Genomic DNA, 214569 nt, shown 5'->3' on the forward strand with positions numbered 1-214569 from the left:
AGGAACTATCGGGCGGCATGAAGCGGCGGGTGCTCATCGCCAAGGCGCTGGCGCACGAGCCGCGAGTGTTGTTTCTGGATGAACCCACTGCCGGCGTGGATGTCGAGCTGCGCAAGGACATGTGGGCCATCGTCGACGAGCTGAAGGCCGCCGGCGTCACCATCATCCTGACCACGCACTACATCGAAGAGGCGGAGGCCATCGCCGACCGCGTGGGCGTGATCGACAAGGGTGAGCTGCTGCTGGTTCAGGACAAGAAGACGTTGATGGCGCAGATGGGCAAGAAGCAGATCGAGGTCATGCTGACCTGCACGATCCCGTCCATTCCCGACAGATTGGCCCATCACAACCTGGTGCTGAACGGGCAGGGGGATGCGCTGATCTATACCTATGACACCAATGCCGAACGGACCGGCATCACCACCCTGTTGAACGACGTGGCCGAGGCCGGGCTGATACTTCGCGACGTGCAGACCCGGCAATCGAGCCTCGAGGAGATATTCGTCACGCTCGTGTCCGGAGACGTCGCATGAACTGGACTGCCATCGCCGCCATCTACCGGTTCGAAATGGCCCGGTTCTTCCGCACCCTCGCGCAGAGCTTTCTGTCGCCGGTCCTGTCCACCTCGCTCTATTTCGTGGTGTTCGGAACCGCCATCGGCAGCCGGATCCAGGAGATCGAGGGCGTATCCTACGGCGCCTTCATCGTGCCGGGGCTGATCATGCTGTCGGTGGTGATGCTGTCGATCTCGAACGCGTCCTTCGGCATCTATTTTCCCAAGTTCCTGGGCACGATCTATGAATTGCTTTCGGCCCCTGTGAATTTCATCGAGATCGTGATCGGCTATGTCGGCGCGGCGGCCACCAAGGCGCTGTTCGTGGGGTTGGTGATCCTGGTCACGGCGACCTTCTTCGTGGATATCCGCATTGAACACCCCTTTGCCATGGCCGCTTTCCTGATCCTGTCCTGCCTCAGCTTTTCGCTGCTGGGTTTCATCGTGGGTATCTGGGCCAGCAATTTCGAACAGATGTCGCTGGTGCCGCAGCTGGTGGTGACGCCGCTGATCTTTCTGGGCGGCACGTTCTACTCGATCTCGATGCTGCCGCCGGTGTGGCAGACGATCTCGCTGTTCAATCCGGTGGTCTATTTGATTTCGGGTTTTCGCTGGTCGTTCTACGGGCTGTCTGACGTGCCCATCCTGCTTAGCCTGCTGGCGATCCTTGCCTTTACCGGCATCTGCCTTGCGGTGATCGGCTGGATCTTCAAAACCGGATGGCGCATCCGCAGCTAGGGCGTTGCATTTTTGCCGATCACGGCCGCGAATTTCAGTCACGTCGCGTTTCCGCCGGTTCCGGTCCCTTGTTTACGGGTTGGGCGCACTCTACATCGGCACCCATGAAACTCAGCCTGCCGTTTCTGAAAAAGCACCCCGTCGTTGCCGTGGTCCGTCTGTCGGGCGCCATCGGCATGGCCGGTCGTGCCTCGATGAGCGATACCGTGCTGGCGCCGGTTCTTGAAAAGGCATTCCGCAAGGGCAAGCCTGCCGCCGTCGCGCTCGAGATCAACTCGCCCGGCGGATCTCCGGTGCAAAGTTCTCTGATCGGCGCGCGAATCCGTCGGCTCGCCGACGAGCTGAACGTGCCCGTGCATGCCTTCGTCGAGGACGTGGCGGCCTCGGGCGGCTATTGGCTGGCGGCCTCGGCCGACCGGATCTGGGCCGACGACAGCTCGGTTCTGGGGTCGATCGGGGTGATTTCCTCGGGGTTCGGTGCGCATGTCTTCATCGCGCGTCAGGGCATCGAGCGGCGCGTACATACGGCGGGTCAGTCGAAATCCATGCTGGACCCTTTCGCCCCGGAAAAGCCCGAGGATGTCGCGCGGCTGAAGCGGCTGCTCGAGGATATTCATCACAACTTCATCGCGCATGTCAAAGCCCGCCGGGGCGATCGGTTGGATGAAACGGCCGATCTGTTCACCGGCGAGGTCTGGCTGGCGCGGCGCGCGCAGGATCTGGGCCTGATCGACGGCATCGCGCATCTGAAACCCAAGATGCAGGAGCTGTTCGGCGACAAGGTCCGGTTCCGCCGCTATGGCCTGCGCAGGCCGATCTGGTCGCGTTTCGGGGCGGAAATGGCCCAAGACGCGCTGGCTATGCTCGAGGAGCGCGCGGCCTTCGCGCGTTTCGGCATGTGACATGATCATCAAGGCCGTCACTCTTTTCCTGATCGCGATGGGCGTGCTGGCGATGTTCGGCAAGCTGCGCTTTCCCGGTCAGAGACGTCTGAGCTCGGCCAAATGCCCGCGGTGCGGGCGGTTCCGCATTGGTAAAGGCCCCTGTGCATGTGAAAAAGGAGGCCGTGGATGACGGCGTGGCTGCTTTCCGGCCTTGGTCTGTTGATCCTTTTGCTGGCGGGCGACGCGCTGGTGCGTGGCGCGGTGAACCTCAGCCTGCGGCTGGGCGTGCCGGCATTGATCGTCAGCCTGACGATCGTGGCCTTCGGTACCTCGGCGCCCGAATTGCTGATCGCGATCAAGGCGGTTCAGGAACATGCGCCCGGTATCGCGCTGGGCAATGTGGTGGGGTCGAACACGGCCAACATCCTGCTGGTCCTGGGCATTCCGGCGCTGTTGGCAACCATCCACAGCAGCGAATGCGACACCCGCAGGAACTTCATCTACATGATCCTGGCCTCGGTTCTTTTCATCGGGCTTGCTTTCTGCGGCGTGTTCACCCTGTTCAGCGGCGCGATTCTGCTGGCGGGGCTGGCCCTGATACTGCTGAACGCCTTCCGCGAGGCGCGGGCTCATCGAAACGCCTGCACCGCGCAGGAAGAGATTGAGCTTCTGGAAGAGGCCGACCCGGACATGCCCTATTGGAAGGTCGCGATGTTCCTGATCCTGGGGCTGGTCGGCCTGCCGATGGGGGCGCATCTGCTGGTGGACAACGCCACGATCATTGCCCGCACCTATGGTATCAGCGAAACCGTGATCGGTCTGACATTGGTGGCCGTCGGCACCTCGTTGCCGGAACTCGCGACGACGGTGATGGCGGCGTTGCGTCGGCAGGCGGATGTTGCGCTGGGCAACGTGATTGGGTCGAACATGTTCAACCTGCTGGCCATCGTCGGCATCGCTACGCTGTTCGGGCGCATCCCGGTCGATCCCGAATTTCTGCGATTCGACTTGTGGGTCATGCTGGCTGCGTCGCTTCTGCTGGTTCCCTTCGTGTTTTTCAAACGCGACATTACCCGCACCTGGGGCTTTGTCTTGACGTTTCTTTATGCGGCCTATCTCGTGGCGCTGCTGGCGTGATCTGACCTGGGGAGGCTGCGTATGACCCGAGCATTGGTGACCGGTGCGGGTGCCCGCCTGGGGCGGGCGATGGCGCTTTATCTTGCGCAACGTGGCATAGATGTGGCCGTACATTACGCGACCTCGCAAGGGGCGGCGTCCGAGGTCGTGTCCCAGATCGAATCCCAGGGCCGCAAGTCGACTGCTTTGCAGGCCGATCTGCTGGAGGAGTCCCAGGTCGAGGCCCTGTTGCCGCGCGCGGCCGAGGCGCTGGGCGGGCCGATCACCTGCCTGGTCAACAACGCCTCGATTTTTGAATACGACAACATCCATACCGCAACGCGCCAAAGTTGGGACCGGCACATGGAGAGCAACCTGCGGGCCCCCTTCGTGCTGACACAGGCCATGGCGCGGCAGGGTCTCAAGCCCGCAATCGACGACAGTGGCGAGCCGGTGGCGACTGGTCTGGTCGTCAACATGATCGACATGCGGGTGCGCAAGCTGACGCCCGAATTCATGTCATACACCATTGCCAAGATGGGGTTGTGGGCCCTGACCCGCACCGCGGCGCAGGCGCTGACCCCGACGATCCGCGTCAATGCGATCGGGCCGGGTCCGACCTTGCAGGGCCACCGACAAAGCCCCGAACATTTTCAGGCGCAGCGCAGGAACACCATTCTGGAACGGGGGGCAAACCCGTCGGACATCACTGCCGCGCTCGGCTATTTCCTCGATGCGCATGCGGTCACGGGGCAGTTATTGTGCGTCGACGGCGGGCAGCATCTGGGCTGGCGGACGCCGGACGTTCTGGGCGTAGAATAGGTGAATCCGGTGCAAGTTTTGCACCGCTCGCGATCGTGTTACATGTCCGTTACAAAAAGACCTTTTTTTTCATGCACTTGTACGCCGGTCAAAAAAATTTCATGCAAAAACAATAGCTTGATATTCCGCCTATTTTTTGTGCAAGGCGGAGAAAACGCAAGGATTCAAGGAAGAATTCCAGTTCAGGGAAACTTGTCCGCACAGTTATCCACAGGAATCGTGGATTTGTTTTCTCTTGATCTGGGGCGCGCAAGATTGCAGCCACGGGCAGAGAATCGTATCTGATGAGCATGACCGCGGACAACAGATCTCAAGCTGATCCTGAAATCACGGGTTACGCCTGCATCCAGCGCTATGTGAAGACGTTGGACAGTTCGCCGGGTGTCTATCGGATGCTGGATGCGGACAGCCGGGTTCTGTATGTCGGCAAGGCGCGCAACCTGCGAGCGCGGGTGTCGAACTACACCCGACCGGGACATTCGCCCCGGATCGAGCGGATGATCGCCTCGACCGCGTCGATGATGTTCCTGACCACCCGGACCGAGACCGAGGCGCTGCTGCTGGAGCAGAACCTGATCAAGCAGCTCAAGCCCAAATACAACGTGCTGCTGCGCGACGACAAAAGCTTTCCCAACATACTCGTCGCCAAGGACCACCCGTTTCCCCAGATCAAGAAACATCGCGGGGCCAAGAAGGAAAAGGGCGCCTATTTCGGCCCCTTCGCCAGCGCGGGCGCGGTGAACCGCACGCTGAACCAGCTGCAGAAGGCGTTTCTGCTGCGCAACTGTTCGGATTCGATGTTCGACAGTCGCACCCGGCCCTGCCTGCTCTATCAGATCAAGCGCTGTTCGGGGCCGTGCGTGGGCATGATTTCGCAGGCCGACTATGCCGAAAGCGTGCGCGACGCCGAGCGGTTCCTGTCCGGACGCTCGACCCGTATCCAAGAGGAACTAGCCGCGCAGATGCAGGAGGCCTCGGACGCGATGGAGTTCGAGCGTGCCGCCGCCCTGCGCGACCGGATCCGCGCGCTGACGCAGGTACAGACGGCGCAGGGCATCAACCCACGCGGTGTGGCCGAGGCGGATGTGATCGGCCTCTACATGGACAGCGGTCAGGCCTGCGTTCAGGTGTTCTTCATCCGTGCCAACCAGAACTGGGGCAACCGCGATTTCTATCCAAGGGTCGGGCCCGACGTCTCCTCGGCCGAGGTGATGGAGGCCTTTCTGGGTCAGTTCTACGACAACAAGGAACCGCCGCGCCAACTGATCCTGTCGGACGGGATCGAAAACGCGGACCTGATGCAGCAGGCCCTGTCCGAAAAGGCCGGCCGCAAGGTCGAGATATTGGTGCCGCAGCGGGGCGAAAAGCTCGAGCTGGTCTCTGGCGCGCTGCGCAACGCGCGCGAGGCGCTGGCCCGCCGCATGTCGGAAAGCGCGACGCAGGCCAAGCTCCTGCGCGGTCTGGCCGAGGCCTTTGATCTGGACGCGCCGCCGAACCGGATCGAGGTCTATGACAACTCGCATATCCAAGGCACCAACGCGGTGGGTGCGATGATCGTGGCCGGTCCCGATGGGTTCATCAAGAATGCCTATCGCAAGTTCAACATTCGCGGCGACGACCTGACGCCGGGCGACGATTTCGGCATGATGAAAGAGGTGCTGACCCGCCGCTTCACCCGCCTGCTGAAAGAGGACCCCGACCGCGACAAGGGCATGTGGCCCGATCTGTTGCTGATCGATGGGGGTGCGGGGCAGGTGAGCGCCGTGCACGAGATCATGCAGGCGCATGGGGTCGAGGACATCCCAATGGTCGGTGTCGCCAAAGGCGTCGATCGCGACCACGGCAAGGAAGAGTTCCACCGCATCGGCCAGCGCCCCTTTGCCCTGAAGCGCAACGACCCGGTTCTGTATTTCATTCAGCGGCTACGGGACGAGGCGCACCGCTTTGCCATCGGCACCCATCGCGCCAAACGCGCCAAGGCGATGGGAGCGACGCCGCTCGATGAAATCCCGGGCGTGGGCGCGGCCCGTAAACGCGCACTGCTGGCGCATTTCGGCAGCGCCAAGGCGGTCAGCCGCGCCAATCTGGCGGATCTGAAGGCGGTGGACGGGATCTCGGCCGGTCTGGCGCAGAAGGTCTATGATTTCTTTCACGAAAAAGGCTGATTCCGCTGGCGCCCGCGCCACAGAATGTACAGCCCCGAGGCCACGATCAGCGCGCTGCCCAGCCACATGGCCTGGTCCAGACGTTCGTCAAAGATCAGCACGCCCAGCCCGATCCCGAAAAGAAGGCGGGTATAGCGAAACGGGGTCACGGCCGACACTTCACCCGTCCGCATGGCCAGCATTAGCGAAGCATAGGCCACCGCCCCCATCACCACGGCTCCGGTCAGATGCAGGGCGGTTTGGGCGTCCACCGGCACCGCGGCGGCGCCCTCGAAAACCAGGTACAGACCACCGGCAACGACAATTGACAGAAAGCCGTAAAACCCAAGAACGGTGGTCCCCAGCGTGGCAGGGGCGGCGCGGCTGGCCAGATCGCGGCCGGCAAAGCCCAGCATTCCCAGCACCGCAAGAATGGACAGGGCCGAGAAACTGTCTCCGGTTGGCTGGATGATGATCACCACTCCGATCAGTCCGACCATGATGGCGCTCCAGCGTCGCCAGCCGACGGTTTCCCCGAAGAACAACGCGGCACCCGCCACCACGACCAGCGGCGTGGCCTGCAGGATCACCGTGGCCGAGGACAGCGGCGTCAGGGCGATGGCCAACACATAGAACAGGCGACCGAAGACTTCGAACAGCACTCGGATCTTCATCGGCTTGGACAGGACATCGGGGTGCAGCAACCGCCGCCCCTGTAGCAACGCGAACCCGGCGAAAATCAGCGCCCCGCCCAGCCCGAACAGCACCAGAACCTGCCAGATGGGCAGCACTTTGGCTGTACTTTTCAACAGCGCGTCCTCCAGGGCGAACCCAGCCATGGCCGCGATCATCCAGGCGCTGCCGGTCAGGTTGGCGCGCGCATCGGTTCTGATATGTGAGGTCACGGGGCGGATCTTTCCTGGCTGCCGATACCCGCGCAACCTGACCCGTTCTTCGCGCCGCGCCAAGGGGGAAACGGTCATCGATCGGCGGCCTGCGACGGAATGATCTGCCGTGACCCAAACACCTGCGTACTTGGCAGTTTTTTGTCATGCCGTCTTTTCTGTTCCCGGCCATGGTTGTAGGGTCCGGCGCATGAAGTGGAACCTGCCGAATATTCTGACTTTGCTGCGCCTTCTGGCCGCGCCCGGCCTGGCGGTGATGTTTCTGTATTTCACGCGGCCCTATGCCGATTGGTTCGCACTGATCCTGTTCCTGTCGGCGGCCATAACCGATTGGTTCGACGGCTATCTGGCGCGCGCGTGGAAGCAGGAAACCAAGATGGGCGCGATGCTGGACCCGATCGCCGACAAGGCGATGGTGGTGATCGCGCTAATGATCCTGGTGGGCTATTCGACCGAGCACTGGACGCCCTGGCTGGTGCTGCCCGCCACCGTGATCCTGTTCCGCGAGGTCTTCGTCTCGGGCCTGCGTGAGTATTTGGGCGACGTGGCCGGAACTCTCAAGGTCACCAAGCTGGCCAAATGGAAGACGACCGCGCAGATGGTGGCGATCGCCGTGCTGTTTTCGCAAGGCATTTTCGAGCACTATTTCGTCATGTCTACCTATGGCATGGATACCGACCTGATCGACCAGATCCTGTCGGGCCAGGTCGAGGACATCTCGGGTCTGCAATGGAAGCTGGATGGCATGTTCTGGTCGGGCCGCATCGGGTTGTGGCTGTTGTGGGTCGCGGCGACGCTGACATTGATCACCGGCTACGACTACCTACGTAAAGCCATGCCCCATTTGAAGGAGGGCTGACGCATGGATGTCTTGTATTTCGCTTGGGTCCGCGAGCGGATCGGCGTGCCGAAGGAAAAGGTCGAAACCAGCGCCGCCACGGTGTCCGATCTGGTGGCGGAACTCAGCGCCCGCGAAGACCGCTATGCGGCGGCGTTTGCCGACCTGTCGGCCCTGAGGGTTGCGCTGGATCAGGAATTGTCGGATTTCGACGCGCCCCTGGCCGGTGTCCGCGAAGTGGCCTTTTTCCCACCCATGACCGGCGGGTAGGGCGATGCGGATTTCCGTCCAGCAAGAGCCTTTCGATCTGGGGGCCGAGGCCAATGCCTTTGCCGCGGGTGACACGGCGAATGGCGCCATCGTCACCTTTACCGGCGTCGTGCGTGATCTGGCGCAGACCGATCTGGCCTGCATGGAGATCGAGCACTATCCCGGGATGACCGAACGCGCCATCGCCAAGATCGCCGAGGAAGCCAAAAACCGGTGGTCGCTGGGTGATGTGCTGGTGATCCATCGCCATGGGCGGCTGGCTCCGGGCGACCGGATCATGATGGTCGCAACGGCAGCCCCGCACCGCAAGGATGCGTTCGAGGCCGCTGAATACCTGATGGATTACCTGAAATCCCGCGCCCCGTTCTGGAAGAAGGAAATCACTGCATCCGGGGCCGATTGGGTTGCCGCCAAGGACGAGGACGAGGACGCTCTGTCGCGCTGGTAGGCGCTCAGTCGGCGTTGTTGATCCGGCCGCGCAATTCCTCGGCTTCCTCACGTGCGGCGCGCAGCCCGTCCATGGCCGCGGCCAGCTCGGCCTCGGTCTGGGTCAGTTGGTTGGTCAGTTCCGCCTCGCGCTGCTGCAGATAGGTGATGGCCTGATCGCGCGCTTCTTCGGCCTCGTGCAACTCCTGGCTCATGCGGTCCAGATCAGCCACGTCGCTCTGCCGGACCCGGGTCAGACGATGCACCAGCCAGTTCGCGAACCAGCCCATGCAGAAGGCTGCGAACAGGATCAGGGCGGTGGCGATGATGAATTCGGTTCTGTTCAAGTCACTGGTCCTCCGCATCCGTGTCGGACACGTTTTCTTGTGCGTTGTCTTGCGCTTGCTCGGTTGCTTCCGCCCCGGCCGGAGTTTCCAGCGCCTCGAGCCCGGTTTCCTCGGGGGCGACCGGTTCGGGCCTGATCAGGAGAAACTCGATCCGGCGGTTCTCTTCGCGGCCTTCTTCGGTTCCGTTGTCTGCGATCGGCTGGGCTTCACCGTACCCCACGGCCGAAAAGCTTGAGGTCGGCACCCGCCGGGCGCGCAATTCGTTCAGAATGGACTGTGCGCGTGACTGGCTGAGAGTCTGGTTCATTTCCTCGCGGCCCTGACTGTCGGTGTGGCCTTGGATTTCCATTCTGATCGGTCCGCATTCGCGCAGGATGTCGGCGATCCTGTTCAAACTGTCGCGTGAGTCGGCAGAGACCGTGGCCGAGCCCGGCTCGAATGTGATCTTTCGCTCGGACTGGACCTGGGCGATGCGGGCGATGCAGTCCTCGGGGTCGGGCAGGGCGTCTTCGGGCTCGGGGGCAGGTTCATAAGTGATCGACAGGTCGAAATCCTGCCCTTCGCCCAGTTTCTCGGACAGCAGGCCGGCGATCTGGGCCCGTGTAGTCTCATCATGGCTCATACCGGAAATCGCCACCGTGTCTGGCGTTACTGTAAGAACGCCATTGTTCAGCCAGGACAGGGCTTCAAGCCCGGCCAGGACCCGTACGGGCCAGGATTGGGGCAGGCCGTCGACAACGCGGGCGGCGGCATGAACCACGTCGGATCCGAACGCAGCGCGGGCATAGCTGTCGATCATCTCGCGTTGCAGTTCGTCACCAAGGCGCCCGCGCAGCTGCACCAAGCCTTCCGGGCTGCGCGTCGCGGTGAATTCGACCGGGCCGTCCTGCTTGTCGGTTTCGGGTTTCTGCAGCACTGCATGCAGGGCGAAAACCTCGGGCAGGGCGTTTTCCAATTCGCCCACGACCCTCTCGAACAAGGCCGGATCGGTGCTGGGTTCGGCGATCAACGAGATGTCGGCATCCGACAGCGTCACCGAGCCGCGCCCGATTTCGGCCAGCGCCTTGATGCTCAGCGCGGCGGCGGTGGCCCAACGGGGTGAAGGCACGCCCAGCCCGATCGTACAGGAATAGGGCCCGGTCAGCCCGGCCTGTTGCGCGGCGGCGATGATGGCATCGCGGGCCTGTTCATCCTGCGCCGAACAGGCATCGAACCGCCCGCCCTCGTCCGTGACCAGATAGCGCAGGGTAAACGGCGTGATTACCGGACGCGGCGCCGAGATCGCCAGCCCGATGCGCAGGCCGGGCGGCGCGGCGCGGGTCAGTTCCTGTTCCAGCGTTTCCTTTTCTTTCCGGCTGTTGGCAATGGCCGTGATCTTGACCAGTTCGGGGCTGGCCGAGATCTTGGCCCGCGGGAGCCTCGACAGGGCTAGCACGGCATAGTCGATGGCGGCATCCCAGCCTTTGGGTTTGGGGTAGTCGGCGGTTTCCATCAGGTCCGATACCGAAACGCTTGTGTCCAGCCTTTGCAGCCGCTGCACCAATGCGTTTCGGTCCACGCTGGCCGGGATCAGGCCGATCACCGAAATGCCGCTGTCATTGCGCAGGATTTCGGCCGAGAAGCGCGGCGGCGCGAGGTCGGCGGTGGGCGCCACGTCCATCTCGTCGATGACGCGCGAAGTATCCACCTCGGACCCTGCGGCGGTCAGTGCGGCAAAGCGGGTGGCCTCGTCGGGCGCCGTGCCGGTCAGAACGACGCGCAGCCCGTCGGCCTCGACCTCAGCCCATTCGTGACCTTGCAGGCTCAGCGCCCTGCGTACGGCTAATTCCGAGTCTTCCTCGACCCGGGTCACGGCGAAACTGGCGGCCAGCAGGCAGAGGGCGGCCGACAGGGCAAAGACCACGGCTGATGTCAGGAAGTAGGGCAGGCGCATGGACGGGCTTCGATCTTCTCGGGCGATTGAGGTCGGGTTTTACAGGCTGCGGTACAGCGGTGCAATCACAGCAGCAATGCGACGCAAAGGAAGATGAGCGGAATCAGGCCGGTATCCCGGTTGGCGCGAAACAGTTGCAACAGTTTCGCGTTGTCTTCGATGTCCAGCCCGCGCAGTTGCCACGCCATGTGCCACCCCATCGCCCACGGCCCGCCGATGGCCACGACCAGTGCCAGGAAACTGGCATCGGGCAGGGCGGCCTCGACGATGGCCAGCCCCATCAGCGCCACGGTCGCCACAAGGAAATACTTCAGCCATTTCGCGGTGTCGGTCCCGAACAGGCGCGCGGTGGACTTGATGCCGATCAGCTCGTCATCCTCGGCGTCCTGGTGGGCATAGATCGTGTCGTAGAACAGCGTCCAGGCGATGCCGGACAGGTACAGCAGGATCGCGGGCCATTCGACCGTACCGCGATGCGCCGCCCAGGCCAGCAGGGCGCCCCAGTTGAAGGCCAGCCCCAGAAATACCTGCGGCCACCACGTGAAGCGCTTGGCATAAGGATAGATCGTCACCGGCAGCAGCGACAGGACGCCCATCGCGATGGCCGCCTGGTTGAAGGTCAGCAGGATCGCGAGCGCCAGAAGGCACTGGATGCCCATCCAGATCACGGCCTGCCGCACGCTGACCTGACCCGAGGGGATGGGCCGCGAGCGCGTGCGGGCGACCTGTGCGTCGAACTTGCGGTCGGTGATGTCGTTCCAGGTGCAACCCGCGCCACGCATCAGAAAGGCCCCGGCCGCGCACCCCGCGGCAATCCACAGGTCGCCCCACCGCGGCTGACCGTCATGCAGGATCGCCAGCGCCAGGCCCCACCAGCACGGTATCAGCAGCAGCCACGTCCCGATCGGCCGGTCCGCGCGCGACAGCCGCAGATAGGGGCGGGCAAAGGCCGGGGCGCGGGTATCGACCCAGTTGCCGGTAACGGCGTCGGCGACCTGACCGTCTGGTGTTGGGGCATTGCCTTGCATATGTAGGGTCTCATGAGTGCGAAGATCAGGCTGTATGTAGATCACCCTTTGGGTGCGGGGCAATCGGTTCCTTTGACGCGCGAGCAGGCCCATTACCTGTTTGGCGTGATGCGTCTGGCCGTGGGCGGGCAGGTGGCCCTGTTCAACGGCCGCGATGGCGAGTGGCTGGCGCAGGTGGCCGAGGCGGGCAAACGCGGCGGCGTTCTGAGCAGTCTTGAACAGACCCGACCACTGCAACTGCCGCCGGACCTGTGGCTGCTGTTTGCTCCGATCAAGAAGGCGCGCACCGATTTCATCGTCGAAAAGGCGGCCGAGATGGGGGCCGCGAAGATCATGCCGGTCCAGACCGCCTTCACCAATTCCGAACGCATCCGCCAGGACCGTCTGCAGGCCCACGCGGTCGAGGCGGCCGAGCAATGCGGCGGCACCTTCGTGCCCGAGGTCTGCGACCTGCAGCGGCTGGACAAGCTGTTGGACAACTGGCCCGACGGCCGCCAGCTGATGTTCTGCGACGAGGCCGAGGCCGGGTCGGCCCTGCGCCTGGCCGCGCAGGACAAGGGTCGGCCCTGGGCCATCCTGATCGGCCCCGAGGGCGGGTTCTCCGATGCCGAGCGCCAGCGGCTGAAGGATCTGCCGTTCACGCATGTGGTCAGCCTGGGGCCGCGAATCCTGCGGGCCGATACGGCGGCGGTGGCCGCGATGACCCTTTGGCAGCAGTCGCTGGGGGATTGGTCCTGATGCGGCGCCCGGCGCGGCTACGCGAACCCGCTGACGTCCGAAGGGCCGTGTTGTTTTTGGCTTCAAAAGCCGCCGCGCGTGCTTATGTTGCGATTGGGTTTGCCCCTGCCGGGACCTTTTCACTGGTCCTGTTCAGCGATCAGATGGAGGCCGCGTCATGAGTTTTATCCGACCCGAAGCCAAACTGGCCCTGTGGCGCTGGCGCGAGGTGCTGGCCGCCGGGTTCGTTCTGATCCTTGGCCTCAGCTGGATCGGCGGTCCGGGCGGGTTGCTGGGCTGGTTGGGCTGGGTGCTTGTGGTGGTCTCGGTCGCGCTGGCCGTGATCGGCATACAGCGCGCGCGGTTCCGGCTGGGCGCGGGGGGGCCGGGCCTGGTGTCTGTGGATGAAGGGCAGATTGCCTATCTGGGGCCGTTGGACGGCGGCATCGTCGCCACCCGCGAAATCGAGAGCCTGACGCTGGACCCCACCGCCAGCCCCGCGCATTGGGTGCTGCAGCAGCCCGGCCAGCCGCCGCTTCACATTCCCGTGAATGCCGAGGGGGCCGAGGCGCTGTTCGACGTGTTCTCGGCCCTGCCGGGGCTGCGGACCGAGCGGATGCTGTCGGAACTGAGGGCCGGGGCGTCGCATCCGGTGGTGATCTGGGAACGCCACCCCTCGCGTCCGGCACACATCCGATTGAACTGAGGATGCATTGACACCGGGGGAGATTGCGACCACCACTGACCCCCACGACTCGACACATCAGGATCGGAGCACGGTTCATGTCCATCCCTCAGTCCGGCGGCGGGCCGATCGAACGCCACGAACAACTGGCCGAATACCTGGCCGATGGCTGCAAACCCAAAAGCGAATGGCGCATCGGGACCGAGCACGAGAAATTCGGCTATTGCAAGGACACGCTGAAGCCGCTGCCCTATGAAGGCGAACGCTCGATCCTGGCGGTGCTGGAGGGGCTGCGCGATGGGCATGGCTGGACCCCGGTGGAAGAGGCGGGCAAGCTGATCGGGCTGGAAAAGGACGGGGCCAATGTCTCGCTGGAACCGGGCGGGCAGCTGGAACTGTCGGGCGCGCCACTTGAGACCATCCACGAGACCTGCGACGAGGTGAACGCGCATCTGCGTGACGTGAAGGACATCGCCGACAAGATCGGCGTGGGCTTCATCGGGCTGGGCGCCGCACCGATCTGGAAGCACGAGGACATGCCGCTGATGCCCAAGGGCCGGTATGTCCTGATGAACGACTACATGGAAAAGGTCGGCGACATGGGCCGCGCCATGATGCGCCGGACCTGCACGGTTCAGGTCAACATCGATTTCGGCTCCGAGGCGGACATGGTGCAGAAGCTGCGCGTGGCGCTGGCCCTGCAGCCGGTGGCGACCGCGCTGTTTGCCAACTCGCCCTTCTTCGAGGGCAAGCCCAATGGCCACAAAAGCTGGCGCAGTTACATCTGGCGGCATTTGGATGACGCGCGCACCGGCATGTTGCCTTTCGTGTTCGAGGACGGCTTCGGGTTCGAGCGCTACGTAGAATATGCCTTGGATGTGCCGATGTATTTCGTCTATCGCGACGGCAAGTATATCGACGCGCTGGGCCTGTCGTTCCGCGATTTCCTGCAGGGCAAGCTGCCCGCGCTGCCGGGCGAGACGCCGACGCTATCGGATTGGGCCGACCACCTGACCACCGCCTTCCCCGAGGCGCGGATCAAGAAATTCATGGAAATGCGCGGGGCTGACGGCGGCCCGTGGCGCCGCCTGTGCGCGCTGCCCGCCTTCTGGGTGGGGCTGACCTATGACCAGTCCGCGCTGGATGCCGCATGGGATCTGGTCAAGGGCTGGGACGCCGAAACCCGCGAGGGGCTGCGCGTGGCCGCGGCCCGGGACGGGCTGCAGGCGCAGGTCGGCGGCATCGACATGCACGATCTGGCGCGCGAGATGTTGGCCATTGCCGAGTCCGGCCTGAAGGCGCGGGCGCGGCCGGGTGCGGGTGGGCTTGTCCCGGACGAGACGCATTTCCTGAACGCGCTGAAGGAAAGCATCCAGTCCGGCAAAGTACCGGCCGACGAACTGCTCGAGCATTACCACGGCGACTGGCAGGGCGATCTGACGCGGATCTACCCCGAATACAGCTACTGACCGCGACCTGTTGCAATTAGGGGCCTGTTAGCCACTTTCCCGCATCGCGCCTTGTTCGGCGGCGGCGTTTGCGCGATATATTCGGGTCAGGTTTTCCGAGCGTGGTACTGACATGGCGCGTATCAGTGAGCTGCACTATTCCAATGCCTATGCCGCGAGTTCGGGCGTGTCCGAGTTCCTGGAGGTGTCACTTCGCCCGGACGAAGACCCGGCGGATTTCACCGTGTCCTTCTATCAGGCCAACGGGCAGGTCGGGATCGAAATTCCGCTGGACGATCCGGCCATTCAAGTCACCGTGGACCCGGACAACAACGAGATCGTCTATGTCATCTCGGCCGATGATTTCCCGATCCTCTTGACCGACCCGAATGGCGGCGGCCCCAACAATTACGAAGCCTATGCGCTGACCAACACCGCCACGGGTGAGGTGATCGATTTCTACGACATCGGTGGCGGCACGCAGAACATCGTCGCGGTCGATGGGCTGGCGGCCGGGGAAACCTCGGTCAACCTGCTGGTGCTGGTCGGGCCGAACCAGACCACGACGACCCTGCAGTTCAACCAGCCCGATCCTGACACGCTGACATATGGCCCCTTATCGCCCGGGGATACCGGGGCCGCCTGTTTCACGGCAGGAACCTTGGTGGATACCCCCGAGCGGCCCCGCCGGATCGAGACGCTGCAGCCCGGCGACACGGTCCTGACCGTCGATGACGGCCCCTGCCGGGTGCGTTGGATCGGTGGCCGCACGGTGCGCGGTGTCGGCCGGTTCGCGCCGGTGCGCATCCGCGCGGGTGTTCTGGGCGCCACGACAGACATTCTGGTCTCGCCCCAGCACCGCATTCTTTTCGGCGGCTGGCAAGCCCAGCTTCTGTTCGGCGAGGATGAGGTTCTGGTTCCGGCCAAGTCGCTGGTCAACGGCGATACAGTCACCGTGCAGCCCTGCGACATCGTCCGCTATGTCCACCTGTTCTTCGACCGGCACCAGCTGGTCACCACTTCGGGTCTTGTGTCCGAGAGCTTCTTTCCGGGGCAGGAGGCGCTCTTGGGGCTGGAACAGGAGGCCGCACGCGAACTGTTTGCGCTGTTCCCCGAACTTCGGACCCATCCGCAGGGCTATGGCCCCACGATCCGCCCGGTCCGGTGTGATCGACAGGCAGCGGTTCTGCGCGCGACCTGATCGCGCGGCCCGGCCCTCTTGCTTTCGCGCGCTGCTGTGATAGCAGGACAGCAACAGAATTCAGGGGACCGTCATGGACGATCTTAAGGCAAAATACCTGGGTCAGATCGCTGACGCAGGCGACGAAAGCACGCTGGAAGCGATCCGCGTGGCCGCGGTGGGCAAAAAGGGCGAAGTGGCGCTGAAGATGCGCGAACTGGGCAAGATGACGCCCGAGGAACGCCAGGTCGCCGGCCCCGCGCTGAACGCGCTGAAGGACGAGATCAACGCGGCGCTGGCCGCCAAGAAGGCCGCATTGGCCGATGCCGCGCTGGATGAACGTCTGCGGACCGAGTGGCTGGACGTGACGTTGCCCGCGCGCCCGCGCCGCCAGGGCTCGATCCACCCGGTCAGCCAGGCCACCGAGGAACTGACCGCGATCTTTGCCGAGCTTGGCTTTTCCGTCGCCGAAGGCCCCCGGATCGAGACAGACTGGCACAATTTCGACGCCCTGAACATCCCTGGCCACCACCCGGCGCGGGCCGAGATGGACACGTTCTACATGCACCGCGCGCCGGGCGACAATCGCCCGCCGCATGTGCTGCGCACCCATACCTCGCCGGTGCAGATCCGCTCGATGGAGAAGCAGGGCGCTCCGATCCGCGTCATCTGTCCGGGCGGCGTGTACCGCGCCGACTATGACCAGACCCACACGCCGATGTTCCATCAGGTCGAAGGTCTGGCCATCGACAAGGACATCTCGATGGCGAACCTGAAATGGGTTCTGGAGGAATTCGTCAAGGCGTTCTTCGAGGTTGACGACGTCGAACTGCGCTTCCGCGCCTCGCATTTCCCGTTCACAGAACCCTCGGCCGAGGTCGATATCCGCTGTTCCTGGGAAGGCGGCCAACTGAAGATCGGCGAGGGCGACGACTGGATGGAGATTCTGGGCTCGGGCATGGTCCACCCCAAGGTGATCGCCGCAGGCGGGATCGACCCCGAGGTCTATCAGGGCTTTGCCTTCGGCATCGGCATCGACCGTCTGGCGATGCTGAAATACGGCATCCCGGATCTGCGGGCGTTCTTTGACAGCGATCTGCGCTGGCTGCGGCATTATGGGTTTGCGGCGCTGGATATGCCGAACCTGCATGGTGGTTTGAGTAGGTGAGTGGTTCGATCGAACTACAACTTCTCGAATTCATTGACGAATGGAACTCGTCACCCGATAGCCCGCCGGGAGGCGCTTGCATTTTGGTGCCGGACATCCTCTCAGAATTGCAGTGGCCGGACGAATTTGATCGCTCAGACCCAGCACGTTTTGGGCGAAAGGTTCAGATTGAAATGCAGGCTTTGAAAGAAAAGGGATATATCACCTCTGAGCTTCTGTTGAGTGGAGCTTGGACGAGCGTTCGATTGACCAGCGCAGGACACAAATACCTTCAAAGCCTTCGCTCTACGTTGGAGGTCAACCAGAAACCACAGAAAAATGAGAGTTTTTCCTTTCTGGGGATCTTGGGGGCTTTTTGTAGTAAGTATCTCCTCCTGGTCGCCGTGGGGGTCACTATAGCTTTGGTGTTGTTTAGTCTGGGGATTGGCAAGTGACACGCGAGTTGAATACGGCGCGGAGCAAAGGCCGATAGGCCGCCGCGCCATCGCCAGACCGCCCGCACGGGCTGGCGATTTTTCTCCGCCAGCACACCGTTTGAACGTCACATGGACCTGGCCGGCATGAACTGCCCACCACAGCCCGAGGATCGCCACCCTGCGGTCTGGCGATGGCGCGGCTTGGCGCAAAGCGCACAGGTTGGCCCATCCACCCCGCCCAAGGCTTGCACCTTGGCCCATTCTTTGCCATTGCCTGTGCCGACTGGATGTTTGCCAAAAAAGGCCGCGTGCAATGAAATTCACCCTCTCCTGGCTGAAAGACCACCTGGACACCGACGCCTCGGTTGACGAAATCGCCGAGGCGCTGACCGATCTCGGGCTCGAGGTCGAAGAGGTCATCAACCCGGCCGACAAGCTCAAGGATTTTACCCTGGGCTATGTGAAACATGCCGAGAAACACCCCGATGCCGACAAGCTGCGCGTCTGCAAGGTGGACACCGACGAGGGCGAGTTGCAGATCATCTGCGGTGCGCCCAACGCGCGCGAGGGCATTACCGTCGTGGTCTGCAAGCCGGGCACCTACATCCCCGGCCTCGACACCACCATCAGCGTCGGCAAGATCCGCGGCGTCGAAAGCTTTGGCATGATGGCGTCCGAGCGCGAGCTGGAACTGTCGGACGAGCACGACGGCATCATCGAGCTGCCCTCGGGCGAGGTAGGCCAGCGGTTCGTCGACTGGCTGGCCGAGAACGACCCCGCCAAGATCGACCCGGTGATCGAGATCGCCATCACCCCCAACCGCCCCGATGCGCTGGGCGTTGCGGGCATCGCGCGCGATCTGGCGGCGCGGGGTCTGGGCAAGTTGAAGCAGCGCGACTATGCCCCGGTGCCGGGGGATTTCGAAAGCCCGATCAAGGTGACGATCGAAGACGACACGCTGGATGGCTGCCCGCATTTCACCGGCCGCCTGATCCGCGGCGTCAAGAACGGCCCCAGCCCGCAATGGCTGCAGGATCAGCTGAAGGCGATCGGCCTGCGTCCGATCTCGGCCTTGGTGGACATCACCAACTACATGACCTTCGACAGCAACCGCCCGCTGCACGTCTTTGACGCCGACAAGGTCAAGGGCAACCTGCGGGTGCACCGGGCCAAGGGCGGTGAGAAACTGGTGGCGCTGGACGAAAAGGAATACACGCTGCAGCCCGGCATGATGGTGATTTCCGACGACAACGGCCCGGAATCCATCGCCGGCATCATGGGCGGGCAAGAGACCGGCTGTACCGAAGACACGGTGAACGTGTTCCTGGAAAGCGCCTTCTGGGATCATGTCCAGATCGCGCTGGCGGGGCGCGCGCTCAAGATCAACTCGGACGCGCGGTACCGGTTCGAACGCGGGGTCGATCCGGCATACACGCTGGAAGGGTTGGAGCACGCGACCCAGATGATCCTGGATATCTGCGGCGGCGAGGTTTCGAAGGTGGTCGAGGCCGGCAAGGCGCCGGACCATTCGCGCGCCTATCGGCTGGATGCGGCGCGGGTGCAGTCGCTGGTGGGCATGGACATCCCCGAAAGCGAGCAGCGCCAGACCCTGACGCGGCTGGGCTTCCGGCTGGAAGGCGATATGGCCCATGTGCCCAGTTGGCGCCCCGACATCCAAGGCGAGGCCGATCTGGTCGAGGAGGTTGCCCGCATCGCTTCGCTGACCAAGCTGCAGTGCAAGCCGCTGCTGCGCGTCACGGACGGTATTCCCAAGCCGGTGATGACTCCGGCCCAGCGGCGTCAGTCGATGGCGCGGCGCACTTGCGCGGCGCTGGGGTACAATGAATGCGTCAGCTATACCTTCATCGATAGGGCCTCGGCCGCGCTGTTCGGCGGCGGCGATGACGCGACAATGCTGGAAAACCCGATCTCGTCCGAAATGAGCCACATGCGCCCGGACCTGCTGCCCGGCCTGCTGCAGGCCGCGGCCCGCAACCAGGCGCGTGGCTTTGCCGATTTGGCCTTGTTCGAGGTCGGCCCCGTCTTTTTCGGCGGTGAACCCGGCGAGGAACGCACCCAGATCGCGGGCCTTCTGGTCGGACGGACCGGACCCAAGGATGTGCATGGCACCACCCGCGCGGTCGATGTTTTCGATGCCAAGGCCGATGCCGAGGCTGTGCTGGCCGCCATCGGTGCCCCGGCCAAGGTGCAGATCCTGCGTGATGGCGACGCCTGGTGGCATCCGGGCCGCCACGGCAAGATCTGCCTGGGCCCCAAAAAGGCGCTGGGCGTGTTCGGCGAACTTCATCCGCGCGTGCTGCAGCAGCTGGACATCAAGGGTCCGGCCGTGGCCTTCACCATCTGGCCGGACGAGGTGCCGCTGCCGCGCAAATCCGGCACCACCCGCTCGGCGCTGGAACTGCGCGACCTGCAGGCGGTCGAGCGTGACTTTGCCTTTGTCGTCGATGCCGATGTCGAGGCGCTGACGCTTGTGAATGCCGCTGCCGGAGCCGACAAGGCGCTGATCGAAGAGGTGCGCGTGTTCGATGAGTTCATCGGCGGCAGCTTGGGTGAGGGCAAGAAATCTCTGGCCATCACCGTGCGTCTGCAGCCGACGGAAAAGACTCTGAAGGAAAAAGACATCGAGACGGTGGCGGAAAAGATCATCGCCAAGGTCACCAAGGCCACCGGCGGCGTTCTGCGCGGCTGAGGTGGCGTGAACCCGAAGTGACACGCGCGCCTGCGGCGCGCGTGTTTCATTTTGCGAAGAACTCCGCCAGCAGGTCAAAGACCAGCCGGATGCGGCGGCTGGTATGCAGTTCGCGATGGGTGGTCAGCCAGATCGGGAACCGCAGCGGCTCCATGTCGGGAAGCACACGCTCCATACCCGGCGTGGCATTGCCCACCGGCTCGGACATGGGCGCGATGCCAAAGCCCTGCCGGGCAAACTCCCACGCGACGATGCCGTTCTGCGACCCCAGCCGGAAGTTTTCTTCCGTGAGGTGCAGGCCGATCGGTTCGAAATAGGCGATCATCTGGGCTGTGTCGCCGAAACTGATGAACTCGTGCCGGGACAAGTCTGACAGTGATTTGGGACGTCCAGCGCGGTTCAGGTAGGCGGAGGCGGCATAGAAATGCCCGTCAGCCTCTTGCACCAGTTTTGCGATCAGGTCTGGCTGGTCGGGGCGGACATGGCGGATGGCGATATCCGCCTCGCGCCGCATCAGATCGCGGATGTCGTTCGCGGCGATCACGTCGATCCGCAGTTTCGGAGCCTGCGCGCGGATCTTGCGCAGCAGATCCGGCAAGATATAGGCCGACATCACGTCGCTTGCGGTGATCCGCACCTGCCCCTCGATCGACTGCGCCTGACCGGACGCCGCCAGCGCAATGCGATCTGCAGCTGCGCCCATGGTCCGTGTGTGCTCCAACAGCTCGATCCCGGCGGTGGTGATCTGAAGTGACCGGCCGACCCGTTCGAACAGCATCACGCCCAGGTCGGATTCAAGCGCGGCGATCTGGCGGCTGAGGGTCGGTTGTGTCTGGTCCAATCGTCGTGCCGCCGCCGAAAGCGAGCCGGTCTCGGCCGTGGCCAGAAAGGCGCGGATATGGTTCCAGTCGAATTTGCGCGGATCATCCATGCATGAATGTATAAAGATTCTGCGAATTTCGGCAATTCACCTTTGAAACGCGTATCACTACCTTGCGCTCAAAGGAGAGCCGACATGACCGCCACAACCAAATTCTGGGATGGTATCGCCGAGAAATACGCGAAATCCCCGATCCGGGACATGGAGTCCTACGAGCACACGTTGCAACGCACGGTGTCCTATTTGAAGCCGACCGATCAGGTGCTGGAACTGGGCTGCGGAACGGGGCGCACCGCGCTTCGGCTGTCCCGCCATGCGGCTACGATCACGGCGAGCGATGTCTCTCCAGGCATGTTGGCCGTGGGGCAGAGGCTGGCCCAAGAGGAGCAGATCGAAAACGTCGTCTTTGTCGAGGCAGACGCGAACCGCCCCCCGAATGGGACCTTTGATGTGGTAATGGCGTTCAATCTGCTACACCTGATCCGGGATCTCGACGCGACGCTGGCCGGGGTTCATGAGGTGTTGAAACCCGGCGGCCTGTTCATTTCAAAAACGCCGTGTCTTGCCCAAGGTGGTTTGGGGTTCAAGTTCGGCTTGCTGAAGCTGCTGCTGCCGGTCATGCAGCTTTTGGGCAAGGCGCCATTCGTCAGCCAGTTCGACATCAAGACGCTGGAAACGACCATTGAAAGGGCCGGGTTCGAGATCATCGAAAGCGGGAATTTCCCGGCGAAACCGCCCTCGCGCTATCTGGTGGCCCGCAAGCTGTGAAGCCAGCGCCGCATCGGCAGGCAACTTCCGCGTTGGGCTTTGCGGGATTGGGCAGTAAACAGGGCCAGAAGCAAAATGAGGAGGCTGCAATGGGATTGAATGTCTACCTGTCGGGCGAGATCCACACGGATTGGCGCGAACAGATCATCGAAGGCGCGCAAGGGTTGGACGTCACGTTCAACAGCCCAGTGACCGATCATGCGGCCAGCGACGATTGCGGAGTCGCCATTCTGGGGGCCGAGCCGAACAAGTACTGGCACGACCACAAAGGCGCGATGGTCAACGCGATCCGAACCCGCAAGGGGATCGCCGATGCCGATGTCGTCGTGGTGCGGTTCGGGGACAAGTACAAACAGTGGAACGCGGCTTTTGATGCGGGCTATGCTGCCGCCTTGGGCAAGTCGATCATCGTGCTGCACGGCCCCGAACATCAACATGCGCTGAAAGAGGTCGATGCTGCCGCGTTAGCGGTGGCCGAAGAGCCGCGCCAGGTGGTCGAGATCCTGCGATATGTTCTGACCGGGAAGCTGCCCGGTTGACCGGAACAGAGGCTGCAGCCCGACACGTGTTCGGTATATTTACAGGCTGGCCGCGGCGACAGTCGGCAGCCCGGGCTGCATCTCGGTCCGGAGGATTTTTTGGTTCTGCAATTCGGCCGTGCGCCCCAAGCATGAACGATGCCCAAAAGATGCATTTTGGGGAAAAGTTTGTGCTGTTTCCCATGAAATACTGCACAAGGTTCGTGGAAAAGAGATATCGAATGATGCGTATATGCGCGAATTGAAACGCACGGGGACGAAATGCTCGAGGAATTCAAATCATTTGTTGCCAAGGGCAATGTCATGGATATGGCTGTCGGTATCATCATCGGGGCAGCTTTTACCGCAATCGTCACTTCGCTGGTCGGCGATCTGATCAACCCGCTCATCGGGCTGTTCACGGGTGGCGTCGACTTTACCAACAACTATGCCGTTCTGGCCGGCGATGTTCCGGAAGGTGCCAGCCTCGAGGCTGCGAGGGAAACCGGCGCTTCGATTTTTGCCTATGGGGCGTTCATCATGGCGGTCATCAACTTTTTGATCATCGCCTGGGTGGTCTTCCTTCTGGTCAAGATGGTGAACCGGGTGAAGGATGCCGCTGCGAAACAAGAAGAGTCAGCCGAAGAGGCGCCGGCAGGACCCAGCGAGTTGGATATTCTCATGGAGATCCGCGACGCTTTGAAAACATAAGTGCGCTTTCGGCAACCCGTTCGGGGTTGCCGTTCCGAAACAGACGGGAGGGGACAGATGGATCAAGCAATGGATATGGCGGGCCAGGCGTGGCCGTTGGTGATCAGCGCGGGCAAGGCGCTGATCGTTCTTGTTTTAGGGTGGATCGCTGCGGGGTCGATTTCGGGCGTTGTCCGAAATCGTATCAACCGGACCCCGCAGATAGACCCGACCCTTGGGAATTTCGCCGCCAGTACGGTCAAATGGGTGATCTTGGCCATTGTCCTGGTCGCCGTACTTGGCATCTTCGGCATTCAGGCAACCAGCATCGTGGCCATTCTGGGCGCCGCCTCGCTGGCGATCGGTCTTGCGCTGCAAGGTACGCTCAGCGATCTTGCCGCCGGTGTGATGCTGGTCGTGTTCCGGCCTTACAAGCTGGGTCAGTTTGTCGATATCGGCGGGACGGCGGGAACGGTGAAAGACCTGAATCTGTTCACCACCGAACTGGTGACGCCGGACAACGTGCAGATCATCGTACCGAACGGTCAGGCCTGGGGGTCGATCATCACCAACTACTCGGCCCATGATACGCGGCGCGTCGACCTGGTGTTCGGGATCGACTATGGCGACAGCGCCGACGAGGCGATGAAGATCATTCTGGATGTCGCAAAGGCGGATGGCCGCGTTCATGCCGACCCCGAGCCCTGGGTGCGGGTGACCAATCTGGGCGACAGCTCGGTCGATCTGACCGCGCGCCTTTGGTGTGCCGCCGCCGACTATTGGGACGTCAAGTTCGATCTGACCAAGGCGGTGAAAGAGGCGTTCGATGCCAAGGGCATCTCGATCCCCTATCCGCATTCGGTGGAGATCCACAAAGAGGGCTGAGCGCTCCCGCCCGTCAGTCGGGCATTGGAAATGCCCTGTTTCGGTTGGGCGTGGCGCCGCGCGTTTCGCGCGGCGCCGTTGTTTCTGGCCGAGGCGGGATCAGCCCTTGATTACAACCGACGGGGAAACCACGTCGATCCCCAGCGCCTTGCCGACGGCGTAGTAGGTCAACTGCCCGGCATGGACGTTCAGCCCGGCCAGCAGGTGCGGGTCGTCCTGGCAGGCCTGCCGCCAGCCTTTGTCGGCCAGAGCCAGCATGAAGGGCATGGTTGCGTTGCCCAGGGCGATGGTCGAGGTGCGGGCGACCGCGCCCGGCATGTTGGCCACGCAGTAGTGCATGATGCCGTCGACCTCGTAAATCGGGTCGGCATGGGTGGTGGGTTTCGATGTTTCGAAACACCCGCCCTGGTCGATGGCCACGTCCACTAGAACCGCGCCGGGCTTCATGGTCGACAGCTGAGCGCGGCTGATCAGTTTCGGCGCGGCCGCGCCCGGAATCAGAACCGCGCCGATCACCATGTCGGCATCGCGGATCAGCTCGGCCGTGGCGCCGGCGGTCGAGTACTGGTTCTTGAACTGGCCGCGGAACACATCGTCCAGATACCGCAGCCGCGGCAGCGAGCGGTCCAGAACCGTGACATCCGCGCCCATCCCGGCAGCGATGCGGGCCGCGTGGGTGCCGACCACCCCGCCGCCGATCACCACGACCTTGGCCGGCCCCACGCCGGGCACGCCGCCCATCAACACGCCGCGCCCGCCATTAGCCTTTTGCAGCGTCCACGCGCCGACCTGCGGGGCCAGGCGTCCGGCGACTTCGGACATCGGCGCCAGGAGAGGCAGCCCGCCATTGGCATCGGTCACGGTTTCATAGGCGATCGCGGTGCAGCCCGACGCCAACAGATCCTTGGTCTGTTCGGGGTCGGGGGCGAGGTGCAGATAGGTGAACAGCACCTGGCCTTCGCGCAGCATCTTGCGTTCGACCGCCTGGGGTTCCTTGACCTTGACGATCATCTCGGCGGTGGCGAAGACCTCGGCGGCAGTGTCCACGATGCGGGCACCGGCGGCGACATAGGCATCGTCGTCAAACCCCGACCCCAGGCCGGCGCCGCGTTCGATGATGACCTCATGCCCGCGCGCGACGGCCTCCTGCGCGGCGTTCGGGGTCATGCCGACGCGGAACTCCTGCGGTTTGATTTCTTTTGGGCAACCGATTTTCATTGGGCTCTCCGTTCACAAACTGCACAAATTATGTGCAGTTTGTGGCGCAATTTTTGTGAAACTCGATGCGCATTCGAACTAAAATGCGGGACAATATTCGATAGACTTAGACAAACTTGCAAAGAAAGTGCGCCAATGAGCCTGGATGCGACCGACCGAAAGATTCTGGCTGCTCTGCAGCGCAAGGGGCGGATGTCGAATGCGGAACTGTCCGAACAGGTCAACCTGTCGCCCTCGGCCTGTCACCGTCGGGTGCAGCGGCTGGAGGCCGACGGCTATATCCGCGACTATGTCGCCCTGCTGGACGCGCGCAAGCTGGGCGTTCCGACGACCGTGTTCGTCGAAATCACCCTGCAGGGTCAGGCGGAAGAGGTTCTGGAGGCTTTCGAGAAGGCGGTGCGGCGCATCCCCGACGTGCTGGAGTGCCACCTGATGGCAGGAACCGCCGACTATGTGCTGAAGGTCGTGGCCGAAAACACCGAGGATTTCGCGCGCATCCACCGCCAGTATCTGTCTCGGTTGCCGGGCGTGGCGCAGATGCAAAGTTCGTTCGCGTTGCGGACGGTGTTCAAGACCACGGCTTTGCCGGTCTGAGCGCGGCCGGCGGCGGTTGTATCCGCCGGGCGGTCGGGCCAAGATCGGGGTCCGGCGGTAGCGGTCGCCGCGTCATGTCCCGGTTACATGGGATGGCTAAGACCCGCAGCCACGAAAGACAAGGAGCAGCCCAATGGCCGAAGAAGAACAACAAACCCCGTTGGCCGACCAGAATGAAAACGGCCGCGACGCCGACGACGACACCCCCGACTGGCTGGAGGCCGAGCTTCAGGACACGCTGGACGAGGATATCGAGATCGAGTTCAGCGAGCCGATGCTGTCGATGGAGGTGCGCAAGATCTACCGCGAGCAGCACCCCGACATGCTGGATCGCCGGGTCTATTTCCGCAACCTGCTGCGCCTTCAGGCCGAATTGATCAAGGTACAGGACTGGGTTCAGCATACCGGCGCCAAAGTCTGCATTCTGTTCGAAGGCCGCGATGCGGCGGGCAAGGGGGGTGTGATCAAGCGAATCACCCAGCGCCTGAACCCCCGCGTCGCACGGGTCGTCGCGCTGCCGGCCCCCAGCCGGCGCGAACAGAGCCAGTGGTATTTCCAGCGCTATGTGCCGCACCTGCCGGCCGCGGGCGAGATCGTGCTGTTCGACCGGTCCTGGTACAACCGCGCCGGGGTCGAGCGGGTGATGGGCTTTGCCACCGAAGACCAGGTGGAACAGTTCTTTCAGGACGTTCCCGAATTCGAGCGGATGCTGGTCCGGTCCGGCATCATCTTGCTGAAATATTGGTTCTCGATCACCGACGAGGAACAGCAGCTGCGGTTCCTGATGCGGATCCACGACCCGATGAAGCAATGGAAACTGTCGCCGATGGACCTTGAATCGCGCATCCGCTGGGAGGACTACACCAAGGCCAAGGAGGACATGCTGTTCCGTACCAACATCCCCGAGGCGCCTTGGTACATCGTCGAAGGCAACGACAAGAAGCGCGAGCGCCTGAACTGCATGGAGCACATTCTGACCAAGATCCCGTATGAGGACGTCCCGCACGAAAAGGTCACGCTGCCCGACCGCAAATACAACCCCGAATACGAGCGCCGTGTGCTGCCCGACGAGTTGTACGTGCCCAAAATCTATTGATGGACCGCCCCGATCCGGGGCGCGCCTCTCACGGGATCAAAACAGGAAATCGCCGCGTCCGAGGTCTGCCAGAAGGATGTCTTCCAATATCATCTGGTGGCCCAGACCATCGTCGATCATCATGTCGTTGCCTGACTGAACGGCGTGGTTGTTCATCAGATCGGCATAGTTGGCGATTGCGTCGCTGCCGCGCAGATCGACAAAATCGCCGGCGCCAAAATCGATGACCCGGTCGATGCCGCTGGAAAAGACGAACTGATCCGATCCGCCACCGCCGACCAGGGTGTTAGCCCCTCCGCCGCCGACCAGCCTGTCATTGCCACTGCTTCCGACCAACCGGTCGTCTCCTGTCGCGCCGAGCAGCAGATCATTGCCCGCGCCGCCATGCAGAAGGTCATTTCCGCCGCCACCCAGCAGGCGATCGGTGCCGGCCGCGCCGACCAGCCGGTCGTTGTCGCCGTGTCCTTTGAGCACGTCATTGCCGTCGCCGCCGTTGATCCGGTCGTCGCCGAATCCGCCCGCGATCAGGTCGTTGCCGCCACGCCCGTTCAGCGTGTCCGCCCCGTTGCGCCCAATCAGGACATCGCGCCCGGATTGCCCGATCACTATGTCGTCGCCGGCACCGCCATCGATGCGTCCGGAATCTCCGGCTTGCAGAACCAGCCAGTCGTCGCCGTCGCTGCCCACCGTCCCCGCGGCGACGATCTGACGCTGTGGGTCCGTCGGGGCGGGCGGTGTTGGGGCGGTACCGGTATCCAGTTGGACAGGCGCCGCAGTGCGCGCAAAATTTTGCGTCACCATGACCGCGTCATAGTTGACGCCATTGTGCAGGTACTTGCCCAGTTCGATGCCGATTCCGACAACCGTGACATTGGGGTCCAGAATATTCGCCCTATGTCCGGGGCTGTTCATCAAGGCGGTATGCAGGTCCTGCACGTCGTCGCTCAGCCCGGGGGCTCCGCGCACGCTTTGCCATGCAATATTTTCGGTCGCGCGCCAACTGCCCGAAAACGAAAACCCGGCGCTGGCCATCCTGTCCCACGGGTCCGACCCGCCGGCGCCGGTGTGGCTGAACTGGTCCACATGCAGCATCCAGCGGCTGTGGTCTTCGGCCGCGTCATTCAGGCGCAGCTCGAGTTGGACAGGAGCAAGACCTCGACTGCTGCGTTCGGCATTGATGAGGTCCAGCATCTGCCGTTCAAGGTTGCTCGCGACTGACAAAGTTCCGTCTCCAGTGACTCGGGCCTATTCTGGCCGGACCATAGTGGCGACAATTTGACGATGGAACGCAGAAAGCCTGCTGAAATCGCCGCTGGGCAGATCACCACTCAGACATGCGCGGCAATGTGCGGCAATCTGCCTATGCGCGTTGCCCCGCTGTTGCACCGGGCATGACAAGGAATGCGGTCAGATTCGGCAATCGCAAACGACAAACCCCCGGGCAAGGCCTCGGGGGTCGTCAATAGTGTCATCCAAAGCTGGAGGAGGTTTGCTCAGAGCAGACCTTCGCGCTGGGCTTTCTTGCGTGCCAGTTTGCGGGCACGGCGGATCGCTTCAGCTTTCTCGCGCGCTTTTTTCTCGGACGGTTTCTCGAAATGCTGCCTCAGCTTCATTTCACGGAACACGCCTTCGCGCTGCAGCTTTTTCTTCAGGGCACGGAGCGCCTGATCGACATTGTTGTCGCGAACACTAACCTGCATGTGGTTGTCACCACCTTTCTAAGTTCGAGTTGCAAGGAAATTGCAGGAATTGGCCGTATAGCAAAGCGGACCTAACTTGTCTAGTACTATGCCAGACAGTTGGAGAGCCGCCATGACCGTGATCTATGAGGACGCCAAGCAGCAGTTGCTGGACGCCATCCTGACCCATGTGCCCTTTGACGGATGGTCGGACACCAGTTTTCGCGCGGCGATTGCCGACTGTGGCCTGGACGAGGGGCTGGCGCGCGCGATCTGTCCGCGCGGTGCGGTTGATCTGGCCTTGGCCTTTCACGACCGGGGCGATGCGGCGATGCTGGAACGGCTGAAATCCGAGGATCTGAGCGATCTGAAGTTTCGCGACCGGATCGCGGCGGCGGTTCGGTTCCGCCTGCAGGCGGTTCCCGACAAAGAGGCCGTGCGCCGGGGCGTGGCCCTGTTTTCCCTGCCCATGTATGCCGGTGACGGCGCCAAGGCGGTCTGGGGCACCTGTGACCTGATCTGGGATGCGCTGGGCGACACGTCCGAAGACGTGAACTGGTACACTAAACGCGCGACGCTTTCGGGGGTATATTCCTCGACCGTGCTGTTCTGGCTGGGCGATGACAGCCCCGACCATCAGCGCACATGGGAATTTCTGGACCGTCGCATCGAAAACGTGATGCAGTTCGAAAAGCTCAAGGCGCAGGTGAACAAGAACCCGCTTCTCAAGCCGTTTCTGGCCGTTCCCAACTGGCTGGCGGGCCAGGTGCGGGCTCCGATCCGGATGCGCGCCGACCTGCCGGGCATGCTGCACCCGCGCAAGTAAGCGGCTGTTCCCGCTGGGCCTTTGCCGATTTGACTGATACCAGTTGCGCAAAGGAGATTTGCCGATGACCAAGTTGATGCGCGCTGTCGAGATCACCTCGCCGGGCGGCCCGGATGTTCTGCAACTGACCGAACGCCCCATACCCGACCCCGGCCATGGTCAGGTGGTTCTGAAAGTGGCCTATGCCGGCGTCAACCGCCCTGATGCGTTGCAGCGGGCCGGGGCCTACGATCCGCCGCCGGGGGCCAGCGATCTTCCGGGGCTCGAGGCGTCGGGCGAGGTGGTCGCCATCGGCGCGGGGGTCTCGGGTCTGGCCCTGGGTGACAAGGTCTGCGCGCTGCTGCCCGGTGGCGGCTATGCCGAATATGTCGCCACGCCCGCTGCGCATTGTCTGCCGGTGCCCACCGGCATGGGCTTGAAAGAGGCCGCCTGCTTGCCCGAAACCTTCTTTACCGTTTGGTCCAACGTCTTCACCCGCGGCGGGCTCAGGGCGGGCGAGCGGTTCCTGGTGCATGGCGGCTCCAGCGGTATCGGCACCACCGCGATCCAGTTGGCCAACGCGTTCTGCGCCCGGGTCTTTGCCACCGCCGGGTCTGACGAGAAATGCGCGGCCTGCGTGGCGCTGGGAGCGGAAAAAGCGATCAACTACAAGACCGAGGATTTCGTGGCCGTCCTGCGGGCCGAGGGCGGGGCCGACCTGATCCTCGACATGGTGGGCGGCGACTATATCCCCCGCAACGTCAAGGCGCTGGCCGAGGATGGGCGGCTGGTCCAGATCGCTTTTCTGCAGGGGCCGGTGGCCGAATTGAACTTTGCCCTGATGATGGTCAAGCGTCTGACCCTGACCGGCAGCACCCTGCGCCCGCAAAGCGACCTGGCCAAGGCCCGGATCGCGCAGGACCTGCGCGAGGCGGTCTGGCCGCTGCTGGCGGCGGGCAAGGTTGCGCCGGTCATGGACAGCGAGTTCGATTTGGCCGAAGCGGCGGCTGCGCATGCGCGGATGGAAAGCTCGGGCCATATCGGCAAAATCGTTTTGAAGGTTTCGGGCTGAGGGCGGCAGCCCCGCGTGCTTCAGGCGACGGCCCGGCGGTACAGGTGCCAGGTGGCGTGACCCAGAACCGGGATCACCACGATCAGCCCCAGCATCAGCGGAAGCGCACCAAGCACCAGAAATGCGGCCACGATGCATCCCCAGGTCAAAATGACCCTGGGGTTGCGCCGCAGTACCCGGACCGAGGTGACGACGGCCACCGGCAGGCCGACCTTTCTGTCCAGAAGCAGGGGAAAGCTGACCACGCTGATGGCCAGCGCAACCAGCGCAAAGCCAAAGCCCACCAGGGTACCGGCCAGGATCATGGTCCAGCCCGCGCTTGTGGTGACGGCCTGCGTCAGGAACGGGCCCAGCGCCGTTGGCGCTTGTGGCCCCATCGTGTGCAAGAAGATCGCATGCGCCGCCGCCAGCCACACCAGCAGCAACATCACCAGGTAGAAGCCCAGCGCCAGGATCGCGCCCAGTGACGGCGAGCGGAACACGCCGAACGCGTCCAGCCAATGCACCTCGTACCCCTGTTCGCGTCGGCGGCTGATTTCGTACAGGCCAAGGGCCGCCACCGGTCCGATCAGGGCAAAGCCCGCGATCAGCGGGGCCAGCAGCGGTACCATGTCGGCCTGCATGCCAAGCCCGAACATCACCAGCCCGGCGATCGGATAGATCAGGACGATGAAGATCGCGTCGGCGCGGCCCGCCTTGAAATCCTCGTACCCGGCCTTCAGGCAGGCCCGCAGGTCCTGCAGGGTCAGCCTGCGCACCTGCGGCAGGTGCCGTGTGTCCGCGCTGCCGATGCCTGTGACGTTTTCCGCGATATGCTCGGTGGTCGCACCCAGATTGCGGGCGGCCCAACTGACTGGATTGCCGATCGTTTTTGCCATCTTGATCCCTTTCCTTGGCCCATTCGCGCCGCGGAATGCATCCGGCATCGGATTGCCCGTGGCCGGATGACCCGGCAACGCCCTATTTCAATTTACCACATTCCGGCAGTCATGCACTTCACTGTTCCGAGATCGGGTGATTGCCCTGTGGCGCAGGCATGTTAGCTTGGCAGCAGTTTTCAGGAGGTGAGCATGCAGCAATCGGCGCGTAACGTAGTCATCCATGAAACCGGCGGCCCCGAGGTTCTGAAGATCGAGGACAGGCCTCTGCGCGATCCCGGGCCGGGGGAGGTTCTGATCCGGCACCATGCCTGCGGGTTGAATTTCATCGATGTCTACCAACGTTCGGGCCTGTATCCGCTAGACCTGCCGCATGCGCTGGGCATGGAGGGCGCCGGTGTCATCGAGGCCGTGGGCGAGGGGGTAACCCATTTGCAACCCGGCCAGCGCGCGGCCTATGCCGCCATGCCGCCGGGCGCCTATTGCGAGGCGCGGGTGATGCCGGCGGCCCAAGTCTGCCCGCTGCCGGGCGGGATTTCATTCGAGACGGCGGCGGCAATGATGCTCAAGGGGTTGACGGTCGAATATCTGTTCCACCGCACCACGCCGCTCAAGCGGGGCGACACGGTCCTGTTCCACGCCGCTGCCGGGGGCGTGGGCCTGATCGCCTGTCAGTGGGCCAAGTCCGAAGGCATCAAGCTGATCGGGACCGCGGGCACCGACGACAAGTGTCGGTTGGCGATGTTCAACGGTGCGACCCATTGCATCAACTATCGCACCGAAGATTTCGAATCCCGCGTGGCCGAAATCACCGGCGGCAAAGGTGTCGATGTGGTGATGGATTCGATCGGGGCCGACACGTTCAACGGGTCGCTGAACTGCCTCAAGCCGCTGGGTATGATGATCTCGTTCGGGAATGCCTCCGGCCCGGTGCCGCTATTCGACATCGGGATTCTGGCGAAGAAAGGATCTCTGAAGATCACCCGCCCAACGCTGTTCACCCACATCGCCGACCACGCGGTTTGTCAGGCAATGGCCCGCCGGTTGTTCAACAAGGTCACCGGCGCCGAGGTCAAGATCCACATCGACCAGCGGTTTGCGCTGGATGAAGTGGCCGAGGCGCATCGCGCGCTCGAGGCGCGCAAGACCACCGGCAGCACGATCCTGCTGCCATGAAAAAGGCCCGGCGCATCTGGCCGGGCCTTTCGATTTCGGGGGAGGGGTCAGAACCGGTAGGCCGCGCGGATCTGGAACGTCGTGGCGTCCACGTCCACGCCGGTCGAATTGAAATTGTCGAATTCGTGGTACAGAATTTCGCCCGCGATCGAGACGTTCGGAACGATGATCTGTTCATAGCCTGCGCCGATGAACCAGCCGTCGTCGCTGCCCAGTGTGTCGGTACCGGCCTCGGCGTACCCGGCCACGCCGTACAGCAGGCCCTGCGGGTTAACCTTGTAGCCGGCACGGGCTTTCAGTCGCCAGACATCCTCGACCGTCGCGGCCCCCGACAGATCCACATCCGACCAGTCATAGTCGAATCCGCCGCCGACGACCCAATCGCCCAGATCATAGTCGTAGCCCAGGATGATACCGCCGATCACGCCGTCGCCATCGACCCCGGACAGGCTGGTGCCAATATCGGCATAGCCGATCTGCGCGCCGCCGTAGAAACCGGTCCAATCGCCCGAGGATTGCGCCATCGCGGTGCTGGCAGCCAAGGTCGCAACCGTAGAAAGAAGTGCCAATTTTCCCGTCATCTTCGTTCCTTTCAGTCAAATGATGTGCCGCGGCCACAGGTCGCCGGCGGTCCGTGAAATCGTATACGGCCGGTCGCCGGCCGTGGATCAATCTGGTCTGACGCTCGGGCCATATGACGCGCCCTTTTGGGCAAGAAATGTGCTGGCTTCATTGAAAATAAAAGGACCTGCGCACACGGCTTTCAAGCAACGCCCGGCGGCAGTGGCGAACTGCCGCCGGGGTGTCAGCGGATTATTGCTGCAGTTCGGCCGGATCCTTGTCGGCGATGGTGTCCCAGTTTGCGCTGGCTTTTTCGACAAAGCCGGGAATGTCGCCTTCCCAGCGTTGCTGGATGTCTTCCGACAGGTTCAGGTACAGCTTGTTGTCGACGATCTTCCAATAGGTGGGATCCCCGTCGAACTTGAAGCCCATCGCGGCCCCGAATGCGCAATAGCCGCCATAGGCCGGCAGATATGCCTCGGGGTTGGCCTCGAAGGCTGCCTTGTGTTCCTCGGTCGCGAAGCGGTACAGCGCGTCGTTGTGCAGGGCCGTGATCTTGTAGCTGCCCTTGGTCGCCTCGCCTTCGGTGAAATAGGCCACCGGGTCATAGCCCTGCATGGCCAGACCGGTCGACGAGGCGTTGATTTCGACCCCGGCCGCCAGGGCCGAGCTTGCTATTGCGACCGACAGCGCCACGCCGCCCAACAGGGATTTGATCTTGTTCATGGTTCCACCTTTCCTGATCGGGCCAGCCCGGCATGTCCACGCGCGGGTGTTCCGGCTCCGAAATTGCGTATCGTGCGCCCGGTGATCGGGTGTCACGACACCTCAGGTGGGAAAGGCGCCGATCACGTTCAAAGCAATCAAACGTGATTGGGCCGTGGACGGGCAGACGGCGCTAGGATTTGCCGATCTTGGGTTCGGTTCCGGCCTTGATGCGGGCCAGGTTTTCACGGTGCCGCCAGTAGACTAACAGCGTCAGCACCGCGCCAAGGGCAAAGGTGGCGCCGTTGGTCAGCAGGGTGATCCAGATGGTCGACAGCGCCGCCGCCGCAAGGGCACCGATGGATGAAATCCGCCAGATCATCGCCGCCACCAGCCAGGTCAGGCAGCAAGCAACGCCGACCCGCCAGTCCAGCGCCAACCAAAGACCCAGAAAGGTGGCCACACCCTTGCCGCCCTTGAAGCCGAGCCAGACCGGGTAGCAATGGCCGACAAAAGCCGACAGCGCCGCGATCTGCGCTGCGTCCTCGCCAGCCAGCGCCCGAGCCAGAAGAACCGCCAGCGCGCCCTTGCCCGCATCGAACAGCAGGGTCAGCGCGGCCGCCGCTTTGTTCCCGGTGCGCAGAACATTCGTGGCGCCGATATTGCCCGATCCGATCTTGCGCAGGTTGCCCAACCCCATCAGGCGCGCGACAAGCATACCGAAGGGGATGGACCCCATCAGGTATCCGATCGCGGCCCAGATGATCAGTTGGGTCGTCGTGCTGTCGAGAGGGGGCATCAGGGTCTCCGGTAGATTTCTTTGCCTGCAACGTAGGTTGCGGTGACCTTACCCTGCATCCGCTGCCCGTCAAACGGCGTGTTCTGCGATTTCGATTTCAGCGTGAACCGGTCCAGCACGAAGGGCACATCCGGGTTAAACAGCACCAGATCGGCCGGGGCGCCCGCGCTCAGGCGGCCGCAGTCCAGCCCCAGTCGTTTCGCCGGGTTCAGCGCCATGGCCCGGAACAGGGTCGGAAGGTCCAGTTGATCGGCATGATACAGGCGCAGCGCAGCCGGCAGCAGGGTTTCCAACGCCACCGCGCCCGAGGCCGCCTCTTCGAACGGCAACCGTTTGCTTTCTTCGTCCTGCGGCGTGTGCATCGAACTGATCGTGTCGATCAGGCCGGAGCGCACGGCCTCGATCACCGCCTGCCGGTCATCCTCGGAGCGCAGCGGCGGCTTGACCTTGAAGAAGGTGCGATAGTCCGCCACGTCCAGTTCGTTCAGTGTCAGGTGATGGATCGAGGTGCCGGCGGTGATGTCCAGCCCGTTGCGCTTGGCCCGCTCCAGCGCGGGCAGGGCGCGGGCCGTGGTGATCTGATCGGCGTGATAGGCGGCGCCGGTCATTTCCAGCAAGGCGATGTCGCGGTCCAGCCCCATGCGTTCGGCCATAGGCGAAACGGCTGGCAGACCGCGCAAGGCGGCGAACTTGCCGCTGGTGGCGGCGGCCCCGTGGCTCAGGCCAGGGTCCTGCGGGTGGGCGATGACCAGCGCGCCGCAGGCCCGGGCATAGGTCAGCGCGCGGGAAAACACCTTGGTATCGGCCACCACATGGTCGCAGTCGGTAAAGGCCACCGCACCCGCATCCATCAGAAACCCGATCTCGGTCATTTCGCGCCCGTCGCGGCCCTTGGTCAGGGCGGCCATGGGCAGCACGTTCACGGGCGTGTCAGCCTGGGCGCGGCGGGTGACGAATTCGAGCGTTTCCGGCGTGTCGATCGCAGGCAGGGTGTCGGGTCGGGTGACCATTGTGGTCACGCCACCGGCCGCGGCGGCAAGGCCCGCGGATTTGTAGCTTTCCTTGTGTCGCTCGCCCGGCTCGCAGACCTTGACGCCGATATCGACGATTCCGGGGGCCAGACACTGGCCGCCGCAATCGATCATCTGCGCGTCCGCTGCGGGCGCCGAACCGCCCCCGCTGACCACGATCCGTCCATCGGCCACGTGCAGCCAGCCCAGCGCGTCGGTTCCGGCTTCGGGGTCGATAAGGCGGGCGTTGGTGAAGATCAGGTTGGTCATGCCATTGCCCTTTCAATCGCGGCTTTGGTGGCGGCCGGGTCGGTCTGGTACTTGATCAGGTGCTTGTCGCCGCCCTTGGTGACGATCTGCACGAAGCTGCCCATGATATTCACGGCCGCGATCTGCTTCAGCGGCACGCTGCGTCCGCCGGGGCCGGTCAGGGTGGTGTTGGTCATCTGCCAGTTGGTCGCCAGTTCCTCCGACGCCAGGTACCACGCCCGGACGCCCACCGCCGCCAGACCGGCCGGGGCGCCGGTCCAGACATAGGGATTGCCGATCAGCCACAGCACGAACATCGCGCCCGCCATCGCGCCCGCGGCCAGCCAGGCGTTGGTGCGGACATAGGCGCCCTTGTCCGGCGCAAAGATCACAGGATCAGCCACAGAGCACCTCCGATGACCAGCAGTATGATCAGGGCAAGTATGGCCGATCCCGTCCGGCGGGGTTGCTCGCTCGAAACCGGGTCCGGCGCGGCCGAGTACGGTCTCGCGCTTTCGGTCGCGATAGTGCCGCCGGTCCAGTTCGTGGCCTCTTCGGTGTAAAGGCCGATCAGGCGCAGGCGCGGGTCGGGGTCCAATGTGGCCGCGCGCCCACCCAGAGCGGCGCTGCGCAGCACCAGAACCCAGCCGTCGACCGGCTCCAGCTTGGCCCGGTCCAGCTGGTCCTCGGAGACGCCGCAGCCCTCGCTGAGATAGCCGTAGAGGCCCAGATCCTCGAGGTCGGACACCGGAAAGACGTCGATCTGCTCGGGGTCCAGCCCCGAGACCCCAAGGACCTGATCCGCCGCGCCGGGTTCGCGCAGGAACTTCGCCTCTTCGGGGCGCATGTCCAGCGCGAACAGGCGGATCACGCCGCGCTCGCCAGCGGATAGGGTCAGATCTCTCATGCCGCCTCCTTTAAGTTGCGGGCCAGCAGTTCCATCGCGGCCATGCGCACGGCGACGCCCATCTCGACCTGTTCCTGGATGACCGAGCGGTTGATGTCATCGGCCAGCGTCCCGTCGATCTCGACGCCGCGGTTCATCGGGCCGGGATGCATCACGATGGCGTCCGGCTTGGCCAGCGCCAGCTTGGCGGCGTCCAGGCCATAGCGGTGATAGTATTCCCGTTCCGACGGGATGAACCCACCATCCATCCGCTCTTTCTGAAGGCGCAGCATCATCACAACGTCCACGTCGCGCAGGCCTTCAGTCATGTCGTCATAGATCTCGGCCCCGAATTCGGCGAATTGCGCGGGCACCAGCGTCGGTGGGCCGATCAGGCGGATGCGGTTTTCCATCTTGCCCAGCAGGATCAGGTTTGACCGCGCCACGCGGGAATGGGCGACATCCCCACAGATCGCCACGTTCAACCGGTGCAGCCGCCCCTTGGCCCGGCGGATGGTCAGCGCATCCAGCAGCGCCTGCGTTGGGTGTTCGTGCCGCCCGTCACCGGCGTTCAGCACCGCGCAGTTGACCTTCTGGGCCAGCAGATCCACCGCGCCCGAATGCGGATGCCGCACCACCAGCAGGTCGGGATGCATCGCGTTCAGCGTCATCGCCGTGTCGATCAGGGTCTCGCCCTTTTTGATCGAGCTGGCCTGCATCGCCATGTTCATCACATCCGCGCCCAGACGCTTGCCCGCAAGTTCGAAACTGGCCTGCGTGCGGGTTGAGTTTTCGAAGAACATGTTGATCTGGGTCAGCCCCGCCAGAACGTCCGAGTGCTTGGCCGATTGCCGGTTTAGATCGACGTATTTTTCGGCCAGGTCCAGAATGGCGGTGATGTCGGATTGGGACAGATGCTCGATGCCAAGTAGGTGACGATGGGCGAAACGCATGGGCCGGGCTCCTGTCTGACAGTCGCGCCGCTTATAGAAAGCACAGCGCGTCGGGGCAACTGGACTCAGTCCCCATCTGGCAGTTTCTCGCATCCGCCTTCGGGCAGGCACCGCTCGCCGGGTTTGCACCACTTGCCGTATCCGCAATCGACGGCCTTTCTGGGCACGCAGCCTTGATTGGCCGAGCATTTGAACCCGGTGCGGCATTGCGATCCGGTCTCTTCGCACAGGTACCAGCCCGGGCGCGTGCAACCTCCGCCGGGCAGGCAGGTCGAGCCGGGTGCGCAGGTCCGCCCGTCGTCGCAGGGCGTTGCCGGTTTCGGTGAGGGGTCGAAGTCTGGCGAACTGCGCTCGCATTCGCGGCGCCCGTTGCAGAAGGACCCGCTGGGGCAATCCAGCCGCGAGGCGCATTTGTTCGCCCCTGCCGGTGCACATCGGGTGCCCCCGGCCACGCATTTCTCGAACGGTCCGCAGGACCGCCCGCCGCCGCAATAGGTGCCCCCGGCCTGAATGCAGAACCCGTCAAAGCTGCAGCGTTGGCCGACCGAGCAGCATTTCAGACCGCACGGGAACTGGCCCGCGCGGCATTGTCCGCGATCATCGAGAAACGACTGGGCCAAGGCCGTGCCTGTCGGCAGGACGAACAGGGCAATCAACAGGAGTTTCAGCATTCGGACCATGACAGGGCCATGGTCGGTCGGGCAACGGGTCAAGGCAAGGCCAATTCGCTTTCCCTTCTCGCAAAGCTGGTTAGATTGATGAGCATGGAATCGGCCCTTGATCCTTTTACCGCGCGCGCCCTGCTGGAATGGCAGGTCGAACTGGGTGTGACCGACGCGATCGTCGACACCCCGATCGATCGCTATGCCCTGCCGGACACGACGCCCAAGGCGCGGAAACCTGCTACGCCTCAGGCCGCGCCGCAGAAGCCGGTTGCGCTGGACCCGGTGGCCGAGGCGAAAAAGTCGGCTGCGGCCGCATCGTCTCTGGATCAACTGCGCGCGGCGATGGAGGCGTTCGCTCATTGCGACCTGAAGCGCGGCGCGCGGCACCTGGTCTTTGCCGACGGCACCGCCGGTGCGCCTGTCATGATCGTCGGCGAGGCTCCGGGCCGTGATGAGGACCGCGTGGGCAAGCCATTCGTCGGCCGCGCCGGGCAGTTGCTGGATCGGATGCTGGCCGCGATCGATATGGACCGCGCCCAAAACGTCTACATCACCAATGTCCTGCCCTGGCGCCCGCCGCAAAACAGGGACCCTCGGCCGGACGAGATTGCCATGATGCAGCCGTTTCTGGAGCGGCACGTAGCCCTGGCCAAGCCGAAGGTTCTGGTGGTGATGGGCAACATCAGCTGTCAGGCAGTACTGGGCAAACGCGGCATCACGCGGCTGCGCGGTCAGTGGGATCAGGCGCTGAACCTGCCGGTCCTGCCGATGCTGCACCCGGCCTATCTGTTGCGCCAACCCCATGCCAAGCGTCAGGCCTGGGCCGATCTGTTGGAACTGCGCGCGTTTCTGGAGGGCAATAGATGAAGATACTGGCCTTTTCCGACCTGCACTTGGCCCGCAACAGGGCGGCCGAACTGGTAGCGGCCAGCGCGGACACGGATCTGGTGATCGGGGCCGGAGATTACTGCAACGGGCGGCAAGGGCTGGATCAGGCGATGGAGATGCTGTCGGGCATCTCGGCGCCAATGGTTCTGGTGCCCGGCAATGCCGAAAGCGCCGAGGAACTGGCCCGGGCCGCGCCGGACGGCGTGCATGTGCTGCACGGGTCGGGCATGACGTTGGACGGCGTTGAACTGTTCGGGCTGGGCTACGGCGTGCCGGTCACGCCCTTCGGAGACTGGTCCTGCGATCTGACCGAGGCCGAGGCCGAAGAACTGCTGAACCGCTGCGACGGGGCCGATATCCTGATCACCCATTCGCCGCCTAAATCCTGCGGGGATGTCACATCGCAGGGACTGTCCGTCGGCTCGGTCGCGGTGCGCGATGCAATCGAACGGATTCAGCCCGAATTCAACTTTTGCGGGCATATCCACGACAGCTGGGGCGCACGCGGCAGGATCGGCCGCACGCAGGTGGCCAACCTGGGCCCCAAGGTCAACTGGTTCGAGGTCGAGACATGATTGAAGCCACCACGCTGCTGGCATTCGTTCCGGCGGCCCTGGCGCTGAACCTCACGCCCGGGGCCGACATGATGTTTTGTTTTGGGCAGGGCCTGCGTTCGGGCGCGCGCCCGGCGGTCGTGGCCAGCGCCGGGGTGTCGGCGGGTCTGATGGTGCATGTTCTGCTGGCCGGGCTGGGCCTGGGCGCAGCAGTTGCGGCGCTGCCATGGTTGTTCGACGTGATCCGCTGGATGGGCGTCGGGTATCTGCTGTATCTGGCCTGGGGCGCGATCCGCAACGGGGCGATCTTGGCCGAGACACCGGCCCGGCCCACGCGTTTCGCCTTTCGCGACGGGATGCTGGTGAACCTGACCAACCCCAAGGTGATCCTGTTCGTGCTGGCCTTCATCCCGCAATTTGTCTCGCCCGACAGCGGGTCGGTCCTGCTGCAGTTCCTGACGTTGGGCGCGATCATCGCCGTCGGCGGGCTGGTGGTAAACGGCTTGGTTGGGGCCTTTGCCGGCGGAGCCGGGCGGGTGCTGGTCTCCAGCCCGCGCGCCTCGCGCATTCTGGGCTGGGTCAGCGGCGGCGTTTTCGCGGCGCTCGCGGTGCGGCTGGCCGTCATGGAAAGGACCTGAACCCATGTCCCGCATCGACGAAACGATCGAGTTCATCCCTGTCCGCATCGCCGTTCTGACCGTGTCGGACACCCGGTCCATGGCCGAGGACCGGTCGGGCCAGACGCTGGTCGACCGGATCGAACGCGCCGGTCACATCCTGGCCGACCGCAAGATCATCCGGGACGAACGCGACCAGATCGCCGACCAGCTGCGCGCCTGGGTCGCCGACCCCCGGATCGACGTGGTCATCTCGACCGGCGGAACGGGGCTGACCGGGCGCGACGTCACGGTCGAGGCGCACCGCGATGTCTACGAAAAGGAAATCGAGGCCTTCGGAACCGTTTTCACCCTGATCTCGATGGAAAAGATCGGCACCTCGGCGGTGCAGTCGCGGGCCACGGGCGGCGTGGCGGGCGGGACCTATCTGTTCGCCTTGCCGGGCAGCCCCGGTGCCTGCAAGGATGCGTGGGACGGGATCCTCGAAAAACAGCTGGATTACCGCCACCGCCCCTGCAATTTCGTGGAAATCATGCCCAGATTGGACGAACATCTGCGACGGAAGTAGACTGGTCGTGCGTTTCAGGTAGGTTAACTGCCTTGTGGCTTGGCATTTTTTGCTGTCAGGCTACGTTCGTGTGCATGGCAGCCTGCTGCGACCGGAGTGAATGATCGATGCGATTTCTGCGGCAAAGCCTTGTCGGTATCTTTCTGGCGTCGCTGATGTTGGCGTTGCTGCTGGTGGCCGCGCAACTGATCACCGGTGCCGTGCAAGAGGTGATGACCCGCGATTCCACCCCGCCGCCCCCGCGCGAACGGGTATTCGCCGTCACCGTGCAAAAGGCCGAGGTGACGACGGCCACCCCGTATCTCGAGGCTTTCGGACAGGTCCAGAGCCGCCGCCGGCTGGAGTTGCGGGCTGCGCTTGGCGGGCGCGTGATCAGCCTGGCGGAGAATTTCGAAGAGGGCGGCGAAGTCCGCGCCGGCGAGGTTCTGGTGCAACTGGACCCCGCCGATGCCTTGGCCGCGCTGGAACGGGCGCGCTCGGATCTGCTGGATGCGCAGTTCGAACAGCGCGACGCGGAACGCGCGCTGCTTTTGGCGCAGGACGAACTGCGCGCCGCGCAGGCGCAATCCGACCTGCGCGAACGGGCCTTGCAGCGCCAGAAGGATCTGCTGGAGCGCGGGGTCGGGGCAACGGCCAGCGTCGAAGAGGCGGAACTGGCCGCCGCCTCGGCCCGCCAGACGGTTCTGTCGCGCCGGATCGCGCTGGCCCAGGCCGAGTCGCGGGTCGATCAGGCGACCACGCTGCTGGCGCGCGCCCAGATCGCCTTGGACGCGGCCGAACGCGATGTCGATGACATGACGATCCGGGCCGGGTTCGACGGCACGCTTTCGGGTGTGTCGCTGGTCGAGGGCGGGCTGGTGACCGCGAACGAAAAGCTGGCCGAACTGGTGGATCCGCAGGCGCTCGAGGTCGCGTTCCGGGTGTCCACCGCGCAATATGTGCGCCTGCTGGACGAGCGGGGCGCGCTGATCACGGCGCCGGTCACGGTCTCGCTCGAGGTGACGGGGACCGATCTGGTCGCCACCGGACGCATCAGCCGTGACAGCGGCTCGGCTGGCGAAGGCCAGACCGGGCGTTTGATCTTTGCGCGGCTGGATCAGACGACGGGGTTCAAGCCGGGCGATTTCGTCACCGTCTCGGTGCAGGAACAGCCGTTGGAAAACGTGGTGCGCCTGCCGGCCTCGGCGCTGGATGCGCAGGGCACGGTGCTTGTGCTCGAGGGCGAGGACCGCCTTGCGGTTCTACCCGTCGAGCTGGTGCGCCGACAGGGTGACGCGGTTCTGTTGCGCGGGGCGGGCCTTGCCGGGCGCGAAGTGGTGGTGGCGCGCACGCCGCTGCTAGGCGCCGGTGTCCGGGTGCGCCCCGTCCGCATCGAGGACAGCGCGGCCGCCGACCCCGACATGGTCGAGCTGAGCGATGAACAGCGCGCGCGGCTGGTGGCCCAAGTCGAGGCCAGTGAGCGTATGCCGCAAGAGGTCAAGACCCGGGTGCTGAACCAGTTGGCCGCCTCGAAGGTGCCTGCGTCACTGGTGCAGCGCCTGGAAACCCGGACGGGGGGCTAGCGCGATGATGCGCGGGATCCCGGATGCGGCCGGCGGCCTGCTGAGCTATTTCACCCGGCACCGGACCGTGGCCAACCTTTTGCTGGTGGTGATGCTGGTCCTGGGGGCGGCCGCGGCCCCGAACATGCGGGCGCAGTTCTTTCCCGATGTCGTGATGCAATGGGTGGAAATCGACGTCGAATGGGACGGCGCCGGTCCCGAGGACATGGACAGTGGCATCGTCCAGATCCTCGAACCCGCGCTGAAGGGGATCGATGGCGTCGCCACCACCGAAGCGACTTCGCGCGAGGGAACCGCGAACATCGCCCTGGAATTCGAACCGAACTGGGACATGGCCCGCGCGATCGAAGACGTGCGCACCGCCATCGACAGCGTCACCAACCTGCCCGAGGACGCCGAAGAGCCCTCGATCCGGCGGTCAGCGTGGAGCGATCGGGTGACGGATGTGGTCATCACCGGCCCCGTTGAGGCCGAGCAGCTGGCCCGGCTGACGGACGAGTTGATCAACCGTCTGTTCGCGGCCGGCGTGACCCGTACCACGATCCGGGGGCTGGCCGCACCCCGCATCGTGGTCGAGGTTCCCACCGCGCAGTTGATCGCCCGCGACATCACGATGTCCGAGATCGCCGCCGCCATTGCCGCCGAAGTCACCGTCAACCCCGCGGGCGATGTGTCTGGGGCCAATGCCCGGATCCGCACCGGGATCGAAAAGCGCAGCCCCGAACAGATCGAGGGCATCGTGCTGCGCAACTATCCCGATGGGTCCAAGCTGGTGGTGCGCGACGTGGCGCGAATCCGGCTCGAGGGGGTGACCCGTAACCGCAGCTATTTCGTGGGCGAGAACCCGGCCATGTCGATCCGCGTGGACCGGTCGAACCTGGGCGACGCGATCGGCATTCAGCACACGGTCGAAGACGTGGTGGCCGAGATGCAGGCCACCCTGCCCGAAGGCATCACGATCGACCTGATCCGTACCCGCGCGCAGGCCATCACCGACCGGCTGGACATCCTGATCGACAACGGCCTGATGGGGCTGGGCCTGGTGGTGGGCCTGCTGTTTCTGTTCCTGAACGCCCGCATTGCCTTCTGGGTGGCCGCAGGCATTCCGGTGGCCATGTCGGCTGCCATCGCCTTGATGTATATCGGCGGGCTGTCGATCAACATGGTCTCGTTGTTCGGGTTGATCATCACGCTGGGCATCGTGGTCGATGACGCGATCGTCGTGGGCGAACATGCCGATTTCCGCGCCCGCCGCCTGGGCGAGCCACCGGTGGTTGCCGCTGAACGCGCGGCCCGGCACATGGCGATGCCAGTCCTTGCCGCCACCGTCACGACGGTGATCGCCTTTTTCGGCCTGACCGTCATCGGCGGCCGGTTCGGCGAGCTGATCCGCGACATTCCCTTTACCGTGATCGCGGTGCTGGCCGCCTCGCTGGTCGAATGCTTTCTGATCCTGCCCAACCACATGTCCCACGCCATTGCGCATTCAGCGAAGGAACACTGGTACGACTGGCCCAACCGGGTGGTGAACCGGGGCTTTCGCTGGGTGCGCGACCATCTGTTCCGCCCGCTGGTCGCCTGGGCCATCTGGGCGCGTTATGTGGTGGTGGCGCTGATGGTCGCCATCTTGGCCAGCCAGATCGCGCTGTTCATCCGGGGCGACGTGACCTGGCGGTTCTTCAACGCCCCCGAGCGCGGCTCGGTCACCGGCAATTTCATCATGGCCGAGGGCGCCACCCGCGCGGATACCTTGGAAATGATGCACATGCTGCAGCGCGCGACCGAGGAACTGGGCCGGATCTACGAAGAACGCCATGGCCGCAACCCCATCGACTATGTCCTGGCCGAGGTCGGCGGCAGCGCCGGCTATGGCCTGTCGGCCGCGCAGGGCAAGGACAGCGATCTACTGGGTGGCATCTCGATCGAATTGATCGACGCCGACCTGCGCCCCTATTCCAGTTTCGAATTCGTGGGCGAGCTGCAGGAATTCGCGCCGCGCCACCCAAAGGTCGAGTTGCTCAGCTTCCGGGGCTGGCGTTCGGGTCCAGGGGGCGATGCGATCGACGTACAGTTCTATGGCGCCGACGTGAGCACGTTGAAGGCTGCGTCCGAGGCGCTGCAAGCCGAGCTGTCGAAATACCCCGAGGTTTCGGCGCTTGAAGACAACCTGGCCTATGACAAGGAAGAGTTCGTTCTGGACCTGACGGCCCAGGGCGAGGCGCTGGGCTTTCGCATCGAGACACTGGGCCGGGTGCTGCGCAACCGCCTGAACGGGATCGAGGCCGCGACCTTCCCTGACGGACCCCGCAGTGCCGAGATCCGGGTCGAGCTGCCAGAAGGCGAACTGACGGCCGATTTTCTGGAACGCACCCTGATGCGTTCGCCCGAGGGTGTCTATGTGCCGTTGGCCGACATCGTTTCGGTTCAGCGCAAGTCGGGGTTCTCGACGGTACGCCGGGAGAACGGGCTGCGGGTCGTGACGGTCAAGGGCGACATCTCCGAGGATGACCCGGCCCGCGCTGCGGAAATCGCCCGCGCCATGCACGACGAGATTCTACCGAAGATCGCCGCCGACAAACAGGTCGACTGGCGCATGGCCGGCCTGAGCGAACAGGAAAACGAATTCCTGGCCGAGGCCCGAACCGGGCTGATCCTGTGCCTGACCGGGATCTACCTTGTGCTAGCCTGGGTCTTCGCCAGCTGGACCCGACCGCTGGTGGTGATGTCGATCATCCCCTTCGGCCTGGTGGGCACGATCTGGGGTCACTACATCTGGGATGTTCCGCTCAGCATGTTCACTGTGGTGGGGTTGCTGGGCATGACCGGGATCATCATCAACGACTCGATCGTGCTGGTCACGACCATCGACCAGTACCGGCAGGAGCGCGGGCTGGTGCCGTCGATCATCGAAGGCACGGCCGACCGTCTGCGGCCCGTGATGCTGACCACGCTGACTACGGTTCTGGGGCTGACCCCACTTCTGTACGAAGGGTCGCAACAGGCTCAGTTCCTCAAGCCGACGGTGATCACGCTGGTCTATGGGCTGGCGTTCGGCATGGTTCTGGTTCTGTTGCTGGTGCCGGCGCTGCTGGCCATACTGAATGACGTTGCCCGCCCCATGACCGCGATGCGCAGGGCGCTGCGCGCGCCGGACCGGGTGGTGCGCGCCTCGGCCATGGGTACCGGTGCCGCGATGCTGATGTGGATGATGGTCACGATGGTCTGGCCGTTGGTTGCGGGCGCCCCGGCCGGGGTTGTCGCGGGCTTTTACGGCGGGCCTGACGGGCCTGCGATCCTGCGCATGGGGCTGGGTGCCTTTGCGGCAGGAGCCGTGGTCATTCTGGTCGTCGGGATGCTGGTGTCGAGCCTGCTCTATGCGCGGTTCTCGGCCCGGGCTAGGGCCTGAATAAGCAGCTCCGGCACGCGCGCGCTCATCGGCAGGGCGCCGCTCAGGATACGTTCGGTGGGAAACCAGGCCGCGTCGAGCGCGTCGTCGCCGGCCTTGGGCGTGCCCGACTCGAACCGGCAGGCCACCCCCACCAGCAGGTAGTGCGCGCGGACTTGCCCGGTCTCATCTCGGTGCAACAGGTCCAGGTTGCCCAGATAGTGCTGCGGGCTGGCGGTCACGCCGGTTTCCTCTAGCAACTCGCGGGCTGCGGCCTGCAGGACGGTCTCGCCCCACTCCACATGCCCACCGGGAAATCCCCAAAGCCCCGCATCTGGGGTCTTGCTGCGCTGTACCAGCAGCACCTGCCCGTCCTGCACCACCACGGCCAGGGCGCCGATTCGGGGGAACCGGCTCATAGGGTCAACCGGCGCTGCAGCCGCGGATGTCGACTGCGTGGCGCGCGCCCAGAACCGTGATCCGCAGGTTGGACCGGTCCAGAGCAAAGGGCCCGCCGTCGGCGCTGACCACTTCGGCCGAGGCAATCAGGGTGCCGCCCTGCCGGATGGTTTCGGCCGGTGATACCCACAGCGCGGGGTTGCCCGGTTCGATCACCGCCACTTCGGCACCGCCGGCCGGCGGCATCGAGATCCTGACCTGCACCGACAGGCCATCCGCCGTGGGTTTCAGGTGGCAGGTGGCGGACGATACGCCGGCTTCGCGCGCGGAATAGGGCCTCTGCGCCAATGCCGCTGCAATGGCGGGATTGCGAGGCGCGCCCGCGTCCAGCGCGTGGTCAAAGCCCAGCGTGGCCGGAATGCACACGTCCTTGCAGACGCCCAGATCGACCTCGCCCCTCAGCCGAACCGGCTGGCCAGCGGTCTTGGGCGTGATCTTGATCGGCAGCACGACCTGCCTGGCGTAGCCGATCGATTTCAGGCCGTTCTGGTCGAATACCTCGGGTGCGGGCCAGATGACGGACACCGCGCCGACATTGTCGGACCGGCCCCAGTCGAACTGAGGGGGAATGCCGGAATCGCCGGGCGCGCGCCAATAGGTCTTCCAGCCATCCTCGAGCCGCAGGCGCAGAGCGCCCAGATAGGTGCCGTCCTGCGACAGCCCTCCATCCAGGATGTCGAGTTGCACGATGTCGTCCACGCCCTGCGCCCGGACCGGCGCGGCCAGAAAAAGGCAGGTCGACAGGATCGTGGCAAGGGATTTGAACATGCTGGTCATGGTTCATACATGCGTGTTGTGGCCCGGTTTGCCAAGTCACGTTCCGGTCACCTGCGGCAAAGCTGCGAAATCTGGCGTGATCCCTTGCCAATCCGGGGCACGCGGGGCCATTGTGGGGGAATACGAAGAAAGAGTCTTCAACCGATGGATCTGACCGGAAAACTGTTGATCGCGATGCCCGGAATGGGCGATCCCCGCTTTGACCACTCGGTGGTCTACATCTGCAGCCATGGCGAGGATGGCGCGATGGGTCTGATCGTGAACAAGCCGTCGGACCTGCGGGTCAAGACGTTGCTGGGCCAGTTGAACATCCCCTGTCAGATCCCGATCGTGGGCGAGCGCCTCGTGCATTTCGGCGGCCCGGTCGAGCTGTCGCGCGGGTTCGTTCTGCACAGTTCCGACTATGACGCGAACCTGCATTCGCTGCATGTGGCCGGCGATTTCAGCATGACCGCCACGCTGGACGTGCTCGAGGATATCGCCGCGGGCAAGGGGCCGCTGAACGCGATGCTGATGTTGGGCTATTCCGGCTGGGGGCCGGGGCAGCTGGAAGAAGAGATCGGCCTGAATGGCTGGCTGACCGCCGAGGCGACCTCGAAACTGGTCTTTGATCTGCCCGACGATGACAAGTGGGAGGCCGCACTGGCTACGCTGGGGGTCGATCCGCTGACTCTGTCGGCCAGCGCCGGGCGGGCCTGATCAGGAATTGCGCGGGGCGGCGGCGCGGCGCAGGCGGTCGTTGATTGCGGCGCCCAAGCCGTGGCCGGGGATCGGGCTGACCGCGATCGGACGCCCGGATTTGTCCAGTTTGTGCAGATAGGCGAACAGGTTCGCGGCAGCCTCGAGCAGGTCGCCCCGTTCCGACAGGTTCAGATCGCAGGCCACCGGCCCGAAGCCCAGCAGCACCTCGTCCCCTCGGCGCTGTTCGGCGTTCAGTCGAACAGCGGCGTCCGGGGCGTAGTGCGACTGCAACTGGCCCGGTGCGGTCAGCAGGTCACCGGGCTTGTGATGGCTCAGCTTCGTGCCCAGAACGGCTTCGATCTGCTCGGCGGCGACACCGCCCGGGCGCAGCAGGGCCGGTGCGCCAGCCAGCCCGACGATGGTCGATTCCAGGCCTACGGCACAGGGGCCATCATCCAGGATCGCGGCAATGCGCCCGTCCAGACCTTCGCGTACATGGGCCGCGGTGGTTGGGCTGATCCGCCCCGATGGGTTGGCCGACGGCGCGGCCACGGGTCCGTCGACCGCGCGCAGCAGCGCCTGTGCGGTGGGGTGGGCCGGCACCCGAACGGCCAGCGTGTCCAGCCCCGCCGTCACCAGCGACGACACCCCGTGCCCCGCCCGCAGCGGCAGCACCAGCGTCAGTGGGCCGGGCCAGAAGGCATCCGCAAGCTGCTGGGCCTGATCCGACCACTCCACGTGGCGCTGCGCCGCCTCGACTGAGGCGACATGGGCGATCAGCGGGTTGAAGCTGGGCCGGCCCTTGGCGGCATAGATCGCCGCGACCGCGTTGCCGTTGCGGGCATCGGCGCCCAGCCCATAGACCGTCTCGGTCGGAAAGGCGACCAGCCGGCCCTGGCGCAGCAACTCGGCAGCGTCGGCGATTCCGGCGGCATCGGCGGTCAGACTCTGCGTGTTCTGGAAGCTCATGGCTGGTGACGCGGCGTTTTGGTTGCTTGCAACAGGCGGACGGATAGGTAATCGAACAAGCTTGGATGAATACCGACGCGGGCCGTGGAAGCCAAGCCCGACAATGCGACCAACACAGGATTTCCGGGGGAAACCATGCCATATCGCGCGCCTATTTCCGATTACGAGTTTCTTTTGGGCCACGTCGTGGGCTTCAAGGACGTCGCCGCGACCGAGAAATTCGCCGAGGCCACCCCGGACGTGGTCAGCGCCATCCTGACCGAGGCCGGCAAGATGTGCGAAGAGGTGATGGCCCCGCTGCAGCGCCCCGGCGATCTGCACCCCGCGCGGCTGGAAAACGGGGTTCTGCGGACCTCGCCGGGCTATGCCGATGGCTGGAAAGCCATCGCCGAGGGTGGTTGGATCGGCATGAGCGGTGATCCGGAATACGGCGGCATGGGCCTGCCCATGACCGTGACCACCGCGGTGAACGAGATGATGAGCGCCGCCTGCCTGTCGCTGCAACTGGCCCCGCTGATGAGTCAGGGTCAGATCGAGGCGCTGGAACACCACGCCAGCGAGGAACTCAAGGCGCTGTACCTGCCCAAGCTGATGTCGGGCGAATGGTCGGGTACGATGAACCTGACCGAACCGCAGGCCGGGTCGGATGTGGGCGCGCTGACCTCCAGGGCCGAACCCAACGGCGATGGCACCTATTCGGTGACCGGGCAGAAGATCTACATCTCGTGGGGCGACAATGACTTCTGCGAGAATGTCTGCCACTTGGTTCTGGCCCGTCTGCCCGATGGCGCGCCGGGGACCAAGGGGATTTCCCTGTTCCTGGTGCCCAAGTACATCCCCGATGAAAACGGCAATCCGGGCGTGGCCAATGACCTGAAGGTGGTGTCGCTGGAACACAAGATGGGCCTGCATGGCTCGCCCACCTGCGTGATGCAGTATGACGGCGCCAAGGGCTGGCTGGTGGGCCAGGAACACAAGGGCATGGCCGCCATGTTCACGATGATGAACAACGCGCGCCTCGGCGTCGGCGGTCAGGGCGTGGGCGCGGCCGAGGGCGCCTATCAGCACGCGCTGGCCTATGCTCTGGAACGCAAGCAGGGCAAGACGCCTTCGGGCACGATCATCGATCATGCCGATGTGCGCCGGATGCTGATGGACATGCGGGCCGACCTGTTCGCCGCCCGTGCGATCATGCTGGCCAATGCCGCGGCCATCGACATGGCCAAGGCCACCGGCAACGCCGACTGGGCCGCGCGGGCGGCCCTGCTGACCCCGATCTGCAAGGCGTTCGGCACCCAGACCGGCATGCGCGTGGCAGAAACCGGCGTTCAGGTGCATGGCGGCATGGGATATATCGAGGAAACCGGCGCCGCGCAGTACTACCGCGATGTCCGCGTGACCGCGATCTACGAGGGTACCAACGGCATTCAGGCCATGGACCTTGTTGGCCGCAAGATGATGGACGGGGGCGAAGCCGCCGCCCGCCTGTTGGACGAGATCGAAGATCACGCCGAGCGCGCCCGCGCCACCGTGCCCGAGCTGGCCGGCCCGGTATGGGAGGCGACCGAATCCCTACGCGAGGCGACCGAGTGGCTGGTGGCGCAAGAGGACATGAACAACCGCTTTGCCGGGGCCGTGGCCTATCTGAACGCCTTTGCTCGCGTGCTGGGCGCGCATTTCCACCTGATCGCCGCTTTGGCCGATCCGGATGGTCCGCGCGCCAAGCTGGCGCGGTACTACATCACCGCGCGCCTGCCGGAATACGCTGGCCTGCTGGATCAGGTGCAGATCGGAGCCAATGACCTGTTCGCGCTCAGCTCTGACGAACTGGCCGCGTGATGGACGGCGCGCGGCCTCCGGCGTTTCGCCATCCCTGGCCCGAGCCGCCCGCGCCCGGACAGGCCACCGAAATCGCCGAGGGCGTGCTGTGGATGCGCCTGCCGCTGCCGATGGCGCTGGACCACGTTAACGTCTACGCTCTGGATGACGGCGATGGCTGGACGGTGATCGACACCGGGATTTCATCGAAAAAGACGCGCGGCCTGTGGTCCGACCTTATGGCCGGGCCGCTTGCGGGCAAGCCGGTGATCCGGGTGGTGGTTACGCATCACCACCCTGACCACGTCGGAAATGCCGGATGGTTCCAGTCGGAGCATGGCGCCGATCTGGTTTCGAGCCGTACCGCATGGCTGTTCGCGCGAATGCTGACGCTGGACGTGCAGGAGAACTGGCCGGAAGAGACGCTGGAGTTCTACCGCAGCGCCGGCATGGCCCCCGAGATCCTGGCCAAGCGCATGTCCGAGCGGCCTTTCAATTTTGCCGACACGGTTTATCCGATGCCTCTGGGCTTTCTCCGCATCAAGCAGGGCGACGTGATCCGCATGGGCGGGCGTGATTGGGACGTGCATATGGGCAATGGCCATGCCCCCGAACACGCCACGTTCTGGAGCCGCGACGACAATCTGGTGATCTCGGGCGACCAGATCCTCAGCTCGATTAGCCCGAACCTGGGCGTCTATGCCACCGAACCGATGGCCGACCCGGTGGCTGACTGGCTGGAAGCCTGCGAGCGCCTGCAACAGTTGGCGCGGCCCGATCAGTTGGTGTTGCCGGGGCACAAGCTGCCCTTTGTCGGCCTGCCGATCCGCATGAAACAACTAATCGAGAACCATCACAGCGCTCTTGCACGCCTGCTGGACGATCTGAACGCGCCCAAGGCGGCGTCGGACTGTTTTGTGCCCCTGTTCAAACGTTCCATCCGTGAAGGTGAATACGGTCTTGCTCTGGTCGAGGCGGTTGCGCATCTGAACCATCTTTATCACACTGGAGCCGTGACCCGGGCGCGCCGTGAGGACGGCGCATGGGTGTATCAGCGCAAAGGTTGAGACGATGCAGGACAAGATCGAAACCTCGGCCGAGGCCGCCGAAGCGGCGGCTCTGCCCCGGTTTTATGAGGTGCATGCCGACCCGGACAGCACGTCGGGCACCAAGGATCTGCCCGAACCCCTGCGCCAGCCGGTCAACAGCAAAAGCCCCGCCCAATGGGCGTATGAGCGGCTGATCCTGTACATCCAGAATTTCGAAGAAACGCTGGATGCCGATCACGAGGTCGCCATGGGCTTTACCGGCGGTGACGCCGGCGTGATGCGGATCGAGGGGATGGGATATTTCGACCCCGACGTGATCACTTTCTACGGCTCGGACGGTTCGGGCGCACGCACCCAGCTGGTGCAGCATGTCAGCCAGCTGAACGTCATGCTGCGCGCCCTGCCCAAAACGGTCGAGGACAAGCCCGCCACCCGCATCGGCTTCCGCCTGGCGGCCAAGCTCGAGGAAGGCTGAGCGTCACGCTTGCAATTCGCATCTGCGCGGCCTTGAATGAATTCAGCATTCGAAGGGGGCCGGCGTGTCACATTTCTCAACCGTAACAGAAGCCTATCGCGGGGCGTGGGCCCGGCGCCGGACCTTTGTCCCCATCTATCTGGCGGTGCGGCTGCTGCTGATCGCGCTGATCGCACCCGGTGTCGCTTTCACCGTGAACCTGGCGGTGATGATGTCCGATCAAACAGCGCTGACCGATCAGGACATCGCGATGTTCATCCTGTCGCCGGTTGGTTTCGTGGCGGCGGTGGTCATTCTGGGCCTGTTCCTGCTGGCCGAGGTGTTCGTCTTTTCGGTCATGGCCGGATCGCTCAGGATCGGCGACAGTGACCCATGGCGGGCGGGCGGGTCGGCCTTGCGGTTGATCCTGTCGCGCCTGCCGTCGCTGTTTTCCTTCGCGGTGCGCTTCATTCTGCGCGTTCTTGTCCTGGCGGTGCCCTTCGTGGCGGTCGCGGGCCTGATCGCGTGGTGGACGCTGACCGAATACGACATCAACTATTACTTGACCTTCCACCCGCCCGCTTTCCGGGTAGCCGTCGCGCTGATCGGACTCGTGGTGCTGGCGTTGGCTTGGGTGCTGATCCGCCGCCTGTCGGCGTGGGCGCTGGCCCTGCATCTGGTGCTGTTCGAGGGCGTTGCCCCTTCAGGGGCCTTTGCCGAAAGCGCCCGGCGAATGGAGGGCAAGCGCGGCCGGTTGAAGATCGACCTGGCGCTGTGGCTGGTCGTACGTTTGGCGATCGCCGCGCTGATTGCCGCCGTGGCCAGCCTGTTGTTCCACCTTGTACCTCTCGAACAGGGCACGAACCTGCGGTTTGCCCTGACGCTCAGCCTGCTGGTGGCCGGGCTGTGGTCTCTTGGCGGGTTGGTGCTGGCGGCGGTGGCGCTGGGCGCGCTGGCGGTTCTGCTGGATGCGTTTTTTGAACCGCGGGCGGCAGAGCTTCCTCATTCCGAAGCCGGAAACCTGCGTGCCCCGGTTTTGGTGACCGTCACCGCCGCCGTCGCCGCCCTGCTGGCCGGTATCTGGTTCAGCCAGGACGTGCTGGACCGGGTATCGGCGCCCGATCATGCCGACGTGATCGGCCACCGGGGCGCGGCGGCGCTGCGGCCGGAAAACACGATGGCCTCGGTCCTGAAGGCTATCGAAGACGGGGCCGACTGGGTCGAGATCGACGTACAGGAAAGCGCCGACGGCGAGGTGATCGTGGCCCATGACAGCGACTTCATGAAGCTGGGCGGGGTCAATCTGAAGGTCTGGGATGCCACGATAGAGGATGTGGCGCAGATCGACATCGGCAGTTGGTTCGGGCCTGAATATGCCGATCAGCGCACTCCGACCCTGCGCGAGGTTCTTCAAGCTGCGAATGGTAAATCCAAGGTCATCATCGAACTGAAATACTATGGCCATGACGTGGACTTGGAAAACCGCGTGGCCGCCATCGTCGAAGAATTTGGGATGGAGCAGGACATCGCCACCATGTCGCTCAAATACCCGGCGGTGCAGAAGATGAAGGCGTTGCGCCCGGACTGGCGCGCCGGCGTTCTGGCCGCCACGGCGGTGGGCGATCTGACCGGGCTGGAGGGCGATTTCGTCGCGGTGAATGCCGGGATGGTCACGCCCGGGCTGATCCGCTCGGTCCATGATGCAGGCAAGGATATCTATGTCTGGACTGTGAATGACCCGCTGCAGATGTCGTCGATGGCCTCGATGGGAGTCGATGGTCTGATCACCGACCGCCCTGCCATGGCGCGTGAGGTGCTGCGTGTCCGCGCCGAAATGGAACCTGGCGAGCGGCTGCTGCTGTGGTTGGCCACGACCTTTGGCCTGTCGGTCGATACCGAGGCGATGCGCGATGAAAGCCCGTAAGCTGTGGCCGCTTCTGGCCTGCCTGGCCCTGCCCGTTGCCGCGCAAGACGTGATGCGCGGTGTGGAACTGCCGGCGCACCGGGCCTTGATCTCTCAATCGGTGGGTCATTCGCTGACGCCGTTCGAAAGCGACGGCTGTTCGGGCGGTATGTCGGCCAGCTGGCGATTGGTCGCGGACACTTTTCCCAGCTTCGCCGCGGTCTACGAGGCACACCCGCCGTGGGAATCCTGCTGCGTGACACATGACCGTGCCTATCACGATGCGGGCGGGGCGGTGACGCCCGAGGCCAGCTATGACGCGCGCCTCGCCGCCGACCGGGCGTTGCGCCAATGCGTCAAGGATTTCGGGGCCGCTCAGGCCCAGGACTATGCCGCCCGCTATGACATGACGCCCCAACAGGTGATTTCGGCCATGTCGATCACGGCCGAGGCGATGTATATGGCGGTGCGTTTCGGCGGCGGGCCCTGCACCGGACTGCCGTGGCGCTGGGGGTTTGGCTACCCGGACTGTTCGATATTTGCCGGAGAACCGTCGGGGCAGGATCAAGATGGTCTAACTGCGCGCGATTGACGTCGTGACACGGCCGAAAATATCATTTATCCAAACGGGCAAACACGCGAATTGGGATTCTTGGACACATGGCTGACTACAAGCACGGCGAGATGGACATCACCGAACAGAGCAAAACTTTCAACGGTTTCGTCAAGTTCACCACCTGGTCGGTGGCGGTGATCTTCTTCGTTCTTCTGTTCCTCGCGATCTTCGCGGCCTGATCCAGAAAAGATCGGCATGTTGCGAATTCTAATCGCCTCCCTGCTGGCGGTTGCGGTGGCGGGCTGTACTGGCTCGCAACGCCCTCAGGCCGATCCGGCCGAGATAGTGGCGCGGTCGTACCGCGATTCGGGTCCGCCGACCTTGACCCTCTACACGATGATCAACACGCGCACGGGGGCCGGAGCGCACACGTCGCTGATGATCAGCGCCAGCGAGCGGGTGATCTTCGACCCGGCCGGGTCATTCCGTGCCGATGTGGTGCCGATCAAGGATGACGTTCTTTATGGCATCACCCCCGCGGTCGAGCGCGCCTATCGCAGTTCGCACGCGCGTGAGACGCATTATGCGCGCATCCAGACCATCCAGGTGACGCCCCAGCAGGCCGAGATCGCCTATCAAGTGGCCAAACAGTTGGGTCCGGTTCCGGGGGCCTACTGCGCCCACTCGGCCGCGCGGCTGCTGCAGCAGGTGCCGGGGTTCGAACAGATCAAGACCACTTTCTATCCGGTCAAGCTGTCCGATCAGTTCGGACAGATTCCAGGGGTCGTCACGACGGAATACCGGGAAAATGACAGCGCCGATCTGCAGGCCGGGTTGGCCGCGAACAATGCGCTGCTCAACCAGCTTGAGACGGCCTCAGCCCAGTAGGTAGAGCATCCCGTACAGCGTGCCGGCCCCGGCAAAGATCGCGGCCAACACGTTTCGGGTGATCAGGCCCACGCTCAGCGCGACCACCGCGGCCGACATTCGGGGCAGGTCGGGCTGGCCACCCGTTGCGGTCGGCCAGACCACCAGCGGCGCAATCAGCGCCGGCAGAATTGCCGCCGCGGTATAGCGCAGATGCCGCAGCAGCCAAGGCGGCATCGGCCGGTCTCCGATCAGGCCGATGAAGACGAAACGCAAGCCGTAGCTGCCGATCGCCAGCCCGAGGATGATGGTCCAGATGGTGATCGGATCGGGCGCGCTCATGGCAGGGCCTTTCTACGTTCCAGCATCACCTCGGCCTGCGCCCCGGCCACCATGCCCGCGCAGCCTGCGATCAGCAGGCCCAGATTGTACGGCACCCCTGCGCACAGTAGCGACACGATGATGGCCACCAGCGCGGCGATCACATGAGCCGGGGTGCGCATCATCGGGCCGATCATCGCCAGAAAGGTGATCGGCAGAGCGAAATCCAGCGCCCAGCTTTCGGGAATTCGCGTGCCCAGAACCGCGCCCAGATAGGTGGCCAGTATCCAAAGCGGCGTGATCGGCGTGACCGAGCCGACGAAATACGCTACGCGCTGGGCGACGGTCATGCCGGGTTCCTTCTCGAACTGCACGATCGAGCAGGCATAGGACTGGTCCACCGTCAGATAGGCGGCGAAGGCGCGTTGCCACAGCGGCGCCGCACCCAGATAGGGCGTCAGCGAGGCCGAGTACATCGCCATCCGCAGGTTCACCGCCAGGGCCGAGATCAGGATGATCGCGGTGGGTGTTCCGTCCTGCAGCAGTTGCAGGGCGGCGAATTGCGCGGCGCCGGCGAACACGGTCGAGGTAAAGGCCATGGTCTGCACGATGTTCAGCCCGGCCTCGGTCGCGAAGACGCCGAACAGAGTGCCGAAGGGCACCGCCACGAAGACGAACGGGGTCCCGTCGCGAAAACCCTGCCAATAGTATGACTTGGATGTGGAGGTTGCCATGGCTAGATCCTATGGTGGTCTGCGCAGCAGTAGCGGGTCAGAGAGAGGGTTGCAATTGGCCACTGAAGTCGATCTGTCGGAATACATCATCGCCCCCGATCCGGGCGCGGCGCGGTTGACCCGCGCGGTCGAGGGGGTGGACCAGAATGGCGAGGTCAGCCGCATCTCGGTTGTCGAAGAGCGCCCGCTGACGATCTTCCTCAATTCGCAAGAGATCGTGACCGCAATGACCATCGGCGATTACCCCGAATATCTGGCTCTTGGATTTTTGCGCAACCAGGGCATGTTGCGCCCCGATGACGAGATCACGCGCGTCGATTACGATGACGATCTGGAAACCGTGGTGGTGCGCACCGCCCGCGAAACCTCGTACGAGGACAAGCTGAAGAAAAAGACCCGCACCAGCGGCTGCGCGGTGGGCACGGTGTTCGGCGACATGATGGAGGGGCTGGAAGGCGTGCGCCTGCCGCAGGTTCAGGTGCGCACCTCGTGGCTGTATGATCTGGCGGCCAAGATCAACCGCACGCCATCGCTGTACCTGCAGGCCGGGGCGATCCACGGCACGGTTCTGTGTCGCGAGAGTCGCCCGCTGGTCTATATGGAGGACGTGGGCCGCCACAACGCGGTGGACAAGATCGCCGGCTGGATGCTGTCCGAAGGCGAGGCGGCCGGCGACAAGATCCTGTACACCACCGGGCGGCTGACCTCGGAGATGGTGATCAAGACGGCGATGATGGGCATCCCGGTTCTGGCCTCGCGATCGGGCTTTACGGCCTGGGGCGTCGAAATCGCGCGCGAGGTCGGCCTGACCCTGATCGGCCGGATGCGCGGCCAGCGCTTTGTGTGCCTGTCGGGCGAGGACCGGCTGCTGCGCGACGCGGACCCGGCCAGCGTGCCGGTCGAGGATCGGAAACACCGAAGGAAAAGTGCCGATGGGAGTTGAAACATCACGCCCCCTCGGCATCATACTGGCCGGAGGTCTGGCCACGCGGATGGGCGGCGGCGACAAGGGGTTGCTGCAACTGGGCGGGCAAAGCTTGTTGGCGCATGTGATCGACCGGCTGGTGCCGCAGGTGGCCGGGCTGGCGCTGAACGCCAATGGCGATCCGGCACGCTTTGCCGACCTTGGCCTGCCGGTCCTGCCGGACAGCATCGCGGGTTACGCTGGTCCCTTGGCGGGTGTGCTGGTCGGGTTGGATTGGGCGGCGGGGCAGGGCGCTGATTGTATCGTCACCGCTGCCGCCGACACGCCGTTCTTCCCGCGCGATCTGGTCGACCGGCTAGTGCTGGCGGCGCAGGGGCAGGCTCATCCGCTGGTTCTGGCCACCACGCCGCGCACCGGTGACGAGGCGCTGAAATCCGGCGGTGGCCGCCGGGTCAACCGGCACCCGACCTTTGGCCTGTGGCCTGTGGCTCTGCGCGACGACCTGCGCGCGGCCCTGACGGACGGGTTGCGCAAGGTGGTTCTGTGGACCGACCGCCATGACGGGCGCGAGGCGCTGTTTCCGGCCGATCCTTTCGATCCGTTCTTCAACGTCAACACGCCACAAGATCTGATCCGGGCGCAGCAACTGTTGGAGCGGGCATGAAGGTCTATGGCGTTACCGGCTGGAAGAATGCGGGCAAGACCGGATTGATGGAGCGGCTAGTGGCTGAGATCACCGGACGCGGGTTCAGTGTCTCGACCGTCAAACACGCTCACCACGCGGTTGACGTGGACCAGCCGGGCACCGACAGCCACCGTCACCGAACCGCCGGGGCGTCCGAGGTCCTGCTGGCATCCAGCCGCCGCCTCGCCTTGATGCAAGAGCTGCGCGGCGCGCCCGAGCCGCCGTTGGACGACCTTCTGGCGCGTCTGTCCCCGGTCGATCTGGTGTTGGTCGAGGGTTACAAGCGCGCGCGCCACCCCAAGGTCGAGGCCTTTCGCGCCCAGCCCAGAAACCCGCTGATCGCCGCCGACGATCCGACGATCCGCGCGGTGGCCAGCGACACGCCGCTGGATCTGGACCGTCCGGTCTTCGATCTGAACGACACGCCGGCCATTGCCGATTTCATCCTGACCGAGGTCGGCTTGGGGCCGCGGCCCAGCCCCTGACCATGCCCGAGGACCGGATCATGCCGAAGATTGCGCCTCCACCGCTGAAAAACGACTGTTTCGCCCTGCCGCCGGGGGTCGAATGGACCCCGGTCGATGACGCGCTGGCTCTGTTGCGCGACCGGTTGCACCCGGTGGCCAGTGTCGAGACCCTGCCCGTTGGTCAAGCCTGCGGGCGCGTTCTAGCGCAGGACGTGATCGCACAACGGTCGAATCCGCCGCTGCCCAACACGGCGGTGGACGGGTACGGCTTTGCCGGTGGTCGGCCCGAGGGCCCGAATGTCTTGCTGCTGACCGAGGGGCGCGCGGCGGCGGGTGTGCCTTTCGCGGGGATTGTGCCGGCGGGTCAGGCGCTGCGCGTTCTGACCGGCGCACCGCTGCCCGAGGGGGTGGACACCGTCATTCTCGAAGAAGATGTGGCCGTGCAGGACGGCCACATCGCCTTCAATGGGCCTTTGAAGGCCGGTGCCAACACGCGCAAGGCGGGCGAAGACGTGCAGGCCGGCGCCTTGGCTCTGCCGGCCGGGCGGCGCCTGACGCCTGCCGATCTGGCGCTGCTGTCCGCGGTGGGCGTGGCCGAGGTCCCGGTCCGCACCCCCTTGCGCGTGGGGGTTATGTCCACCGGCGATGAATTGCGTGATCCGGGCCAGGCCGCGGGGCCGGGTCAGATCTATGATGCGAACCGCCCGATGCTGTTGGCGATGCTGCAACGGATGGGCTTTGTGCCGGTCGATCTGGGCCGCGTGGGTGACGACCGGACCGTGCTGCGAGACCGGCTGGACCAGGCCGCGCAACAGACTGACGCGATCCTGACCAGCGGCGGCGCTTCGGCGGGGGACGAGGATCATGTCTCGGCCCTGTTGCGGGCGACGGGAGCCTTGCAGGAATGGCGCATCGCGCTGAAGCCGGGCCGCCCGCTGGCGTTGGGCCTGTGGCAGGGCACGCCGGTGTTCGGCCTGCCGGGCAATCCGGTGGCGGCGATGATCTGCACTTTGATCTTTGCCCGGCCCGCGCTGGGCCTGATGGCGGGCGAGGGTTGGCAGCAGCCGCAGGGCTTTGACTTGCCCGCCGCGTTCGCCAAGCGCAAGAAACCGGGCCGCCGTGAGTACCTGCGCGCCCGGGTCCGCGACGGTCGGGTCGAGGTGTTCCACTCGGAAGGGTCGGGTCGCATCAGCGGGCTCAGCTGGGCCGAAGGGCTGGTCGAACTGCCGGACGGCCCGCTGGACATCCAGCCCGGAGACCCGGTTCGCTTCATACCCTATGGCAGTTTCGGCCTGTGACGGTTTCGGTCTCTCGCGGGTTTTCCCCCGATGCGCCCGCGCGGGCGGCTGAGCGGTTCTGGCAGGCGTTTTCGGGCAAACTGTCGCGCGTCATGAGGCCGGACGCGCGCGGCATGGCCTTTTTTCGAACGGGCGCTGAACCCCGATTTCGCTCTGGTGGCGCGGGATGCGAATGGTCGGATGCCGGGGTTGGCGGGGTAAAAGACCCGCGACGGCGGGCTGACGCAGGGCGGGCTGGGGGCGGGCCGGCGGATCTGGCCCGGGTCTATGGCTGGTTCGGCGCCCTATGGCGCGGCCTGATCCTGAGCGTTCTGGAGCGCGACCTGAAGCCGGGCGTGTTCCAGTTGGATGGCATATGCGTAGCGACCGAGGCGCGCGGGCAGGGTGTCGGGACCCTATTACTGCGGGCGATCAAGGACGAGGCACAGGGGCTGGGCATGCACGAGGTGCAACTGGACGTGATCGACACCAACCCGCGCGAGCGTATCCTGTACGAGCGCGAAGGGCTTCAGGCGATCGGGCAGGACCGTACCGGCCCGTTCAAACACTTGTTCGGCTTCAGTTCGGCCACGAAAATGCGGTGGGTGGTGCCGGACGGTGGCTAGTCGAAGGTTCCGGCCACCCGGCCCAGCAGCATGAAGGCGCGCGCCGTGCGCGTGTCGCCCAAAGCGGTCAGGTCGGCGTCGCTGGCCTGAGGTTCGAACTCGACGATCATGGTGTCGAAGCGGCGCAGGAAGTGATGCACCGCATCGCGAAAGATCGGGTCCTGCTTCATCCGCGCCGAGGTCAGCGCCAGGCACGACCGGTCGCGGATACCGCCCAACGCGGCGACCGCACGTCCCCGTTCGCCCTTGGCGAACTGCCGCCAGACCTCGGGGCGGGCCATGTCGGGGTGCAGGTCGTCCATGTAGATGCCTTCCTGGCTGAGCAGGGTCAGCACGTCCTCGGCGGCCTGCACCAGTTGCGCGGTCTTGCGGTCTTTCATGGCGCGGCGCAGGGCGTTGAAGCCTTCGGTGTCCTCGGCGGTTTCGGGAAAGTTCAGCGCGCGGATGAAAATGTCGGTGGGCAGAGGAGTCGCTAACTCTTCGACCGGGGTGCCCAGTTCCAACGAGGTCTGGCCCGAGGGCGCAGCAGGTCTTGCCTGCGGCGCAAGATCCCGCCGCTTGCTGGAGAACGTGGCCAGCGTGCTTTGGGTGTGCCGGGCAGCCGCAGCGATTTCATCCAGTTTCCGGGCCACCGCGGGTTCGTAGGTGCTGGCCGACCGCTGTTGCTGCGATACATAAGCTTGGCGGATCGCGTCGATCGCGGTCTGCAGCCGGGCGCTTTCTTCGCGCATGATGCGGCTGGCGCGCATGGCCAGCGCCCCGACCCAGATCATCGCCACCGGCATGAACACCGCCAGCAGCATCACGATGAAACTGCCGGCCTGCGTCTGCTCGGGCAGCACCAGAAAGACCACGGCCACCACCAGCCAGATCAGGCTGAGGGCCGCGGCCGCAATCTCGATCCCGGTGACGCTGGGGCGGCCCGGACGGTCATAGATGCCCAGCCAGGTGGGCCGTTTGCTGTCCGGATCAGGGTCTTGGCCCGACATGGCGCGCTCCGATCAGGCGTAGTGGATGCTCAGCACTTCGTACGAGCGCACGCCGCCGGGGGTGCGCACTTCGACGCTGTCGCCTTCTTCCTTGCCGATCAGGGCACGGGCGATGGGCGATTTGATGTTCAGCAGGCCCTTTTCGATATTGGCCTCATGCTCTCCCACGATCTGCCAGGTCTTTTCCTCGTCGGTGTCCTCGTCCACCAGCGTGACCTTGGCGCCGAACTTGATCGCGCCCGACAGTTTGGTCGGATCGATCACGTCCGCCAGCGACAGAACGCCTTCCAGTTCCTTGATGCGGCCTTCGATGAAGCCCTGTTTTTCGCGGGCCGAGTGGTATTCTGCGTTTTCCTTCAGGTCGCCCAGTTCGCGCGCCGAGGCGATGGCCTCGATGATCGCGGGGCGTTCAACGGACTTGAGTTGCTTGAGCTCTGCCTCGAGCGCGGCAAAGCCCGCGGGCGTCATGGGGATCTTTTCCATATCTTCTTTTTTCCACGCACAAATTGAGTCGCCCCGCCGCATGAGACCAGCGTCGGGGCGAAAGATGGGTTGGCAATTACCTGACCCAAATATGGCGTGAAATGCAAGAGGCCAAGGGGTTTGGCCCCTGCAATCCGCAACTTAACGCCGTCGGGGTGGTGGGGGTTTCCGATTGTGCCGATGCCCCAGCAGATCACCGCGTTTCCAACGATGCGCCTCGGCGCCGAACCAGAGCATCTCAATCATATTGAACGACCTCGAATTCAATGCCGTTGTCGTCGTCGAAATAGAACCGGCGACCGGGTTCATAGTCGGCGTGGTTGTGCGGCTCGAAGCCCGCGGCGCGGACCTTGGCTTCGGTTGCGTCGATGTCCTCGACCAGCACGCCCACATGGTTCAGCCCGCCGATGGTGTCATAGCTGCTTTCGCCCGACGGTTTCGGGTCGGCCGGGGCGTAAAGCGCCAGATAGGTATGCGCGCTGCCCACATGCACGGTATAGCCGCCCGCGATCGCCGGGCCCTCCCAGCGGGTCTTCCATCCGAATACGTCCTGCATCCAGGCGGCGGTCGCCTGCGGGTTGCGGACGGTGAAGTTCGTGTGTTCCAGCGTCGCCATCATGGGGTCTCCTTTTCATGTTCAGGCTTGTTTCGACTCACCGTAATTCCTAAACCTAACTTGAGCTCAAGAGATTTTTTCGGGAGGAGATCATGCCCGCATCCGAGGGCCTTTCCATCGGCGCGCTGGCGCGCCGCACGGGGTTGGCGGTATCCGCCATCCGCTATTACGAGGCGCAGGGGCTGATTTCCCCCTGGCGCAATCCGGGCGGTCAGCGGCGGTACCAGCGCGCCGACATCCGTCGGCTGAGTTTCGTTATGATCGCCCAGCAGTTCGGCCTGACCCTGCCTGAAATCCGCGAGGTTCTGGCCGGGCTGCCCGACAACCGCACGCCCACACCGGCGGATTGGAAAAAGATCAGCCTTGGCCTGCGCGCGCATCTGGATCAGCGAATCGACACTCTGCTGCGTCTGCGTGACAATCTGGACGGCTGCATCGGCTGCGGCTGCCTGAGCCTGCCGAAATGCGCGCTCTACAACCCCGACGACCGGGCAAAAACCTATGGTAGCGGTCCCAGGTACCTGATGGGTGACGCGCCCGAGGGCTGATCTGCCGCATTGCAGCAATGTTACGCCGTGTTTTGATTGACCAAGGTCTTTTCCAGCAGGTAATCAGCCGGGAAACAAAATTTCGCCGAGCCCGCGCCCCAGGCGCCAATTCGGATAGTTAGCGGAGGAGCCCACGATGGCCGAAATTGAACGCGAAGCGATGGAATACGACGTGGTGATCGTGGGCGCAGGCCCCGCGGGCCTGTCTGCGGCCATCCGTCTGAAACAGCTCGACGCAGATCTGAACGTCGTGGTGCTCGAAAAGGGGTCCGAGGTTGGCGCGCATATCCTGTCGGGCGCGGTGCTGGACCCGTGCGGCCTGGATGCGCTGATCCCCGACTGGAAGGAAAAGGGTGCGCCGCTGAACGTGCCTGTGCGCGAAGACAATTTCTATATGTTGGGCGAGGCCGGCCAGCTGCGCATCCCGAACTGGCCGATGCCGCCGCTGATGAACAATCACGGCAACTACATCGTCTCGATGGGCAATGTCTGCCGCTGGATGGCCGAACAGGCCGAGGCGCTGGGCGTCGAGATCTTCCCCGGCATGGCCTGTTCAGAACTGGTCTATGGCGACAATGGCGAGGTCAAGGGTGTCGTGGCCGGCGTGTTCGGGCTGGAGCCTGACGGATCATATGGCCCCAACACCGAACCGGGGATGGAACTGAACGGCAAATACGTCTTCCTCTCGGAAGGGGTGCGTGGGTCGCTGTCCAAGGAAGTGATCGCCAAATATGACCTGCAGGCCGGGAAAGAGCCGCAGAAATACGGCATCGGCATGAAAGAGATCTGGGAAATCGACCCCGCCAAGCACAAGGAAGGCAGCGTCACCCACACGATGGGCTGGCCGCTGGGCGGCAATGCCGGGGGCGGGTCGTTCATCTATCACCTGGAAAACAACCAGGTCTATGTGGGCTTCGTGGTGCACCTGAACTACAAGAACCCGCACCTGTTTCCCTACATGGAATTCCAGCGGTTCAAGCATCACCCGATGGTGGCCGACCTGCTGAAAGGCGGCAAGCGCGTGGCTTATGGCGCCCGCGCGATCACCGAGGGCGGGTACCAGTCGATGCCGAAGCTGGTGGCGCCGGGCGTGGCTCTGCTGGGCTGTTCGGCGGGCATGGTCAACGTGCCGCGGATCAAGGGCAACCACAACGCGATGCTGTCGGGCAAGGCAGCCGCCGAGGCCGCGTTCGAGGCCATCAAGGCCGGCCGCGGCGGCGACGAGTTGACCGATTACGAGACCGAAGTGCGCAACGGTGCCATCGGCGCCGATCTGAAAAAGGTCCGCAACGTCAAGCCGATGTGGTCAAAATGGGGCCTGACCGCCTCGCTGGCTCTGGGTGGTCTGGACATGTGGACCAACACACTGGGCTTTTCGCTGTTCGGCACGCTAGGTCACGGCAAGACCGATGCCGAAGCCACCGAAGAAGCCAGCAAGCATCAGCCCATCGACTATCCGAAACCCGACGGCACCCTGTCCTTCGACCGGCTGACCAATGTGGCGTTTTCCTTCACCAACCACGAGGAAAGCCAGCCCTGCCACCTCAAGCTGGCCGACCCCGAGATCCCGGTGAAAGTGAACCTGCCGAAATATGACGAACCCGCTCAGCGGTACTGCCCGGCGGGCGTCTACGAGATCGTGCGCGACGAGGATCAGCCGCGTTTCGTGATCAACTTCCAGAACTGCGTGCACTGCAAGACCTGCGACATCAAGGATCCCAGCCAGAACATCAACTGGACCACGCCGCAGGGTGGGGACGGTCCGAACTATCCCAACATGTAGGCAGGAAACGGGGCAATGGCACAGCCGTGACCGCTGGGCCATTGCCTCTGGTCGGCCAAGGCCCTAGCTTGTGCTGCAGGTACAGGCAGACAAGGCAGGTTCTTGGTGGTTTCTCTGGTGCATCGTGCGGCATGGGCCGCGGTTCTCGGAATGTCTCTGAGTGTTTCGGCGGTGGCGGACACCGGTGCAGGGGCTTATCTGGCCGGCCGGCAGGCGATTTATGAAAGCGATTATGCCGCCGCCGAAAGATACTACACCAGGGCGCTGGCATTCGATCCCCAGAATCAGCGGTTGATGGAAAGCGTCCTGTTGGCCCGCGTGGCCTTGGGCGAAATCGAACGGGCCCTGCCCCTGGCGCAAGAGATGGAGGCCGACGGTTTCGTCAATCAGGCTGCGCGCATGGTCATCGCCGCCGATCTGGTGCAACGCGGGCAATTCGCCGAACTTATGGCCCGCGACCCCGATAGCCAAGGCGTGGGCCCGCTGGTTGACGGGCTGATGCTGGCCTGGGCGCATATCGGCCAGGGCGAGATGACCAAGGCCATGGAGCAGTTCGATACCGTCGCCGCGCAGGACGGGCTGCGAGAATTTGCGTTGTATCACAAGGCGCTGGCGCTTGCCTCGGTGGGTGATTTCGAAGGCGCCGAAGCGATTTTCGGCGCCGATGAGGGGCGCGTCGCGCGGTTCTCGCGCCGGGCGGCACTGGCGCGAGTCGAGATTCTGTCGCAACTGGACCGCAACGCCGACGCGCTGCAATTCCTTGAAACGGTCTTTGCTTCGGGCAGCGATCCGACCATCGAGGCCTATACAGCCCGGTTGCAGGCCGAGGAAACCCTGCCTTTCACGCATGTCCGGTCGGCGCAGGACGGCGTGGCCGAGGTCTTTTTTACCGTCGGCGCGGCGCTGAACACCGAGGCGGCGCATGATTATGTCCTTTTGTATTCCCGCGTGGCGACCTATCTGCGGCCCGATCACATCGACGCCATTCTCCTCAGCGCCGAGTTGCTGGAGGAGTTGGAGCAGCATGATCTGGCGGTTGCCGCCTATCGGATGGTGCCGCCATCCAGCAGTGATTTCCATGTTGCCGAACTGGGCCGGGCGGATGTCCTTGCCCGGATGGGCAAGACCGACGCCGCCGCCGAAGTGCTGGAAAACCTGGCCTCGCGGCAGCCCGACCTGCCCGGTGTTCACGTCGCGCTGGCCGACCTTCAGCGGCGGCAGGAGAACTATGCCGCGGCCGTCACCGCCTATGATCGCGCAATCGAGCTGACCGAGGCGAACTCCGACGGCAACTGGTTTCTGTACTATGCGCGCGGCATCAGCCACGAGCGACTGAAGAACTGGGACAAGGCCGAGGCCGATTTCCGCAAGGCGCTTGAACTGAACCCGGATCAGCCGCAGGTTCTGAACTACCTCGGCTATTCGCTGGTCGAGCGGCGGGAAAAGCTGGACGAGGCGCTTGAGATGATCCAACGCGCCGTGGCGGCCCAACCCGACAGCGGTTATATCGTCGACAGTCTGGGCTGGGTGCTGTTCCGGCTGGGCCGCTATGACGAGGCGGTCGGACACATGGAACGCGCGGTCGAGCTGATGCCGGTGGATCCGGTAGTGAACGACCATCTGGGCGATGTCTACTGGGCCGTCGGACGCCTGCGTGAGGCCGAGACCCAATGGAAGCGCGCCCTGTCCTTCATCGACCCCGAAGACACCGATGGCGAGGCGGACCCGGACCGCATCCGCCGCAAGCTCGAGATCGGCCTCGACGCTGTGCTGGCCGAAGAGGGGGCCGAACCGCTGAAGGTCGCCAATGGCAATTGAGGGTTTCGCACCCGCCAAGATCAACCTGACCCTGCATGTGACCGGCCGACGCGCCGATGGCTATCACCTGCTGGATTCGCTGGTGGCTTTCGCCGATCTGGGCGACAGGCTGACCCTGGAGCCAGGCCCTGATCTTTCAATCTCGGTGTCTGGCGAACATGCCGAAGGCGTGCCGACCGACGCGCGAAACCTGGTCTGGAAGGCGGCGCAGGCGATGGGCTGGCGGGGGCGGGTTCATCTGGACAAGGTGCTGCCGCACGGGGGCGGAATTGGCGGCGGGTCGTCGGATGCGGCGGCCACCTTGCGGGTTCTGTCACCCGAAGGCGCCGAGATCCCGCTGGACATTGCGCTGGCCCTGGGCGCCGATGTTCCGGTCTGCACCTTGGGCCGCGCGGCGCGGATGCAGGGAATCGGGGACCGGATCAGCCCGGTCGCTTTGCCGCCGCTTCCCGCCTTGTTGGTCAATCCCGGTGTGCCGGTGCCCACTGGGCCGGTGTTCAAGGCCTTGGCCGCGCACGACAATCCTGCAATGCCGGCCGACCTGCCGGCGTTTGACGGGCCGGAACACTGCGCCGACTGGCTGCGCGGGCAGCGCAACGACCTGCAGCCCGCAGCGATTGGTCTTGCTCCGGAAATCGCGGATGTTCTGGATGCGTTGTCAGGTACGCGGGATGCGCTGCTAGCGCGGATGTCCGGGTCGGGGTCGACCTGTTTCGCGCTGTACCCAACGATGAAGGCCGCGCATTTCGCAGCTTACGAGATCGGCGTTGCGCAGGCGGATTGGTGGTGCCGGGCGGTGACGCTCAGTTGAGGCGCGCTACGACATAGTCGGCCATATCCCGCAACAGGTCGCGGATTTCATGGTCGGGCAGAACCGCCAGCGCCGCCTTGGCCTTGGCGGCCCAGCCCAGCGCATCGGCGCGGGTGGCGTCCAGCGTGCGGTATTTGCGCATCAGGCCCAGCGCGTGTTGCAGGTCGCCATCCTGCTGGCGGCCTTTTTCGATGGTGCGCTCCCAAAAGGCGCGTTCCTCGGGGGTGGCCTGCGCAACCGCCTTGATGACGGGCAGGGTCAGTTTGCGCTCGCGGAAATCGTCGCCCACGTTCTTGCCGGTGGCCTCGCTGTCGCCCTGATAGTCCAGCAGGTCGTCGGCGATCTGGAAGGCGATGCCCAGCGCGTCGCCATAGGCGAACAGCGCCCGGACCTGCTCCTCGGAGGCGCCGGCGATCACGCCGCCCACCTCGGTCGCCGCGGAAAACAGCGCCGCGGTCTTGCCGCGCACGACCTGCAGATACACGCTCTCGTCGGTGCGCAGGTCGGTGGCAGCGGTCATCTGCAGCACCTCGCCTTCGGCAATCGTGGCCGAGGCATTGGCCAGAATGTCCAGAACCCGCAAAGACCCGGTTTCCACCATCAACTGGAAGCTGCGCGAAAACAGGTAGTCGCCGACCAGCACGCTGGACTTGTTGTCCCACAGCAGGTTGGCGGTGGGCCGGCCGCGCCGCTGGGCGCTCTCGTCCACGACGTCGTCATGCAAAAGCGTGGCGGTGTGGATGAATTCGACCGTGGCGGCCAGGCGGATGTGATGATCGCCGTCATAGCCGAACAGCCGCGCGGCAGCCAGGGTCAGCATCGGGCGCAGGCGCTTGCCGCCCGCTTCAACCAGATGCGCGGTCACCTCGGGGATGCGGGGCGCGTGCTCCGAGGCCATGCGGGTGCGGATCAACGTGTTCACCGCGTCCATTTCGCCGGCCAGCAGCTCGGCCAGTCGCTCATGCGGTTTCGAGATCGTGCCGATGTCCATCACACTCCTGTCACAAGGCTCGACTTTCGCCCCGCCTTGCCCTTACATCCATCCCCATGAAAGAACTTCTGCGCAGCACCGATCCGACCGTCATGGCCTTTGCGTCCGCTCTCCTTGAGGGCGAGGATATAGACTGCTTTGAGATGGACGTAAATATGAGCGTGCTCGAAGGCGGCATCGGCATCTTCCCCCGCAGGCTGATGGTCCGGACCGAAGATCTCTCGCGCGCGAAGCGCGTAATGCGCGACAACGACATTCCCTTGGGGCGATGACCGCGTTTGCCGATACCGATCTGACCTGCAACGATTTTCTGGGCGGGCGCCTGCGCCTGTGGCAGCCGCGCGACGGATATCGGGCCGGGGTCGATCCGGTTCTGCTTGCCGCGGCGGTTCCGGCCAGCCCCGGCCAGTCCGTGCTGGAACTGGGGTGCGGGGCCGGAGCTGCGGTTCTTTGCCTCGGTGCCCGGGTTCCTGATCTACGCCTGAATGGTGTGGAATTGCAGCCGGCCTATGCGGATCTGGCCCGGCGGAACGCACGCGAAAACGGCATTGCCCTGTCGGCCTACGCCGCTGATCTGGCCCAGTTGCCGTCCGAGCTGCGCCAGCTTCAGTTCGATCACATCATCGCGAACCCGCCCTATTACCGTGCCGGTGCGCACAGCGCCGCTGCGGATGCCGGTCGGCGCATCGCGCTGGGTGAACAAACCCCGCTGGTCGCATGGGTCGAGGCCGCGGCCCGTCGTCTGGCGCCGCGCGGCTATCTGCACATGATACAACGCGCCGACCGCCTGCCGGACCTTATGGCCGCCTGCACGGATCGGCTGGGGTCGCTCGAAATCCTACCCCTGGCGCCGCGCCCAGGACGGGCCGCCGAATTGGTGATCTTGCGCGCGCGCAAAGGCGGGCGGGCTGCGTTTCGCCTGCATGCGCCGCTGATTCTGCATCAAGGCGACCGCCATGAGCGCGACGAGGACAGCTATGCGCCCGCGGTGTCCGATGTCCTGCGACACGGGCGGCCGCTGCGCTGGCCCGGGCAGCTTTAGGCAAAGACCAGCCGAAATTGTCGGATTTGTGACAGATTCTGTGCGTCTGCAGCGTGACAGGGTGGAAATGATGTGGTCAACTTCCCATGTCAGATAGATCAACAGAGAAGGAGGATCGCCATGAGCGTTAGCGCACATCTGAGTGAACTGAAGAAGAAGCACGCAAGCCTCAGTCTCCAGGTCGAAGAAGCCCAGCGCGCGCCCGGGATTGACGATCTCCACATTGCCCAACTGAAGAAACAGAAGCTGAAGCTGAAGGAAGAGATCGAGCGTCTCTCCGTCAGCGCCTGAGGCTGGCCCGCGCCGCAATCGCGGCGCCGCCGGTTATCAAAACGGCCGCGATCGCCAGCGTCCACGAGGGCGCGGCGATCCCGGCCACAACCAGCACTAGGGTCGACAGCAGTGGCGCCGCGTAAGAACTGGTGCCAAGCATTTGGATGTCTCCCTGCTTGACTCCGATATCCCAGACATAGAAGGCCAGCCCCACCGGCCCCAGCCCCAGCGCGACGGTCGAGGCCCAGCCCAACGTGCCTTGCGGCCAAACTGTGTGCTCGAGGCCGAAATGCAGCGCCCACGAGGCAAGCGCGGTCAACACGCAGAATACCGCAACCGAGCTGGTGGGTGTTTGGCCCAACCGCCGCGAGAGCACGGAATACCCCGACCATGTCAGCGCGCACAGCAGCGCCAGAGCATAGCCGGGCAGGTATTCCGCCCGAAATCCGGTGCTGCCGCCGCCGGTGATGATGAGCGCGGCGCCGGAAAAGCCTAGGCAGGCCCCCAGCAGATGCCCCACGCGCAGGGTTTCTCCGGGCAGCAGTCCCGAAAACAGCACAATCAGCAGCGGCCAGAGATAGGCGATCAAACCTGCCTCAGCTGCAGGCGCCATGCGCAGGGCCGAGAAATACAGCGCGTGATACCCGAACAACCCCAAGGTGCCGAAGGTGAACACCTTCCAGCTGATCTGACGCAACTGGGTCAACCCGCCGCTGCGCCATGCCCAGATCAGCCCCAGCGTGCCGCCGATGCTGAAACAGATCGCGTTCAGCAACAGCGGCGGAGTTGGGGCCGAGCCAACGGTGAACAGGGCCAGCAAGGCCCACAACAATACGGCGACAAAACCGACGGCGGTGGCACGGGTCTTGGTCATGCGGGGGAAATGTCCTCGACCGGGATGATTGTGAAACCGTCGGATATGTGCGCAGTTTTTTCGATTTCCGCAAGGAACCAATCGCGAAAGGCTGCGATCTGAGGACGGGTCTCTTCGCCCTTGCGGCACAGGAACCGGAACCGGGCCTTGGTTTCGATAGCGATCCTGAACGGGGTGACCAGTCGGCCCTCGATCACGTCCTTGATGATCATGGGCCGCCGCCCAAGCGCAACGCCCATCCCCGCCACCGCCGCGTCGATGGCATGGTCGGCGTTTGAAAAATGCGTGCCATGGGTCGGCGTGAAGTCCACCCCGACCGCACGGAACCACGCGGGCCAGTCACAGGGCGGGTTCAGGAAACCGATCGAGTCGTCATGGATCAGGGGCGCCTCGGTCAAGCTTTGCGGCGTCGGATACCGCTCGGCCAGTTCGGGTGTCATGACCGGGGTCAACCACTCGGGCCGCACCGGAACCGAATACAGTCCGTCATCCTGCCCATAGCCGAACCGGATCGCCACATCCACGTCGTCGCGGTCGAAATCCAGGTTGCGCAAGGTGGCCGAGAACCGCAGGTCGATCTCGGGATGTGCACGGGCGAATTCATAAAGGCGCGGCGCCAGCCACTTGGCCGTCAGGGCCGGACCCGCAGTGATCGTCAGTGACGTGTTGTCCTGCAACCGGCGCGTCGCGGCCCAGGCGGCTTGCAGCCGGGCAAAGCCCTCGGCCGCGCCGGGGGCGAGAGTGCGCCCGGCCTCGGTCAGTTCGACCGCGCGGTTCAGGCGGCGGAACAGCGGCTGGCCCAGGTGTTCCTCCAGCGACTTGATCTGAAACGACAAGGCTGCCGGCGTGACGTTCAACTCGTCCGCGGCCTTGGCAAAGGACATGTGTCGGGTGGCGGCGTCAAAGGCGCGCAGGGCGGTCAGCGGGGGAAGGCGATCACTCATTTCGGTTCAGAAATTCTTATGCGACATGGGAAAAACTCTCGTTTGCGCCCTTTAAGAGCAAAAGTCATATTTAGTGCAAGTCAAGTTCAATTTAATCAGAAAGGGACCGCCATGATCGAGATGACGACAAACCCCGCCGCGCAAAAGGCGATTCTACGCGCTCATCAAGAGCGTGGCGCGCTGGTCCGGAGTTTCTGGAAATGGGTCACTGGTTCCCGCTGAGCGCAGCGCGCGCGTTCTTACGGGATATAAGAAGGGCCGGCCCAAGGGGTCGGCCCGATTTCGTTTTTCAAGCGCGATCAGACGAAGAACTGCGCCCCGTTGGCCGAAATGGTCGAACCGTTGATGAATTGCGAATCGTCGGAAGCAAGGAACACCACGCAGCGGGCGATTTCTTCCGGTTCGCCCAGGCGACCGGCCGGGATCTGGCCGATGATGGCCTCACGTACCTTTTCCGGAACGGCCATGACCATCTCGGTCGCGATGTAGCCGGGGCAGATCGCGTTGGCCGTGATGCCCGCCCGAGCGCCCTCTTGGGCCAGCGATTTGACGATGCCCAGATCCCCGGCCTTGGTGGCGGCATAATTTACTTGCGCGAACTGGCCCTTCTGTCCGTTGATCGAACTGATTACGATCACCCGGCCGAACTTGCGCTCACGCATTCCTGGCCAGACGGGGTGGACGGTGTTGAACACGCCCGTCAGGTTGGTGTCGATCACCTGGTGCCACTGTTCGGGGGTCATCTTGTGGAACGGCGCGTCGCGGGTGATGCCAGCATTGGCGACCACGATGTCGATCGGCCCCAGATCCGCTTCGACCTTTGCGATCCCGGCCTTGGACTCGTCATAGTCCGCGACGTTCCATTTGTAGGTGGGGATGCCGGTTTCTTCGGTGAACTTGGCCGCGGCCTCGTCATTCCCCGCATACGAGGCGGCGACATTGTATCCTTCGGCCTTCAGCGCCTTGGAAATCGCCGCGCCGATGCCGCGGGTGCCGCCGGTTACGAGAGCTGTTCGTGCCATTTAGGACTCCTCCATTGAAAATATGGCTTGATAATGTTGCTACAAAAACCGCTACAGCTACGCAATAATCTTTCTTCGGAAAATTGCCGCGCCGCAGAAGAGTTGCCGGGTTGCGTCATCCTTGTGGCCCTTGCGATCCATCGCGCAAGGGCCACCCCAAAGGCGGTACGGCGGGGCCGGCTACCCGGCTTCGGCCTCAGAGACGCTCCACGCACATGGCAACGCCCATGCCGCCGCCGATGCACAAGGTTGCCAGGCCCTTTTTGGCGTTCCGGCGCTTCATTTCGAACAGCAGGGTGTTCAGAACCCGGCAGCCCGACGCACCGATCGGGTGGCCGATTGCGATGGCGCCGCCGTTGACGTTTACGATCGAGGGATCCCAGCCCATGTCCTTGTTCACGGCGCAGGCCTGTGCGGCAAAGGCCTCGTTGGCCTCGACCAGATCCAAGTCGTCAACCGACCAGCCGGCCTTTTCCAGCGCTTTGCGCGAGGCATAGATCGGCCCGACGCCCATGATCGACGGGTCCAGCCCGGCGGTTGCGTAGGACGCGATGCGGGCCAGCGGCTCGATCCCGCGCTTTTCCGCGTTGTCGGCGGACATCAGCAGGGTCGCCGCCGCGCCATCATTGAGGCCGGACGCGTTTGCCGCCGTCACGGTTCCGTCCTTGGTGAAGGCCGGGCGCAGCTTCTGCATGGCTTCGATGGTGGCACCGTGGCGGATGTATTCGTCGCTGTCCATCACGATGTCGCCCTTGCGCGTCTTGATGGTGAAGGGCACGATCTCGTCCTTGAACTTGCCGGCCTTCTGCGCGGCCTCGGCCTTGTTCTGGCTGGCCACGGCGAATTCGTCCTGCATGTCGCGACTGATCTGCCACTTCTCGGCCACGTTCTCGGCGGTCTGGCCCATGTGGTAGCCGTTGAACGCATCCCACAGACCGTCGCGGATCATTGTGTCGATATAGGTCATGTCGCCCATCTTGTGGCCTGCGCGCAGCGATGCCGCATGGGGCGACAGGGTCATGTTTTCCTGGCCGCCGGCGCAGACGATCTCGGCATCGCCCAGCTGGATGTGCTGAGCGCCCAGTGCGACGGCGCGCAGCCCCGAGCCGCAGACCTGGTTGATGCCCCAAGCCGCGCTTTCCGTGGGCAAGCCGGCGTTGATGTGGGCCTGACGGGCGGGGTTCTGGCCCTGTGCCGCGGTCAGGACCTGGCCCATGATGGTCTCGCTCACCTCAGCCTTATCGATCCCGGCGCGTTCGACGACGGCTTCCAGAACGGCCGCGCCCAGATCATGTGCGGGGGTGTTCGCGAACGAACCGCCAAAACTGCCGACGCCCGTACGCGCGGCGGATGCGATTACAACGTTTGTCATTGAGTCATTCCTTTACCGTCATGGTCCTAATGGGAAATCTGACGGCGCAGGTCGCAGAGAGCCTCTCTGACGATGCAAGAGCGCCTCGTGATCCCCCGCTCCAGCCCCTCTGCAATAGCGCAACGCTGCATGTGCAGCAACGGACAGCTTGTCTCAGACGGCGACCGGGGGACGGGCTGGCGCGGTCATGAGGCGCTCAACTTGCGGTTTTCTCGGCGCTTTTCTGTTCCCACGGTGGTTTGACCGACGGGGCGCCGAACAGAAATCCCTGAAGGCAATCCACGCCGCTGGCCATCAGGAACTCGGCGTCCTCCCGGGTCTCGACCGATTCGGCGATCACCAGGATTTCGAATTCGCGGGCCACGGCGATCAGGGCGCGGACCAGCGCCTGATTGTCGGGGTTGGTGCTGATGCCGCGCACGAATTGTCCGTCGATCTTGGCGGCGTCGAAAAAGAACTCGCGGAAATGGCGGAAGCTGAAGTTGCTGGCTCCGAAATCATCCAGCGTGAAGGCGACCCCCTTGTCCTGCAGTCGGTCCATGAAGTCGATCACCAGTTCCGGCACCTGCATGGCGGAATCCTCGGAGATTTCCAGGATCAACCGTTCGCCGATGGTGGGGTCGCGTTTCAAAAACCGCTCCAACACGCGCGACCAGCGCGCATAGCCGATCGAGCGTGCGGACATGTTGATGGCCAGTCGGATTTCGGGGTTGCGGGCCATTGCCCGCAAGCCTTTTTCCAGCGCCACGCAATCCAGATCGCGCCCGATCGGGGTGTTTTCGACCTGCGGCATGAATTCCCGCGCGGGAATCACCCGGCCGGTTTCATCCAGAACGCGGATGAACCCTTCGTAGAAGGCGACCCCGTGGGGCGGCCGGGCTTGCATCACCGGTTGATAGGCCAGGTGGCATTGCCTGTGCCTGACCGCCTCGGTCGCCATTTGTACGGCCGATCTGTCGCGCGCAGAGACGGCCGAATTCAGCGGGCTGTCCGCGCCTTCCGGCAGATCTGACAAATCCTTTTTCCCCATCGCGCCGAATCCTTCTGAGACACCGAAATCGGTTCCCTCTCAGTTTCGCGTGCAACAGGTGAATTTGCGGTTAAGGGCGGGCCGCTTCAGCGGGTGGACGAGGTGATTGGCTGTATTGCCACGACGGCGCCGATGACAGCGCCCAGCATCCCGAACCCCATACCGGCCAGACCCAGAACGAGAAGCCCCGACAGCGGTTGCGCGGCCAGTGCGCTGAGCATTGCGGTGGCCAGACCCAGCAGACCGACGATGGTCGAACAAGCTGTGAATCGTGTCATCGGGACCTCCGGGTTGGGCAAATTTACCCAAGGAGACGTGGTTCCGGGGGGCGGAGTTTCAAGGCCGGCCTGCTATCACCACCGCGTGATCAGGCCCGTTCCGCTTGTTGGTTGGGCAGATTTTTATCGAATTGCTCGAAACCGGGTGTTCCGCGATCTTCAGGGTGGCGGGCCAGGTGCTTGGCCTTGATCTGCTCTGAACTGTCACGGCTGCCGTCATGGCTGTAGCCCGGCGGGGCAAAACAATAGGCCAGCCGCTGTTTCAGGGTCAGGCCCGGTTGGGTCGCGTCACGCCAAATGGCCACCCATTCGTGAAAGGCCACGCGCAGCGGGTTGAAGGTGCCGATATTATGCACCAAGCCATAATCGACCCGGTCGTGCTCCTGCTCGGGGACGAAGGTGCCGAACAGCTTGTCCCAGATGATGAACACCCCGGCATAGTTGCAATCCAGATAGCGCGCATTGCGGCCGTGGTGGGCGCGGTGGTGGCTGGGGGTGTTCATGAGCGCCTCGAACAAGCGGGGCATCTTGCCGATGGCCTCGGTGTGAATCCAGAACTGGTAGATCAGGTTCAGGCCGCCGCAGAACAGCACCATCGCCGGGTGGAACCCCAGCAGGATCAGCGGCGCACGCACGACCATCATGAAGGTGAAGGTATAGGTCCAGGTCTGCCGCAGGGCGGTGGTCAGGTTGTAGTGCTGCGAGCTGTGGTGGTTCACATGGCTGGCCCAGACCCAGCGGATACGATGCCCGAACCGGTGCACCCAGTAATATCGCAGGTCATCCAGCACAAAGCACAGGATGATCACCGGAATCGATGTGCCCAGATCCAAGGGCGTGATCTTCCACAGCCACATGAAGAATCCATAGGCGATGAAGCCCAGCAGGAACCCGGACGCGATGTTGCCTGCCCCCATAATCAGCGAGGTCACGGCGTCGCGGGTTTCATACCGGCCGCCACGGCCCTTCATGGCGATCCATAGAAATTCGGCCAGGATGGCGGCGATGAAGAACGGGACTGCCCATTGGACGACATCGGGAAAACTGATCTGGTCGGTCATGCGGGCTCCAGCAGGTGGCGCCAGTGGCGGCGCTCGGTTTCGTCAAGGCGGACGGTGACGCCGGGGGTGGCGAAGTCGTGGAACTGGACCTCGATGCCCTCGGGGTGCTCGATCCAGTCGAAATCGCGCAGGTGGCGGGCCACCGTGTCGGCGCCAAAGGACCACAACAGGCCCGGCCCGGTCTCGGTGCGCACCAGCGCCGCGTGGCCGTCATGGGTCAGGGTGACGTCGATGATGGTGTCGTCGGGAAAATTGCGCACCCATTCTGCGCGCGCGGTATCTGCGCTCAGCACGCGTAGGCGCGATTTGCCTGTCAGATGCAGCAGTGCGGTGATGCCGGCAATGCCACCGACCACCAGAACCAGCAGGATTTCCAGCGGCATGATGTCCTCCCGCAGGCAGAGTGCAAGCGGGGTCAGGCCCTGTCAAAGGTGGCGTTGCGTCAGGGGGCGTCGTGCGGCTCCAGCAGCTCGTGCCGGACAACGCGCTCGACGAAGGGCACCAGCCCCTCGGACCCCGAGGCGCGATCCTTGAGGTGAATGCAGATATCCGGCCGCCGCGCCGCGATGATACCCACCAGTTCGCCGCGCACCTTGTCATCGAGGCCCGCGCCCAGGATCGCGCAGGCGATGCGCGGTTCGGCGTCCAGTTGCCGCCGCACCTCGTCCGGATCATGCGTGCCCAGCCACTGGATCGGAAGGTGGTCCAGTTGCCGCGCCACGTCGCCGATCACGTTGGGTAGCCGGCCGATCAGCAAAACCACCGGTTTCATCTCAGCCTCCTGTCTGTTTCCAATGAAAAACCGGCCCTGTTCAGGCCGGTTCCAGTCTAGCACAAAAGGCCCGTCAGGCGGTCAGCTTTCGGGGTGCAGCAGGGCCGCGATGATCGCCTTGGCGCTGTCCGAGTTCCATTCGGCATCGCCGATCAGCCGCGCAATTTCCCGGCCTTCGGCGTCGATGATCACGGTGATCGGCAGGCCGACGATGCCCATCTCACGCGCGACGGCCTGTTTCGGGTCCTGGTGGCGGGGCAGGTTGGTGATGCCGTTTTCGTCAAAGAACTTCTTGATCCCCGCGGGCGAGTTGCGGCCGGTGGCCAGTGTCAGAACCTCGAACTGGTCTCCGCCGAATTCCTCCTGCAACTCGGCGATCTGGGGCATCTCCTTGCGGCAGGGTGCGCACCAAGTGGCCCAAAAGTTCAGCAGAACGTATTTGCCGCGATAGTCCGCCAGTGTGGCCGTGCCGCCGTCATCTTCCAGCAGAAACTCCGCGTCCGAGACCGGTTTCGGCTCGGAATGCAGGATCAGGCGTTTCAGACTGCCCTCGCGCAGGTCGGCCAAGGCCTGCGTGTCGGCGGCCAAAGCGGCATTTGCACCCAGCGCAAGGGCCATATAAAGGGGGATCAGACGAAACAGGCGCATATCAACTCCGGGTTTTCCAGCATGACCGAACAATCCTCGAACCAGATGTGGGGCGGCCGCTTTGCCGCCGGACCAGACGCGATCATGGAGGCGATCAATGCCTCGATCGGGTTCGACCGACGGATGGCGGCCCAGGACATCGCGGGCTCGCGTGCCCATGCCGCCATGCTGGCCGCCACGGGCGTCATAAGTGATAGTGATGCCGAGGCCATTCGGGAAGGGCTGCTCACCGTTTTGTCAGAGATCGAACGCGGTGAGTTCCAGTTCTCAACCGCGCTGGAAGACATCCACATGAATGTCGAGGCACGGCTGAAAGAGATCATCGGCGAGCCCGCAGGCCGCCTGCACACGGGCCGCAGCCGCAATGACCAGGTGGCGACCGATTTCAAACTGTGGGTCCGCGATCAGCTGGACGCCGCCGAATCCGGCCTGCTGGCCCTGATCCGCGCGCTTTTGGCGCAGGCCGAGGCCGGGGCCGATTGGGTCATGCCCGGCTTCACCCACCTGCAGACCGCGCAGCCGGTGACCTGGGGCCACCACATGATGGCCTATGTCGAGATGTTCGGCCGCGACCTCAGCCGCGTGCGGGATGCGCGCGCCCGGATGAACGAATGCCCGCTGGGTGCTGCGGCGCTGGCCGGCACGTCTTTCCCGATCGACCGGCACATGACGGCGCAGGCGCTGGGCTTTGACCGGCCCGCCGCCAACTCGCTGGATGCGGTCAGCGACCGGGACTTCGCGCTGGAATTTTTGTCGGTGGCCTCGATCTGCGCGGTGCACCTGTCGCGCTTTGCCGAGGAACTGGTGATCTGGTCCTCGGCCCAGTTCCGCTTTGTCACCCTGTCCGACCGGTTCTCGACCGGCTCGTCGATCATGCCGCAGAAAAAGAACCCCGACGCCGCCGAGTTGATCCGCGCCAAGGTAGGCCGGATCTTTGGTGCCAACACAGCGCTGATGATGGTGATGAAGGGCCTGCCGCTGGCCTATTCCAAGGACATGCAGGAAGACAAGGAACAGGTCTTTGACGCCGCCGACAACTGGATGCTGGCGCTGGCCGCGATGGAAGGCATGGTCAAGGACATGACCGCCAACCGAGACAGCCTGGCCGCTGCCGCCGGTTCGGGCTTTTCCACTGCGACCGATCTGGCCGACTGGCTGGTGCGGGTGCTGGGCCTGCCCTTCCGCGACGCGCACCACGTCACCGGATCGCTGGTCGCCATGGCCGAGAAGAAGGGCTGCGATCTGCCCGATCTGACTCTCGAGGACATGCAATCGGTTCACGGGGGCATCACGCAGGATGTCTATTCTGTCCTTGGCGTTGAGAATTCGGTAAACTCGCGCCAGTCCTATGGTGGTACGGCCCCGGACCAGGTCCGGGCTCAGATCGCCCGGTGGAAGGAGTTGCTGAAATGACAACCTTGCGCGTGATTGCCCCGATCGCGGCCGCCTTGGCTTTGGCAGCCTGCGGCGCCGACGGAGAGCCCGTTCAGCCGACCTTGAACGCCAATGTGGGCGTGTCGAGCAGCGGCGCTTATGTCGGTGGCGGGGTTGGCTTGCACAAGGGGCCGATCAGCGTGTTTTTCGGGATTTGATCCCGCAATCTGCTTGAAAGCGGCGCGCCAGCCACCATGTCGCATGTGACCCGAGGAAAAGGCATAGATATGAAACTGATCGGCCTGATCTTGTCGCTTGCTGTACTGGCGGCCTGCGAGTCCACGAGCGCACAGCGGTCGCAGCCTGTGGAAGAGCCCGCGCGCTCAGGGGCTGGAGTGTCCGTTTCCGGTTACGCGCGGGCAGGGGTTTCAAAGACCTTCTAATCGGTTGCCTGCGTTTGTTAGCCGGCCACGGGGTGTCCGCGCTGGCGCGGACACTCGATCAAGATGTCGCGCCGGGTATTGCGCATTTCGGCCGCGCCAGCGACGGCCCCCGCCGCCGATCCCACGGCCGCACCGGCCAAAGCGCCTTCGGCGTTGCCGACCGTATCGTCCGACAGACCGGCCAGAGCGCCGACTCCGGCCTCGATCAGGGCCTGTTACCGAGTTTCCGGGTTCCACAGGTTCTGGGACTTGGCCAGGGCGCGGCACTGGTCCAGATCAGCGGCATAAGCCGGGCCCGGCTCGGCTGCCAGAACGGGTTGGTGTTGCGCCCCGGTGCCGCTGCAGGCGGCCGTGATCAGGGCCAGCGGCAAGGCCGCCACTTTGAATTGTTCCGTGAACAACATGAGTTTTCCTTTCGTTTGGGATGTTCAACAGGCGTCGGTGCCGCGCCTGTCGGGGCGTGGCCCAAGCTCTGGTTCGGGTGTGTGAGGCGGGTTCAGAAATCGCCCAGGCCGCGATGGGCCAGCGCCAGGACATAGACGGCCAGGATGAAATCCAGAATCTCGACCAGCCCCAGCATCCGCGGGATCGGGTCGGGTGATGTCGGGAACACATGACCCCGGTCCAGCAGGACCACGAAGATGTATCCCTAGGCCGCCACGATGGCGCCCCAGCTTGCGACGGCCGAGCCGCGCAGCATGGCCACCGCCGACCCCACCGCCAGCAGGGCAAGCGCGATCAGAAAGGCGTTGAAACCCCAGAATACCGTTTCGCCCAGCCCGGAAAAGTCCCGGGTCTCGATCGGGCCACCGGGGACCAGCGTGACAAAGCTGGCGACGAGGAGAAGCATCAGTTTGGCGGCTGTGGCCGTGTGTTGGGACGCCACAGGCCGCGTTGGGCCGGCGTTGATTTGTGACGAGTGCGCCATGACAGGACCCTATTAATGACTGGTGGGTCATAAATGGAGACGGCTTTAATGACCCGGTAGTCATCAAAAAATTGAAATTGCGTGACGCTGCGTCCAGTCTGCGTCAAGAGGGGCGCGCCGTAAGAAAGCCGTAAGAAAATTGAGGGGCAAGATGCCGAAGATCGTCGATCGAGAAGAGATGCAGGGGCGCATATTGGATGCGGCCGTGGCATACTTTCTGGATCAGGGCTATCACGCCACCAAAATGCAAGACGTGGCCCGCCAGGCCGCGATGGCCAAGGGCACACTGTATCTGTATTTCCAAAGCAAGGAGGCTTTGCTTCTGGCGTTGCTGCGGCGGTATTTCGAGGATATCCGCGCTCGCATCAGCGACATCCCGGCCCCGCAGACGCTGGACCAGTTCATGACCGGGCTGCGTCTGTCCATGCCTGCCGACCGCCTGGCGGCGACGCGGCTGTTCTTTGACGTGCTGGGCCCCGGTTTCCAGGACCCGCGCGCGGCCGAGATCATCGGCGGGTTCTTCGCCTGGCTGGCCGATCACTATGCGGATCAGTTGGCCCCCTTGATCCGCGCGGGTGAAATCCGCAGCGACCTGAGTGCGCAGGCCGCGGCGCAGGCGGTGACGGCGATGCTGGACGGGCTGGTGATCCATCTGGCGATCTTCGGGGTCGGGGAAGATGTCTTTGAGGCCCGGCGCGATGCCACGTTGGCCCTGCTCGAGACCGGCCTGAGGGGCGGCGTGGCGCCACCGGGCTAGGCCCTGTTTGCCTGCCCGCGCCGCAAACCCCGTTGATCCGCGGGGCCGTTATGGTCTAAGCGCGCAGACATGGATCATTTTCTGTACCGCGACGGCGCGCTGCACGCCGAAGATGTCCCGATCGCCAACATTGCCGAGGCGGTCGGAACGCCGTTCTATCTTTATTCCACGGCCACGCTGCTGCGGCACTTTCGCTTGTTCGACGAAGCCTTGGCGGGCACCGACCATCTGGTCTGCTATGCGATGAAGGCGGCCAGCAACCAGGCCATCCTGAAAACGCTGGCGCAGGCGGGCGCGGGGATGGATGTGGTCTCGGGCGGGGAATACCTGCGGGCCAAGGCGGCGGGCGTGCCGGGCGACAGGATCGTGTTCTCGGGCGTGGGCAAGACGGCCGAGGAGATCCGCACCGCGCTGACAGGCGGGATTCGCCAATTCAACGTCGAATCGGAACCCGAGATGGAGGTGATCAACGCCGTCGCGCAGGAACTGGGCGTGATCGCGCCGATCACCGTTCGCGTGAACCCGGACGTTGACGCCAAGACACATGCCAAAATCGCCACAGGTAAATCCGAAAACAAATTCGGAATCCCGATCGCCCGTGCACCCGAGGTCTATGCCCATGCCGCCAACCTGCCGGGGCTGAAGGTGGTGGGCATCGACGTTCATATCGGCTCGCAACTGACCGATCTTGAGCCATTCCGCCTGGCATACTCCAAGGTGGCCGAGCTAACCGAACAGCTGCGCGCACAAGGCCACGACATTCACCGCCTGGACCTGGGTGGCGGGTTGGGCATCCCCTATGCGCGTTCGAACGAGGCGCCGCCGCTGCCGGTCGAATACGGCGCGATGATCAAGGAAACACTGGGCCATCTGGGCTGCGAGATCGAGATCGAGCCGGGCCGCCTGATCGCGGGTAACGCAGGGCTGATGGTGTCGAAGGTGATCTATGTAAAGTCGGGCGAAGGGCGCGATTTCCTGATACTGGACGGGGCGATGAACGATCTGATCCGTCCGGCCATGTACGATGCCTATCATGACATCGTCCCCGTCATCGAACCCGCACCGGGGGTCGAGCAGCGCCCCTATGACATCGTCGGCCCGGTCTGCGAAACCGGCGACACCTTTGCCAAGCAGCGCAACATGCCGCCGCTGACCCCAGGCGATCTGGTCGCATTTCGCAGCGCCGGTGCCTATGGCGCGGTGATGGCCAGCGAATACAACACCCGCCCGTTGATCCCCGAGGTTCTGGTGAATGGCGATCAATTTGCGGTTATTCGTGAACGGCCCACCTTTGACGAAATCATAAACCGCGATACCATACCGGAATGGCTCTGACGCGATGACCGCGCGGGCCTGACCCGGAGGCCCGCCGTGACCGACAGATCGAACCTGCCCATTCCCAAGGCGTCCCTGTGGCTGACCCATGGCGGGATGCTGGCCGAGCAGGCGTTGCGGGCCTTTTGGCCTTTCCTGTCATTGCTGATGCTGGTTCTGGGCCTGCTGATGCTGGGCGTTCAGGACATGGTCGGCGTCGAAACGGTCTGGATCGCGGGCGGGATGGCCGCCGTGGCGCTGTGTGCGACGTTGATTTGGGGCGCGCGCAGGTTTCACCTGCCAACCCGAGCGCAGGCACTGGTCCGGTTGGACGAAACCCTGCCCGGACGACCTATCCAGGCTTTGATGGACGATCAGGCCATCGGCGCGATGGACCCGGATTCGGTGGCGCTGTGGCGAGCGCATCAGGCGCGTATGGCCGCGCGAGCGGCCCAGGCCGGGCCGGTCCGACCGGATCTGGACCTGAACCGGAGAGATCCCTTTGGCCTGCGCTTCGTCGCGATGCTGGCGCTGGTGGTTGGGCTGGTGTTCGGCTCGTTCTGGCGTATCGGGTCGGTAACAGAAATGACGCCGGGTGCCGCGACGGCGGGTCAGGGACCCAGCTGGGAAGGCTGGGTCGAGCCGCCCCGCTATATCGGCTTGCCGACCCTGTATCTGGCCGATCAGTCCGGCTCGACCCTGTCTATTCCGCAAGGCAGCCATGTTACCCTGCGATTCTACGGTGCGGTCGGGGCGCACAGCCTGACGGAAACAACCTCGCGCGGCGGGGCTGAGGCCGCAACGGAGCCGGAACAGGATTTCATCGCCGAGCAATCCGGCCGCCTGTCGATCGAAGGTCCGGCCGGGCGCGACTGGTCGGTCCAGATTGTCGCTGACACGCGGCCGCAGATCGACGTGGCGGCGCCGCCGACCGCCGAGGCGGGGGGGCAGATGAAACTTCCCTTTGCGGCACGCGACGATTACGGCGTGGTTTCGGGCGAGGCCCGGATTGAGCTGGACCTTGCCGCGGTCGACCGCCGTTACGGCCTGGCCACGGTGCCCGACCCGCGCGAGGCCATCACCGTTCCTCTGCCGATGCCGATCGCCGGCGACCGCAGCGATTTCACCGAGGACCTTATCGAGGATTTCTCGCAGCACCCCTGGGCGCATCTGCCGGTCAGGATCACCCTGTCGGCGCAGGATGCCGCCGATCAGACTTCGGATGCCGAACCCTATCAAACCGCGCTGCCCGCGCGTCGGTTCTTTGACCCGCTCGCTGCGGCGGTGATCGAACAGCGGCGCGATCTGTTGTGGGCGCGGGCCAACGCGCCGCGCGTGGCGCAGGTGCTGCGCGCCGTGTCGCACCGTCCCGAAGACATCTTCCGCTCGGAAACCGCCTATCTACGCCTGCGCTTCATCCTGCGCCGGCTGGAAACCTTCACCGAGTTCGGTCTGAAACCGGAACAGCAGGAGGAAATCGCCCAGGCGCTGTGGGATCTAGCCCTGTTGATCGAGGAAGGCACGCTGGCGGATGCGCTGGAACGGATGCGCCGGGCGCAGGAACGGCTGACCGAGGCGATGAAGAACGGCGCCAGCGACGAGGAGATCGCCGATCTGATGCAGGAACTGCGCGAGGCGACCGACGAATATCTGCGCCAACTACAGCGATTGGCGCAAGAGAATCAGGGCGGCCAGCAGGGTCAGCAGAACCAGAACGGCGAGACCATGCAGATGACGCAGGATGACCTGCAGCGCATGATGGACCGCATTCAGGAACTGATGGAACAGGGCCGCATGGCCGAGGCGCAGCAGGCGCTGGAGGAATTCCAGCAGATGATGGAAAACATGCGCGTGACCCAAGGTCAGGGTCAGGGCGGCCAGTCGGAAGGGCAACAAGCCATGGAAGGCTTGGCCGAAACCCTGCGCGAACAACAGGGCCTGAGCGACGAGGCCTTCCGCGACCTGCAGGAACAGTTCAACCCGGGGGCTCGGGCCGGTGAAAGCCAGGGCAACGAGGGCCAGTCCGGCGGGCAGGGCCGGGGCCAGAGCCACGAGGGTCAAGGCGGGCAGGGCTCGGACCAATCCGGCGAAGGCCAGAGCGGTGAAGGGATGCTGGCGGATCGCCAGCAGGCGCTGCGGGAAGAATTGCGACGCCAGCAACAGAACTTGCCCGGGGTCGGAACGCCCGAAGGCGACGCGGCACGGGATTCGCTGGGCCGCGCCGGGCGGGCCATGGACGAGGCCGAACAGGCCCTGCGCGATCAGGATCTGGCCGAGGCCATCGACCGTCAGTCCGAAGCGATGGAGGCCCTGCGTGAGGGCATGCGGTCACTGGGCGAAGCCATGGCCCAGAATCAGCAGAACCAGCCGGGTCAGGGCACGCAGGATGGCGACATGCAGGCCAACAATCGCGATCCGCTGGGCCGGAATCCGGGCGCGGCGGGGTCGATCTCGACGGACGAGAACCTGCTGCAGGGCGAAGACGTCTATCGTCGGGCGCGCGAGCTGTTGGATGAAATCCGCCGTCGCACCGGCGAAACAGACCGCCCGAAGATCGAACTCGAATATCTCAAGCGGTTGCTCGAACGGTTCTGAAGCGGCCTATTCGGCTGCCGAACCCGCCTGCGTTTCCAGCCAGACGCGGGCCTGATCGACCAGGTTCACATAAGACTGAAGGACCGGTTCGGCCTGCGGTACCGCCTCGCTGATCTGGCGGGCATTTCCGTAGATCAGAAACAGCACCACGCCGATGATCAGCATCAGGGCAAACCCGCGCATGAACCCGCCCGAGCGGCGCGGTGCCGCCTCGGTTGCAGGGGCGGCGTCTGCCGCCGCATCCCCGCGCAGGCTGGAATTGATGCTGTCCACGTCCGGCAAGGCGCCAGTCTGCGCGGCGTTGCCTGCGATTTCGGTGGCAGCGGGCGGCTTGGTGGCGGGCGCCGGTTTGGGCGGAGTGTCTAAGCCCAGATCCGGCTGGCTTTCAAGGCTGGTGCCTTCCTTGGCGCGCAATTCCGCCTCGCGGGCGGCCTCCTCCTGGAGAATGCTGGCGACCGTGGGGTCCACGCTGCTGCGCGGCTCCGGTTTCGGGGCTTCGGATCCGGGCGCAGGTCTGGTCGTGTCTTCCAGCTTGGGCGCGGTAGGCTCGTCTGGGTCTTCAGGCGGCGTCTCGGTCGAGGTCGGTGCGGGCTCATTTTCGGTCACATCCGTCTGACCGTCCTTGTCGGGATGCTTGGGTTGGAACCATGTCTGTTCACAATTGGAACATTGCACGTCCCGACCGGTTTCCGGAATGACATCGTCCGGCACTTCGTACTGGGCGTTACAGTTCGGGCATGTTAGTCGCATACAGCCTCCGCGGCCGGCATGGGCCAGTTCGTCATTTTTCCAAGGATGATAGTCCGTTAAGACATATCAGCAAAGCGCGATTTCCGCAGGTCGTGCCAAGTGTCGCCAAATGGACCCGGTGCGGGCATTGAAACCGGGGGCGGGCTCGGGCAAGAAGGGCGCAACCGAAAATGGGGGCAGGCGTGATCGAGCTGGAAAATGTCAGCTACGGCTATGGTGGCGGTGAGCTGCTGAGCGATGTCTCGGTTCAGTTGCAGCCGGGGTCTTTCCATTTCCTCACCGGGCCGTCGGGGGCTGGCAAGACCACGCTGCTGAAACTGTGCTATGGCGCGCTGCTGGCCAGTTCGGGGCGGATCAGCGCCTTTGATGAGGACATCGCCCGGCTGGACCGCGATCAGATGGCCCTGCTGCGGCGCCGGATCGGGGTGGTGCATCAGGATTGCCGATTTCTGGATCACATGACCCTGGCCGAGAACGTGGCCCTGCCGTTGATGGTCTCGGGCCGCGCGGAGGAGTCCCACGGTGCCGATCTTGCCGAATTGTTGACATGGGTCGGCCTCGGCAGCCGCATGGACGCCCTGCCGCCCGAACTGTCGGGCGGCGAGCGGCAACGGGCTGCGCTGGCCCGCGCGGTGATCCTGTCGCCCGACGTGGTGCTCGCGGATGAGCCCACCGGAAACGTAGATTGGGAGATGTCGCAACGGCTGATGCAGCTGTTGATCGAGCTGAACCGCATGGGCAAGACGGTGGTGATCGCCACCCATGACCTGAGCCTGATCCGGGCGGCCAAAAGCCATGTGCAGGCGCGGGTGCTGCGGATCTCGCAGCGGCGGCTGCATCTGGCGGGGGCAGACCTATGATCGGGCAGGACATCCGCACACTGTTGCGCCGCGACACAAGGGCAGACCGCGTGGTGCCGCCCACCGGCTTCACCGCCCATCTGACCCTGTTCGTCTCGGGCGCGATGGCGTTTCTGGCCGTGTTCGCGCTGGCGCTGTCGCTGGCCGCAGGCCGGTTGGCCGATCGCTGGGCTTCGGAGCTGGCCGGAGCGGCCACTCTGCGGATCAATGCGCCCGCTGAACAGCGCGCCGCGCAGACGCAGGCGGCGTTGGAGGTTCTGAAACAGACCCCCGGCGTGGCCTCGGCCCGCGCGATCAGCGCCGAGGAGCAGGCCGCGCTGCTGGCCCCCTGGTTTGGACCAGACCTGCCGCTGGACACGCTGCCGGTGCCGCAGCTGATCGAAATCATCGAGGGCGAGCCGGGGCTGGACACGATGGGCCTGCGCCTGCGGCTGGCGGCCGAGGTGCCCGGAGCCGTTTTGGATGACCATTCCCGCTGGCGCGAGCCGCTGGTCGATGCGGCTACCTCGTTGCGGCGGTTGGGCTGGATCTCGATCTTGCTGATCGGTGGGGCCACGGCGGCGATGATCACGCTTGCGGCCAATGCCTCGCTTGCGGCCAACGCCCAGATCATCGAGGTGTTGCGTCAGGTCGGCGCGCGCGACCGTTTCATCGCCGGCGCTTTCGTGCGGCGGTTTACCTGGCGCGCGTTTTTCGGTGCCGTGGTGGGGGCGGTTCTGGGCCTGACCGGGGTGCTGCTGCTGCCCGAGGCCTCGGACGCGGGCGGTTTCCTGACCGGCCTTGGGTTTCAGGGATTCGATTGGCTACTGCCTGCCGTAATCCCCATTCTGGGCGCGGCAGTGGCCTTTGCCGCGACATGGTCGGCGGCCCGTCGCAAATTGAAGGAGCTTTCGTGATGGCAATGGCGTTCCAATGGGTACGCTCTCTGATCTTCATGGTCACGATCTACGCATGGATGGCGGTTCTGGGCCTGGTATTCGCGCCCTATGCGCTGTTCTCCAAGCGCGGGGCCTTGCGCGCCTGCAAGATCTATGCGCGCACCACTATTTGGCTGGCGCGCTGGATGGTGGGCATTCGCGGCGAGGCGCGCGGCAACGTGCCCACGGGCGAGGTGGTGATCGCCGCAAAGCACCAGTCATTCTTCGACATCATCCTGATCTTTGACGCGGTTCCCCACGGCAAGTTCATCATGAAGCGCGAACTGCTGTGGACTCCAATCATCGGTATGTACGCACGTCGACTGGGTTGTATACCGGTCGATCGAGGCAAACGCGGCGCCGCGGTGGCCAAGATGGTCAAGGACGTCGCCAAGGAGTTTACCGAACCCGGACAGCTGGTGATCTATCCGCAGGGCACCCGCGTGGCGCCGGGGGTCTACAAGCCCTACAAGGTCGGCTCCGCCGTTCTGTACGAGGGGCTGGGCTTCCCCTGCGTGCCGGCGGCCACCAATGTGGGAGTATTCTGGCCCCGGTCGGGAATTCTGCGTAAACCCGGCCATGCAATCGTCGAGTTCCTCGACCCGATCGAACCGGGCGTCGATCGCGAAAACTTTCTGGCCAGGCTGGAAGAAGTGATCGAGACGCGCTCGAACGAATTGATGCGCGAAGTTGGGTTTGATCCGGATGCGGTACATCAATGACATCACCGCGCTCGAGACGTTGTACGGCACCCCCGGCGCGGCCTCGTTGCGCAAGGTCGCGCGGCAGCTGACGCCGCTTTACCGTAAATGGATTATGGCGTCGCGTCTGTGCGTGCTGTCCACGGTGGGGCCAGAAGGGGTGGATGGCAGCCCCCGGGGTGATGACGGCCCGGTAGTCACGGAACTTGACCCCGGCACCCTTGCCTTGCCCGACTGGCGCGGCAACAACCGCCTGGACAGCCTGCGCAACATCGTGCGCGATCCGCGTGTGGCGCTGATGTTCATGGTGCCTGGCTCGAACAACGTGGTGCGGGTGAATGGCACTGCCCGGTTGACGGCCGATTCCGACCTGCGCGCCCGGTTCGAGAAAAAGGGCAAGCAACCGGCCACCGTGATCGTTATCGAAATCGGGGAAATCTACACGCAATGCGCCCGCGCGCTGATGCGGGCCGAAACCTGGACCGGCGGCGATCGCAGTGCCGGATTGCCGACAGTGGGCGAGATCCTGGCCGAGGTGTCGCAGGGCGAGGAAGGCGGCGCACGCTACGACCGGGAATGGGGTGCGCGCGCCGCAAAGACAATGTGGTGATCACGCTGCCGCTGCGCCCAGCCGGGTGACCCGCGCGATCCATTTCTGGACGCTGTCCTGCTTGGGGTAGCTGGCGCCGGAAAACCAGGTGAACCGTGTCGGCTTGAACCCGACGAACCCCAGAACCTGTCCGCGCATCTGGTGGATCAGCGCCCGGCGATAGGCCAGCCGCATGAACCAGCCCGGCGTGTCCGAGGTGATGATGACCCGCGCGGTCCGCCCGCCCAGCATCGGCGCCGGCAGCCCCAGCTTGTTGGGATTGCGGGTGTCGAACGTGCGGCCCGGGATGAACATCCGGTCGATCAGCCCCTTGAGCTTGGCAGGCAGGCCGCCCCACCACATGGGCATCGTCAGTACCAGGTGATCGCTCCATTCGAAATCCTGCAGAACCTGTTCCAGAACCGGCTCCAGCGGTTTGAAGTCATGATAGTTGCCCTGTCCGAAATCGAAATCGAACTCCAGATCGCTGAGGTGAACGGTTTTCACGTCATGACCTTTTGCGCGGGCGGCTTGGGCATAGGTGTCGGCAAAGGTGCGCGACAGGCTGCTTTCGGCGGGGTGACCGTCGAGAATGAGAATTTTCTTGGGTTGCATCGGAGTTCTCCTAAAATTGACCACGGTCATTTTATAGAATCAAAAAATGACCACGGTCAATATCAAATTTGACCACGGTCAAAAAACATGCGAACAAGCCTCATGCAAAAGACAATTCAGAAACGAACCCTGAAAACCCGCGCCAAGCTGCTGCAGGCGGCGGCGGATGTGGTGCAAAAGAACGGATACCAGGCATTGCGCGTGGAAGAGGTGGTGCAGGCCGCCGGCGTGGCCAAGGGCACCTTCTTTGCCCATTTCCACGACAAGGACGCGCTGATGGAGATCCTGATCGGCGAAAAACTGGACGCTTGTCTGGATCAGGCGCAGGCGGCGGAACCGCCGAACACCGTGCCCCAGATCATCGAGGCCCTGGCCCCGGTGCATGATTTCATGATGTCGGAACGCTATGTGTTCGACCTGCTGATCCGTTATTCCGGTGCCGCCGCGATCTCTGAAATCGGGCCGATCGCCTATTGCTTCGAGAAATACTTTCGGATCGTGATGATTTGGCTGGATCAGGCCGAGGTCCGACAGGACGTGTCGACCGACCTGCTGGCCGAGGGCGTGCAGGCCTTTGCCATCCAGGCCATGTCACTGAAATTCTGCGCCCTGCATTCGGCGACGACATTCACCGACCGGCTGGAAACCTATCTGCGGGCGTGGCTGACTCCGGCGGCCTGACCGCCGGAGCCGAACTCATCAGGCGTGGATCGGACCGTCTCCGCAAGCCAGCGCGGCCTCGCGCACGGCCTCGGAATAGGTCGGGTGCGCGTGGCAGGTCAGGGCCAGATCCTCGGCCGAGGCGCCGAATTCCATCGCCACGCAGACCTCGTGGATCAGATCGCCCGCACCGGGGCCGATGATGTGGCAGCCCAGGATACGGTCGGTCTCCTTGTCGGCCAGGATCTTGACGAACCCGTCGGCGGCAAAATTCGCCTTGGCGCGGCCATTGCCCATGAAGCTGAACTTGCCGACCTTGTAGGCGCGGCCCTGCTCCTTGAGGGTAGCTTCGGTCTCGCCGACATTGGCAACCTCGGGCCAGGTGTAGATCACGCCCGGAATGACGCCATAATTCACATGGCCATGCTTGCCCGCAACCACTTCGGCGGCGGCCATGCCTTCGTCCTCGGCCTTGTGAGCCAGCATCGGGCCTTCGATCACGTCGCCGATGGCGTAGATGCCCGGCACGTTGGTCTGCCAGTCCTTGCCCACCTTGATCTGGCCGCGCGGGGTCAGCTCGACCCCCAGCGCATCCAGCCCCAGACCGTCATGGAACGGCTTGCGCCCGGTGGCGACCAGAACGGTGTCGGCCTCGATCACGTGCTCGCTGTCATCCTTGCGCAGCTTGTAGGTCACCTTGGCCTTGGTCTTGGTCGCCTCGGTCTTTTGCACCGCGGCGCCCATGACGAAGTTCAGGCCCTGCTTTTTCAGGATGCGCTGGAAGGTCTTCTGCACCTCGGGGTCCATGCCCGGGGTGATGACGTCGAGGTACTCGATCACCGTCACCTCGGCGCCCAGACGCTGATAGACCGAGCCCAGTTCCAGCCCGATCACGCCTGCGCCGATCACCACCAGCTTTTTCGGGATCTTGCCCAGCTCCAGCGCGCCGGTCGAGGTTACGACGACCTTCTCGTCCACCTCGACGCCGGGCAGCGAGGCCGCCTCGGACCCGGTGGCGATGATGATGTTCTTGGCCTCGTGCACGTCGTCACCGACCTTGACCTTGCCGGGCGCGGGGATCGAGCCCCAGCCCTTGAGCCAGTCGATCTTGTTCTTCTTGAACAGGAACTCGACGCCCTTGGTGTTGGTGTCGATCACGTCCTGCTTGTAGGCCTGCATCTGCTTCCAGTCGACCGAGGGGCTTTTGCCCTTGAGGCCCATCTTGGCAAAGTTGTGCTCGGCCTCGTGCAATTGGTGGCTGGCATGCAGCAGCGCCTTCGAGGGGATGCAGCCCACGTTCAGACAGGTGCCGCCCAGCGTCTCGCGCCCTTCGACGACGGCGGTTTTCAGGCCCAGCTGCGCGCAGCGGATGGCGCAGACATAGCCGCCGGGACCGGCGCCGATTACGATGACGTCATAGTTAGCCATTTTGTTCTCCCAAATCCGCGGAGTGTATTTTGAACGGCGACCCGAAGTGCGGGCCGCCGGTGTTTCGGCCTAGACCGGTGTCAGCAGTTTGACCTGGATATGGGCCACGCCACCGCGTTCGTGATGCATGGCCAGTTCTTCCGAGTCGAAGAACGCCCGGGCCTTGTCCAGGTCGGCGACTGCGAACAGCGCCACCGCGTGGTCACGCTGATCGGGGTCTTTCCACACATGCAGGTCGACGATCCCGGCCGCCTTGCGCATGGGCTGATCCTCGCGGAACACCTTCAGCCAGGCGTCGAAATCGGCCACGTCGGCCTGCCATAGAACATGCGTTGCCATGCGATTACAGGTCCATCAGCAGGCGGCGCGGATCTTCCAGCGCCTCTTTCACGCGCACCAAGAAGGTGACCGCGCCCTTGCCATCGACGATCCGGTGGTCATAGGACAGGGCCAGATACATCATGGGGCGGATCTTGATCTCGCCATTGATGACCATCGGGCGTTCCTGGATCTTGTGCATGCCCAGAATGCCCGACTGCGGGGGGTTCAGGATCGGCGAGGACATCAGCGAGCCGTAAACGCCACCGTTGGAGATGGTGAAGGTGCCGCCCTGCATCTCGGCCATGCTCAGCTTGCCTTCGCGGGCGCGCTTGCCCTTCTCGGCGATGGCCTTCTCGATCTCGGCGAACGACATCCGGTCGGCGTCGCGGATCACCGGAACCACCAGACCCTGCGGGGTGCCGGCGGCGACGCCCATGTGGACATAGTTCTTGTAGACGATGTCATTGCCGTCGATCTCGGCATTGACCTCGGGCACTTCTTTCAAAGCGTGGCAGCAGGCCTTGGTGAAGAAGGACATGAAGCCCAGGCGCACGCCGTGCTTCTTCTCGAACTGGTCCTTGTACTGGTTGCGGATGGCCATCACCTCGGTCATATCCACCTCGTTGTAGGTGGTCAGGATCGCGGCGGTGTTCTGCGCGTCCTTCAGGCGCTTGGCGATGGTCTGGCGCAGGCGCGTCATGCGCACGCGTTCCTCGCGCGCGGCATCCTCGGCGGCCACGGGTGCGCGCGGGGCTGCGGCCGGTGCCGGGGCGGCCGCGGCAGGGGCTGCGGCGGTGGCCACGGCGCGGGCCACGTCTTCCTTCATGATGCGGCCATCGCGGCCGGTGCCGGTGACCTGATCGGCCGACAGGCCGGCCTCGGCCATGGCCTTTTCGGCCGACGGCGCATTGGCCACGTCCTTGCCGGTGGCGGCTGCTGCAGGGGCAGCCGCGGCCGGTTCAGCAGGTGCGGCGCCTGCTTCAGCGCCCGAGATCACCGCCAGTTTGCCGTTGGCCTCGACGGTTGCGCCTTCGGGGGCCAGGATTTCGGCCAGAACGCCGGCGGCGGGGGCGGGAACCTCGACCGAGACCTTGTCGGTCTCCAGCTCGCACAGCATTTCGTCCTGCGCGACGGTGTCGCCCACCTTCTTGAACCAGGTCGAAACGGTGGCTTCGGTCACGGATTCGCCCAGCGTGGGCACCATCACGTCAACGCTGCCGCCCGATGCCGCAGGGGCAGCCGCCGGGGCGGCTTCGGCCTTGGCCGGGGCGGCACCCTCGCCGGCCTGGATCGTGGCCAGCAGCGCATCGACACCCACGGTCTCGCCTTCGGCCGCGACGATCTCGCCCAGCACGCCGGCGGCGGGCGAAGGCACCTCGACCGTGACCTTGTCGGTCTCGAGCTCGCACAGCATTTCATCGACCGCCACGGTGTCGCCGGGCTTCTTGAACCAGGTCGCAACGGTGGCTTCGGTCACCGACTCGCCAAGCGTTGGAACACGAACTTCAATCGTCATCGTTTCTTATCCTTCAATGCTCAGCGCTTCGTTCACGAGCGCCTCTTGTTGGGCTTTGTGTTGGCTGGCCAGACCCGTCGCGGGCGAGGCCGAGGTGGCACGGCCCACATAGCTGGGCCGGGTATGCTTGGCGCCGATCCGGGTCAGGACCCATTCGATGTTGGGTTCGATGAAGCTCCAGGCGCCCTGGTTCTTGGGCTCTTCCTGGCACCAGACCATCTCGGCCTGTTTGAACCGCTCAAGCTCGTTGATCAGCGAATGGGCCGGGAACGGATAGTATTGCTCGATCCGCAGCAGATAGATGTCGTCGATCCCGCGCGCGTCGCGCTCCTCGAGCAGGTCGTAGTAGACCTTGCCCGAACACATCACCACGCGCTTGATCTTGTCGTCGGGCACCAGTTGCGTGTCCGAATTGCCCTTTTGCGCGTCGTCCCACAGCACCCGGTGGAAGCTGGACCCGGTGGTGAAGTCCTCGGCATTGCTGATCGCCAGCTTGTGGCGCAGCAGCGATTTCGGCGTCATCAGGATCAGCGGCTTGCGGAAGGTGCGGTGCAGCTGACGGCGCAGGATGTGGAAATAGTTCGCGGGCGTGGTGCAGTTGGCCACGATCCAGTTGTCCTGGCCGCACATCTGCAGGAACCGCTCCAGTCGCGCCGACGAGTGCTCGGGGCCTTGCCCCTCGAACCCGTGCGGCAGCAGGCAGACAAGGCCGGACATGCGCAGCCATTTGCTTTCGCCCGAGCTGATGAACTGGTCGAACATGATCTGCGCGCCATTGGCGAAATCGCCGAACTGGGCCTCCCACAGAACCAGCGCGTTGGGCTCGGCCAGCGAATAGCCGTATTCGAAGCCCAGAACCGCGTATTCCGACAGCATCGAGTCGATTACCTCGTACTGGGCCTGTCCGGAGCGGATGTGGTTCAGGGGATAGTAGCGCTCTTCGGTTTCCTGGTTGATGAAGCCCGAATGGCGCTGGCTGAAGGTGCCGCGGGTGGCGTCCTGTCCCGACAGGCGCACCGGGTAGCCCTCGGTCAGCAGCGACCCGAAGGCCAGCGCCTCGCCGGTGGCCCAGTCAAAGCCCTGACCGGTTTCGAACATCTGCTTCTTGTGTTCCAGCAGGCGGCCCACCGTCTTGTGCAGGGCAAAGCCTTCGGGCACCTTCACCAGCGCCTTGCCGACCTCGGCCAGGGTGTCGGGCGAAATCGCGGTTTCGCCGCGGACATATTCTTCCTTGTTCTTGTCCAGATGCGACCAGCGCCCGTCCAGCCAGTCGGCCTTGTTGGGCTTGTATTCCTTGGCGGCCTCGAACTCGTCGTTCAGATGCGCCTGGAACGCGGCCTTCATGTCCTCGATCTCGCCCTCGGGGATCAGTCCGTCCTTGACCAGCCGCTCGGTGTACAGCGACAGCGTGGTCTTGTGGGTCTTGATCTTCTTGTACATGATCGGGTTGGTGAACATGGGCTCGTCGCCCTCGTTGTGACCGAACCGGCGATAGCAGAACATGTCGATGACCACGTCCTTGTGGAACTTCTGCCGGAACTCGGTCGCCACCTTGGCCGCATGCACCACCGCCTCGGGGTCGTCGCCGTTGACGTGGAAGATCGGGGCCTCGACCATCAGCGCGATGTCGGTCGGATAGGGGCTCGAACGCGAGAAATGCGGCGCGGTGGTAAAGCCGATCTGGTTGTTCACCACGATATGCATGGTGCCGCCGGTGCGGTGGCCGCGCAGACCCGACAGGCCAAAGCCCTCGGCCACCACGCCCTGACCGGCAAAGGCCGCGTCTCCGTGCAGCAGAACGCCCATGACCTGGGTGCGCTCGGTGTCGCCGTGCTGGTCCTGCTTGGCGCGGACCTTGCCCAGAACAACCGGGTTCACCGCCTCCAGGTGCGAGGGGTTCGCCGTCAGCGACAGGTGCACGGTGTTGCCGTCGAACTCGCGGTCGCTCGAGGCGCCCAGGTGGTATTTCACGTCGCCCGAGCCGTCCACGTCCTCGGGCTTGAAGCTGCCGCCCTGGAATTCGTTGAAGATGGCGCGGTAAGGCTTGCCCATCACGTTGGCCAGGATGTTCAGACGGCCGCGGTGCGGCATGCCGATGACGATTTCCTTCAGACCCAGCGCGCCACCGCGCTTGATGATCTGCTCCATCGCCGGGATCAGCGCCTCGCCCCCGTCCAGGCCGAACCGCTTAGTGCCCATGTATTTCACGTGCAGGAACTTCTCGAAGCCTTCGGCCTCGACCATCTTGTTCAGGATCGCCTTGCGGCCTTCCTTGGTAAAGGCGATTTCCTTGCCGTAGCCCTCGATCCGTTCCTTCAGCCAGGCGGCCTGTTCCGGGTCGGAAATATGCATGTACTGCAGTGCGAAGGTGCCGCAATAGGTGCGCTTCACGATCTCGACGATCTGGCGCATGCTGGCGACCTGCAGACCCAGCACGTTGTCGATGAAGATCGGCCGGTCCATGTCGGCGTCTGTGAAGCCATAGGTCTTGGGGTCCAGCTCGGGGTGGGGCTCGGTCGAGCGCATGCCGAGCGGGTCGAGATCGGCAACCAGGTGCCCGCGGATGCGGTAGGCCCGGATCAGCATCAGGGCGCGGATCGAGTCCAGCACTGCGCGCTTGACCTGCTCGTCGCTGACCTCGACGCCCGCCTTGGCGGCCTTTTCCTTGATCTTGTCGCCGGCCGCCTTGGCATCGGTCTCGGCCCATTCGCCGGTCAGGGCGCCGGTCAGGTCATCATTGGGCATCGGCGGCCAGTCGGGGCGCGCCCAAGAGGGGCCCTGCGCCTCTTTCTGGACGTCGGGTGCTGCGTCTCCCATCTGCCGGAAGAACTCGGCCCAGGCCGCGTCGATGGCGCCGGGGTCCTTGGTGTACTGGGCGTAAAGCTGCTCCAGATACTCGGCATTGTGCCCCTGCATGAAGCTCGAGGCATGGAAGGCGGAATTGGGCGAGTGTTCGGTCATTGGGCTACCTCATATGGGTTGGGACCGTATTTGTTGGTGCCCGGCTGGCTGGGGCGGGACAGCCACCACAGCACCAGCAGGGGCGACACGAAAAGAACCAGCAGTGTCGGGATCACGATCAGCAGCGTGGCGCGGGTAAACAGGATGTCGAGGTTTCCGCCATGCTGGAAGCTCGAGGCGAGGCCGATGCCAAAGACCAGAACGGCCGCAGCCCCAAGGATCAGAAGGACCGGCAGCAGGGCATAAAGCCCACTGCGCCCGGTATCGTGCATCCGCCGCCAGGCCACGGCCAGATGCGGGAAAAACACGATCAGGCCAACAATCGTCTGAACCGGCTGGCTGGATACCGCGGTGACCGAGGTTCCGGCCTCGGTCTGGATGGTCGAAACCTGGGTGAAGAACTGCCAGTCGATGACCGCGGCGATCGCGTTCCAGATCACGATGAACAGCAAAAAATACCAATACTCGGGGCGAGAGGCCCGCCCCGAGAAGGTGAAATACTTGGAGAAACACGTTCTGACGGCTTCGGTGAAGGTCATGTGTTTCGCTCCGCTGGGGCCGGCCCGCAAGTCGGGCCGACAGGTTACTTGCCGATCGCTTCCAGCACGGCCTCGCCCAGCTTGGCGGGGCTTTCGGCCACTACGATGCCGGCACTGCGCATGGCTTCGATCTTATCTTCGGCACCGCCCTTGCCGCCGGCGACGATGGCGCCCGCGTGACCCATGCGGCGGCCCGGAGGCGCCGTGCGGCCAGCGATGAACCCGGCGACCGGCTTCTTGCGGCCTTTCTTGGCCTCATCCGCCAGGAACTGCGCGGCTTCTTCCTCGGCCGAGCCGCCGATCTCGCCGATCATGATGATCGACTCGGTCTCGTCATCGGCCAGGAACCACTCCAGCACGTCGATATGCTCGGTGCCCTTGATCGGGTCGCCGCCGATGCCCACGCAGGTGGACTGGCCCAGACCCACATCGGTGGTCTGCTTGACGGCCTCGTAGGTCAGCGTGCCGGAACGCGACACGACGCCGACCGAGCCACGCTTGTGGATGTGGCCGGGCATGATGCCGATCTTGCAGGCGTCGGGCGTGATGACACCGGGGCAGTTCGGGCCGATCAGGCGCGATTTGCTGCCTTCCAGCGCGCGCTTCACCTTCATCATGTCCAGCACCGGGATGCCTTCGGTGATGCAGACGATCACTTCCATCTCGGCGTCGATCGCCTCGAGGATCGAATCCGCGGCAAAGGGCGGCGGCACGTAGATCACGGTGGCGTTGGCCTCGGTCTGGTGCTTGGCCTCGTGGACCGAGTTGAACACGGGCAGGCCCAGATGGGTCATGCCGCCTTTGCCCGGCGTCACACCGCCGACCATCTTGGTGCCATAGGCGATGGCCTGTTCAGAGTGGAACGTGCCCTGCGAGCCGGTAAAGCCCTGACAGATCACTTTGGTATTTTCGTCGATGAGGACTGCCATTTGGCGTTCTCCTGTTTTCGGCGGGGTCCGACCCGCCAGCATTCATCGGAATGGCGGGCCGTGACCCGCCCTGCGTTAACGGGTTCAGCCCTTGACCGCCTTCACGATCTTCTGCGCGGCGTCGTCCAGGTTGTCGGCGGCGATCACGTCCAGGCCCGAGCTGTTGATGATCTCTTTGCCCTTCTCGACATTGGTGCCTTCCAGACGCACCACCAGCGGAACCTTCAGGCCCACCTCTTTCACCGCGGCGACGACGCCTTCGGCGATGACGTCGCAGCGCATGATGCCGCCGAAGATGTTGACCAGGATGCCTTTGACGTTCGGGTCGCTGGTGATGATCTTGAACGCCTCGGTCACTTTCTCTTTGGTGGCGCCGCCGCCCACGTCCAGGAAGTTGGCCGGCTCGGCTCCGTAAAGCTTGATGATGTCCATCGTGGCCATGGCCAGGCCCGCGCCGTTGACCATACAGCCGATCTCGCCGTCCAGCGCGATGTAGTTCAGGTCGTATTTGCTGGCTTCCAACTCCTTGGGGTCTTCCTCGGTGGTGTCGCGCAGTTCGGCGATGTCGGGATGGCGGTAGATCGCGTTGCCGTCAAAGCTCAGCTTGGCGTCCAGCACCTTGAGGTCGCCGCCCTCGGCCACGATCAGCGGGTTGATTTCCAGCATCTCCATGTCCTTCTCGACGAAGGCTTTGTACAGGATGCCCATCAGGCGCACGCACTGCTTGACCTGCCCGCCTTCCAGACCCAGCGAGAAAGCGATGCGGCGGCCGTGGAACGGCTGATAGCCGGTGGCCGGGTCAACCGAGAAGGACAGGATTTTCTCGGGCGTCGCGGCGGCCACTTCCTCGATGTCCATGCCGCCTTCGGTCGAGCACACGAACGAGATGCGGCTGGTCTGGCGATCGACCAGCAGGGCCAGGTACAGCTCGCGCTCGATGCCGGATCCGGCCTCGATATACACGCGGTTGACCTGCTTACCTTCGGGGCCGGTCTGGTGCGTGACCAGCGTGCGACCCAGCATCTTCTTGGCTTCCTCGGCGGCTTCCTCTACCGATTTGGTCAGACGCACGCCGCCCTTGTCGCCGGCGTCGGGTTCCTTGAAGTGACCCTTGCCGCGGCCCCCGGCATGGATCTGCGCCTTGACCACCCAAAGCGGGCCGTCCAGTTCACCGGCTGCGGTTTTCGCCTCTTCCGCACGCAGCACCGCACGACCGTCCGAAACCGGCGCGCCATAGCTGCGAAGAAGGGCCTTGGCCTGATATTCGTGAATGTTCATCGAAACTGTCCCGTCTGACTACGATTGGATCGTTATAGGGGTGTCCAACGGGCAAAATTAAAGGGTTTTCTTACCGGAAGAAGGTTTTTGCCGAGGATTTTCCGCTTTTGTGATCACGGCATTTTGGGGTGTGATCACAAAAGATGAGTTGGTTGATGTTGATTCGACCCGCCGAGAATCTGTCGCAAAAATACATTCAAGAGTCGCCTTCTAAGCCGTTTGCGCCAACAGTACTGGCTCGGATCGCGGTGGAGTATCGGGCCTCGCCGAATTCGAATGACTTGGCGCCGGCGCGCTTGGCCGCTAACCTGTCTGGACCTGTCTTGATCCGTCAAGATACTTGGGTCGAATAAGAAATGACTGAGCGGATGACAGTGACCACTCCTTCCCTTCCCGACACGATGACCATGATCTTCGATGGATCTGGCAATGCGCGGCTGCTGGATGCCGATGGCTTTCCCGCTTGGTCACCCCGCGGTCCGGAAGAGCAGTTTGCCTGGCAGCACTTGCGTCTTGAGGGAGAATGCACGGTTGCGCTGCTCCGCGCCGCCGGGCTGGATGAGTTCGTGATAGATGCGCTGATGGCCGGCGAAACACGGCCCCGCTGCACCGTGCATGGCGGAGGCGTCATACTGAACCTGCGGGGCGTGAACCTGCTGGAAGGGCAGCCGCCCGAGGACATGATCTCGGTCAGACTTTGGCTGACGGAAACAAAGATCATCGGTGTCTGGCGCCGCCCACTGGATGCGGTTGCGGACATGCTGGCGGCAATCGATCGTGGGCAGGCACCGCGATCGCCGGGTGACTTCGTCGCGCGGTTGGCCTTGCGGCTGGCCGACCGGGCCGAGCCCGCTATCACCGATCTGAACGAACGCGTGGATGACCTCGAGGAGTTGCTGTTGGAGCCGGATGCCGAAATTTCCCGGGCCGAACTCGCGGCGATCCGCAGGTCATCCATCGTTCTGCGGCGATACCTAGTGCCACAGCGCGATGCGTTGACGACGCTCGAGATCGAAGATTTGCCCTGGCTGCAGCCCTATGACCGGTCGAGATTGCGCGAAGCCTCGGAGCGCATCTACCGCATTGGCGAAGATCTGGCGGCTGTGCGCGAACGGGTTCAGATCATTCACGACCAGCTGATGGATGAACGTGCCGAACGCATGAACAACCGTATGCTGGTATTGTCAGTGGTCAGCGCCGTATTTCTGCCCCTGGGTCTGGTGGCTGGCGTACTGGGGATCAACGTCGGCGGCATCCCCGGGGCCCAAGACCCGAACGCATTCTGGGTTGTTTGTTTGCTGCTGGTGGCCCTGGGAGGGGTGCTGTTGCTGGTGGCGCGATGGCTTGGGATGTTTCGCTGACCGTCCTGTCAATCGAAACGCCCCGCCGGTGGGCACCAGCGGGGCGACGATCGATTGTTTGACGAGGCCACCGGAGCCCCGGTGACCCGAGCCGAGTGTTACGCCAGCGAGCTGTCGATGCCTTTGCAGGCCTCAACCAGACCCTTCACGGCGTTGACTGACTTGTCGAACATGTCCTGTTCTTCCGCGTTCAACTGGATGTTCACGATCCGCTCGATGCCGCCGGCGCCGATTACGGTAGGCACGCCTACATACATGCCCTTCACGCCCAACTCGCCATCGCAATAGGCCGCGCAGGGCAGAACGCGCTTTTGGTCTTTCAGATAGGCTTCGGCCATTTCGATCGCCGAGGTGGCGGGCGCGTAATAGGCCGAGCCGGTCTTCAGCAGGCCGACGATCTCGGCGCCGCCGTCACGGGTGCGCTGGACGATGGCGTCCAGCTTCTCCTGCGTGGTCCAGCCCATCTTGACCAAGTCGGGCAGCGGGATGCCGGCAACGGTCGAATAGCGCACCGATGGCACCATCGTGTCGCCATGGCCGCCCAGAACAAAGGCGGTGACGTCCTTCATCGACACGTCGAATTCTTCTGCCAGGAAGTGGCGGAAGCGGGCCGAGTCCAGCACGCCGGCCATGCCGCAGACCTTGTTGTGGGGCAGGCCCGAGAACTCGCGCAGCGCCCAGACCATCGCGTCCAGCGGGTTGGTGATGCAGATGACGAAGGCGTCGGGGGCGTGGGCGGCGATGCCTTCACCGACCGACTTCATCACCTTCAGGTTGATGCCCAGCAGGTCGTCACGGCTCATGCCCGGCTTACGCGGCACGCCGGCGGTCACGATGCAGACGTCTGCGCCTGCGATGTCCTCATAGGACTGGGTGCCCTTCAGCTTGGCGTCAAAGCCCTCGGACGGGCCGGATTCGGCGATGTCCAGCGCCTTGCCTTCCGGGATGCCCTCGGCGATGTCGAACAGAACGACATCCCCCAGTTCCTTCATTGCTGCGAGGTGGGCAAGCGTGCCCCCGATCTGACCTGCGCCGATCAGCGCGATCTTGGGTCTGGCCATTTGGATTGTCTCCGGTCGGTTTTGAAATCGCGGTTTTGCTAGTCGCTAAAACGCCGTTGCGCAAGGGTTCTGCGGCGCGGCATGCGACCGCATACCGTTTGCCTGCCCCGGGCCGGTTGCGCTAAACCACCCACAGGACAAGCCGTTTCGAGGCCGCCGCATGGTCGAATTGAACCTGATGTTTTTTGCCGTGGCGATCCCGGCCGTGATCTTTGCAGGCATTTCCAAGGGCGGCTTCGGCTCGGGCGTGGCCTTTGCGTCGTCGTCGATTCTGGCGTTGATCCTTGATCCGGGGCAGGCGCTGGCGCTAATGTTGCCGATCTTGATGGTGATCGACCTGGCCACCCTGCGCCCCTACTGGAAACGGTGGAACTGGCCCGACGCGCGTCTGCTGATGCTGGGCGCGGTGCCGGGCGTGGCGCTGGGCGCGCTGCTGTACCGGGCGACCGACGAAGACCTGCTGCGGCTGCTGATCGGGGGCATTTCGGTGGGCTTCGTTGTCTGGCATGTGGCGCAGACCCGCGGCTGGGTGCGCGGCTTCGCCAACCGCCTGCCGCCTCCGGCCGGGCTGTTCGCGGGGCTGGTCGCCGGCTTCACAAGCTTCGTCAGCCACGCCGGCGGCCCGCCCGCCGCCGTCTATCTGCTGTCACAGCGCCTGACGAAAACCGAGTTCCAGGCCACCACCGTGCTGGTCTTCTGGATCATCAACATCGCCAAGTTCGTCCCCTATGCCTATCTGGGCATGTTCACCCTGCAGACCGCTTGGGCCGACCTGCTGCTGACCCCTTTCGCCATCCTCGGCGCCTGGCTGGGCGTGCGCGCCCATTGGATGATGTCCGAGCGCCTGTTCTTTGCCATCGCCTATGTTCTGCTGACCCTGACCGGCTCGAAACTGATCTGGGACGCGCTGACCTGAACGTCAGGCATTGGGCGGCAACGATTCGGCCAGAACCTCATAGGCCTCGCCTGCCGCGATCAGGCAGGTCATGCCATCCGGCAAGGTCACGGTGATCGTCCAGGTGCCGGTTTCGTCCGAGGCAAAGACCTCCATCACCGCCCCCTGCTGCACCATGCCGATGCCGCGTCGGGTCTCACCATAGGTCTCGGCCAGCCGACGCAGCGCATCGGCCCGCGGCGCACAGTTCGGCGTCTGCGCCTGCAACTGCTGCGCGGCCAGCGCCATGATGCCCAGACCCATCGTCATCTTTAGAAACGTCATTTTCATCGTCAGCCCCTTCTGCCTGTTGCCCGAGAAAGGCTGGCCCAACCATGCCGAAATCCGGTTAAGGCGACGCGCGTTGCGGGGGGCGTCGCGTCACATGCTGCAATGCGGCGATTTTACGCTTGAACTTTCCGGCAAAAAATGCCCCATTCTGCGCAACTTTATTTCAACGAGAGGTTCCCATGGACCCGCGCCAGCGCCCCTACCGATCCGTTCTCTACATTCCAGGCTCCAAGGAACGGGCGCTCGACAAGGCGCGCTCGCTGCCCGTCGATGCCATCATCTTTGACCTTGAAGACGCCGTTGCCGCCGATGAAAAGGACAATGCCCGTGAAACGCTCAAGGCCGCGCTGGCGTCGGGCGGCTATGACCCGCGCGTCAAGATCGTGCGAATCAACGGTCTGGACACCCCTTGGGGCCCCGCCGATGCCGAGGCCGTGCGCGAGATGGATGCCGACGTGGTGCTGCTGCCCAAGGTCAACTCGGCCGCCGATGTCGATGCGCTGGCCGCAATCACCGGCGACCTGCCGATCTGGGCGATGATGGAGACCCCGCGCGGCATGCTGAACGCGGCCGAGATCGCGGCGCATCCGCTGATGGCGGGCTTTGTCATGGGCACCAACGATCTGGCCAAAGAGCTTCAGACCCGCTTCCGCCCCGACCGCCTGCCGCTGATGACCTCGCTGGGTCTGTGCCTGCTGGCCGCCAAGGCCGAGGGGCTGGTGATCGTCGATGGTGTCTACAACGCCTTCAAGGATACCGAGGGGCTGGCCGTCGAATGCGCGCAGGGCCGCGACATGGGTTTCGACGGCAAGACCCTGATCCATCCCGCGCAGGTCGAGACCGCCAACACCGCCTTCGCCCCCTCCGAAGCCGAGATCGACCTGGCCCGCCGTCAGATCGCCGCTTTCGAAGCGGTCGAGGCCAAGGGGCAGGGCGTTGCCGTGGTCGATGGCAAGATCGTGGAAAATCTGCACGTTGTAACTGCCCGCGAAATTCTGGCAAAAGCAGAGGCGATATCAGCTTTGCAAGCGGGGTAAGCCAGCATGGGCTTCGTTCTTCTCATTCTCGGTGTGGCGCTTTGGTGGGCCGCACATCTGTTCAAGCGCCTGATGCCCGCCCGCCGCGCGGCCATGGGTGACGCCGGCAAGGGGGCCGTTGCGGGTGCGCTGGTCGTGTCGATCCTGCTGATGATTTTCGGCTATCGCATGACCGATTTCATCCATGTCTGGGCACCACCCAGCTTCATGATCCACATCAACAACCTGCTGGTGTTGATCGCGATCTGGATGATGAGCCCGGCCGGAACCAAGGGCCGACTGCTGAACAAGGTGCGTCATCCGATGTTGGGCGGGTTCAAGCTCTGGGCCTTTGCGCATCTGCTGGTCAATGGTGATCTGGCGTCGATCATCCTGTTCGGCGGCCTGTTGGCATGGGCGGTGGTCGAAGTGATCGTCATCAACAAGTCCGAGCCCGACTGGACCCCGGGCGAGCCGGGAACGCTGGGCAAGGATGCGATGTTCTTCACGGCCTCGATCGTGCTGCTGGGCGTCATCGGCTACATTCACGGGCTGGTCGGCCCGTCTCCGTTCCCGGGCTAGGCGGATGATCTGATGGCGAAACTTTATCGACTGCTGACCGAAGAGGACACCTCGGCCTTCTGCCACAAGGTGTCCGAGGCGCTGGCCAAAGGGTGGGAGCTGCACGGCTCTCCGGCCTATGCCTTCGATCCGTCCACCAACAAGATGCGCTGTGCGCAGGCCGTGACCAAGCAGGTCGCGGCCGATTATTCCCCTGACATGAAACTGGGACAGCAGTAATGGCAAAAACCAATCCGGGCCGCTTTTTCGAGGATTACGCCATCGGGCAGGTGCTGCACCATGCGGTGCCCCGCACCGTGACGGTGGGTGAGCGCGCGCTCTATCATGCGCTCTATCCCGCCCGCCACGGGCTCTATTCCTCGGACGAGTTCGCCCGGAGTTGTGGCCTGCCGCAAAGCCCGATCGACGATCTGGCGGCGTTCCATGTGGTGTTCGGCAAGACGGTTCCGGATGTGTCGCTGAACGCGGTCGCGAACCTGGGCTATGCCGAGGGGCGTTGGCTGCAGCCGGTCTATCCCGGAGACACCCTGCGGTCGGAATCCGAGGTCATCGGGCTGAAACAGAACTCGAACGGCAAGACCGGCGTGGTCTGGGTGCGCACGCGCGGGCTGAACCAGCGCGACGAGGTGGTGATCGAATATGTGCGCTGGGTGATGGTGCGGAAATCGAACCTTGACGCGCCTGCCCCGGAAACCGTGGTGCCGGACCTTAAAAAGGCGCTGGAGCCCGGTGACCTCATGGTGCCGAACGGGCTGGATTTCAGCAAATATGACTTTGCTCTGGCAGGTGAACCGCACCGCTGGGGTGACTACCAGATCGGCGAAACCATCGACCATGTCGATGGCGTGACCGTGGAAGATGCCGAGCACATGCTGGCCACCCGCTTGTGGCAGAACACCGCCAAAGTGCATTTCGACCTGACTTTCCGGCCCGATGGGCGGCTGATCTATGGCGGCCATGTGATCTCGATGGCGCGCGCCTTGTCCTTCAACGGGCTGGCCAATGCGCAGATGATCGTCGGCCTGAACGGCGGTGCCCATGCCAATCCCTGTTTCGCCGGAGACACCATCAAGGCGTGGTCCGAGGTGTTGGACAAGGCCGAAACCGGCGTGCCGGGTGTGGGTGCCATCCGCCTGCGACTGGTGGCGACCAAGGGCGGCGAGCCCTTTGCCTTGCGCGGCCAGGATGGAAAGTACAGCCCCGACGTGCTGCTGGATCTGGACTATTGGGCGCTGATGCCGATCTGAGCGGGCTGACCCCCACAGTCTTGTGATTCCGACCGGGCCGAACCGTGCTAGGTTCGGCTCATGTCTTTTCTGCGTATCCTTGCTGCTGCGCTCTGCCTTGGCCGTCCGGCGTCGGCCTGCGATCTGGCGCTGGCTTTGGCCGTGGATGTTTCCGGCTCGGTCGACAGTTCGGAATACCGCATCCAGATGGATGGCCTGGCGGCCGGGTTGCGCGACCCGGCCGTGTCCGAGGCGCTGGTGCGCGGCCAGGCCCGGCTGATGCTGGTGCAATGGACCGGCGCGTCGCGCCAGCGCATCACCATCCCCTGGACCCGCATCGACGGGTTCGCCGCGGTGGACGCATTTGCGGAACAGGTGGCGACCGATCCCCGCGTGTGGCGCAACTTCTCGACCGCGATCGGCGAGGCGTTGGAAATGACCGTGAACAGTTTTCTGGACGTACCCGACTGCAAGCGCCGCCTGATCGACATCTCGGGCGACGGGGTGTCGAACGAAGGCATTGAGCCGACCGAGATACACGACCTGCTGCGCCGTCAGGGGATCACCGTGAACGCCATCGCCATCGAGGAAAGCGAGCCCGATCTGACCGCCTATTTCTATGAAAACGTCATCGTGGGCGAAGGTGCCTTCGTGGTCTCGGCTGCGGGTTTTGAAGACTATCCAGAACGTATCCGCAAGAAACTGCTGCGCGAAGTCACCCGCCAGACGGCCAGGGTCAAGTGACGGAAAAAGATTCGTGATCACATCGCTTGCGGCCTGAAAACGCTAACATTGACGGGTGGCGATGAGATTTGTGATCACGGGAATATTTTGCGTGATCACAAAAAACGGCCAATAGGGTCATTTGCGCGCAATTTGCTCTTTTTTGCACCTGCGGCGCGTGACAGAGATGTAAAAAGCAGTAAAACCTTCGGTAGCCAACCCAAAAAGGAGCCGCCATGGCCGATGTCAATCGGGGGAACCGCCCGCTTTCGCCGCATCTGTCGATCTATCGTCCACAGTTGACCTCTGTCACCTCGATCCTCACGCGGATCACCGGCAACGCCATGTTGGTGGCGGCGCTGCTGATCGTGTGGTGGTTCCTGGCCGCGGCCACCTCGCCCGAGGCTTATGCAACCGCCAATGCCGTGATTACGTCGTTGCTGGGCGACTTGGTGATGGCTTTGTCGCTGTGGGGGCTGTGGTACCACACCCTGGCCGGCATCCGCCACCTGATCTGGGACAACGCCGTCGGGCTGGACCTGCCCACTGCCTACAAGCTGGGTTGGGCGGTCGTGATCGGATCGGTCGTTCTGACCCTCGTCACCCTGTTGATCGTTGCATAACCGGAGGCCTGACATGCGTTACCTTACCGACCGCAAGCGTGCCCTTGGCCTGGGCTCGGCCAAATCCGGCACCCAGCATTTCTGGGCGATTAAGGTCAGCTCGGTTGCCTTGCTGATCCTCGTGCCGCTGTTCGTCTTTACCTTCGGGCCGACCTTGGGCCAGCCTTATGACGTGATGCTGGACTACTATTCGCGCCCGTTCCCGGCCATCGTTGCGGCGCTGACGCTGGCCGTTGGCTTCAAGCACTTCGCCGATGGCGCGCAGGTGATGATCGAGGACTATGTGCACGGCACGCTTGAAAAGGTTCTGATCATCCTCGTGACCTGTCTGTCCTATGGCGCGGCCGCCGCTGGCATCTTTGCCATCGCCCGCATCGCCCTCTAACACCCCGGAGCTGAAAGAAATGGCTGCATACGAATACGAAACGCACGAATATGACGTGGTTGTCGTCGGCGCCGGTGGGGCCGGGCTGCGGGCCACGCTGGGCATGGCCGAGCAGGGGCTGCGCACGGCCTGCGTGACCAAGGTTTTTCCGACGCGCTCGCACACCGTCGCGGCACAGGGCGGCATCGCGGCGTCGCTGTCGAACATGGGCCCCGACCACTGGCAGTGGCACATGTATGACACCGTCAAGGGCTCGGACTGGCTGGGTGACACCGACGCGATGGAATACCTGGCGCGCGAGGCGCCCAAGGCGGTGTATGAGCTGGAGCACTATGGCGTGCCCTTCAGCCGGACCGAGGAAGGCAAGATCTATCAGCGCCCCTTCGGTGGCCACACCACTGAATTCGGGGAGGGCCCGCCGGTGCAGCGCACCTGTGCCGCCGCCGACCGGACCGGTCACGCGATCCTGCACACGTTGTACGGACAGTCGTTGAAGAACAACGCGGAATTCTACATCGAGTATTTTGCGATCGACCTGATCATGTCCGAGGACGGTCAGTGCCAGGGCGTCGTCTGCTGGAAGCTGGACGACGGTACCATGCATGTCTTCAACGCCAAGATGGTCGTGCTGGCTACGGGCGGTTACGGCCGCGCCTATTTCAGCGCGACCTCGGCCCATACCTGCACCGGCGATGGTGGTGGCATGGTGGCCCGCGCGGGTCTGCCGCTGCAGGACATGGAATTCGTGCAGTTCCACCCGACCGGCATCTATGGCTCGGGCTGTCTGATCACTGAAGGCGCGCGCGGCGAGGGTGGATATCTGACCAACTCGGAAGGCGAACGGTTCATGGAGCGCTATGCGCCCCACTACAAGGACCTGGCGCCGCGTGACTATGTCAGCCGCTGCATGACGATGGAAATCCGCGAAGGGCGGGGTGTGGGCAAGAATGGTGATCACATCCACCTGAACCTGTCGCACCTGCCGGCCGAGGCTCTGGCTGAACGGTTGCCGGGGATCTCGGAGTCGGCCAAAATCTTTGCCGGCGTCGACGTGACCAAGGAGCCGATCCCGGTTCTGCCGACGGTGCACTACAACATGGGCGGCATTCCGACCAACTATTGGGGCGAGGTTCTGAACCCGACCGCCGACAACCCCACCGCCGTGGTGCCCGGCTTGATGGCCGTGGGCGAGGCCGGCTGCGCCTCGGTGCACGGTGCCAATCGACTGGGCTCGAATTCGTTGATCGACCTGGTGGTGTTCGGCCGGGCCGCCGCGATCCGCGCCGGCAAGGTGGTGGACCCCGAGGCGCCGAACCCTGTGCTGAACAAGGCGTCGGTCGACAAGGCCTTCGACCGGTTCGACGCGCTGCGCAACGCCAATGGCGCGACCCCGACCGCCGAATTGCGGCTGGAAATGCAGAAGACCATGCAGGAAGATGCAGCCGTGTTCCGCACCGCCGAGACGCTGGCGCAAGGCGTCGAGAAGATGACCGCGATCGCGGCAAAGCTGGACGACCTGAAGGTCACCGACCGCAGCCTGGTCTGGAACAGCGACCTGATGGAAACGCTGGAGCTGACCAACCTGATGCCCAACGCGCTGGCCACCATCGTTGGTGCCGAGGCGCGCAAGGAATCCCGCGGCGCCCACGCGCACGAGGACTTCCCCGAGCGCGACGATGAGAACTGGCGCGTGCACACCGTGGCGCGGGTCGAGGGCAACTCGGTCGAGTTGAGCTATCGCCCGGTCATCGTCGATCCGCTGACGCCCGAAGAACAGGGCGGCATCAGCCTTGAAAAGATCGCGCCCAAGGCGCGGACCTTCTAAGGAGAGGAACACATGGTACAACTGACCCTCCCCAAGAATTCGCGCATCACGACGGGCAAGACCTGGCCCAAGCCCGAAGGGGCGAGCAACGTGCGCAAGTTCCAGATCTATCGCTGGAACCCGGACGATGGCCAGAACCCGCGGGTCGACACCTATTTCGTCGACATGGACGATTGCGGCCCGATGGTCCTGGATGCGCTGATCTACATCAAGAACAAGATCGACCCGACGCTGACCTTCCGCCGGTCCTGCCGCGAGGGGATCTGCGGCTCCTGCGCGATGAACATCGACGGGATCAACACGCTGGCCTGTATCTACGGCATGGATGAGATCAAGGGCGACGTGAAGATCTATCCGCTGCCGCACATGCCGGTGGTCAAGGACCTGATCCCCGATCTGACGCATTTCTATGCGCAGCACGCCAGCATCATGCCGTGGCTGGAAACCAAGACCAACCGGCCTGCGAAAGAATGGCGGCAGTCGATCGAGGACCGCAAGAAGCTCGACGGCCTTTATGAATGCGTGATGTGCGCCAGCTGCTCGACCTCGTGCCCCAGCTACTGGTGGAACGGCGACCGTTATCTTGGCCCCGCGGCGCTGCTGCATGCCTATCGCTGGATCATCGACAGCCGTGACGAGGCCACGGGCGAGCGTCTGGATCAGCTCGAGGATCCGTTCAAGCTGTATCGCTGCCACACGATCATGAATTGCGCTAAGACCTGCCCCAAAGGTCTGAACCCGGCCAAGGCGATTGCTGAGATCAAGAAGCTGATGGTCGAACGCACCGTTTGACCCCGAACAAAGACCGCACTTGCCGCATTGCGGCAAGTGCATGGCCCACATGTGAAATCATCGGATGTGCGCCGCCCCGGTCGGGTTTATGTTTGGCGCTGGGGAGGAGTGACGGATTGGAAACAGGATCACTCCGATGAAAACCGAAAACAGCACCGCCAAAACCGATGCAGCCGAAACCCTGAAGTTGCTGGAGCAGGCTTGGGCCTATTTTACACCCGCGCTGGCGAAACACGCCGAGGACAAGGAACCCGAACTGTTCGAATACGCCAACGCGGCCTGATGTGCGGCGGGGGTTGGGCTTGAACATCGGCACGATGTGAGCGAAGCAGGGGCATGCCTATTCTTCTGCTCCTGCTCGCCGCCGGTGTATTCGCCTATTTCTATTGGCGATCGCGCACGTCGGCGCTGACGCGGGACTGTCGGTGGCGGCGACACCGGAAGGACGGGATCTGGAGCTGTGCATTCTGCGGTGCCGTGTCCCGTTCCGAGACGCAGCCGAACCAGTGCGAGCGAACCGGAACCTGACATTTCGGCGCCAGCGAATCCTTGGGGTTTCCCACCGACGCGATCTGCGTCACTGTGTCGAAAAAATGGATGGACGCAGCATGACGAACCCACCACCCGACGCCGCCGCCCGCCGGGCCATCGCTCCGGTGATCTGCTATCCCAATGACAGCCTGTCGGCGCCGGACATGCCGCTGCTTGGGGCGGCCCGGTCAACCGCGCGCAAAACGGGCGAGGTTTTGGTCCCGCCACGCGACGCGCGGTGTTTCGAGGTTCCGGCTGGGCATTTCTTTCGCATTACTTCGGTCGAGGGCCCGCAGGTCGGTGACCTGAACCTGTGGAGCCTGCACGACCTGTCCGAGCGTTTCTATTCAGGCAAGACCCGCGCGTTGCACGGAACCCACGTGACGACGGGCGAGCGGCTGTGGTCCAGCTTTCCCCATCTGCGCCCCATGGCGACGATCGTGGCCGACACGCTGGACTGGTATGGAATCGACGAATATGGCGGGTCGGTGCATGACGTGATCGGAACGCGCTGCGACCCCTACACCGGCAATCTGCTGTCGGGCACGCAGTATCACCAGTGTTGCCATTCCAACCTGACCCGCGCGCTGGCCGACCATCTGGGCCTTTCGCTGGCCGAGGCCGAGCCGGCCGTGCACGACGTGCTGAACGTGTTCATGTGCACCGGCTTCACCCGCGATACCGGGCAGTATTTCATGAAGGCGTCGCCGGTGCGTCCGGGCGACTATCTGGAGTTTTTCGCTGAAATCGATCTGCTGGGCGACCTCAGCGCATGCCCGGGCGGGGATTGCTCGGCCGAGCATTCATCGGACACCGCCGCCTGTCATCCGCTGCTTGTCGAAGTGTTTGCGCCTGCCGAGGGGACGTTGACCGGATGGAAAAGCCCGGCGCCCAATGGCTATGACCGCTCGCACGGGCGCTGAGGCCCGGGAATAGCCCCGGGCCGGTTGGCTTCAGGCGTTCGGGAAGGCGGCGTGCAGCGCAATTTCCACCATGTCGCCAAAGCTGCTCTGGCGTTCGGACGAGGGTAGGGCCTCGCCGGTCAGCAGGTGATCGGACACGGTCAGAACCGCCAGAGCGCGGCATTTGTGCCGTGCGGCCAGGATATACAGCTCGGCGGCCTCCATCTCGACACCCAGGATGCCGTGGCGCACCATCTGCTCGTTCAGGTCGGGGCGTTCGTCATAGAACACGTCCGACGAGTAGATACCGCCGACATGCATCGGGGTTCCTTTCGCCTCGGCCGCCTGCACGGCCGCCTGCAACAGCGACCAGTCGGCGCAGGGCGCGAAGTTGATCTCTTTCATGATGCCCCGAGACGGCGTGCTGAGCGTCGTTGACGTCATCGCAATGATCACATCGCGCAGTTTGACGTTTTCCTGCATGCCACCGCACGAGCCGATGCGGATCAGGGTTTTCGCACCGTAGTCCCGGATCAGTTCATTGACGTAAATAGACAGCGAGGGCATTCCCATTCCGCTGCCTTGAATGGTGACCGGATTGCCTTTCCATTCGCCGGTGAATCCCAGCATTCCGCGCACATCGTTGATCTGGCGGACATTGCTCAGGAAAGTTTCCGCTGCCCATTTCGCGCGATAGGGGTCGCCGGGCAAAAGCACGGTTTCGGCAATTTCACCTTTTTCGGCGCCAATGTGAATTGTCATTTTGGTACAAAACCCTCATTCAGATTTCGAGATCGGTTATATCTGCTCCGGCTTTCAGCGCTTCGTGTACCCATTTCGGTTTGCGCCCGCGCCCCGTCCAAGTTTGCGAAGGGTCAGCCGGATTCCGGTATTTTGCCTTGGCTTTGCCGCTCTTTCCAGATCTGGACGCCTTCACCGTCAGGTCCGACAGCGAGAACCCATAAGCCGCCGCGGCCTGTTCAGCCGCTTTCAGGGCTTCTTCGCGCTCGCGGGCCTCGGCATTCTCCAAGGCCGTGTCGATTTGGCCGCGCAATTCCAGAAGTTCCTGACGCGACATTTTTTCAAGATTGATCGCCATTTTCCCCGTACCTGTCAATTTCGGTTGCGAATTGTCCGCACACGGTAAGGAGAACTTTCTTTGTTTTCTAATCTTTTTTACTGAAATCGAATAATAAGCGCGCTCATTTCTGTTTTATTCTGCGGCGATCGTTTTTGGATCTGCCAACGCCACGATGTCTCCCATGATCGCATTCAGTTCGAAATTCTTGGGAGTATAGACATTGGCAACACCCATCGATCTGAGGCGATCCGCGTCTTCGTCCGGGATGATGCCCCCGACGACAACGGGAATATCACCCAAGCCAGCTTCGCGCAGGCGTGTCATGACTTCCTGAACCAACGGCAGGTGACTGCCCGACAGGATCGACAGGCCGATCACATGAGCTTGCTGATCCATGGCCGACTTCACGATTTCCTCGGGGGTCAGGCGGATGCCGTCATAGGTGATGTCCATGCCGCAGTCGCGGGCGCGGAAAGCGATCTGCTCGGCACCGTTGGAATGGCCGTCCAGCCCTGGTTTGCCCACCAGGAATTTCAGGCGACGCCCCAGGCGGTCGCTGACCGCATCCACCGCCGCCCGCAGGTCGTCCAAGCCTTCGGTCTTGTTCGAGACCGACCCCGAAACGCCCGTCGGGCCACGATAGGTGCCAAAGACGCGCCGCATCTCTTCGGCCCATTCGCCGGTGGTGACGCCGGCCTTGGCCGCGGCGATCGAGGGCTCCATGATGTTGGCGCCCGATTGCGCGGCGGCGCGCAGATCGGCCAGCGCCGCGACCACGGCGGCGTCATCGCGGGCGGCACGCCAGTCGTTCAGGCGATCGATCTGTTCCTGTTCGACCGCCGGATCGACGACCATGATCCCGCCATCCTCTGTCTGCAGCGGCGAGGGCTCACCCTCGGTCCAGCGGTTCACGCCAACGACGATGGTCTCGTTGCGCTCGATCCGGTTGAGCCGCTCGGCGTTGGAATCCACCAGCCGCGATTTCATGTAGTCGATCGCCGCAACCGCGCCGCCCATCGACTCCAGATTGGCCAGCTCGGCCCGGGCGCCCTGCTTCAGTTCCTCGACTTTGGCATCGACCACCGGGTTGCCGTCGAACAGGTCGTCATATTCCAGCAGGTCTGTCTCATAAGCCAGGATTTGCTGCATCCGCATCGACCATTGCTGGTCCCAGGGGCGCGGCAGGCCCAGTGCCTCGTTCCAGGCGGGCAATTGCACCGCCCGGGCGCGCGCCTTTTTCGACAGGGTCACGGCCAGCATCTCGATCAGGATGCGATAGACGTTGTTCTCGGGCTGCTGCTCGGTCAGGCCCAGCGAGTTGACCTGAACGCCATAGCGGAATCGGCGGAACTTGGGGTTTTCCACGCCATAGCGCTGTTGCAGGATTTCGTCCCAAAGATCGACGAAGGCCCGCATTTTGCACATTTCGGTGACAAATCGGATGCCCGCATTCACGAAAAACGAGATGCGGCCGCACAGCGCCGGAAAATCCTCGGCCGGAACGCGGGGACGCAACTCGTCCAGGACCGCGATGGCGGTGGCCAGCGCATAGGCCAACTCCTGCTCGGGCGTCGCGCCGGCCTCTTGCAGGTGATAGGAACACACGTTCATCGGGTTCCATTTCGGTACGTTCGAATAACAGTACTCGGCCACATCCGCGATCATCTTGAGCGAGGGCTTGGGTGGGCAGACATAAGTGCCGCGGCTGAGATACTCCTTGATCAGATCGTTCTGTACCGTGCCCTGCAGCTTGGACACATCGGCGCCCTGTTCCTCGGCCACCGCGATATACAGCGCCAGCAGCCAAGGGGCTGTGGCGTTGATCGTCATCGACGTGTTCATCTGCTCCAGCGGGATCTGATCGAACAAAACCCGCATGTCCCCCAGGTGGCAGACCGGCACCCCGACCTTGCCGACCTCGCCCCGGGCCAGGGTGTGATCACTGTCATAACCCGTCTGCGTCGGCAGATCGAAGGCAACCGACAAACCGGTCTGCCCTTTGGCCAGGTTGGACCGGTACAGCGCGTTCGAGGCTTTGGCCGTGGAATGACCGGCATAGGTTCGGATGAGCCAGGGGCGGTCTTTCTGCGTCTGCGTCATGGTCAGAGCCTCATGCGTCGATGGGTAACAAAATTTCTCTCATGGGTTCTAAAGCGCAATTTTCAGCATATGTCAATTCGCTGCGTTGCGGCATGTACGGCGTGCTGCAGATTGTGACGGCGGCGGTTTGATGGCACTGTGCCGGCATGACGCAGACCGTTGAGCTACCGATTTGGCTGTTTGTTCTGATCGTGGTGTTTGCCGCGGTCACTTTTGCCTCGCATTTCCTGTTCCCGTCGGTGCGCTGGTTCTTTCGCCGCCGGCTTGAACGGGCTGTTGAACAGTTGAACCAGCGCCTGCAACGGCCAATCCAGCCGTTCAAACTGGCCGAGCGTCATGACATGATCCAACGCCTGATCTATGACCCGCAGGTTGGTCAGGCTGTTCAGCACCACGCCGAAGAACATGGTATCCCCGAAGCGGTCGCGTTCGAGCAGGCCCGGCGATACGCCCGGGAAATCGTCCCGTCGTTTTCGGCCTTCATGTATTTCAGCTTTGCCATTCGGTTGGCTCGATGGTTGAGCAACGCGTTCTACAATGTCCGCCTCAGCCACGAGGACGAGGCCGCATTGAAGGAGATCGATCCCAAAGCAACCGTGGTCTTTGTAATGAATCACCGGAGCAACATGGATTATGTTCTGGTGACCTATTTGGCCGCGCAACAGTCGGCGCTGTCCTATGCGGTGGGCGAGTGGGCACGGGTCTGGCCGCTCAGCCGGTTGATCCGCGCGATGGGAGCCTATTTCATCCGGCGCAAGTCCGGCAGCGAACTCTACCGGCAGGTTCTGGCCAGCTATGTGCGCTTGGCCACCAATGCCGGTGTCACGCAGGCGATGTTTCCTGAAGGTGGCCTAAGCCTGACCGGGGCGCTGGGCCGACCCAAGCTAGGGCTGCTGAAATACATCATCGACGGCACCAGCCCCGATGGGCGGGATGTGGTGTTCGTGCCGGTTGCGCTGAACTATGACAGGGTGCTGGAGGATACGATCCTGACCGCTGCCGCCCTGGGCAGCGAACGGCGGTTTCGCGCTCGGATCGGCGTGATCACAAGGTGGAGCCTGAAACAGGTATGGCGCCGTATCATCGGGCGCTACAAGCGGTTCGGCTTGGCCTCGGTTCGGTTCGGCCTGCCCGTTTCGCTGCAGGAGTTCCGCAAACAAGCTGGCCCGGACTTGATGACGGATCTGGCCCGAGAACTGATGCGTCGGATCGGTCGGGCGATTCCTTTGGTACCAGCGCCCGCCGCGTGTTGGCTCGTTCGCGAGAACGGCACCATCTCCGAGTCTGACGTTCAGTCACGCATCGCCGAACTGATGCGGCGGGAAGGCGCGACGGACGAAGACCTGAAAGCTATTTCGCCAGCGATCGAACAACTGGTCGAACGGCGAATACTGAGCAGAAACAACGGTATGCTGTCGCCATCGGTCGAGCGGCTGGATCTGATGCAGTATTATGCCGCCTCAGCGCCCATCAGCGAAGACCCGGATGGTTCTGCGGCTGCAAAAGAAATTTCTGCGGCTGCTGGGTCATAAAATTACAATAATGATCTGAAATGGGTTGCAAAATTACTCATGGGCCAATATTCCAGCCTATGAAGCGCGCGATTCTGCGTCGCGGCGAACATGTTTGACAGAGGAGGCCACAATGGCTTTGGACACCGACAGCGGCATCGCGTCCTACGAGGCACCGGAAAAAGACCTCTACGAAATGGGTGAAATCCCGCCGATGGGATATGTGCCGAAGAAGATGTATGCGTGGGCCATCCGTAAGGAGCGCCACGGTGAGCCCGACACTGCGATGCAGTTGGAGGTGGTCGATGTGCCCAAGCTGGACAGCCACGAAGTACTGGTTCTGGTGATGGCGGCGGGCGTCAACTACAACGGCGTTTGGGCCTCGCTCGGCAAACCGATCAGCCCCTTTGATGGCCACAAGGCCCCATATCACATCGCGGGCTCGGATGCATCAGGCATCGTCTGGGCGGTGGGCGACAAGGTGAAACGCTGGAAGGTCGGCGACGAAGTCGTGATCCACTGCAACCAGGACGACGGCGACGACGAGGAATGCAACGGCGGTGACCCGATGTATTCACCCAGCCAGCGGATCTGGGGCTATGAAACGCCCGATGGGTCGTTTGCGCAATTCACCAACGTGCAGGCGCAGCAGCTGATGCCGCGCCCCAAGCATCTGACCTGGGAGGAAAGCGCCTGCTACACGCTGACGCTGGCCACTGCCTATCGGATGCTGTTCGGGCATGAACCGCATGACCTGAAACCGGGCCAGAACGTTCTGGTCTGGGGCGCGTCGGGCGGTCTGGGCTCCTACGCGATCCAGCTGATCAACACGGCGGGCGCCAACGCAATCGGCGTGATCTCGGACGAAAGCAAGCGCGACTTCGTCATGGGGCTGGGCGCCAAGGGCGTCATCAACCGCAAGGATTTCAATTGCTGGGGCCAGTTGCCCACGGTCAACACGCCCGAATATGCCGAGTGGTTCAAAGAGGCCCGCAAGTTCGGCAAGGCGATCTGGGACATCACTGGCAAGGGCGTGAATGTCGACATGGTGTTCGAGCACCCCGGCGAAGCCACCTTCCCGGTCTCGACCTTCGTCGTGAAGAAGGGCGGCATGGTAGTCATCTGCGCCGGCACCACCGGTTACAACCTGACCTTCGACGTGCGGTACATGTGGATGCACCAGAAACGCCTGCAGGGGTCGCATTTCGCGCATCTCAAGCAGGCCTCGGCGGCGAACCGACTGATGCTCGAACGGCGGCTTGATCCCTGCATGTCCGAGGTGTTCCCCTGGAACGAACTGCCCGAAGCCCACATGAAGATGATGCGCAACGAGCACAAGCCAGGAAACATGTCGGTTCTGGTTCAGGCGCCGCGCACCGGGCTACGCACCCTCGAGGAGGTCTTGGACGCCCGCGGTTGAGCGGGGCGTTGAAACACATCAACGCCCGCGAATCGTTCCGGCGACTCGCGGGCGTTTTCTGTTTTGCAGCCCCTTCTTGAACTTCAGTCGCTTGGAGATTGCGGACCCGCCATTTTTGGGGAGTAGAAAGAAGCGAATATGCAACAAAATCACACACATGTTATGGTTGTGTTAACCCTTCGTTAACTGTTTCGGAGCGACCCTGATGGCGCAGAATGAGTGGATACTGGACGTACTGTCGGACCTCAACGCCTTCGCAGTTGCCAATGGGCTGACGGCTTTGGCCGAACAGCTTGATGACACGAAGCTGATTGCAGCGGCCGAGATTGCGTCCCTCGAGCGTGAGGCGCGGGCACCGTCGAATGGGAACGCAGGTCGATTTGAGTCAGGTCCTGGAGGACTTGGAAAACACCAGCACGCTTGACGAGCTGGGCGCGGTTGCCGTCGGGCTTCGCGACAAGCTGAAAATCGATCACATCGTGTATCACTGGGTCGATGGCGGCGGCGACCAATATGGGTGCACGACCTATCCCGACGCCTGGGCCGAGCGCTATCAGGAGCGCAACTATCATCGCATCGATCCGGTCATTCTGGGCTGTTTTCAACGGTTCCAGCCGGTTGACTGGAAGGCGCTGGACTGGTCGGGCAAGGTCGCCAAGGCCTTTTTGAAGGATGCATTGGCGCACGGGGTCGGCAATCAAGGCTACTCGATACCTATCCGCGGCCCGAATGGCCAGTTTGCCCTCTTTACCGTGAACAATTCATGTACGGATGACGCGTGGCAGGCCTTCATCGGCGCATATGGCCGCGAACTGATCCTGATCGCGCATTATTTCAACCGCAAGGCGCTGGAATTCGAGCGGTCCCGGCAACCGGATTCGCCCCGTTCGCTGTCGCCGCGCGAGATTGATGCCATGACACTTTTGGCCCTTGGCTACAGTCGGGCGCAGGTCGCCCATTCCCTGTCGATTTCCGAACACACGCTGCGGGTCTATATCGAAAGCGCGCGGGCCAAGCTGGGGGCGTTGAACACCACGCACGCCATCGCAAAAGCCCTGAGCCGGGGATTAATAGTGGTTTAAGGGCCGCGCGCCCCAAACACAGTAAATTAACCATGGCTTTGTACCCCCTTCGTTCCAGCACTGGACGACAAGGGGAAAAGTCATGCTGCGTTATTTATACGCTGACGAACTTCATAAATTTCCGAAATTGGCCGAGGGGATGTTTCGCGACCGCGCCGATCAATTCAAGACCCGCCTGGGGTGGGACGTTCACGTCAACGAAAAAGGCGAGGAGCGGGACCAGTATGATGATCTGAACCCGCTGTATGTGATCTGGGAGGAGCCGGATGGCAGCCATGGCGGGTCCATGCGAATTCTGCCGACGACGGGCTCGGTCATGGTGAATGACGTGTTTGGACATCTGACCGGAGGTCGGCCGATTTGCAGCCCCCTGATCTGGGAAGTGACCCGATTCTGCCTGTCGCGCGGGGCCAGCCCGCACACGGCCGGTGCCATCATGCTGAGCGGCGGCGAAGTGATGGAGGGCTTTGGCCTGACCCACATCGCGGGGGTCTTTGATGCGCGCATGATTCGCATCTATCGCCTGATCGGGTCGTCTCCGATCGTGCTGGGCTCGGAGGGAACTGGGCGCGACCAGATCTCGGTCGGACTGTGGCCCTATTCGGCCGAGGACTGCAACCGTGTGGCCGAGCGGGCGGGCATCCCGCGCGAGCTGTCGCGGCTGTGGTTCCGAACAGCCTTCGGGTCCACCGCGCGGCATCGGTTCGCACTGTCTGCCTGACGTTGGATTCCGCATCTGGCGCAGACTGGCGCGGCCTTGTAGGGTCGCGCCATGTCTCTGCCCAAGGTCACATTTTCCGAAGACCAGGCCGCCGCCTTCGACAGCATCGCCCAGATGCTGAAAACCGCAGGCGTGGACCTGGAAGACGATGCGCTGCTCAAGCTGCCCGGCCAAGGCGAGTCGGGGGTGATGGCGGTGATCGGCAAGGCCGGGTCGGGCAAAACCCTGCTGTTGGCCGAACTTTACAAGGCGCTGGCCGAGACCGGAGTTCAGATCGTCTCGGGCGACTATGAAAGCCGCAAATCGAAGGACAAGCGCAGCCTTGCCATTCTGGCCCCGACCAACAAGGCCGCCAGCGTGTTGCGGTTGCGCGGTGTTCCGGCCACCACCATTCACCGGATTCTGTACACGCCGGTCTATGATCCGGAATACGAGCGGATCGCCGAATGGCTGGCGGGCAACGACGACCGCCCCGAGATTGAAGGCCTGACCGACGAGGCGCTGGACCGCGCCGCCGCGTTTTACGCCAACAACAAGTCCATCCCCGGTGCTCTGGCCGCCGCCGGCCTGCGCGGGTCGGATTTCATCACCGGCTGGAAACGGCGCGACGAGCCGCTGGATATCGGGTTCGTCGATGAAGCCTCGATGCTGGATGACCGGCAGTTCGAGGATCTCAAGGAGATCTTTCCCACCCTGCTGCTGTTCGGCGATCCGGCGCAGTTGGCGCCGGTGAACCAGTCCGGGTCGATGGTGTTCGATGCTTTGCCGGAACCGCGCAAGCTGATCCTGCACCGGGTGCACCGGCAAGAGGCCGACAACCCCATTCTGGACCTGGCCCATGCGCTGGCCGATCCGGCGATGGGGTTCGAGGATTTCGAACGCCTTGTCGAGCAGACCGCCCGCACGGATGACCGCGTGGTCTGGGGCCAGCGGGTCGAGGTCGACCTGATGGCCCGCAGCCCGGTTCTGGTCTGGCGGAACGCGACGCGTATCCGGCTGATCCAGGCCTTCCGCCAGGTGCATGGGGCCCCCGAGACCGAGCTGTTGGAAGGCGAACCGTTGATTTGCGACGGGATCGAGCTGCCGCTGAAGCACCGCAAGAAGCGGCTCGACCTCGAGGCGCGCGGGCTGATCAAGGGCGCGCAGGTGATCTATCTGGGACCGGGGCGCAAGCCGGGGTTCTCGCGGCTGCATGTCATGGGGGCCGAGGACCCGCAGGTGAGCGCCGCTTCGATCGTGCAGATCGAAAAACCGGACGAGGAAGAGCCCTTCATCCCCTTTGCCGCGCGCATGGGGGCCACGTTTCTGCATGGGGCCGCCGTGACGATCCACAAGGCGCAGGGCTCGCAGTGGGACACGGTGCAGGTCTTTGCCCCTGACCTTTACGCCGCCGCCCGGATGGGCCGGACTGAGGCCGGGCAACCCCTTTGGAAACGGCTGGCCTATGTGGCCATCACCCGGGCGCAAGAGCGGCTGATCTGGGTGGTGCGCAATCGGCTTTCGAAGCCGAGCCACCCGTTGCAGGTTGACGACCTGCGCGCGGTCCCGGCCGCAAAACTTACGCTGGAGGCGGAGGAGACATGAAGACGATCATCGTAACCGGCGCCAGCTCGGGGATCGGGCGAGCCACCGCCGAACTGTTTCTGGATCAGGGCTGGAAGGTCGGCCTGCTGGCGCGTAGTGCGGACAAGCTGAACCAGATGGCCGCCGCGCGCGAAAACGCTATTCCGCTGGTGGCCGACGTGACGGACCCCCAAGCGGTGTCGGCAGCGTTCGATGCGTTTCAGGTGCAGGCCGGACGGTTGGATGTTCTGTTCAACAACGCCGGCATTTTTCCGCCCGCCGGAACGATCGACGAGATCGCGCTGGACGACTGGTATCAGAGCGTCAACGTGAATCTGAATGGGATGTTTCTGTGCGCCCGCGCCGCGTTCGGTGCGATGCGGCGGCAGAGCCCGCAAGGTGGACGCATAATCAACAACGGCTCGATCGCGGCGCATGTGCCGCGTCCGAACTCGGTGCATTATACCGCTACCAAACATGCCATAACCGGTTTGACGCGCAGCCTGTCCTTGGACGGGCGGGCCTTCGGCATTGCCTGCGGTCAGATCGACATCGGAAACGCGCGTACCCCGATGGTGCAAGGTCTGGTTGAACGGGCCATTGCCGAAGGGCGCGAGCCGGACCCGACGATGGCGGTCGAGGATGCGGCGCGGTCGGTTCTGCACATGGCCAGCTTGCCGCCCGAGGCGAATGTTCAGTTCATGACCGTCATGGCGACCACGATGCCCTATATCGGCCGCGGCTAGGCCTCAACTTTCACGCAGCAGCCGGAAGGCCGTGGATGCGCCCCATCCCGCCGCGATCGCGATCACCAGCGACATCAGCCCGTACCAGACAGGCTGCTGGCGGGACATGTTGTACAGGAACCGCTCCAGCCCCACCTTGCGCACGTCGATGGTGGTTTCGAATTCCGAAATCACCTGACCGCCGCGCATCAGGAAGATGCGGGTCAGATAGTCGCCTTCGGTCAGGTCAGCGGGCATGTCGATCGAGGTGCGGAACAGTGTCTGTTCATCCACGGCAACGGTGTTTTCACGAATCGAATACAGGCCTTCGTCCTCGCGGATTCTGACGACCGCCTCGGCAAAGTCCTGCGCCTGCCGGATATGCATCGCGGCCCCGACCGAGCGGATCGCGCGCTTGATCGAGATCCGATAGCGCAGGTCCTCGGTGTCGCTGATGATCTCGTTGAACGGGGCGCTGGTCGCCACGGCATAAAAGCTGGGCGCGGAATCGACCAGGACGCTGTCGGTGTTGACCCAGATGCCGAATTTCTTTTCCTTCCGGCGGACCATGACCGGTTCGGACGGGCCGGCCACGGCCACGATCACCTCCAGCGGCGGCCCGTCGGGAATGGGCGACTCGCGCTTGACGGCGCCGAAAATCAGAATTTCGGAACCGTCGAAATCGGCGGTGATGGCGACCCGGTCTTGGCTGAGGCCCAGAACGACCTGTTCCTGCGCTGCCGCAGCGGGCAGGGACAGCAACACCATGGCTAGAATCCAGCGCAACACGTCAGTGCCCTCCGTCGGTGCCGAGCGAATAGAGCTCGGCCGGTTGGAGAAGCAGATCCAGTGCCAGTTTGGCGCAGACCGCGAGAACAAGCGCGGCCAGCAGCACGCGCAACTGTTCGGCGGGCATGCGTGATCCGATGACGGTGCCGATTTGCGCGCCGATCACACCTCCGACCAGCAGCAGCACCGCCAGCACGATATCCACGGTATAGTTCGTGGTGGCATGCAACATTGTGGTGAAGGCGGTGACGAAGATGATCTGAAACAGAGATGTCCCTACGACCACCTTGGTCGGCATGCCCAGCAGATAGATCATTGCAGGCACCATGATGAAGCCACCGCCGACCCCCATGATGGCCGACAGTACGCCGACGCACAGACCCACCAGAACCGGCGGGATCACCGAAATATACAGGCCCGAGGTCCGGAACCGCATCTTGAAGGGCAGGGCATGGATCCATCCGCGCTGACGGCGTTTGGCCACCGGCCCTCCGGCCCGGCGGGATTTGCGCAGCGCGTTCAGGCTTTCGATGAACATCAGGCCGCCGACGACGCCCAAGAATACCACGTAACAAAGCTTGACCAGCAGATCGACCTGGCCGAGGCTTTTGAGGTAGTTGAACACCACGACACCCAGCGCGGCCCCTAACAGGCCGCCCACCAGCAGAACGCAGCCCATTTTCAGATCGACAGTCTTTCGTCGGAAATGCGCCAGCACCCCCGAGAATGACGACGCCACGATCTGGTTGGCCTCGGTGGCGACCGCGACGGCCGGCGGGATGCCGATGAAAAACAGCAGCGGGGTCATCAGAAAGCCTCCGCCGACGCCGAACATGCCCGACAGGATGCCCACCATTCCGCCCAGCCCCAACAGAAGAAAGGCATTTACGGAGACTTCGGCAATGGGAAGGTAAATATACATGCTGTCAACACGCTCCTGAATCTGCGGGGGCAGGGCTGAACGCGGGGGCCGGAGACAGTGCCGGCCCAAGCCCAGTGGATTCTCGGGGCGGTCGTGAGTGAGTGTCGAAGCGGTGCCGGACCATAAGTTCTATCCAAGAAATTCAGACAGGTTGTAGTGTTCGACAGGATCGATGGTCAGGTCCAGCCCAACCTTGGCGGCGACGATCATGACCATCACCGCCAGAAGGATGCGCAGCTGCTCGGATTTCAGGCGGGCGCCCAGACCGGTTCCGAACTGGGTGCCGACGACGCCTCCGATCAACAGGAAAAGGGCAAGGATGATATCGACGCTGAAATTGGTCGAGGCATGGATCATCGTCGTGAAGCCGGCGACGAAGACGATCTGGAACAGAGAAGTCCCGATCACGACCTTGGTCGGGATCCCCAGGATATAGATCATGGCCGGCACCATGATGAACCCCCCGCCCACGCCCATGACGGCCGACAAGACCCCGACGCCAAAGCCCACCATCACCGGCGGGATGATCGAGACATAAAGGTTCGAGGCCCTGAACCGGGTCTTGAACGGCATGCCATGAATCCATCCGCGCCGACGGCGGCCCGCGGAAACGGTACCGCCTGCCTGCCGAGCCCGACGGATGGAAAGCACGCTTTCAACGAACATCATGCTGCCGATCAGGCCCAGGAACACCACATAGCAAAGCTGGACCGCCAGATCGACCTGTCCCAGATGCTTGAGGGCGTTGAAAGCGATCATTCCGATCGTGGCGCCCAGCAGGCCGCCGCCCAGCAGAACCGATCCCATCTTCAGATCGACGGTGCGTCTTTTCAGATGGGCCAGTAGACCCGAAAACGAAGATGCCACCCCCTGCTTGGCCGAGGTCGCCACGGCGACGGCCGACGGAATGCCGATCAGGAACAACAGCGGGGTTATCAGGAAACCGCCGCCCACGCCGAACATTCCCGACAGGAATCCGACCGTGATTCCGATACCCAGCAAAAGGAAGGGGCTCACGGACACTTCGGCAATGGGAAGGTAGACGTGCATACCCCTTTAGAGCGGTTGCGGCATGCAAAATCAACTCTGCATGCCGCTGTGCAGCGAACAGGACTGCCAATCAGTCCCGAACTGGCCTTATCGCTCCTTGATGTACGGCTCGCCCCCTGCCTTCGGCGGAATGGCCTTGCCGACGAAACCGGCCAGGATCACGACCGTCAGGATATAGGGCAGCGCGTCCATGGCCTGCACCGGGATCACGATGCCTCCCAGATCGATATTCTGGAACCGCAGCGCCACCGCCTGCAGCAGCCCGAACAGCAGGCAGGCCCACATGGCGTGCCATGGGCGCCACTTGGCGAAGATCAGGGCTGCCAGTGCGATAAACCCGCGGCCGGCGGTCATGTCCTTGACAAAACCGGCCTGCAACCCGGTTGCCAGATAGGCCCCGGCGATCCCGCACAGAACACCGCAGATGGCCACGGCGGCATAGCGCAGGCCGACCACCGAAACCCCTGCGGTATCAACGGCGGCGGGGTTTTCCCCGACCGCGCGCAGCCGCAGCCCAAAACGGGTGCGGAACAGCACCCACCACGTGGCAGGAACCATAAGAAACGCCACATATACAAGAATCGAATGGCCCGACAGCAGTTCGGAATAGATGGGCCCGATGATCGGGACGCCGCTCAGCGCCTCGGCAAAGGGGAATGTGATCGGTTCGAACCGGCCTCCTCCGAACAGCGAGGGCGTTCGGCCGCCCTGCTGGAACCAGTCCTGTGCGATCAGCACGGTCAGGCCTGCCGCCAGAAAGTTGATCGCCACGCCCGAAATCAGTTGATTGCCGCGGAAGGTGATCGAGGCCAGCCCGTGCAGGGCCGACAACACCAGCGACGCTGCGATCCCGGCCAGCAGGCCCAGCCAGACCGATCCGGTGACGGCCGCAAGCGCCGCCGAGAAGAACGCAGCCATCAGCATCTTGCCCTCGAGGCCGATGTCGAAAATGCCCGCGCGTTCCGAATACAGCCCTGCCAGACAGGCCAGCAGCAGCGGTGTGGCCAAGCGGACGGTCGAATCCAGAACTTGAATCAGTGTCAGGAAGGAGTCCATTAGTTCGCCTCCTTGCGCAGGGCCAGGAACAGCTTTTCAAGCGGCATGCGCACCATGTTGTCCAGCGCCCCAGTGAACAGGATCACCAGCGCCTGGATCACCACGATCAGTTCGCGCGGGATCGAGGTCCACAGCGCCAGTTCCGCGCCGCCCTGGTACAGAAAGCCGAACAGGATGGCCGCCAGGAACACGCCGAACGGGTGCGAACGGCCCATCAGGGCCACGGCGATGCCGATGAAGCCTGCGCCCTCGGTCGAGTTCAGAACCAGCCGCTCGGCCTCGCCCATGACGTTGTTGATCGCCATCAGACCCGCCAAAGCGCCCGAGATCAGCATCGCCACGATGGTGATGCGCACCGGCGAGATACCGGCATAGACCGCACCGGTCTCCGAATGCCCATAGGCCCGGATTTCATAGCCCAGACGGGTGCGCCAGATCAGCGCCCAGACCACGACACAGGCCAACAGCGCCACGATCAGCGAAATGTTGGCCGGGGCGGCCTTGGAGAAGTTGATTCCTATCGGTGCCAGCATCTCGTGCAGCGTGGGCAGATGTACCGCCTCGGCAAAGCGGGCGGTTGCCGGGTCTTGCGAACCGGCTGGCCGCATCACGTTGACCAGCATGTAGTTCAGCAGTGCCGCAGCGATGAAGTTGAACATGATCGTGGTGATCACGATATGGCTTCCGCGCTTGGCCTGCAGATAGGCCGGAATCGCCGCCCAGGCCGCCCCGAACAGCATCGCGGCGGCCATGGCCGCCAGCAGGGCGATGCTCCAGTGCGGCCACGGCACATACAGGCAAACCATGGCGACGCCCAGTCCGCCCAACATTGCCTGGCCTTCGCCGCCGATGTTGAACAGACGCGCGTGGAATGCCACCGCGACCGCCAGACCGGTGAACATGAAGTTGGTGGCATAATACAGGGTGTAGCCCCAGCCATAGGTCGACCCAAGCGCGCCGGTGACCATCAGGTTCACCGCCTCGACCGGGTTTTCGCCGATGGCCAGAATGACCAGGGTCGACAGGATCGCGGCCAGGATCAGACTGATCAGCGGGATCAGAATGACGTCGGCCCATTTTGGCATCTTGTCCATGTTACGCGGCCTCCCCCGCAACACCGGCCATCAACAGGCCCAGTTCTTTTTCATCCGTTTCATGGGGCAGGCGCTCGCCCATGATATGTCCGTCGAACATCACGGCAATCCGGTCAGACAGAGAGAAAATCTCTTCCAGTTCGACCGAGACCAGCAGGATCGCCTTACCTTGGTCGCGCAGGGCGACGATCTGCTTGTGAATGAACTCGATCGCCCCGATGTCCACACCGCGGGTCGGCTGACCCACCAGCAGCAGGTCGGGGTTTCGCTCGATTTCGCGCGCCACGACGATCTTCTGCTGGTTCCCGCCCGAGAAATTCTTGGCCGACAGCCAGCCATTCGGCGGACGCACGTCGAATTTCTCGATCTTGCGTTCGGTGTCGGCGCGCAGGGCGGCGTTGTCCATGAAGATCCCGCGCTGATAGGCCGGGTCGCGGTGATAGCCGAACGCCACGTTTTCCCAGGCGTGGAAATCCATGATCAAGCCTTCCCGCTGCCGGTCCTCGGGCACATGGGCGATGCCCTGGGAGCGGCGCGCTTGCCCGTCCGACCCCGGCCCGCTCAACGCCAGAGGAACGCCGTTCATTCTGATCGTCCCCGATCCGGGGCGCATTCCGCCCAACACCTCGAGCAGCTCGGACTGCCCGTTTCCGGCGACGCCCGCGATGCCTACGATCTCGCCCGCGCGAACCGTCAGGTCGATGCCCTTGACGCGCTCGACACCGGTTGAATCCGTCACCCGCAGGTTCTCGATTTCCAGAATGGGCTTGCCGGGTTTGGCCGGCACCTTGTCGACGCGCAGCAGAACCTTGCGCCCGACCATCAACTCGGCCAGCTCCTCGGGGTTGGTCTCGGCGGTCTTGACCGTGGCGGTCATTTGGCCGCGGCGCATCACCGACACCGTATCGGTGGCCTCCATGATCTCGCGCAGCTTGTGGGTAATCAGGATGATGGTCTTCCCTTCGGCGCGCAGCCGATCGAGGATGCGAAACAGCTGGTCGGCCTCGGCCGGGGTCAGCACCCCGGTGGGTTCGTCCAAAATCAGGATCTCCGCCTTGCGATACAGCGCCTTGAGGATCTCAACCCGCTGCTGCATGCCCACGCCGATCTCGTCGATGCGCTTGTCGGGGTCTACGAAGAGCTCGTATTCCTGCTCGAGCTCTTTCAGTTCTTTGCGGGCCTTGGCCAGCGAGGGGGCCAGCAGCCCGCCATCTTCGGCGCCCAGAACGATGTTTTCCAGAACGGTGAAATTTTCAACCAGCTTGAAATGCTGAAAGACCATGCCGATACCCGCGGCGATCGCGGCCTGGCTGTCGGGAATGTCGGTCTTTTTGCCGTTGATCCAGATTTCACCTTTGTCGGCCTTGTAGAAGCCGTAAAGAATGCTCATCAGCGTGGATTTGCCCGCACCGTTTTCACCGATGATCCCGTGGATCGTGCCGGGGGCGACGCTGATCGAGATGTCCTTGTTCGCTTGAACTGGCCCAAAGGCTTTGGAAATCCCTTTGAGCTCGATGGCGGGGACTGTCATGTCTTGTCCTCGATTGCCGAAAAAGCTGCGCTGAACTCGCGATCATCGGGTCGTTGCGAAACAGCGGCATGAGTGGATGCGGGACGGGAGGGCCTCCCCCGCCCCGTGCGATATCAGAACTGCAGTGCCGGGCAGCTGTCGTTCTCGTAGTAGCTGACGACGGTGACATTGCCGTCGATGATGTCGCGGCGCGCCTTCTCAACGGCGGCCATCATCTCGTCGGTCACCAGCGGCGCGTTGTTCTCGTCCATGGCAACACCCACACCGTCTTCGGCCAGGCCCATGGTGAACACGCCGGTTTCGACGTCCTCGCCTGCTTTCATGGCGTCATACACGGCAACGTCCACGCGCTTGAGCATCGAGGTCAGAACCTTGCCCGGGTGCAGGTGGTTCTGGTTGCTGTCTACGCCGATCGACAGGATGCCTTCGTCTGCAGCGGTCTGCAGGACACCCACGCCAGTGCCGCCGGCCGCGGCATAGATGACGTCAGCGCCTTGGCTGATCTGCGCTTTGGTCAGCTCCGAGCCCTTCACCGGGTCGTTCCATGCGGCCGGGGTGGTGCCGGTCATGTTGGCGACGACGTTGATATCGGGGTTCACCGATTTGGCGCCCTGGGCGTAGCCGCACCCGAAATGACGGATCAGCGGGATATCCATACCGCCGATGAAGCCAACGGTGCCGTTTTTCGAGGCCATGGCCGCCAGGATGCCGACCAGGTACGAACCCTCATGCTCGGCAAAGCCGATCTGGCGGATATTGGGTGCGTCCAGCCAGGTTACGTCAACAGCGACGAACTTGGTGTCCGGGTAATCGGGCGCGACAGCGGCCAGCGGATCGGCCATGGCAAAGCCCATGGTGATGATCGGGTTGGAACCAGCTTCGGCAAAACGGCGCAAGGCCTGTTCGCGCTGCGCTTCCGACTGCAGCTCGATTTCACGGAAGGATTTGCCGGTCTGGTCGGCCCAGCGCTTGGCGCCGTTATAGGCCGCTTCGTTGAACGATTTGTCGAACTTGCCGCCAAGATCGAAGATGATTGCCGGTTCGGCGATGGCTGCGCCTGCCGTCAGTGCAAAGGCGGCGGCTGCGCCCATCAAGGATTTCATCAGGGTCATCATATACTCCCGTTGTTTATTATGACTTCGGGACCGGGTCTTACGCCCAGCCCCGCTCAGAGCGAGCAGAACTGCTGTGATAGCGGCAATTAAGGCCGTCTGAAACTGACATGGTCAACCGCTTTTTGACCAATTGGTCTCGGAATCGCTCGGCTTTCGTCAGGGCAGCGTGCGCTCCATCACAATTGCATCGACATTGTTCGCCCCGGGACGCCTGTAATAGGCCCGGCGCAGACCGCAGGGCGCATAACCGCAACTTTGATAGAGTGCAATGGCCGGAATGTTGTCGGCCGCGACGTCCAGAACGGCGCGGCACGCGCCCAGAGCGCTGGCGCGCGTCTGCCAGCCCTGCATGAGCGCCCGCGCCAGTCCCTGCCTCTGGCGGTCGGGATGGGTTGCAATGGTCAGCAGCTCGGCCTCGTCGCCAATGACCTGGAATAGGGCAAAGGCAGATTTGTTTCCGAGCACATGCGTGAAACGGCCTGCAGTCAGATCGGCAAACTCCGACGCGGTCCAGGGGCGCGACTGGGTAAAGGCCGCGGCATGGGTTTCGGCCATCTCCTGTGGCGTCATGGATCCAGTAGGACCGGCGGCGCGTCGCGCGACGGCGCGGCATCGGCCGGGCGCAGATACAACGGCGCGGGCGGTGTTTGCGGCAGGGTCCGGCGTTGCGCTGCGATGCGCGCGATCGCGCAGGCCAGCTGCTCCGGGTCGTCGTTGGTAAACAGCGGCCCCAGTGATTCTGCCTGATCCCGAGGCAGAACTTGCGGTGCGGCTCCCGGCTTCTGCAAATAGACCTGGTCCCGCGGGGCGGGGATGGCCGGAATGTGGCCCGAAGGGGCCAGCGCGGCCAGGGCTTCGAGGCCCGACACCCCGACTGCGGGTTTGTTCAGGCCCAGCGCCAGACCACGCGCGGCCGAGACCGAGATGCGGATGCCGGTGAAGTTTCCTGGCCCGGTTCCGACGCCGATCGCGTCCAGCCCGGACCAGTCCAGCCCGGCCTCGGTCAGGATGTCCTGCAGCAAGGGCATCAATCGCTCGGCCTGACCGCGGGCCATGGGTTCGGCACGGCTGGCGATGATGTCCGGGCCGCAAATCAAAGCGGCCGCGCAATGCGCGGCCGATGTGTCAAAGGCCAGAACCTTGGGCTTAGACGGCAACGGGGCGAACCTCGGTCACTTCGGGAATGTAATGGCGCAGCAGGTTCTCGATCCCCATCTTCAGAGTCAGGGTCGAAGACGGACAGCCAGCGCAGGCCCCCTGCATGTGCAGGTAGACAACACCGCGATCAAATCCGTGGAAGGTTATGTCGCCGCCGTCCTGCGCCACGGCGGGGCGGACGCGGCTGTCGAGCAGCTCCTTGATTTGATTGACGATTTCAGAATCTTCGCCGGTGTGTTCCGCATGACCCGAGGCCGCATCCGCCCCAGCCCCCATGACCGGCTGGCCGGATTGGTAATGCTCCATCACCGCGCCTAGGATCGCGGGTTTGATGTGGTCCCACTGAACGTCGTCATCCTTGGTGACGGTCACGAAGTCGTTGCCGAAGAACACACCCGTTACGCCCTTTACCGCAAAGATGCGTTTGGCCAGCGGCGAGTTTTCGGCGGCCTCGGCCGTCGGGAAATCCGCGGTGCCCGCCTCGAGCACGGTCTGGCCGGGCAGGAATTTCAGAGTTGCCGGGTTCGGCGTGGATTCGGTCTGGATGAACATGGCGGCGCTCCGTATCGCTTGCGTCTGATATGCGCGCCGGGCGCGGGGAAGTCAAGATTTGGAACGATTCTAATCCAGGGCTGCATGCTCGATCGCCATGTCCAGGCGGTCGTCACCCCAGAACAGGTCCGAGCCGGCCACGAAGCTGGGCGCGCCGAACAGGCCCAATGCCTTGGCGCGGTCGACCTGTTCGAACAGGGCGGCCTTGATGGCCGGATCTGACAGCTGGTCCAGCATCTCGGGTGCGGCGCCTGCCTGGGACAGCGCATCCTGCAGGACTGTGTCGTCGGATATGTTGCGGCCATCTCCGAATTCGGCCGAGAAGACGGCCCGCGCGAACGCGGCCCGTGGGCCGGAGTCTGGAAGCGCCAGCGCCAGGCGCGCCGCTTTCAAGCTGTTCTGCGGAAACGGGTCCGGACGGGTCAGCGGCAGGCCGCGCAAGGCGCACAGCCGCTCCATGTCGCGCCACATGTACCGGCCTTTGGTCGGGTAGATGTTGAAAGGCGAGGTGGTCCAGCCCTGTTCGGCAAAAATGGGACCCAGCAGAAATGGCTGCCATTCCACGCGCACCCCGCGCCGCGCCGCCTCCCGTTCTACGCGCATGGCGCTTAGGTAAGAATAGGTCGAGGCGAAATCGAACCAGAAGTGCAGGGTGGCGGGCATCAAGTGATCTCTTCGAGCTTCTCTTTGCTCAGGTCGCCCGGCACGATGGTGATCGGAATCGGCAAGCCGCCGGCGTTGCGGGTCAGTTGTGTGACCAGCGGCCCGGGCCCCTTCTTGCCCGTGCCGGCCCCCAGAACCAGAACCCCGATTTCCGGGTCCGAGCGGATATGTTCGATGATCTGGGCCACCGGCTCGCCTTCTCGGATCGCCAGTTCGGGTTCGATCCCCTGCTTGTCGCGCATCCATTTCGCGAACACCTCGAAATGGGCGTGGATGCGTTCGCGGGCCTCTTCGCGCATCATTTCGGACACGCCGATCCAGTGATTGAACTCATCCGGCGGAATGACCGACAGGATGGTCACGCCGCCGCCCGTATGCGCCGCCCGCATGGCAGCAAAGCGCATGGCATTCAGGCATTCGCGGCTGTCATCCAGAACTACAAGGAACTTGCGCATGACTGTCCTCTCAAGATTTTGGCGATCATGCCCCAGCCTTCGCAGTCTGGCAACTCGGTCGGGCCGACTAACGGGCGCTTGCGGCCCAGTCCCAGTACAAGGATCGCACCCGGCGCGTGACGGGGCCGACTTGGTACTGGGTGTCGTCAAGGGCCGTCACCGGCGTGACCTTGTTCATGTTGCCGGACATGAACACCTCGTCCGCCGCACGGAAATCGTCGAAGGACAGCACCGTTTCATGCACCGTCACCCCGTCGCGGCGCAGGTTGTCGATGTGCCGCGCGCGGGTGATGCCGGCAAGGAAGGTGCCGTTGGGAATGGGGGTAAAGACCTCGCCATCCCTGACCATGAAGATGTTGGCGGTTGCAGTTTCGGCCACGTTGCCAAGGGCATCGGCCACCAGCGCGTTGGAAAACCCCTTGGAGCGGGCCTCGGTCAGCATGCGCGCGTTGTTGGGATACAGGCACCCGGCCTTGGCGTTGACCACGGCGTTTTCCAGGACCGGCCGGCGGAACCGCGTGGTGGTCAGGGTGGCCGAAGCGGTTTCGGGGGCCATCGGGATCTCTTCCAGGCAGATCGCGAACCCGGTACTTCCGGCCTGCGGCACGATCGCGGTCGCGTCGCCGTCGATGCCCCAGTACATTGGGCGGATGTACACCGCGGCATCCTTGGGATAGGTCGCCAGCCCTTCCTGGACCAGCTCGACCATCCGTTCCGTTGACACCGTTGGGGTCAGCATCAGCGCCTCGGCCGAGCGATTCACCCGGTCGCAATGCGCCGCCAGATCGGGCGCCATTCCGTCAAAATAGCGCGCGCCGTCAAACACCGATGATCCCAGCCAGGCCCCGTGGTCCGCGGCCCGCATGATCGGGGCATCGCCATCGTGCCATGTTCCATCGAAATAGGTGCGGATATTCTTGCCGACTGCCATTGTGCCCTCCGTCAATTCCGCCGAACCGTAGGAGCGCGCGCGCCCGAGGTCCAGCAGATTATCCGGCCGACGATGGCAACACGTCGCGCTTGACCATCGCGCGCAGGGCGAAGTTGGAGCGTAGGTTGCGGATGCCCGGAATCTGCATCAGCCGGTTCTCCAGAAACGCGTCGAAGGCGGTCAGGTCACGCGCCACGACGCGCAGCAGGATGTCGCGCGAGCCGGTCATGAGGTAACACTCCATCACCTCGTCACAGCGCAGGATGGCGCGTTCGAAGGCGTCGATGGCGTTGCGGTCCTGTTTCTCCAGTTCGACAGACACGAAAATCGTGACGCCAAAGCCCAACTTCTCGGGGTCGACCTGCGCCGAATATCCGGTGATCACCCCATCGCGACGCAGGCGCTCCAGGCGTCGCGCGCACGGTGTGGGCGACAGGCCCACCTTTTCGGCCAGGTCCAGAACGGTCATGCGCCCGTCCTGCTGCAGCGCGCGCACGATCTTGCGGTCGATCTGGTCCATGGAGAAAATCCCTAAAGTTGTCGGTTCAGTTTATCATTATCGCCAAGAGAAATGTGTTGACCAGCATGTATTGGCGAAAATCGCTCGGTCGGATGTGGCAGACTCCATCTGTCTTTCCGGAGGAGCAAAATGGAAATAACTACGATTGACGCGCCAGATCACGAGCGTGTGGTCGAATTCAAAGATGCCGCCAGCGGGCTTTCGGGCTTTGTGGCGATCCACTCCACGCAATTGGGGCCGGCAGCGGGTGGCGTGCGGATGCGCACCTATGGCCACCCGTCCGAGGCGCTGGACGATGCGCTGCGCCTGTCGCGGGGCATGACCTACAAGAACGCCGCGGCCGATCTGCCGCTGGGCGGGGGCAAGGCCGTTATCATCGGCGACCCGAGCGCGGACAAGACGCCCCGGCTGTTGCAGGCCTTCGGGCGCGTTGTGCAAAGCCTTGGTGGCCGGTACTGGACGGCCGAGGACATGGGGATGACCCCGGCCGACATGGCCCAGATCGGCACCGAAACCGAATATGTCGCCGGTCTGCCCGATGGCCCGTTCGCCAGCGGCGACCCGTCGCCCATCACCGCCCGCGGGATCTTCAACGCCATCCGCGTGACTGCGCGGCATCGGTTCGGGTCCGACGACCTGAGCGGCAAGACCGTCTCGGTGCAAGGGCTGGGCCATGTGGGCGAACACCTGTGTGCGCTGCTGAATGACGCAGGGGCGAAACTGGTGATTACCGACATCGATGCGGGCCAGACTGCCCGGCTGGCGGACCGGTTCGCGGCGCAGGCCGTCGCGCCCGATGCGGTCTATGCAGCCGAGGCGGATATTTTCGCGCCCTGCGCGATCGGCGGCATCCTGAACGAAACCAGCATTCCGCTGCTGAAGGTCGGCGCAGTGGCCGGAGGGGCCAACAACCAGCTGGCAACCGATGTCGACGCGCAGCGACTGCATGACCGCGGCATCCTTTACGCCCCGGATTTCGTGGCCAATGGCGGCGGGATCGTGAACGTGGCGACCGAAATCCTGAAGATCAAGGACCGCGAAGCTTGGGTCGGTCAGCGGCTCGAGGCGTTGGAGCGGACGATGGACCGCATCCTGACCCGCGCCAAGGTGGATGGCGTCAGCCCCCATGTGGTGGCTGAATCCATCGTCGAGGAAAAACTTCACCCGCAGGCTGCCTGATCTGCAACGAAAAACGCCGCCCCGGATCCGGGGCGGCGTTGCTGTTTCCATCTGGTTCTCAGGCGCGGCCGGCGCCCACCATCCCCACGATCTCGTAGGTGCGGCTGAGGATCGGAGCCGCGATCTCCCGCGCCCGTTCCGCGCCACGGTCCAGGATCCTGTCGATCTCGGCCTGATCGCCCATCAGCCGCGCCATCTCGGTCGAGATCGGCGACAGCTTTGCGACTGCAAGATCGGCCAGCATCGGCTTGAATTCACCAAACTGCTTGCCACCGACCTCGGCCAAAACCTGCTCGACCGTCTGATCGCTGAGCGCGGCATAGATGTTGACCAAGTTGCGCGCCTCGGGGCGGCCTTCCAGCCCGTCCACGTCCGAGGGCAGGGCGTCGGGGTCGGTCTTGGCCTTGCGGATCTTCTTGGCGATGGTGTCGGCATCGTCGGTCATGTTGATCCGGCTCATGTCGGACGGATCCGACTTGGACATCTTCTTGGCCCCGTCGCGCAGGCTCATCACGCGCGTCGCCGCGCCCTCGATCACCGGCTCGGTGATCGGGAAGAAATCGACGCCATAGTCGTGGTTGAACTTGATGGCGATGTCGCGGGTCAGTTCAAGGTGCTGTTTCTGGTCGTCGCCCACCGGCACATGGGTCGCGTGATAGACCAGAATGTCAGCGGCCATCAGCGAGGGATAGGCGAACAGACCCAGCGAGGCGTTCTGCTGGTTTTTGCCAGCCTTGTCCTTCCACTGGGTCATGCGCTGCATCCAGCCCATGCGCGCGACACAGTTGAAGATCCAGGCCAGTTGCGCGTGCTCGGGCACCTGGGACTGGTTGAACAGGATCGACTGTTCCGGGTCGATGCCTGCGGCGATGAAGCCCGCGCACAGCTCGCGCGTGGAATGCGCCAGTTCCTTGGGGTCCTGCCAGACGGTGATCGCGTGAAGATCGACCATGCAGTACACGGTCTCCATCTCCGGCCCCTGCATGTCCACAAAACGCTTGAGCGCACCAAGGTAGTTGCCAAGATGCAGGTTTCCCGAGGGCTGAATGCCGGAAAACACGCGCGGCGTGAACTTGGTCTCGGTCATGGAAGGGAACTCCCGTCTGGAAAAATAAGCCTCCGTCGCTTACCCATGAGGCAAAGGGACGTCAACAGCCGCGAAAGGCCCGCCCAATGAGCAGCGAGCACTACACACCCCCCGTGAACCCCCTGCCACCCGTGGTGGTGGCGCTGGTCTTGTTCATCATGGGGATCGAACTGGCCTTCACCCTCGGCACGCGCGGCCTGGTCGGCGGACCCGGCGCGGTAGGCTGGCGGCTGGAGGCGATCCAGCGCTATTCCTTCTCGGCCGACATCTTCGACTGGATGGTGATGAACGGGCGTTGGCCGGTCGAGCATGTGATCCGGTTCTTCACCTACCCCTTCGTGTCAGGCAGTTTTACCCAGGCGCTTTTTGTCTGCGTCTTTGTTTTGGCGATGGGCAAGATGGTGGGCGAGGTGTTTGGCGGTTTTGCGATGCTGGTGATCTTTGTGCTGTCCGGCGTGGGCGGGGCGCTGGCCTATGCGGTGCTGCTGGACCCGCGCTATCCGCTGGTCGGGGGCTTCCCGCCGGTCTATGGCCTGATCGGCGCGTTCACCTGGCTGCTATGGCGCAGGCTGTCGCTGGTCGGAGAGAACCAGGCACGGGCATTCCAGTTGATCGCGGTGCTGATGGGCATCCAACTGCTGTTCGGCCTGATCTTCGGCGGCACCTCGGATTGGGTTGCCGATCTGGGTGGGTTCGCGACCGGGTTCGCGCTGTCGTTTTTCGTGGCACCGGGAGGATGGGCGCGGCTGGTAGGGCGTATCCGGCGGGATTGACGGTCAGGACCTTCGCAGGGCGGACCGGAACTCGGACAGGCGGAACGCACCCAGCAGGTGGCCCAGAAGGAAGTAAGACACTGCGGCGACCATGATCAGGGCCAGTAACGCCAGATACCGCCAACCCGGAATGTCGAATGCCCAGCCGAACATCTGCATTGCCACGACCAGCGCCACACCCATTCCTATTGAAGCGACCAATATTCTGGGCGCGCGGCGCTTGAACCTGTCGTCGAAACGGGCCTCGTCGCCCATGCGCCGGGCACCCAGTGCCAACAGCGCCACCATGCCCCACCCGGCGGCCGAGGCCGCAATGGCTGGGGCGATCCAGCCGACGATCGGGTACAGCCCAAAAGCCAGAACGGCGTTGATGACCATCGCCACCATGGCATACCGGAAGGGCGAACGGGTATCCTCGCGCGCGAAGAACAGCGGTTGCAGCAGCTTTTGCAGCATGAAGGCCGGCAGGCCGACGCCATAGACCGCCACGGCCAGTGCGGTGGCAGCCGTGTCTTCGGGGGTGAACTGGCCGCGTTGGAACAGGACCGAAACCAGCGGGACCGGGACGAGCACAAAGGCCACGGTTGCCGGAATAGTCAACAAGAGGGTGAATTCTCCGGCGCGGGAAAAAGCGTTGCGCGCACCATCGCCGTCACCCGCGCGCAGACGACGCGACAGGTCGGGTAACAGCACGATGCCCACGGCGATGCCGACCACGCCCAGCGGCAGCTGATACAGACGGTCTGCAGCGAACAGCCAACTGACGGCATTTTCGGTCTTTGACGCGACCAACTGCCCTACGACCAGATTGACCTGAGTCACCCCCATCGCAAGGGCGGCTGGTACCGCGATCCGAACCATCTTGCGCATGTCAGGGCTGAGCTTCGGTCGGCCGAACCGGATGCGAATTCCGGCGCGTTCGGTGGCGACCCATACCAACGCCAGTTGAGCGACCCCGGCAATGGGTATGACGGCAATGAGCCAACGGATGACCTCGCCCCCGGTTACCGCGCCTACGATGAGTGCCGTGCAGGCGAAGATGTTCAGCAGGACCGGAGCCGCAGCAGCGGCGGCGAAGCGACCGGTGGCATTGAGAACCCCGGAAAACAGCGCGGCCAGAGACATGAACAGGATGTAGGGAAAGACGACATATCCGTAACCGACCGCCAGATCGAAACGTTCGTCGCCATAAAACCCCTCGGCCGTCAGCCAGACCAGCCCCGGCATGAAGACCATGGCCAGCCCGACCAGCGCCAGAACGGCCGTTGCCAGCAGGTTGAACGCATCCTGCGCAAACCCTTGCGCGTCCTCGCCGCCTTCCAGCCGTTTCGAAAACATCGGAACGAAGGCCGCGTTGAAAGCGCCCTCGGCGAAGAATCGGCGGAACATGTTGGGCAGGCGGAAGGCCGCAACAAAGGCGTCCATCACGGGCCCCGGGCCGATCAGCGCGGTCAGAAGGATTTCGCGCGCAAATCCCAGAATGCGGCTGGCCAGGGTCCAGAACCCGACCGTGAACAGGCCCGAAAACAGGCGGATCTGCTTCATGAGGCCGCCCGCTCGGCGCCTTCGGCGATGGCGCTGCGCAACTTGGCCTCGAGCGTGCGCTGCTTGGACTCGGAATGGTATTTCAGCCCGAACATGTCCTTGACATAGAACGTGTCCACCACCTGCTCGCCATAGGTCGCGATCACCGCGTTGGCGATATAGACATTGGCCGCTGCAAGAGTTCGGGCCAGATCGTACAGCAGGCCGGGGCGGTCGCGGGTATCGACCTCGATGATGGTGTAGATTTCCGAACCTTCGTTGTCGAAGGTGATGTGGGTCGGAACATTGAACGCCTTTTCCCGCTTCTTGATCTTGTCGCGAGACTTGAGCGCGTCGCGGGCGACCACTTCGCCCTTCAATGTCTTGTGTATTATCTGGGTCAGGCGTGGCAAGCGGGCCGTGTCAAAGGGGTGACCTTCGGAATCCTGGATCCAGAAGGCATCGGTGACATAACCGTCCTTGGTGGTGTAGCTGCGCGCATCCACGACGTTGGCCCCCGCCAGCGCCAGCGCCCCGGCGATGCGGGCAAAGATGCCGGGATGGTCGGCCATGGCGAAACAGGCACGGGTAGCGTCGCGGTCCTCGTCGGGGTGCAGACGGATTTCCATGGCGCCCGGGTCGCCGCCGTGTTCCAGCGCTCGCAGCATTTCGGCGAACTCGACATGGGTTTCGAGGTTCAGACCCTGCCAATACGGGTCATAGTGCCGCGCGGTCTCGGTCTTGAGATCGGCCTTGGACCAGCCCGCCAGCGCCTCGCGCAGCGCCTTCTTGGCCTCGGCGCCCCGGTTGGCGCGGTTGAGATCCTCCATCCCGGTTTTCAGCGCCCGCTTGGTTTCGGCGTGCAGCGCGCGCAGCAAGGTGGCCTTCCAGTTGTTCCAGGTATCGGGCCCCACCCCGCGGATGTCGCAGGCCGTCAGAACAGTCAGCAGGTCCAGCCGTTTGACGGTTTTCACCGCTTTGGCGAAGTCGCGGACCGTGCGCGGGTCGGAAATGTCGCGCTTCTGCGCCATGTCCGACATCAGCAGGTGATAGCGCACCAGCCACTCGACGGTTTCGCATTCCTTCTTGTTTAGCCCCAGCCGCGGCGCCACCGTGCGGGCGATCCGGGCCCCCAGAATCGAATGATCCTCGGGGCGGCCCTTGCCGATGTCATGCAGCAACAGCGCGACATACAGCACCCGACGGTTCACGCCGCCCTTCAGGATCGACGAGGCCAAGGGCAGCGCCTCGACCAACTCGCCGCGTTCGATCTGCGCCAGGTTTGTGATGCACTGGATCGTGTGTTCGTCAACGGTGTAGCTGTGGTACATGTTGAACTGCATCATCGCCACGATGGGCTCGAATTCGGGGATGAAGGCCGAAAGAACGCCCAGTTCGTTCATGCGGCGCAGCGCGCGTTCGGGATTGCCGTGTTTTAGCATCAGATCCAGAAAGATGCGCCGCGCCTCTTTGTCGTTACGCATGTCATCGTCGATCAGGTGCAGGTTGGCGGTGACCAGCCGCATGGCATCGGGGTGGATCAGCATACCGGTGCGCAGGCCCTCTTCGAACAGGCGCAGCAGGTTCAGCTTGTCGGACAGGAAGCTGTCGGGGTCGGCCACGTCCAGACGCCCGTGCACCACCTTGTACCCCGGCTTGACCCGCGGTTTGCGGCTGAAGATACGTTCCAGCAGGGGCGCGCTCTTCATGTGGGCCGCTTCGAGCTTCGTCAAAAAAATCCGTGTCAACTCACCGACTCGGGTGGCCTCGCGGAAGTAGCGCTGCATAAAGATTTCGACCCCACGACGTCCCGCGCGGTCCTCGTATCCCATACGCTCGGCAACTTCGACCTGAAGATCAAAGGTCAATTTCTCGGTCGCCCGCCCGGTAACCAGATGCAGGTGGGAGCGCACCGCCCACAGGAATTCTTCAGCTTGGGAGAAAGTTCTGAGTTCGTCGGCGGTAAACAGACCGAGAGGCACCAGCTCGGCCACATCTTGCACGCCGTAGATATATTTGGCGATCCAGTACAGCGACTGCAGGTCGCGCAGCCCGCCCTTGCCTTCTTTCACGTTGGGCTCGACCACGTAGCGCTCGCCCTGTTTGAGGTGGCGCGCGTCCCGTTCGTGCAGCTTGGCCTCGATGAATTCGCGTTCCGAGCCCTTGAACAGGTCAGATTTCAGCCGCTGTTCGAGCTCGGCGGCCAGGGCCGCGTCGCCGCCCAGAAACCGGTGCTCCAGCATCGCGGTCCGGATCGTGAAATCATCCTCGCCCAGGCGCAGGCAGTCGCGAATCGTGCGCGACGAATGACCGACCTTCAGCTGCAGATCCCACAGCATGTACAGCATGGATTCGATCACGCTTTCGGCCCAAGCGGTGATCTTGTAGGGCGTCAGGAACAGCAGATCGACATCCGAGAACGGTGCCATTTCCCCACGCCCATACCCGCCGACCGCCATCACGGCGATCTTTTCACCCTGGGTCGGATTCGCCAGCGGATGCAGCCGGGTGCTGGCCACCTGCAACGCGGTGCAGACCAGCCCGTCGGTCAGATAGGTGTAGGACCGGGTCAATGGACGGGCGTCGAAAGGGCGGGCGGTGAACGCTTCGGCAATGGCCTGACGCCCGGCCTTTTGCGCGTCGCGCAACACGCGCACCACCGCAGCGCGGGCCGCCGCCGTGTCAGAGGTATCCATAAGGGCCGCTGACAACCGGGCGCCGATCGCATCGCTGTCGAAAATCTCAGAGGCGTCACAGATCAGCGGGCCGCTGGGCTGCAGAGCCAGCGCAAGCGGTTCAGAAACCGGCGCCGGAGAAGCTTTGTGGGGCAGGGTCAATCACAACCACCTGTTTGTTCTGGATCGTGGCAACCGCCAGACCGCGTTCGTTGGTGCCGTCCGGTCGTAGACGGAAGATGCCGCCCACCCCCTGGAACCCGGCGTTCTGCGTCAACGCGGCCGCTGACAGGGCGTTCGAATTGCCCTGGCTGGCCAAGGCGCCGATGGCTGCGATACCGTCATAGGCCAACCCACTGATCGGGTGCGGGGCCTCGCCATAGGTCGTGTTGTAGCGCTGCCGATAGGCTTGGGCCTTGGCCGGATCGGGCAGGGCGAACCATCCGCCCTGGACCCCGGGCAACTCCAGAGTCTGCGCCGGGATGTCCCACCGTGTCAGGCCGATATATTGCACCAGGGCGGGGGACACGCCGGCCTCTGGCAGCAATTGGGTGAACAACGGCAGCGCGCCGGCGGTCGTGGCGGTCAGGAACATCGAATCCGCTCCGGTCTGATCCACCGTGGCCTTGATCGCCGGAACCGCGTCGATCACGCCCTGCTGAGACCGGTCAAAGCCGACCTCGCCGGCATTGGCGACTCGGCTGCCACTAAGGGCGTTGGCGATCGCGGCGCGTCCCAACTGCCCGGCGGCGTCGTTGCTGTAGACGACAACCATTTTCGATTTGCCCTGCCGGCCTGCGAAATTGATCAGCCGGCGGGCCGTGTTGTCGAAGGTCGGCCCCAGCACGAAGACATTGCCGCCCGCGATGCTGGTGTTGTTCGAAAACGAAAGCACGTTCACGTTCTTGCTCAGCACTGCCAGCCCCGCCGCATTGGCGGCCTGGGCATAGACGGGCCCCAGAATGACCTTGGCGCCGTCGGCCACCGCCTGCTGCGCCGACGCGGTCGCGGTGTTCGGATTTCCGGCCGTGTCATAGACCCGCAGGTCGATCCGGGCGTTCTGAAGATCCGCCATCGCCAGACGCGCGGCGTTCTCGAGGCTTTGGGCCAGCGACGGATCGCTGGACTGAGGCACCAGCAGCGCAACGGGAACCGGCTCGGAGGTATCGATCGAGGGGCCCCGGCCGGTCGCGCCCGGCTCGCAGGCGGCCAGAAACGCAGCAGTGGCAATGCCGATGGCGATTTTCGCGATCTTGCGAACGGGGTTGCAAACGGTGGACATCTCGATGAAAACTCCCTGATCCGGCGGCACGGGACGCTGCTGTTTGGTGCCGCCGCGATAATAAACGTCACGCTGCGAGGGTCCAGCATTGAATTTCCAAAAGGTTAGATTGGCGGGGGGGCTGTATTTCGTTGCCACACCGATCGGAACGGCGCGCGACATCACGCTGAGGGCGTTGGATGTTCTGGCCTCGGCGGATGTGATCGCCGCGGAAGACACACGAAGCCTGCGCAAACTGATGGAGATTCACGGCGTGCCGCTCGAAGGGCGGCGCATTCTGTCCTATCACGATCACAGCGGCACGGGCGCGCGCGAGCGGATCATGGCCGAACTGGCCCAGGGCAAGTCGGTGGCCTACGCCTCCGAGGCGGGGATGCCGCTGATCGCCGATCCGGGTTACGACCTGGGTAAGCAGGCGGCCGAGGCCGGATTCACCGTGACCTGCGCGCCCGGTGCGTCAGCTGTAGTGACGGCGCTGACCCTGGCGGGCCTGCCGACGGACGCCTTCTTTTTCGCCGGTTTCCTGCCGAATGCGTCAGGCGCCCGCCGAACACGGATCGAGGCGCTGCGCGACATTCCCGGAACGCTGGTATTCTACGAATCCCCCAAGCGTTTGGGGGCATGCCTGTCGGATCTGGCGCAAGTCTTGGGCGACGAGCGACAGGCCGCGGTCTGTCGTGAACTGACCAAAAAGTTCGAGGAAGTCCGGCGGGGTAGCTTGGTAGAGCTGTCCGAGCAGTATCGAGATGCCACCGTGAAGGGCGAGATCGTCTTGCTGGTGGAGCGCGCCCATTCACAAGCCGTTAACGATTCGGATGTAGAAGAGGCGCTGCGACAGGCTCTGGAAACGCACTCGGTGCGGGATGCGGCAGATCTGGTGTCCAAGATGTATGATTTGCCAAGGCGGCCGATTTACCAAAAGGCTCTGCAACTGGGAAAGGGATGATATGGCGCGACGGTCGGTCCAGGGCTCGGTTTCCTATCACGCCGGGCAAGCGGCCGAGCACAGCGTCGCTGCCGACTACGAAAGACGAGGGTTCGAGGTCTGTCACAGGCGTTGGCGCGGCGCGGGGGGCGAGATCGACCTGATCGTCCGGCATGCGCAGGGCCTTGTGTTCGTCGAGGTCAAGAAAAGCCAAACCTTTGACAGCGCCGCCGCACGGATCAGCAAGCGCCAGATCGACCGGATATATGCCTCGGCGGCGCAGTATTTGGCGCAGGAACCGGGCGGACAGCTGACCAATGTCCGGTTCGATGCGGCTCTGGTAGATGCAACGGGCGCAGTGCAAATCGTCGAAAACGCCTTTGGTCAGGGCTGATCGCCATTGAACACCCGTCCCCGCTGGGCCATGTATCTGGCGTGAACACGAGGGACACGCCATGAAAATCGCCTTTCAGATGGACCCGATCGGGGCCGTGGACATCAATGCCGACAGCTCGTTCCGGCTGGCCGAAGAAGCCCAGGCCCGCGGCCACCAGCTGTTTTACTACGGACCCGATCAACTGGCCTATCAAGAGGGGCGCATCACCGCCCGCGGTCACGACACGACGGTGCAGCGGGTTGCTGACCAGCCGGCGGTTCTGGGGCCTGAACGCGAGGTTGACCTTGCGGATTTCGATGTCGTCTGGCTGCGGCAGGACCCGCCGTTCGACATGCATTATATCACCTCGACCCATCTGCTGGATCGGCTGCGCGGGCAGACGCTGGTTGTGAATGATCCGTTCTGGGTGCGCAACTACCCGGAAAAACTGCTGGTTCTGGATTTCCCTGACCTGACTCCGCCAACCACGATCGCCCGCGATCTGCGGACCATCAAGGCGTTCAAGGAAAAGCACGGCGACATCATCCTCAAGCCGCTCTATGGCAATGGTGGGGCCGGCGTGTTCCGCCTCGATGCGGATGACCGCAACCTGACCTCGTTGCACGAGTTGTTCACCGGTTTCTCGCGAGAGCCGCTGATCGTTCAGAAATTCCTGCCGGATGTGCGCAACGGCGACAAGCGGGTGATCCTGGTAGATGGCGAACCGGTCGGCGCGATCAACCGCGTTCCAGCCGAGGGTGAGACGCGGTCGAACATGCATGTGGGCGGCCGCCCCGAAAAGATTGGCCTGACCGACCGTGATCTTGAGATTTGCGCGGCCATCGGACCGCTGCTGAAGGAAAAGGGCCAGATCTTCGTAGGCATCGACGTGATCGGCGACTATCTGACCGAAATCAACGTGACTTCGCCCACAGGAATCCAGGAATTGGAGCGGTTCAACGGAACCAATATTGCCGAAAAGATCTGGCAGGCGATTGAGGCCAAGGTCTAAGCCGCAACTCGGGCGCTGATCCTATAGCTCAGCGCCTCGGCCACATGGGGGCGACGCACATCGGGCGCGCCCTCGAGATCCGCAATGGTGCGGGCCACACGCAGAATACGGTGGTAGGCCCGCGCCGACAGGCCGAACCGTTCGGCCGCCTTGACCAGCAGGTCCTTGCCCTCGGCGTCTGGAGCGGCGACCTCTTCCAGCAGATTGCCCTCGATATCGGCGTTCTGGAGAATGCCGGGCGTGTCCTGAAAGCGCCGGGCCTGAACAACGCGCGCCTGCTGCACCCTCGTGGCAACGGTGGCCGAGCTGTCTCCGGATGGCGGCAGGTCAAGGTCGGTAAAGCCCACGGGCGGCACCTCGATCCGCAGATCGAACCGGTCCATCAGCGGCCCCGAGATGCGGCCCAGATAGTCCTCGCCGCAGACGGGTGCGCGCGAGCAGGCGCGGGACGGGTCGCTGAGATATCCGCATTTACAGGGGTTCGCTGCCGCCACCAACATGAACCGGCAGGGGTATTTCACATGGGCGTTGGCGCGGGCGACCATGACCTCGCCGGTCTCGATGGGCTGGCGTAGGGTTTCCAGAACCGTACGCGGAAACTCGGGGAACTCGTCCATGAACAGGACGCCGTTGTGGGCCAGGGAAATCTCGCCGGGTTTCGCGCCTTTTCCGCCGCCTACGATCGCCGCCATCGATGCCGTGTGATGCGGCTCGCGGAACGGGCGGGTCCTGCTGATGCCGCCCTCGTCCAGCATACCGCACAGCGATTGGATCATCGAGGTCTCCAGCGCCTCGGTGGGCGTCAGCGGCGGCAGTATGCCGGGCAAGCGGGCAGCCAGCATGGATTTGCCCGATCCCGGCGTGCCGATCATGATCATGTGGTGACGGCCGGCTGCCGCGATTTCCAGCGCGCGTTTTGCCCGTTCCTGCCCTTTGACGTCGCGCAGATCGCGGGTCGAGGGCTCCAACCTGACCTCGCCGGGTTCGGCGACCGACAGGGGCGACTGACCCGTAAAATGGCGCACGACGTCGCCCAGGGACGCGGCCCCGATCACCTGGGTTGCGTCGACCCAGGCCGCCTCGGCACCTGACGCGCGCGGACACAGCAGCGTGCGGCCCTCGACCGCGGCGGTCATCGCGGCGGGCAGGGCGCCGGCCACGGGTACCAATGAGCCGTCCAGCGAAAGCTCGCCCAGAGCCATGGTGCCTTCGGCGGCGTCGGCGGGCAGGATGTCGATGGCACAGAGCAGGGCCAGCGCGATCGGCAGGTCGAAATGGCTGCCTTCCTTGGGCAGGTCGGCGGGCGACAGGTTGATCGTGATGCGTTTGGATGGCAGCGCAATGGCCATTGCACTGAGCGCACTGCGCACGCGTTCGCGGGCCTCGGACACGGCCTTGTCCGGCAGGCCGACGATTGAAAAGGCGGGCAGCCCGGGGGATACGGCGCATTGCACCTCGACCGGGCGGGCCTCGACCCCCTGAAAAGCAACGGTATGAGCGCGGGCGACCATGGCGATCCTGTTCGTGGTTAACAGGGCCTTGCTGCCATGGCGCCGGTTTAGGAATGGTTAACGGTCACATCGCTTGCCGGATCATATGCGTGAATTTCGGCCACGCTCCGGGGTCGGCCACGGTTTTGTCGCGGCAGAAAGTGTTGCAGAAGCCCCACCGTTTGCTGTCCAGTTCGAGAAATGCGGTCACCGGTTCGCCGGAATAGGGGCAGAGGTCATTGACCGACGGCCCCGCCTCAACTGCGCGGGCTGTCGAGGCCTCGCCGATCGGCCAAGGCTCGGCGTCGAGCGGCTGGTCATAGGGGAACGGGTCGTAGTCGACCGTTAGACCCATCGCGCGCCATTGTCGAACCGCCGGGTCCGACAACAACTCCATGCAATAGTCGTGGTTCTGCGCGGATACGCGCAGACCGTAGCCGATGATCCTGGCCGCGACCGGCGTATAGAACACATCGGCCAGCGAATAGCTGCCGAACAACGGGCCGGACTCCATGCCCGAAATTTTGCGCGCATGCGCCCACAGGGTCTCGATCCGGGTCAGATCGGCGCGGGTTTCGCCGGACGGCTCGAACCCTTTCCAGCGGTGTTTGAGTTGCATGGGGCAGGCCGACCGCAGGGCATGGAACCCGGCGACCATCTCGGCACAAAGCCAACGGGCGGTTGCGCGGGCTGCGGCGTCTTGCGGCCAAAGCTGGGCATCGGGATGGCGTTCGGCCAGCGTCTCGGCGATGGCGAGGCTTTCGCCGACCACCGTGCCGTCGGGCAGGCGCAGCGCAGGGACCAGACGGGCCGGGGCCAGCGGCTGCATGTCCCGGGCCATCGTGCCCGAATACAGGCCGATCATGTGGGTCGCGTAGGGCAGGCCGAATTTTTCCAGCATCAGCCATCCGCGCATGGACCAGCTTGAAAACAAGCGGTCCCCGATAAAAAGGTCATATGTCATGGCCCAAGGATGGCCGAACGCCTGACATCGGTAAAACGCTGATTTGTGTACGTTGTATTCACGGAAGATGATTGATCCGGCCGACCGACCAGGTTTTGCCGTCAAACGCCAACTCGGTCACCGACAGGTTGTCGATGCGATGGGCGAAGGTCTGTTGCGCGTCCAGATCCAAGGCACGCTGTACCTGGGTCAGGATCACGCCGAAATGAGCCACGATGACCAGATTGGCGCCTGTATGCTTAGCGATCAAACCGTCGATCGCCGCGTCGACCCGCGCGCGGACCGCGTTCCAGCTTTCGCCGTTGGGCGGACGCACGTCGCCTGGGCTGTCCCAATAGGCAAAGGCCAGTTCGGGGTCTTCTGCCTCGATCTCGGGAAAGGTGCGCATTTCCCAAGTGCCGAAATGGATCTCGCGCAGATCGGGGTGGTGCGGCAGGCGGCGGCGCGTGCCTTGAATTGCCGTGGCCGTATCCGCAGCGCGCGACAGGTCCGAGGAAATGACCAGCGCATCCCGCGGCAGGTGGTCGTGCAGGCGCGTGAGGGCCGCGTGGTCGCTCAGGTCGGCGGGAATATCGGACCAGCCCACCATCGTCTTGGCATGGGTCGGGCCGTGGCGGACCAAATGCAACCGGGTCACGGCAACTGGCCTTTCAAGACCTGCGGTAGTCCCGCGATGACCTGAACCACCAGATCGGCTTGGGCGGCGAGGGCAATGTTCAGCCGCCCCTGCGCCTCGCGGAATTTGCGGGCCAGCGCATTGTCAGGAACGATACCGTGTCCCACCTCGTTCGAGACCATCACGACCTGCGCGGGGCAGTTCCGTAGCGCGGCCAAAAGGGCGGCCTGTTCCCGTTCAAGATCGCTGTCGGCAAGCAAGTGATTGCTGAGCCACATCGTGGCGCAATCGATCAGACAGACCTGATCCGGGCTCAGCCCTGCCAAGGCAATACGCAGGTCCATCGGGGCTTCGATCGTGTGCCAGCCGTCGCCTCTTTGGTCCACATGGCGCCTGATTTTTAGGCGCATCTCATCATCAAACACTTGTGATGTTGCCAGGTAGACGCGGTTTTTTCCTGTTGAAACAGAGAGTTGCTCGGCAAATGCAGATTTTCCCGACGCCGCGCCACCCAGCACAAAGGTTAAATCGGGATGCATTTTTTACTACCTTTACAGTGATCCACCCGGTGCGACCTTGCGTATCGACCATACGTCGGCAAGGCAAGACCGGCGGCGCCTACGACAGATGGGAGAGCTGCATGGCACTGGATAACCCGAACGACTTCTCGATGTCCCGGCAGGCTATGAAAGCCGAATTGCTGGATGCGGAAACCGAATTGCGCCTGGCCTACGCTTGGCGCGATGAGCGCGACGAACAGGCCCTACACCGATTGATTATGGCCTATATGCGATTGGCAATTTCAATGGCGGCCAAGTTCAAACGCTATGGCGCGCCGATGAATGACCTGATCCAAGAGGCCGGGCTGGGCCTAATGAAGGCAGCAGACAAGTTCGACCCGGATCGCGGGGTTCGCTTCTCGACCTATGCGGTGTGGTGGATCAAGGCAAGCATTCAGGACTACGTGATGCGCAACTGGTCGATGGTGCGGACCGGTTCGACGTCATCCCAGAAATCCCTGTTCTTCAACATGCGCCGGGTGCAGGCGCGGCTGGAGCGCGAAGCTGCGTCCGATGGTTTGGAACTGGACCGGCACCAGCTTTACCAGATGATCGCGGCCGAGATTGGTGTTCCGCTGCGTGATGTCGAAATGATGCATGGCCGGCTGGCTGGGTCCGATTTTTCTCTGAACGCCGTGCAGTCGGCCGACGAAGATGGACGCGAATGGATCGACGCGCTGGAGGATGACAGCGCGCAGGCCGCCGAACTGGTGGAACATGGACACGACACCCGCCAATTGCGGGAATGGCTGATCACGGCGATGCAGGCGCTGAACGACCGGGAACGGTTCATCGTGCGCGAGCGAAAGTTGCGCGACCCGGCGCGGACGCTGGAAAGCCTCGGTCAGGAATTGGGCCTATCGAAAGAGCGCGTGCGCCAACTCGAGGCGGCGGCCTTCGTGAAAATGCGCAAGAGCCTTGAAGGGCAATCGCGCGAGGTGCAACACTTCTTCGCATGAGATTTCTTGCGATTCTGACGGCGGCTGCCGTTTCCCTCACCGGTTTGGCGCGCGCGGCGGCGGCCGGTGAATACATACCCGACGATGTTCTAGCCCTGATGAAAGAGGCCGATGTGGTCATCCTGGGCGAGGTTCACGACAACCCGCGCCATCACGTGGTGCAGACCGAGGCAATTGCAGCGATCGAGCCGTCGGCCGTCGTTTGGGAAATGGTCACCGAAGAGGGCGCGCAGCGTCTGGCGCAGACGGCCGCGTCAAACCCCGAGGAACTGTCGCGCATCCTGCGCTGGGCCGAATCCGGATGGCCACCGCTCAGCATGTATTATCCGGTTTTTCAGGCTTCGAACGCCCCGGTCTATGGAGCTATGGTGCCCCGTGCGGCTGCCCGGGCCGCGATGGAGCGCGGGGCCGCGACCGCGCTGGGCGCGGATGCGGCGCGATACGGCCTGACCGTGCCGCTGGCCCCCGAGGATCAGGCGGCGCGCGAGGCCGAGCAGCAGGCGGCCCACTGCAACGCCATGCCCGCCGAGATTTTGCCACAGCTGGTCGCCATCCAACGCCTGCGCGATGCGGTTCTGGCCCGCGCCATCCTGCGCGCGGTGGATGAGACCGGCGGACCGGTGGCGGTGATCACGGGCAATGGGCATGCGCGCAAGGATCAGGGCATTCCGACCTTCCTGAGCCGTCTGCAGCCGGGGCTGAGGCTGTTCGTGTTGGGGCAGGCCGAAGACGGTGCGCTGACCGGTGAATTCGATGCGGTGATCAACAGTCCCGCCGCCGATCGCGAGGACCCCTGCAAGGCGTTCGAGACGCAGGATTAACCGCTGGAACTCGGGCCATGCGTGGCATAGTGTCGGGTCCGACTGCGACCGGGAAAGGCTGAACATGCTGGCATCCAAACGGATTCTCCTGATCATCGGCGGAGGCATCGCGGCCTACAAGTCGCTCGACCTGATCCGCCGCCTGCGCGAGCGGGGCGCCTCGGTCACTCCGGTCCTGACCCGCGCGGCCGAAGAATTCGTGACACCGCTTTCGGTGGCGGCCCTGGCCGGGGAAAAGGCCTATCGCGATCTGTTCGACCTGACGGATGAGGCCGAGATGGGGCACATCCAACTGTCGCGCTCGGCCGATCTGGTGGTAGTCGCGCCCGCGACGGCCGATCTGATGGGCAAGATGGCCGGAGGGCTGGCCAACGATCTGGCCTCGACCCTGTTGATGGCGACGGACACGCCGGTTCTGTGCGCGCCGGCGATGAACGTACGGATGTGGACCCACCCGGCGACCCAACGCAACCACCGTCAGTTGATCGCCGACGGGGTTCGGTTCGTAGGGCCGAACGATGGCGACATGGCGTGCGGCGAATACGGGCCCGGGCGGATGTCCGAGCCGCTGGAGATCGTCGCGGCGGTCGAGGCGGCGCTGGCGGACGGTCCGTTGACGGGCAAGCGGATTCTGGTGACCTCGGGGCCGACGCACGAGCCGATCGACCCGGTGCGGTACATCGCCAACCGGTCCTCGGGCGCGCAGGGTGCCGCGATTGCCCGGGCTCTGGCGGCGCTGGGGGCCGAGGTGGTCTTTGTCACCGGTCCCGCCGAGGTGCCGCCGCCCGACGGCGTGCAGGTGGTGCGTGTCGAGACCGCGCAGCAGATGTCGGATGCGGTGGATGCCGCCTTGCCGGTGGATGCGGGCGTGTTCGCCGCCGCGGTGGCCGACTGGCGCGTTGACGGGGCCTCGGACCGCAAGCTCAAGAAAAGCCGCGATGGCACGCCCGCACTGGAGTTTGCCGAGAACCCGGACATCCTGAAGCGGGTGTCGCACTTGGGTGCTGGCCGGCCCGCCTTGGTCGTGGGTTTCGCCGCCGAGACTGACGACGTGATCGCCCATGCAACCGCCAAGCGGGCGCGCAAGGGCTGTGACTGGATCGTGGCCAATGACGTTAGCCCGGCGACGGGGATCATGGGCGGGGCCGAGAACGCGGTTGTGCTGATCACGGACCAGGGCGCCGAGGAATGGCCGCGCATGGGCAAGGACGCGGTGGCCGCGCAGTTGGCGGAACGGATTGCGGCGGCTTTGGCCGGGTGACCGGCCCATTGCAGGTGCACGCAGTTGGAAAACGAGGGGGCAGCGATGGTGGCAATTCGGGTGATCCGGGAAGACGGGGCCGATCCGGCGGTTGCATTGCCGTCTTATGAAACGGCCGGTGCCGCCGGTGCGGATGTGCGGGCCAACCTGCCGGATCGGGGCAAAATCGTTCTGATGCCCGGAGAGCGCGCCCTGGTGCCGACCGGCCTGCGGATCGAGATACCGGACGGATACGAGGTGCAGGTCCGCCCACGTTCGGGGCTTGCCTTGAAACATGGGATCACGCTGCCCAACGCGCCGGGCACGATCGACAGCGACTATCGCGGCCCGCTGGGGGTGATCGTGCTGAACGCGGGGCAGGACCGGTTCGAGATCGCCCATGGCGACCGGATCGCGCAGCTGGTCGTCGCGCCGGTCGTGCAGGCCCGGTTCGAGCTGACCGGCCGCCTGCGGCAGACGGAACGCGGAGCCGGTGGGTTCGGTTCCACCGGGCGCAGCTGATGCTGTTGGTCTTGATTCTGGCTGCGGGGCTGTGGGGGCTGGGCTATCTGACCGGCGCATCCCGAACCGCGCGATGGGTCTCGATTGTGGTTCTACTGGCGGGAGTCGTGCTGTCGCATCTGGTGCTGCCCGATGGGCACCCGGTCCGTCTGGCCACCGGCGGGTCGGCCGCGATGTGGTTGATTCTGGTGGGGGCGGTGGCTTTGGTGACGGGGTATGGCGCGATCGTGAAAGCGTTGCGCCGTCGTGCCCATTCGGTGCAGGCCGAGCCTGCGCCCGCCCCCGCCGGGCAGTTCAGCCAGACCGAACTGGAACGCTATGCCCGTCACATCGTCCTGCGTGAGTTGGGCGGACCGGGCCAGAAACGCATGAAGACGGCGCGCGTGCTGGTGATCGGCGCCGGGGGGCTTGGCGCGCCGGCCTTGCAATACCTGGCGGCCGCGGGTGTCGGTACGATCGGGGTGATCGATGACGACGTGGTCGAAAACGCCAACCTGCAGCGGCAGGTGATCCATCGCGATACCGACATCGGCATGCCCAAGGTCTTCTCCGCGCAGCAGGCGATGGAGGCGCAGAACCCCAACGTCATCGTGCGCCCCTATCACCGTCGTCTGACCGAGGAGATCGCCGCCGAGCTGTTTTCCGACTATGACCTGATCCTCGATGGAACCGACAATTTTGAGACCCGGTATCTGGCCAACCGCACCGCCGTGGCGCTGGGCAAACCGCTGATCTCAGGCGCGCTGTCGCAGTGGGAGGGGCAGCTGAGCGTGTTTGATCCGGCCAGCGGCGCGCCCTGCTACCAGTGCATCTTCCCCGAGGCTCCGGCCCCGGGTCTTGCGCCCTCTTGCGCCGAGGCCGGGGTGATCGGGCCGCTGCCCGGCGTGGTGGGCGCAATGATGGCGGTCGAGGCGATCAAGGTGATCGCCGGTGCCGGTCAGGCCCTGCGCGGCGAGATGCTGATCTATGACGCGCTTTACGGTGAAAGCCGCAAGATCACCCTGTCACGGCGCGCCGATTGCCCCGTCTGCGGGCAATTGGGCTGAGAGCACCCGCTCCAGAAACCTGGCGTCCGCCTCTGGACGATCCCTCTGGCCATTCCTAGCTTGACGCTCAAAGGAGAATTCGATGAGCAATCCGATCCTGTCCGTCTGGACGACCCCGTTTGAAATCGCGCCTTTTGCCGAGATCTCGGATGATGACTTCGCCCCGGCGCTCGAGCAGGCGCTGCAGGCGCATACCGACCAGATCGCGGCGATTGCGGCTAACCCCGAACCGCCAAGCTTTGCCAACACGATCGAGGCGCTCGAGGCCGCCGGTGAAGGTCTGAGCAAGGTTCTGTCGGTATTCTACACCGTGGCCGGAGCCGACAGCAATCCGGCGCGCGAGGCGCTGCAGCGCGACTTTTCGCCCAAGCTGGCGGCCCATTTCGCGGCGATCTCGTCGAACAAGGCCCTGTTCCGGCGGGTGGCGGACCTGTGGGCGCAGCGGGACGACCTGGGCTTGACCGAGGAACAGGCGCGGGTGCTGATGCTGACCCATCGCGGCTTTGTCCGCTCGGGGGCGGCCCTGCAGGGCAAGGCGGATGCCCGCATGCAGGACATCAAGGCGCGTCTGGCCAGCCTTGGCACCGCCTTCACCCAGAACCTGCTGGCGGACGAGCGAAACTGGTTCATGCCGCTGTCCGAGGATGATCTGGACGGGTTGCCCGATTTCGTGATCGACGCCGCGCGGGCCGCAGGCCGGGAAAAGGGGGCGGATGGCCCTATCGTGACCCTGTCGCGGTCGCTGATCGTGCCGTTCCTGCAATTCTCGCCCCGGCGCGACCTGCGCGAGAAGGCCTATCGCGCCTGGACGGCGCGTGGGGCGAATGGGGGTGAAACCGACAACCGCGACATCGCGGCCGAGATCCTGAAGCTGCGCGAGGAACGCGCCCGGCTGCTGGGCTATGAGAATTTCGCGGCCTTCAAGCTGGAGACCGAGATGGCCCGCAGCCCCCAGCGCGTGCGCGAACTGCTAATGCAGGTCTGGACCCCCGCCAAGGCCCGCGCCGAGGCCGATGCCGCGGTGCTGACGCAGATGATGCAGGCCGACGGCATCAACGGTCCGCTCGAACCGTGGGACTGGCGCTATTATGCTGAAAAGCGCCGCAAGGCCGAGCATGACCTTGATGAGGCGGCGCTGAAGCCCTTTCTGCAGCTGGACCGGATGATCGAGGCCGCGTTTTCTTGTGCCAACCGTTTGTTCGGGCTGGAGTTCGCGCCGCTGGATGTGCCGCTGTATCATCCCGATTGCCGGGCCTGGGAGGTCACCCGAAATGGCCAGCATGTGGCCGTTTTCATCGGCGACTATTTCGCGCGCGGCTCGAAACGGTCTGGCGCATGGTGCAGCGCGATGCGGGCGCAGGCCAAGTTTCCCAAGGTGCAGACGCCGATTGTCATCAACGTGTGCAATTTCGCCAAGGGTGACCCGGCCCTGTTGTCCTATGACGACGCGCGGACCCTGTTCCACGAATTCGGGCACGCCCTGCATCAGATGCTGTCGAACGTGACCTATGAAAGCATCTCGGGCACCAGCGTCGCGCGGGATTTCGTCGAGCTGCCGAGCCAGCTGTACGAACATTGGCTGGAAGTGCCCGAGGTGCTGGCCCAGTTCGCGACCCATGCCGAAACCGGTGAGCCGATGCCGCCCGAGATGCTGGAAAAGGTTCTCGGTGCGGCCAATTTCGATCAGGGCTTCCAGACGGTGGAATATGTGGCCTCGGCGCTGGTCGATCTGGCCTTTCACGAAGGTCCGGCTCCGGCCGATCCGATGGCGCGGCAGGCCGAGGTTCTGGCCGAGATCGGGATGCCGCATGCGATCGGGATGCGCCACGCGACCCCGCATTTCGCGCATGTCTTTGCCGGGGACGGCTACAGCTCGGGCTACTACAGCTATATGTGGTCCGAGGTCATGGACGCGGATGCCTTTGCGGCCTTTGAAGAGGCCGGCGGTGCGTTCGACCCCGAAAAGGCGCGGGCGCTGGAAGAACACATCCTGTCGACCGGCGGCTCGAAAGAGGCCGAAGATCTGTATCTGGCGTTTCGCGGTCGCTTTCCGGGCGTTGATGCCTTGCTGAAAGGGCGGGGCTTGATCGCGGCGTGACCGACCGGTTGCGCCCCGCCGCGCGCTGCCCATTGCGGGCCGGGCGACGGACCAAGTGAGATTGGCATGCGGCGCTGTTCCGGCGCCGTCAGTAGCCCAGGTCGCGATCGACCAGATGCAAAAGCGGCTGTCCGGCTTCGTTGCGTCGGATGTTCTCGCAGATGACCTGGGCTGCGGTCTCGGGCCGGGTTTCCGAGGCGATATGGGGCGTGACCGTCACGTTCGGATGCGCCCAATAGGGATGCTGGGGCGGCAAGGGTTCGGTGCGGAACACGTCCAACGTTGCCTGGGCGATCTGGCCCGTGTCTAACGCTTGCAGCAGGGCATCGTCGTCGATCAGCGCCCCGCGCCCCGGATTGATGATCCGGGCGCCTTTGGGCAGCAGGGCCAGCGTCTCGGCGTTCAAGGTGTTTTCGGTCGCTGGGGTATCGGGCAGCAACAGAACCACGATGTCGGCCTGTCTCAGCGCGCGGCGCAAGCCGTCAGGCCCATGCATGCCGCTGACGCCGGGGATGGTCTTGGCGGTGCGGCTCCAACCGATGACGTTGAACCCGAGTCTGGACAGCGCCACGGCCGCCGCCTGCCCCAGCGCCCCCAGCCCCAGCACGCAGACCGTTCGCTGGGACGCCAAAGGCGGAGGGTCCGGGGCCCAGACACCGTCTTGCACCGTGATGTGCCGGTCCATGCCCAGATGGTAGCGCAGGACGTGGCCCACCACCCATTCGGTCATACCCTGAGTCAGGCCGTGATCGACCATCCGGGCCAGCGGAACGGTCAGGGTTTCGTTTCCGGCGATCTTCTCGACCCCCGCCCAGAGGCTGAGCACCGCCTTCAACCGCTTGAACGGGGTGAAATCCAGCAGACCGCCATTGGGGGCATAGACGACATAGTCCACCTGTTCCGGCGGAAGATCGGTGGCGATGGTGGCGTCCATCCCCGACAGGCCCTTGGTCAAGAGCGGTTCATAGACCGGCCACAGGGCAGGGCGGGCAGAGAACAGGACATTGATCGACATCGCAAGCCTTTCGGGTCAGCGGGGGCGGTGGATGTGGGCGCTCTGGACGATGCCGAAGGCGACCATCAGCACCAGCATGGCCGAGCCGCCATAGCTGACCATCGGCAGCGGCACCCCCACCACCGGGGCCAGACCCATGACCATCGACATGTTGACCGCAAAGAACAGAAAGAAGTTCAGCGAGATGCCCAAGGTCACCAGGGACGAATACCGGTCTTTGGCGGACAGGGCGGTGACAAGGCAGAAGACAAGAATCAGCCCGTAGAGCGTCAGCAGCGTGATGCCCCCGACGAAGCCGAATTCTTCGGCCAGGGTCGTGAAGATGAAGTCGGTGTGCTTTTCGGGCAGGAAGTTCAGGCGCGATTGCGTGCCCTGCATGAACCCACGTCCGTTCCAGCCGCCGGACCCCAGCGCGATTTTCGACTGGGTGATGTGATATCCGGCGCCCAGAGGGTCGCTTGAGGGGTCGAGAAAGGTGTCGATGCGGCGGAACTGATAGTCTTTCAGCAACTGCCAGTCGGTACCGCGACTTTTGAACACGGCAGTGATCAGGCCCACCCCCGCCGCGATGACGGCGGCGAAATAGGCCCAATGCACGCCTGCCAGAAACATCAGCCCACCCCCGGCCGCCAGCAGCAGGATCGCGGTTCCCAGGTCCGGCTGTTTCAACACCAGCGCGGTCGGGATCAGGATCAGGAGAAGAGGCAGAAGCACCCAGAGCGGTCGCGACGTCTTTTCCGAAGGCAGCCAGTCGTAGTAGGCAGCCAACACCATCACCAGCGTGACTTTGGTCAGTTCGGAGGGCTGCAGCCGCATGAACCCCAAGTCGATCCAGCGCTGGGCGCCCATGCCAACCGTGCCGAACAGTTCGACCAGCACCAACAGGCCAAGAGAGCCGAGATAAGCCAGCAAGGACATGCTGCGCCAGAACCAGATCGGGATCAGCGCGACGATGAACATGACCGCAAGGCCGAGGCCGAAACGCTCCATTTGCGGTTCCGCCCAAGGGCGCCACGACCCTCCGGCGACCGAATACAGCATCAGAAAGCCGGCGCTGGCGACGCTGATCAGCAACAGGGTCAGGGGCCAGTTCATGTACAGAAACTTGCGCAGCCCGGTCGGCGTGGTCTTTACGGCATATTCTAAATAGCTCATGCGCGATCCTTCTTCTCGGGCCGCGCCTTGGGACGCCGATCGCCTTCCAGGCGTTTTTGCTGTTCCTTGATACGCTCTCGGTCGGCCACCGGATAGGCCTCGAGCGGGGGCGTGCCACCGTACAGCGCCTGCAGCATCACGTCGCGGGCGACCGGCGCCGCCGCCTTGGAACCGCCGCCGCCGTGCTCGACGACCACCGCCACCGCAAATTTCGGATTGTCATAGGGCGCGAAACTGACGAACAGGGCATGGTCGCGGCGCTCCCACGGCAGGTCCTCGTTGCGGATCACGCCAGCGGCGCGCTCGGCCTTGGTGATGTTGCGCACCTGGCTGGTGCCAGTCTTGCCCGCCATCCGGAACTCGTCGGCGATGATGCGGCTGCGATAGGCCGTCCCGCGACGGTCGTTCGAGACCGTAAACATCGCCTTGCGGACCTGTTCAAGGTTGCGGGGGTTCACGTCCAGCGGCGCGCCCTCGCCCGTGGGCTGTTCGACCCCGTTGACGCTGCGGATCAGACGCGGCGTGACCGCGCGCCCTGTGGCGATCCGGGCCGACATGACGGCCAGCTGCAAGGGCGATGCCAGCATGTAGCCCTGCCCGATCGAGGCGTTGGCCGTGTCGCCGATCAGCCATTCCTGGCCGTGGACGCGCCGTTTCCATTCCTGGTTCGGGGCAAGACCCGCGGCCACGGCCGACATCGGTAGGTCGTGTTTGATGCCCAGACCGAACTTGCGCGCCATGTCCGAGATTCTGTCTATCCCAACGCGCAGGGCCACGTCATAGTAGTAGACATCACAGCTGCGCTTCAGCGAGGTTTCAAGGTCGACGGTCCCATGCCCGCCGCGTTTCCAGCAGTGGAATCGCCGGCTGCCCACCTTCAGGTAGCCGGGACAATAGACGGTGTTGCCCGGGCCCACGACGCCGGCCTCCAGCGCGGCCAGCGCGGTGATCATCTTGAAGGTCGACCCGGGCGGATAAGTGCCCTGAACCGTCTTGTTGGCCAGCGGGCGATGGTTGTTCTGGGTCAGGGCCTGGTAATCCGCCACCGAGATCCCACGCACGAACAGGTTGGGGTCGAAGCTGGGTGTCGAGCTGATGGCCCGCAGATCGCCCGTCTCACAATCGATCACGACCACGGCGGCGCTTTCGCCGGCCAGCCGGGCCTGCGCGTATTCCTGCAGGTCGGCGTCGATGGTCAATTGCAGGTCAGCGCCGGGCTGGCCCTCGCGGCGGTCAAGTTCGCGCATGACCCGGCCGGTTGCATTGACCTCGACCCGCTTGGCGCCCGCCTTGCCGCGCAGCAGGTCTTCCTTCTTGGCCTCAAGCCCGACCTTGCCGATCTGAAAGCGCGGGATCATCAACACCGGCTCGGGGTCTTCCATCTTGCTCAGGTCGTAGTCGCTGACAGGTCCGACATAGCCGACCACATGGGCGAAATCCTCGTAGCGGGGATATTGGCGGGTCAGGCCGACCTCGGGCGTGACGCCAGGAAGGGCCGGGGCATTGATCGCCACTTTCGAGATGTCCTCCCACGTCACCTGGTCGGCCAAGGTGACGGGCAGGAACGGGGCCGTGCGCCGCATTTCGGTCTTGGCGCGCTCGATCTCTTCTTCCTTCAACGGGATCAGCCGCGCCAGATCAGCGATCACCTTGTCGACGTCGCCGGCGTCCTCGCGCACGATGACGATCCGGTACGAGGGCGAATTCTGCGCGATCACCTGTCCGTTCCGGTCATAAATACGGCCTCGGGTTGGCGGGATCAGCCGGATGTTGATGCGGTTCTCTTCGGCCAGCAGCCGGTATTGATCGGCCTGTTCGACCTGCATGTACCGCATGCGCGCCGCCAGCCCCCCGGCAAAGGCAAGCTGCATGCCGCCCAGTACCAGGGCCCGCCGGGTCAGGCGTTTGTGGGCCAGGCCTTTGTCCCTGGTGGGGCGTTTCATGCCTGCCCCCCCCGGATCGTCGGGTCGACCGCCGACGGGCGCCGGACGCCCAGAACGCCCTGGCCGAAGATGACGACAAGCGGGTAGACCATCACGGTCAGAGCCGCCTGGACCAGAACCGGCGCCAACGCCCCCTGTTCGACCGATAGCAGCCCCAGCACGATGCGGTTTGACAGGAAAATAGCCACAATGACCGCCCCGACCGATGTCCACTCCGCTACAAAGCCCATATCGCGCATGCCCGGCCCGGCCGACCGAAGATAGGACGCGCCCATGACCACCAGCGCCGCCAGCAGGCCCGGTGGGCGTTGCAGCAACAAATCTTCCATCAACATGACGAACGCCACGCTGAGGGTTGGAACGTCGTCAGGCCGCCGTAGGACCCATGCGAAGGTCAAGGCGATCAGTAATTCGGGAAACGGCCAGCGATCGGGGCGGGTGTCCAATGGCAATAGGTGGAAAAACATCACCAGCATGCCCAAGGCCAGATAGAGGCCCCGCATCATCCACAAGCGCGACGCGGCCCTATCCATCGGCGGCCTCGTCATTGGGAAGCAGCAACGCTTCGGGGCGTTTCGGACCGACCAACCCGCCCGGATCGCGGATTGGATCGGCCGCGTGATAGCGCAGCACACGCAGGAACTCCAAGCGTTCGAAATCTGCCGACAGGCGTACGCGCAGGCGGCCGCTGGGGTCTTCCGCGATCTGGCCGATCAGCAGGCCCGCCGGAAAGACGCCGCCATCGCCCGAGGTCACCACGCGGTCGCCAGGACGCACGAGTTCGCGGTTTTCCAGAAATTCGACCACGGGCGCCGGGGTGTTGTCCCCCTGGATCAGCGCCGTCTGGCCGGACGGTTGAATGGTGGCGGGTATCGCGCTGGACGCGTCCGTCAGCAGGATCACCCGCGCCGTGTCTGGCCCCACGCCCGAGATACGCCCCACCACCCCGATGCCGTCCATCGTGGCCCAGCCGTCGACGATGCCATCGCGCTCGCCGACGTTCAGCAAAACCGATTGCCGGAACGGTGACCCGCTGTCGGCCATGACGACGCCGGTGATGTAAGTCAGACGCGGATCAAGTCGAACATTGTTCAGGTCCAATAGGCGCGCATTTTCCTGCTCCAGTTGCAGCGCGGCCTCTTTCCAGGCGCGCATGCGACGCAGTTCGCTGCGCAGTTCGCGGTTCTGTTCGCTGAGCCGCTGATAGCTTTGAAAATCCCGCACCAGGTTAACGGTGGCCGTCACCGGCACCATGGCCCAATCCATCGAAGGCACCACCGTATCGACCACCTGCGCCCGGAACCGCTCGACCCGGGGACTGTCGATGCGCCAGACCAGAAAGATGCCCAGCAGGCACAAAACGACGATCCCCGCGAACAAGCGGCGCAGGGGGGTGGTATAGTCGTCGCGCTGTGCCCGGTCTTTTGCCACAGGACTCCTTCCCGTGCTGCTCGTGCCCGATCGTTGACCCTCGGATCAGAGGGTGCGCGCCTCAGCTTTCGTAGTCAATCGCGTGGCGCAGCTGTTTTTCGTATTCCAGCGCCTTGCCGGTGCCCAAAGCCACACAATTCAGGCTTTCGTCGGCAATCGACACGGCCAATCCGGTCTGTTCGCGCAGGGCCAGGTCCAGATCACCCAGCAGCGCGCCGCCACCGGTCAGCATCACGCCACGGTCCACGATGTCCGCGGCCAGATCCGGCGGGGTGGTTTCCAGCGCGGTCATCACCGCCTCGCAGATCTGCTGGACGGGTTCCGACAGAGCCTCGGCCACCTGGGCCTGGCTGATCTCGATTTCCTTGGGTACGCCGTTCAGCAGGTCGCGTCCGCGGATGTGCATCGATTGGCCGCGCCCGTCATCGGGCATCCGGGCGGTGCCGATGGTGGTCTTGATCCGCTCGGCGGTGGATTCGCCCACCAGCAGGTTCTGCTGACGGCGCAGGTACGAGATGATCGCCTCGTCCATGCGGTCGCCCCCCACGCGGACCGATCGGGCATAGACGATGTCGCCCAGCGACAGAACGGCCACCTCGGTGGTGCCGCCGCCGATATCCACGACCATGTTGCCGGTGGGATCGGTGATCGGCATCCCGGCGCCGATGGCGGCGGCAATCGGCTCGGCGATCAGACCCGCGCGGCGGGCGCCCGCCGACAGAACCGACTGACGGATCGCGCGTTTTTCAACCGGCGTTGCGCCATGCGGCACGCAGACGATGATCTTGGGCTTCGAAAAGGTCGAACGCTTGTGCACCTTGCGGATGAAATGCTTGATCATCTCTTCCGCGGTGTCGAAATCGGCGATCACCCCCTCGCGCATTGGGCGGATGGCCTCGATCGAGCCAGGAGTACGGCCCAGCATCAGCTTGGCATCTTCGCCCACGGCCAGAACCTTCTTGACCCCGTCCTTGACATGGTAGGCGACAACCGAGGGCTCCGACAGGATCACGCCGCGCCCCTTGACATAGACCAGCGTGTTGGCCGTCCCGAGGTCGATGGCCATATCCGCTGTGAACAGGCCGCCCAAACTGTCGAAGATCCCCATATTTCCCCTGATCCTGTCTGTCAGAAATTTCTACTGCCCGCGACTCGACGGTTCCGGGACGGATGACTTATAGGGTGCCAAGACGCCCGGTAAAAGGGCTGATTCCGCGTAAGTCAGCGCCTTTCCGCCTTTCTGACAGGGACTTTAGAAGGCAACATGCTCTCATATCAACACATTTACCACGCGGGAAATCTGGCGGACGTGCAAAAGCACGCTTTGTTGGCATGGATGCTGGACTACATGACCCGCAAGGACAAGCCGATCAGCTATCTCGAGACTCATTCGGGGCGGGGCTTGTATCACCTGAATGCCCCCGAGGCCGTGCAGACCGGAGAGGCAGCGGCAGGGATCGGGCGCGCGCTGAGCAACGGGTGGTTTGCCGATGATCACCCGCTGGCACGCGCGTTGCACTCGGTTCAGGCGCAGTTTGGCGAAACGGCCTATCCCGGATCGCCGCTGATTGCGGCAAGCCTGCTGCGTCCGCAGGACAGTCTGCATTTCGCCGAGCTTCACCCGCAGGAATACGCGGCGCTGAACCAGGCTCTGACTGGGCGCGGTGCCAAGACGTACAGACAGGACGGGTTCGAGCTGGCTCAGTCGGTTCTGCCGCCCACACCTCGGCGCGGGATGATGCTGATTGACCCCAGCTACGAGGTAAAGGCGGATTATGGCCGCCTGCCTGGGCTGATCGCCAAGTTGCACCGCAAGTGGAACGTGGGCCTCATTGCCCTGTGGTACCCGATCCTGAAGGACGATCGGCACGTTTCGATGGTGTCGGCACTGAAGAGCCTGGATCTTCCCAAAACGTTCGTGCACGAAGTTCGGTTTCCGCCTGCGCGGAAGGGGCACCGGATGATCGGTTCGGGCATGTTCGTGGTCAATGCACCCTTCGGGATCGAAGACGAGGCGGCGCGTCTTTCCGACCTGTTCGCAAAGATCTGACGGCGCTTCAGGGGCGATGGTCTCCCGCCCCGTCTGACAGCATCAAAGATGCCGCCAAACGTGTTGGGCCCGGCACCGCGCCTTGGGAGCGGTGCCAGGCCCAAGGCCGTCAGGCTGCGCGGCGAAGCCGGGCTGCCGCGGGCGCGGGAGCCCTGCCTGCCATTTCTGATCAGGTCAGATCCTTGTAGCTGATCTCGCGTGCATCCGCGCCCGGGCCGGCCTTTTCGCGGCGCATGATCAAGCGGTTCAGCGCGCTGATATAGGCCTTGGCCGACGCCACCACGGTATCCGTGTTCGCGGATTGGCCCGTGGCGATCATGCCGTCTTCCTCCAGACGGACGGAAACGGTTGCCTGTGCGTCGGTGCCTTCGGTCACGGCATGCACTTGGTACAGCTGCAGATGCGCCTTGTTCGGGTAGATCACTCGGATCGCCTTGAAGGTGGCGTCGACCGGCCCGTCCCCGTGCTCGGTGGCGATGACATCCTTGCCGTCGACCTCCAGTTCGACCGTGGCTTCGGCCTGACCGCCGGTGCCGCAGGTGACTTTCATCGAGACCAGCTGCAGGTGGTCGTTGGTCGCGTCATCAGCGCTCATCAGCGCGATCAGGTCGTCGTCGAACACCTCTTTCTTGCGGTCGGCCAGTTCCTTGAACCGCACGAAGATGTCCTTGAGCTGGTTGTCCCCGACCTCGTAGCCGAGTGTCTCCAGCTTGTCGCGCAGCGCGGCCCGGCCCGAATGCTTGCCCAGCGGAAGCGAGGTGCCCGAAAGGCCTATATCCTCGGGGCGCATGATCTCGAAATTCTCGCGGTTCTTCAGCATGCCATCCTGATGGATGCCGCTTTCATGCGCAAAGGCGTTTTTGCCGACGATCGCCTTGTTGAACTGCACCGGAAAGCCCGAAACCGTCGCCACCCTGCGCGAGATATGCATGATCTTGGTGGTGTCGATGCCCGTTTTCCACGGCATGATGTCATTGCGGGTACGCAGGGCCATCACGACCTCTTCCAGCGCGGTATTGCCCGCGCGTTCGCCCAGGCCGTTGATCGTGCATTCGATCTGCCGTGCGCCGCCGGCAACCGCGGCCAGGGCGTTTGCGGTCGCCATGCCCAGATCGTTGTGGCAATGGGTGGCAAAGATCACCTCGTCGGCGCCCGGAACGGTTTCGATCAACCTGCGGATCAGATCGGCCGACTCCGCCGGAGCAGTATAGCCCACCGTATCGGGAATGTTGATCGTGGTCGCGCCGGCCTTGATCGCAATCTCGATCACGCGGCACAGATAGTCCCATTCGGTCCGGGTCGCATCCATCGGCGACCATTGCACGTCTTCGCACAGGTTGCGGGCGTGGCTGACGGTCTCGTGGATCTTTTCGGCCATCTCGTCCTGAGTCAGGTTCGGAATGGCCCGGTGCAGTGGTGAGGTGCCGATGAAGGTGTGGATCCGGTTCTTCTCGGCGTGTTTCACCGCCTCCCAGCAGCGGTCGATATCGGCGAAATTCGCACGGGCCAGGCCGCAGATGCGGGCGTTCTTGGCGCGCTGCGCGATTTCCGACACGGCCTTGAAATCCCCCTCGGAAGCGATTGGAAAGCCGGCCTCGATGATGTCGACGCCCATGTCGTCCAGCAGCTCGGCGATTTCCAGCTTTTCGTCATGGGTCATGGTTGCGCCGGGGCTTTGCTCGCCGTCGCGCAAAGTGGTGTCAAAGATCAAGACGCGGTCTTGGTCGGTCACGTTGGTCATGGGGGTCACTTTCTTGTCTGTCCTAAAGCCATTGGCGCGCAGGCGTCCTCCTCTGAGCGGGCGCGCCGGATGGCACGCTCAGAGGCGGATTAGGATCAGTAGGCCACGCAGGGACGCGCCACGGGCGGTGGCGTCGAACGAGGGGATATCTGCGCGGTTGATCATGGGTTCGAGGTTATACACCCCGAACCGGGAATGAAAAGAAGGAAAATGTGCGGCCGTCCGATTTCGCGAAAGGATCGGAAACGGGGATTGATTGCGCAGGCAACTCCGCTAGCTGGAGAGCGATGAGAAATGCTTTGGTCATAGGTGCAAGCGGCGGGATCGGCCGGGCCGTCTGCAATGAGCTTCTGTCGCGGTCGGTTCATGTCGTCGGTCTGTCGCGGTCGGAAAACGGGCTGGATTTGATGCAGCCGGAACTGGCCGACGAGATGCTGGGCCGTGTCGAAGGGCCGTTCGACCTTGTTCTGGTGGCATCCGGTGCGCTCGAGATCGACGGGGCGGAACCGGAAAAGACTATTCGGGCGGTTTCGGCCAAGGCCATGATGGATCAATTCGCCCTGAACGCGGTGGGACCGGCTCTGGTGCTGAAACACGCGCATCGCCTGTTGCCGCGCAACGGTCGGTCGGTGTTCGCGGTACTGTCGGCACGTGTGGGCTCGATCGGGGATAATCGTCTGGGCGGTTGGGTCAGTTATCGCGCGGCCAAGGCGGCGGTGAACCAGATCGTGCATACGGCCGCAATCGAACTGGCCCGAACCCACAAGGATGCGATCTGCGTTGCCCTGCACCCCGGAACGGTCAAGACCCCGTTCACGCAGAAATACCTGGGCCGGCACCCTGCGGTCCCGCCGGATGAGGCGGCGAGCAACCTGATGCAGGTTGTCGATGGTCTACGTCCCGAGCAGACAGGGCAGTTCTTCGACTGGGCCGGAAAGCCGGTGCCATGGTGACGTTCTACCCGTCCGACGGGGCGGCATCCGGGTCCGTTTCGGCCTCGGGCGCTTGCGGTTCAGCCTCGGTCGGCTGTTCGGCGCCGGATTCGGTCAGCGCGCCGTTTTCCCAGGTGCCTGTTTCTTCTTCCCCGTTGGCATAGCGCATCGTGCCGCTGCCCTGACGCTTGCCATTGACGAAATTGCCTTCGTACACGTCGCCGTTGGGGTAGGTCGCAACGCCAAATCCGGTGATCTTGCCCTCGGACCACGCGCCCGAATATTTGAACCCGTTGGGCATCACCACCTCGCCCTGGCCGTGGCGCTGGCCGTTCAGGAAATCGCCGGTGTATACGGTGCCGTCGGCATAGGTCGCCTTGCCCTTGCCCTGGCGCACGCCGTCCACCCAGTCTCCGTCATAGCTGGACCCGTCGGCGCGGGTCAGAACACCCTTTCCGTGAGTGCGGGCGTTTTTGAACTGGCCTTTATAGATCGTGCCGTTGGCATAGGTGGCGGTACCCCGGCCTTCGATTACCCCGGCAACCCAGTCGCCTTCGTACGAGGAGCCGTCGGGATAGGTGATGCGCCCTTGCCCGTCGGCCAGATCTGCTTTGAAATCGCCGACATAGACCGACCCGTCGGGATAGGTCGCCTCGCCCAGCCCGTGAATCTGGCCGTCCTTCCATTCGCCCGAATAGACATATCCGTCGGTGCCCGTGTAGGTGCCCTTGCCGTCGCGCCGGTCATCGTCGAATTCGCCTTCGTAGATGTCACCATTGGCATAGGTCACCTTGCCCGCGCCCTGACGCCGGCCGTCGGCTAGCGGGCCTTCGTAAACGTCTCCGTTAGGCTGGGTCAGGCGTCCGGTTCCGTTGATCCGGTCCTCGGACCATTCACCTGCATAGATCATCCCGTCGGGCATCGTCAGCGTGCCCTGACCGTCGCGCTGCCCGGCCTTGATGTCGCCCTCGTAAACGGCGCCATCGGCATAGGTGATCTTGGCCTTGCCCTGGCGCACGCCATCGACCCAGTCGCCGTCATAGACATAGCCTCCGGGGTCGGTCATCACGCCCTTGCCATGATGTTGCGCGTTTTTGAACCCGCCCTCGTAACGTATGCCGTTGGCATAGGTCACGACACCGGTGCCGTTGATCGCGCCGTCCACCCATTCGCCTTCGTAGGTGCCGCCATCGGCGAAGGTGATCTTGCCCTTGCCGTGGGGCCGGCCCTTGACGAAGTCGCCCTCGTAGACCGAGCCGTTGGCGTAGCGCGCGATCCCTTTGCCCTGGATCTCGCCTTCGACCCATTCGCCGGTATACTCGAACCCGTCCGGCAGCCGGTAGGTGCCTGTGCCGTGGCGCAGACCGTTTTCGAAGGTGCCCTCGTAGACACCGCCCACGTCGTCATCGGCAACGATGACCTGGCCCTGCTGCGCCAGAGACTGGCCGGCCACACCCATCGCGGCGATGGCAATCGAATTCCTGAGAAGCTTCATCTGGGTCCCGCCTGCCCGGTTGTCATCTGTTGGGTTCGCTCGTGCAAAACTATGACACAGCATCCGGTCGGGCAACGGGTTTTGCCGCTATGGCCTTTCACTTGCGGCCCGATCTGCTAAATGCCTTGGCAGGTGACGAGGGCAAGAGGGCAAACATGGCCGACCATTTCCGCATCACGCTGGCACAGCTGAACCCAACGGTGGGCGACATCGCGGGCAACGTAGCCAAGGCCCGGGCGGCGTGGGAGCAGGGCTGTGCGGCGGGCGCCGATCTGGTCGCACTGCCCGAGATGTTCGTCACCGGCTACAACACGCAGGACTTGGTGCAGAAGCCTGCCTTTCACGCCGCCGCCATGGACGCGTTGCGGCAACTGGCCAAAGACTGCGCGAACGGGCCGGCCATGGCCATCGGCGGGCCCTGGGTCGAGGACGGCAAGCTCTACAACGCCTATCTGATCCTCAATCAGGGGCGGATCGTCAGCAAGGTATTCAAGCATCACCTGCCCAATGAAACGGTGTTCGACGAAGTGCGCCTGTTCGATGCCGGGCCGCTGGGCGGGCCCTATGCCGTAGGCAACACCCGGATCGGCAGCCCGATCTGCGAGGATGGTTGGCACGAGGACGTGGCCGAGACGCTGGCCGAGACCGGCGCCGAGTTCCTGCTGATCCCCAACGGGTCCCCATATTTCCGCGACAAATACGATGTGCGCCTTAACCAGATGGTCGCGCGCGTGGTCGAGACAGGTTTGCCTGTGATCTATCTGAACATGGTCGGTGGGCAGGACGACCAGGTGTTTGACGGGGGCAGCTTTGGCCTGAATCCCGGCGGGGCGCTGGCCTTCCGCATGCCGGTTTTCGACGAGGCGGTGACTCATGTCGATCTTCAGCGCGGCGAACAGGGCTGGACCATCGCGCCGGGCGCGGTCGCGGAACAGCCCGACACGTGGGAGCAGGACTATCGCGCTATGGTGCAGGCGCTGCGCGACTACATGGCCAAGACCGGGTTTTCCAAGGCGTTGCTGGGCCTGTCGGGCGGGGTCGATTCTGCGTTGGTGGCCACAATCGCCGTCGATGCGCTGGGGGCTGAAAACGTGCGCTGCGTGATGCTGCCGTCGGAATATACCAGTGCCGCGTCGCTCGAGGACGCCGAGGCCGTCGCCAAGGCGCTGGGCGTGCAGTACGATTATGTGCCGATCAGCCAATCGCGCGCCGCCGTGACCGAGACCTTGGCGCCGCTGTTCGCGGGTCGACCGGCCGACATTGCCGAGGAGAACATCCAGTCCCGTCTGCGCGGTCTGCTGCTGATGGCGATCTCGAACAAGTTCGGCGAGATGCTGCTGACCACCGGCAACAAATCCGAGGTCGCCGTGGGCTATGCCACGATCTATGGCGACATGAATGGCGGCTACAACCCGATCAAGGATCTGTACAAGACACGGGTGTTCGAAACCTGCCGCTGGCGCAATGCCAATCACCGCGACTGGATGAAAGGGCCGGGGGGCGAGGTCATCCGCTCCTCGGTCATCGACAAGCCGCCCAGTGCCGAGCTGCGCGAGGATCAGAAGGACAGCGACAGCCTGCCTGACTATCCGGTGCTGGATGGCATTCTTGAGATTCTCGTGGATCGGGACGGTTCGATCGCCGATTGCGTCGCCGCCGGGTTCGACGAGGCCGATGCCCGCCGGGTCGAGCATCTGATCTACATCAGCGAATACAAGAGATTCCAGTCGGCGCCGGGCACCCGGCTAACCAAACGGGCCTTCTGGTTGGACCGGCGCTATCCGATCGTGAACCGCTGGCGGGATCGCGGGTGAGCCGCACGCCCGGGATGAGTCTTGGGCGGCAAAATGCACAGTTTAGTTTTGCGAAAAGAAACAATGTCATCTGAATATCCATCATTGTGTGTTTTGTTGGCCGGATAGAGGCTTTGGCCCCGCAGATCCTTGCTGCGATGACATCTTTTCGACATAATTTGGTACAGGTCCTGCCTTGATTGGCCGTTTCGGCCGCGTGCATCTTGAAAGACAGGGCCGCTGGTAAAGCATCCGTGGTGGGGTGCCGAACGTTAGTTGGTTGGTGTTGAGATGTTTAACGATTATGACAAGCCGCTGCATGCTCCTTTGCAGTACAAAGCGATGAAGTCGCCGCCGCAAGATTTGGATGTGGCGGACGTGGATGCCTCGATCGCGGATATTTTGCAAAAGGAACGGCGCCGAATGCCGGCCGCAGCGATCAAGCGCCCGGAATTTCCTGATCTGCGTGCCGACGAGGAACCCGACGATGGGCAGTCCGCGCCGAGCCTGGTGGGGACCTTTAGGCAGAAACTGGCGGAACTGGCTGGCGCGGCCTGAGCCCGGGCGGGGTGCGTCGAGACCGAGCGTTGAGAGCAGCAGAGCGGCACCCAGCAACTGTTATTGTCGAACTTCCAGCCTAGAAAAGCCCGCGCTAAGCGCGGGCAGTCCAATGGTGCGCCGTCGTTTACCCCATCATCTGATAGCTGACGGGCACGAAGCGGAAGCCTTCACCGCGCTGTTCGACGAAGCCTGCAGCCGGGAAGGGCATGTGATATCCGATCATCGGCACCTTGTCGGCGGCCAGCATGCCCAGAACCTTGCGCCGCGCCGCGGTCGCCGCAGACTTGTCCATGTCGAACCGAACCTCCCATTCGGGATGGGCGAAGGACCAGACATAGTGGTTGGCCAGATCCGCAGTCAGGATCAACCGCTGACCGTTGCTTTCCAGGTGATAGACCATATGCCCGGGCGTGTGGCCGAATGCGGCCATGGCGGTGATGCCCGGCGCGACCTCGGCGCCGTCTTCCACGAAGGTCATCTTGTCCGCCATCGGAGTGACCTTGGCGGCCACCATGTCACCGACGCGGTTTCCGGCCTCTTGCGCCGACCAGAAGTCATATTCGGTCGCGGCCGTGATATAGCGCGCGTTGGCAAAGGTCGGAGCGTCATTCGTGGTCATCCCGCCGATGTGGTCGGGGTGCATGTGGGTCAGAACCACCACGTCGATGTCATCGGGCGAAACGCCGGCATCGGCCAAGGCCTTTTGAATGCCGCCCTGGCCCAGGCCCGTGTCGAACAGGATCATTTCGCTGCCGGTGTTCACCAGCGTGGGCGTGAAGAAGAACTGGGCCTTGTCGGCAGGGATGAAGTTTTCCGCCGACACTCGGGCGAATTCCTCGTCCGAGGCGCCTCCCCCAAAGATTTCCTTGGCGCCGTCCCGTGGCAGGCTGCCGTCAAGCAGGGTCGTCACGGTGAGATCGCCCAGCATGAAGCTGCGGGCGGCGGCCGAATTGGCCATGGCCCCCGGTCCGGCGGCCAGGGCTGGTTTGACCGAGGCGGCAAGGGGCAGCGCGGCTGCGGCACCCAAAGCGGCGCGGCGGGTGAATTTCGGTGTCATTGAACTGTCTCCCTGTGTGATCACGCGTGATGAACTAGGGTGGCCGCGCGTCCCGGCAACCCCGGGCGGCGTCGGCCACCCAGCAATCGCTGGACAAAAACGCGCCCATATGACAAGAGCCGCGCCAACAGGAGACATCCATGACAACGACCCGCTTCGCCCCGTCGCCCACCGGTTACATTCATGTGGGCAACCTGCGCACCGCGCTGATGAACTATCTTATCGCCCGCAAGGCCGGCGGCACGTTCATCCTGCGCATCGACGACACCGACCCCGAGCGGTCGAAGGAGGAATATGTCGATGCGATCAAGCAGGACCTCGAGTGGCTGGGCCTGCACTGGGACCGGGTCGAGCGGCAGTCGGACCGGCTGGACCGCTATGCCGAGGCCGCCGACAAGCTGCGCGAGATCAGCCGGTTCTACGAGGCCTTCGAGACCCCGACCGAGCTGGACCTCAAGCGCAAGAAGCAGCTGAACATGGGCAAGCCGCCGGTTTATGACCGGGCCGCCCTGAACCTGTCGGAGGCCGAGAAAGAGGCGCTGCGGGCCGAGCGCGGCAACGGCGTGTGGCGGTTCAAGCTGGATCACGAGCGCATCGAATGGAAAGACGGCATCCTGGGTGACGTGTCGATCGACGCTGCCTCGGTGTCGGATCCGGTGCTGATCCGCGGCGACGGGCAGGTTCTGTACACGCTGGCTTCGGTGGTGGATGACACCGAGATGGGCGTGACGGACGTGGTGCGCGGCGCCGATCATGTCACCAACACCGCGACCCAGATCCAGATCATCAAGGCCTTGGGCGGAACCGTTCCGAACTTTGCGCACCATTCGCTTTTGACCGGCCCGCAAGGTGAGGCGCTGTCCAAACGGTTGGGGACTCTGGCGCTGCGCGATCTGCGCGAGCAGGGTGTCGAGCCGATGGCGCTGTTGAGCCTGATGGCCCGTCTGGGGTCGTCAGATCCGGTGGAACTGCGCAGCGACATGGCTGAGCTGATCGAAGGTTTCGACGTGACCCGGTTCGGGTCGGCGCCGACCAAGTTCGACGTGCAGGACCTGTTCCCGCTGACGGCCCGGTATCTGCAGACGCTACCGCTCGAGAAGGTTGCCGACGCGGTTGCCGCGGCCGGTGTGCCCGATGAACTGGCCGAACCGTTCTGGATGATGGCGCGCGAGAACATCACCACGCTGAACGACCTGAAGGGTTGGTGGGAGCTGTGCCGCGACGGGACCGAGCCGCTTATCGACGAGGAGGACCGCGAATTCGTTGCGCAGGCGATGGAATTGCTGCCCGAGGGGCCGTTTGACGGCGAGACCTGGGGCAAGTGGACGGCGGTTGTGAAAGAGGCGACCGGCCGCAAAGGCAAGGGCCTGTTCATGCCCCTGCGCAAGGCGCTGACCGGTATGGAGCGGGGGCCCGAGATGGCGGCTCTGATGCCGTTGCTGCAGGTTATCCGCGCGCGCACATAGGCCCGTGCCGTGCAGGCGTGAGTGAACTCGAACAAACGACAAGGCGGGCTCGAACTGGACCCGCCTTTGTCATGCGGCCTGAACGATCTGCGCAGCGATGCGGTTCAGGTGGGCATCCACCAGGTCGGTTTCTTCCGGGCGCAGTTGCTGGTGACGCGGATAGCGCGGCTCGGCCCGGTCGTTCAGGATTGGGGCGTTCCAGCCATCCGTCGTGTCAAAGAAATCCCGGACACCCGTTTCACCGAAGGCGCGCAGATAGCCCTGCACGACCACGTCGACATAGCTGAGCAGGATCGGATGATTCCGGTTGGGATCATTCTGCCGCTGTAGCGGGACGGCATAGACCGCGATCTCGATCTCGCGCGGCAGGGGATGGCTGACCTGCTCGGTGGCCGCGACCCGGTCATAGGCCCATTCGCGTTCATCCAGCGCGGCCCAGTCGTTCTTGGGAACATGGGCGATCATCCCGTCGATCTCGGACTGTGCGTCGGGGACCGCTGTCAGGAAGGCCACCGGGCGCAGGTCGGTGTGGCACCAGGCGCGCCGCCAGCCGCGCAGACGGGCCGGATGCGGGTCGGGGAAGTCATGTGTGGCCAGATTCACGAGGCTGCCATAGCCAAAGAAATACGGGTCAGTCATTCACGCGCTGTCCGAAGTTTCGATTGATGTATGTCAAACCGTTTTTTTGCGCTGCGTGCAATAAGGCTGCATCTTGTTTTTCGGGGGGAGGATCTCATGCGGATCACCAAACGAACGAATATCGCGGTGCGGCTGCTGATGTATTGCGCGGCCCATCCCGACCGGCTGGTGACCAAGTCGGAAATCGCCGAGGTGTGCAACATCTCGGAAAACCACCTGGCGCAGGTGATCAACCAGCTCAGCCAGCTGGGGTATCTGAGCACGCAGCGTGGCCGGAACGGCGGGATGGAACTGGGCCGCTCGGCCGATCAAATCCGGATCGGGTCGGTCTTTCGCCATGTCGAGGGCGACTTGCCGATCGCCGAATGTTTTGCGGATGCCGACAACACCTGCCCGTTGACTGATGCCTGCCGGTTGCGCCTGGCCCTGCAGGATGCGGCCGAGGTGTTTTTTGCTTCGTTGGACGAAATCACGCTGGATGCGTTGGTCTGTGACAACGATCCGTTGTTGAAGATTCTGCAGCCCGTGACTTGCGCTCGGTGATTATCAGTCACTGGCGCGCAGGATGCGCGCCGGGCTGGCGGACAGCGGGCGCAGTGCGAAGGCAAGGCCCGCCAGCAGTGTGACGATCAACCCCCCCGCCACGATCCCCAGGGCCGCGGGCCAGATGATCGTGTACCGGGTATCGAAAATGTAGGTCGCCACGGCCCACCCGCCCAGTACGCCTGCAGCCAGCGCGATGCTGCCTGCCGCCAAGCCCAGCAAGGCCGAGCGCAGCGCAAAGCTGAGTAGGATCTTTCGGCGGTCCGCGCCGATGGTCTTGAGGATCGCGGCCTCGTAGCGCCGGGCGGGTTCACCGGCGGCCGCCGCCCCGATCAGCACCAGAAACCCGGTCAGCAGCGACACGCCCGCCCCATAGGATGTGGCCGACGCCAGCCCCGCCAACAGGCCCGAGACGCGGTCGATCGCGTCGCGCACGCGGATCGCGGTGATGTTGGGGAATTGATCGGCCAAATCGCGCAGGATGGCGGCCTCGGCCCGTTCCTCGGCATAAACGGTGGCGATGAAGCTGTGCGGCGCGCCGGCCAGTGCGGCCGGGTTCATCGACATGACAAAGCCCATGCCGGCGGTCGAGAAGTCCACCTCGCGCAGCGAGGTGATCGTGGCCGTGATGTCTCGGCCCAGGATATTGACGGTCAGGGTGTCGCCCAGTTTCAGGCCCATCTCTTCGGCCTCTTCGGTGGCAAAGCTGATCTGCGGCGGGCCGGAATAGTCCGGCGCCCACCAGTCGCCTGCCGTGATGCGTGCATTCCGCGGTGAATGTTCCGAATAGGTCACGCCTCGGTCGCCTTCCAGAACCCAATGGTCTCCGGCCACCTCGTGCGCCGGGCGGCCGTTGATCCGGGTGATGATGCCGCGCAGCATCGGCGCGCTTTCCACCCGCGTAACGCCGGGATCGTTTTCCAGCCGGTCCAGAAACCCGGACATCTGGTCCTTCTGGATGTCCACGAAGAAATACGAGGGCGCCACGTCGGGCAGGTTGCCCGAGATCGCGTTGCGCAGGGTTCCGTCGATCTGGCCGACGGCTGCCAGAACCGACAGGCCCAGCCCCAGCGACAGAACGACCGGGGCCGCCCCTTCGCGCGGGTCGGAAATGGCGGCCAGTGCCCAGTGCAAGGCCGGGCGGCCTCGGGCCCGCCGGGCAGACCAGTGTGCAACCTGCTGGATGGCGAAGGCCGAAAGGGCCAGCAGCGTCAGGGCGCCAAGGAACCCTGCAGCCGTCCAGAGCGTCAGCCGCGTGGATCCGCTGAACACTGCGGCGGTGGCGATCAGTGCAGTAAGGGCCATGGCCGTGGCCAGCAGGAATGCCGGGCGCGGCAGGACCCGGGCCGCGGACAGCGCATCGCGGAACAGGGTAGCGGCACGGACGTCTTCGGTGCGGGCAAGCGGCCAGAGCGTGAATACAAGCGCGGTCAGCAGGCCATAAAGCGCGGCCTCGAACAGCGGCTGGGGATAGAGCGCGAATACCGCAGGAACGGGAAGGCGGCTCTCGATCACCGGGGCCAGCAGAACCGGTGCCAAACCGCCCAGCAAGGCGCCGGCGGCGATTCCGAAGACCGACAGAACGCCAATCTGGATCAGGTAGGTCTGAAAGATCGTGGCCCGGTCGGCGCCTAGGATTCGCAGCGTGGCGATGGTTTCGATCTTGCGGGCAAGATAGGCGCGCACCGCGGCCGAGACGCCGATACCACCCACTGCCAGCCCGGACAGGCCGACCAGTACGAGGAACGCGCCCAGACGCGCCACGAATTCAGCAATGCCCGGCGCCCCGTTGCGCGCATCTGTCCAGCGCATACCGGACCCGTCCAGGACCTGCGCCGCTTGCGCCGATACCGCGGCCAGATCCGCTTGGGGCGGCAGGTCGAGCCGGTACTTGGTGGAAAACAGCGTGCCGGGTTGCAGCAGGCCAGAGGCGCGCAGATCCCGCGTGCGGACAAGGGTCCGCGGGCCCAGCGTGAACCCGTCGCCAGCGGCATCGGGTTCGTGGATCAAGGCGGCGGTCAGGATGAATTCCTGGGTTCCCAGCGCAAAACGGTCGCCGATAGCCAGACCTAGCCGTTCGATCAGAACCGGATCCATCACAGCACCGGGACGGGTGCCTTCACCATCGAGCGCGCGGGAGAGCGAGATATCGGGATTCAGGACAACCGTGCCGATCAGGGGATAGGTGTCGTCTACCGCCTTGACCTGCGTCAGTCCGCGCATGGGGTCGGGCCCGTTTCGGGTCACGGCCATCGAGCGGAAATCGACTACCTCGGACACCTCCGCCGCGGTGCGTTCCATCCATGCGCGCTCGGCATCATCGGCAAAGCGATAGGTCAGCTCGATCTGCGCGTCGCCCCCTAAAAGGGCCGCGCCCTCTTGCGTCAGGCCGGTTTGAATGGCTTGGCGGACGGACCCCACCGCGGCAATCGCCGCCACGCCCAGGGTCAGACACGCCAGGAATACCCGGAATCCGTTCAGCCCGCCGCGCAATTCGCGCCGGGCCAGCCGCGCGGCCTGACTCAGGCTCATTCCGCGGCCTCTTGCGCGGTATCTTCGTTGATGCGGCCGTCGCGCAGGTGCACGACCCGGTCGCATCTGGCGGCCAGACTTCGGCTGTGGGTGACAAGGATCAGCGTCGCGCCGTGGCGGTCGCGCAGGCCGAACAGCAGATCGACGATCGCGGCGCCGTTGGCTTCGTCCAGGTTGCCGGTGGGCTCGTCCGCCAGTAGAATCCGCGGGCGCGGCGCCGATGCGCGGGCCAGGGCGACCCGCTGCTGCTCGCCCCCGGACAACTGCGCAGGGTAGTGATCGCGCCGGTGCGACAGGCCCACCGCGTCCAGCTCGGCCTCGGCCCGGACAAAGGCATCGCGGTGGCCGGCCAGTTCCAACGGTGTGGCGACGTTTTCCAAAGCGGTCATGGTCGGGATCAGGTGGAAATTCTGAAAGACGACACCCATTGCATCACGGCGGAAGCGGGCCAGCACGTCTTCGTCCATCGTGGTCAGGTCGTGCCCCAGCGCCGTAACTCGGCCCGCCGAGGCCCGTTCGAGCCCCCCCATCAGCATTAGCAGAGACGACTTGCCCGATCCGGACGGGCCGATCAGGCCCAGAGACTCGCCCCGGCCTACCGAAAGGGAGATGTCGTGCAGGATTTCGATGGGTCCGGCATTGCCATTCAGCGTCAAAGCGGCATTTTCAAGGGTCAGAACGGGTGTAGTCATCGGGCAATCCGGCTGGAGCGATTTAGATGGGATATGGAGCGATGCGGAATTTGCGCAAGGTGCTGACGGCGGGCGCATTTGCCGTTTGCGGCTTTGCGGCCACAGCCGAGCAGGTCGTCATCGCGGCGCTGGGGGATTCGCTGACGCAGGGTTATGGGCTGATCGAGCAGGACGGGTTCGTACCGCAGTTGACCCGCTGGTTGCGGGAACGCGGCGTTGAGGCGCGGGTGATCAATGCCGGGGTCTCGGGCGATACCACGGCGGGCGGCGCGGCGCGGGTCGACTGGACTCTGACGCCGGATGTCGACGCCATGATCGTCGCGCTGGGCGGCAACGACCTGTTGCGAGGGATCGAGCCGCAAGTGTCGCGCACCAATCTCGAGCGCATTCTGCAGACGGCCCAGGCCGCGGGCGTTCCGGTTCTACTGATCGGCATGCAGGCGCCGGGCAATTACGGGGCGGACTACAAAGACGCGTTCAACGCCATCTATCCGGAGCTGGCCCAACAATACGGCACCATCTTTGCGCCCAGTTTTTTTGCCGGGCTGTCGGCTGGGGGCGACCCGGGCGCGGCCCGGGCATACATGCAGCCCGATGGCATTCATCCCAACTCTCGAGGGGTGGCGTTGATCGTGGAAAACCTTGGCCCGAGGGTTCTGGAGCTGGTCGAAGCCGTCAAAGAGGATCGCTAGAAAGTTCGCGCGGGCTTTCTGATGCACCGACGTTTCAGTACTGATTGCCTTGTGCTGCTTGGTCGTGAAATACGGATGGAACGTGTTTGGTGCGGCCATTGCACGGTCGGCCATCCTGCCTATATGCATTCGAGAAGTTGAATATGGGAGCCGGAATGGCTGACAAGACATTGACCTGTCTGGAATGCGGTCAACTCAACCGCGTACTCACAGAAAAACTGGCGGCCGGTCCTAAATGCGGGACCTGTGGCGCTGCGTTGGTTCCGCGCAAGGCGGTCGAAGTGGACCCGGCCATATTGGAGAAGGCGGCAAAACATGACGACCTGCCGTTGGTGGTCGATTTCTGGGCGCCGTGGTGCGGACCCTGCCGCATGATGGCACCCGAGTTCTCGAAAGCGGCCGACACGCTGGCCGGGCAGGCCCGGTTGGTCAAGCTGGACACTCAGAAACACCAATCCGCCGGTGCGCGGTATCGGATCCGGGGTATCCCGACGATGGTGGAGTTTCAGCGGGGGAAAGAGACCAAGCGGCAGTCCGGCGCGATGCGGGGCGGGCAGATCGTGGCTTGGGTAAAGGGATAGGGTGGGCTTGAGCGCCCACCCTTAGGGTCTTACACCAGTTCGATATTGTCGGCGCTTTCGCGGCCGTCACGGCCCGAACGCAGCTCGTACGTCACTTTCTGGTTGTCGGCCAGGCCGGTCAGGCCCGAACGCTCGACGGACGAGATGTGCACGAACACGTCCTTGCCGCCTGTTTCGGGTGCGATGAAGCCGTAGCCTTTGGTGGTGTTGAACCATTTCACGGTGCCTGCGGGCATTCCGTAGTCTCCTGTTTTGGTGCTGCCCGCGGAAGTGCGGCAGCCTGGCGTCGTTGTCTGTATCGATAGACTGAACGCCGAAAACGGAGACAGTAGGTCGAAGTAGAAAAACGTAAGCTTGTTGTATATGGCACTGCCCGGGTCAGGTGACAAGGGCGATTGTCACCACGACCGGGGCGAACATGTCGGGATCAAAACCGCCAATAGTCCAGAATCGGTGCAAGAATCCGATTCAGTTCGTCGGCGGTTTCCGGCTTGAGCTCATTTTTCCACTGCCCGCTTTTGCCCGAACGTTTGTGTTCCAGCTTTGGCGCGCCTTTCTGGATGGGGCTTGCAAAATTCGACAGTTTTTCAATGCTTTCCTCGCTCAGGTCGATCTCAAGATAGTCGGTGACCTTGCGCAGGAAGACATCCGTGTGTTGCGAGAACTCGTCGTATGTCAAGAACAAGGCATCCGGAACCGTCTCGGCGAGTTCTCGGTACTCCGTGAACAACGGCAGAATCCACTCGTGTGCTTGCCTGAGCACATATGCGTCGATTCCTTCCTCGGACAACTTGGCGCGCTTCTCCAAGAATTTCTCGCGAGCCTTGGTGTTCAGGGGTTCCGGATGAGTATACGCCCATGAATAAAAGGAAGAAACAAGGACGTCGCGCGGATCACGAAAGAAGAAAATGTGCTTGAAGTTCTCCCGGCCGGGAAACTCTACAGGAAATCGGAGCGGGCCGTAGATTTCGCCGTATTGCCGGAAGAGCATATCGTAGTTCTGCGGAAGGAATTTGCGGATGTGAAGGCCCGCCGAGTCAACCGCATCGCCCAGTTCCCAATACGCACTGGCGTAGTTGAAGGTTTCATATTCGCTTTGATCTGCAAGCTCTTCCAACAGGGCGGTGACGAAGGTCGAAGCACACTTATGCGTGGTGAAGAATAGAAAAGACTTGTGTGTCTTTGGTCGGTTGTTCGCCTCCAAGACCCGCTCCTTGGCGGCTAGGAAAAGCTCTTGTTCCTGCATCGGCGGCTCGATGGGTGTCGGATCTTCATCAACGGAACGATGCAGTTTTTCGAACAGTTTCTTCAATTTCAACCTCGTCTGGGCCTGGCAGCAATGGGAAAAGCCAGTTGTCTTGCGTAATGGCGGCTATTTGTTCAGTTTATCCGACTGTCGGCGAGCGAAAAGGTATTTGCGGCATTTTTTCGACGCTACTGCCTTCTGTAGCAGAGCCGAAACCTACCTAACCGCTATCCGCGCTGCTTGAGTCTTGGTTATCCGTCGGCTCGTCGAACGAATAGCCAAAATAGTCAATGTCCTGCGCATAGATCTCAGCGACCAAATCACGAAGTTCGTCAGTGTAAGAGTCTTGGTACCTTGATTTCTGCGGACGCGCGCTGTTGATTTTCAGAGAGCCGAGTTCCGGGCAGCCGATTTGTTGTCCGATTTTCGGCAATTCTTCCTGTCGGTTTTCAAATCGAACGATCTTGTCGACGATGATTTTGCCTTTTTCATCAGAAATGAATTCCAGGCACGTTCGCGTCAGTGGACGGTACGTAAATATCGTTGAGCCCGGGGACAGACGTTCCTGATGGATGCTTTTCACGAACTGCTCAAATGTCAAATCGTCCACAGCTGACGTGTTTTTTCGCATGTACATGTACAGAGACAGAATCCGCTCCCACGGATTGCGCACGACCGTGAAAGTGAAGATCTTCTCCCAGAGTTCAACGCCAAGGAGGTCGCGCATTTCAACGGCGGTCAGGTGGTCTTCAAAAATCTGTTCGGTCGCTTTGTCTTTTTCGGGGATATTCAGCTTTCCATGACCAATACCAAACCTTTCACCAAGTTGCGCTCGAATGGACGAAGATGATGTGCGCGGGATGTCCACGAACCAAAAACCCGTTTGCCGAACTTCGCGCCGTCCACGGTGATAGTTCAGTTGGCGATTGATCGCGTTCTTTTTGCGCTCGAAAGACCGCGAAAGTTTAGATTCCAGCAAGGCGAGCCTCTCCTGAAGTAGCGAACGGCAATGCTGGATGCGTCGCTTGGATGCTCTAATCATCACTTTAGCCTTTCGATACTGCGAAGCAGCCTGTATTGACCCTGTCACGATTACGGGGCGGACATATCCGCGAACGTATTCTCATTCCAACTGTCTCATCGCGCGAACTTCTTGTGCTTCAGCCGTTTGGGCTCCAGCGCATCCGGCCCCAGACGGCGTTTCTTGTCTTCCTCGTATTCGGCAAAGTTGCCCTCGAACCATTCGACATGGGCGTCACCTTCGAAGGCCAGGATATGCGTACAGATCCGGTCGAGGAAGAAACGATCGTGTGAGATCACGACTGCGCAGCCGGCGAAATCGACCAGCGCGTCTTCCAGCGCGCGCAGGGTTTCGACGTCAAGATCGTTGGTCGGTTCGTCCAGCAGCAAGACGTTGCCGCCCTCTTTCAGCAGGCGGGCCATGTGGACGCGGTTGCGCTCGCCCCCTGAGAGCAGCGAGACCTTTTTCTGCTGGTCGCCGCCCTTGAAGTTGAATGACGAGCAATAGGCGCGGGAATTGACCTGCGCGTCACCCAGTTGGATGATCTCGGCGCCGCCGGTGATGGCCTCCCACACGGTGTCGTTGTCGTTGAGGTCGTCACGCGATTGATCGACATAAGACAGCTGCACCGTATCGCCGTATTCGATGGTGCCTGCATCGGGCTTTTCCTGGCCGGTGAGCATCTTGAACAGGGTCGATTTACCGGCGCCGTTGGGGCCGATGACGCCGACGATGCCGCCCGGCGGAAGGCTGAACGAGAGATCCTCGATCAGTTGCTTGTCGCCCATGTGCTTGGACAACCCGTTGACCTCGATCACCTTGCTGCCCAGGCGCGGGCCGTTGGGAATGACGATCTGGGCGCGCGACAGCTTTTCGCGTTCGGATTGCTGGGCCAGTTCGTTGTAGGCGTTGATGCGGGCCTTGGATTTGGCCTGGCGGGCCTTTTGACCTTGACGCATCCATTCCAGTTCGCGCTGTAGGGTCTTCTGCTTGGACTTGTCTTCGCGGGCTTCCTGCTCCAGCCGCTTGGCCTTCTGTTCCAGCCACGAGGAATAGTTGCCCTCGTACGGGATGCCGTGGCCACGGTCGAGTTCCAAAATCCAGCCGGTGATGTCATCCAGGAAGTAACGGTCGTGGGTGACGATTAGGATGGTGCCCTTGTAGTCGATCAGGTGTTGCTGCAGCCAGGCGATGGTCTCGGCATCCAGGTGGTTGGTCGGTTCGTCGAGCAGCAGCATGTCAGGCGCTTCGAGCAGCAGCTTGCACAGCGCCACGCGGCGTTTCTCGCCGCCCGAAAGGGTTGTGACATCGGCATCGTCGGGCGGGCAGCGCAGCGCCTCCATCGACACGTCGATCTGGCTGTCCAGATCCCACAGGTTTTCCGCGTCGATCGCGTCCTGCAGGGCGGTCATCTCTTCCATCAACTCGTCCGAGTAGTTCTCGGCGATTTCCATCGCGATCTCGTTGAAGCGGTCGACCTTGGCCTTTTTCTCGGCCACGCCCAGCATGACGTTTTCACGGACGGTCAGGTTTGGGTCCAGCTGCGGCTCCTGCGGTAGATAACCCACTTTGGCGCCTTCGGCGGCCCACGCCTCGCCAGTGAAGTCCTTGTCGAGGCCGGCCATGATCTTGAGCAGGGTCGATTTACCGGCGCCGTTGACGCCGACGACACCGATCTTCACGCCGGGCAGAAAGCTCAGGTGGATGTTCTCAAAACACTTCTTGCCACCGGGATAGGTCTTCGAGACACCCTGCATGTGGTAGACATATTGATAGGCGGCCATGTCACGTCCTCTGGATCGGGGAATTCGGGTTGACCCGCTTGATAGCCAAGCATGGCAAGCGGGGCAAGCTGATGCGTTCCGTACATTCGCTCGCCGTCCGGTGGCGGCCTTGGATTGACAAGTCCGCCCGGTTCTGAACATCCACGGAGGATGTTTCGAAGCGCCATCCCATTCGCGCGGCCCGGGCAGGTCGTTGGCTTGTTCGGCGGGTCATTCGATCCGCCGCATGCGGGGCATGTCCACGCGACGTTGGAGGCGATGAAGGCCTTCGGGCTGGACCGCGTTTGGTGGTTGATGTCGCCGGGCAACCCGCTGAAGGAGCGCGGTCCCGCGCCATTGATGCGCCGCATGGAGGCGGCGCGCGCGATCTTGCGTCATCCCCGCGTCGCGGTCACGGATATCGAGGCGCGTATCGGCACGCGGGCCACGGCCGATACGCTGGCCGCCCTGCGCCGCCTGTATCCCGGCGTCCGGTTCGTCTGGCTGATGGGCGCCGACAACCTCGCGCAGTTCCACCTTTGGAAGGACTGGCGCTGGATCATGGACAACGTTTCGGTCGGTGTTGTTGCCCGGCCCGGAGACAGGATCTCGGCGCGGATGTCGCCCGCGGCGCGGATCTATGCGCGGTATCGCATCGACGGGACTGCACGGCACCTGCTGGGTCGTGCCGACTCTCCTGCTTGGTGTTTCGTGAACGTGCCGATGATTGACGTCAGTTCGACCCAGATTCGTTCCAGCGGCGAATGGACAGGTTGAAGTGTTGCCGGAATGGCCCCTGTTGGCGCATATTGGATTTGAGCAGTTGTCTGCTCTGATCTATGGGATTTTAATTGACCCATGCCTGATCGTTTTTCGCGCCGTGTATTTTTGGGGGGATTGGGGGCCAGTTTGATCCCCACAGTCGGCGCGGCCGGTGCGCCAGCGGTGTCGTTGCGGCCGATTGCTCGGGGTGCCGAGCTCTCCGCGGCCGAGAGGATCGTTGCGGCGGCGGGCCTTAAAGGCGAGGTGGTCTTTGCCGTAGCCGATGTCGAAACAGGCGCAGAACTTGAGGCTTTCGGGGGCGATCAGGGGTTGCCGCCAGCCAGCGTCGCCAAGGCGCTGACGGCGCTTTACGCGCTGGATGTGCTCGGACCAGACCATCGGTTCGAGACGGCGCTGATTGCGGATGGACCCATCGAGAACGGTATCCTGGAGGGCGATCTGATTCTGGCGGGCGGCGGTGATCCGCTGTTGGATACCGATGCGCTGGCAGGTATGGCCGCCAATCTGCGCAAGGCCGGGGTGACCGAGGTGCGCGGCGCCTTCAAGGTGTATGACGGGGCCTTGCCCTTTGTGTTCAGCATTGACCCGGGTCAGCCGGACCATGTGGGTTACAGTCCGTCGGTCAGCGGTATCTCGCTGAACTTCAACCGCGTGCATTTCGAGTGGAAACTGGGGACTTCGGGGTACGACGTGTCGATGGATGCGCGCAGCGCCAACTACACCCCGTCCGTGGACATGGCGCGGATTCGGGTCGAGCCGCGCAGTCTGCCGATTTACACCTATCAACGCAGCGCCCGGCAGGACCGGTGGACAGTGGCCAAGGGCGCGTTGGGCAAGGGCGGCGCGCGGTGGTTGCCGGTGCGCAAGCCGGCGCTTTATGCCGGCGACGTTTTCCGAACGCTGGCCCGGGTAAACGGGATCGTTCTGGGCCGGGTGCAGGTCACGCGGCAGGCCCCACGGGGACAGGTGCTGGTTGTGCATCAGAGCGATGCGTTGGACAGCATCCTGAAGGGCATGCTCAAATATTCCACGAACCTGACGGCCGAGATGGTGGGGATGGCTGCGACAAGGGCGCGCGGGGTGTACCCGGGTTCATTGGCGGCATCCGCCGCCGAAATGAACCGCTGGGCCGCCGCAAAATACGGGACCAGACGGATTGCGATGGTGGATCATTCGGGTCTGGGTGAAGCGTCTCGTATGGCGCCTTCGGATCTGGTCAAGGCGCTGGTCGCCGCCCGGCAGGATGGGCTGCTGCGGCCGTTGCTCAAGCCGTTCACGTTGACGGACGCCAAGGGGAGGCGTGTGGTCGGAAACCCGGTCCGGGTCGATGCCAAGACCGGGACGTTGAATTTCGTGTCCGGTCTTGGCGGGTTTCTGACCACGGCCGGCGGAACCGATCTGGCTTTTGCGATCTTCACCGCCGACATGGCGCACCGTGCGACTATCCCGCGTCAAGCCCGGGAACGCCCCGACGGCGCGCGCAGCTGGAACCGTCGGTCTCGCAGGCTGCAGAAGGCGCTGATCGAACGCTGGGGCGCGCTGTACGGAAGCTGAGCCGAACCGCGTCAGACCGTGTGCCGGGCCCGGGCGCCGCGTTCGATCGCGGCGGCATGCAGGCGGTCGATGCTCAGTTCATAGCGAATTTCTTCCAGCAGGCGCAGCTCGGTTTCGGCTAGCGCACCATCTGCGGCAGCTACGTCGCAGGCCAGCGCATAGGCCGTTTCATGCAGCCGCTCCGGCAGGTTGTCTCGGATCAGACCGAATAGCGCATCCAGGCCGTCTTCCTGCTCGAAAAGGTCGAACACGATCTGCGAGACGCGCCGCATGCGGTCGATGTCATATTCAGCAAAAACCGGCAGCATGTTCACCGCAGCCTCGATCTTGACCAGTTCGGCCGTGCGGATGTTCTCGTCAGATGCGGAGACGGCCACCATGATTGCCACGAGGCAGTCCTGGGGCGACATGGGGTGGGCAACGGCTTGGGTCATCGGTTCGTCCTGAATTGGGCTGTCTGCCGCGGCACGATAGGAGCGCGCGCAGCAGGGTTCAACCGCTTCTTGCGAACGCGCCGAACGACCCTGGTGTGCGGCAGGACCTGGCGGGTGCGAGGTTGCTGCGAAAAACAGCAGTTTTGTCGGGCAGGAGGGGGCGTGCTTTATTGACTTATGCTGCACCGGCACAATAGGAGGGGTGGTCCGGTTGCATGGGGTGGCCGGCGCTGTTTGTCCCGATGGAGACCCGATCAAATGTCTGAACTGCGTGAAGCCGCGATGTCGTCCAAGGCCTGGCCTTTCGAAGAGGCGCGCCGGGTGCTCAAACGCTATCAGAAGGCTCCGCCGGAAAAGGGATACGTGCTGTTCCAGACCGGCTATGGCCCCTCGGGCCTGCCGCATATCGGGACCTTCGGCGAGGTGGCGCGGACCTCGATGGTGCGTCACGCCTTTGAACAGCTGAGCGACATCCCCACCAAGCTGATCTGCTTTTCCGACGACATGGACGGGTTCCGCAAGGTGCCCGGCAACGTGCCGATGCAGGAAGAGCTGAAGCAGGACCTGAACCTGCCGCTGACCAAGGTGCGCGATCCGTTCGGCACGCATGAGGGCTTTGCCCAGCACAACAACGCGCGGCTGTGCGAGTTTCTCGACAGTTTCGGTTTCGACTACGAGTTCGCCTCGGCCACCGAGTATTACACCTCCGGGCGCTTTGACGAGATGCTGCTGGTGGCGCTGGAACGGTTCGACAAGATCATGGAGATCATGCTGCCGACGCTCGGCTCCGAGCGGCGCGAGACCTATTCGCCGTTCCTGCCGATCTCGCCCAAGACGGGCCATGTGTTGCAGGTGCCGACGCTGGAGCGCAATGTCGCCAAGGGCACCATCGTCTACGAAGAACCCGATGGCGAGCGGGTCGAGATCCCGGTCACCGGTGGTCACGTCAAGATGCAGTGGAAGCCCGATTGGGCGCTGCGCTGGGCTGCGCTGGGCGTGGATTACGAGATGTCGGGCAAGGACCTGATCGACTCGGTCACGCAATCCTCCAAGATCTGCCGGGCGCTGGGCAAGCAGCCGCCCGAGTCGCTGAGCTATGAGCTGTTCAACGACGAGCACGGTCAGAAGATCTCGAAATCGAAGGGCAACGGGTTGTCGATGGAGGAGTGGCTGACCTATGCCGCGCCCGAGAGCCTGTCGTACTTCATGTACCAGAAGCCCAAGACGGCAAAGCGGCTGTATTTCGACGTGATCCCCAAGGCGGTGGACGAATATCATCAGCAACTGCGGGCCTATCCGGGGCAGGAGCTGAAGGCGCAGTTGAACAACCCCGTCTGGCATATCCACGGCGGCGAGGTGCCTGAATCTACCCTTATCGTGCCTTTTGCCATGCTGCTGAACCTGGCCTCGGTATCCGGCGCCGAGGACAAGGAGACGCTGTGGGGCTTCATCCGCCGCTATGCGCCCGAGGCCACACCCGAGACTCATCCCGACCTGGACCAGGCGGCCGGGTTCGCGGTGCGGTACTACAACGATTTCGTCAAGCCGACCCGCACGTTCCGTCTGCCGACCGAGCAGGAGCGCGAGGCGCTGGAGGCGCTGAAGGCGGCGTTGGAGACCTATGACGGCCCGGTCGAAGACGAAGCGTTGCAATCGGTGGTCTATGCGATCGGCCGCGAACGATTCGATCCGATGCGCGCCTGGTTCACAGTGCTGTACGAGGTGCTGCTGGGCGCCAGCCAGGGGCCGCGCTTCGGCGGGTTCATCGCGCTTTATGGCGTGCCGGAAACCATCGCCCTGATCGATAAGGCCCTGGCCGGAGAATTGGCCTGATTTGACCCGAACGCGCCCGGGGCTACGCTCTGACACAGGAGGTGGCCCCATGCGTCGTTTGTTGATTGCCGTTTCTCTGATCGCCGGTATGGCAACCGGTGCCCTGGCCCAGAACGCCGAGATCGAGGCTAATATCCGCGCCCAGATGCGGGCGTTCCAGGCGGATGACTTCGTTACCGCTTTCACCTACGCCAGCCCCGGAATCCAGACCCTGTTTCGTACGCCCGAAAACTTCGGTGCCATGGTGCGCAACGGCTATCCGATGGTTTGGCGACCGGCCGATGTCAGGTTTCTCGACCTGCGTCAGATCGACGGCCAGTGGTGGCAAAAGGTTATGGTGGTCGATGGTGACGGTCGGGCGCATATCCTGGACTATCAGATGGTGCAGCGGGAGAGCGGCTGGAAAATCAATGGCGTTCTCCTTCTGGGCAACGCCGACCCCGCGGCCTGACGCAACACCCACCGTCACGGTGCCGTGAGCGGCGGTTAAATCCTTTCCGATATCTCAAGCCCGCGTGTCCGGAAACATCCGGGCCTGGGAGCTGGCCTGTGCCGCGTTGGAGCGTGGCGCGATTGGGAAAGGGTATTCAATGAACAAGGCAATCACCGACGGCATCGTGTTGATGCCGCCGCAATTCGCGAATGGTCTGGATGTATGGTCAAGCGGCGACGGGACGCCCGGTACGCCCACATACGATGGATCGGGTTCGGGGGCGTTCGTGCCGGCGGATGCAGATTTCGGCGGGTGCCTGGAGATCTTGAAGGTCAATACAATCCAGCAGCTGCGCTATATGGGACAGACACCGCTGTTGCCAGGGTGCTATTTGCAGATCAAGGCACGGGTCAAGGCGGTCAGCGGTCCGCTGCCGCAAGTACGGATTGCCGGTTGGGCCGGCGGTGCCGGCGACATGCATGTTCCGGGACTGGTTGAACAGGGGCCTGCCACGCAACTGACGGCCTATGGCTTGGTTCACGAGATCACGGCCATCGTCGGCACTGGCCAGCGCTCCGGCGTGGACATGCCGTGGGGCATGTCGGCCATTTATGGGCATTTCGGGCTGGATATCGAAGGCGCCAACGGGGCCGTGGTGCGCGTCGATGACATCGAGATCACCGACGTGACCGGCGTGTTTCTGCGCGACATGATCAGCCTGGTGGACGTGCGCGATTTCGGTGCCGTGGGCGACGGGGTCACTGATGATTCCGCGGCTTTCGAGGCCGCCGATCAAGCCGCCAACGGCCGCCGGGTCTATGTGCCCGAGGGCGTCTATTACCTGGGCCAGGACGTGGGGCTGGATTCGGAGGTCGATTTCGAAGGTACGGTCATTATGCCCGATGACCGGATGCTGCTGCTGACCAAGAATTTCGACCTGTCGACCTATGTCACAGCGTTTGGCGACGAGGCGCTCGCCTTCAAGAAGGCGTTTCAGGCGCTATTGAACAACGTCGATCATGAGTCGTTGGATCTGTGCGGCCGCAAGATTTCGGTCTCGGCCCCCATCGATATGCAGGCCGCTGTGCCGAACCGCACCAGCTATTCCACCCGCCGCGTGATCCGCAACGGGCAGTTCGACGTCAAGGACAGCACCGCGTGGGATACCCAGACGTTCACCTCGACCGCGACCTATGATCCGGCGGATCCATACAGGCTGACCAACGTGGCAAACGTTGCCAACATTCCGGTCGGCGCCCTGGTCCAGGGAAGCGGCGTCGGACGCGAAATCTATGTGCGGTCCAAAAACGAAGGCGCGGACGAGATCACGTTGAACGCTCCGATCCATGACGCCGCCGGAACACAGACCTACACTTTCGTGGATTTCAAGTATCTGCTGGACTTCAGCGGCTTCAGCGCGTTGCAGAAATTCGGCATGGAGGACATCGAATTCCAGTGCAACGGCCGGTCCAGCGGCATTCGCCTAGCACCGGGTGGCAACACCTTCGTATTGAAGAATTGTTTCGTCAGCCGGCCCAAGGATCGCGGCATCACCTCGATCGGGGTGGGCTGCCAGGGGATGCTGATCGACGGGTGTCAGTTTCTGTCCAGCGAGGAGGCCCTGGATGTGCCGGATCGCAGTTCGATCGCGCTGAATGCCAACGCCAATGACGTCAAGTTGCGCCACAACCGGGCGGTGCGGTTCCATCACTTTGCGGTGCTGGGCGGCGACAACAACCTTGTTCTAGGCAACCACTTCTTTCAGGGGGACAGCGTTCCGAACGGGGTGCGGAACGCCGGGTTGGTCATGATCGGCACGTACAACAGCTCGGCCATTGCCGAGAATTACATTGACAACTGCTTTGTCGAATGGACCAACGAACGAGATGCCGCGCCTGACTATGCCTCGGGCTTTTCGTTCAGCGCCATGAGCATCACTGACAACATCTTCTACAGCAGCGATGTCGCGGCCTGGTTCAGCTATATCGTTATCCGGCCCTATGGAAGCGGCCACTTCCTGAACGGGCTGACGGTTACGGGCAACAAGTTCCGTACCGCCAATGGGAAGATCGATCGGGTGGATCGCGTCGACACCAGCTTTGCCGGGCTGGACCCAGACCGCTTTGTCAACGTCACCTTCGCCAACAATACCTATCACAACGTGACCATTAAAACCGCCAACCCTCTGCGGGTGCGCCACGAACAGAACTCGGCCGCGCAAGCCTGGTTGGTCGATTCCGGTGGCGCCTTGCCCTTTGGCGGGCAAGCCCGCGGTTGCGACAGTGTTGTGGCCGTTGCGGCGCTCAAGTCATCGCTGGGCGCGGTTCGCTATGCGGCCCCTTACGTGCAATTGCAACAGGGTGGCGCAGAGGATCGGGTGCGGTTGCGGTGGCCAGAAAGCCTGAGTGGTCAGGTCACTGTGGTCATGCGCGTCGAGAGGTGATCGTCCGTTGACCGGCAGTCTCAGCGCTGCCGGTCGCCTGCGATCAGAAATCGCGCCACAGGGATAGCTTGAGGCCGACCGACTCTTTGAACGAGTTCTTCTCGAGCCCCACGAGCCAGGTGTTTGGGCCGTCTTTCGGGCGATACGTGATGGATGGCCGGGCGCTCCAATAGAACGGGCGCCCGGACACATAAGAGGTTTCGACCTGCAACAGCGGGTCGATGCGCCGCGGCGAGGACAGGCCTGCGGTAAAGTCCAGCTTTCGGATCACCGCCTCGTGGGTTCGGTATTCAAAAGACGCGTCCACCGCCATCCACCCTCCGCCGACCCGGGTCTTGAACCCTTTTCCCCACGACAATGTCGCCTTGTACATCGCCCAGGCCTGAAGCTGCCGATGATGGGCGCCGATGCCGAATTCGGCGGCAAAACGCCCCGCCTCTTCGAGATCCGCCACGGGAACCCGCGCGAACACCAGCGCATGGCCGTAGAGATCGCGGTGTTCCTCGGCGTCCAACCCTATGGTCAGGTTCGGCCGCAGCCCCCATTCGGCGTACAGCGACGTCTTGTAGGCGGTCGTCCCATCCTCTTGGCGGAACCCGGTCACGGACAGGGCCGTGAACGCCTTGTTCTGTTCGCGCAGCCAGGCACCGGCCAGCGCCGGGCCGGACGCAAGAAGACAAGAGAGCAGAAGCGCGATCAAACGGGTCATGAAGGCAAATTCGTCAATCTTGGTTAACAGAGTGTTAGCTTTGCTTTCATTTCTCTGAATGCCATTTGAACCGGGGCGTTCCCGCCAATGCAGGAAAACCGAGACCTTACGAAAAGCTGTGATAATCTTGATCTCAAAACAGGAGGAGCAAGATGCCCAGGATTTCAAAAGATGCGAATGTTCAGACCGTTATCACCACGTTCGAAATGACGCCGGGCACATGCCAGGACCTGCTCGAAGCGCTGACGGACGCCTATGCGGACTTCATTTCCAAGCAGCCCGGGTTCATTGCCGCGGGCCTGCATGTCAACGACGCCCAGACGCGGATCGCGAACTATTCCCAGTGGCGGCGGCGCGAGGACTTTCTGGCCATGCTGCGGACGCCCGAGATGCGAGAGCGCAACCGTCGGATCAACGAACTGTGCAAAAGTTTCGAGCCGGTGATGTACGACGTTGCCGAAACTTTCGACTGACCGTGACCTGGATCAAGGTCCGTTTCCGCCGGGCGTTTCATTCTGCCGGCGAAACTCAAGGAGGCGCGAGCCATGTATCACAATATTCTTGTCCCGATTTCCTTCGATGCCGAGCGTGACACCTCGGCGCCGCTGAAACTGGCGAAGATCCTGGCGACACCGGATGCGAAGGTGACGCTGTTGCATGTGGTCGAGCACATTCCCGACTATGCGATTTCCTACATGCCGGCAGAATATCTGACCGAGGCGCGCAAGGCGGTCCAGGACGAGCTCAACACCCTGGCCGCAAAGCTGCCAAACGCCAAGGGCGTCGTGGTTGAGGGTCATTCAGGCCGTACGATCCTTGACTGGGCCGAGTCCAACAAGCCTGACCTGATCATTCTGGCCTCGCACCGGCCCGGCATGCAGGATCTGCTGCTGGGGTCGACGGCGACCCATGTGGTGCGCCACGCCAAATGCGCGGTGCATGTGGTGCGTTGACGCCGTGGGCCGGTTCGGTGTCGGCGCCACGGCATTGCCACAGTGTTGGTTCAGAAACGGCGCATGATCGATGAAACGAAGGCCGCCCAAGGCTCGGCTACCGACAGACGTGTCTTGCGGAGGCAACGCGGCGGCGGGCGCTTTCGCCGTGGCGCATCCTGTTCATGGTGCTGACCCTGCCGGTGACCGTTGCGGGCATCGCCTTGGGTATCTACCTGCGCACGTCCGAGTATGACCGCACCGGTGCGATGATGCACCTTTGGGCGCTGGCGGGCTGCGAGGCGGCGCGTTCGGTCGGGCTTGGCCCGATGCGCAAGGGGCAATTGGGGTATCACGAGCGCAACGACCCCGATGGCAACGGGATCGCCTGCGAAACCGGCGCGACAGATCGGTTCAACGCACCGGCGCCAGTTCAATCGGTCGCGCCGAGGCCCGACCGGTCCAAAAGCCAAACTCAACGCAAAATTGGTTCAGCCAAATTCGTTCGCCCCCAAGTGGATTGACCTGCGGTTGTCTCGTCCGCATGCAGCGATCGTTCTGCCTGTGTCTGTACGGAAAATTGCCCGTGTATGCTAAGCTGCAAGCGGCAATTTCGCCCACAGACAGGGAGAAAAACCATGTTTGCAAGAATAACCCAATTCAAGATGAAGCCTGGAACGCGTGAGGCGGCCACGGCAAAAATGAATGAATTGAAGGCCGAAATAATGGGCATGCCCGGCATGCATTGCTTTACCAACGTGATGAACGAAGACGGCAGCGGATATGTGATTTCGGTGGTCGAGAGCGAGGAAACCTCGAACGCGAATGCGCCGAAGGTGGCCGAGCTGTGGGGCCATTTCGCCGAATTCATGGAAGGACCGCCCTCGCCGGCCGGTTTTGATGTGGTGGCGCACTGGGACAAGGGCTGATCCCTTTGGCATGGCCATCGCTACCCGCTTGCCAGTGTTGAGCGGGTCGGTGACACTGCGCCCCATGACCCGGGACGAATTCAACGCCTTCTGCGCCACTCTCAAGGCCACGAGCCACGTTGTGCAGTGGGGCAACGCGGATGTGTGGAAGGTGGGCGGCAAGGTGTTTGCGATCTGCGGCTGGAACGACGGCAAGGACGCCTTTACTTTCAAGGCCACCGATCTGACCTACGAAGTACTGCAGGATCAGCCCAGCATCCGCCCCGCGCCCTATCTGGCCTCGCGCGGCATGAAATGGCTGCAGGTTTACGACGAACGCGGGATCAGCGACGCGTCCCTGCGCGACCACATCGTGACGTCCTACGAGATGGTCGTGGCCAAGCTTACGAAAAAGATGCGGGCAGAGCTGGGGCTTTAGCCCTTCATCGCCTGCAGCAATTCGATCAGCCGCTTGCGATCATCGTCATCGGCGTAATCGCCCGCGGCCAACCGTTCGGCGATGCGCAGGCGTAGACGCTCGTGCTGGGTGCGCACCTCTTCGCCTGCGGTTTCGGCAAGGGTCTTCATGATCACCGCCACCGCCTGCTGCCGCTTGGTGGTGGGGTTGGCGATGTAGTCGACCAGGCTTTGCTGCCCGGAATCGAGGATGTTTTCGGCCAGCGCCCGCAACTGCTCGCCATTGGTCAGCAGCGGGGCGGGGGTGCCTTCGGGCGGCAGGATCTCGGGCGCGCTGCGTGGGGTTTCAGCCAGGGCGTTGGCGCCGTCGACGAAGGCCTCGGTGATCATCCGGGTGATCTTGATCGCGCGCGGGTCTTTGAACAGGGTCGAGGCGATGGCCACGCCGTAATCGGTATATACCCACGGATTGACTCGCCGCCCGCCGCGGCCTTTTGGCTTTGAAATCACATCCTGTGATATCAAATCGGCAACCTCGGCATCGGTCAGCTGAAATCGGTAGCCCTCGAACAGGTCCTTGTTGCGCGAGACGGCCTGATTGAAGGCGCTGACGGATTTTCCGTAGAACCGCGCCAGATCATCGGCCAGCACCACGCGGGTGCCGCGCACCCGGTGAATGGCGCTTTGGACCTCATGCGTGGAGGGCAGGTTCTTGGTGTTCGTCATGGCACCCGTTTGGAATCACAATTTGTGATTTCAAGCGTGGGGGAGGGGGAGGTGAGTGGCAAGGGTAGAGTGAGGGGTGATGGCAGGCTTAGTTCGATTGCCAACTTATCCGTTGACACATACTTGTCGACTTACGAATGGCTCATTAGGTTCACTATTGAATAACCAAACATTCTTTTTTCAGAGTTATCTCATTGAGTTGCTTTATTTACATCGATGAAAGCGGCGAGTCCGGAATAGCCAAAATTCGTGATGGAAAGAAGGGCGGATCTTCCCCATACTTTGTGCTTGCTGCTGCTGTCATGCCCAGAGCGGTTGCAATTGACGCAAGGCGTGTACTGGATTCGGTGAATTCTGATCTGGGAAAGAAATGGCGACACGCAACTGATCTCTCGCATAGCCAAACGGTTTATTGGTCGCGCAAAAGCGTCGAAGTCAACTTACGGTATTTTGCGGTAGTTTCTAACAAAGCAACGCTGGGTGCATATTCAAACCGAACTCAAAAAGACCCGCAAAAGTTCTACAATAAGTGTGCCGTCTACTTATTGGAGCGAGTCGGGAAATACCTTCTCAATCGCGGTTTTGGAAACGAGCCGCCAACAGTGATTTTCGAAACTCGAAACCACGACTACGACGCAATGAGACGCTACATTGGCAAGATAAAAGACAATCCAATGCACTCGGATGCTAAGTATCTTCGAGTGTTTAATCCCTTTGCGATAACAACGAGATCAAAAGAGGAAGAACCTCTCTTGAAGTATGCTGACTTGGCCGCATACGCGGTTTACCAATGCGCAAACAAGACACCCAAGAACTTTAGCATCCCAGAACCAAGATACTTTGTTGAACTCAGCAAGAGGTTTGGTGCTGATGAAGCGGGGAAGATTTTGGGGAACGGCTTAAAGACAATACATACGCTTGAGCAATTAAAACTCGACTCAGACATAGAAGGTCTTTTTCGTTCGATCAAAGCAGCGCCGATGCGCAAGTAAGACTCACCGCCGCTTACGCTTCACATTCCCACCCCGCTGCCCCGGCCGTCCGGCCGTTGACCGCCCCTGCGAGCGAACCGCGTCTTCCGAGGCTTTCTCGACCGCCCATTGACGCGCCATGGGGTCGTCGGCGACGGCCAGGTCGACCGCTTCCAGACGCTTGATCTCGTCGCGGATGCGGGCGGCTTCCTCGAATTCCAGGTTCTCGGCCGCCTTGCGCATCTGCTCGCGCAGCCCGTCCAGATGGGCCTCGAGGTTGGCGCCGTGCATCGGCTTGTCGATGGTGGCGGTGACGCGGTTCATGTCCACGTCGCCAGCATAGAGACCGGCCAGAACGTCCTCGACATTCTTCTTCACCGTCTCGGGCGTGATGCCGTGTTCCTCGTTATAGGCGATCTGTTTGGCGCGGCGACGGTTGGTTTCCTCCAGCGCGCGCTCCATGCTGCCGGTGATGCGGTCGGCATACATGATCACGCGGCCCTCGGCGTTGCGGGCGGCGCGGCCGATGGTCTGGATCAGCGAGGTCTCGGACCGCAGGAAGCCTTCCTTGTCGGCGTCCAGAATGGCGACTAGCCCGCATTCGGGGATGTCGAGCCCTTCGCGCAGCAGGTTGATACCCACCAGCACGTCGAAGGCCCCTAGCCGCAGGTCGCGCAGGATCTCGATCCGCTCGATCGTGTCGATGTCGGAATGCATGTAACGGACCTTGATGCCCTGTTCGTGCATGTATTCGGTCAGGTCTTCGGCCATGCGTTTGGTCAGCGTGGTGACCAGCGTGCGATAGCCTTTGGCCGAGACCTTGCGCACCTCGTCCAGAAGGTCGTCGACCTGCATTTCGACGGGGCGGATTTCGACCTCGGGATCCAAGAGGCCCGTGGGGCGGATCACCTGTTCGGTGAAAACGCCACCGGTCTGCTCCAGCTCCCACGCCGCGGGGGTGGCGCTGACGAAGATGGATTGCGGGCGCATGGCGTCCCATTCCTCGAACTTGAGGGGACGGTTGTCCATGCAGGAGGGCAGGCGGAACCCGTGTTCCGCCAGCGTGAACTTGCGCCGGTAGTCGCCGCGATACATGCCGCCGATCTGCGGTACGCTGACGTGGGATTCATCGGCAAAGACGATGGCGTTGTCGGGGATGAATTCGAACAGGGTCGGCGGCGGTTCACCCGGCGCGCGGCCGGTGAGGTAGCGGGAATAGTTCTCGATCCCGTTGCAGACGCCGGTCGCCTCGAGCATCTCGAGGTCGAAATTGGTGCGCTGCTCCAGCCGCTGTGCTTCCAGCAGTTTGCCCTCGCCCACCAGTTGGTCGAGGCGCTGGCGCAGCTCCTTTTTGATGCCAAGGATCGCCTGCTGCATCGTCGGTTTTGGCGTGACGTAGTGCGAGTTGGCATAGACGCGGATCTGCTCCATCGTGTCGGTGCGCTCGCCGGTCAGGGGGTCGAACTCGGTGATCTGTTCCAGTTCTTCGCCGAAGAACGAGAGTTTCCACGCCCGGTCCTCGAGGTGGGCGGGCCAGATTTCCAGGGAATCGCCCCGCACCCGGAAGCTGCCGCGCTGGAAGGCCTGATCGTTGCGACGGTATTGCTGGGCCACCAGATCGGCCATCACCTGCCGCTGGTCGTATTCGTTCCCGACCTTCAGATCCTGCGTCATCGCCCCGTAGGTCTCGACCGAGCCGATGCCATAGATGCACGAGACCGAGGCCACGATGATCACGTCGTCGCGTTCCAGCAGCGCCCGGGTGGCCGAGTGGCGCATCCGGTCGATCTGTTCGTTGATCTGCGATTCCTTTTCGATATAGGTATCGCTGCGCGGCACATAGGCTTCGGGCTGGTAGTAGTCGTAGTACGAGACGAAATATTCGACCGCATTGTCCGGGAAGAAGCCCTTGAACTCGCCATAGAGCTGCGCCGCCAGCGTCTTGTTGGGGGCGAGGATGATGGCGGGGCGCTGGGTTTCCTCGATCACCTTGGCCATAGTGAAGGTCTTGCCGGTGCCGGTGGCGCCCAGCAGCACCTGGTTGCGCTCGCCGTCCAGAATGCCCTGCGCCAGTTCCCTGATCGCGGTGGGTTGGTCGCCTGCAGGGGCGAATTCGGTGTGCATCACGAAACGCTTGCCGCCCTCAAGCTTCAGGCGGGTGCGCACGTCGTCGGCAGTCAGCTGGGTCTTGTCGGAATGAGCATAGGGCATGGGCAGGCTCCGCTTCGGCCCCTTACATTTGTTCTTATTTTGTCCGCATGCAACCCCCGCCGGGCGGGTCATTTGCATCGCCCTGCGGCAATTGCAATCTTGTCGCCGCCCGCGCTCTGACGCATAAACGGGCGCGACAACCCGAGTATGGAGAGGCGACATGCGCGCACGGATTTACCAGCCTGCCCGAAACGCAATGACGTCGGGAATGGCCAAGACCCGCAAATGGGTTCTGGAATACGCCCCGGCCTCGGCGCGCGAGGTCGATCCGCTGATGGGCTGGACATCTTCCAGCGACACCCAGACCCAGGTGCGCCTGCGGTTCGACACCAAGGAAGAGGCGCTGCACTATGCGCGGGAACACGGCATCGACGCGCAGGTCGTCGAGCCCCACAAGCGCAAGCCCAATATCCGCCCGCGCGGATATGGCGAAAACTTTGCCACCGACCGGCGCGGCCCCTGGACCCACTGAATGATCCGGATTTGTCCGGCCGATCCGACATCGGATGCATTGCGTCCGGTGGTAGAGGCCCATGTCGCGCACAGCCGGTGGGCCGGCCCTGCAGAGAGCAATCATACGCTGCAACCTGATGCATTGACCGCGCCGGACATCCGGTTCTGGGCGATCCTTGAGGACGATCAGGTGCTGGGCTGCGGGGCGCTCAAGGCGCTGCCCGATGGCACGGCCGAGGTCAAATCGGTGCATGTGCTGCCGCAGGCGCGGGCCCGGGGGCTGGCCCGCCGGATGATGGAGCATCTGGCTGAAATCGCCCGGTCAGAAGGCTTTGCAGCGCTTGTTCTGGAAACCGGCGCGGCGCATCTTCAGGACTATGACGCTGCTCGCAAACTGTACGAGGCGTTGGGCTACGGCTATTGCGGCCCAATCTTTGGATATCATCACGATCCCAACAGCGCATTCATGCGTTTGGATCTTGTGCCCCGGTCCTGATCGGCCGGGTGACCCGACGACATATTCGACAGCCCATGTTCAAGGGCCGCTTCACGTCTCGACCAGATATCGGTCCGACAATGGCAGGCTGGCGGCGCCCAACGCGCGGGCGTCAGGTCCGACCGAGCCGGCCGAAATCGACGGTGCTTCCAGCCCGGTCAGGTTCAGCCGGGACAGGCGGTCCCGAACCAACGTAATCAGCCGGGACTTGACCGCATTCGGCATCCAGCCGTCGATCTTGACGCACTCGAAATCGATCAGGCTACAACTGGACAGGATGGCATAGGCCAGACCCTGTGCCGCCCGGTTCAGCCACCGCTCGAGCAGGTCGGCGGGAATGGTCCAGCGCTCGGGCGAATGCCACAGGCCCGATGCGTCGCAACCAGAGGCCGCCAACGCGCGTTCGAGGACATACAGGCTGGCCACCTCGATCAGGGGTAGTACTTGCCCCGACCCGACGGAGACCGGCATCGGCCCCAACGCGCCGGCGTTTCCCCGGCCGGCAAAGATGGACCCGTTCAACACAACGCCGCCGCCGACGAAATAGCCGACATAGAAATAAAGGAAATCCCGCGGCCCTTCGGTTGGGCCGAATACCAGTTCCGCGCCGCAGGCGGCCGTCGCGTCATTTTGGGCATAGACCGGAACATCGCAGATGTCCGAAAGGCTGGCCCGCAGGTCGGCCATGCGCCACGGGTCCATCTTTTCCTGCGGGACCTGCAGGATCTGTGCCCAGTCCCACAGGTAAAAGGGCATGGCGATGCCCAAGCCTGCCACTCGCGCGCGTGCGGGTTCGGACAGCGCCTCTGTCATGTGGGTCAGGGACCGGACTGCGAAATCGAGCGTCTGCTGCGGGGTGGGGTAGTCATAAGTGGTGCGGGACCGGTCGCGAACCCGCCCCAGGAAATCGGTCAGCACCATCTCCGAGCTGCGGCGCCCGACCTTCAGGCCCAGGAAATAGGCACCGTCCGGGTTCAATCGCATCGGCACCGAAGGCTGTCCGACCTTGCCTCGTTGCGGCTCGCCGCGCAACAGCAGCCCGTCGCTTTCCAACTGCCGCATGATGACCGAGACGGTTTGCGCCGATAGGCCGGCCATGCGCGCCAATTCTGACTTGGCCAGCGCCTGATGGCGCCGGACCAGCGACAAAACCAGTTTTTCATTGCGCGCGCGCATGCCGCTTTGGTTGGTCCCGCGCACGTTTGACGGGCGGTGCGAGGGGCCGGTCTCGATTGCGGGTTTCTCGGTCACGGGGTGCTCCTTGTTCCAGCAAGAATGTGGCGTGGGCCGTGGGATGTCAATAATAATTAAGAGTGATTTAATTATTGACAGGAATCGGGAATTGCCTGATGGTTTTGTCCATGGGAGCGGATCGAATTTCGCCCGCTTGCCCAAGACGTCTGCGGGCGTCGGAGATAACGGGAGGAAAAGCTTTGAAAATTTCAGCATTTGCTGGCGCGACCGCGTTGGCCCTGACAGCCATGGCGAGCGCTGCCGCCGCGCAGGACACGGTCTGTCTGATCACCAAAACCGACACCAACCCCTTCTTCGTGAAGATGAAAGAGGGGGCCACCGCCAAGGCCGAAGAGCTGGGCATGACGCTCAAGGCGTTTGCCGGCAAGATCGACGGCGACCATGAAACTCAGGTGCAGGCGATCGAGACCTGCATTCTGGATGGCGCCAAGGGTATCCTCTTGACCGCATCTGATACCTCGTCGATCGTCCCCGCCGTCCAGCAGGCGCGCGACGCGGGTGTGCTGGTCATCGCGCTGGATACACCGCTGGAGCCGATCGACGCGGCCGATGCAACCTTTGCCACCGACAACTTTCTGGCCGGCGAGCTGATCGGCAAATGGGCCGCGGCCACACTGGGGGACGAAGCCCAGAACGCCAAGATCGCCATGCTGGACCTGGCAGTCAGCCAGCCCTCGGTCGGGGTGCTGCGCGACCAAGGCTTCCTGCAGGGGTTCGGCATTGACCTGGGCGACCCGAACAAATGGGGCGACGAGACCGACCCGCGCATCGTGGGCCATGACGTCACCGCCGGGAACGAAGAGGGCGGCCGCAAGGCCATGGAGAACCTTCTGGCCAAGGATCCGATGGTCAATGTGGTCTACACGATCAACGAACCGGCTGCCGCCGGTGCGTATGAGGCGCTCAAGGCCATCGGCCGCGAAAACGATGTGCTGATCGTTTCGGTCGACGGCGGCTGCCCCGGTGTGCAGAACGTGGCCGACGGTGTGATCGGCGCTACCTCGCAGCAATACCCGCTGCTGATGGCGTCGCTTGGCGTCGAGGCAGTCAAGAAATGGGCCGACGAGGGCGTGAAGCCCGAGAACACGCCCGGCAAAGATTTCTATGACACCGGTGTTGCGCTGGTAACGGACAAGCCGGCCGCTGGCGTCGAGTCGATCTCGGTCAAAGAGGGCATGGACCTCTGCTGGGGCTGATCTGATCCCTTCAGGGGCCGCGCGCTGCGGCCCCTGAATTGAACCACGACCTCACCCGAAATTTTGCTAGAGTCGCCCCAAGACGGGAGCTTGGCGCATGGGGGAACCTCATTGATGTCCGACACATCGAGACAGTCCGACGATTTCGAAGCCGCAGCCAAAGGCAGCCCGGAACAGGTTGCCGAATTCGAAGATCACCACCGCGGGTTCATGGGGACAGTCCAACACTTTCTGCATGTGAACCCGTCGCTGGTGCCGCTGATCGTTTTGGTGGCGGCGATCCTGATTTTCGGCGTCTTGCTGGGCGCCAAGTTCTTTTCGCCCTTTGCCCTGACCCTGATCCTGCAGCAGGTGCAGATCGTCGGCATCGTGGCCGCCGCCCAAAGTCTGGTAATCCTGACCGCCGGGATCGACCTGAGCGTGGGCGCGATCATGGTCATGTCGTCGGTTGTGATGGGCCAGTTCACTTTCCGCTACGGGCTGCCGCCTACGGTGGCGATCCTGTGCGGTCTGGCCATCGGGACCGCAATCGGCGCGGTGAATGGATTCCTGGTCAGCCGGGTCAAGCTGCCGCCCTTCATCGTGACGCTGGGCATGTGGCAGATCGTACTGGCCGCCAACTTCCTGTATTCACAGAATGAAACCATCCGGTCGCAGGAAATCGAGGCCAACGCCCCGATCCTTCAGCTGTTCGGCGCCAAAATCAATGTCGGCGGGGCGGTGTTCACGGTCGGAGTGATCTTCATGCTGGTGCTGATCCTGGTGCTGGCCTATGCGCTGCGGCATACCGCGTGGGGCCGCCATGTCTATGCCGTGGGCGACGACCCCGAGGCAGCCGAGCTGTCGGGCGTGAACGTGCATCGAACGCTGATGTCGGTCTACATGCTTTCGGGGCTGATTTGCGCCTTTGCCGGCTGGGCGCTGATTGGGCGCATAGGCTCGGTCTCGCCCACCTCGGGGCAGTTGGCCAACATCGAAAGCATCACCGCCGTCGTGATCGGAGGCATTTCTTTGTTCGGGGGGCGCGGGTCGATCCTGGGCTCGTTGTTCGGGGCGCTGATCGTGGGCGTGTTCACCCTCGGCCTGCGGTTGTTGGGCGCGGATGCGCAGTGGACCTTCCTTCTTATCGGTATGCTGATCATCGCCGCCGTGGCCGTGGACCAGTGGATCAGAAAGGTAGCAGCGTGATGGAACCCATTCTCAAAGGGCGCAACTTGGTCAAACGCTATGGCAGGGTCACGGCGCTGGATCATTGCGATTTCGACCTGATGCCGGGCGAAATCCTGGCCGTGATCGGCGACAACGGTGCAGGTAAATCGACCTTGATCAAGGCGGTTTCCGGTGCCGTCGCCCCGGATGAGGGCGAGATCTGGCTGGAAGGGCGCAAGGTCGATTTCCACTCGCCCATCGACGCACGCGAAGCCGGGATCGAAACGGTCTATCAGACGTTGGCCATGTCGCCCGCCCTGTCGATCACCGACAACATGTTCATGGGGCGCGAGATCCGGCGCAAGGGTCCTTTGGGCTCGGTATTCCGGATGCTCGACCGCCCTGCGATGGAGAAGTTCGCCCGCGACAAGCTGAACGAACTGGGGCTGATGACGATCCAGAACATCAACCAGGCGGTCGAGACCTTGTCGGGTGGACAGCGTCAGGGCGTTGCCGTGGCCCGGGCGGCGGCGTTCGGATCCAAAGTCATCATCCTCGACGAACCCACCGCGGCGCTTGGTGTCAAGGAAAGCCGGAGGGTTTTGGAGCTGATCCAAGACGTGAAATCGCGTGGTATTCCGATCATTCTGATCAGCCACAACATGCCCCATGTGTTCGAAGTGGCCGACCGCATCCATGTGCATCGGTTGGGCAAGCGGCTCTGCGTGATCGACCCCAATGATTACACCATGTCCGATGCCGTGGCGTTCATGACGGGCGCCAAAGAGCCGCCGGAACAGGATCGCGCGGCATGACGGCTGCAGGGTCATCGCCGCAGGCGCTGGCCGAGCGGATCGCCGACGCCGCAGCCGGGCTGGCGGCCCGTGAAACGCGCCAGCTTGTCGCCGTGGCCGGGCCGCCGGGCGCGGGGAAATCCACGGTGGCCGCGCTTGCACAACAGGCGCTGCAGGTGCGCGGCATTCCGACCGGTCTGCTGTCGATGGATGGTTTCCACTATGACAACCAGATTCTGACGGCGCGCGATCTGCTGCCGCGCAAGGGTGCGCCCGAGACATTCGACCTGCCGGGCTTTCATGCCTCGTTGCGCCGCCTCCAGGCCGAAGACGAGGTCGCCGTGCCCGAGTTCGACCGTGTGCTCGACAAGTCCATCGCCGCCTGTTCGTTCGTAACCCGCGACCAGAAGGTGGTGATCGTAGAGGGAAATTATCTCCTGCTGGACGAACCGGGGTGGCGCGATCTGCGCGACCTGTGGGCGTTGACCGTGTTTTTGGACGTGCCATTGCCCACGCTGGAGGCGCGCTTGCTGGACCGTTGGATCGGGCTGGGCCTGCCTCGCGACGAAGCCGAGCGCCGAGCCTTCGCCAATGACATTCCCAACGCCCGGCGCGTGGTGCAGAACTCGGGCTCGGCCGACCTAGTGCTGCGTTAGCCCAGCGCCTTGTACATGTAGGTGGTTGGTTCGAACACGGGCTCGAACGGGTTGCGGCAATAGCCGGGAATCTCTCCGGCAGTTTTAAACCCCAGGCTTTGGTACAGGATACGCGAGGGGTCGGTGCTGCGCGTGTCCAGCACCAACAGGGTTCGGCCAAGTTCGGTGGCGCGCTCTAGCAGGGCACCCATCAAGGCGCGGCCCAGCCCGCGCCGCCGTGCGTCGGGATGCACCAGCAGCTTGGCCACATCGGCGCGGTGCGGTTGGTTGGGCATCGCAGCCGGAATCAGCTGAACCGTCCCTTGGATGCGTCCGTCATCATGGGCTACGAAAAGATCCAGCTCTCCGGCTGACAGCCCGGGGCGCACGCGCTCCTGCCAATAGGCGCGCGCGGCGTCGCGGGAAAACGGCAGAATGAACCCGATGCTGGCGCCGGTATGCACGCAGCCGTGCAGGATATCCGCCAGATCGTCCACCGCCTGGTCAAAAGTTGTTTCGGTCAGGCGTGTAATCATATCAGCACCAGAATGTAGCGGGCGCCGCGGGACGCCTCGGTTTCAAAACGGGTTGCGCCGGACAGGTGATAGCGCAGGCAGTCGCCCGCGTTCAGCGCGTGGGGCGTGCCATCGACCGTCAGGGTCAGCGCGCCATCCAGCACGACCAGGTGGTGTTCCTGCCCGGGTCGTGGCGGCGCGTCATAGGCGATCGTGGTGCCGGGTGGCAGGTGACATTCCAGGACCTCGCCCGTCAGCCCCGCCGAGGGCGGCGACACCGATCGGCGCGTGAACCCGGTTTCGGGGTCGCGCCACTCGATCTGCCGTTCGTACGGAACCTTGGGGTCGAAGCTGTCCTCGACCATCATCAACAGGCGCGACATCGGCAGTCCGTAGGCTGCGCACAACCGGCCAAGATTCTCGGCTGTCGGACTGACCTCGGCCTTCTCCATGCGAGACAGAGTGGCTCGGCTGACCCCGCTGGTCTGGGCGAGTTGTTCAAGCGACCAGCCCCGACTGCGGCGCAGGTCGCTCAGGTGGCGGGCGAGGCGGCTGGACAAGCAGTCAAGCATTGGTCATATCCGGGAAACATTTTCGATAATGAGAAAAGTAACAGAAATAAATAAAATAAAAAGGGGCGCGTTTGCCGCGCCCCTTGAGCTGCTCGATATGATGGCGGCTTACTTCCAGCCAACCTCATTGAAGATCTTCTGGGCCTCGGGGATGTTCTTGGCGACTTCAGACAGGTTCACGTCGTCGGCCTTGAACTCACCCAGAGCAGCCACGTTCTCGGCCAGCGGCGCGCCGGGAACGGCAGGGTATTCGTCATTGCCGTTCGAGAAATAGACCTGCGCTTTATCGCTGGCGAGATACTCCAGGAACTTGATGGCGGCGTCCTTGTTCGGAGCATGTGCCGCGACACCGGCGCCCGACAGGTTCATATGCGCGCCTTCCGCGTCCTGCGACGGGAACTGGATGCCGATCATGTCGACGCTGTCCGACAGGCCCTTGACGTCTTTGCGCAGGGCGCGTGCAAAGTAGTAGGAGTTCGACACGGCGATCTCGCATTCACCCGAGACGATGCCGCGCAGCTGGTCGGTGTCGCCGCCCTGCGGGTCACGCGCCATGTTGGCGACCACGCCCGCGGCCCATTCCTTGGCCTTCTCGGCGCCGTGATGGGTGATGATCGAGGCCAGCAGCGTCTGGTTGTAGGTGTTGGTCGACGAGCGGATGCAGACCAGCCCTTTGTATTCGGGATTCGCCAGGTCCAGGTAGGTTGCCGGCGGGTTGGTCACGTCATTCTTGTCGTAGAAGATGATGCGCGCGCGCTGCGAGAAGCCGAACCACTGGTTGTCCTCGTCCTGTAGGTTGGCGGGGATGCGCTCTTCCAGCACGTCGCTGTTGACCGCCTGCAGCAGGCCCGCGTTCTTGGCCCGCGCTAGGCGCGAGGTGTCCACGGTCAGCAGGATGTCGGCGGGCGAGTTCGCGCCCTCGGCTTCCATCCGTGCGATCAGCTCGTCGGCCTTGCCTTCGATGCGGTTGATCTTGATGCCGGTGGCCTCTTCGAAATCGGTGTAGAGGCGCTCGTCGGTATCGTAGTGGCGCGAGGAGTACAGGTTCAGCTCGCCTTCGGCGGCGGCCGATCCGGCGATCAGGGCCGACAGGGCGGCGGCGATAAAGCGCTTGGTTTTCATCTGTGTTGGTCCCAGTTGTCGAATCTCAGGAGCGGGTATTTCCCGACTGATTTGCTCAATTAAACGATTTCGGGCCAGATGCAAGGAAATCTGACAAAATTACTTGGTCAAAAATGCCGCGGCGCTCGTGGGGGGTAACCAGTTCGTTAACCATGTTGGAGCCAATTGGTAGAGCCGCTCCGCCGGACAGCGGCAAGCGCCGGCGTCAGGTCGGTTGGGCGCAAATGGCGGAGGGGCTCTCGAAATAGTCGAAGTGTTGCTGGAAGCCGTGACGCTGCTGTTGCTTTTCGGGCTTGTCGCGGGGCCGGTCTGGCTTTGCGTCAGATTGCTCGCTTTTTTCCGACCGGGTTCACCCGGAGCTTGTTGCTCGTCGTTGGTCTGACCATCCTTTTTTCGTGGTGGCGCGACTTCGCACTTGATCTTGCACAGCTTGCAATGAGCGTGGATCTTGACGGTTTCACGACCGATGAGCGGATGCGCGGCGTTGTTCCACATTTGCGGGAGCGGGCGGAGCGCATGGTCTTTTCACTCGAACGGTTGGGCATCAGCTGGCCGATAGGGGCAGGATTCGCGTTGTTCGCTTCAGTCCCCTACGCGATGGCGGTCTGTTGCATCACATGGCTCGTGCGGAAGGGGCTCGGGCGGGGCCGCGGGGAAGATCGAGCACAAAAAAACCGCGCCCAGAGGCGCGGTTTCTTGAAACGGTGTTTCGCCGTCCTCAGCCCTGGCGGGCTTTGAACTTGCGCTGCGTCTTGTTGATGACGTAGACGCGGCCTTTGCGACGCACGACCCGGCAGTCGCGGTGCCGGTTCTTGAGCGAGCGGAGCGAGTTCTTGACCTTCATGGCCTATCTCCAGTTCCTGCGGCGCGGGCCAGCGCCTGGGTTAGCGGGTGCCCCGGGTCAGACCCGAAACAGTGAAACAGATGGTGGGCGGTACAAGGATCGAACTTGTGACCCCTTCGATGTCAACGAAGTGCTCTACCGCTGAGCTAACCGCCCACTTTCCCTTTGCGAGATCCGCCCCAGAACGAAATGGGGCGCGGAACCCCGCGCCGGTGGAGCGCTCTATAAAAGGAGTCGCGCAGGGGTTCAAGGGGTTTGGTCGAACAATTTTCCAGTCTATGTTGTTCGGAAAGAGGGAGTGGACATGCACAGCACCGCATATGCTTTGGAAATGCCCGCGAAACGCAGCTCGTGCGTGGTGTTTTCCTCGCCCCACAGCGGCCGGAACTATACCCAGCCCTTCCTGGAGCGGTCGATTCTGAACCGCGACGTGATTCGTTCGTCCGAGGATGCCTTCGTTGATCAGCTTTTTGCATCTGCCCCGGATCACGGCGCGCCGCTGATCGCCGCGCAGATGCCACGGGCCTTTCTGGATCTGAACCGCAGCGCAGACGAGCTTGACCCGGCTTTGATCATGGGTGCCCGCCGGTCGGGGCACAATCCGCGCGTTGCCTCGGGGTTGGGAGTGATTCCCCGGGTGGTGGCAAATGGCCGCGCGATATACAGCGGCAAGCTGACCATGGATGAGGCCCGTCTGCGCATCGACACCTATTGGCGGCCCTATCACGCCCGGCTGAAATCACTGCTGGCTGAATCGATCGGCTCCTTCGGGCAGGCGATTCTGGTCGACTGCCACTCGATGCCGCACGAGGCGGTGGCCCTGGCCGGAACCGCGCATGGGCGCCGCCCGGAGATTGTACTGGGTGACCGGTTCGGTGCGTCGGCTTCGGGGGTGATCGTGGATCAGATCGAAGCGGCCTTTGTCTCGGCCGGGCTGACCGTGGTCCGCAACACGCCGTTTGCGGGGGCCTACGTGACGCAGACCTACGGCCGTCCGGCGCGAAATCAGCACGCCATACAGATCGAGATCGACCGCGCGCTCTACATGGATGAATCTACGATCGAACCCAACGCCGACTTTGACTCGTTCCGCGCGGTTCTGGCGCGGGTGATCGCCGATATCGCCCGGATCGGGGCACAGCCCGAGCGTCTGGCCGCGGAATAGCTAGCGCAGCGCACGCCCTTTCACGATTGCATCGCTGCCGAACTTGCGGCGGATCTCGTCCGCAGCGCGTTCGGCCTTGCTGCGCTGGGCGGCGCCGGGCTCCAGCAGGTCGCCCAAGGCATCGGCCTGTTCCGCCGGACACAGATCTGACAAGCCGCAACCCAACAGGCGGTACGGCCCCTGATCGCCGACCTGATCGAACAGGCCGCGCGCGGTGCGATAGATCCGGTCGGCCATCTGGGTTGCGTCGCGCAACGACACGCGCCGCGTCAGGATCTTGTGGTTGGCCCGTTTCAGCTTGAGCGTCACCACCCGCCCGGCCAGCCCCTTGGCCTTGGCGCGGTCGGCCACCTTTTCCGCCATCCGCCACAGATGCCCGTCCAGAATGTCAGGGTCGGAGGTGTCCTCGAAGAATGTGGTCTCGTTGCTGATGGATTTCATCGGCGTTTGCGCCGAGACCCGGCGCTTGTCCTGTCCGCGCGCCAGGTGCCAAAGGCGATGGCCCATCGCGCCGAACCGTGCCGTCAGCGCCTCTTGATCCCAACGCAGCAGGTCCGAGAAGGTGCGGATGCCGGCCCGCTCCAGCGAGTCCTGAGCGGCCGGGCCGATGCCCCAGATCAACCTTACCGGCTTGTCATGTAGGAAATCCGCCGTCTCGGCCTTGCCGATCACCGAGAAGCCGCGCGGCTTGTCCAGATCGGATGCCACCTTGGCCAGGAACTTGTTGTGCGACAGCCCGATCGAGCCGGTCAGGCCCAGCTCGTGCTTCATCCGCCTGACCAGCCGCGCCAGCATCACCGCGGGCGGCGCGCCGTGCAGGCGCTGGGTGCCGGACAGGTCCATGAAGGCCTCGTCCAGCGACAGCGGCTCCACGTCCGGGGTCAGCTCGTCCATCATCGCGCGGATCTGGCGCGAGACCTCGGCATAGACCGACATGCGCGGCTTGATCACCACCGCGTCGGGGCACAGCTTCAGCGCCTGGAACATCGGCATGGCCGAGCGCACGCCGCGGATGCGCGCCACGTAGCAGGCGGTGGACACCACCCCGCGCCGCCCGCCGCCTATGATCACCGGCTTGTCGGCCAGCTCGGGGTTGTCACGCTTTTCGACCGAGGCATAGAAGGCGTCGCAGTCCATATGCGCAATGGTCAGGTCGAAAAGTTCCGGATGGCGCAGAACCCGCGGGCTGCCGCAGGTTGGGCAGCGCCGTTCGTCACCCAGACGGGTCAGGCAATCGCGGCAGAGACCGGGCATCACATTCTCCATGCGCAGCATGACGATGAACCAGAAGCTGTACCCTATCGTAGCCCGCGCGCCAGATCAAAGCGGTTGGCCGAAGAGTTCCGGAAGGAGAAAGAAGACCCCCCGCCGATGCGCGGGGGGAGGTAACGGACCTCAGGAAGTCGCAGTCCGTCGGGGAGTGTCTCTGGCCCAGAATCGCGCGAAAATGCCTATTTTGACAGGGTTTTGACGCTCCGGGCAAAACCGAGGTTTCGCATGTGTGTTTTCGGGCACAGGGACAATTCGGCGCGGAACGAGGGAAAAGTGACGCAAGGTCAATCGGTTGCGCGCCGCTTCCTGCGAAAAAGACCCCGCGCGAAGGCGTGCCGCGCTTAAACCTGCGGCACCGATTTCAGTTCCTCAAGAACCGACCGCGCGGCCGCCTTGGGGTCTTCGGCACGATAGATCGGTCGTCCGACCACAATGTGATCGGCCCCGTCTGCGATCGCTCTGGCCGGGGTGGCGACCCGCTTCTGGTCGCCCAGATCGGCCCCCGAGGGCCGCACACCAGGGGTGACGATCAGTCGGTCCTGGGACTGGGGCAGGGCGCGGATCAGAGCGGCCTCCTGCGGGCTGGCGATCACGCCGTCGGCCCCGGCCTCGAAGGCGCGGGCCGCGCGCTCCACCACCATGTCCTGCATGTCGCCGGCCTTCATCATGCCGGCATCCAGATCTTCACGGTTCAGCGAGGTGAGGATCGTCACCGCGAGAATCTTCAGATCCTTGCCTGCCGCGCCTTCCTTAGCGGCACGCACCACGTGGGGGTCGCCATGGACGGTCAGGAAATCCAGATCGAACTGCGCCAGCCCTCGTACGGCATTCTCGACCGTGTTGCCGATGTCGAACAGCTTCATGTCCAGAAAGATGCGCTTGCCGTGTTCTTGTTTAAGCTCGTTGGCCAGCGCCAGCCCGCCCCCGGTCAGCATGCCCAGGCCGATCTTGTAGAACGAAACGGCGTCGCCCAGCGTCTCGGCCAGCTTCAGCCCTTCCAGCGCGTTGGGGACGTCGAGGGCGACGATCAGGCGGTCATCGGCGGTTTGGGGCATTGTTTCGACCTTTCAAGCTTGACGGGATCGGCGCTTCTGTAGAGCGTGCGGCACAATCAGACAAGAAAAGACGCAGGAAAATACGGGATGATACGGTTGGGTGTGGTCGCCTCAGCGGCTGTTTTGGCCGGGGCGGGCGCAGTCTGGGCCGGTGAAACGGATTGCGGCGAGACCCGACAGGTCTGGGCGGATGTCAAGGACAGCAGGTCGGCGGCAGCCATCCAAAGCTTTGCCGAGATCTACGCGGAGTGCTCGATCTATTCCCAACTTGCGCGCGATCTGCTGGCAGTGCTGACCGGAGGGCCCTGGCGCCGGCCGAGGTCGACGCCCCCAAAGAACCGCAACGACGCCTGCGGGTCTCCGACCTGCGGCCCCGGCCGGAACCCGACCCCGACGATCCACCATACGAGCCCGACTATTCGGACGGAGAATATGAGTGCCTGATGGTCGCCGCCGCTCCGGGCCAGTCGCCGCTTTTCGACGGGGTGGAATGGGCGGACATTGACGCCAAGAATGCGATGGCGACCTGTGCCGAGCTGCTACTGAAAAACCAGAATGTCGATGCCGAGGTCGTCGCCGCCTTTGGTCGGGCTTTGATGAAGGGCGGCAAGCTGGAAATGGCGCTCGAGTTCTCGGAGCTGGCCGCGATGGAGGGCAGCGGGCTGGCGATGAACACGCTCGCCACGCTCTATGGCGATGGCAAGATCGTTCCCGCGGACGATGTGACCGCATTTGCCTGGTACATGGCGGCTGCCGAAACCGGTCTGCCGATGGGAATGCACAACGTCGCGTATGGCTACGAGAACGGGCAAGGTGTTGCGCCCGACCTCGACAAGGCGCTGTACTATTATGAAAGGGCCGCGTTCCTCGGATACGAGCAGTCTCTGCTGCGGCTTGGCACATTCTACCGCGAAGGCACGCATGTCACGCGCGACATGCGGCGCGCGGTCGACTATCTGAAGATGGCGGCCCGAAACGGGAGCACCGATGCCGCGGTGCGCTTGGGCTACATCTACGAAACCGGCGAGAACGGCTATTTCAAGGACATCGAACAGGCGTTGGACTATTATTTCCAGGCCGCCAAGCAGGACGATGTCATCGCGCTGCGCAATCTGGGGTCTCTGACCTATCACGGGCGGGATGGCGTGCCTCGGGACATGGAAGCGGCCTTCGTGTTCTAAGGAAGGGCCGCGAAGCTCGGCGATATGAAGTCGCAGCGCAAGTTCGGCCGATTGCTCCATGAAATCGGCGAAGTTGAAGAGGCGCTGAGGTTTCTTCGCCTCGCGGCCGGGCAGGGCGATGACGAGGCGCAAAAGCTGATCCGGCAGATCGAAGGCGGTTGAACCCTGCACCGGGCCAGGGGGGGCGTGGTTTCCCCCGCGCTGTCCCAACTGTGCTATGGTGCCGCCATTCAGAAACGAAAATTACACCGAAGGGACAGACCATGAAGCACCTTGTTCCGCTGGCCGTCATGGCCACGCTGGCCGCCTGTGCCGACACGCCGCCGCAAACCGAAACAGGCGCTGCGCCGCCCCCGACCAATGACGATTTGTATCTCGTCCGCGGCTATCGGTCCGAAGATGACTGGTGCCAGTTGACCGGTGAAACCGCCTTTACCGGCAATTTCCTGGACCACACCGCTGACCTCGTGTCGTGCCCCACCGGCAGCGCCGCCGCGCAGTCGCTGGTCGAGACGCTTGATGCCGAGCAGGTGGCCGAAACCGGCGGCTATACCGTCTATACGATTCCCCGCGGCTGAGCGTTTTTTCACCCGCCACCCTCTTGAAGCGGCAGGGGCATTTCCCAAATTGATTAATGAGGCCCAGAACTAAGCGTGCCGCCGAGCGGGCGCAAAAACCTTGGGCGCTTGGAAAAGGAGAGAATGATGGACTTGAACAAGTTCACCGAGCGGGCACGAGGCTTCGTGCAGGCGGCGCAAACTGTTGCGCTGCGCGAGGGACACCAGAGATTGGCTCCCGAGCATATTCTGAAAGCACTGATGGATGATGATCAGGGGCTGGCCAGCAACCTGATCAAACGTGCGGGCGGCGCGCCCGAGCGTGTGGTCGAGGCGCTGGATGTTGCCCTGGCTAAGATCCCGAAGGTCAGCGGCGACGCGGGCCAGGTCTATCTGGACGGCCAGACCGCCAAGGTTCTTGACGAGGCCGAGAAGATCGCCAAGAAGGCCGGAGACAGCTTCGTGCCGGTCGAGCGTGTGCTGATGGCGCTGTGCATCGTCAAATCCAAGGCCAAGGAGGCCCTGGAAGCCGGTGCCGTGTCCGCCCAGAAGCTGAACGAGGCGATCAACGACATCCGCAAGGGCCGCACGGCCGACAGCGCCAATGCCGAAGAAGGCTATGACGCGCTGAAGAAATATGCCCGCGACCTGACCGAGGCCGCCCGCGAGGGCAAGATTGACCCGATCATCGGCCGCGACGAGGAAATCCGCCGCGCCATGCAGGTTCTGTCGCGTCGGACCAAGAACAACCCGGTTCTGATCGGTGAGCCCGGTGTGGGTAAGACCGCCATCGCCGAAGGTCTGGCTCTCCGCATCGTGAACGGCGACGTGCCGGAATCGCTGAAGGACAAGAAGCTGCTGGCGCTGGATATGGGTGCCCTGATCGCTGGTGCGAAATACCGTGGCGAGTTCGAGGAACGTCTGAAGGCCGTTCTGAACGAGGTCACCGCGGCCGCTGGCGAGATCATCCTGTTCATCGACGAGATGCACACGCTGGTGGGTGCCGGCAAGACCGACGGCGCGATGGATGCGGCCAACCTGATCAAGCCCGCGCTGGCGCGGGGCGAGCTGCACTGCATCGGCGCCACCACGCTTGACGAGTACCGCAAATACGTCGAGAAGGACGCGGCCCTTGCCCGCCGGTTCCAGCCCGTCTACGTGCAGGAACCCACGGTCGAGGACACGATCAGCATTCTGCGCGGCATCAAGGAAAAATACGAGCTGCACCACGGCGTGCGCATCTCGGATTCGGCGCTGGTGTCGGCCGCGACCTTGTCGCACCGCTACATCACCGACCGCTTCCTGCCCGACAAGGCAATCGACCTCGTGGACGAGGCCGCCTCGCGTCTGCGTATGGAAGTGGACAGCAAGCCCGAAGAGCTGGACCAGCTGGATCGCCAGATCTTGCAGCTCCAGATCGAGGAAGAGGCACTGAAGCTCGAAGATGACGCGGCTTCGAAAGATCGGCTTGAGGCCTTGCAGAAGGAACTGGCTGAGCTGAAGGAGAAATCCGCCGAGCTGACTGCCCAGTGGCAGGCCGAGCGTGACAAGCTTGCCAGCGCCCGCGAGCTGAAGGAACAGCTGGACAAGGCGCGCGCCGAGCTGGAGATCGCCAAGCGCGAGGGCAATCTGGCCAAGGCCGGTGAGCTGTCCTATGGCGTGATCCCCGAGCTGGAGCGCAAGCTGGCCGAGGCTGAAAGCCAGGAAAGCAACGCTGTGATGGCCAAGGAAACGGTACGCCCTGAACAGATCGCGGCCGTGGTCGAACGCTGGACAGGTATCCCGACCTCGAAGATGCTGGAAGGCGAGCGTGAAAAGCTGCTGCGCATGGAAGAAGCGCTGCATGCCCGCGTGGTCGGCCAGGACGAGGCCGTGCGCGCCGTGGCCAATGCCGTGCGCCGGGCCCGGGCCGGTCTGAACGACGAGAATCGCCCGCTGGGCTCGTTCCTGTTCCTCGGCCCGACCGGTGTGGGTAAGACCGAGCTGACCAAGGCCGTCGCCGAATACCTGTTCGACGACGAACACGCGATGGTGCGGATCGACATGTCCGAATTCATGGAGAAACACGCCGTCGCCCGCCTGATCGGTGCACCGCCGGGCTATGTCGGATATGAGGAAGGTGGCGTTCTGACCGAAGCCGTCCGTCGGCGGCCGTACCAGGTGGTGCTGTTCGACGAGGTCGAGAAAGCGCATCCGGACGTATTCAACGTGCTGTTGCAGGTGCTGGACGATGGTGTCTTGACCGATGGCCAGGGCCGCACGGTCGACTTCAAGCAGACGCTGATCGTGTTGACCTCGAACCTCGGGTCGCAGGCGCTGAGCCAGTTGCCCGAAGGCGCCGACACGGCGCAGGCCAAGCGCGACGTGATGGACGCGGTCCGGGCGCATTTCCGGCCCGAGTTCCTGAACCGTCTGGACGAGACCATCATCTTCGATCGGCTTCAGCGGTCGGATATGGCTGCGATCGTCGACATCCAGCTGGCCCGCCTGCAGAAGCGGCTTGCCGCGCGCAAGATCCGGCTGGAGCTGGACGAGGCCGCCAAGGAATGGCTGGCCAACGAAGGCTACGACCCGGTCTTCGGGGCGCGTCCGCTTAAGCGCGTGATCCAGCGTGCCCTGCAGAACCCGCTGGCCGAGGCTTTGCTGGCTGGCGAAATCCGGGACGGCGATACCGTGCCGGTGACTGCCGGACCCGATGGCCTGATCATCGGCGACCGGTTGGGCACCAGCGACCGCCCGCGCCCGGACGAAGCCGTCGTGCACTAAGCTGCGGCTAGGTTGAAACAGGAAAGGCCCGCCAGAGATGGCGGGCCATTTTGTCGGTCCGGCGTCAGCGGGCGGCCGGTTCGTTACAGTCCCGTCTCTCAATCGTGACGCAAGTTGCCTTGGTCCTGTGCTAAGACCGGGCTAGGTCGGGTCAGGGGTTGAAACGGAACGGAGACCGAGATGGCGCATCGCTGGACCAACAATTTGACATATGCCGACGTCACGCCTCGGGCGGCGTTTCTAAACCGCCGGCAGGTTATGGCGGGGCTGGCCGGATCCGGCATTGCTGCAATGGCCGGGCGTGCGCAGGCCGAGGCCGTGCCCGAGCCCAACAGCTGGGAAGATATAACCTCGTACAACAACTACTATGAGTTCGGAACTCGCAAGGACGATCCTTCGAAATACGCCCATACCCTCAAGACCGAACCATGGAGCGTGACAATCGACGGGTTGGTTGACCGTCCGGGGGAGTACGACTTCCAGGATATCATGTCCGAGATGACGATCGAAGAGCGGATCTATCGGTTCCGCTGTGTCGAGGCCTGGTCGATGGTCGTGCCGTGGAACGGGTTCGAGCTGGCCGATCTGCTGAACATGGCTGGTGTGCAGGAGGGGGCGAAATACGTGGCCTTCGAAACCGCGCTGCGTCCGGATGAGATGCCGGGCGTTGCCTATCCGGTTCTGGACTGGCCCTATCGCGAGGGCTTGCGGCTGGACGAGGCCATGCACCCTCTGACGATCATGGCGACGGGTATCTATGGCCGCCCGATCCCCAATCAGAACGGCGCGCCGCTGCGGCTGGTGGTTCCCTGGAAATATGGCTTCAAGTCGATCAAATCGATTGTACGCATCACCCTGACCGAGGACGAGCCGCCAACCAGTTGGAACATGGCCAACCCGCGTGAATACGGGTTCTACAGCAACGTGAATCCGACCGTGGATCATCCCCGCTGGTCCCAGGCCTCTGAGCGGGTCATCGGCGGCGGATTGTTTGCCAAGCGTCAGCCAACGCTGATGTTCAATGGCTACGAGTCTGACGTCGCAAGCCTGTATGACGGAATGGATCTGTCCGAGTATTATTAAAGCCATGAGCAAGCTGAACCAGTTCCTGAGGCGCGTTCCGGTCTGGGCGGTTTACCTGCTGGGCCTGCTGCCGGCGCCGTGGCTATTCTATTTGGGTTTGACCGGTGGACTGGGCGTCGAGCCGATCGAGGCGCTGGAACATGAATATGGCGAGCTGGCCCTTCAGTTGCTGATCCTGGGACTGGCAGTGTCGCCGCTGCGACGTCTGGTCGGGCTGAACCTGATGAAGTTCCGGCGGGCGATCGGCGTTCTGACCGTCTGTTATGCGAGCTTTCATCTGCTGGTCTGGCTGGTGCTGGACGTGCAGGTGCCCGCGCAGATCTGGGCGGATATCCTGAAACGGCCATATATCACGATCGGCATGACGGCCTTCGTGTTGTTGCTGCCGTTGGGCCTGACATCGAACAACGCCTCGGTGCGCCGTCTCGGAGCCGCCTGGCGCCAGCTGCATCGTCTTGTCTATCCGGCGGCTGTTCTGGCCGGTCTGCACTATGTGATGGTGGCCAAGGGATTCCAGATCGAGCCTTTGCTTTATCTGCTGGTCATCTGCCTCCTTCTGCTGTCGCGGCTGCCAGTGCCACGCTATCCGTTCGCGCGAAGCAGCTCCGATTCCGCCTGACTCGCGCCCGAGTCTGTGGGTAAACCTGTGGACTGCGGGTTTGCGGGTCCTGTCCGGAGCGAACCAGCGAGCGTGTGGTGGTCAGAACGGTCGGGGGTTTGTAGTTAAAGTATTGAAATATAATCGGAAATCTTTGGAAGAAACTTTTTTGAGGGATTGTTGAATTTTCCCCTTGCGGCTTTGGTTGGATAATCTTAGAACCCCCTTCACCGGCGCTGGTGAGGCGTTGGTGACGGGCTGGAGAGGCGGCCTGACGGACTGGAAAGACGGTTGTGACGCTCAGGAGAGACTGGGGCATCTTGAGGATTTGTT

225 protein-coding genes, 1 tRNA gene and 1 pseudogene are annotated in these 214569 nt (G+C 63.4%); 124 read left to right on the forward strand and 103 right to left on the reverse strand.

The annotated features are described in order from the left end of the window. From AC2FNS_RS08075 to uvrC, 7 genes are all read left to right on the forward strand, one after another. On the forward strand, positions 1 to 533 hold a 533-nt coding region (locus AC2FNS_RS08075; RefSeq protein ID WP_496803813.1), incomplete at its 5' end, for an ATP-binding cassette domain-containing protein. Next, positions 530 to 1291, forward strand: a complete 762-nt coding sequence (locus AC2FNS_RS08080) for an ABC transporter permease (protein WP_496681845.1) — start codon at positions 530 to 532, stop codon at positions 1289 to 1291. The genes AC2FNS_RS08075 and AC2FNS_RS08080, both read left to right, overlap by 4 nt. A 104-nt stretch (positions 1292 to 1395) precedes the next feature. After that, positions 1396 to 2193 carry a S49 family peptidase gene (locus AC2FNS_RS08085; RefSeq protein ID WP_496713519.1) on the forward strand — a complete coding sequence of 266 codons (798 nt, stop codon included), beginning with the start codon at positions 1396 to 1398 and terminating at the stop codon, positions 2191 to 2193. Position 2194: 1 nt separating this feature from the next. Next, complete coding sequence (locus tag AC2FNS_RS08090; RefSeq protein ID WP_005979153.1) at positions 2195 to 2365, forward strand: hypothetical protein; 171 nt, start codon at positions 2195 to 2197, stop codon at positions 2363 to 2365. Further along, a complete protein-coding gene (locus tag AC2FNS_RS08095) occupies positions 2362 to 3312 on the forward strand; it encodes a calcium/sodium antiporter (protein WP_496727578.1) in 951 nt (316 codons plus the stop codon). Before AC2FNS_RS08090 ends, AC2FNS_RS08095 begins: the two co-directional genes overlap by 4 nt. Positions 3313 to 3333: 21 nt before the next feature. After that, positions 3334 to 4113: an SDR family oxidoreductase gene (locus AC2FNS_RS08100; RefSeq protein WP_496797583.1), complete on the forward strand. Its 780-nt coding sequence runs from the start codon at positions 3334 to 3336 to the stop codon at positions 4111 to 4113. Between the two features lie 290 nt (positions 4114 to 4403). Then, on the forward strand, positions 4404 to 6278 hold the full coding sequence (gene uvrC / locus AC2FNS_RS08105; protein WP_496712243.1) for an excinuclease ABC subunit UvrC: 1875 nt from the start codon (positions 4404 to 4406) through the stop codon (positions 6276 to 6278). Here uvrC and AC2FNS_RS08110 read toward each other — a convergent pair. Beyond that, positions 6263 to 7162: a DMT family transporter gene (locus tag AC2FNS_RS08110; RefSeq protein ID WP_496712268.1), complete on the reverse strand. Its 900-nt coding sequence runs from the start codon at positions 7160 to 7162 to the stop codon at positions 6263 to 6265. The genes uvrC and AC2FNS_RS08110 overlap by 16 nt on opposite strands. Positions 7163 to 7352: 190 nt before the next feature. Between AC2FNS_RS08110 and pgsA the strand changes: the two genes are divergently transcribed. The 3 genes from pgsA to AC2FNS_RS08125 are packed head-to-tail and all read left to right on the forward strand — an operon-like array spanning position 7353 to position 8718. Then, the gene (pgsA, locus tag AC2FNS_RS08115; protein ID WP_093963574.1) at positions 7353 to 8021 is read left to right on the forward strand and encodes a CDP-diacylglycerol--glycerol-3-phosphate 3-phosphatidyltransferase; all 669 of its coding nucleotides are present in this window, start codon (positions 7353 to 7355) and stop codon (positions 8019 to 8021) included. A 3-nt stretch (positions 8022 to 8024) separates the two neighbouring features. Continuing rightward, positions 8025 to 8270: a molybdopterin converting factor subunit 1 gene (gene moaD / locus AC2FNS_RS08120; protein WP_496687597.1), complete on the forward strand. Its 246-nt coding sequence runs from the start codon at positions 8025 to 8027 to the stop codon at positions 8268 to 8270. 4 nt (positions 8271 to 8274) lie between these two features. Further along, positions 8275 to 8718 (forward strand): molybdenum cofactor biosynthesis protein MoaE, encoded by a 444-nt coding sequence (locus tag AC2FNS_RS08125; protein ID WP_170342340.1) that lies wholly within the window; start codon positions 8275 to 8277, stop codon positions 8716 to 8718. 4 nt (positions 8719 to 8722) lie between these two features. On the opposite strand, the gene AC2FNS_RS08130 is transcribed toward AC2FNS_RS08125, so the two are convergent. The 3 genes from AC2FNS_RS08130 to ubiA all read right to left on the reverse strand — a co-directional run bounded on the left by AC2FNS_RS08130 (position 8723) and on the right by ubiA (position 12004). Further along, positions 8723 to 9043, reverse strand: a complete 321-nt coding sequence (locus tag AC2FNS_RS08130) for a hypothetical protein (RefSeq protein ID WP_496681830.1) — start codon at positions 9041 to 9043, stop codon at positions 8723 to 8725. Between the two features lies 1 nt (position 9044). Next, a complete protein-coding gene (locus AC2FNS_RS08135; RefSeq protein ID WP_496712244.1) occupies positions 9045 to 10976 on the reverse strand; it encodes an OmpA family protein in 1932 nt (643 codons plus the stop codon). Between the two features lie 65 nt (positions 10977 to 11041). Further along, positions 11042 to 12004, reverse strand: coding sequence for a 4-hydroxybenzoate octaprenyltransferase (gene ubiA / locus AC2FNS_RS08140; RefSeq protein WP_496712245.1), 963 nt, complete (start codon positions 12002 to 12004; stop codon positions 11042 to 11044). Between the two features lie 12 nt (positions 12005 to 12016). Between ubiA and AC2FNS_RS08145 the strand changes: the two genes are divergently transcribed. From AC2FNS_RS08145 to pheT, 7 genes are all read left to right on the forward strand, one after another. Then, a complete protein-coding gene (locus AC2FNS_RS08145; protein WP_496712246.1) occupies positions 12017 to 12742 on the forward strand; it encodes a 16S rRNA (uracil(1498)-N(3))-methyltransferase in 726 nt (241 codons plus the stop codon). Positions 12743 to 12899: 157 nt separating this feature from the next. Then, complete coding sequence (locus AC2FNS_RS08150) at positions 12900 to 13427, forward strand: hypothetical protein (RefSeq protein ID WP_496712247.1); 528 nt, start codon at positions 12900 to 12902, stop codon at positions 13425 to 13427. A 77-nt stretch (positions 13428 to 13504) separates the two neighbouring features. Next, on the forward strand, positions 13505 to 14875 hold the full coding sequence (locus AC2FNS_RS08155; RefSeq protein WP_496797582.1) for a glutamate--cysteine ligase: 1371 nt from the start codon (positions 13505 to 13507) through the stop codon (positions 14873 to 14875). A 112-nt stretch (positions 14876 to 14987) separates the two neighbouring features. Continuing rightward, positions 14988 to 16055, forward strand: coding sequence for a Hint domain-containing protein (locus tag AC2FNS_RS08160; protein WP_496803814.1), 1068 nt, complete (start codon positions 14988 to 14990; stop codon positions 16053 to 16055). 73 nt (positions 16056 to 16128) lie between these two features. After that, positions 16129 to 17202: a phenylalanine--tRNA ligase subunit alpha gene (gene pheS, locus AC2FNS_RS08165; protein ID WP_496712251.1), complete on the forward strand. Its 1074-nt coding sequence runs from the start codon at positions 16129 to 16131 to the stop codon at positions 17200 to 17202. Then, complete coding sequence (locus tag AC2FNS_RS08170; protein WP_496712252.1) at positions 17199 to 17636, forward strand: hypothetical protein; 438 nt, start codon at positions 17199 to 17201, stop codon at positions 17634 to 17636. The genes pheS and AC2FNS_RS08170 overlap by 4 nt, the downstream gene beginning before the upstream one ends. Before the next feature lie 295 nt (positions 17637 to 17931). Further along, entirely contained in the window at positions 17932 to 20328 is a 2397-nt protein-coding gene (gene pheT / locus AC2FNS_RS08175) for a phenylalanine--tRNA ligase subunit beta (RefSeq protein ID WP_496803815.1), read from the forward strand. A 46-nt stretch (positions 20329 to 20374) separates the two neighbouring features. Here the strand turns inward: pheT and AC2FNS_RS08180 are convergent, their stop codons facing one another. Beyond that, a complete protein-coding gene (locus tag AC2FNS_RS08180) occupies positions 20375 to 21259 on the reverse strand; it encodes a LysR family transcriptional regulator (protein ID WP_496681811.1) in 885 nt (294 codons plus the stop codon). Positions 21260 to 21343: 84 nt separating this feature from the next. On the opposite strand from AC2FNS_RS08180, the gene AC2FNS_RS08185 reads away from it, so the two are divergent. From AC2FNS_RS08185 to AC2FNS_RS08200, 4 genes are all read left to right on the forward strand, one after another. After that, on the forward strand, positions 21344 to 21976 hold the full coding sequence (locus tag AC2FNS_RS08185; RefSeq protein WP_496712254.1) for a class I SAM-dependent methyltransferase: 633 nt from the start codon (positions 21344 to 21346) through the stop codon (positions 21974 to 21976). Positions 21977 to 22065: 89 nt separating this feature from the next. Continuing rightward, positions 22066 to 22515, forward strand: a complete 450-nt coding sequence (locus AC2FNS_RS08190; protein WP_005979113.1) for a YtoQ family protein — start codon at positions 22066 to 22068, stop codon at positions 22513 to 22515. A gap of 261 nt (positions 22516 to 22776) precedes the next feature. Next, entirely contained in the window at positions 22777 to 23205 is a 429-nt protein-coding gene (mscL, locus tag AC2FNS_RS08195) for a large conductance mechanosensitive channel protein MscL (protein WP_496681808.1), read from the forward strand. Between the two features lie 57 nt (positions 23206 to 23262). Beyond that, positions 23263 to 24069, forward strand: coding sequence for a mechanosensitive ion channel family protein (locus tag AC2FNS_RS08200; RefSeq protein ID WP_496681805.1), 807 nt, complete (start codon positions 23263 to 23265; stop codon positions 24067 to 24069). Positions 24070 to 24168: 99 nt separating this feature from the next. On the opposite strand, the gene ald is transcribed toward AC2FNS_RS08200, so the two are convergent. Continuing rightward, positions 24169 to 25287 carry an alanine dehydrogenase gene (gene ald, locus AC2FNS_RS08205; RefSeq protein ID WP_496712255.1) on the reverse strand — a complete coding sequence of 373 codons (1119 nt, stop codon included), beginning with the start codon at positions 25285 to 25287 and terminating at the stop codon, positions 24169 to 24171. 135 nt (positions 25288 to 25422) lie between these two features. Between ald and AC2FNS_RS08210 the strand changes: the two genes are divergently transcribed. Both AC2FNS_RS08210 and ppk2 read left to right on the forward strand, forming a co-directional pair. Beyond that, the gene (locus tag AC2FNS_RS08210; RefSeq protein ID WP_490359842.1) at positions 25423 to 25881 is read left to right on the forward strand and encodes an Lrp/AsnC ligand binding domain-containing protein; all 459 of its coding nucleotides are present in this window, start codon (positions 25423 to 25425) and stop codon (positions 25879 to 25881) included. A 133-nt stretch (positions 25882 to 26014) separates the two neighbouring features. After that, on the forward strand, positions 26015 to 26977 hold the full coding sequence (ppk2, locus tag AC2FNS_RS08215) for a polyphosphate kinase 2 (protein ID WP_496681800.1): 963 nt from the start codon (positions 26015 to 26017) through the stop codon (positions 26975 to 26977). Positions 26978 to 27013: 36 nt separating this feature from the next. Here ppk2 and AC2FNS_RS08220 read toward each other — a convergent pair whose 3' ends face one another. Together AC2FNS_RS08220 and rpsU are read right to left on the reverse strand one after the other, a co-directional pair. Then, entirely contained in the window at positions 27014 to 28168 is a 1155-nt protein-coding gene (locus AC2FNS_RS08220) for a CAP domain-containing protein (RefSeq protein WP_496803816.1), read from the reverse strand. A gap of 302 nt (positions 28169 to 28470) precedes the next feature. Further along, complete coding sequence (gene rpsU, locus AC2FNS_RS08225) at positions 28471 to 28677, reverse strand: 30S ribosomal protein S21 (RefSeq protein WP_007818122.1); 207 nt, start codon at positions 28675 to 28677, stop codon at positions 28471 to 28473. A gap of 112 nt (positions 28678 to 28789) precedes the next feature. Here rpsU and AC2FNS_RS08230 point away from each other — a divergent pair, with 112 nt between their 5' ends. Together AC2FNS_RS08230 and AC2FNS_RS08235 are read left to right on the forward strand one after the other, a co-directional pair. Continuing rightward, on the forward strand, positions 28790 to 29482 hold the full coding sequence (locus AC2FNS_RS08230) for a COQ9 family protein (RefSeq protein WP_490359840.1): 693 nt from the start codon (positions 28790 to 28792) through the stop codon (positions 29480 to 29482). Positions 29483 to 29546: 64 nt separating this feature from the next. Then, on the forward strand, positions 29547 to 30533 hold the full coding sequence (locus AC2FNS_RS08235; protein WP_496712257.1) for an NAD(P)H-quinone oxidoreductase: 987 nt from the start codon (positions 29547 to 29549) through the stop codon (positions 30531 to 30533). A gap of 20 nt (positions 30534 to 30553) precedes the next feature. Here AC2FNS_RS08235 and AC2FNS_RS08240 read toward each other — a convergent pair whose 3' ends face one another. Further along, on the reverse strand, positions 30554 to 31411 hold the full coding sequence (locus AC2FNS_RS08240; RefSeq protein ID WP_496712258.1) for a DUF2189 domain-containing protein: 858 nt from the start codon (positions 31409 to 31411) through the stop codon (positions 30554 to 30556). A 192-nt stretch (positions 31412 to 31603) separates the two neighbouring features. Here AC2FNS_RS08240 and AC2FNS_RS08245 point away from each other — a divergent pair, with 192 nt between their 5' ends. After that, entirely contained in the window at positions 31604 to 32587 is a 984-nt protein-coding gene (locus tag AC2FNS_RS08245; protein WP_496681786.1) for a quinone oxidoreductase family protein, read from the forward strand. A 47-nt stretch (positions 32588 to 32634) separates the two neighbouring features. Here the strand turns inward: AC2FNS_RS08245 and AC2FNS_RS08250 are convergent, their stop codons facing one another. The 8 genes from AC2FNS_RS08250 to AC2FNS_RS08285 all read right to left on the reverse strand — a co-directional run bounded on the left by AC2FNS_RS08250 (position 32635) and on the right by AC2FNS_RS08285 (position 38421). Continuing rightward, a complete protein-coding gene (locus tag AC2FNS_RS08250) occupies positions 32635 to 33168 on the reverse strand; it encodes an outer membrane protein (RefSeq protein ID WP_496681785.1) in 534 nt (177 codons plus the stop codon). A 232-nt stretch (positions 33169 to 33400) separates the two neighbouring features. Further along, positions 33401 to 33874 carry a YHS domain-containing (seleno)protein gene (locus AC2FNS_RS08255; protein WP_496803817.1) on the reverse strand — a complete coding sequence of 158 codons (474 nt, stop codon included), beginning with the start codon at positions 33872 to 33874 and terminating at the stop codon, positions 33401 to 33403. Positions 33875 to 34046: 172 nt separating this feature from the next. Continuing rightward, on the reverse strand, positions 34047 to 34652 hold the full coding sequence (plsY, locus tag AC2FNS_RS08260; RefSeq protein ID WP_496712259.1) for a glycerol-3-phosphate 1-O-acyltransferase PlsY: 606 nt from the start codon (positions 34650 to 34652) through the stop codon (positions 34047 to 34049). Continuing rightward, complete coding sequence (gene pyrC / locus AC2FNS_RS08265; protein ID WP_496797580.1) at positions 34652 to 35932, reverse strand: dihydroorotase; 1281 nt, start codon at positions 35930 to 35932, stop codon at positions 34652 to 34654. Before pyrC ends, plsY begins: the two co-directional genes overlap by 1 nt. Further along, positions 35929 to 36315, reverse strand: a complete 387-nt coding sequence (locus AC2FNS_RS08270; RefSeq protein WP_496684328.1) for a hypothetical protein — start codon at positions 36313 to 36315, stop codon at positions 35929 to 35931. The genes pyrC and AC2FNS_RS08270 overlap by 4 nt, the downstream gene beginning before the upstream one ends. Then, positions 36300 to 36818 (reverse strand): hypothetical protein, encoded by a 519-nt coding sequence (locus AC2FNS_RS08275; protein WP_496712261.1) that lies wholly within the window; start codon positions 36816 to 36818, stop codon positions 36300 to 36302. The genes AC2FNS_RS08270 and AC2FNS_RS08275 overlap by 16 nt, the downstream gene beginning before the upstream one ends. Then, positions 36815 to 37750 (reverse strand): aspartate carbamoyltransferase catalytic subunit, encoded by a 936-nt coding sequence (locus tag AC2FNS_RS08280; RefSeq protein ID WP_005979082.1) that lies wholly within the window; start codon positions 37748 to 37750, stop codon positions 36815 to 36817. The genes AC2FNS_RS08275 and AC2FNS_RS08280 overlap by 4 nt, the downstream gene beginning before the upstream one ends. A gap of 65 nt (positions 37751 to 37815) precedes the next feature. Beyond that, positions 37816 to 38421: a scavenger receptor class F, member 2 gene (locus AC2FNS_RS08285; RefSeq protein ID WP_496712262.1), complete on the reverse strand. Its 606-nt coding sequence runs from the start codon at positions 38419 to 38421 to the stop codon at positions 37816 to 37818. Positions 38422 to 38514: 93 nt separating this feature from the next. Here AC2FNS_RS08285 and AC2FNS_RS08290 point away from each other — a divergent pair, with 93 nt between their 5' ends. The 6 genes from AC2FNS_RS08290 to AC2FNS_RS08315 all read left to right on the forward strand — a co-directional run bounded on the left by AC2FNS_RS08290 (position 38515) and on the right by AC2FNS_RS08315 (position 46010). Further along, positions 38515 to 39282 (forward strand): uracil-DNA glycosylase, encoded by a 768-nt coding sequence (locus AC2FNS_RS08290; protein ID WP_496687649.1) that lies wholly within the window; start codon positions 38515 to 38517, stop codon positions 39280 to 39282. Then, the gene (locus AC2FNS_RS08295) at positions 39279 to 39878 is read left to right on the forward strand and encodes a metallophosphoesterase family protein (protein ID WP_496684340.1); all 600 of its coding nucleotides are present in this window, start codon (positions 39279 to 39281) and stop codon (positions 39876 to 39878) included. The genes AC2FNS_RS08290 and AC2FNS_RS08295 overlap by 4 nt, the downstream gene beginning before the upstream one ends. Next, positions 39875 to 40495, forward strand: a complete 621-nt coding sequence (locus tag AC2FNS_RS08300) for a LysE family translocator (protein WP_496712263.1) — start codon at positions 39875 to 39877, stop codon at positions 40493 to 40495. Before AC2FNS_RS08295 ends, AC2FNS_RS08300 begins: the two co-directional genes overlap by 4 nt. Before the next feature lie 4 nt (positions 40496 to 40499). Continuing rightward, complete coding sequence (moaB, locus tag AC2FNS_RS08305; protein WP_496684345.1) at positions 40500 to 41042, forward strand: molybdenum cofactor biosynthesis protein B; 543 nt, start codon at positions 40500 to 40502, stop codon at positions 41040 to 41042. 107 nt (positions 41043 to 41149) lie between these two features. Beyond that, positions 41150 to 42604 carry an efflux RND transporter periplasmic adaptor subunit gene (locus AC2FNS_RS08310; RefSeq protein WP_496712264.1) on the forward strand — a complete coding sequence of 485 codons (1455 nt, stop codon included), beginning with the start codon at positions 41150 to 41152 and terminating at the stop codon, positions 42602 to 42604. A gap of 4 nt (positions 42605 to 42608) precedes the next feature. Beyond that, positions 42609 to 46010, forward strand: a complete 3402-nt coding sequence (locus AC2FNS_RS08315) for an efflux RND transporter permease subunit (RefSeq protein WP_496712265.1) — start codon at positions 42609 to 42611, stop codon at positions 46008 to 46010. Here AC2FNS_RS08315 and AC2FNS_RS08320 read toward each other — a convergent pair. Both AC2FNS_RS08320 and AC2FNS_RS08325 read right to left on the reverse strand, forming a co-directional pair. Beyond that, on the reverse strand, positions 45977 to 46408 hold the full coding sequence (locus AC2FNS_RS08320) for an NUDIX hydrolase (protein WP_496683059.1): 432 nt from the start codon (positions 46406 to 46408) through the stop codon (positions 45977 to 45979). The genes AC2FNS_RS08315 and AC2FNS_RS08320 overlap by 34 nt on opposite strands. Positions 46409 to 46412: 4 nt before the next feature. Continuing rightward, complete coding sequence (locus AC2FNS_RS08325) at positions 46413 to 47225, reverse strand: protein-disulfide reductase DsbD domain-containing protein (protein WP_496712266.1); 813 nt, start codon at positions 47223 to 47225, stop codon at positions 46413 to 46415. Between the two features lie 144 nt (positions 47226 to 47369). Between AC2FNS_RS08325 and AC2FNS_RS08330 the strand changes: the two genes are divergently transcribed. Next, positions 47370 to 47924 (forward strand): YqgE/AlgH family protein, encoded by a 555-nt coding sequence (locus AC2FNS_RS08330; protein WP_490359821.1) that lies wholly within the window; start codon positions 47370 to 47372, stop codon positions 47922 to 47924. On the opposite strand, the gene AC2FNS_RS08335 is transcribed toward AC2FNS_RS08330, so the two are convergent. After that, on the reverse strand, positions 47925 to 48875 hold the full coding sequence (locus tag AC2FNS_RS08335; RefSeq protein ID WP_496727579.1) for an L-threonylcarbamoyladenylate synthase: 951 nt from the start codon (positions 48873 to 48875) through the stop codon (positions 47925 to 47927). A 135-nt stretch (positions 48876 to 49010) separates the two neighbouring features. On the opposite strand from AC2FNS_RS08335, the gene AC2FNS_RS08340 reads away from it, so the two are divergent. The 7 genes from AC2FNS_RS08340 to AC2FNS_RS08370 all read left to right on the forward strand — a co-directional run bounded on the left by AC2FNS_RS08340 (position 49011) and on the right by AC2FNS_RS08370 (position 55543). Further along, positions 49011 to 50714: an acyl-CoA dehydrogenase gene (locus AC2FNS_RS08340; RefSeq protein WP_496711624.1), complete on the forward strand. Its 1704-nt coding sequence runs from the start codon at positions 49011 to 49013 to the stop codon at positions 50712 to 50714. Continuing rightward, complete coding sequence (locus tag AC2FNS_RS08345; RefSeq protein WP_496711625.1) at positions 50714 to 51760, forward strand: MBL fold metallo-hydrolase; 1047 nt, start codon at positions 50714 to 50716, stop codon at positions 51758 to 51760. Before AC2FNS_RS08340 ends, AC2FNS_RS08345 begins: the two co-directional genes overlap by 1 nt. A 4-nt stretch (positions 51761 to 51764) precedes the next feature. After that, positions 51765 to 52217 (forward strand): DUF6173 family protein, encoded by a 453-nt coding sequence (locus tag AC2FNS_RS08350; RefSeq protein ID WP_496683048.1) that lies wholly within the window; start codon positions 51765 to 51767, stop codon positions 52215 to 52217. 64 nt (positions 52218 to 52281) lie between these two features. Further along, positions 52282 to 54120: a glycerophosphodiester phosphodiesterase family protein gene (locus AC2FNS_RS08355; protein ID WP_496711626.1), complete on the forward strand. Its 1839-nt coding sequence runs from the start codon at positions 52282 to 52284 to the stop codon at positions 54118 to 54120. Next, positions 54107 to 54691, forward strand: coding sequence for a hypothetical protein (locus AC2FNS_RS08360; RefSeq protein WP_496797579.1), 585 nt, complete (start codon positions 54107 to 54109; stop codon positions 54689 to 54691). Before AC2FNS_RS08355 ends, AC2FNS_RS08360 begins: the two co-directional genes overlap by 14 nt. Positions 54692 to 54759: 68 nt before the next feature. Further along, positions 54760 to 54894, forward strand: a complete 135-nt coding sequence (locus tag AC2FNS_RS08365) for an aa3-type cytochrome c oxidase subunit IV (RefSeq protein WP_496683040.1) — start codon at positions 54760 to 54762, stop codon at positions 54892 to 54894. A gap of 16 nt (positions 54895 to 54910) precedes the next feature. Continuing rightward, positions 54911 to 55543 carry a hypothetical protein gene (locus tag AC2FNS_RS08370; RefSeq protein WP_496683037.1) on the forward strand — a complete coding sequence of 211 codons (633 nt, stop codon included), beginning with the start codon at positions 54911 to 54913 and terminating at the stop codon, positions 55541 to 55543. On the opposite strand, the gene AC2FNS_RS08375 is transcribed toward AC2FNS_RS08370, so the two are convergent. After that, entirely contained in the window at positions 55532 to 55864 is a 333-nt protein-coding gene (locus AC2FNS_RS08375; protein ID WP_496683035.1) for an AzlD domain-containing protein, read from the reverse strand. The two genes, AC2FNS_RS08370 and AC2FNS_RS08375, sit on opposite strands and share 12 nt — an antisense overlap. Next, a complete protein-coding gene (locus AC2FNS_RS08380; RefSeq protein WP_496711628.1) occupies positions 55861 to 56577 on the reverse strand; it encodes an AzlC family ABC transporter permease in 717 nt (238 codons plus the stop codon). Before AC2FNS_RS08380 ends, AC2FNS_RS08375 begins: the two co-directional genes overlap by 4 nt. Between AC2FNS_RS08380 and AC2FNS_RS08385 the strand changes: the two genes are divergently transcribed. From AC2FNS_RS08385 to AC2FNS_RS08405, 5 genes are read left to right on the forward strand one after another with little or no spacing between them, the layout of a single operon-like run. Then, the gene (locus AC2FNS_RS08385; protein WP_496687973.1) at positions 56576 to 57520 is read left to right on the forward strand and encodes a formate dehydrogenase accessory sulfurtransferase FdhD; all 945 of its coding nucleotides are present in this window, start codon (positions 56576 to 56578) and stop codon (positions 57518 to 57520) included. The two genes, AC2FNS_RS08380 and AC2FNS_RS08385, sit on opposite strands and share 2 nt — an antisense overlap. Beyond that, on the forward strand, positions 57510 to 58166 hold the full coding sequence (gene mobA, locus AC2FNS_RS08390; RefSeq protein WP_496797578.1) for a molybdenum cofactor guanylyltransferase MobA: 657 nt from the start codon (positions 57510 to 57512) through the stop codon (positions 58164 to 58166). The genes AC2FNS_RS08385 and mobA overlap by 11 nt, the downstream gene beginning before the upstream one ends. After that, positions 58163 to 58672 (forward strand): molybdopterin-guanine dinucleotide biosynthesis protein B, encoded by a 510-nt coding sequence (gene mobB, locus AC2FNS_RS08395; RefSeq protein WP_170436021.1) that lies wholly within the window; start codon positions 58163 to 58165, stop codon positions 58670 to 58672. Before mobA ends, mobB begins: the two co-directional genes overlap by 4 nt. Before the next feature lie 20 nt (positions 58673 to 58692). After that, on the forward strand, positions 58693 to 59952 hold the full coding sequence (locus tag AC2FNS_RS08400) for a molybdopterin-binding protein (protein WP_496711630.1): 1260 nt from the start codon (positions 58693 to 58695) through the stop codon (positions 59950 to 59952). Next, the gene (locus AC2FNS_RS08405; RefSeq protein ID WP_496711631.1) at positions 59949 to 60557 is read left to right on the forward strand and encodes a GNAT family N-acetyltransferase; all 609 of its coding nucleotides are present in this window, start codon (positions 59949 to 59951) and stop codon (positions 60555 to 60557) included. Before AC2FNS_RS08400 ends, AC2FNS_RS08405 begins: the two co-directional genes overlap by 4 nt. Here AC2FNS_RS08405 and AC2FNS_RS08410 read toward each other — a convergent pair. The 3 genes from AC2FNS_RS08410 to AC2FNS_RS08420 form a co-directional block, all read right to left on the reverse strand. Next, the gene (locus tag AC2FNS_RS08410) at positions 60554 to 61546 is read right to left on the reverse strand and encodes a hypothetical protein (protein WP_496711632.1); all 993 of its coding nucleotides are present in this window, start codon (positions 61544 to 61546) and stop codon (positions 60554 to 60556) included. The two genes, AC2FNS_RS08405 and AC2FNS_RS08410, sit on opposite strands and share 4 nt — an antisense overlap. Positions 61547 to 61558: 12 nt before the next feature. After that, positions 61559 to 62029 (reverse strand): transcription elongation factor GreA, encoded by a 471-nt coding sequence (greA, locus tag AC2FNS_RS08415; protein ID WP_496683017.1) that lies wholly within the window; start codon positions 62027 to 62029, stop codon positions 61559 to 61561. Positions 62030 to 62267: 238 nt separating this feature from the next. Continuing rightward, on the reverse strand, positions 62268 to 62648 hold the full coding sequence (locus AC2FNS_RS08420; protein ID WP_496683014.1) for a VOC family protein: 381 nt from the start codon (positions 62646 to 62648) through the stop codon (positions 62268 to 62270). A gap of 89 nt (positions 62649 to 62737) precedes the next feature. Between AC2FNS_RS08420 and soxR the strand changes: the two genes are divergently transcribed. The 4 genes from soxR (at position 62738) to AC2FNS_RS08440 (ending at position 67605) form a co-directional block, all read left to right on the forward strand. Next, positions 62738 to 63193, forward strand: a complete 456-nt coding sequence (soxR, locus tag AC2FNS_RS08425) for a redox-sensitive transcriptional activator SoxR (protein WP_496683011.1) — start codon at positions 62738 to 62740, stop codon at positions 63191 to 63193. 136 nt (positions 63194 to 63329) lie between these two features. Next, complete coding sequence (locus AC2FNS_RS08430; protein ID WP_496711633.1) at positions 63330 to 64976, forward strand: electron transfer flavoprotein-ubiquinone oxidoreductase; 1647 nt, start codon at positions 63330 to 63332, stop codon at positions 64974 to 64976. A 150-nt stretch (positions 64977 to 65126) separates the two neighbouring features. Further along, a complete protein-coding gene (locus AC2FNS_RS08435; RefSeq protein ID WP_496711634.1) occupies positions 65127 to 66794 on the forward strand; it encodes a tetratricopeptide repeat protein in 1668 nt (555 codons plus the stop codon). Continuing rightward, positions 66784 to 67605 (forward strand): 4-(cytidine 5'-diphospho)-2-C-methyl-D-erythritol kinase, encoded by an 822-nt coding sequence (locus AC2FNS_RS08440; protein WP_496711635.1) that lies wholly within the window; start codon positions 66784 to 66786, stop codon positions 67603 to 67605. Before AC2FNS_RS08435 ends, AC2FNS_RS08440 begins: the two co-directional genes overlap by 11 nt. Here AC2FNS_RS08440 and AC2FNS_RS08445 read toward each other — a convergent pair. Further along, positions 67598 to 68596 (reverse strand): polyprenyl synthetase family protein, encoded by a 999-nt coding sequence (locus tag AC2FNS_RS08445; protein WP_496683003.1) that lies wholly within the window; start codon positions 68594 to 68596, stop codon positions 67598 to 67600. The two genes, AC2FNS_RS08440 and AC2FNS_RS08445, sit on opposite strands and share 8 nt — an antisense overlap. Positions 68597 to 68652: 56 nt before the next feature. Between AC2FNS_RS08445 and AC2FNS_RS08450 the strand changes: the two genes are divergently transcribed. The 3 genes from AC2FNS_RS08450 (at position 68653) to AC2FNS_RS08460 (ending at position 69929) form a co-directional block, all read left to right on the forward strand. Further along, positions 68653 to 68868 carry a putative signal transducing protein gene (locus AC2FNS_RS08450; RefSeq protein ID WP_496711636.1) on the forward strand — a complete coding sequence of 72 codons (216 nt, stop codon included), beginning with the start codon at positions 68653 to 68655 and terminating at the stop codon, positions 68866 to 68868. Continuing rightward, positions 68865 to 69638 carry a tRNA1(Val) (adenine(37)-N6)-methyltransferase gene (locus AC2FNS_RS08455; RefSeq protein ID WP_496711637.1) on the forward strand — a complete coding sequence of 258 codons (774 nt, stop codon included), beginning with the start codon at positions 68865 to 68867 and terminating at the stop codon, positions 69636 to 69638. Before AC2FNS_RS08450 ends, AC2FNS_RS08455 begins: the two co-directional genes overlap by 4 nt. Before the next feature lie 120 nt (positions 69639 to 69758). Beyond that, positions 69759 to 69929 (forward strand): YdcH family protein, encoded by a 171-nt coding sequence (locus tag AC2FNS_RS08460; RefSeq protein ID WP_496682994.1) that lies wholly within the window; start codon positions 69759 to 69761, stop codon positions 69927 to 69929. Here the strand turns inward: AC2FNS_RS08460 and yddG are convergent. The 10 genes from yddG to AC2FNS_RS08510 form a co-directional block, all read right to left on the reverse strand. Beyond that, positions 69919 to 70785: an aromatic amino acid exporter YddG gene (gene yddG / locus AC2FNS_RS08465; RefSeq protein ID WP_496711638.1), complete on the reverse strand. Its 867-nt coding sequence runs from the start codon at positions 70783 to 70785 to the stop codon at positions 69919 to 69921. The genes AC2FNS_RS08460 and yddG overlap by 11 nt on opposite strands. Further along, a complete protein-coding gene (locus AC2FNS_RS08470) occupies positions 70782 to 71729 on the reverse strand; it encodes a transcriptional regulator GcvA (protein WP_496711639.1) in 948 nt (315 codons plus the stop codon). Before AC2FNS_RS08470 ends, yddG begins: the two co-directional genes overlap by 4 nt. Positions 71730 to 72028: 299 nt before the next feature. After that, positions 72029 to 72751 (reverse strand): acetoacetyl-CoA reductase, encoded by a 723-nt coding sequence (gene phbB, locus AC2FNS_RS08475; RefSeq protein WP_496682989.1) that lies wholly within the window; start codon positions 72749 to 72751, stop codon positions 72029 to 72031. A gap of 196 nt (positions 72752 to 72947) precedes the next feature. Then, on the reverse strand, positions 72948 to 74123 hold the full coding sequence (locus AC2FNS_RS08480) for an acetyl-CoA C-acetyltransferase (RefSeq protein ID WP_496682987.1): 1176 nt from the start codon (positions 74121 to 74123) through the stop codon (positions 72948 to 72950). 196 nt (positions 74124 to 74319) lie between these two features. Next, positions 74320 to 75153 (reverse strand): EAL domain-containing protein, encoded by an 834-nt coding sequence (locus AC2FNS_RS08485; protein WP_496688011.1) that lies wholly within the window; start codon positions 75151 to 75153, stop codon positions 74320 to 74322. Between the two features lie 86 nt (positions 75154 to 75239). Beyond that, positions 75240 to 75431, reverse strand: a complete 192-nt coding sequence (locus tag AC2FNS_RS08490; RefSeq protein WP_496803818.1) for a hypothetical protein — start codon at positions 75429 to 75431, stop codon at positions 75240 to 75242. A gap of 89 nt (positions 75432 to 75520) precedes the next feature. Then, positions 75521 to 76492, reverse strand: coding sequence for a sterol desaturase family protein (locus AC2FNS_RS08495; protein ID WP_496711641.1), 972 nt, complete (start codon positions 76490 to 76492; stop codon positions 75521 to 75523). Next, on the reverse strand, positions 76489 to 76875 hold the full coding sequence (locus tag AC2FNS_RS08500) for a hypothetical protein (protein WP_496797842.1): 387 nt from the start codon (positions 76873 to 76875) through the stop codon (positions 76489 to 76491). Before AC2FNS_RS08500 ends, AC2FNS_RS08495 begins: the two co-directional genes overlap by 4 nt. A gap of 59 nt (positions 76876 to 76934) precedes the next feature. After that, positions 76935 to 77264 carry a hypothetical protein gene (locus tag AC2FNS_RS08505; protein ID WP_496797843.1) on the reverse strand — a complete coding sequence of 110 codons (330 nt, stop codon included), beginning with the start codon at positions 77262 to 77264 and terminating at the stop codon, positions 76935 to 76937. Positions 77265 to 77345: 81 nt separating this feature from the next. Further along, positions 77346 to 77912 (reverse strand): TlpA disulfide reductase family protein, encoded by a 567-nt coding sequence (locus AC2FNS_RS08510; protein ID WP_496688019.1) that lies wholly within the window; start codon positions 77910 to 77912, stop codon positions 77346 to 77348. Positions 77913 to 77933: 21 nt separating this feature from the next. Between AC2FNS_RS08510 and argH the strand changes: the two genes are divergently transcribed. Continuing rightward, entirely contained in the window at positions 77934 to 79325 is a 1392-nt protein-coding gene (gene argH, locus AC2FNS_RS08515) for an argininosuccinate lyase (protein ID WP_496711644.1), read from the forward strand. Beyond that, positions 79322 to 79504: a hypothetical protein gene (locus tag AC2FNS_RS08520; protein ID WP_496711645.1), complete on the forward strand. Its 183-nt coding sequence runs from the start codon at positions 79322 to 79324 to the stop codon at positions 79502 to 79504. The genes argH and AC2FNS_RS08520 overlap by 4 nt, the downstream gene beginning before the upstream one ends. A gap of 440 nt (positions 79505 to 79944) precedes the next feature. On the opposite strand, the gene AC2FNS_RS08525 is transcribed toward AC2FNS_RS08520, so the two are convergent. Then, complete coding sequence (locus AC2FNS_RS08525) at positions 79945 to 80133, reverse strand: hypothetical protein (RefSeq protein ID WP_496711646.1); 189 nt, start codon at positions 80131 to 80133, stop codon at positions 79945 to 79947. 92 nt (positions 80134 to 80225) lie between these two features. Next, positions 80226 to 80657 (reverse strand): annotated as a pseudogene (locus tag AC2FNS_RS08530) (DUF8051 family protein). 151 nt (positions 80658 to 80808) lie between these two features. On the opposite strand from AC2FNS_RS08530, the gene AC2FNS_RS08535 reads away from it, so the two are divergent. The 3 genes from AC2FNS_RS08535 to AC2FNS_RS08545 all read left to right on the forward strand — a co-directional run bounded on the left by AC2FNS_RS08535 (position 80809) and on the right by AC2FNS_RS08545 (position 85323). Beyond that, positions 80809 to 81414 carry a TetR/AcrR family transcriptional regulator gene (locus AC2FNS_RS08535; RefSeq protein WP_496711647.1) on the forward strand — a complete coding sequence of 202 codons (606 nt, stop codon included), beginning with the start codon at positions 80809 to 80811 and terminating at the stop codon, positions 81412 to 81414. A 69-nt stretch (positions 81415 to 81483) separates the two neighbouring features. Next, positions 81484 to 82749, forward strand: a complete 1266-nt coding sequence (gene lysA / locus AC2FNS_RS08540; protein WP_496711648.1) for a diaminopimelate decarboxylase — start codon at positions 81484 to 81486, stop codon at positions 82747 to 82749. A gap of 36 nt (positions 82750 to 82785) precedes the next feature. Beyond that, positions 82786 to 85323, forward strand: coding sequence for a TIGR02302 family protein (locus AC2FNS_RS08545; protein ID WP_496803819.1), 2538 nt, complete (start codon positions 82786 to 82788; stop codon positions 85321 to 85323). Between the two features lie 6 nt (positions 85324 to 85329). Here the strand turns inward: AC2FNS_RS08545 and AC2FNS_RS08550 are convergent, their stop codons facing one another. Continuing rightward, the gene (locus AC2FNS_RS08550) at positions 85330 to 86073 is read right to left on the reverse strand and encodes a zinc-ribbon domain-containing protein (RefSeq protein WP_496797863.1); all 744 of its coding nucleotides are present in this window, start codon (positions 86071 to 86073) and stop codon (positions 85330 to 85332) included. A gap of 182 nt (positions 86074 to 86255) precedes the next feature. Between AC2FNS_RS08550 and AC2FNS_RS08555 the strand changes: the two genes are divergently transcribed. The 4 genes from AC2FNS_RS08555 to AC2FNS_RS08570 are packed head-to-tail and all read left to right on the forward strand — an operon-like array spanning position 86256 to position 89161. Then, on the forward strand, positions 86256 to 86933 hold the full coding sequence (locus tag AC2FNS_RS08555; RefSeq protein ID WP_496711651.1) for a cell division ATP-binding protein FtsE: 678 nt from the start codon (positions 86256 to 86258) through the stop codon (positions 86931 to 86933). After that, positions 86930 to 87829 carry a cell division protein FtsX gene (locus AC2FNS_RS08560; protein ID WP_496711652.1) on the forward strand — a complete coding sequence of 300 codons (900 nt, stop codon included), beginning with the start codon at positions 86930 to 86932 and terminating at the stop codon, positions 87827 to 87829. Before AC2FNS_RS08555 ends, AC2FNS_RS08560 begins: the two co-directional genes overlap by 4 nt. Beyond that, a complete protein-coding gene (locus AC2FNS_RS08565; protein ID WP_496711653.1) occupies positions 87829 to 88572 on the forward strand; it encodes a lysophospholipid acyltransferase family protein in 744 nt (247 codons plus the stop codon). Before AC2FNS_RS08560 ends, AC2FNS_RS08565 begins: the two co-directional genes overlap by 1 nt. Further along, a complete protein-coding gene (locus AC2FNS_RS08570) occupies positions 88556 to 89161 on the forward strand; it encodes a pyridoxamine 5'-phosphate oxidase family protein (RefSeq protein ID WP_496688041.1) in 606 nt (201 codons plus the stop codon). The genes AC2FNS_RS08565 and AC2FNS_RS08570 overlap by 17 nt, the downstream gene beginning before the upstream one ends. Here AC2FNS_RS08570 and AC2FNS_RS08575 read toward each other — a convergent pair whose 3' ends face one another. Further along, positions 89162 to 89755, reverse strand: a complete 594-nt coding sequence (locus AC2FNS_RS08575) for an NAD(P)H-dependent oxidoreductase (RefSeq protein WP_496711654.1) — start codon at positions 89753 to 89755, stop codon at positions 89162 to 89164. Positions 89756 to 89857: 102 nt separating this feature from the next. On the opposite strand from AC2FNS_RS08575, the gene AC2FNS_RS08580 reads away from it, so the two are divergent. Then, a complete protein-coding gene (locus AC2FNS_RS08580) occupies positions 89858 to 90436 on the forward strand; it encodes a TetR/AcrR family transcriptional regulator (RefSeq protein ID WP_496711655.1) in 579 nt (192 codons plus the stop codon). A gap of 18 nt (positions 90437 to 90454) precedes the next feature. On the opposite strand, the gene lpdA is transcribed toward AC2FNS_RS08580, so the two are convergent. The 7 genes from lpdA to sucC all read right to left on the reverse strand — a co-directional run bounded on the left by lpdA (position 90455) and on the right by sucC (position 99387). Next, positions 90455 to 91843 (reverse strand): dihydrolipoyl dehydrogenase, encoded by a 1389-nt coding sequence (gene lpdA / locus AC2FNS_RS08585; protein ID WP_496688049.1) that lies wholly within the window; start codon positions 91841 to 91843, stop codon positions 90455 to 90457. Between the two features lie 69 nt (positions 91844 to 91912). After that, the gene (locus AC2FNS_RS08590) at positions 91913 to 92182 is read right to left on the reverse strand and encodes a hypothetical protein (RefSeq protein WP_496711656.1); all 270 of its coding nucleotides are present in this window, start codon (positions 92180 to 92182) and stop codon (positions 91913 to 91915) included. 4 nt (positions 92183 to 92186) lie between these two features. Further along, positions 92187 to 93680, reverse strand: a complete 1494-nt coding sequence (gene odhB / locus AC2FNS_RS08595; RefSeq protein ID WP_496683236.1) for a 2-oxoglutarate dehydrogenase complex dihydrolipoyllysine-residue succinyltransferase — start codon at positions 93678 to 93680, stop codon at positions 92187 to 92189. A gap of 6 nt (positions 93681 to 93686) precedes the next feature. Then, positions 93687 to 96641 carry a 2-oxoglutarate dehydrogenase E1 component gene (locus tag AC2FNS_RS08600; RefSeq protein WP_496683233.1) on the reverse strand — a complete coding sequence of 985 codons (2955 nt, stop codon included), beginning with the start codon at positions 96639 to 96641 and terminating at the stop codon, positions 93687 to 93689. Beyond that, positions 96638 to 97180, reverse strand: a complete 543-nt coding sequence (locus AC2FNS_RS08605) for a DUF805 domain-containing protein (protein ID WP_496683231.1) — start codon at positions 97178 to 97180, stop codon at positions 96638 to 96640. Before AC2FNS_RS08605 ends, AC2FNS_RS08600 begins: the two co-directional genes overlap by 4 nt. 44 nt (positions 97181 to 97224) lie before the next feature. Beyond that, a complete protein-coding gene (sucD, locus tag AC2FNS_RS08610; protein ID WP_496683228.1) occupies positions 97225 to 98109 on the reverse strand; it encodes a succinate--CoA ligase subunit alpha in 885 nt (294 codons plus the stop codon). Between the two features lie 84 nt (positions 98110 to 98193). Continuing rightward, positions 98194 to 99387 (reverse strand): ADP-forming succinate--CoA ligase subunit beta, encoded by a 1194-nt coding sequence (sucC, locus tag AC2FNS_RS08615; RefSeq protein WP_496683226.1) that lies wholly within the window; start codon positions 99385 to 99387, stop codon positions 98194 to 98196. A gap of 368 nt (positions 99388 to 99755) precedes the next feature. On the opposite strand from sucC, the gene AC2FNS_RS08620 reads away from it, so the two are divergent. Beyond that, positions 99756 to 100748: a zinc transporter ZntB gene (locus tag AC2FNS_RS08620; protein WP_496711657.1), complete on the forward strand. Its 993-nt coding sequence runs from the start codon at positions 99756 to 99758 to the stop codon at positions 100746 to 100748. Between the two features lie 98 nt (positions 100749 to 100846). On the opposite strand, the gene mdh is transcribed toward AC2FNS_RS08620, so the two are convergent. Beyond that, complete coding sequence (mdh, locus tag AC2FNS_RS08625; protein ID WP_496683221.1) at positions 100847 to 101809, reverse strand: malate dehydrogenase; 963 nt, start codon at positions 101807 to 101809, stop codon at positions 100847 to 100849. 160 nt (positions 101810 to 101969) lie between these two features. Between mdh and AC2FNS_RS08630 the strand changes: the two genes are divergently transcribed. Then, positions 101970 to 102725 (forward strand): sulfite exporter TauE/SafE family protein, encoded by a 756-nt coding sequence (locus AC2FNS_RS08630; RefSeq protein WP_496711658.1) that lies wholly within the window; start codon positions 101970 to 101972, stop codon positions 102723 to 102725. 3 nt (positions 102726 to 102728) lie between these two features. On the opposite strand, the gene AC2FNS_RS08635 is transcribed toward AC2FNS_RS08630, so the two are convergent. Continuing rightward, positions 102729 to 103034, reverse strand: a complete 306-nt coding sequence (locus AC2FNS_RS08635; protein ID WP_496711659.1) for a hypothetical protein — start codon at positions 103032 to 103034, stop codon at positions 102729 to 102731. Positions 103035 to 103213: 179 nt separating this feature from the next. On the opposite strand from AC2FNS_RS08635, the gene AC2FNS_RS08640 reads away from it, so the two are divergent. The 11 genes from AC2FNS_RS08640 to AC2FNS_RS08690 all read left to right on the forward strand — a co-directional run bounded on the left by AC2FNS_RS08640 (position 103214) and on the right by AC2FNS_RS08690 (position 111660). Then, complete coding sequence (locus AC2FNS_RS08640; RefSeq protein ID WP_496711660.1) at positions 103214 to 104071, forward strand: HpcH/HpaI aldolase/citrate lyase family protein; 858 nt, start codon at positions 103214 to 103216, stop codon at positions 104069 to 104071. 6 nt (positions 104072 to 104077) lie between these two features. Further along, a complete protein-coding gene (locus AC2FNS_RS08645) occupies positions 104078 to 104632 on the forward strand; it encodes an NnrU family protein (RefSeq protein WP_496797735.1) in 555 nt (184 codons plus the stop codon). A 12-nt stretch (positions 104633 to 104644) separates the two neighbouring features. Further along, positions 104645 to 104851, forward strand: coding sequence for a DUF1737 domain-containing protein (locus AC2FNS_RS08650; protein ID WP_496683208.1), 207 nt, complete (start codon positions 104645 to 104647; stop codon positions 104849 to 104851). Then, on the forward strand, positions 104851 to 105879 hold the full coding sequence (locus AC2FNS_RS08655; RefSeq protein WP_496711662.1) for a MaoC family dehydratase: 1029 nt from the start codon (positions 104851 to 104853) through the stop codon (positions 105877 to 105879). The genes AC2FNS_RS08650 and AC2FNS_RS08655 overlap by 1 nt, the downstream gene beginning before the upstream one ends. Before the next feature lie 60 nt (positions 105880 to 105939). Further along, positions 105940 to 106602: a DUF1194 domain-containing protein gene (locus tag AC2FNS_RS08660; protein WP_496711663.1), complete on the forward strand. Its 663-nt coding sequence runs from the start codon at positions 105940 to 105942 to the stop codon at positions 106600 to 106602. 215 nt (positions 106603 to 106817) lie between these two features. Continuing rightward, complete coding sequence (gene sdhC / locus AC2FNS_RS08665) at positions 106818 to 107204, forward strand: succinate dehydrogenase, cytochrome b556 subunit (RefSeq protein ID WP_149776949.1); 387 nt, start codon at positions 106818 to 106820, stop codon at positions 107202 to 107204. A 13-nt stretch (positions 107205 to 107217) separates the two neighbouring features. Next, positions 107218 to 107589: a succinate dehydrogenase, hydrophobic membrane anchor protein gene (gene sdhD, locus AC2FNS_RS08670; RefSeq protein WP_496711664.1), complete on the forward strand. Its 372-nt coding sequence runs from the start codon at positions 107218 to 107220 to the stop codon at positions 107587 to 107589. 19 nt (positions 107590 to 107608) lie between these two features. Continuing rightward, positions 107609 to 109414 carry a succinate dehydrogenase flavoprotein subunit gene (gene sdhA, locus AC2FNS_RS08675; RefSeq protein WP_496683195.1) on the forward strand — a complete coding sequence of 602 codons (1806 nt, stop codon included), beginning with the start codon at positions 107609 to 107611 and terminating at the stop codon, positions 109412 to 109414. Positions 109415 to 109426: 12 nt separating this feature from the next. Beyond that, entirely contained in the window at positions 109427 to 110206 is a 780-nt protein-coding gene (locus tag AC2FNS_RS08680) for a succinate dehydrogenase iron-sulfur subunit (RefSeq protein ID WP_496683194.1), read from the forward strand. A gap of 136 nt (positions 110207 to 110342) precedes the next feature. Then, on the forward strand, positions 110343 to 110489 hold the full coding sequence (locus tag AC2FNS_RS08685; protein ID WP_496711665.1) for a hypothetical protein: 147 nt from the start codon (positions 110343 to 110345) through the stop codon (positions 110487 to 110489). Between the two features lie 325 nt (positions 110490 to 110814). Further along, positions 110815 to 111660, forward strand: coding sequence for an urea carboxylase-associated family protein (locus AC2FNS_RS08690; RefSeq protein WP_496711666.1), 846 nt, complete (start codon positions 110815 to 110817; stop codon positions 111658 to 111660). 30 nt (positions 111661 to 111690) lie between these two features. On the opposite strand, the gene deoD is transcribed toward AC2FNS_RS08690, so the two are convergent. From deoD to AC2FNS_RS08705, 3 genes are all read right to left on the reverse strand, one after another. Next, positions 111691 to 112401 (reverse strand): purine-nucleoside phosphorylase, encoded by a 711-nt coding sequence (gene deoD, locus AC2FNS_RS08695; protein ID WP_496682136.1) that lies wholly within the window; start codon positions 112399 to 112401, stop codon positions 111691 to 111693. A gap of 19 nt (positions 112402 to 112420) precedes the next feature. Next, positions 112421 to 112738, reverse strand: a complete 318-nt coding sequence (locus AC2FNS_RS08700) for an H-NS histone family protein (protein ID WP_496682133.1) — start codon at positions 112736 to 112738, stop codon at positions 112421 to 112423. 114 nt (positions 112739 to 112852) lie between these two features. Continuing rightward, positions 112853 to 114820, reverse strand: coding sequence for a protein meaA (locus AC2FNS_RS08705; RefSeq protein ID WP_496727580.1), 1968 nt, complete (start codon positions 114818 to 114820; stop codon positions 112853 to 112855). Between the two features lie 146 nt (positions 114821 to 114966). Between AC2FNS_RS08705 and AC2FNS_RS08710 the strand changes: the two genes are divergently transcribed. The 7 genes from AC2FNS_RS08710 to AC2FNS_RS08740 all read left to right on the forward strand — a co-directional run bounded on the left by AC2FNS_RS08710 (position 114967) and on the right by AC2FNS_RS08740 (position 121863). Beyond that, positions 114967 to 116352, forward strand: a complete 1386-nt coding sequence (locus AC2FNS_RS08710; protein WP_496712921.1) for a 1-acyl-sn-glycerol-3-phosphate acyltransferase — start codon at positions 114967 to 114969, stop codon at positions 116350 to 116352. A 112-nt stretch (positions 116353 to 116464) separates the two neighbouring features. After that, positions 116465 to 117751, forward strand: coding sequence for a crotonyl-CoA carboxylase/reductase (ccrA, locus tag AC2FNS_RS08715; RefSeq protein WP_496682128.1), 1287 nt, complete (start codon positions 116465 to 116467; stop codon positions 117749 to 117751). Positions 117752 to 117956: 205 nt separating this feature from the next. After that, complete coding sequence (locus AC2FNS_RS08720; protein ID WP_496682143.1) at positions 117957 to 118175, forward strand: hypothetical protein; 219 nt, start codon at positions 117957 to 117959, stop codon at positions 118173 to 118175. Continuing rightward, positions 118114 to 118833: a helix-turn-helix transcriptional regulator gene (locus AC2FNS_RS08725; protein ID WP_496712923.1), complete on the forward strand. Its 720-nt coding sequence runs from the start codon at positions 118114 to 118116 to the stop codon at positions 118831 to 118833. The genes AC2FNS_RS08720 and AC2FNS_RS08725 overlap by 62 nt, the downstream gene beginning before the upstream one ends. 82 nt (positions 118834 to 118915) lie before the next feature. Beyond that, the gene (locus AC2FNS_RS08730; protein ID WP_496682126.1) at positions 118916 to 119554 is read left to right on the forward strand and encodes an acyl-homoserine-lactone synthase; all 639 of its coding nucleotides are present in this window, start codon (positions 118916 to 118918) and stop codon (positions 119552 to 119554) included. 51 nt (positions 119555 to 119605) lie between these two features. Continuing rightward, positions 119606 to 121138, forward strand: a complete 1533-nt coding sequence (locus AC2FNS_RS08735; protein ID WP_496682124.1) for an ATP-dependent DNA helicase — start codon at positions 119606 to 119608, stop codon at positions 121136 to 121138. Next, positions 121135 to 121863, forward strand: coding sequence for an SDR family oxidoreductase (locus tag AC2FNS_RS08740; protein ID WP_496712925.1), 729 nt, complete (start codon positions 121135 to 121137; stop codon positions 121861 to 121863). The genes AC2FNS_RS08735 and AC2FNS_RS08740 overlap by 4 nt, the downstream gene beginning before the upstream one ends. 3 nt (positions 121864 to 121866) lie before the next feature. Here AC2FNS_RS08740 and AC2FNS_RS08745 read toward each other — a convergent pair whose 3' ends face one another. From AC2FNS_RS08745 to AC2FNS_RS08810, 14 genes are all read right to left on the reverse strand, one after another. Next, positions 121867 to 122610 carry a TIGR02186 family protein gene (locus tag AC2FNS_RS08745; RefSeq protein WP_496688192.1) on the reverse strand — a complete coding sequence of 248 codons (744 nt, stop codon included), beginning with the start codon at positions 122608 to 122610 and terminating at the stop codon, positions 121867 to 121869. A 22-nt stretch (positions 122611 to 122632) separates the two neighbouring features. Continuing rightward, complete coding sequence (locus tag AC2FNS_RS08750) at positions 122633 to 123553, reverse strand: sulfite exporter TauE/SafE family protein (protein WP_496682119.1); 921 nt, start codon at positions 123551 to 123553, stop codon at positions 122633 to 122635. A gap of 129 nt (positions 123554 to 123682) precedes the next feature. After that, positions 123683 to 124603 (reverse strand): sulfite exporter TauE/SafE family protein, encoded by a 921-nt coding sequence (locus AC2FNS_RS08755; RefSeq protein ID WP_496712927.1) that lies wholly within the window; start codon positions 124601 to 124603, stop codon positions 123683 to 123685. 87 nt (positions 124604 to 124690) lie between these two features. Next, entirely contained in the window at positions 124691 to 125659 is a 969-nt protein-coding gene (locus AC2FNS_RS08760) for an ABC transporter permease (protein ID WP_496712929.1), read from the reverse strand. Beyond that, positions 125659 to 126753: an ABC transporter permease gene (locus tag AC2FNS_RS08765; RefSeq protein WP_496682113.1), complete on the reverse strand. Its 1095-nt coding sequence runs from the start codon at positions 126751 to 126753 to the stop codon at positions 125659 to 125661. Before AC2FNS_RS08765 ends, AC2FNS_RS08760 begins: the two co-directional genes overlap by 1 nt. A gap of 1 nt (position 126754) precedes the next feature. Further along, positions 126755 to 128284, reverse strand: a complete 1530-nt coding sequence (locus AC2FNS_RS08770; RefSeq protein WP_496682111.1) for an ABC transporter ATP-binding protein — start codon at positions 128282 to 128284, stop codon at positions 126755 to 126757. 113 nt (positions 128285 to 128397) lie between these two features. Then, positions 128398 to 129396: a BMP family lipoprotein gene (locus AC2FNS_RS08775; protein ID WP_496682109.1), complete on the reverse strand. Its 999-nt coding sequence runs from the start codon at positions 129394 to 129396 to the stop codon at positions 128398 to 128400. Positions 129397 to 129555: 159 nt separating this feature from the next. Continuing rightward, positions 129556 to 129969: a GNAT family N-acetyltransferase gene (locus tag AC2FNS_RS08780; protein ID WP_496796744.1), complete on the reverse strand. Its 414-nt coding sequence runs from the start codon at positions 129967 to 129969 to the stop codon at positions 129556 to 129558. Next, a complete protein-coding gene (tsaB, locus tag AC2FNS_RS08785; protein WP_496712933.1) occupies positions 129966 to 130556 on the reverse strand; it encodes a tRNA (adenosine(37)-N6)-threonylcarbamoyltransferase complex dimerization subunit type 1 TsaB in 591 nt (196 codons plus the stop codon). The genes AC2FNS_RS08780 and tsaB overlap by 4 nt, the downstream gene beginning before the upstream one ends. Beyond that, positions 130546 to 131109, reverse strand: coding sequence for a NifU family protein (locus tag AC2FNS_RS08790; RefSeq protein WP_496682105.1), 564 nt, complete (start codon positions 131107 to 131109; stop codon positions 130546 to 130548). The genes tsaB and AC2FNS_RS08790 overlap by 11 nt, the downstream gene beginning before the upstream one ends. A 69-nt stretch (positions 131110 to 131178) precedes the next feature. After that, positions 131179 to 131772: a 2-hydroxychromene-2-carboxylate isomerase gene (locus tag AC2FNS_RS08795; RefSeq protein WP_496682103.1), complete on the reverse strand. Its 594-nt coding sequence runs from the start codon at positions 131770 to 131772 to the stop codon at positions 131179 to 131181. Next, the gene (locus AC2FNS_RS08800; RefSeq protein ID WP_496712935.1) at positions 131772 to 132227 is read right to left on the reverse strand and encodes a universal stress protein; all 456 of its coding nucleotides are present in this window, start codon (positions 132225 to 132227) and stop codon (positions 131772 to 131774) included. Before AC2FNS_RS08800 ends, AC2FNS_RS08795 begins: the two co-directional genes overlap by 1 nt. 67 nt (positions 132228 to 132294) lie before the next feature. Beyond that, positions 132295 to 133158, reverse strand: a complete 864-nt coding sequence (locus AC2FNS_RS08805) for a branched-chain amino acid aminotransferase (RefSeq protein WP_496712937.1) — start codon at positions 133156 to 133158, stop codon at positions 132295 to 132297. A gap of 58 nt (positions 133159 to 133216) precedes the next feature. Beyond that, on the reverse strand, positions 133217 to 133678 hold the full coding sequence (locus tag AC2FNS_RS08810) for an Lrp/AsnC family transcriptional regulator (protein WP_496682099.1): 462 nt from the start codon (positions 133676 to 133678) through the stop codon (positions 133217 to 133219). A gap of 129 nt (positions 133679 to 133807) precedes the next feature. Here AC2FNS_RS08810 and AC2FNS_RS08815 point away from each other — a divergent pair, with 129 nt between their 5' ends. Then, on the forward strand, positions 133808 to 134857 hold the full coding sequence (locus AC2FNS_RS08815) for a Glu/Leu/Phe/Val family dehydrogenase (protein WP_496712939.1): 1050 nt from the start codon (positions 133808 to 133810) through the stop codon (positions 134855 to 134857). A gap of 58 nt (positions 134858 to 134915) precedes the next feature. Here AC2FNS_RS08815 and trpS read toward each other — a convergent pair whose 3' ends face one another. Further along, positions 134916 to 135944, reverse strand: coding sequence for a tryptophan--tRNA ligase (gene trpS / locus AC2FNS_RS08820; RefSeq protein ID WP_490359977.1), 1029 nt, complete (start codon positions 135942 to 135944; stop codon positions 134916 to 134918). An 86-nt stretch (positions 135945 to 136030) separates the two neighbouring features. Here trpS and AC2FNS_RS08825 point away from each other — a divergent pair, with 86 nt between their 5' ends. After that, positions 136031 to 136717 (forward strand): rhomboid family intramembrane serine protease, encoded by a 687-nt coding sequence (locus AC2FNS_RS08825; RefSeq protein WP_496712941.1) that lies wholly within the window; start codon positions 136031 to 136033, stop codon positions 136715 to 136717. Positions 136718 to 136720: 3 nt separating this feature from the next. Here the strand turns inward: AC2FNS_RS08825 and murJ are convergent, their stop codons facing one another. From murJ to AC2FNS_RS08840, 3 genes are read right to left on the reverse strand one after another with little or no spacing between them, the layout of a single operon-like run. Continuing rightward, the gene (gene murJ / locus AC2FNS_RS08830) at positions 136721 to 138262 is read right to left on the reverse strand and encodes a murein biosynthesis integral membrane protein MurJ (RefSeq protein ID WP_496712943.1); all 1542 of its coding nucleotides are present in this window, start codon (positions 138260 to 138262) and stop codon (positions 136721 to 136723) included. Further along, complete coding sequence (locus AC2FNS_RS08835) at positions 138259 to 141078, reverse strand: [protein-PII] uridylyltransferase (protein ID WP_496803820.1); 2820 nt, start codon at positions 141076 to 141078, stop codon at positions 138259 to 138261. Before AC2FNS_RS08835 ends, murJ begins: the two co-directional genes overlap by 4 nt. Beyond that, positions 141038 to 142198 (reverse strand): penicillin-binding protein activator, encoded by a 1161-nt coding sequence (locus AC2FNS_RS08840; protein ID WP_496712947.1) that lies wholly within the window; start codon positions 142196 to 142198, stop codon positions 141038 to 141040. Before AC2FNS_RS08840 ends, AC2FNS_RS08835 begins: the two co-directional genes overlap by 41 nt. 88 nt (positions 142199 to 142286) lie before the next feature. Between AC2FNS_RS08840 and rsmI the strand changes: the two genes are divergently transcribed. The 3 genes from rsmI (at position 142287) to gshB (ending at position 144511) form a co-directional block, all read left to right on the forward strand. Then, on the forward strand, positions 142287 to 143144 hold the full coding sequence (gene rsmI, locus AC2FNS_RS08845; RefSeq protein ID WP_496712949.1) for a 16S rRNA (cytidine(1402)-2'-O)-methyltransferase: 858 nt from the start codon (positions 142287 to 142289) through the stop codon (positions 143142 to 143144). Position 143145: 1 nt separating this feature from the next. Then, positions 143146 to 143517 (forward strand): YraN family protein, encoded by a 372-nt coding sequence (locus AC2FNS_RS08850; protein ID WP_496688114.1) that lies wholly within the window; start codon positions 143146 to 143148, stop codon positions 143515 to 143517. 61 nt (positions 143518 to 143578) lie between these two features. Next, positions 143579 to 144511 carry a glutathione synthase gene (gene gshB, locus AC2FNS_RS08855; RefSeq protein WP_496712951.1) on the forward strand — a complete coding sequence of 311 codons (933 nt, stop codon included), beginning with the start codon at positions 143579 to 143581 and terminating at the stop codon, positions 144509 to 144511. Here gshB and AC2FNS_RS08860 read toward each other — a convergent pair. The 4 genes from AC2FNS_RS08860 to cobU form a co-directional block, all read right to left on the reverse strand. Then, the gene (locus AC2FNS_RS08860) at positions 144508 to 146022 is read right to left on the reverse strand and encodes a YifB family Mg chelatase-like AAA ATPase (RefSeq protein WP_496712953.1); all 1515 of its coding nucleotides are present in this window, start codon (positions 146020 to 146022) and stop codon (positions 144508 to 144510) included. The two genes, gshB and AC2FNS_RS08860, sit on opposite strands and share 4 nt — an antisense overlap. 64 nt (positions 146023 to 146086) lie before the next feature. Beyond that, positions 146087 to 146965, reverse strand: a complete 879-nt coding sequence (locus AC2FNS_RS08865; protein ID WP_496712955.1) for a glutathione S-transferase — start codon at positions 146963 to 146965, stop codon at positions 146087 to 146089. A 58-nt stretch (positions 146966 to 147023) separates the two neighbouring features. Beyond that, positions 147024 to 147602, reverse strand: coding sequence for a histidine phosphatase family protein (locus tag AC2FNS_RS08870; RefSeq protein ID WP_496712957.1), 579 nt, complete (start codon positions 147600 to 147602; stop codon positions 147024 to 147026). Continuing rightward, positions 147599 to 148120, reverse strand: coding sequence for a bifunctional adenosylcobinamide kinase/adenosylcobinamide-phosphate guanylyltransferase (gene cobU / locus AC2FNS_RS08875; protein ID WP_496712959.1), 522 nt, complete (start codon positions 148118 to 148120; stop codon positions 147599 to 147601). Before cobU ends, AC2FNS_RS08870 begins: the two co-directional genes overlap by 4 nt. 101 nt (positions 148121 to 148221) lie before the next feature. On the opposite strand from cobU, the gene AC2FNS_RS08880 reads away from it, so the two are divergent. From AC2FNS_RS08880 to AC2FNS_RS08905, 6 genes are all read left to right on the forward strand, one after another. Then, the gene (locus AC2FNS_RS08880) at positions 148222 to 149100 is read left to right on the forward strand and encodes an RNA polymerase factor sigma-32 (protein WP_496682065.1); all 879 of its coding nucleotides are present in this window, start codon (positions 148222 to 148224) and stop codon (positions 149098 to 149100) included. Next, positions 149097 to 149921, forward strand: a complete 825-nt coding sequence (locus AC2FNS_RS08885) for a ChaN family lipoprotein (protein WP_496682064.1) — start codon at positions 149097 to 149099, stop codon at positions 149919 to 149921. Before AC2FNS_RS08880 ends, AC2FNS_RS08885 begins: the two co-directional genes overlap by 4 nt. 64 nt (positions 149922 to 149985) lie before the next feature. Beyond that, positions 149986 to 151182 carry a bifunctional phosphopantothenoylcysteine decarboxylase/phosphopantothenate--cysteine ligase CoaBC gene (coaBC, locus tag AC2FNS_RS08890; protein ID WP_496682062.1) on the forward strand — a complete coding sequence of 399 codons (1197 nt, stop codon included), beginning with the start codon at positions 149986 to 149988 and terminating at the stop codon, positions 151180 to 151182. A 45-nt stretch (positions 151183 to 151227) separates the two neighbouring features. Next, positions 151228 to 151683, forward strand: coding sequence for a dUTP diphosphatase (gene dut / locus AC2FNS_RS08895; RefSeq protein WP_496711668.1), 456 nt, complete (start codon positions 151228 to 151230; stop codon positions 151681 to 151683). Beyond that, on the forward strand, positions 151683 to 152729 hold the full coding sequence (locus AC2FNS_RS08900; protein ID WP_496711669.1) for a HesA/MoeB/ThiF family protein: 1047 nt from the start codon (positions 151683 to 151685) through the stop codon (positions 152727 to 152729). The genes dut and AC2FNS_RS08900 overlap by 1 nt, the downstream gene beginning before the upstream one ends. 82 nt (positions 152730 to 152811) lie before the next feature. Further along, a complete protein-coding gene (locus AC2FNS_RS08905; protein WP_496711670.1) occupies positions 152812 to 154827 on the forward strand; it encodes a M3 family metallopeptidase in 2016 nt (671 codons plus the stop codon). Between the two features lie 88 nt (positions 154828 to 154915). Here AC2FNS_RS08905 and AC2FNS_RS08910 read toward each other — a convergent pair whose 3' ends face one another. The 6 genes from AC2FNS_RS08910 to AC2FNS_RS08935 form a co-directional block, all read right to left on the reverse strand. Next, positions 154916 to 155842, reverse strand: coding sequence for a 2-hydroxyacid dehydrogenase (locus AC2FNS_RS08910; RefSeq protein WP_496711671.1), 927 nt, complete (start codon positions 155840 to 155842; stop codon positions 154916 to 154918). A gap of 15 nt (positions 155843 to 155857) precedes the next feature. Beyond that, positions 155858 to 156997: a rod shape-determining protein RodA gene (gene rodA / locus AC2FNS_RS08915; protein WP_496681881.1), complete on the reverse strand. Its 1140-nt coding sequence runs from the start codon at positions 156995 to 156997 to the stop codon at positions 155858 to 155860. Beyond that, positions 156994 to 158940, reverse strand: coding sequence for a penicillin-binding protein 2 (mrdA, locus tag AC2FNS_RS08920; RefSeq protein WP_496688133.1), 1947 nt, complete (start codon positions 158938 to 158940; stop codon positions 156994 to 156996). The genes rodA and mrdA overlap by 4 nt, the downstream gene beginning before the upstream one ends. Beyond that, positions 158937 to 159473 (reverse strand): rod shape-determining protein MreD, encoded by a 537-nt coding sequence (locus AC2FNS_RS08925; RefSeq protein ID WP_496688134.1) that lies wholly within the window; start codon positions 159471 to 159473, stop codon positions 158937 to 158939. The genes mrdA and AC2FNS_RS08925 overlap by 4 nt, the downstream gene beginning before the upstream one ends. Beyond that, a complete protein-coding gene (mreC, locus tag AC2FNS_RS08930) occupies positions 159466 to 160371 on the reverse strand; it encodes a rod shape-determining protein MreC (protein ID WP_496711672.1) in 906 nt (301 codons plus the stop codon). Before mreC ends, AC2FNS_RS08925 begins: the two co-directional genes overlap by 8 nt. A 61-nt stretch (positions 160372 to 160432) precedes the next feature. Next, positions 160433 to 161479: a rod shape-determining protein gene (locus AC2FNS_RS08935; RefSeq protein WP_093963423.1), complete on the reverse strand. Its 1047-nt coding sequence runs from the start codon at positions 161477 to 161479 to the stop codon at positions 160433 to 160435. A 156-nt stretch (positions 161480 to 161635) separates the two neighbouring features. Here AC2FNS_RS08935 and AC2FNS_RS08940 point away from each other — a divergent pair, with 156 nt between their 5' ends. After that, positions 161636 to 162421 (forward strand): 23S rRNA (adenine(2030)-N(6))-methyltransferase RlmJ, encoded by a 786-nt coding sequence (locus AC2FNS_RS08940; RefSeq protein WP_496711673.1) that lies wholly within the window; start codon positions 161636 to 161638, stop codon positions 162419 to 162421. Between the two features lie 169 nt (positions 162422 to 162590). Here AC2FNS_RS08940 and AC2FNS_RS08945 read toward each other — a convergent pair whose 3' ends face one another. Next, a complete protein-coding gene (locus tag AC2FNS_RS08945; protein ID WP_260064196.1) occupies positions 162591 to 164162 on the reverse strand; it encodes a 2-isopropylmalate synthase in 1572 nt (523 codons plus the stop codon). A 287-nt stretch (positions 164163 to 164449) separates the two neighbouring features. Here AC2FNS_RS08945 and AC2FNS_RS08950 point away from each other — a divergent pair, with 287 nt between their 5' ends. Continuing rightward, the gene (locus AC2FNS_RS08950; protein ID WP_496711674.1) at positions 164450 to 165115 is read left to right on the forward strand and encodes an SDR family NAD(P)-dependent oxidoreductase; all 666 of its coding nucleotides are present in this window, start codon (positions 164450 to 164452) and stop codon (positions 165113 to 165115) included. 4 nt (positions 165116 to 165119) lie between these two features. Here AC2FNS_RS08950 and AC2FNS_RS08955 read toward each other — a convergent pair whose 3' ends face one another. Beyond that, entirely contained in the window at positions 165120 to 166589 is a 1470-nt protein-coding gene (locus AC2FNS_RS08955; protein ID WP_496711675.1) for a 2-isopropylmalate synthase, read from the reverse strand. 155 nt (positions 166590 to 166744) lie between these two features. Here AC2FNS_RS08955 and AC2FNS_RS08960 point away from each other — a divergent pair, with 155 nt between their 5' ends. Then, positions 166745 to 168403 (forward strand): NAD+ synthase, encoded by a 1659-nt coding sequence (locus AC2FNS_RS08960; RefSeq protein ID WP_496711676.1) that lies wholly within the window; start codon positions 166745 to 166747, stop codon positions 168401 to 168403. A gap of 270 nt (positions 168404 to 168673) precedes the next feature. After that, positions 168674 to 168940 carry a hypothetical protein gene (locus AC2FNS_RS08965; protein ID WP_496711677.1) on the forward strand — a complete coding sequence of 89 codons (267 nt, stop codon included), beginning with the start codon at positions 168674 to 168676 and terminating at the stop codon, positions 168938 to 168940. Between the two features lie 127 nt (positions 168941 to 169067). Here AC2FNS_RS08965 and AC2FNS_RS08970 read toward each other — a convergent pair whose 3' ends face one another. Next, positions 169068 to 170000 carry an MBL fold metallo-hydrolase gene (locus AC2FNS_RS08970; protein WP_496711678.1) on the reverse strand — a complete coding sequence of 311 codons (933 nt, stop codon included), beginning with the start codon at positions 169998 to 170000 and terminating at the stop codon, positions 169068 to 169070. A 140-nt stretch (positions 170001 to 170140) separates the two neighbouring features. Here AC2FNS_RS08970 and gltX point away from each other — a divergent pair, with 140 nt between their 5' ends. Beyond that, positions 170141 to 171466: a glutamate--tRNA ligase gene (gltX, locus tag AC2FNS_RS08975; protein ID WP_496711679.1), complete on the forward strand. Its 1326-nt coding sequence runs from the start codon at positions 170141 to 170143 to the stop codon at positions 171464 to 171466. 69 nt (positions 171467 to 171535) lie between these two features. Here gltX and AC2FNS_RS08980 read toward each other — a convergent pair whose 3' ends face one another. Continuing rightward, complete coding sequence (locus tag AC2FNS_RS08980; protein WP_496711680.1) at positions 171536 to 172105, reverse strand: gamma-glutamylcyclotransferase family protein; 570 nt, start codon at positions 172103 to 172105, stop codon at positions 171536 to 171538. A 96-nt stretch (positions 172106 to 172201) separates the two neighbouring features. Here AC2FNS_RS08980 and AC2FNS_RS08985 point away from each other — a divergent pair, with 96 nt between their 5' ends. Then, positions 172202 to 172648 (forward strand): RrF2 family transcriptional regulator, encoded by a 447-nt coding sequence (locus AC2FNS_RS08985; protein ID WP_496688149.1) that lies wholly within the window; start codon positions 172202 to 172204, stop codon positions 172646 to 172648. Between the two features lie 3 nt (positions 172649 to 172651). Here AC2FNS_RS08985 and AC2FNS_RS08990 read toward each other — a convergent pair whose 3' ends face one another. Then, on the reverse strand, positions 172652 to 175180 hold the full coding sequence (locus AC2FNS_RS08990; RefSeq protein WP_496711681.1) for an ABC transporter permease: 2529 nt from the start codon (positions 175178 to 175180) through the stop codon (positions 172652 to 172654). Continuing rightward, entirely contained in the window at positions 175177 to 175872 is a 696-nt protein-coding gene (locus AC2FNS_RS08995; protein WP_496711682.1) for an ABC transporter ATP-binding protein, read from the reverse strand. The genes AC2FNS_RS08990 and AC2FNS_RS08995 overlap by 4 nt, the downstream gene beginning before the upstream one ends. Before the next feature lie 41 nt (positions 175873 to 175913). On the opposite strand from AC2FNS_RS08995, the gene AC2FNS_RS09000 reads away from it, so the two are divergent. After that, the gene (locus AC2FNS_RS09000) at positions 175914 to 176564 is read left to right on the forward strand and encodes an arylesterase (protein WP_496711683.1); all 651 of its coding nucleotides are present in this window, start codon (positions 175914 to 175916) and stop codon (positions 176562 to 176564) included. A 155-nt stretch (positions 176565 to 176719) separates the two neighbouring features. Further along, complete coding sequence (locus AC2FNS_RS09005; protein ID WP_496711684.1) at positions 176720 to 177145, forward strand: thioredoxin domain-containing protein; 426 nt, start codon at positions 176720 to 176722, stop codon at positions 177143 to 177145. Between the two features lie 29 nt (positions 177146 to 177174). Here the strand turns inward: AC2FNS_RS09005 and AC2FNS_RS09010 are convergent, their stop codons facing one another. The 4 genes from AC2FNS_RS09010 to ettA form a co-directional block, all read right to left on the reverse strand. Next, complete coding sequence (locus AC2FNS_RS09010; RefSeq protein ID WP_149777124.1) at positions 177175 to 177381, reverse strand: cold-shock protein; 207 nt, start codon at positions 177379 to 177381, stop codon at positions 177175 to 177177. A 191-nt stretch (positions 177382 to 177572) separates the two neighbouring features. Beyond that, positions 177573 to 178457 carry a sulfotransferase domain-containing protein gene (locus tag AC2FNS_RS09015; RefSeq protein WP_496711685.1) on the reverse strand — a complete coding sequence of 295 codons (885 nt, stop codon included), beginning with the start codon at positions 178455 to 178457 and terminating at the stop codon, positions 177573 to 177575. Positions 178458 to 178611: 154 nt separating this feature from the next. Further along, the gene (locus tag AC2FNS_RS09020; protein WP_496688160.1) at positions 178612 to 179433 is read right to left on the reverse strand and encodes a sulfotransferase family 2 domain-containing protein; all 822 of its coding nucleotides are present in this window, start codon (positions 179431 to 179433) and stop codon (positions 178612 to 178614) included. A 95-nt stretch (positions 179434 to 179528) separates the two neighbouring features. Continuing rightward, positions 179529 to 181196 carry an energy-dependent translational throttle protein EttA gene (gene ettA / locus AC2FNS_RS09025; protein ID WP_496711686.1) on the reverse strand — a complete coding sequence of 556 codons (1668 nt, stop codon included), beginning with the start codon at positions 181194 to 181196 and terminating at the stop codon, positions 179529 to 179531. Positions 181197 to 181346: 150 nt separating this feature from the next. On the opposite strand from ettA, the gene AC2FNS_RS09030 reads away from it, so the two are divergent. Beyond that, positions 181347 to 181952 carry a nicotinate-nucleotide adenylyltransferase gene (locus AC2FNS_RS09030; RefSeq protein ID WP_496681920.1) on the forward strand — a complete coding sequence of 202 codons (606 nt, stop codon included), beginning with the start codon at positions 181347 to 181349 and terminating at the stop codon, positions 181950 to 181952. A gap of 81 nt (positions 181953 to 182033) precedes the next feature. Next, positions 182034 to 183512 (forward strand): D-alanyl-D-alanine carboxypeptidase/D-alanyl-D-alanine endopeptidase, encoded by a 1479-nt coding sequence (gene dacB, locus AC2FNS_RS09035; protein ID WP_496803821.1) that lies wholly within the window; start codon positions 182034 to 182036, stop codon positions 183510 to 183512. Between the two features lie 11 nt (positions 183513 to 183523). Here the strand turns inward: dacB and AC2FNS_RS09040 are convergent, their stop codons facing one another. Continuing rightward, on the reverse strand, positions 183524 to 183946 hold the full coding sequence (locus AC2FNS_RS09040) for a tellurite resistance TerB family protein (protein ID WP_040633393.1): 423 nt from the start codon (positions 183944 to 183946) through the stop codon (positions 183524 to 183526). A 258-nt stretch (positions 183947 to 184204) separates the two neighbouring features. Between AC2FNS_RS09040 and AC2FNS_RS09045 the strand changes: the two genes are divergently transcribed. The 3 genes from AC2FNS_RS09045 (at position 184205) to AC2FNS_RS09055 (ending at position 188655) form a co-directional block, all read left to right on the forward strand. Further along, positions 184205 to 185779 (forward strand): lysine--tRNA ligase, encoded by a 1575-nt coding sequence (locus AC2FNS_RS09045; RefSeq protein ID WP_496711687.1) that lies wholly within the window; start codon positions 184205 to 184207, stop codon positions 185777 to 185779. 49 nt (positions 185780 to 185828) lie between these two features. Further along, positions 185829 to 186230, forward strand: coding sequence for a DUF4864 domain-containing protein (locus AC2FNS_RS09050; protein ID WP_496688168.1), 402 nt, complete (start codon positions 185829 to 185831; stop codon positions 186228 to 186230). A 139-nt stretch (positions 186231 to 186369) separates the two neighbouring features. Then, complete coding sequence (locus AC2FNS_RS09055; protein ID WP_496803822.1) at positions 186370 to 188655, forward strand: glycosyl hydrolase family 28-related protein; 2286 nt, start codon at positions 186370 to 186372, stop codon at positions 188653 to 188655. A 43-nt stretch (positions 188656 to 188698) separates the two neighbouring features. Here the strand turns inward: AC2FNS_RS09055 and AC2FNS_RS09060 are convergent, their stop codons facing one another. Further along, entirely contained in the window at positions 188699 to 189364 is a 666-nt protein-coding gene (locus AC2FNS_RS09060; RefSeq protein WP_496711689.1) for a hypothetical protein, read from the reverse strand. 152 nt (positions 189365 to 189516) lie between these two features. Between AC2FNS_RS09060 and AC2FNS_RS09065 the strand changes: the two genes are divergently transcribed. The 5 genes from AC2FNS_RS09065 (at position 189517) to AC2FNS_RS09085 (ending at position 191643) form a co-directional block, all read left to right on the forward strand. After that, positions 189517 to 189837: an antibiotic biosynthesis monooxygenase family protein gene (locus AC2FNS_RS09065; protein WP_496711690.1), complete on the forward strand. Its 321-nt coding sequence runs from the start codon at positions 189517 to 189519 to the stop codon at positions 189835 to 189837. A gap of 72 nt (positions 189838 to 189909) precedes the next feature. Continuing rightward, entirely contained in the window at positions 189910 to 190317 is a 408-nt protein-coding gene (locus AC2FNS_RS09070; protein WP_496711691.1) for a universal stress protein, read from the forward strand. A 164-nt stretch (positions 190318 to 190481) separates the two neighbouring features. Further along, positions 190482 to 190820: an excalibur calcium-binding domain-containing protein gene (locus AC2FNS_RS09075; protein WP_496711692.1), complete on the forward strand. Its 339-nt coding sequence runs from the start codon at positions 190482 to 190484 to the stop codon at positions 190818 to 190820. 177 nt (positions 190821 to 190997) lie between these two features. Beyond that, positions 190998 to 191225, forward strand: a complete 228-nt coding sequence (locus tag AC2FNS_RS09080; protein WP_496681939.1) for a hypothetical protein — start codon at positions 190998 to 191000, stop codon at positions 191223 to 191225. A gap of 64 nt (positions 191226 to 191289) precedes the next feature. Further along, positions 191290 to 191643, forward strand: coding sequence for an MmcQ/YjbR family DNA-binding protein (locus tag AC2FNS_RS09085; protein WP_496711693.1), 354 nt, complete (start codon positions 191290 to 191292; stop codon positions 191641 to 191643). Here the strand turns inward: AC2FNS_RS09085 and AC2FNS_RS09090 are convergent. Further along, on the reverse strand, positions 191640 to 192347 hold the full coding sequence (locus AC2FNS_RS09090; protein ID WP_496711694.1) for an ORF6N domain-containing protein: 708 nt from the start codon (positions 192345 to 192347) through the stop codon (positions 191640 to 191642). The two genes, AC2FNS_RS09085 and AC2FNS_RS09090, sit on opposite strands and share 4 nt — an antisense overlap. Before the next feature lie 194 nt (positions 192348 to 192541). Here AC2FNS_RS09090 and AC2FNS_RS09095 point away from each other — a divergent pair, with 194 nt between their 5' ends. Beyond that, a complete protein-coding gene (locus AC2FNS_RS09095) occupies positions 192542 to 193339 on the forward strand; it encodes a DUF3800 domain-containing protein (RefSeq protein ID WP_496711695.1) in 798 nt (265 codons plus the stop codon). A gap of 3 nt (positions 193340 to 193342) precedes the next feature. Here the strand turns inward: AC2FNS_RS09095 and uvrB are convergent, their stop codons facing one another. Continuing rightward, positions 193343 to 195529 (reverse strand): excinuclease ABC subunit UvrB, encoded by a 2187-nt coding sequence (gene uvrB, locus AC2FNS_RS09100; RefSeq protein ID WP_496711696.1) that lies wholly within the window; start codon positions 195527 to 195529, stop codon positions 193343 to 193345. A 160-nt stretch (positions 195530 to 195689) separates the two neighbouring features. Here uvrB and AC2FNS_RS09105 point away from each other — a divergent pair, with 160 nt between their 5' ends. After that, entirely contained in the window at positions 195690 to 196001 is a 312-nt protein-coding gene (locus tag AC2FNS_RS09105) for an ETC complex I subunit (protein WP_149777332.1), read from the forward strand. Next, positions 196002 to 196478, forward strand: a complete 477-nt coding sequence (locus tag AC2FNS_RS09110; protein WP_496711697.1) for a GNAT family N-acetyltransferase — start codon at positions 196002 to 196004, stop codon at positions 196476 to 196478. A 51-nt stretch (positions 196479 to 196529) separates the two neighbouring features. On the opposite strand, the gene AC2FNS_RS09115 is transcribed toward AC2FNS_RS09110, so the two are convergent. Beyond that, on the reverse strand, positions 196530 to 197654 hold the full coding sequence (locus AC2FNS_RS09115) for an ROK family transcriptional regulator (RefSeq protein WP_496711704.1): 1125 nt from the start codon (positions 197652 to 197654) through the stop codon (positions 196530 to 196532). Between the two features lie 305 nt (positions 197655 to 197959). On the opposite strand from AC2FNS_RS09115, the gene AC2FNS_RS09120 reads away from it, so the two are divergent. The 4 genes from AC2FNS_RS09120 (at position 197960) to AC2FNS_RS09135 (ending at position 201527) form a co-directional block, all read left to right on the forward strand. Then, positions 197960 to 198928 (forward strand): sugar ABC transporter substrate-binding protein, encoded by a 969-nt coding sequence (locus AC2FNS_RS09120; RefSeq protein ID WP_496681953.1) that lies wholly within the window; start codon positions 197960 to 197962, stop codon positions 198926 to 198928. Positions 198929 to 199042: 114 nt separating this feature from the next. Next, complete coding sequence (locus AC2FNS_RS09125; RefSeq protein ID WP_496681955.1) at positions 199043 to 200116, forward strand: ABC transporter permease; 1074 nt, start codon at positions 199043 to 199045, stop codon at positions 200114 to 200116. Then, complete coding sequence (locus AC2FNS_RS09130; RefSeq protein WP_496681957.1) at positions 200116 to 200892, forward strand: ATP-binding cassette domain-containing protein; 777 nt, start codon at positions 200116 to 200118, stop codon at positions 200890 to 200892. The genes AC2FNS_RS09125 and AC2FNS_RS09130 overlap by 1 nt, the downstream gene beginning before the upstream one ends. Further along, positions 200889 to 201527, forward strand: a complete 639-nt coding sequence (locus tag AC2FNS_RS09135) for an AAA family ATPase (protein ID WP_496711698.1) — start codon at positions 200889 to 200891, stop codon at positions 201525 to 201527. The genes AC2FNS_RS09130 and AC2FNS_RS09135 overlap by 4 nt, the downstream gene beginning before the upstream one ends. On the opposite strand, the gene AC2FNS_RS09140 is transcribed toward AC2FNS_RS09135, so the two are convergent. From AC2FNS_RS09140 to AC2FNS_RS09165, 6 genes are all read right to left on the reverse strand, one after another. Further along, a complete protein-coding gene (locus tag AC2FNS_RS09140; RefSeq protein WP_496688180.1) occupies positions 201524 to 202042 on the reverse strand; it encodes a GNAT family N-acetyltransferase in 519 nt (172 codons plus the stop codon). The two genes, AC2FNS_RS09135 and AC2FNS_RS09140, sit on opposite strands and share 4 nt — an antisense overlap. Further along, complete coding sequence (locus AC2FNS_RS09145) at positions 202039 to 202593, reverse strand: helix-turn-helix domain-containing protein (protein ID WP_496681961.1); 555 nt, start codon at positions 202591 to 202593, stop codon at positions 202039 to 202041. Before AC2FNS_RS09145 ends, AC2FNS_RS09140 begins: the two co-directional genes overlap by 4 nt. Before the next feature lie 108 nt (positions 202594 to 202701). Next, complete coding sequence (locus AC2FNS_RS09150; protein ID WP_496688184.1) at positions 202702 to 203715, reverse strand: Fe(3+) ABC transporter substrate-binding protein; 1014 nt, start codon at positions 203713 to 203715, stop codon at positions 202702 to 202704. Positions 203716 to 203814: 99 nt separating this feature from the next. After that, on the reverse strand, positions 203815 to 204210 hold the full coding sequence (locus AC2FNS_RS09155) for a hypothetical protein (protein ID WP_496711699.1): 396 nt from the start codon (positions 204208 to 204210) through the stop codon (positions 203815 to 203817). 223 nt (positions 204211 to 204433) lie between these two features. Continuing rightward, a complete protein-coding gene (ykgO, locus tag AC2FNS_RS09160) occupies positions 204434 to 204559 on the reverse strand; it encodes a type B 50S ribosomal protein L36 (RefSeq protein ID WP_005648635.1) in 126 nt (41 codons plus the stop codon). A gap of 81 nt (positions 204560 to 204640) precedes the next feature. Then, positions 204641 to 204715, reverse strand: a tRNA-Val gene (locus AC2FNS_RS09165). Between the two features lie 148 nt (positions 204716 to 204863). Here AC2FNS_RS09165 and AC2FNS_RS09170 point away from each other — a divergent pair. Next, positions 204864 to 205724, forward strand: coding sequence for an N-formylglutamate amidohydrolase (locus AC2FNS_RS09170; RefSeq protein WP_496684297.1), 861 nt, complete (start codon positions 204864 to 204866; stop codon positions 205722 to 205724). Here the strand turns inward: AC2FNS_RS09170 and AC2FNS_RS09175 are convergent, their stop codons facing one another. Then, positions 205725 to 206978, reverse strand: a complete 1254-nt coding sequence (locus tag AC2FNS_RS09175; RefSeq protein ID WP_496797648.1) for a DNA polymerase IV — start codon at positions 206976 to 206978, stop codon at positions 205725 to 205727. It abuts the gene before it with no gap. A gap of 359 nt (positions 206979 to 207337) precedes the next feature. Then, the gene (gene pyrF / locus AC2FNS_RS09180) at positions 207338 to 208051 is read right to left on the reverse strand and encodes an orotidine-5'-phosphate decarboxylase (protein WP_496684303.1); all 714 of its coding nucleotides are present in this window, start codon (positions 208049 to 208051) and stop codon (positions 207338 to 207340) included. A 248-nt stretch (positions 208052 to 208299) separates the two neighbouring features. Between pyrF and AC2FNS_RS09185 the strand changes: the two genes are divergently transcribed. The 5 genes from AC2FNS_RS09185 (at position 208300) to msrQ (ending at position 214257) form a co-directional block, all read left to right on the forward strand. Further along, positions 208300 to 209232, forward strand: coding sequence for a tetratricopeptide repeat protein (locus tag AC2FNS_RS09185; RefSeq protein ID WP_496711702.1), 933 nt, complete (start codon positions 208300 to 208302; stop codon positions 209230 to 209232). Between the two features lie 263 nt (positions 209233 to 209495). Continuing rightward, a complete protein-coding gene (locus AC2FNS_RS09190; RefSeq protein ID WP_496684311.1) occupies positions 209496 to 209810 on the forward strand; it encodes a hypothetical protein in 315 nt (104 codons plus the stop codon). 126 nt (positions 209811 to 209936) lie between these two features. After that, complete coding sequence (gene clpB, locus AC2FNS_RS09195; RefSeq protein WP_496684314.1) at positions 209937 to 212555, forward strand: ATP-dependent chaperone ClpB; 2619 nt, start codon at positions 209937 to 209939, stop codon at positions 212553 to 212555. Between the two features lie 180 nt (positions 212556 to 212735). Next, positions 212736 to 213638 carry a protein-methionine-sulfoxide reductase catalytic subunit MsrP gene (msrP, locus tag AC2FNS_RS09200; RefSeq protein ID WP_496713758.1) on the forward strand — a complete coding sequence of 301 codons (903 nt, stop codon included), beginning with the start codon at positions 212736 to 212738 and terminating at the stop codon, positions 213636 to 213638. A 4-nt stretch (positions 213639 to 213642) separates the two neighbouring features. Then, positions 213643 to 214257, forward strand: coding sequence for a protein-methionine-sulfoxide reductase heme-binding subunit MsrQ (gene msrQ / locus AC2FNS_RS09205; RefSeq protein ID WP_496713760.1), 615 nt, complete (start codon positions 213643 to 213645; stop codon positions 214255 to 214257). The last annotated feature ends 312 nt before the right edge of the window (positions 214258 to 214569 follow it).

The sequence above is a fragment of the Ruegeria sp. BHSA191 genome, from assembly GCF_059613325.1.

What these genes read in the sequence shown, in the direction of transcription:
- AC2FNS_RS08080 (WP_496681845.1), top strand. Translation starts at nt 530, where the DNA reads ATGAACTGGACTGCCATCGCCGCCATCTACCGGTTCGAAATGGCCCGG.
- AC2FNS_RS08085 (WP_496713519.1), top strand. Translation starts at nt 1,396, where the DNA reads ATGAAACTCAGCCTGCCGTTTCTGAAAAAGCACCCCGTCGTTGCCGTG.
- AC2FNS_RS08090 (WP_005979153.1), top strand. Translation starts at nt 2,195, where the DNA reads ATGATCATCAAGGCCGTCACTCTTTTCCTGATCGCGATGGGCGTGCTG.
- AC2FNS_RS08095 (WP_496727578.1), top strand. Translation starts at nt 2,362, where the DNA reads ATGACGGCGTGGCTGCTTTCCGGCCTTGGTCTGTTGATCCTTTTGCTG.
- AC2FNS_RS08100 (WP_496797583.1), top strand. Translation starts at nt 3,334, where the DNA reads ATGACCCGAGCATTGGTGACCGGTGCGGGTGCCCGCCTGGGGCGGGCG.
- uvrC (WP_496712243.1), top strand. Translation starts at nt 4,404, where the DNA reads ATGACCGCGGACAACAGATCTCAAGCTGATCCTGAAATCACGGGTTAC.
- pgsA (WP_093963574.1), top strand. Translation starts at nt 7,353, where the DNA reads ATGAAGTGGAACCTGCCGAATATTCTGACTTTGCTGCGCCTTCTGGCC.
- moaD (WP_496687597.1), top strand. Translation starts at nt 8,025, where the DNA reads ATGGATGTCTTGTATTTCGCTTGGGTCCGCGAGCGGATCGGCGTGCCG.
- AC2FNS_RS08125 (WP_170342340.1), top strand. Translation starts at nt 8,275, where the DNA reads ATGCGGATTTCCGTCCAGCAAGAGCCTTTCGATCTGGGGGCCGAGGCC.
- AC2FNS_RS08135 (WP_496712244.1), bottom strand. Translation starts at nt 10,976, where the DNA reads ATGCGCCTGCCCTACTTCCTGACATCAGCCGTGGTCTTTGCCCTGTCG.
- ubiA (WP_496712245.1), bottom strand. Translation starts at nt 12,004, where the DNA reads ATGCAAGGCAATGCCCCAACACCAGACGGTCAGGTCGCCGACGCCGTT.
- AC2FNS_RS08145 (WP_496712246.1), top strand. Translation starts at nt 12,017, where the DNA reads ATGAGTGCGAAGATCAGGCTGTATGTAGATCACCCTTTGGGTGCGGGG.
- AC2FNS_RS08150 (WP_496712247.1), top strand. Translation starts at nt 12,900, where the DNA reads ATGAGTTTTATCCGACCCGAAGCCAAACTGGCCCTGTGGCGCTGGCGC.
- AC2FNS_RS08155 (WP_496797582.1), top strand. Translation starts at nt 13,505, where the DNA reads ATGTCCATCCCTCAGTCCGGCGGCGGGCCGATCGAACGCCACGAACAA.
- AC2FNS_RS08160 (WP_496803814.1), top strand. Translation starts at nt 14,988, where the DNA reads ATGGCGCGTATCAGTGAGCTGCACTATTCCAATGCCTATGCCGCGAGT.
- pheS (WP_496712251.1), top strand. Translation starts at nt 16,129, where the DNA reads ATGGACGATCTTAAGGCAAAATACCTGGGTCAGATCGCTGACGCAGGC.
- pheT (WP_496803815.1), top strand. Translation starts at nt 17,932, where the DNA reads ATGAAATTCACCCTCTCCTGGCTGAAAGACCACCTGGACACCGACGCC.
- AC2FNS_RS08180 (WP_496681811.1), bottom strand. Translation starts at nt 21,259, where the DNA reads ATGGATGATCCGCGCAAATTCGACTGGAACCATATCCGCGCCTTTCTG.
- AC2FNS_RS08185 (WP_496712254.1), top strand. Translation starts at nt 21,344, where the DNA reads ATGACCGCCACAACCAAATTCTGGGATGGTATCGCCGAGAAATACGCG.
- AC2FNS_RS08190 (WP_005979113.1), top strand. Translation starts at nt 22,066, where the DNA reads ATGGGATTGAATGTCTACCTGTCGGGCGAGATCCACACGGATTGGCGC.
- mscL (WP_496681808.1), top strand. Translation starts at nt 22,777, where the DNA reads ATGCTCGAGGAATTCAAATCATTTGTTGCCAAGGGCAATGTCATGGAT.
- AC2FNS_RS08200 (WP_496681805.1), top strand. Translation starts at nt 23,263, where the DNA reads ATGGATCAAGCAATGGATATGGCGGGCCAGGCGTGGCCGTTGGTGATC.
- ald (WP_496712255.1), bottom strand. Translation starts at nt 25,287, where the DNA reads ATGAAAATCGGTTGCCCAAAAGAAATCAAACCGCAGGAGTTCCGCGTC.
- AC2FNS_RS08210 (WP_490359842.1), top strand. Translation starts at nt 25,423, where the DNA reads ATGAGCCTGGATGCGACCGACCGAAAGATTCTGGCTGCTCTGCAGCGC.
- ppk2 (WP_496681800.1), top strand. Translation starts at nt 26,015, where the DNA reads ATGGCCGAAGAAGAACAACAAACCCCGTTGGCCGACCAGAATGAAAAC.
- AC2FNS_RS08220 (WP_496803816.1), bottom strand. Translation starts at nt 28,168, where the DNA reads ATGCTGGACCTCATCAATGCCGAACGCAGCAGTCGAGGTCTTGCTCCT.
- rpsU (WP_007818122.1), bottom strand. Translation starts at nt 28,677, where the DNA reads ATGCAGGTTAGTGTTCGCGACAACAATGTCGATCAGGCGCTCCGTGCC.
- AC2FNS_RS08230 (WP_490359840.1), top strand. Translation starts at nt 28,790, where the DNA reads ATGACCGTGATCTATGAGGACGCCAAGCAGCAGTTGCTGGACGCCATC.
- AC2FNS_RS08235 (WP_496712257.1), top strand. Translation starts at nt 29,547, where the DNA reads ATGACCAAGTTGATGCGCGCTGTCGAGATCACCTCGCCGGGCGGCCCG.
- AC2FNS_RS08240 (WP_496712258.1), bottom strand. Translation starts at nt 31,411, where the DNA reads ATGGCAAAAACGATCGGCAATCCAGTCAGTTGGGCCGCCCGCAATCTG.
- AC2FNS_RS08245 (WP_496681786.1), top strand. Translation starts at nt 31,604, where the DNA reads ATGCAGCAATCGGCGCGTAACGTAGTCATCCATGAAACCGGCGGCCCC.
- AC2FNS_RS08250 (WP_496681785.1), bottom strand. Translation starts at nt 33,168, where the DNA reads ATGACGGGAAAATTGGCACTTCTTTCTACGGTTGCGACCTTGGCTGCC.
- AC2FNS_RS08255 (WP_496803817.1), bottom strand. Translation starts at nt 33,874, where the DNA reads ATGAACAAGATCAAATCCCTGTTGGGCGGCGTGGCGCTGTCGGTCGCA.
- plsY (WP_496712259.1), bottom strand. Translation starts at nt 34,652, where the DNA reads ATGCCCCCTCTCGACAGCACGACGACCCAACTGATCATCTGGGCCGCG.
- pyrC (WP_496797580.1), bottom strand. Translation starts at nt 35,932, where the DNA reads ATGACCAACCTGATCTTCACCAACGCCCGCCTTATCGACCCCGAAGCC.
- AC2FNS_RS08275 (WP_496712261.1), bottom strand. Translation starts at nt 36,818, where the DNA reads ATGAGAGATCTGACCCTATCCGCTGGCGAGCGCGGCGTGATCCGCCTG.
- AC2FNS_RS08280 (WP_005979082.1), bottom strand. Translation starts at nt 37,750, where the DNA reads ATGCGTTTCGCCCATCGTCACCTACTTGGCATCGAGCATCTGTCCCAA.
- AC2FNS_RS08285 (WP_496712262.1), bottom strand. Translation starts at nt 38,421, where the DNA reads ATGCTGAAACTCCTGTTGATTGCCCTGTTCGTCCTGCCGACAGGCACG.
- AC2FNS_RS08290 (WP_496687649.1), top strand. Translation starts at nt 38,515, where the DNA reads ATGGAATCGGCCCTTGATCCTTTTACCGCGCGCGCCCTGCTGGAATGG.
- AC2FNS_RS08295 (WP_496684340.1), top strand. Translation starts at nt 39,279, where the DNA reads ATGAAGATACTGGCCTTTTCCGACCTGCACTTGGCCCGCAACAGGGCG.
- AC2FNS_RS08300 (WP_496712263.1), top strand. Translation starts at nt 39,875, where the DNA reads ATGATTGAAGCCACCACGCTGCTGGCATTCGTTCCGGCGGCCCTGGCG.
- moaB (WP_496684345.1), top strand. Translation starts at nt 40,500, where the DNA reads ATGTCCCGCATCGACGAAACGATCGAGTTCATCCCTGTCCGCATCGCC.
- AC2FNS_RS08310 (WP_496712264.1), top strand. Translation starts at nt 41,150, where the DNA reads ATGCGATTTCTGCGGCAAAGCCTTGTCGGTATCTTTCTGGCGTCGCTG.
- AC2FNS_RS08315 (WP_496712265.1), top strand. Translation starts at nt 42,609, where the DNA reads ATGATGCGCGGGATCCCGGATGCGGCCGGCGGCCTGCTGAGCTATTTC.
- AC2FNS_RS08320 (WP_496683059.1), bottom strand. Translation starts at nt 46,408, where the DNA reads ATGAGCCGGTTCCCCCGAATCGGCGCCCTGGCCGTGGTGGTGCAGGAC.
- AC2FNS_RS08325 (WP_496712266.1), bottom strand. Translation starts at nt 47,225, where the DNA reads ATGACCAGCATGTTCAAATCCCTTGCCACGATCCTGTCGACCTGCCTT.
- AC2FNS_RS08330 (WP_490359821.1), top strand. Translation starts at nt 47,370, where the DNA reads ATGGATCTGACCGGAAAACTGTTGATCGCGATGCCCGGAATGGGCGAT.
- AC2FNS_RS08335 (WP_496727579.1), bottom strand. Translation starts at nt 48,875, where the DNA reads ATGAGCTTCCAGAACACGCAGAGTCTGACCGCCGATGCCGCCGGAATC.
- AC2FNS_RS08340 (WP_496711624.1), top strand. Translation starts at nt 49,011, where the DNA reads ATGCCATATCGCGCGCCTATTTCCGATTACGAGTTTCTTTTGGGCCAC.
- AC2FNS_RS08345 (WP_496711625.1), top strand. Translation starts at nt 50,714, where the DNA reads ATGGACGGCGCGCGGCCTCCGGCGTTTCGCCATCCCTGGCCCGAGCCG.
- AC2FNS_RS08350 (WP_496683048.1), top strand. Translation starts at nt 51,765, where the DNA reads ATGCAGGACAAGATCGAAACCTCGGCCGAGGCCGCCGAAGCGGCGGCT.
- AC2FNS_RS08360 (WP_496797579.1), top strand. Translation starts at nt 54,107, where the DNA reads ATGAAAGCCCGTAAGCTGTGGCCGCTTCTGGCCTGCCTGGCCCTGCCC.
- AC2FNS_RS08365 (WP_496683040.1), top strand. Translation starts at nt 54,760, where the DNA reads ATGGCTGACTACAAGCACGGCGAGATGGACATCACCGAACAGAGCAAA.
- AC2FNS_RS08370 (WP_496683037.1), top strand. Translation starts at nt 54,911, where the DNA reads ATGTTGCGAATTCTAATCGCCTCCCTGCTGGCGGTTGCGGTGGCGGGC.
- AC2FNS_RS08375 (WP_496683035.1), bottom strand. Translation starts at nt 55,864, where the DNA reads ATGAGCGCGCCCGATCCGATCACCATCTGGACCATCATCCTCGGGCTG.
- AC2FNS_RS08385 (WP_496687973.1), top strand. Translation starts at nt 56,576, where the DNA reads ATGGCTAGATCCTATGGTGGTCTGCGCAGCAGTAGCGGGTCAGAGAGA.
- AC2FNS_RS08380 (WP_496711628.1), bottom strand. Translation starts at nt 56,577, where the DNA reads ATGGCAACCTCCACATCCAAGTCATACTATTGGCAGGGTTTTCGCGAC.
- mobA (WP_496797578.1), top strand. Translation starts at nt 57,510, where the DNA reads ATGGGAGTTGAAACATCACGCCCCCTCGGCATCATACTGGCCGGAGGT.
- mobB (WP_170436021.1), top strand. Translation starts at nt 58,163, where the DNA reads ATGAAGGTCTATGGCGTTACCGGCTGGAAGAATGCGGGCAAGACCGGA.
- AC2FNS_RS08400 (WP_496711630.1), top strand. Translation starts at nt 58,693, where the DNA reads ATGCCGAAGATTGCGCCTCCACCGCTGAAAAACGACTGTTTCGCCCTG.
- AC2FNS_RS08410 (WP_496711632.1), bottom strand. Translation starts at nt 61,546, where the DNA reads ATGTCGGGCCAAGACCCTGATCCGGACAGCAAACGGCCCACCTGGCTG.
- greA (WP_496683017.1), bottom strand. Translation starts at nt 62,029, where the DNA reads ATGGAAAAGATCCCCATGACGCCCGCGGGCTTTGCCGCGCTCGAGGCA.
- AC2FNS_RS08420 (WP_496683014.1), bottom strand. Translation starts at nt 62,648, where the DNA reads ATGATGGCGACGCTGGAACACACGAACTTCACCGTCCGCAACCCGCAG.
- soxR (WP_496683011.1), top strand. Translation starts at nt 62,738, where the DNA reads ATGCCCGCATCCGAGGGCCTTTCCATCGGCGCGCTGGCGCGCCGCACG.
- AC2FNS_RS08430 (WP_496711633.1), top strand. Translation starts at nt 63,330, where the DNA reads ATGGCCGAAATTGAACGCGAAGCGATGGAATACGACGTGGTGATCGTG.
- AC2FNS_RS08435 (WP_496711634.1), top strand. Translation starts at nt 65,127, where the DNA reads ATGTCTCTGAGTGTTTCGGCGGTGGCGGACACCGGTGCAGGGGCTTAT.
- AC2FNS_RS08440 (WP_496711635.1), top strand. Translation starts at nt 66,784, where the DNA reads ATGGCAATTGAGGGTTTCGCACCCGCCAAGATCAACCTGACCCTGCAT.
- AC2FNS_RS08445 (WP_496683003.1), bottom strand. Translation starts at nt 68,596, where the DNA reads ATGGACATCGGCACGATCTCGAAACCGCATGAGCGACTGGCCGAGCTG.
- AC2FNS_RS08450 (WP_496711636.1), top strand. Translation starts at nt 68,653, where the DNA reads ATGAAAGAACTTCTGCGCAGCACCGATCCGACCGTCATGGCCTTTGCG.
- AC2FNS_RS08455 (WP_496711637.1), top strand. Translation starts at nt 68,865, where the DNA reads ATGACCGCGTTTGCCGATACCGATCTGACCTGCAACGATTTTCTGGGC.
- AC2FNS_RS08460 (WP_496682994.1), top strand. Translation starts at nt 69,759, where the DNA reads ATGAGCGTTAGCGCACATCTGAGTGAACTGAAGAAGAAGCACGCAAGC.
- yddG (WP_496711638.1), bottom strand. Translation starts at nt 70,785, where the DNA reads ATGACCAAGACCCGTGCCACCGCCGTCGGTTTTGTCGCCGTATTGTTG.
- AC2FNS_RS08470 (WP_496711639.1), bottom strand. Translation starts at nt 71,729, where the DNA reads ATGAGTGATCGCCTTCCCCCGCTGACCGCCCTGCGCGCCTTTGACGCC.
- phbB (WP_496682989.1), bottom strand. Translation starts at nt 72,751, where the DNA reads ATGGCACGAACAGCTCTCGTAACCGGCGGCACCCGCGGCATCGGCGCG.
- AC2FNS_RS08480 (WP_496682987.1), bottom strand. Translation starts at nt 74,123, where the DNA reads ATGACAAACGTTGTAATCGCATCCGCCGCGCGTACGGGCGTCGGCAGT.
- AC2FNS_RS08485 (WP_496688011.1), bottom strand. Translation starts at nt 75,153, where the DNA reads ATGGGGAAAAAGGATTTGTCAGATCTGCCGGAAGGCGCGGACAGCCCG.
- AC2FNS_RS08490 (WP_496803818.1), bottom strand. Translation starts at nt 75,431, where the DNA reads ATGACACGATTCACAGCTTGTTCGACCATCGTCGGTCTGCTGGGTCTG.
- AC2FNS_RS08495 (WP_496711641.1), bottom strand. Translation starts at nt 76,492, where the DNA reads ATGACCGACCAGATCAGTTTTCCCGATGTCGTCCAATGGGCAGTCCCG.
- AC2FNS_RS08500 (WP_496797842.1), bottom strand. Translation starts at nt 76,875, where the DNA reads ATGCCGCTGGAAATCCTGCTGGTTCTGGTGGTCGGTGGCATTGCCGGC.
- AC2FNS_RS08505 (WP_496797843.1), bottom strand. Translation starts at nt 77,264, where the DNA reads ATGAAACCGGTGGTTTTGCTGATCGGCCGGCTACCCAACGTGATCGGC.
- AC2FNS_RS08510 (WP_496688019.1), bottom strand. Translation starts at nt 77,912, where the DNA reads ATGCGCCTGTTTCGTCTGATCCCCCTTTATATGGCCCTTGCGCTGGGT.
- argH (WP_496711644.1), top strand. Translation starts at nt 77,934, where the DNA reads ATGACCGAACAATCCTCGAACCAGATGTGGGGCGGCCGCTTTGCCGCC.
- AC2FNS_RS08520 (WP_496711645.1), top strand. Translation starts at nt 79,322, where the DNA reads ATGACAACCTTGCGCGTGATTGCCCCGATCGCGGCCGCCTTGGCTTTG.
- AC2FNS_RS08525 (WP_496711646.1), bottom strand. Translation starts at nt 80,133, where the DNA reads ATGTTGTTCACGGAACAATTCAAAGTGGCGGCCTTGCCGCTGGCCCTG.
- AC2FNS_RS08535 (WP_496711647.1), top strand. Translation starts at nt 80,809, where the DNA reads ATGCCGAAGATCGTCGATCGAGAAGAGATGCAGGGGCGCATATTGGAT.
- lysA (WP_496711648.1), top strand. Translation starts at nt 81,484, where the DNA reads ATGGATCATTTTCTGTACCGCGACGGCGCGCTGCACGCCGAAGATGTC.
- AC2FNS_RS08550 (WP_496797863.1), bottom strand. Translation starts at nt 86,073, where the DNA reads ATGCGACTAACATGCCCGAACTGTAACGCCCAGTACGAAGTGCCGGAC.
- AC2FNS_RS08560 (WP_496711652.1), top strand. Translation starts at nt 86,930, where the DNA reads ATGATCGGGCAGGACATCCGCACACTGTTGCGCCGCGACACAAGGGCA.
- AC2FNS_RS08565 (WP_496711653.1), top strand. Translation starts at nt 87,829, where the DNA reads ATGGCAATGGCGTTCCAATGGGTACGCTCTCTGATCTTCATGGTCACG.
- AC2FNS_RS08570 (WP_496688041.1), top strand. Translation starts at nt 88,556, where the DNA reads ATGCGGTACATCAATGACATCACCGCGCTCGAGACGTTGTACGGCACC.
- AC2FNS_RS08575 (WP_496711654.1), bottom strand. Translation starts at nt 89,755, where the DNA reads ATGCAACCCAAGAAAATTCTCATTCTCGACGGTCACCCCGCCGAAAGC.
- AC2FNS_RS08580 (WP_496711655.1), top strand. Translation starts at nt 89,858, where the DNA reads ATGCAAAAGACAATTCAGAAACGAACCCTGAAAACCCGCGCCAAGCTG.
- lpdA (WP_496688049.1), bottom strand. Translation starts at nt 91,843, where the DNA reads ATGGCTAACTATGACGTCATCGTAATCGGCGCCGGTCCCGGCGGCTAT.
- AC2FNS_RS08590 (WP_496711656.1), bottom strand. Translation starts at nt 92,182, where the DNA reads ATGGCAACGCATGTTCTATGGCAGGCCGACGTGGCCGATTTCGACGCC.
- odhB (WP_496683236.1), bottom strand. Translation starts at nt 93,680, where the DNA reads ATGACGATTGAAGTTCGTGTTCCAACGCTTGGCGAGTCGGTGACCGAA.
- AC2FNS_RS08600 (WP_496683233.1), bottom strand. Translation starts at nt 96,641, where the DNA reads ATGACCGAACACTCGCCCAATTCCGCCTTCCATGCCTCGAGCTTCATG.
- AC2FNS_RS08605 (WP_496683231.1), bottom strand. Translation starts at nt 97,180, where the DNA reads ATGACCTTCACCGAAGCCGTCAGAACGTGTTTCTCCAAGTATTTCACC.
- sucD (WP_496683228.1), bottom strand. Translation starts at nt 98,109, where the DNA reads ATGGCAGTCCTCATCGACGAAAATACCAAAGTGATCTGTCAGGGCTTT.
- sucC (WP_496683226.1), bottom strand. Translation starts at nt 99,387, where the DNA reads ATGAACATTCACGAATATCAGGCCAAGGCCCTTCTTCGCAGCTATGGC.
- AC2FNS_RS08620 (WP_496711657.1), top strand. Translation starts at nt 99,756, where the DNA reads ATGACAGTGACCACTCCTTCCCTTCCCGACACGATGACCATGATCTTC.
- mdh (WP_496683221.1), bottom strand. Translation starts at nt 101,809, where the DNA reads ATGGCCAGACCCAAGATCGCGCTGATCGGCGCAGGTCAGATCGGGGGC.
- AC2FNS_RS08630 (WP_496711658.1), top strand. Translation starts at nt 101,970, where the DNA reads ATGGTCGAATTGAACCTGATGTTTTTTGCCGTGGCGATCCCGGCCGTG.
- AC2FNS_RS08635 (WP_496711659.1), bottom strand. Translation starts at nt 103,034, where the DNA reads ATGAAAATGACGTTTCTAAAGATGACGATGGGTCTGGGCATCATGGCG.
- AC2FNS_RS08640 (WP_496711660.1), top strand. Translation starts at nt 103,214, where the DNA reads ATGGACCCGCGCCAGCGCCCCTACCGATCCGTTCTCTACATTCCAGGC.
- AC2FNS_RS08645 (WP_496797735.1), top strand. Translation starts at nt 104,078, where the DNA reads ATGGGCTTCGTTCTTCTCATTCTCGGTGTGGCGCTTTGGTGGGCCGCA.
- AC2FNS_RS08650 (WP_496683208.1), top strand. Translation starts at nt 104,645, where the DNA reads ATGGCGAAACTTTATCGACTGCTGACCGAAGAGGACACCTCGGCCTTC.
- AC2FNS_RS08655 (WP_496711662.1), top strand. Translation starts at nt 104,851, where the DNA reads ATGGCAAAAACCAATCCGGGCCGCTTTTTCGAGGATTACGCCATCGGG.
- AC2FNS_RS08660 (WP_496711663.1), top strand. Translation starts at nt 105,940, where the DNA reads ATGTCTTTTCTGCGTATCCTTGCTGCTGCGCTCTGCCTTGGCCGTCCG.
- sdhC (WP_149776949.1), top strand. Translation starts at nt 106,818, where the DNA reads ATGGCCGATGTCAATCGGGGGAACCGCCCGCTTTCGCCGCATCTGTCG.
- sdhD (WP_496711664.1), top strand. Translation starts at nt 107,218, where the DNA reads ATGCGTTACCTTACCGACCGCAAGCGTGCCCTTGGCCTGGGCTCGGCC.
- sdhA (WP_496683195.1), top strand. Translation starts at nt 107,609, where the DNA reads ATGGCTGCATACGAATACGAAACGCACGAATATGACGTGGTTGTCGTC.
- AC2FNS_RS08680 (WP_496683194.1), top strand. Translation starts at nt 109,427, where the DNA reads ATGGTACAACTGACCCTCCCCAAGAATTCGCGCATCACGACGGGCAAG.
- AC2FNS_RS08685 (WP_496711665.1), top strand. Translation starts at nt 110,343, where the DNA reads ATGAAAACCGAAAACAGCACCGCCAAAACCGATGCAGCCGAAACCCTG.
- AC2FNS_RS08690 (WP_496711666.1), top strand. Translation starts at nt 110,815, where the DNA reads ATGACGAACCCACCACCCGACGCCGCCGCCCGCCGGGCCATCGCTCCG.
- deoD (WP_496682136.1), bottom strand. Translation starts at nt 112,401, where the DNA reads ATGACAATTCACATTGGCGCCGAAAAAGGTGAAATTGCCGAAACCGTG.
- AC2FNS_RS08700 (WP_496682133.1), bottom strand. Translation starts at nt 112,738, where the DNA reads ATGGCGATCAATCTTGAAAAAATGTCGCGTCAGGAACTTCTGGAATTG.
- AC2FNS_RS08705 (WP_496727580.1), bottom strand. Translation starts at nt 114,820, where the DNA reads ATGACGCAGACGCAGAAAGACCGCCCCTGGCTCATCCGAACCTATGCC.
- AC2FNS_RS08710 (WP_496712921.1), top strand. Translation starts at nt 114,967, where the DNA reads ATGACGCAGACCGTTGAGCTACCGATTTGGCTGTTTGTTCTGATCGTG.
- ccrA (WP_496682128.1), top strand. Translation starts at nt 116,465, where the DNA reads ATGGCTTTGGACACCGACAGCGGCATCGCGTCCTACGAGGCACCGGAA.
- AC2FNS_RS08720 (WP_496682143.1), top strand. Translation starts at nt 117,957, where the DNA reads ATGGCGCAGAATGAGTGGATACTGGACGTACTGTCGGACCTCAACGCC.
- AC2FNS_RS08725 (WP_496712923.1), top strand. Translation starts at nt 118,114, where the DNA reads ATGGGAACGCAGGTCGATTTGAGTCAGGTCCTGGAGGACTTGGAAAAC.
- AC2FNS_RS08730 (WP_496682126.1), top strand. Translation starts at nt 118,916, where the DNA reads ATGCTGCGTTATTTATACGCTGACGAACTTCATAAATTTCCGAAATTG.
- AC2FNS_RS08735 (WP_496682124.1), top strand. Translation starts at nt 119,606, where the DNA reads ATGTCTCTGCCCAAGGTCACATTTTCCGAAGACCAGGCCGCCGCCTTC.
- AC2FNS_RS08740 (WP_496712925.1), top strand. Translation starts at nt 121,135, where the DNA reads ATGAAGACGATCATCGTAACCGGCGCCAGCTCGGGGATCGGGCGAGCC.
- AC2FNS_RS08745 (WP_496688192.1), bottom strand. Translation starts at nt 122,610, where the DNA reads ATGGTGTTGCTGTCCCTGCCCGCTGCGGCAGCGCAGGAACAGGTCGTT.
- AC2FNS_RS08750 (WP_496682119.1), bottom strand. Translation starts at nt 123,553, where the DNA reads ATGTATATTTACCTTCCCATTGCCGAAGTCTCCGTAAATGCCTTTCTT.
- AC2FNS_RS08755 (WP_496712927.1), bottom strand. Translation starts at nt 124,603, where the DNA reads ATGCACGTCTACCTTCCCATTGCCGAAGTGTCCGTGAGCCCCTTCCTT.
- AC2FNS_RS08760 (WP_496712929.1), bottom strand. Translation starts at nt 125,659, where the DNA reads ATGGACTCCTTCCTGACACTGATTCAAGTTCTGGATTCGACCGTCCGC.
- AC2FNS_RS08765 (WP_496682113.1), bottom strand. Translation starts at nt 126,753, where the DNA reads ATGGACAAGATGCCAAAATGGGCCGACGTCATTCTGATCCCGCTGATC.
- AC2FNS_RS08770 (WP_496682111.1), bottom strand. Translation starts at nt 128,284, where the DNA reads ATGACAGTCCCCGCCATCGAGCTCAAAGGGATTTCCAAAGCCTTTGGG.
- AC2FNS_RS08775 (WP_496682109.1), bottom strand. Translation starts at nt 129,396, where the DNA reads ATGACCCTGATGAAATCCTTGATGGGCGCAGCCGCCGCCTTTGCACTG.
- AC2FNS_RS08780 (WP_496796744.1), bottom strand. Translation starts at nt 129,969, where the DNA reads ATGACGCCACAGGAGATGGCCGAAACCCATGCCGCGGCCTTTACCCAG.
- AC2FNS_RS08790 (WP_496682105.1), bottom strand. Translation starts at nt 131,109, where the DNA reads ATGTTCATCCAGACCGAATCCACGCCGAACCCGGCAACTCTGAAATTC.
- AC2FNS_RS08795 (WP_496682103.1), bottom strand. Translation starts at nt 131,772, where the DNA reads ATGCCCGCCACCCTGCACTTCTGGTTCGATTTCGCCTCGACCTATTCT.
- AC2FNS_RS08800 (WP_496712935.1), bottom strand. Translation starts at nt 132,227, where the DNA reads ATGCGCAAGTTCCTTGTAGTTCTGGATGACAGCCGCGAATGCCTGAAT.
- AC2FNS_RS08805 (WP_496712937.1), bottom strand. Translation starts at nt 133,158, where the DNA reads ATGGCAGTCGGCAAGAATATCCGCACCTATTTCGATGGAACATGGCAC.
- AC2FNS_RS08810 (WP_496682099.1), bottom strand. Translation starts at nt 133,678, where the DNA reads ATGGACCAGATCGACCGCAAGATCGTGCGCGCGCTGCAGCAGGACGGG.
- AC2FNS_RS08815 (WP_496712939.1), top strand. Translation starts at nt 133,808, where the DNA reads ATGGAAATAACTACGATTGACGCGCCAGATCACGAGCGTGTGGTCGAA.
- trpS (WP_490359977.1), bottom strand. Translation starts at nt 135,944, where the DNA reads ATGACCGAGACCAAGTTCACGCCGCGCGTGTTTTCCGGCATTCAGCCC.
- AC2FNS_RS08825 (WP_496712941.1), top strand. Translation starts at nt 136,031, where the DNA reads ATGAGCAGCGAGCACTACACACCCCCCGTGAACCCCCTGCCACCCGTG.
- murJ (WP_496712943.1), bottom strand. Translation starts at nt 138,262, where the DNA reads ATGAAGCAGATCCGCCTGTTTTCGGGCCTGTTCACGGTCGGGTTCTGG.
- AC2FNS_RS08840 (WP_496712947.1), bottom strand. Translation starts at nt 142,198, where the DNA reads ATGTCCACCGTTTGCAACCCCGTTCGCAAGATCGCGAAAATCGCCATC.
- AC2FNS_RS08850 (WP_496688114.1), top strand. Translation starts at nt 143,146, where the DNA reads ATGGCGCGACGGTCGGTCCAGGGCTCGGTTTCCTATCACGCCGGGCAA.
- gshB (WP_496712951.1), top strand. Translation starts at nt 143,579, where the DNA reads ATGAAAATCGCCTTTCAGATGGACCCGATCGGGGCCGTGGACATCAAT.
- AC2FNS_RS08860 (WP_496712953.1), bottom strand. Translation starts at nt 146,022, where the DNA reads ATGGTCGCCCGCGCTCATACCGTTGCTTTTCAGGGGGTCGAGGCCCGC.
- AC2FNS_RS08865 (WP_496712955.1), bottom strand. Translation starts at nt 146,965, where the DNA reads ATGACATATGACCTTTTTATCGGGGACCGCTTGTTTTCAAGCTGGTCC.
- cobU (WP_496712959.1), bottom strand. Translation starts at nt 148,120, where the DNA reads ATGCATCCCGATTTAACCTTTGTGCTGGGTGGCGCGGCGTCGGGAAAA.
- AC2FNS_RS08880 (WP_496682065.1), top strand. Translation starts at nt 148,222, where the DNA reads ATGGCACTGGATAACCCGAACGACTTCTCGATGTCCCGGCAGGCTATG.
- AC2FNS_RS08885 (WP_496682064.1), top strand. Translation starts at nt 149,097, where the DNA reads ATGAGATTTCTTGCGATTCTGACGGCGGCTGCCGTTTCCCTCACCGGT.
- coaBC (WP_496682062.1), top strand. Translation starts at nt 149,986, where the DNA reads ATGCTGGCATCCAAACGGATTCTCCTGATCATCGGCGGAGGCATCGCG.
- dut (WP_496711668.1), top strand. Translation starts at nt 151,228, where the DNA reads ATGGTGGCAATTCGGGTGATCCGGGAAGACGGGGCCGATCCGGCGGTT.
- AC2FNS_RS08900 (WP_496711669.1), top strand. Translation starts at nt 151,683, where the DNA reads ATGCTGTTGGTCTTGATTCTGGCTGCGGGGCTGTGGGGGCTGGGCTAT.
- AC2FNS_RS08905 (WP_496711670.1), top strand. Translation starts at nt 152,812, where the DNA reads ATGAGCAATCCGATCCTGTCCGTCTGGACGACCCCGTTTGAAATCGCG.
- AC2FNS_RS08910 (WP_496711671.1), bottom strand. Translation starts at nt 155,842, where the DNA reads ATGTCGATCAATGTCCTGTTCTCTGCCCGCCCTGCCCTGTGGCCGGTC.
- rodA (WP_496681881.1), bottom strand. Translation starts at nt 156,997, where the DNA reads ATGAGCTATTTAGAATATGCCGTAAAGACCACGCCGACCGGGCTGCGC.
- mrdA (WP_496688133.1), bottom strand. Translation starts at nt 158,940, where the DNA reads ATGAAACGCCCCACCAGGGACAAAGGCCTGGCCCACAAACGCCTGACC.
- AC2FNS_RS08925 (WP_496688134.1), bottom strand. Translation starts at nt 159,473, where the DNA reads ATGGATAGGGCCGCGTCGCGCTTGTGGATGATGCGGGGCCTCTATCTG.
- AC2FNS_RS08935 (WP_093963423.1), bottom strand. Translation starts at nt 161,479, where the DNA reads ATGGGGATCTTCGACAGTTTGGGCGGCCTGTTCACAGCGGATATGGCC.
- AC2FNS_RS08940 (WP_496711673.1), top strand. Translation starts at nt 161,636, where the DNA reads ATGCTCTCATATCAACACATTTACCACGCGGGAAATCTGGCGGACGTG.
- AC2FNS_RS08945 (WP_260064196.1), bottom strand. Translation starts at nt 164,162, where the DNA reads ATGACCAACGTGACCGACCAAGACCGCGTCTTGATCTTTGACACCACT.
- AC2FNS_RS08950 (WP_496711674.1), top strand. Translation starts at nt 164,450, where the DNA reads ATGAGAAATGCTTTGGTCATAGGTGCAAGCGGCGGGATCGGCCGGGCC.
- AC2FNS_RS08955 (WP_496711675.1), bottom strand. Translation starts at nt 166,589, where the DNA reads ATGAAGCTTCTCAGGAATTCGATTGCCATCGCCGCGATGGGTGTGGCC.
- AC2FNS_RS08960 (WP_496711676.1), top strand. Translation starts at nt 166,745, where the DNA reads ATGGCCGACCATTTCCGCATCACGCTGGCACAGCTGAACCCAACGGTG.
- AC2FNS_RS08965 (WP_496711677.1), top strand. Translation starts at nt 168,674, where the DNA reads ATGTTTAACGATTATGACAAGCCGCTGCATGCTCCTTTGCAGTACAAA.
- AC2FNS_RS08970 (WP_496711678.1), bottom strand. Translation starts at nt 170,000, where the DNA reads ATGACACCGAAATTCACCCGCCGCGCCGCTTTGGGTGCCGCAGCCGCG.
- gltX (WP_496711679.1), top strand. Translation starts at nt 170,141, where the DNA reads ATGACAACGACCCGCTTCGCCCCGTCGCCCACCGGTTACATTCATGTG.
- AC2FNS_RS08980 (WP_496711680.1), bottom strand. Translation starts at nt 172,105, where the DNA reads ATGACTGACCCGTATTTCTTTGGCTATGGCAGCCTCGTGAATCTGGCC.
- AC2FNS_RS08985 (WP_496688149.1), top strand. Translation starts at nt 172,202, where the DNA reads ATGCGGATCACCAAACGAACGAATATCGCGGTGCGGCTGCTGATGTAT.
- AC2FNS_RS08990 (WP_496711681.1), bottom strand. Translation starts at nt 175,180, where the DNA reads ATGAGCCTGAGTCAGGCCGCGCGGCTGGCCCGGCGCGAATTGCGCGGC.
- AC2FNS_RS08995 (WP_496711682.1), bottom strand. Translation starts at nt 175,872, where the DNA reads ATGACTACACCCGTTCTGACCCTTGAAAATGCCGCTTTGACGCTGAAT.
- AC2FNS_RS09000 (WP_496711683.1), top strand. Translation starts at nt 175,914, where the DNA reads ATGCGGAATTTGCGCAAGGTGCTGACGGCGGGCGCATTTGCCGTTTGC.
- AC2FNS_RS09005 (WP_496711684.1), top strand. Translation starts at nt 176,720, where the DNA reads ATGGCTGACAAGACATTGACCTGTCTGGAATGCGGTCAACTCAACCGC.
- AC2FNS_RS09010 (WP_149777124.1), bottom strand. Translation starts at nt 177,381, where the DNA reads ATGCCCGCAGGCACCGTGAAATGGTTCAACACCACCAAAGGCTACGGC.
- AC2FNS_RS09020 (WP_496688160.1), bottom strand. Translation starts at nt 179,433, where the DNA reads ATGATTAGAGCATCCAAGCGACGCATCCAGCATTGCCGTTCGCTACTT.
- ettA (WP_496711686.1), bottom strand. Translation starts at nt 181,196, where the DNA reads ATGGCCGCCTATCAATATGTCTACCACATGCAGGGTGTCTCGAAGACC.
- AC2FNS_RS09030 (WP_496681920.1), top strand. Translation starts at nt 181,347, where the DNA reads ATGTTTCGAAGCGCCATCCCATTCGCGCGGCCCGGGCAGGTCGTTGGC.
- dacB (WP_496803821.1), top strand. Translation starts at nt 182,034, where the DNA reads ATGCCTGATCGTTTTTCGCGCCGTGTATTTTTGGGGGGATTGGGGGCC.
- AC2FNS_RS09040 (WP_040633393.1), bottom strand. Translation starts at nt 183,946, where the DNA reads ATGACCCAAGCCGTTGCCCACCCCATGTCGCCCCAGGACTGCCTCGTG.
- AC2FNS_RS09045 (WP_496711687.1), top strand. Translation starts at nt 184,205, where the DNA reads ATGTCTGAACTGCGTGAAGCCGCGATGTCGTCCAAGGCCTGGCCTTTC.
- AC2FNS_RS09050 (WP_496688168.1), top strand. Translation starts at nt 185,829, where the DNA reads ATGCGTCGTTTGTTGATTGCCGTTTCTCTGATCGCCGGTATGGCAACC.
- AC2FNS_RS09055 (WP_496803822.1), top strand. Translation starts at nt 186,370, where the DNA reads ATGAACAAGGCAATCACCGACGGCATCGTGTTGATGCCGCCGCAATTC.
- AC2FNS_RS09060 (WP_496711689.1), bottom strand. Translation starts at nt 189,364, where the DNA reads ATGACCCGTTTGATCGCGCTTCTGCTCTCTTGTCTTCTTGCGTCCGGC.
- AC2FNS_RS09065 (WP_496711690.1), top strand. Translation starts at nt 189,517, where the DNA reads ATGCCCAGGATTTCAAAAGATGCGAATGTTCAGACCGTTATCACCACG.
- AC2FNS_RS09070 (WP_496711691.1), top strand. Translation starts at nt 189,910, where the DNA reads ATGTATCACAATATTCTTGTCCCGATTTCCTTCGATGCCGAGCGTGAC.
- AC2FNS_RS09075 (WP_496711692.1), top strand. Translation starts at nt 190,482, where the DNA reads ATGGTGCTGACCCTGCCGGTGACCGTTGCGGGCATCGCCTTGGGTATC.
- AC2FNS_RS09080 (WP_496681939.1), top strand. Translation starts at nt 190,998, where the DNA reads ATGAATGAATTGAAGGCCGAAATAATGGGCATGCCCGGCATGCATTGC.
- AC2FNS_RS09085 (WP_496711693.1), top strand. Translation starts at nt 191,290, where the DNA reads ATGACCCGGGACGAATTCAACGCCTTCTGCGCCACTCTCAAGGCCACG.
- AC2FNS_RS09090 (WP_496711694.1), bottom strand. Translation starts at nt 192,347, where the DNA reads ATGACGAACACCAAGAACCTGCCCTCCACGCATGAGGTCCAAAGCGCC.
- uvrB (WP_496711696.1), bottom strand. Translation starts at nt 195,529, where the DNA reads ATGCCCTATGCTCATTCCGACAAGACCCAGCTGACTGCCGACGACGTG.
- AC2FNS_RS09105 (WP_149777332.1), top strand. Translation starts at nt 195,690, where the DNA reads ATGCGCGCACGGATTTACCAGCCTGCCCGAAACGCAATGACGTCGGGA.
- AC2FNS_RS09110 (WP_496711697.1), top strand. Translation starts at nt 196,002, where the DNA reads ATGATCCGGATTTGTCCGGCCGATCCGACATCGGATGCATTGCGTCCG.
- AC2FNS_RS09115 (WP_496711704.1), bottom strand. Translation starts at nt 197,654, where the DNA reads ATGCGCGCGCGCAATGAAAAACTGGTTTTGTCGCTGGTCCGGCGCCAT.
- AC2FNS_RS09120 (WP_496681953.1), top strand. Translation starts at nt 197,960, where the DNA reads ATGGCGAGCGCTGCCGCCGCGCAGGACACGGTCTGTCTGATCACCAAA.
- AC2FNS_RS09125 (WP_496681955.1), top strand. Translation starts at nt 199,043, where the DNA reads ATGTCCGACACATCGAGACAGTCCGACGATTTCGAAGCCGCAGCCAAA.
- AC2FNS_RS09130 (WP_496681957.1), top strand. Translation starts at nt 200,116, where the DNA reads ATGGAACCCATTCTCAAAGGGCGCAACTTGGTCAAACGCTATGGCAGG.
- AC2FNS_RS09135 (WP_496711698.1), top strand. Translation starts at nt 200,889, where the DNA reads ATGACGGCTGCAGGGTCATCGCCGCAGGCGCTGGCCGAGCGGATCGCC.
- AC2FNS_RS09140 (WP_496688180.1), bottom strand. Translation starts at nt 202,042, where the DNA reads ATGATTACACGCCTGACCGAAACAACTTTTGACCAGGCGGTGGACGAT.
- AC2FNS_RS09145 (WP_496681961.1), bottom strand. Translation starts at nt 202,593, where the DNA reads ATGCTTGACTGCTTGTCCAGCCGCCTCGCCCGCCACCTGAGCGACCTG.
- AC2FNS_RS09150 (WP_496688184.1), bottom strand. Translation starts at nt 203,715, where the DNA reads ATGAAAACCAAGCGCTTTATCGCCGCCGCCCTGTCGGCCCTGATCGCC.
- AC2FNS_RS09155 (WP_496711699.1), bottom strand. Translation starts at nt 204,210, where the DNA reads ATGTGGAACAACGCCGCGCATCCGCTCATCGGTCGTGAAACCGTCAAG.
- ykgO (WP_005648635.1), bottom strand. Translation starts at nt 204,559, where the DNA reads ATGAAGGTCAAGAACTCGCTCCGCTCGCTCAAGAACCGGCACCGCGAC.
- AC2FNS_RS09170 (WP_496684297.1), top strand. Translation starts at nt 204,864, where the DNA reads ATGCACAGCACCGCATATGCTTTGGAAATGCCCGCGAAACGCAGCTCG.
- AC2FNS_RS09175 (WP_496797648.1), bottom strand. Translation starts at nt 206,978, where the DNA reads ATGCCCGGTCTCTGCCGCGATTGCCTGACCCGTCTGGGTGACGAACGG.
- pyrF (WP_496684303.1), bottom strand. Translation starts at nt 208,051, where the DNA reads ATGCCCCAAACCGCCGATGACCGCCTGATCGTCGCCCTCGACGTCCCC.
- AC2FNS_RS09190 (WP_496684311.1), top strand. Translation starts at nt 209,496, where the DNA reads ATGAAGCACCTTGTTCCGCTGGCCGTCATGGCCACGCTGGCCGCCTGT.
- clpB (WP_496684314.1), top strand. Translation starts at nt 209,937, where the DNA reads ATGGACTTGAACAAGTTCACCGAGCGGGCACGAGGCTTCGTGCAGGCG.
- msrP (WP_496713758.1), top strand. Translation starts at nt 212,736, where the DNA reads ATGGCGCATCGCTGGACCAACAATTTGACATATGCCGACGTCACGCCT.
- msrQ (WP_496713760.1), top strand. Translation starts at nt 213,643, where the DNA reads ATGAGCAAGCTGAACCAGTTCCTGAGGCGCGTTCCGGTCTGGGCGGTT.